This window comes from Aquimarina macrocephali, assembly GCF_051627225.1.
GTDB lineage: Bacteria > Bacteroidota > Bacteroidia > Flavobacteriales > Flavobacteriaceae > Aquimarina > Aquimarina macrocephali.
In genome coordinates this window covers 1,096,199-1,326,884 of sequence record NZ_CP151795.1, presented here as the reverse complement: position 1 = coordinate 1,326,884, position 230,686 = coordinate 1,096,199, and the positions used below count along the sequence as shown (strand labels likewise).

Below are 230,686 nucleotides of genomic sequence, written 5' to 3'. Positions count from 1 at the left end.
ACTTTTAATTTCTGCAACAAATTTAATTTTGTCCTTGTCCAGTAATTATCCAGGCTTTCATAGCCGGCCATCATTAAATTATCTTTTGTGTTCACTTGTTTTATTACTTTGTTAAGGCTATTATCAGTCCGATTGATCCTATAATTAGACACAATGGAGAAAAAAAGATAGTGTCTAATTTGCCAAATTTTGTTTGTTTTATTCGTTTAAAAAAGCCAACATATTTAAAGTCCCCCAAAGCTCTGAGTATAAAAATAGAAGGGATAATCCATTTTGCATATTTCAGGAGCCATTTAGGTAACTCATAAGCTATAAGACCAGATTCGAGTACATAAAAAAATCCAAAAACTGTTAGTCCAAGTGCTACTATGGCACTATCAATTTTTTTTGGATTTAGTATTTTTTCTCCATTTTCTTTAGTTGGTAATGAGGCTTCAAATCCAAATGTTCCTCCTACAACCCAATTAAAATGAATAATCCCAAGGATAAAAAAGATAAGACTTTGTAGAATAGGTAATATCATTTTTTGAGATTAAAAAATAATAGGTATTTCAAAGCTTATTGATTCTCCTGCTTCATCACCGTCTCCTTCTCCTGGGTCGTTGTGAATTATAAGTTTACCGGTTTTTATATTTTTTGAATCAAATGTTAAGGTGGTTGAAAACATTACGGGGCCACTTTTCATCCAATCACCATCAGCACTTAATATACCTTTTGCCAATTCATTTCCTTTGTCATCGATTAACTGGATCCATCCAAGTTCTCCTTCATTGGCAAGCCAAACACCTTCAGAATTCACTTTTATTTCGATGGGTGAGTTTATTCGATCATTTGACTTGATATTTAGTGTTGGATATTTTGTTTGTTTTGGTTCCTTTTCTGTTAGTGTAGTATTTTCTTTATCTACTTGCTCAGGTATGGGAGCTTTATTTTTCTCAGGATTCGAATGGTTTTTACAAGAATGCAGAGAAATATGAACGATACAGATTAGTACTATGTAGATTAAGTTTATTTTTTTCATATCATTATTTATTTATGATGATGTTTCGATTATAAAAGCATTACTGTCTTAGTGCCGGTATTTCTTAGCTATACAATTGTATGAAAATTTAATTGAACTATAGACCCAAGTGATAGATAAATTTTTATTAGAATTTGACTTCAGTTCAAGGTGTAGTTGAAAAATCATAGCGATTTTCTATCAAAGGTTTTTCAAAAGCCATTGATTCTTTTGATTCTGTTAATTTAAACCCGTGTTTTGTATAAAGTGAAGCAGCAGCAGATAGTTCATGAGTTGTCCATAGATAGGCAGATTGATACCCTGTTTTGTAAAAGAAATCCATAAAAAGGGACATTAATTTTTTTCCAAGTCCTAACCCTCGATATGCTGGTTCGAGGTAGAAATATCGAAGTTGAGCGGTTTTATTCTCTCTGTGCATCAATAAAACAAAACCTACAATCTTGTCATTATGCTCACATATCCAGGCTCTATCCATTTTGGGATTGTAATTTTTATAAAATTCATACATTCCCTCCCCAACATAGGTTTCGAATGCTACTCCATAGTTATATTCTTCACCATATAGTTTGCCATGACGATGAATGATATACCCCAAGTCACCGGGTTTGATAGTTGTTCTGATAGAAATGTCATTAATCTTCATTTTGATTTCCTTTTTTGGTTAATAAAATTTCTATTTTTTTATATAATAGAATTAATTCTTCTTGCTCTCCTTTGTTAAGATGTTGGATTATCTCAGAAATAGCATCTGATGAGCGTTGATTAAGGTTTAAAAATATTTTTTCACCATTTTCTGTGAGCTTTAGGTATGATATTCTATGATCGTCTTGTGATTTTATTTTATTGATGATGTTTAGGGTAACTAACTTTTTTATCAAGCGACTTAAGTAACCTTCGTCAACCTGAATAATCTCTTTTATTTGTCGAGCTGTAATTTTAGGATTATGATAAATCTCGTACATAACACGAACTTCTGAAAGTGAATATTGACTTTCTAATATGTGATTATTGACTACCCCGATGATTCTAGTATAAAACCGATTAAACCCACGTATTTTGTTAACTATGTTTTCCATAGTACAAATATAACAAATACTTGCTTTAGGCAAGTATTTGTTATAAAATATTTTAAACTAATGATTTTGCATTTACAATAGAACTTTCATGATTCTAATTGTTGTTCTTGGATATTTTTGGTGATTTCGGATTTTACTTTTCCTGTATGCGCTGCCGTTTTGTTTTCTATTAGCATGATTTTGCATTCTTCTATTGAGGAAACCCTATGATTAACACCACGTTTTACAATAAACAGATCTCCTTGATTCATGGTAAAAGGATCTTGTCCTTCTGTTTCAAAAAGAAGGCTTCCTTCAATAATATAGAAGAGTTCATCCTCATGTTCATGGTTGTGCCAGGGTACTTTATCACCTTTTATTTTTGCCAGCTTAACGTAAGTATCATTAACTTCTCCAATTATTTTTGGAGAGAAGTAGTCTGTAATGTCCTTAAATTTTTCTATTAGTTTCATATACTGCATTAATTTTGAATAATTTAATTAATCGTTATTGCTTATAAATATTATGGTTTTTACATCAATAGTTACTTGTTCTGATTGCCTTTCAGGATTGCTTGATTAAAGGAGGCAATTCCTCCCGGTGTATCTTTGTTGTAAATAACTTATTTCATTTTTGATTTACTTTAAATCCCATTCCTTCTTTAATGGTATTAATTGATAAACAACCCATTTCAGCAATTCTAAGTAATTTTTTAAATACTGTAGGATCACTACATTTTTTATAGGATACATCAAGGAGTATGTCTGTAAAGCGTTTGGGTAAATCTTCGCTTTTGGTTGCAATTACATCCACTTGAAAACCTTCAATTTCTAAATCTCTAGATTGTGCTGCGGCAAAAAATGTACTACAAAAACAACCTCCAATACCTGTCAATAAGTATTGCCCACCCATTAATCCATTGCCACCTCCACCTTGACTTAGAGGGCGATCTACAATGACTTTTATGGTTTCATTGTTTAATTGCATTGCTGTATTTGATATTTGTTCTAGTGTAATTTGAATTGTTTCCATTTTATTTTTTTATTTAAAAATTATGCTAACTGCTCAATATAATTTTTTACAGCTATGAGATATTCGTCCAATATTTTATCATTATCATATACTTTTCTAATACCTCTTACGCCTTCAAAGGCGCTTATTAGAAAAATAGCCGTTGCCGATGTATCAACATTTTTTCTAATTTCACCTTTTATTTTGCCTTGCTCTAATAGATTGACCATAACCAGTTGCCAATTATCAATAATACCCCTGAGCATTTTCCTGAATGAATTTTCGGAATACCCAATTTCATTAATTAAATTATTTGCTGGACAACCTAAATCTTTTTCCAAATCAGAATAGCCTTCAATACGCTTAATAAAGACATCACATAGCAATGGTATTACGGGCGCATTATCAGGATTTTTGAGAGGGACAACCATCCTTTCATAGACTCTTTTTCTTACAGTAAGGTCAATTACTTTTTCTCCAATATTTTTCTTGCTGTTAAAGTGATGATAAAAAGCACCTTTAGAAAGCCCCGTACCCTTTATAATTTCTGGAATACTGGTCTTGTTATAACCATGCTTGTAGAATAGCTCAAAAGCATTATTGATGATTAAACTTTGGGTTTCTTTAGATTTGATTTTTTGGTCCATATGACAAATATACAAAAAACATTCTTATCAGTATGTTTTTTGGTAAAGCTTATATTTTAAAGAAATACGTAGGTAGAACTATGTTATTTCTCTAATTTCTATTAGTAAAAGTAATCCGGGATATTTGTTTTTCTTGTGATACTGTCAAAAGACTTAAATAGACTTGATATGCACCTTTTTTTTGATTGAAGATATTGTGGCTTTCTTATAAATTTAAGAATCCTCTCTATTAGGGAGGTTAGAAGAATACTTTTGTAATTCAGCGCGTTACATAAAGTCTTTGTGTTGTTAAATTCTATTAGTCTAAGGTGTTAACCTTAATTATACAATTCCCATCTTTTTTAACAAGAATGAAGCATTCATATTTTGACAAACCCCATCTTTAAATTTATAATCAAAGTATAGTTCATCATTTACGATTTGAGCATCAAAAAAGCGATTTTCTACTTGGTGTAATTCTGATGCAATTTCACAAAGACTTAAGTCATGTGTTGCTATAATACCTGTTGCTTTTGCTTTAACCAGTTTTTCTACAAATTTACGGGACCCTGCAGCTTTGTCTTTGCTATTGGTGCCTTTTAGGATTTCATCGAGAATGATAAAATACTCATCTTTTTCGAGGGCATTTACAATTTTTTTAAGCTGTGTTAATTCTGAAAAGAAATAAGAAGCATCATCACTTAATGAGTCGGATGTTCTCATGCTACTAATCAATTTGATAGGGCGATATTCACATGATTTTGCGCAAATAGGCAACCCTATGTTAGACATCACGATTTGTAAGGCAACGGTGCGCAAAAAAGTACTTTTTCCTGCCATATTAGCCCCTGTGATGATTAAAAACTGCTCTTTGTCTATGGTAATGTCATTATCTATTCTTTTATGAGCATTAAGCATAGGGTGACCCAGTTCTTTGGCTTTGAGTATACTATTGTCTGATGTTATCTTTGGATATATATAGTCGGGGTGATTAAAAGTAAAGTTCCCAAGGGAATTATAAGCATCAAAAAAGGCTATAACCTCGAACCATTGTGCTACTTTATCGTGATTTTTGGCGATCCATTGTTCAATACGATAACTCTGTAGAATATCCCATAATATTAACCCATTGGCAAGAACCCCGAACATCATATTATTACGTTGATCAAAGGCATTAAGAATACTGGCAAACTGTTTTAGGGTTTGCGAAGCTTTTTCTCGTTCGCTAATTACCAATTGTTGCTTTTCTTGTAATAAGGCAGCCTCAAAATTTGCATTTTCAATTTTATCTACGAGCTTATAATACTGTTCAAAGGTATCTTTTACTTTATTGGCATTGCTATATAGCTTGTTGATTTTCTTAAGTTGTGTCCCGGTTATTCCCAGGCCAATAAAAAACCAAACCAAAAACATAGCAAAAGTGATTATATCCAGAAATAGTAATGTTAATAATATCAACGAAATACTAGAGACTATTGCAGGAAGTATACGCATAATCTTGGGGACAAAAGCACTGTAGTTTTGCAACCACTTTTGTATTAAAGAAACTGAAACACTTACATTAACCATTGATGCAATGGCACTAAATTCTTGTCTCCATTCGGAGAGTTTTGAGACATTTTTTATAGCTTCTTGTTTTTTCTCAATATGATCTATAGCATTGGCGCTAAGTATGGTTGCTAGTTTATTTTTTCCAGCCAGGGTAGTTGTACGGTTGGCATATTGAAAAAAAGACTGCTCTCCAAACAGGTCGATATCATGACTATAAGGGTGTGTAGCATCGATATACTCTTTTCCTGGAGTAAGGTTAGTTACGTCTCCTTTAAAAACGTCAAGCTCGAGTGTATTGATGTCAATTAGTTTTTGCAGTTTATTTTTAGAATACGAGAGATCAGTATGCCGGTTTACTAAAAAGATAAAAGCAGCAATCCCTATAACAATACTACCGATGATAATCTGAGTATTAGGGTACCCAAAATATATGCCGGCTACTATCGCCAAAAAAACAAACAGACGTATGGTACTGGAAATGGTGAGTTGTTTTTTTATTTTTTTTAGTGATACAGTATGAAGAGAAATTTGCTCTTTATAAAATTGTTGTGGGTTGTTCATTTTGTACTTATCAGATAAGAACATTGAAAACCTCTCTTTTAAAAGGGTTAGAGATACAAAACTCTCTTATTATCCCTTGAGAAGGTAATTAATGATTCTACTATTTTTTACTATTAAAGATTTTCTAATTCTTGTTTTACTTTTTTGGTCAGACCGCTTACTACTAGGTCATAAGAGTGATTGATCAATTCGAGTATCATATTAGTAGGTAAACCACCAGAAAAGTTAACAGTATTCCAATGTTTTTTACTCATATGATATCCAGGAGTTATTTCTGGGTGATATTCACGAAGTTCTATAGCACGATCAGGATCACATTTTAGGTTTACACTAAAAGGCATTCGATCTAATCCTGTTAGAGCAAACATTTTACCCATTACTTTAAAAACCAAGGTGCTTTCATCAAAAGGGAATTCTTCTGTAACTCCTTTTTTTGATAAACAATATTCTCTGAATGCTTCGATGTTCATTTTAAAAGTTTATATATTTAATTTCCCCATCACCCATGAAGGGTTGTCTATACTATCAAACCCAAATTGTTGATATAGTTTATGAGCATCTTTTGTGAGTAGCATCCATCTTCGAATAGCTTGTAGTTCTGGATGATCCATTATTGCTTGCATTAACTGCTTCGAATATCCATTTCCCCGTTGTTGTTCTATAATAAATACATCCATTAAATAGGCAAATACTACATAATCTGTTAACACTCTTGTAAAACCTATTTGTCTTTCATCAAGATACAGTCCAAAACACAACGAATGTTCAATAGTGGTTTTTACTTGTTCTTTAGTTCTGCCCGTTGCCCAGTAAGAGCGAGTTAAAAACTCATGGATAAAGTTGATATCTAATTTTTCTTTATCGGTAGAAATAACTATACTCATTGTTCTTTATTCTAACTGTTTTGCATCTTGATTATTGTCGTCGATTTTTAAAGCAGAATAATCTAATGTCCATCCAATAGATTCTGCAAGAGTTTCCATAAGTGAAATAGCTGTCAGGGCTTCCTTTTTTGCAGATTCCATTAATCCACTCTGAGGGATTTTATCTTTTATAAATTGCTTAGCTTCTTTGTTAAGATCTGTAAGGTCACCAGAGGTAAAAGGGTTAAGCCAGCCTTCTTTTTTGTCATAGTACTTAAAATCGGTTTCTATAGTTAAGAGTTTTGGTTGCGGAAAATGAGTAAGGATAATTCGTTTATTTTTGGTGTCACTCTCTAATGCTATCAGGGATAAATCAAATCCTACATATGCTTTAGCTTCGATAATAATCAATGCTTTTTTGGTTCCCGATAGTAATTTAAAGAATTTTTCTTTTACGCTTTCATAATGGTAGATTTCAGCAAAATCACCTTCAACAGTAACTAATTTACAAACGCTTTTAATTTTTTCTTTAAGTACAACAGATTGTGTTCGTACAGATGATTTGTTTTTAGCAGCACTAAATCGTGCAAAAATAAAATATGCTACAATAGCTCCTCCTAAAAGTCCGATAAACAATAACTCCATGGCGTAAAGATATGAAGAATATCGTTTAAGAAAATAGAGGTATTTATATTAATTAGGTACTAGAGAAAATCCTTCTTTAATCAAACGATCGACATGAGTTTTATCTACTTTTATGGTAATTGTAGGGCCAGAACATATCTCACAAGCTTCGCACATTACCACATCTTTGGGAGTGATATTTTCGAAACCTTTAAGTTTGATATTTAGGGTTTTAAGGTAGTTTTGAACTTTGTTTTCTAATGTGTTGCCTTCTGAATGTAACCAGGGTTCTTTGCATTGTTTAGGCGTTATTTTAAGTTTTGCCAAACTAGTATTGGAATCTGGTTCTTTGGAATTATCACCAGAACAGGAGAATGAAAAAGCAGCAAATAAAAAAAGAATACTAAAAATTTTCAATACGTAAGAGAATGGTCTTGTTTTCACTATTTTTGAACTTTTGATCTATTACCTAGATGAAATGTAACCAAAAAAGTTGCCTTTGGATGTTGTTATATTTTAGTTAAAAGTTATACTAGAAATAACTTTGTTCTATTCGTTTTTGCCTATTTCGCCTAGATGCGTGAATTTAAACCCTTTTTCATATTTCAAGCCGTATCCCAGAATTCTGTCGAATGCAGCATGCGCAAAAAGAATAACTCCAGAAAGCTGTAATAGCTCGTTAGAGATGTATACTCCCATAATATAAATCAAAACTGCAATCCCTTTATGATGAAATATATTATAACTTAATGCTCCAACTCTATTATTTATAATGTATCCTAACATTCCGATATCGGGTAGGAGGAATAAAGCCAAAAATAACCACCAGGGATAGGATAGTAAACTAAATAAATAGATTCCTAATCCAAGCATTGCAATTTCTTCGAGCTTTAGGGTTGTTTTCATTTTTACAACATTTTATACAAAACAGGTTTACTTGGTGAGGCATCGTTTACAAAGGGTGCTATCTGAAGATTAAGAAGATATTGCCCGTCTGAGATTTTGGTGTCTACATAAATCATTTCTGTGATTGTAGCATAATGTCGAGTTGCTTTGGGATAGCCCCAGAAGGCCTTGTGAGCCAATAATTTTCCGTCATCTTTTTCTTTATCGACAGATGGCAGATCAATGAGAAGATGTTCTATGTTCAACTTTTTTAAATACCTAGCAGCTTCCTCCGTAAGAAAAGGCCAGTTGGTATTAGAGTAGTGTTTATTACATTTATCTTTTGTATTAGGAAGCGTTCTTATAATTAATGCTTCTGGTTGTATAGAAGTTATTGCAGCTTCAATCTGATCTTTGGTAATTATCTGATTTTCTCCTTGCTTTTCTGGCAGAATAGAAATGACTTCAGCTATAAAAAAGTACTGTTTTAATGCATCATTGATGCTATAGAATTCGGGAGTGATATGACCAACGCATTCGGTATGGGTACCATGGCCATGAGGATTAAAATAAATGTTATTAAAGTTTGTTGAAGCACCTTCGGATACTTTTCCGATCCATTCTCCATCTGTTACAGGCTCAATTCTGGGGCGATCAATATACCATGCATTTACATTTTCTTGAGATGCTCTTAAAGGAATGGATATATCTAACGGTTTTGAAAGATCAATTTTGTAAGACTGATTATTGTGTTCTATTGTTGTAATCATATGTTCTTCCAACTATTTTTAGGGAGAAAATCACTCTAAATTTAGTAAGAAAAGATCACTTGCAATACCATCACTTAAAAACTTTCCTTTTTTGGTTATAAATAATGTACCACCATCTAAACATAAAAGATGAGTATCGATATGTTTTTTTGCTTGTTTAAGGAGATATTCTTTGTGTTTTTCTCCAAAATCCTTTTCTATTTTTTGCAAGGATACCCCCAAAATGGTACGTAATCCTGTCATGATATATTCATTGTAGGCATCGGTAATAGTTAAGTTTTCAATCTCTCTGGGGAGTTGATTTTGCTGTAACGCTTTGATATATTTTACATTGTTATTAATGTTCCAACTTCGTTGTTTTCCGTTATAGGAATGTGCAGAAGGTCCAATACCGAGATAGCGTTTCCCTTGCCAGTATGCGGTATTATTTTTACTGAAGTATCCGGGCTTACCAAAATTAGATAATTCATAATGCTTAAAATCTTCCTTTTCTAAGGACTCTACGAGGATTTCAAAATGTTTTTGCGCCACATTATCATCAACCGAAGGGATTTCTCCTTTTTCGATCAATTTTGGTAATGCAGTGTTAGGTTCTACTGTTAAGGCATAGCAGGAAATATGCGGTACTTTAAAATCCAATGCTAATTGGATATTTTGTTTCCATCGATCTATTGACATATTTGGAATGCCATAAATCAGGTCTATCGAGATATTATCAAAGTAGCGAGTCGCCAGAGAGAGGCATTTTTTAGCTTCTTTGGCATTATGAGCACGATTCATCATTTTGAGATCTTCTTCAAAGAATGATTGAATACCTATACTCAAACGATTTACGTTACTTTTGGCCAACAATTCTATTTTCTCTTCGGTAAGATCATCTGGATTGGCTTCGATTGTTATTTCTGCTTCTTCAGCAACCTGATAGTTTTCATAAATGACATCTATAATACGTTGCAACTCATCTATAGATAGCACAGTTGGTGTGCCACCACCAAAGTATATGGTCTTGATGGTTTCATTGATATCGACTTCTGGTTTTCGCAATTTAATTTCATTGCATAGCGCAGTAATCATTTCATCTTTTTTCTTCATCGAAGTCGAAAAATGAAAATCACAATAGTGGCAAGCTTGCTTACAAAATGGGATATGAATATAAATACCGCTGATACTGTTAGATTTTAGAATTAGGATTTATAGATTTGAAATCATCAAAAACCATAATTTGTAGTTATTTTTTCACCCGTTTTTCGTTCTGTTTTACAAAAGCGGCCCAACCTGTATAGCTTTTACCCACGATATCAGCTCGACCCATATTATAAAAATGGCATACCGCTGCAGCAAGACCATCGGTAGAATCCAGATTTTTAGGAAGTGTTTTGAGCTGTAAGAGGTTTTGTAACATTTTGGCCACCTGTTCCTTACTTGCATTACCGTTACCTGTAATTGCCATCTTGATTTTTTTGGGAGAATACTCGGTAATAGGTACTTCTCGACTAAGTCCTGCTGCCATGGCTACTCCCTGGGCTCTCCCCAGTTTAAGCATTGATTGTACATTTTTACCAAAAAAAGGAGCTTCTATCGCAATTTCATCTGGGTGGTAGGTATCGATAAGTTCTACCGTACGTTCAAAAATAAGTTTTAGCTTTAAATAATGATCATCATACTTACTGAGTTGAAGCTCATTTAATTGTAGAAAAGACATTTTTTTATTTTGAACTTTAATAAGTCCAAACCCCATAATTGTGGTTCCGGGATCAATACCTAGTATAATTTTTTCGTTACTCAAAAGAAAGGATATGTTTTATATTACAAAACTACGCAATTAAGAATAAGTACAGTTTTAATCTATATGTATTACTAAAGGAAGCCTATAGAGTGTAGTAACAGGTGTACTGCGCGTATGGGCAGGTTTAACCTCTGGCAGAGAACTAATACTTTTCTCTAAACTGTCTTTTAGATCTGGGATTTGTGCTTTTATATCAGGTGGCAATCTAAAATCTTCGAGTATAATTTTTCCCTCATTAGTGATCAGTAAAGGAACCCATATAGTATCGTTAATAGCTTCTTTTACTGTAACAGTATGTTTTATAAGGTAGTTATGTATATGTTGTGTAATTGTATTCTGAAAACATTGTTCTAGTTCTTCTTCAGATTTTTGCTTACAAACTGCGAATAGTGGAGGTTGTTCTACTTCGTTCCAGTTTAGTTTCTCTAGTCCTTCTTTTATGATATCGTCTTTATGCTCTTTTTTAAGCACAAAGTCTTTACATGAAAACAACATAAAAACCAATAGACCTATATACCAATTCCTTACACTCATTATGCGTAGACTATTTCGGATAGCCAAACTACATAAAATTTTTAAGAGAGAGAAGTATTACTTGTTTTTGGTTTTATTTTGAATTTCTTCTTCCAGCTGAGCTATTCTTTTTTTGACAATCATATTAAAATAATCTTTTTTAACTGTATCAAACTTTTTCAGATAATTGTTGTAATACTTTAGCTTAATTTCCGGGTCTTGATAGTGAGCATCTGCAAACATTGCTAATTGATAGTGAGCTCTAGTATTATCCGGATTTTCTTTAATTGCTAGTTTGGCATACTGTATCGCTTTTTTCCATTTTTCCTGAAACCGATATATCAATGCAATAGAAAGAAGATCTTCTTCTATGGGGGTGTCTTTTAGTGCAAGTGCTTTCTGGTAATATTCTAATGCATTGTCATATTTTTTGAGCTGTTCATAAGCATGTCCCAGTAATGAATAGGTATTCGGGGATTTGCTGTCATATTTTAGTACTTCATTAAAATGAGAAATCGCCTTTTTGTATTCATAGGTTTTGCTGTAGCACAATCCTAGTTTAGAATGTATAAATTCATTTTCCTGATTTAGTTTAAGCAGTTTTTGAAAATACGGGAGTGCGGTATCATAATCTTTGCGAAATAAAAAATTCTGCCCCAAAACACCTATGAGTTCAACATTTTCAGAATATGAACTCAGGCCTATATTTGCTGTTTTCAAGACCATATCGTAATTCCTTTTTTTTAGGTAACTCTTAGAGATTTCAAAACAACTTTTTTGATGTGTACTATCTAGCCGAAAAGCTTCTTTAAAATAAGAGATCGCCAGTGTGTCTTTCTGCTTTTTTTTAATTACCCCTAATCGATACTGAAAATCAGGATTTTTTGGATGCTTCAAGACAAGATCTGTATACATGCTATCTGCTTTTTTTAGTTTACCAGTGATCATCAATAATTTGGCGTATTCTAATTTTACAGAAGTGGTAAGGTTCGTGGTTTTTAATACTTGTTTGTAGTAGGATAGTGCATCTGTATAAGTTCCTTTGGCTCTATGTGATTTTGCGATTTGCAAGAGTGTATATTGATCTTTAGGTACTATTTCCTGGTACTTTTTAATTGCATTAGAGTAATCCCCAAAATTATATAAACTATCAGCTATGGTCAAGGCCGAAGACTGGGCTTTGGCTTGATGAATGATAATGAAGAAGATAAATATTAGAGCTCTATTCATGTTTTTTATATCGGTTCTGTATAAGAAAAGTAATGTGGTTAAAAGATACTATTTTTTTCAGTTCAGTATAAGTTGAATTTTTATGTTTTATTTTGGGATTAGTAAAAAATGAGATCAATTGTTTTTACCTTCAAATAAAACATAAGGATATACTTCTTTATACTGTTGCCTTGAATAGAACCCACATTTAAAACTTACAGCCTCGTCATATACAAAACTTTGTATAGTGATGTCATATTTTATTGGAGCGTTTAATTCTTTCATGGTATTTATAACTCGATATAGTTTAGTTTTTGATACCCCTAATCTAAATGCAAATTCTTCTGGAGATCCTGTAGCTTGTAAACGAATGAATTGATCAATTCGTTCTATAAGTTTAATCTGGTCAATAATTATATTCATGGTAGGAGAATATCACTTATTTGCCATTTATCAATAAAATGTACAAATCACTATTATACTTACCATTCATTTTAGAAGAGTGCATTTTTTTAGCATCATCTAGTGTGTCGTATCTTTCAAGATAAGCGTAGAAATAATTGTCTTTTGGGTTTTTAAAAACCTTTGGAATAAATCCTTGCTCTTTTAATTTTTTTAAACCTTTTTTTAGATAAGATTCATGTTTAAAGATATTAGTAATCAAATAATATCCCGTTTTAATGTTGTGACTCTTGTATCCTGATATATCTTCCGTTAGTATTGTTAATTCTGTAATTTCAGGTTCTACAACGTTTTTTGTTAGAACTGTTAAAGATTTATCTTTCATATTATTATCTAATGATGATTTATCAGAATTGATATCAGGGTCAAGAGACAAATTATATGAAGGGACGTTTAAATTTTTACCAGTTTTATAGGTATAAAAATCTAAGGTATTCTCATCAATTTCTTTTGTTTTTTCGTTTTTTAAATAGTCTGTACAGATTTCATCAATAGTTTTTTCGGCGTATTCTTCGACATAAGTGATATGAATCTGGTATTTACCTTCTGGGATATTTCTAATAAATTGGGTTGTGTTTTTGGCCACATACACAATTCTTATTGTCTTTAAGGTCTCGGTGGATTTAATTTCTATGATTGCATCTGATTTTTTTCTATTAGTAAGCCTTAAATAGTTATCAAGCTTGTAATTGTATTTAGAATTTTGATTTGAGCAATTAAAATCTCCATTTTTAATATTTTTAGAATTCCCTATATCATTTTCGATTGATGAATTTGATTCATTACCGCAAGAGGTATAGATAAGTATTCCAACAACAACAGGAATCAATAATAGATATTTAAACTTTGCAATAGTTCTAGATTTGGATTTTTGTAACATAAGGATTCGTTTTTTGATTAATGATTGATCAAAAAATTGATTTACAAATGTGATTTCCTGTGTTTGAAAAGTCACATTTAATAATTGTTCTATATAGCTTCTTTTATCTATAGTTGCAATAACTCTTGCATCTGCGATATATTCATGAAGTATAGTAATTCTGGATTGGTAGTTATATATCATTGGATTCCACCACCATGCTATTTTAAGCAGTTCGAACCATACTTGATCTAATGAATGCTTTTGTTCGACATGTACGATCTCATGGATAAGAATTTGCTTTTTTTCTATTTCACTCAAGGCATCTCCTAAATAAATGGTATTCCAGAAAGAAAAGGCCTGATTACTGTTTGGAAGAGTGACTATTCTCTTATTATTAAGGCCGGTTTTAAAAGAAACGGTCTTTAAGATCTTAAGTTTATAAAACTTCAGTATAAGTAACAATAAACTTAACCCTGCACCGGTACAATATAGTACTAACCACCAGTTGGTAGGATTTTGATCGGCTCCTGTTGTGCCAAGAATAACTAAGTTTTCTGAAGAAATTGTAATAACTCGTTCAAGTTTTGTAACATACACTTGAGATGTTTGATTTCTAAAGGCTTCGATTTTTATAAATGGCAATACTAATGATAAGAGCGGTGTAATAATCAGATACAACCTATTCCAGGTAAAGAACGTATCTTTTTTATGAAAGACATCATAAAGAACCAAAAACAGGACTTGAAAAATAACAGTTTGTAGTAGGTAGTAGAGCATGATTTCTATTTTTCTTTATCCAATTCTTTTAAGATATGTTCCAGATCCTTGATATCCATATCATTCTTTTTTACAAAAAAAGAAACCATATTCCTAAAAGACCCATTAAAATAATTGTTCATCAACTTGTTAAGAGATTGATTACTATATTCTTCTTTTTTAACAAGAGGGAAGTAGATGTAGCCTTTGCCTTCTTTACGATGAGAAACAAATTCTTTGTTTTCCAGGATTCTGATAATTGTAGAAATGGTGTTGTAGGCAGGTTTAGGTTCTTGCATTTGCTCAATAATAGAAGCAACATTAGCTTCTTCTAGTTGCCATAACCATTGCATTACTTCTTCTTCTGCTTTTGTAAGTTGTTTCATCTATTTGCTGTTGTATTGTATTTCCGCAAAGGCGAAAATGATTTAACTAAAAGCTTAGTTCTATAAAGCGAATATAACTAAAAAATTAGTTTAAACTAATTTTTTAGTTGAAAAGATTAAAAGTTGACTGTGTGTATTTAGAAAAGCAGGATTCAGAATTTATTAGAATTAATCGTTACCGGTTATTCGTTTTTGCGAAGACAGGTTGATCTCTGTCGCTTGTATTTCGAATACAATAGGTAGGGTGTATATGTTTTCGAAAACTTCTTTCTCTTCTGTAGAAGTCTTTTCTGATCTTTGAATCGTATACGGAAAAGATTGTAGCGTTTTTATGGCTTCTAGTTCTAACTCTATAGATGACGATTTTGCCTGGATATCAACGATTCGACCAATTTGATCAATTTTAAATCGGGTGTACACTCGATTAGCACCTGGCTTCGCATAGGATGTTATTGCTGCAATATTATAATTAGCATCTACAAATTCCTGAATTGTATTAATGATACAATTTCTTCTTATGCGTTCGTTTGTTGAATTGTTACATTTTATAGAAGGGTTATCTTGAGAAAAAGATGTAGAAAACATCATTAATCCAATAGATACTATTAAAATGGATCGCATAATTTTTGGGTAGTTTTATAATCAATTAATGATTTATTTGTGTTTGCGTGAACAAAAAAAATAAATAAAAGCGTATTAAAATGTATATAAAGAAACTAATAGATGAAAGGCATAGTTAATTGATATTGGCGTAACAAATCAGAAACATTATCGTCATATAAATAAAGAACATGGATATAGCATTAATCATCATAGGGTTTTTATTTTGCCTCCTGGGGTTGGTAGGAAGTTTTCTTCCTGTATTACCCGGGCCATTTACTTCATGGATAGGATTATTGATAATCCATTTTACAGATGCAATCCCACAAAACTGGACTTTTTTAGGAATTACTTTAGGGATATCGATAGTAGTTTGGATCCTTGATTATATCGTTCCTGCACTAGGTACAAAACGATTTGGAGGCACCAAATATGGAATGATAGGTAGCTCTCTTGGCCTTATTATAGGGATCATATTTATGGGGCCCTTTGGTATTATAATAGGCCCTTTTGCTGGCGCATTTATTGGGGAGCTTATAAAAGACAGTAGCGAATCTTCAAAGGCATTAAAGGCTGCTTTTGGTTCTTTTATTGGTTTTTTGGCAGGTACATTTCTTAAATTTATCGTATCTGTTGGATTCCTCATCTTCTTTTTTGTAAAAGTATGGGAGAGTTGGGGAGAACTGTTTTAAATCCTTGCATTGATATCATAGTCTTCTTAACAAGAATCTTGATCAGAAATATTCATTTTGATATATAAGTCTATATATCCTATATAATAATATTCCTATATACTGGTTATTTATAAGTGTAAGATATGTAGAAGGCGTATTGAAGATTTTATTGCGGATTTGGCATAAATTTTGTGAAAAAAATAAGTATTTTGCAAACACACACACACAAACTCAACTTTTTTTATGGATACAATATTTATTTTCTTTTTAGTATTGGGTATACAATCCCTGATAGTTGCCTTAACCCTGATTTTTTATAAATCTAAAAAACAAAAGGTAAATAAATATCTGGGTTTTTTTTTCATTTTTCTTAGTATAGAATTATTCAGCTACGTTTTGATGCGAAATACGGATCAATATATAGCAACTTACAATCCTTTTAGATTTAATTTTTTAAATATAATTCTTATTTATTTCTATGCTGTAGAGACTGCGGGCATCGAGATTAGGAATAAGTATCGATATTATATTCCTGCTGTACTAGAATTCTTTATTCTGTCTTTGATTTTTGTTAAAGTAAATGAAACTCCGGATTTAGTATATTCCTCTAAAACCATAATATTTTTATATTCTTATATAATTTCTTCCTCAATTTTTATAGCATATATGTGTATCAGAATACTGTTGGTTATTAGGAGTCATACTACTTTTTTACCTTTCTTTTACACGGATACAAAATATAAATCTCTGTTATGGTTAAAAATATTTTGTATTGTATTTATTGTTTATCATGTAATAGCATTAGCATCTTTGACTGTTTTATCAGATATTAAATATATGACAACCGTATCCGATAGTTTGGCTTCATTATTATTGTATTATTTTACCATAGGAAGTTTGGTGCAAATTAACATTGTTAATATCACGTCTGAAAGTGAGGTAGAATCATCAAAGCGTAAACAAGAAGAAAATAAAGAAATCTATGAGCGGGTTTCAAAGGAAATAGAGAGATATATGGTAGAGGAAAAGGCTTTTCTGGATCAGGATATGACTTTAAAAACTTTTGCAAAAAGAGTAGGAGTGTCAAGCCGTAGCATTTCTAAAACTATTAATGAAATGGAGTATAAGAACTTTAATATGTATCTTAATCATTACAGGGTTGAAGAATTTAAAACACTAATAGAATCAGAGAAATATCAAAAATATAGCAATACAGCATTAGCAAAAGAAGCTGGGTTTAATTCTAGAGCTTCTTTTTATAAAAACTTTAAAGATATTGTAGGTATTTCCCCTTCAGATTATTTTGAGAGCCTAAATTCTGATGCTATCTAATTTTAAAGAGAATTGGTTTATAGATTCGTTTAATGATAGGTACATGATATCTATATTTTTGATGACCTTACTTAAAACTTGACGTCCAATATTTAAGTAAGGAATAAAAATAAAATCGCCCGGAAATATTTCCGGGCGATTCTTTCTGCTAAAATCTAAGTTGAGTTAGAAAAGTTAGCTGATATTCATAACTACACAAATAACTTACTATTTAATAATTACTTTCTTCACCTCATGATTTCCTCTCTTTACAAAGTAAATTCCAGGGTTTAATCGAGATACATCAACCTTTATGGTGTTATTTCCTAAAGTTGATTTTACTTCTTTGTTGTATACTACTTTTCCTAGCATATTAACAATTCTGATTTGAGAAACATTATCTAAAGATTTGAAAGATATGTTAAGATCTTTCGATGCTGGATTTGGGTACACATTAAATCCAGTAGCGTTATTTAGGTCACTTCCGAATGCTGAGGCAAAAAATGTAGCATCACAAGAACCAATAACTACCCAACCTGAAGCAGTTAACTCATATATGGTACCAAAGTATTTTACTTTAGCTCCAACAGTATAAGTAGTTCCTGCTTGGTATTCTGGGATATTATCACAGTTGTTACCATTAGTGTCTTCTAATGTAGTAAAGCTTATCACGGTAGAATAAGGGGCATCTACTTGGTTACCACCAGATCCACCACAAGGACCTAGGTTTTTCCATGAAAGAGCAGTTTTTTCATATAAATTACCTGAATAAGTAACTTTATCACCAGTCTGGTATGTGCTACCTGATTGATATGCCGGTACACCAGCACAAGGATTTGTACCACCTGTAGAACAAGTGTATTTTACTCTTGCCTCATATTTGGTGTTTGCTGCTAAACCTGTTAGGTTAGTAGTAGCTCCAGAAACTGTAGAAGTCGTATAAGAAGCATCTGTAGCTTTTTTATACTCAAAAGTATAGCTAGATACTCCACTTATACCAGTCCAACTTACTGTTGCAGAATTAATAGTTATATTAGAAGAGTTAACTCCTGTAACGGCTTTGCAGTCACCGCCACCATCAGCAGCAGTAGTAAATCGTACTACGGTTGAGTATGGTGCAGTTTCACCATTTGTACAAGCATATTTTAAACGTACTTCATATGCAGTATCAACAGTCAATCCATCTAATGTTTTACTAGTGCCTGTTACAGAAGATGTAGTATATGATGCATCTGCAGCTTTTTTGTACTCAAAAGTGTATGTAGAGATACCTGCAACTGCATTCCAGTTAATTGTAGCACCATTTTTAGTAATATTAGATGCTGCTACTCCGCTTATAGCAGAGCAATCACCACCACCGCCACAATTTGCGTTACCAGTGTATTTAGCACCAACACCCACAGCGTTCATTGCGTTAGTAACCACTTTTAATTCACAAGAATTAGCACCATATAAATCTTTAGCTGCATTAATTACTGCATTTCGAGCTTGAGCATACTTCGAGCTTCTTGTTAAGTAATTGGTTAAAGAACGATACGCGATTTTTCCTGCTTTTTCGATGCCAATACCTTCTACATCATAAGCTGTGCCGCTATCATTAGATCCTTTAGCTCCTTGAGATACGATATAAAACCAATGGTTCATTACACCGCTATTGGTGTGAACTCCTCCATTATCTGCAGAACCTTGTGCAGTTGATACCCACTTAGTGCCACTGTACGTATCAGGCTGATTGTGTAATTTAGGGTTAGAAAGATCTCTTTTAAGTCTTGGATCTGGGTGTTTGTCTGCCAGTTTCCAAACCTTAGCATCTACTACTTTATTAAATGTGTAATACTCTACCAGAGAACCAAACATGTCACTATACGATTCATTAAGCGCTCCAGATTCTCCCTGATATACCATTGCTCCAGATTCTTGTGTAACCCCGTGTGCCATCTCATGCCCCACTACATCTAATGCAGTAACAGGAGTTCCTTGAAGTTGTCTAGTGTTTCCATAATACATCCAGGTACCAGACCAGAAAGCATTATCATCACCATATCGACCAGCTCCATTTACATATATGTTGATATTACTTCCTTTATTGTCATAACTAGAGCGGTTAAACTCGTTTTTAAACATATCCCAGGTTTTCTCTGCTCCCCAATATGCTGCTGTTCTGTGATTTTGCTCCCCACCAATTCTGAAATCCTTGGTTTGATTAGAATAGATAGAACGAGAGTTTGTGGGTTCAATTATTGATGTTCCTGAAGCATTTACTTGTAGTTGCGCTCCTTGCATATCATACAAAGCGAGCTTTCTGTCTCCAGTTTGTCTCATTTCATATCGACCACCTGTTTGTGTAACAGTTATGTTTTGAGGGCCATAATATCCTGTATCTGTAGTGCCATCTACGTGGTGTATCTTTTCTTCAATAAAAAGAATCTCACCATTAGCAGCATCTACAAAAACTTCTTTACGTCCAAAAGGCTCAACAGAATACATGTCGAATTTGTAAGCTAATCTCAATGCATCAGCGTTCATTGCATTGTTTTTAGTGATGTAAACTAATTCGCCTTCACCACTTACTTTCTCATCATTGAAAGTTTTGTTGTTAGTTCTGGGAGCTCTAGCTTCCCAAACGTATCGTTTTGCTTTGATTACGTCTTTTGCTTTTTGTAATGCTTGATCAGAAGATAGCGTACTGCTCTTTGCAAAAGATTTAGCTGGTATTGCTGTAAACCATTCTCCGTTGGCAGAAGTTACTTGCCCATTTTTAACGTGGATTAAATACATAGAACTCTCTACAGGAATCCCATTAATAGATTGTTGTAAACGGTAATGTGTAAACCCTAATTCATCTTTGATAACATCAGAAACGATAACTCCTTGTCCTGATACTGTACCAAAGTGTTCTGTCATAAAATTCTCTGGAGAAGAGAATGATGATTTTTTTGCTGCGTTTTGAGTAGCATCAAAATCGATAGCATTGGGAGCCATTCCGTTGCCCCCTTTTTGAACAATGTTATACTTCTCCTGTCCATAGGAAGAAAGCATAATCATCATTGCAAATGCAATTAAGATGTTTAATCTTTTTTTCATAATTGTTGATTTTGTGTTTGTATATTAAGCAGACGAAAGTATCCTAAACAAGGTTTTGTATCAACAAACACCTGTCCTAAACTATGGTTAAGACGGCTTATGTAAAATATTAAGACACCTTAATGTCTTTATTATTAGTTAATTATAGGATTTTGCTAAAGAATGACCAGAAAGTCGTTTTTGGTGTTTTTTTTAAGACAAAAACATGTTTTGTATTTGATATTTTAACATTTTTCACAAGAATAACATATGTAATTTTATTTTTTCAACAATGTAAAGATGATTTTTTTGCTTTCTTATGTCAACATCACTGTAGAAAAATCATTTTAGTGTGTAGATGAGTTTTGTAGTAATAGCAGCTGTCTTTTCTCTCGAAGAAGTGTTTAGTGCACCGCCCCAGGAATGATCTTCTCCCGAATATTTACCAGTTATTTGAAAAATACCCATTTTGGCAAGAGTTAGCTCGCCGAGTGTTGATCCAGAATTCTTAGCTATTTTCTCTGCTCTTAATTGTGCATTTTCGGTTGCTTTTGAAATCATTTCGATTTTGAGCTCTGCAAGTTTTGTATAGTAATACCGAGGCTTTTTTGAAGAAAACTGGACACCTTTGTTTAATAACATTGTGATTTCTCTAGATATTTTTTCAACCTTTTCAACTTCGTTAGAGTTTATTTTTATGGTTTGTGAGAGTTGATATCCAGTAAAGCTTTCACCAAGATAATTGCCAGCATTAGAATAATTTGGTTTTGTGATACGATCGGTTGTTACTGCATCAAAAACTACAGTTTTTATATCGATCCCGTTAGAGCTTAAATAATCAGTAACTGTTTTTTTATCTTCCTTAAGGTTTTTATATGCTTGTTGCAGGTCGATATTTGCTTTGGTGAATCCTCCTTCCCAAACGATGAGATCCGAAGTGAAATTGGTGGTACCATGTCCTGTAACGGCAATTGTTCTTTTGGGTTTATTGCGATTCATATAGGCATTCCCTAAAACTATAGAAGAAATGACAATGGCTAACGAAAAAAGAACAGAACTAATATTAGTTTTCATTTTTTTGAAATTTTACTCAAGGTCTAAGGTAAGTATAAATAGGATGTTGAAATCCCCCGAATACAGGGATATTTAACTGCTGCATGTTTTGGGTTAGATCGATTCTTTCCTAAATTAAAAAAAGCTTCAACATAAATTGAAGCTTTTTTGCAATTTTGCAGTCTGGATCCCGAGTACTCGGGAAACCCGCGATCTCAATTTTTATTTTGGATTAATCTGAGGTAGAAATTTCTATTTTTCTGTTTTTTGAGAAAACGTTCTCTTTTTATAGCATCACTTTTTGAAGAAAACTCCTCGGTATAGACTAATCTCCATGGAATTTTTTTGGAAGTATATCTGCTGTTTCCACTATTGTGTTTGTTTATTCTTTCCTCAATATTTGCAGAGTATCCAATATAAAAAGAATCGTCTTTCAAGCTCTGAATTATGTAGACGGTATATATTGGATTCATTTTTCTATTGGAATTAAAAAAAGCCTCTCCAAATTTATGGAAAAGCTTCTCATCGGTTTACTACTAAACCATCCCGAATAACTCGGGAACAACACAACATTTTCTTGCTAAAAAAAGCTTCAACATAAATTGAAGCTTTTTTGCAATTTTGCGGTCTGGACGGGACTCGAACCCGCGACCCCCTGCGTGACAGGCAGGTATTCTAACCAACTGAACTACCAGACCAAGGCCTTATTGCGGATGCAAATATACACCTCATTTTATTACCCGCAAATGTTTTTTTTGTTTTTTTTGCTTTTATAATATTTAGCTTATGTAAATTTCTGTCTTTCAACAAAATAAGTGGTTAATATTTTATCAAAATCTTTTGTGGTATCAGCCTCAACATATTTTATACCATATTGAGCACATTTCATTTTTAGATCATAAAAATAAGAAGATACTACTTTTTGATAATTATCTTTTATATTATCTGCGTATAGGTTAATATGATCGCCTGTTTCTACATCTACAAATCGGGTAGGTCGATTACTAAAGTCAAAATTTAATTCTTTCTCACTATCAAACGTATGAAAGAGAATAACCTCGTGTTTGTTGTATTTAAGATGTCTAAGAGCTTCAAATAATTTTTCAGGATTAGATGTAGCTTGTAACATATCAGTGAACAAAAAAATCAATGACCGGCGATGTATTTTTTCGGCAATCAGGTGTAAAAACTTAAAAGTATCTGTATTCTTGCTTTTGGAGGTGCTTGTTATGGTTTTATTTAATTGATTAAGTAACATTTGATGATGCCTCTCACTACCTTTTTCTGGGGCGTAATAATCATATTCATCACTATAAATACTTAATCCGATGGCATCACGTTGCTTTTTAAGGATATTCATCAAACAAGCTGTGGCTAAAACTGAAAAGCTAATTTTATTTAATGAACCTAGACGATGTTCTTTTACATGAGGGTAATGCATAGAAGAAGAATTATCGATAATAATATGACATCTCAGGTTTGTTTCTTCTTCATAACGTTTGGTAAATAGCTTATCTGTTTTAGCAAAAAGTTTCCAGTCTATATGTTTGGTGCTTTCTCCATTATTATACACTTTATGTTCTGCGAACTCAGCAGAAAAACCATGAAAAGGACTCTTATGCATACCCGATATGAAACCTTCTACAACTTGCTTGGCAAGTAATTCCAGATTAGTGAACCCTCCGGTTTTATTAATCTCTTTTTGAATGTCCATAGGTAATATTCTTTTATAAAAAAGCGAAGATCTATATTCTTAATTTTTTAATGATAACAATATACGTATTACAAAATTAGTATTCATAAAAAAAGGTTTGACTTATAAGTCAAACCTTTTTTTATTTTTTAATGATAGTCTTTTACATCAAAGAATCTAATGCTTCTGCATATACATTCTTAGGAGAAACTCCTACTTGACGTCCTACTACTTCTCCATTTTGAAAAACCAATACTGTAGGAATATTTCTTACACCATATTTGGCAGCAAATTCTTGATTCGCATCAACATCTACTTTACCAACAACGGCTTTTCCGTCATATTCTTCACTAATTTGTTCGATGATAGGGCCTACCATTCTACATGGACCACACCAAGCCGCCCAAAAATCAACCAATACAGGTTTATCACTTTTAAGTACTACCTCATCAAAAGTAGCATCTGTTATTTCTAGTGCCATAGTTATTTATTATTTAAAAAATTCTTGTTATTTTAATATTCACAAAATTAGTCAATAATTCTGCCAAAGCTTACATCAGTAATATTTGTTTTGACTATAGGGTTATTTGATTTTCTGATACCAAATATAATATGAAAGTATTACTTTATAGCAAATTACATCTCAAAAATGATCGGTATAAGTTGAATTATTTTAGAATTTTGAGTTGTTTGGATAAATATTGTATTGAAACCAGATGAGAAAATAATACAATAGGAACGACTACAGATGCCAACCACACGAATGGGAAATAGAACAAAGCGACATTAGGCTGGTCAAAAGCAAACTGCTGAAACTGGAAAGGAAAGGAAAGTATGGCATTTATTACTATAAATAATAATAGTGATAAGCATATCAAATTCCAGCCTAATAGAAATTTTGGAGAAAGAATTTTATGTATATACCCAAAATAGTATACAAATGGAGCTGTTATTCCTGCAAGGATGTCAAAATTTCTCCCCGAAAAAGTCATGAGCTCTGGTATTGATTTATGTAAAAATAACCAGTATAAAACTAATTCTACAGGTATCCTTATGGTATGAAGTATTGTGAGTATTTTGATATCAAGCTGACCAATGAATGTTTCTCCTTTTTTTGTAAAAAACAAAATAGCAACAAGTAATAAAGGGGGTATAATTGCTAGACTAAAGCGAGGAGGTAATGAAGTGTCTAAATAAAAAGATGAATACCCCAGTATCCCCTGTATACTTGCCCATACTATAATGAGAAACAAAACTCTTTTGGAACTATGAGATGCTATATAAAATAAAAAGACACTAATGCAAGTGGTGATAATAAAAATAATTGAAATATAAGGAGCTAAATTTTCTAACATAACAGGGTTTTATATCTAACAAGGTTGTTGTTTGTTCTAACACTATGAGTAATTAGTGTTTAATGCTATTTTAAATATACATTAAGAACAAATGTAGCAGCTTTCTAAGCTAAAGTTCTTGCCTTATGTCAAGAAAATCAGATAGTAAGAAGTTTTGGTGATTTTGTTGATATAAGGAAATCGTGTTCGATTTAATAGTTTTTAGTTACCTGTCTTTTCTTTCATAAATCTAATCAATTATACGCGATAACTTCTGTGTATAAGTGTAAGGTATTATGTTTTAGTTTAATTTATAGTATATGGATTCATCCTCAAGAGCAACAAGTAATTCTGGAGAGATATTTACTTTTTGTTTTCGGCTGGGCATGTGCAGTTTTAACTGTTCGGCCATTTCATAAATTACAAAATTGAGTGTATGATTTCCAGTATGCTCTGTTAGCAATTCTTTTAAGTCATCTATTCTAGAATCAGAAAGCTCATTAATATCCATTTGGATTGTAAGTTTTCTTGCATAGGTTTCCATTACATCGTGCAATAATTGAAAGCTATTAAATTGTATTCTGGGATCTCCTTTTTTACCAGTATCACGGTTTACCCAGCCTTCTTTAATAAAAGCTTTGGAATATACAAAGGTGCTTTTTACCAGGAAAGGACGATGTTTTAGGTATTCTTCGCCAAAAATCCTGAATTCGTGAGCTGTGTTATAATCTTCTATCATAAAAGTAGCCCAGCCTTTACCATTTTTGGATGTACGATGTTCTACGTTAGAAATTACTCCTCCAAAAGAGATTTCACGATTAATATTACCTTCGAGATCTGCAAAATTGAGCAAGGTGCCATTGCAGAAATATTTCATTTCATATTTAAAATCATCTAAGGGGTGACCAGAGAGGTATATTCCTACGACTTCTTTTTCACGTGCTAATTTTTCCATTGTTCCCCATTCTTCGCAAGGCGGTACTATGGGTTCGGGGATTTGTACATCACTAGCCTCTCCAAATAGACTTACCTGTGAAGAGTTTTCACTTTCCTGAAATTTGGATCCATATCGTACTGCTTTTTCTAAGAAAGTAATACCATCTCCCTCTTCATGAAAATATTGTCCTCTATGAGTTTCAGAAAAGGAATCAAAACCTCCGGCCAAAGCTAAACTTTCGAATGCTTTTTTATTAGCTGCACGAAGATCGATACGTTTGGCAAGGTCAAAGATAGATCTGTATGGTCCATCTTCTTTTCGGCCTTCTACTATGGTAGCTACAGCACCAGTTCCTACACCTTTAATGGCTCCCATTCCAAAACGAACGGCTCCATCTTTGTTTACCGAAAACTTACGATAGGATTCATTTACATCGGGTCCTAGTACATCCAGTTTCATACGTTTGCATTCCTCCATAAAGAAGGTAACCTGTTTGATGTCGTTCATATTATTAGAAAGCACAGCCGCCATATATTCTGCTGGATAGTGTGCTTTTAGATATGCTGTCTGGTAAGCAATCCAGGCATAGCAGGTAGAGTGAGATTTATTAAATGCGTAGGCAGCAAAAGCCTCCCAATCTTTCCATATCTTTTCTAGTTTATCTTCTGCATGACCTTTTTCTGAAGCTTGCTTTATAAACTTAGGCTTCATCTTATCAAGAACTGCCTTTTGTTTTTTACCCATTGCTTTACGTAGTACATCGGCTTCACCTTTGGTGAAATTTGCCAATTTTTGTGAAAGCAACATCACTTGCTCTTGATAAACCGTAATTCCGTAGGTTTCTTTTAAGTACTCTTCACAAGCTTCAAGATCATAAATGATTTCCTCTGTACCATGTTTTCTATTGATAAAACTAGGTATGTATTCTAATGGCCCAGGACGATATAAGGCATTCATTGCTATAAGATCGGCAAAAACAGTAGGCTTAAGTTCCTTCATGTATTTTTGCATCCCGGGAGATTCATATTGGAATACCCCTACAGTTTCTCCTCTTTGGAAAAGAGCATAGGTTTCTTCATCATCAAGAGGGAAGTTTTCGGGATCTAGTTCTACTCCATGTTTTGCTTTTACAATCTTAACAGTATCCTTAATTAAGGTTAATGTTTTTAACCCCAGGAAATCCATTTTTAGTAGTCCTGCATTTTCAACTACAGAGTTGTCAAACTGTGTACAGTACATTTCAGAATCCTTAGCTAATGCTACAGGGACGAATTTGGTAATATCATCTGGTGTTATGATAACTCCACAAGCATGAATTCCGGTGTTTCTAACAGAGCCTTCTAATACTCTGGCTTGGTTAAGTGTTTCTGCTTCGAGATCACTGCCTTCGGCGATATTAAGAAGTTCATTAACTTTTTCTAATTCGTCGCTTCTAAATTTTTTCTTTAATGTAGCTTCGTCCACACCAAAAATCTTTCCGAGTTTTGACATGTTAGGGATAAGCTTTGCAATACGATCTGCATCACCAAGTGGAAGATCTAATACTCGCGCGGTATCTCGTATTGAAGATTTGGCAGCCATTGTACCATAAGTAATGATCTGTGCTACTTGATTGGAACCGTATTTTTCAATTACATAGTCCATGACACGGCTTCGGCCTTCATCATCAAAATCAATATCAATATCGGGCATACTTACACGATCTGGATTTAAGAAACGCTCAAAAAGCAAATCGTATTTAATAGGATCAAGATTAGTGATCCACAGACAATAGGCTACTGCAGATCCAGCAGCCGATCCACGTCCAGGACCTACAGAGACATCCATGTCACGAGCGGCTCGAATAAAATCTTCTACAATCAAGAAATATCCTGGGTATCCGGTTTTTTCGATTACCTGTAATTCAAAATCCAGACGCTCATCGATTGAGGGAGTTATATCTCCATATCGTTTTTTTGCACCTTCGTAAGTGATATGTCTTAAATATTTATTTTCACCTCGTTTACCTCCATCGACCAGGTCTTCTTCGGATCTAAATTCTTCGGGGATATCAAACGCAGGCAATAATACATCTCTGGCAAGTACAAAAGGCTCAATTTTATCTACGATTTCCTGGATATTTATGACCGCTTCTGGTAGATTTTTGAAGAGGTCTTTCATCTCTTCCTGAGATTTGAAGTAATATTCCTGGTTTGGTAGGCCATATCGATATCCTCTGCCACGACCAATAGGAGTAGCTTGCTTTTCTCCGTCTTTTACACATAAAAGAATATCATGTGCATTAGCATCTTTCTTTTCGCAATAATATGTGTTGTTGGTAGCAACGGTCTTAATATTATGTTTTTTTGCGAATTGGATTAATACTTGGTTTACTCTATTTTCATCTTCTTGATTATGACGCATAATCTCAATGTATAGATCATCGCCAAATTCTTGATGCCACCATAGTAATGCTTCTTCTGCTTGTTTTTCTCCAATATTAAGGACTTTACTAGGGACTTCTCCGTATAAGTTTCCGGTGAGAACAATGATGTCCTCTTTATATTGTTTGATGACTTCTTTGTCAATTCTGGGAACATAATAAAATCCATTAACAAAAGCAGTTGAGGACATTTTTGCCAAATTATGGTATCCGTTTTTGTTTTTGGCTAATAATACAATTTGATATCCATTATCCTTTCTCGACTTGTCTGTGTGATTTTCGCAAACAAAAAACTCACAACCTACAATAGGTTTTATCTCTACACCTTCTGGTTCTTGTCCATTTTCTATTGCTTCCGCATTGGCTGCTTTTATAGCTGCATTGTGATTAGAGATTCCCTGTACAAAATGAAAAGCTCCCATCATATTAGCATGGTCTGTCATGGCAACAGCATTCATTTTATGCTGTGCAGCTACATTTATTAAATCAGGAATACTGGTTGTTGATTGTAATACCGAAAACTGGGTATGATTATGCAGGTGGGTAAAGTTAACTTCATCCAGAGCAGCAATATTATCATCAATCTCTTGTTGGGATAAGTCAGAATCTTCTTTTTTAGAAAGTGCTTCTTGAATTTTCTGAGAAGCTTTTTTAAGATTGATATGTTTTAATCCTATTAACTGAATCGTTTCAGGATTAGTTTCTGCAAAATTTTGAAAATAATCTGTTTCTACATCAAGTTCCTCGATTGTAAAAACCTGTTTACGAATCAATTCAAAAAAACATCGGGTAGTGGCCTCTACATCGGCAGTAGCATTATGTGCTTCGCCAAATGCAGTGCCAAATAGATGTTGATGAAGTTCTGTAAGTGTCGGGAGTTTAAATTTACCACCACGACCGCCCGGAATTTGGCACAATCCTGCTGTGATTTCGGTACAGGTGTCTAAAACAGGAAGTTCCTGTAACTTATTTTCTACGTCAAGACGATAGAACTCTGCACCCATAATATTAACATCAAATCCAACATTTTGTCCGACAACAAATTTGGTTTTGGATAGAGCAATATTGAACTTGTCTAATACTTCTTGTAATGTAATACCGTCTTGGGTTGCTAACTCGGTCGAGATACCATGAATTTTTTCTGCATCATATGGGATATTAAATCCATCGGGTCGTACAAGGTAATCTTGGTGTTCGATACAGTTTCCCATAGCATCATGTAACTGCCATGCAATTTGTATACATCTTGGCCAGTTATCGGTGTCGCTAATAGGGGCGTCCCATCGTTTTGGTAACCCGGTGGTTTCAGTATCAAAAACTAAGTACATAAAAAGAGGTATTTCAAGAAAATTATCCCTTACAAAGGACTTTCAAAAATAACTAAAATGATACTTTGATTTTCGAAAAGTTATCCAGAATTATTAACCATAGTTTTTAGTGTAGTCGATACAAGAAAATAGGGGTATGAAAAAAGCGATCATTTCATAAATGATCGCTTTTCATGAGCAAAGTCGAGTAGGGTAATTATTTAGGGGTAATTAAATTAATAACCAAAATCAAAGGAGCCTTGTGATATTTGAGAACCACTTCGGGTTTCAAATTCAAAACTTCCACTAATACATTTGGTCTCGATATCGTGATTAGTAATAATAAGGGTTCCTGATAATGCAGAAGACTTATCATTATTTACTTCATAAGAGGCGCTATAATTTCCAGATCCGGTTAATGGATATGTGCCTGGTGCTACATCTGCCATAAATACAATGTTAACTTCTTCAGTTTCATTGGTAGCAGTAATGAGAATGGAGGCATCATCTACACCAAATAATTTGGCAGTATGATCATCAGTAATCATTTCAGTATTATTAACCATAGCGGTTAAAGAAGCATTAAGTAAACAAGGATTAATTTCCTGAGTTACTTCTTCTTCAATTGTACCATTTTCTAATGGTAATCTATAAAACCATCCATTATTAAAATTTATTGGATTACCATTATCATCTTTAAGGTCTTTAAAATGAAAATTACCAGAAATTTCATTATTATATATTTCTGTTATTGACACTTCCCCTTCGGTTTCTCCGTCTTTAGAAATGAATTTTGTTTGATTTTTTTGAAAACTAACCTTACTTATGGTTTGAAGAGCTGTTTTATAGGTTCCAACATTAGTAGATGTAGTCGTAAAGCTTATAGATTTATCTCCCGAGCTTCCTGATATTACCAATGTACCATCATCATAAATAACAGCTTTTTTTATAGATGATCTAAATAACTCACCGTCAATTTTTGCTTGTAAAGCTGGTGTGTTTATTTCGATATCTGTAGAGCATGAAGTTAAAAAAAGGCAGATTACTGCCAATAGAGGGGTAATTTTTTTAATCATAGGCTTGGGGCTTTAGTATGATTTTATTACGGAAAAACCGTAAAAATATGTTTACACCTACAAACATATAATGAAAATATTAAGAAAACAACTTTTTCATCGAAAAAAAGCATATTTTATCGATGAAATACACAAAATGATATTTTTTCCTAATAAAAATCAAAAGATAGAGGTGTTTTTCCTCATAAAAACAGAGTTTATGAATCGGTTTTTTATGTATTACTTATGTAAATGATTATTTTACAGAGAATAAACTTTTATTTATTGATTTGAATTGATTAAAAATAATTACCTTTGCGGCCTTAATTATGAATAGGGTCGAGTACCCAAAAATTAATTTATATATGCCTGTTAAAATTAGATTACAGAGACACGGTAAAAAAGGAAAGCCTTTTTACTGGATCGTAGCAGCAGATGCTAGATCAAAAAGAGATGGTAGATTTCTTGAAAAATTAGGAACTTATAATCCTAATGTAAACCCTGCAAGTATTGACTTAGATATTGATGGTGCTGTAAAGTGGTTACAGAATGGTGCACAACCAACTGATACTGCAAAAGCTATCTTATCTTATAAAGGAGCTTTATTAAAGAATCACCTTGCTGGTGGAGTACGAAAAGGTGCTTTAACAGAAGAACAAGCTGAAGAAAAATATCAGGCTTGGGTATCAGAAAAAGAAGGATCTGTTGATGCTAAGAAAGATGCGTTAGCAAAAGCTGAAGCAGCGGAAAAAGCGAAAGCTTTGGAAGCTGAAAAAGAAGTTAATGCTAAACGTGAAGCTGCTGCAAAAGCAGAAGAAGTAGAAGAAGCTGCTGCTGAAGCGGAAGAAGCTGTCGAAGCTACTGCAGAAGCAGAAGTAACAGAGGAAGCTAGCAACGAAGAAGAATAGTTGTAATTATTCACGATGAAGAAAGAAGAATGCTTCTATCTAGGTAAAATCGTAAGTAAATTTAGTTTTAGGGGTGAGGTATTGGTTAAACTGGATACCGATGAACCCGAAAGTTATACGAAAATGGAATCAGTATTTGTTCATTATAACAATAATCTGGTTCCATTTTTTATTGAAAAATGTTCGCTACATAAAAGTGATTTACTACGTATAAAATTTGAGGATGTAAATTCTGAAGAAGATGCAGATGACCTCATGAAAACAGAGCTATATTTACCACTTACACTATTACCAAAACTTGAAGGAACTCAGTTTTATTACCACGAAATAATTGGTTTTACGATTATTGATAGTGTTTTTGGAGAAGTAGGAATTATTAAAGCTATTAACGATACAACGGCTCAAGCTTTATTCGAAATTGATCGTAAAGGTACCGAGATTCTTATTCCTATGAATGATGAATTTATTGATAAAATTGATAGAAAATCAAAAACGATTACTGTTCATACTCCCGAAGGACTCATTGATTTGTATCTTTAATTTTATTTTGTCCTCCCGATAAATACCCGGGCTTTTGTTTCTCGATGAATGTTAACATATGACTAAGCCTTTTATATTTAAAGACTTTACGATCCATCAGGATCGATGCGCCATGAAAGTAGGTACAGATGGAGTGCTACTAGGAGCTTGGGTTCCTATTAGTAATGCTATAACCTCAATTCTTGATATAGGAGCAGGAACGGGAGTGATCGCTTTAATGACAGCGCAACGTTCTCAAGCAGAGGTGATTGATGCTATAGAAATTGATGCAGATGCTTATGAGCAGGCAGTCGAAAATTTTGAGGCGTCGTCCTGGGGAGATAGATTATTTTGTTACCATGCCTCTTTTCAGGAATTTGTGGCAGAAATTGACGATCAATATGATTTGCTAATAAGTAACCCTCCATTTTATGCAGAGGATTATAAAACTTCTGATGCCAAACGGGATATGGCTAGATTCGAAGATGCTCTACCTTTTGAACATCTTTTAATTGGAGCATCAAGACTGTTATCGGATAAGGGACGATTTGCAATGATTATACCATATAAAGAAGAATCACGTATTATTGATATAGCTGCACAGGTAAATTTGTTTCCGCAAAAAATCACGAGAGTAAAAGGCACACCAGCTTCAGAGATTAAAAGAAGTCTGTTGTTGTTTGGTCGAGATCAAATGGATTTTGAGGCGGATGAATTGATTATAGAAACGCAACGTCATCAATATACCGATGCATATATAAAGCTTACTAAAGCGTTTTATCTAAAAATGTGATTCATAAAAAAAAGGAAGATATATATCTTCCTTTTCTAAATTCAATCACTCTACAGTTTAATTTATATCACCATAAATTAAAACTTTCTTTATGTACCATCAAAGGTTTATCCCTTCTTAGAAATCCATTTTCCTTCTGCGTCACAGAAAACTTCCATTTCTTTATCACCTTGCTTCAATACTAATCTAAATTCTGAAGCATCTTCTTTGGCTCCAGCACTTTTGATAGTCGCACCAGCATAATCTTTTGCAACTGCATCAAGAACAGGTTGAGGTAAGTTTTCTACAGCTAGGTCTATATATTTTTCCTGAACAGGGGCAACTACTTCTGTATCATCATTAGAAGCTACTTCCTGAGCATTCATGCTTTGAGTTCCTACTAATAATCCAAAAGCTAATACCGGTAATACAAATAAATTTTTCATTGTTATTATAATTTTAGTTTTAATAAATTTTAATCTGTTATGTGTTTATATATAGAATAATTATGCCAGAAGAAATGAGAGATGTTGATTATACATGTAAATACTTGATAATTAGATATTTATGGATTTTTTGAATTAATACTTTTTCTTTTTCTGGGTTTTATTTGTGTAGAAAAAAGAAGTGAACTGCGGAAATTATACACAAATTTTTTAGTAGACAGGTGTGGCTAATTTTAACCTTTGTAGAAAATTAAATTTACTTTGTTATCAGGAATAGATGCAATAAAGTAACGTATTTGGATAACTTTTTGGTCAAAAGATATTAAATGTAATAGCAGAATGATCAATTTCTTTAAAAATGTCAAAAAAATTGCTTGCTTTTTTAGCATTACCTACATTTGTTTTGCACTTATATGCAGTAATTTAGAAAATATTTTAAAAATGAAACCAGACTTATTCCAGGCACCAGATTATTACCAGATTGACGAATTATTGAGTGATGAACATAAAATGGTTCGTGATGCTGCTCGTAGTTGGGTAAAACGCGAAGTATCTCCTATTATAGAAGATTTTGCACAACGTGCAGAATTCCCTACGCAGATTATTAAAGGACTTGCAGAAATAGGAGCATTTGGACCTTATATACCCGAAGAATATGGTGGTGCTGGACTGGACCAGATTAGTTATGGTTTGATCATGCAGGAGATAGAGCGAGGAGATTCTGGTGTACGATCTACATCTTCTGTGCAATCTTCGTTGGTGATGTATCCAATTTGGAAATACGGTTCTGAAGAACAACGAAAAAAATACTTACCTAAACTGGCATCTGGAGAATTTATAGGATGCTTTGGTCTTACAGAACCAGATCATGGATCAAACCCTAGTGGGATGACTACTAATTTTAAAGATAACGGGGATCATTACTTACTTAATGGTGCTAAACTTTGGATTTCTAATGCACCTTTTGCTGATATTGCGGTGGTGTGGGCCAAAAATGAAGAAGGAAGAATCCATGGGCTTGTAGTAGAGCGTGGTATGGATGGGTTTACAACCCCAGAAACACATAATAAATGGTCGCTTCGTGCATCTGCAACAGGAGAGTTAATCTTTGATAATGTAAAAGTGCCAAAAGAAAATATATTACCAGGGAAAAGTGGACTTGGTGCACCGCTGGGATGTTTGGATTCTGCACGATATGGTATTGCCTGGGGCGCAATTGGTGCCGCTATGGATTGTTATGATACTGCGTTAAGATATGCCAAAGAGCGTGTTCAGTTTGATAAACCTATTGGAGCAACGCAATTACAACAAAAGAAACTGGCAGAAATGATTACCGAAATCACAAAAGCACAATTATTAGCATGGCGATTAGGAGTGTTGCGTAATGAGGGTAAAGCAACTAGCGCACAAATCTCTATGGCAAAACGTAATAATGTAGAAATGGCAATTAAGATTGCAAGAGAAGCCAGACAAATTCTTGGCGGAATGGGAATCACGGGTGAGTATAGCATCATGCGTCATATGATGAACCTCGAAAGTGTAATTACCTATGAAGGAACACACGATATTCATTTACTAATTACAGGACTGGATATTACCGGGATGTCTGCTTTTAAATAAGAAGTTCTGAAATCTCTTGTATCAAAGTTGCCTGAAAAATACAAGTATATGATTTGTCAATCTGAGTCTGTCGAAGACCGTTTATTATCAGTTTTCTAATCACTTCGACAAGCTCAGTTTAACATAAGCATAAAACTATTCAGGTTTTTTTGTGTGAAAATGATCTGATTTGACAGATCAGATTAATATTTTATCCCACAGAAGTGTGTAATTCTTTTGTACTTCTTTCTTTTGTGAAGAATCCAAATTTAAATCCTACAGCTTTTACATAGACATAACTCTGTAGACCGATATCATATTCTAAAGGAGCATTTAGATCCTTCATGATGTTGATGATACGATAGAGTTTTGTTTTTGAAATTCCCAGTCGTTCTGCTAGTTCTACAGGATTCCCTGTAGCTTTCAAACGAATTAGTTGGTCGATTCGATTCATAAGCTCAACGTGTTTGATGATAACATTCATAATTGTTTCTTTAGAGTGAAGATTGAATTATTAGATTAATCAATATATATGGGGTTTATATATTTATGTCACGACATATCATTTTGTTACCTCACATACCTTATTTTTTTACAGGTAATCTTTTTAGAGTTTGATTAGTGCTAAATATTTTATTTTGAAGACTATAGTTGTGAGTGTGGTATGTTAAAAGACAAGTATTTCGACATCCTGTATCGAGAGGGGGGAGATATAAAAAGATTAGGTTTTATAGGATTATATTAACCTTATTTCAGTACCCTTTTGAGATCTGTAAAGTCTAGTTTAGGTGAATATAGATAAATAGGTAGTGTTGTAAATAATCCCTATTTTTTTTCTAACGCTGTAAGTAATCTTGTAGCTTTATCTTTATATGCTCCGTTATAGGTAATGATTTCTTTAAGCAGTGGAATGCTTTTTTTAGGAGTATTTAATTTTAAATAGGTGAGCGATAAATACCATTTGGCAATTTCATAATACTTGCCACTACTTTTAATGTCTTTAAACAAAGAAACCGCTTTTTCTTCCTGATTAATATTTAAATAACTATTACCCAGATATAATTGTAGTTGGCTATCTAAGTTTGGGTGTTTTTCTAGTACAACCGCTACAGAATCATAAGCACCTTTAGCATAATTTTTTATAATGCTCTGCATTTCATTATCGGTATTACCTCGCATTGCGTCTTCTACAGGGAAGGGCTCATAATAAACACCGTATAAATCTTGAGTATTATGCTGATTGGTATATGTATACCAGAATAGCATTCCTACCCCCAATAGTATCGCAATAGATGCTGCAATTTTCCAATAGGAAGGAGAAGATGTCGGAGCAGGAGGATGGCTCTGTTCTTCTTTGATAGTAGCACTGATCTGCATTAATTTTTCTTTAAAATCCAAAGTATCCTTATCACTTAAGGTTTTATGCAAAACTCTGTGTTTTTCAACTTCTTCTTGCAGTTCTGGATTAGCAATTAATTCTTTTTCAAAAGCGATTGCTTCTTCTTTAGGTAACGTATGTGCAAGATACCCTTCTATTTTTTCGAATATTTCTGGGGTTCTTTCCATACTATGATCCTTTTTCAGGGTTTAGTTGTAATTCTAGATAAGCATGATCCTTTTCGATCATTTCGATTAGGTATCGTTTACATTCGAATTTTTTCTTTCGGGTATATCCCTCAGAATATCCAGTGATACGTGCAATATCTTTCATGCTATTTCCTTGAAAAATTAAGCTCAAAACTTCACGACATGTATCACTTAGTTTTAGGAAATGTCTACGATATACATGCTCTTTTTCTTTACGTTCTATATCTTCGATAACTGTAGGGGTAATTATTTCTGCATCCTCAGGTAATTTTTCGGTGATAATCATTTTTTTGTTTTTTCGTAATCTGTTTCTCCACATATTTTTACAAACTCCATAAAAATAAGTTCGTAATGAAGAATGTAAATCCAGAGAATCTGTTTTTGATTTCTGATATACCAAAATCAAAGCATCCTGAAATACGTCTTCTGCATCCTCTTCATTACCAGAGTTTTGTAGAACATATTGCCTTATGTAAGGTAGGTTTTTTCTATAAAACGTAGTAATGATAACCTCATTTCCGGTGACGATACCTTCCAAAATTTTGTGATCCTCGGTAGTATTCATAGGTTCATGTACTATAATAACAGATTGTTACCTTTGGGTGATGTTAAGTTGTTGTAAAAATAACAATTTTAGTTTCTTTGGGATTAATAGAATAAGATATAATTAAGAATATAAAATTATAATTAAAAAGGCTAACTCATGAAAATATTCGGACATCGTGGCGCGGCTGGCTTAGTTGCCGAAAACACATTAGAATCTATCATCGAAGCTTTGCATTATAAAGTAGATGGTATCGAGATTGATGTACATTGCTGTAAAAGTGGAGAATTGGTAGTTATCCACGATGAAACCTTGGATAGAACCACCAATGGAACAGGAAATGTGTTAGAATATACTTTGAAAGAGCTACAACAGTTTGAAACAAAAGAAGGGTTTACGATACCGACATTGCGTAAAGTGCTGGATGTGATTAATACGCAATGCGAACTTAATATAGAATTGAAAGGCAAAAATACAGCCCTGCCCACGATTGCATTACTAGAAGAATATATCAAAAATACAGATTGGAAATACGATCATTTTATCATTTCTAGTTTTGATCACTCACAGTTATTCGAACTAAAAGCAATTACCACTAATTTTAAGATAGGTGTGCTAAGCGAAGTAAATACAATTGAAGTTTTATCTATAGCAGAAGCATTAGAAGCATTTTCTATACACCCTCCAATTTTCTCACTAACCCGGGATGCCGTAAATCTTGCAAAAGACCGGGGATACAAGATATATGTATGGACCGTAAATACAGAAATGCAAATGGAACAATCAAAATCATGGAAAGTTGAGGGTATCATCACAGATTTTCCGAATTTTGTATGATGGACTATGATTTAATAATTGTTGGTGGTGGTGCAGCTGGTTTTTTTACAGCTATTAATGTGGCAGAAAATGACCCAAAACTAAAAATAGCTATTCTGGAACGAGGAAAAGAAGTGTTGTCCAAAGTTCGAGTATCTGGTGGCGGGCGATGCAATGTAACTCATGCAGAATTTATCCCTGATGAGTTAAGCAAAAACTACCCCAGAGGAGAAAAAGAACTCAAAGGGCCTTTTCATACGTTTATGACAGGTGATACGATGGAATGGTTTGACCGCCGTGGAGTAGCACTTAAGATAGAGGATGATGGTAGGATATTTCCGGTTTCAGATTCTTCAGAAACGATTATCAATTGTTTTTTATCCGAGGCAAAACGATATGGGGTAGAAATTTTAAAAAACCATGCGGTTAAAAATTTCTACCAAAAAGATGAACAATGGTTTGTAGAAACCAGTCAGGGTGATTTTGTGACTAAAACACTAATGATTGCTACGGGGAGTAATCCAAAAATCTGGAAGATAGTTCAGGATTTAGGACATCAGACAGTCGATGCGGTTCCTTCACTATTTACCTTTAATAGTAAAGACCCAAGAATTGCAAATCTGCCTGGTGTAGTAACAAACGCCTCAGTACAGGTTAAGCATTCAAAATTATCGAGTGAGGGCCCATTGTTAATTACACATTGGGGGATGAGTGGTCCGGCAATTTTAAAACTCTCTGCCTGGGGCGCTATAGAACTCAACGCATGTCAGTATAATTTTGAAATCATAGTGAATTGGCTTCAGTACTATTCACAGGAGGAAATTTTTGGGAGACTTAAAGTGCTCAAAGATCAACATCCAAAACAACAGATATTTAAATACACTCAATTTGAATTACCAAAAAGACTTTGGCAGAGTTTAATTTTGGCTTCAGAAATAAGAAATGATATCCGTTGGGCCGATGTGAGTAAAATTCAACTTAAAGCACTATCAGAACAGCTTACCCAAGGAGTTTTTAAGGTAAAAGGAAAAAGTACATTTAAAGAAGAATTCGTAACTGCAGGCGGGATTGATCTTAAAGAAGTCAATTTTAAAACTTTTGAAAGTAAGAAGTGTCAGAATTTATATTTTGCAGGAGAGGTATTAAATATAGATGCTATCACAGGAGGGTTTAATTTTCAGAATGCATGGACCGGAGCTTTTATTGCAGCAAAATCGATAATATCTGGATAGTTTTTTTAAAATAAAATTATGGTCTATAGTCACTAACAGGAATTTAAAAACAGTAATTAAACTATTGGAATTAAGTAATTTATAGCGAAGAATAGTGCGTTAATATTAGCGATTTTGAGTAATTTTTTGTAACTTAAAGGAGTTTAACTAATACCCCCCATCACTATGAAAAAAATTACTTTTATTCTTACCCTTATATTTTTATTTAGTAGTGTTCACCCAGTCAAAGCATTTAATGAAAAAGATCCTGTAAAAAGATTATTGGTAGATTATATCAATAAAATGAATGCGTTAACCGAGGGAACCCAAAAAGAAGATGTACTGAGTTTATTTGATGAAAAATATAGAGGAAATACTGTTTTTGTGAATTTATCCGGAACCTTAGTGAGAAAGAATTATAGCAAAAAAGATATTTCTTCTCAGTTAGATGATATTATCCACGATGATAATTATCAATTTAAGCTAACCATAGATAAAATAGTTTTTCAAAGCCAGAAAGAAAGAGCAGGAACTATTTCTGCGGTTATCAATTTTGAATCATTTGTCGATAAAAGACTTGCCGAAAAGGGAACTATGTTAATGGATGTGGTTGCTATACGCATTAATGGCGGATGGAAAATCGTACAAAATAATATGGTTCGAGTCTCTGAAGCAAAAGATATAGGAGAATGTGTGTGCTATTTTTATGAAAAAGGCACTACAAAATTTGTAACCGAAATGTATTTCCCGTCAGGACTCGAATATAGTCAGGAACTTAATGCTTTTCAAGTCATGATCAAAGACAAAAAGCGCATTGTTAAATCTGATAGTAAAGAGTATTATTGGAATGTAAATACAGGAAAACTTACCTATAAAGGAGGGCTAATCGGGCAAACGAGTAATTCTCGAAAAGCAATAGAATTTGTACTTAGGAACTTATATAAAGAATCTTGTGTAAATATTGTATTTAATTAATTAAAATACTAAGACTAAGTTAGACACATCCTGCTGAAAAGCAGGATGTGTTTTTTATAACAATTTTATCTATTAATTTGTATTAAATGATTGTCTGATCTTTCAAAAAACCTCTCCAGGAGATCTCAATAGCTTGATTGATATGTTTTTCTTGTAATTTTACTTGTTCATTCTCATGAATCTTTACTAATGATACCACATTACCAAAGAAGAGCTCTTCCATAATAAGGGTGTTATAAGATTTAAACATTTTTTGTTTTACCCCTTTTTTAAAATAGCTTTCGATTTCACCATAGTATTGCCTTGCTTTATCCTTTAAGGATTGAGGAATTTCTGGAGAACGTGCAATCTGTTCAGAAAATATAAAAGCAAGGGGGTTATTGACAAAATAATAGAATAGATTGAGCCACATCACGGTAAATTGTTTCTTTATGTCGTCTTCTGGGATATTACGCATGACGACCGTACCAAAATCCTGGGTGAGCATCAAATAGAGTTCTGTAATAATCTCTTCTTTGTTTTTAAAATGGTGATATACTGTTCCATTTGCTACGCCTGATTCTTTAATAATTTGAGAAAGAGAAGTGGCATGAATACCTTGTTTAGTTATTAATTCTAGAGTAGTCTGTAAGACTATTGCTTTTTTACTCATAAAAAATCATATTCCTTATTCCTGGTTTAATTTAGTTGCCATATGCCAAAATTTAATGCAGTCGCAAAAGCAACCCAAACAACGTAAGGGATAAGTAGGTAGGCAGCGGTAGAATTTACTACGGTAAACCATTTAATGGTAAACAGCAATAGGATAAATAGGGCAATTATATCCAGTAATGCAATCAACGGGTTTTGTAATCCAAAGAAAAAAATAGACCACGCAGCATTGAGTAACAATTGAAACCCAAAATGATATAACGCAGTTTTTACCCATTTATGATAAAAGCCTTTGCTCCAAACAATTCCAGCTGCAACTCCCATCATAATATACAGCAGAATCCACATTGGTCCAAAAATCCAATTTGGCGGAGTAAAAGAAGGCTTGTTTAAGGCAGCATACCAAGTATTAACAGAAGTTTGAGTAGCAATACTACTCAAAAAACCGATTAAACCGCATATCAATACCGCAATACCAATCCGAAATAACTTTTTTTTCATTGAAACAAGTTAGCACAGTACTAAAATAGCAATTTATTTTTACTACCAATGCGCTTAAACCGGCTTTATGCATTAGAACTTTATGATGAAACTTAAAAGTACATTACAGACTCGTGTTTTCTTAGAATTTGTATTGCCTCATTATGGATAAATCCAGATTAAATTAAAAAACAAAGTGAAGTGATAATGCTTGAAATAATTTTGGGGTATACTAGATTTTCTAATGCATAAAACGGGTTAAAATATACGATACGCTTATCTTTGCTCAAAATCATTGCATACTTATGACGGATTATCCAGAATTTATCTCACCTATAGTTTCAAATTTACCTGAAGAAGGTATGGTAACTTGCACTTCACCCAGCAATATTGCTTTAGTTAAATATTGGGGTAAAAGACCAGTGCAATTGCCTGAAAATGCATCGATTAGTTTTACATTGGATAATTGTAAAACAACAACAAGTTTAACGTATAAAAGACGAGATAGTGTAGAGGAAGGTTTTGATTTCGAACTCCTTTTTGAAGGAAAACCTAAACCAGATTTTAAACCTAAGATTCAAAGTTTTTTTGAAAGGATTCAAGAATATCTCCCTTTCCTCAAACAATATACATTCAGAATAGAAACCAGTAACACATTTCCGCATAGTAGTGGGATTGCATCATCAGCTAGTGGGATGAGTGCGCTGGCGTATTGCCTGATGCAGTTAGAAAAAAAGATAAACCCAGGTATTTCGGATTCAGAATACCTTCAGAAATCTTCATTTTTGGCTCGTTTGGGTTCGGGGAGCGCATGTCGAAGTATAGAGGGACCTGTTACCGTTTGGGGAGAACATCCAGATTTAAGTGGGAGTAGTGATGCGTATGCAATACCATTTCCGTTTCCTGTGCATCAAAATTTTGATGACTATCAGGATACAATTTTATTAATTGATAAAGGAGAAAAACAAGTAAGTAGTACTGTTGGTCATAATTTAATGCACGGTCATCCCTTTGCAGCAAAACGATTTGAACAAGCAACTGGTAATATTGCTAAATTAAAAGAAACATTAATTATCGGAGATTTAGATGCTTTTATCACAGTAGTAGAAAGTGAAGCATTGACACTACATGCAATGATGATGACTTCTTTACCTTATTTTATATTAATGAAACCGAATACGTTATCTGTAATTCATAAAATTTGGGAGTATCGTGAAACAACAGGATCTAAAGTTTGTTTTACGCTGGATGCAGGAGCAAATGTTCATGTTTTGTATCCAAATACAGAAAAAAATCAAGTTTTAGATTTCATTACCAACGACTTAGTTGCGTATTGTCAGAATGGGCAGTATATTTGCGACAAAATAGGATTAGGTGCAAAAATAGTGTAACTTTATCCTAGTAAGGCGACAAATTAGATATAACTATTTATAGAGATAATGAAATCGACTCGATTAAAAAAGTCTTTAACCATACATGGTAATGATTATTTTAATCATCAAAGATTCCATCTAACCTCTAAAACAACACATATAGATAGATGAAAGGACCGTTATTTTATTCTAAAATTCTTTTGTTTGGAGAATATGGTATTATTAAAGACTCTAAAGGTCTTTCTATACCATATAATTTTTTTAAAGGTGCATTAAAAGTGTCAGAAACACCTGATGAAGAGGCTGTACAATCAAATGAAAACCTTAAGAATTTTGTAACCTATCTTGAAGAAATTCAGAATAAAGGAGTCGTAAAGTTTGATTTCGATAAACTTCATTCTGATATCAATTCTGGGATGTATTTTGATAGTAGTATTCCTCAGGGATATGGAGTAGGAAGTAGTGGCGCATTAGTAGCCGCTATTTATGATAAATATGCAGATAACAAAATTACAGTATTAGAAAATCTTACCCGGGATAAATTATTAAAACTCAAAGAGATTTTTGGACTTATGGAATCTTTCTTTCACGGAAAGAGCTCTGGTCTGGATCCATTAAATAGTTACCTTAGTTTACCTATTCTTATTCACTCTAAAGACAATATTGAGCCGGCAGGAATTCCTTCGCAAAGTGTAGAAAATAAAAAAGGTGCTGTTTTTTTGTTAGATAGTGGCATTGTTGGTGAGACTGCACCAATGGTTAGTATTTTTATGGAAAACATGAAGCAAGAAGGTTTTCGTAGTATGCTCAAAAATCAGTTTGTAAAATATACAGACGCTTGTGTAGAGGATTTCTTAAAAGGAGATGTTAAATCCCTATTCTTTAATATAAAAGAGCTTTCTCATGTGGTTTTAGATAATTTTAAGCCAATGATACCAAAGCAATTTCATACATTATGGAAACATGGTATAGAAACCAATGACTACTATCTTAAGTTATGTGGCTCTGGAGGCGGTGGTTATATTTTAGGATTTACACAAGATTTTGACAAAGCACAGGCCTCGCTTAAGGATTATAAGTTAGAGGTAGTCTACAATTTTTAATAAGCATTGTTATGCTTACCAGAAAAAACAAACTCATTTTTCTCAAGTTATTGAGTTTATTTTCTGTCGTTAGAGGATATAACATCTTAATTATTGTATTAGCACAATATCTTACTTCAATATTTATTTTAGCACCTCAGATCAGGTTACGAGATGTTATTCTGGATCCCAATTTATTTGTTATTGTATTAGCTTCTGCTGGAGTGATTGCAGCGGGGTATATCATTAATAATTTTTATGATAAAGAAAAAGATCTAATTAATAGACCACAAAAGACCATGCTGGATCGATTAGTGAGTCAACGTACTAAACTTACCGGGTATTTTGTCCTTAATTTTCTTTCTGTAGTATGTGCCAGCTATGTTTCTTTTCGGGCAGTTGTTTTTTTTTCTTTATATATTTTTGGGATATGGTTCTATTCCCATAAACTAAAGAAGTTTCCGATAATAGGAAATATTATTGCTTCTCTATTAGCGATAACCCCATTTTTTGCCGTATTCATTTATTATAAAAACTTTGATGAGGTTATTTTTGTTCATGCAACATTTTTGTTTTTGATGTTGATCATGAGAGAAATGATTAAAGATTTGGGAAATTTAAGAGGAGACCTGGCCCAGAATTATAAAACGATACCTATTGTGTATGGAGAATTAGTCTCAAAAAGAATAGTAAGTGTTTTGGTTTTGGCTTCTTGTGTTCCTATTTATTTACTACTCACTCGATATGAGATAGGGTTTATGTACCTATATTTTTATGCATGTATTATACTTCTTTTTGCATTTTTATTTGGTATATGGAGATCAGAAGGAAGAACACATTACGTTTGGTTACACAATATTTTAAAACTCATTATTGTTGCAGGAACATTTAGTATTATTTTAATTGATGTACATATGATCCTGGATAGAATTCTGTGGTAAAAAAAGCAGCTGTAAATACATACAACTGCTTTCTTAATAATGTATAGGCAGAAAGTTTATACTCCTTCTGGCTTTAAAATTTTTAAAGAAATTTTAAATACTTTGTTTCCTATGTTTGATATTTTTGAATCTACTTTTTTGTAGTTCAATCTTGATTTTACAAAACTTTTCACATCAAGATCTTCTGAGTCTACAGTTAATACTACAATTTCTCCTTCACCGTTTAAAGTAAATTCGATACTTGCTTTAAGTTGTTGTTTGTCTAGATTAAATTCTGGATTCTCTAAAAGAGTAGCGATTTGGTTTCTTAATTGTTGTTCCGAATTACTAGGGTTGTTGTTTGAAGCAAAAATTTGCATTGACCCTAATACGAATACTGCGAATAAAATTGTTAACTTTTTCATTTTTTTTATGTTTTAAGATTTGAGCTTAAACTATTATTTGTTTTAATTGTACAGGACAAATGTAGAGTCGAATACTCCATTATTTTTGTTTTTTGTTTTATTAGAATGTATTACAATGATTACGATTATGTTAAAAGGGATATGTTTTAACGTAAATTAAACTTTGCAGAATAAATACTTTTTATATGTTTACTTTTTAAGAATGGATATAAAATTGATTATAGAATAGTAAATCCTTAACATTTGTATCATAATAATGCCAATTTTTAAGTTTTTAGTAGAGTTCTAATGTTACCATAAGGTTAAATTAAGGTTTTACCATATCGCTTTTTTGATATTTAATGTGCTGCAAATCAATTTTTTATATGTTAACTGTTGGTTAGTCGTATGTTGAAAACCTCTTAAAAACACGTGATCATTAAGAATAAAAATTTATATCATTAATACATTTTCATGAAAAATCAATTACTAACAGTTGCATTGGCCCAAATCTCTCCGGTTTGGTTAGATAAAACAGCTACAATTAAAAAAATTGAAAATTCTATTACTGAGGCAGCTTCCAAGGAAGCAGAGCTTATCGTTTTTGGAGAGTCGTTATTACCAGGTTATCCGTTTTGGGTATCGCTAACAGATGGCGCAAAATTCGACAGTAAGATTCAAAAAGAAATTCACGCGCATTATGCTCAGAATTCGATTGTTATCGAAAATGGAGATTTGGATACCATATGCGAACTTGCCGCCAAATATAATATTGCAATTTATTTAGGAATCATTGAACGTCCAATGGATCGGGGAGGACATAGTTTATATGCATCATTGGTATATATTGATCAAAAGGGAGAGATTAGATCTGTACACCGCAAATTACAACCAACATATGAAGAACGATTAACCTGGGCACCGGGAGATGGTAATGGGTTGTTGGTGCACCCATTAAAGGCTTTTACTGTTGGAGGATTAAACTGTTGGGAGAATTGGATGCCTTTACCCAGAGCAGCATTATATGGTCAGGGAGAAAACCTGCACGTATCAGTATGGCCTGGTAGTGATTATAACACCAAAGATATCACTCGTTTTATAGCCAGAGAGTCTCGATCGTATGTGATTTCGGTTTCTAGTTTGATGCGAACAGAAGATTTTCCTAAATCTACTCCACATTTGGATGAGATTTTAAAGAAAGCACCTGATGTTTTAGGTAATGGAGGCTCATGTATTGCTGGCCCCGATGGAGAATGGGTGATGGAACCTGTAGTAAATCAAGAAGGACTCTTAATCGAAACCTTAGATTTTAACAGGGTATTACAAGAGCGCCAGAATTTTGATCCTGTTGGGCATTATTCGAGACCAGACGTGACCCAATTACATGTAAATAGAAAGCGTCAAAGTACAGTTCGGTTTGATGAATAATAGTTGTTGTACCTATGCTTTAAACAATTATCTTTGCACAAAATTTAAGATATGAGTCGTGGAGATAATTCTGGTAAAGGGAAAACTAGCAGAAAACAGGAAGGAAAAGGAAAGAGCAAGTCGAATGCAAATGATAAAGGTAAATCCAATTATGGAAATAAACCTTATGTAAGAGGTAAGGCATTAGCAAAAAAAGCTAGTAATGCAGCACCAAAAAAACTCTCTGATTCTGATGAAATAAGACTTAATAAATATGTAGCTAATTCTGGGGTTTGCTCCAGAAGAGATGCCGACTTGTATATTAAAACAGGGAGCGTATGGGTAAATGGTAAGCCCATTACCGAAATGGGATATAAAGTAAAACTTACCGATGAAGTTAAGTTTGATGGACGACTCATTACTCCTTATAAAAAAGAATATGTGCTGCTTAATAAACCTAAAGGTTTCGTAACCAGCACTAGTCCCGAGAAAACTAAAACGGTAATGGATCTAGTAGCAAATGCATCTAAATCTGTATTAAAACCGATAGGTAGACTAGAAAGAAATACAACTGGGTTATTACTCTTTACCAATGATGTAGATTTAGAAAAGAAACTAACGCATCATAAAAGTGGAGTTCGTAAAATATTTCATGTAGAATTAGAGCGTAATCTAAAATTTGAAGACCTTCAAAAGATAGAGAAAGGAATCAAATTAGAAGAAGGTTTTATAAACGTAGATGAAATCTCTTATATAGAAGGTGCTTCTAAAAATGAAATTGGGATTCAGTTACAATCTGCTAAAAATGGAATCATTCATAAGCTTTTTGAACACCTTAATTATAGTGTAGTCAAATTAGATAGAGTAATCTTTGCAGGATTAACCAAAAAAGATTTACCTCGTGGCCACTGGAGAATACTTACAGAACAAGAAGTGATTAACCTTAGGATGATGTAAAGCGATTATCTTTAATACCTTTCTAACAAATTCTTGAGTTCATCATAGTATTGTTTTGTGATATAGATACCATTATGACCAGCACCTTTGATCATTGTATGTTTGATTTTATCTGGATATAATGCCTCTAGTCGTTTAGAGTTTTCTTCTGGTTTGATTAGAAAGTCATGAGTACCATGAAAAATTCGAATAGGACAGGTTACTTCTTTTAAGAATTTATAAGAAGGAATCTCATAGTTGATAAGCATTTTTGGTACTGGAGCAATACTTGCTATAAAATCATTCCAGGCATAATAAGGAGCTTCCAGTATAAGGAGTTTTGGATTGTTTTTTGCTGCGGTATAAGCGGCAAACCCCGTTCCTAGAGAAAAACCTAAAACAATAATGTTTTTTTCAGCATATCGTGTTTTTGCATAGTCATAGACTTTTTGGGCATCGTTATATATTTCTGATTCTTCTTCGTAAAAACTATCACTTTTTCCGTAGCCTCTGTAATCGACAAATAGAATGTCAAATTTGTTTTCTGTGTATAAAGAAGCACGTGTCCCCCATTCATGAATTGCCCCGGCATTACCATGAAAATATAGAATAAGACCTTTACTAGTAGTATTTGTTTTAAAAAGCAATGCGTTAAGAGTAATATCTTTTTCTACTTGGATATTGATCTCTTCAAAAGGCTGGTCAAAAGAATAAACATAGTTTTTTTCCAAAATTTTTGGGTTAAAGAAAAAACGCTCTTGCCTTAGGTATAAAAACAGGTATCCAGAAAGAATCAGGATAATAATAAATACTAGAAATCTTGCAAATCTACGACCTATTTTCCTGAAATTAATTTTCAAAATTGATATGCTTTTATGAGTTGTTTTCTAATGTATTATGGATTTTGTTTTGATAGGCCTTTATAATCTCTATACTAAAGATAGTAAAAACAAAAAGATACTCAAGCCCTACCATCCATAGGTTTTCTTTAAAATCAGGATGAAGATACGCGGTATAGCTAAAAATAACTACAAAAGACCAAACAATCGGAAATCTGTAATTTGTAAATATGCAAAGTGATAATGGCACAGCTATATACCAGGGATGCACCGTAGTTGATAAGAAATAGTAGATGCAAATACCTAAAAGCATACCTATAATTAGTTGTAGAGTGCTTCGATTGTTTCTAAAGAAGGTTAGCCCTAAAAGAATCACTACTACTACCAGAGGCAAAATTTTACCGGTAGTCTCAATAATATTCCACCCTACAACTTGGTATCCAATCCAACGAATGATAAAATAAATACTCGCATTAAATTCGAAAGTCTGAAACCAAAGGGTAATTGTTTTGCTAAAATTGGCTAAGAATTCTCCGGATAAGAAAGGAGCAAAAATTAGAAAGGATGTGCCTATAACAATACTATAAAAACCAAATAGCTTTGGTAATCCAATGGTAAGACTGGATGTATTTAAGTTTTTTTGTTTATCAAGAATAAATTTCTGGAAAAATAAAGGTAAAAATAATAGAGGGATTAGTTTGACTGAAACAGAAAGTGCCAGGACAACTGCAGCCCAGTACCAATAGCCTTTATGTAACAGATATAATGACCATATGATGAAAAATACCATAACAGCTTCAAAGTGAAGGTTGCCAGTAAGTTCTATAATGATAAAAGGGTTAAGGATATACCAGAAGATTCTTTTCTCGGGTAGATTAAATGATTGTAATAACTTTCTTCCGAAGAAAAATGTACCGATATCAGCTAGGATGATAAGTACTCTAAATACCATTGCAGATCCCAAAATACTTTTACTGGCAAACAAGGATGCGATAAAATAACAAAACTGACTTACGGGAGGGTAATTGGTATAATGACTTCCGTTAAGTGTTCCCATACCAGCATACAATTCCTGTGCTTGCGCAATTGGAGCGTCTCCTTGTGCTATCCATACCTCGGGAAGAGATAAATAAGGATTAAAACCTTCTAAGAGCATACGCCCGTCCCATATAAATCGATAAAAATCCTGAGATAAATTGGGTATGGCAAATAAAAAGACCATCCTAAATAATAATGCAGTAATGGCCAGTAGTTTGTAATTATCAGGATTGAGTTGAATGATTTTATAAGAAACAAAAAATAAGGCAGCCCAAAGGCTGATCATCTTGGTAAAATCTGTTCGTTCTAACTGATAAGAAAAACTCCAGTAAAAAAGTAAACCAGCAACAATAAGGAGGATGGAAAATCGATTATATTTCCATTGCCGAAACATTAAAATTTTGACGTTACAGATTTAAAGAATACAAATCCAAATCCAAGAAATAACATAATGTGAAACAAGAATAGTCCAAAATCCTGAAGCTTAAAAGCGCTGTATAAAGCAAAACCAAAATATCCCATGAGTAATGCTTCTATAATGGTGTTTCCAGAGATATTTTTGTTAATATATTTATTCTCTTTCCATGAACCTTTGAACGACTCGATATTAAATTTTGGAGTACGGATAAATTCACTTTTTTTCCCAAAATGACCTTCGAGAACTGCCATAGAATTATGAACAGAGAAGCCCATTGCAATAGAGAAAAAGGTGAAGAACATTTTTATATATTCCATAAAATTCCAAAACCCTTTACCATGAATCTTTTTAAAAGTAAACCAATAACAAAAGAAAAATATAACAGTACTTAAGGCAAAAAATGCAATTACATTAAAATACCAGCTAAATAATGGATTACTATTTTTAATATACATTACAGGCACACTCAATACAGCAACCAATAATACTAATAAGAACATACTACTATTCAATAGATGAAAGAAGCTATGAAACTTAGTTTTAAGAGGCACGGTTTTATCTTTAAGCATTTTCCAATACAACTTCTGGAAGTTTTCTGCAGCACCTTTATTCCATCTAAATTGTTGTGACCTGGCTGCACTAATAACTACAGGTAATTCTGCAGGAGTCTCTACTTCTTCAAGATATTTAAACTTCCACTTTTTTAATTGCGCTCTATAACTTAAGTCCAGGTCTTCGGTTAATGTATCTCCCTGCCAATTTCCGGCATCTTCAATACAAGTCTTTCTCCAAACACCAGCTGTACCATTAAAATTAATAAAGTGATCTTTATAATTACGACCTACCTGCTCCATAGTAAAATGAAAATCCAAAGCAAATGCCTGAATTTTGGTAAGCATTGAGTAATCTCTATTAATATGCCCCCATCGGGTTTGTACTACACCTATATTTTGATCTTTAAAATATGGGATAGTTTGCAGTAGCCAATTCTTACCGGGTAAAAAATCTGCATCAAAAATGGCTATATATTCACCTTTGGCAATTTTAAGTCCTTCTTTTAGTGCTCCTGCTTTAAATCCGGTTCGATCTTCACGGCAAATGTGTTGTATGTCTAAACCTGTTTGTTGTAGCTTTTCTATATGTGCCGTAGTAGTAATAACAGACTCATCTGTAGAATCATCCAGTACTTGTATTTCTAATTTATCTTTTGGATAATCAAGTTCGGCAATGTTATCCAATAAACGATCCATTACATATAATTCATTGTATACTGGTAACTGAACAGTAACATGCGGAATTTCTTCTTTTTTAGAAAAATCAAAAGTAGGTGAATTATCAGCTTGCTTTCTAGACTTCAGGTAGTTAAAAAGTAAATTCAGCTGCGCCAGACTATACATAAATATGATTAGTAAGGCTAGTGTGTAGGTTATGATGATAGCAATATCCATTACGTAAAGCTATATTTAAAAATCCAACTTAAAATCTTAACGCCTGCAAATATAGCACCTTTTATGGTTCCTGAAACTTTTGAGACACCTATTCTCTTTTTGTAATGCACAGGGACTTCAGTATAATTATAACGTTTCTTTAACACTTTTAATTGCATTTCTACAGTCCACCCATAGGTTTTATCAATCATCCCGAGGGCTAATAGTTTATCATACTTAATGGCTCTAAAAGGCCCGAGGTCTGTAAATTTTGCATCAAAAAAAAGTTTCATTAATCCTGTAGCCAACCAGTTTCCGAAAATTTGAGGGGATGTCATAGAACCTGCTTCACGTAGATGTTTGACTCTAGATCCAATAACTAAATCCATATTTTGCTCTATAATAGGTGCAACTATTTGAGTAAGCTCAGCAGGATAATCACTATAATCACCATCTAAAAATACGATAATATCTGGTTTAATATCTTTTGATGCTATATACTCCATTCCTTTCAGGCATGCATAACCATATCCTTTTTGCTTTTCTTTTAGCACTGTAGCTCCTGCTTTTTTTGCAACATTTTCGGTTTGATCTGTAGAATTATTATTCACCACAATAATCTCAGAAACGATATCCGGTATTTCTTTGATTACATGTGCTATGGAATCTTCTTCGTTAAAAGCAGGTATGATTACGTTTATAATGGGAGGCATTTATAAGGAAGCGTTAGGATTGTCTCTTTTAAAACTAAAAATATCAGTCCACTCACCGGTTTTCTTATCATTGATATAGCGTTCGGCTTTAAAAAGTTTGTTGTTTTTATACAATAGACAGTATCCTTCTTTTTTATTATTTTTATATTGATATTTTCGAGTTATTTCGGCTGCAATATCGTAAATAATCCACCATTTCTCGGCTTTATCGTTTACAAAATGCCCTTCTTTCAACAATTTACTGTTTTCTGAATAAAAATACCAGTATCCATTTTTTTTGTTATTTCTGAAATGCCCTTCTTTAGACACTTTTCCGTTAGGGTGATAAAAATGCCAAAAATCGACTTTGTACTCTCCTAGTTTCCACCCTTCAGCTTTAAGTATACCATTAGGATAATATTCATAATGGTATTCTTTTGTAGAAGTAACCTGATTTCCCACAAAGGAAAACATAAATAAAAGGATACAAAGATTTTGAATCATGGTTACAGTTTTATATGGACTCTTAGACGAAAGTAAATACCCATACTAACATTTTTTTTAATTATTTGATTAAAAAATGTTATATCAGTGTTGGATTCTGGACACAATCATTATTATCTTAATATTTTAAAATGCTTTATTAAGGTTTCATAGATTTATAATTAATTGAAGACCTACACATACTACTTGTTATTATTTTGACTTTGTATACCGTTAAATCTGTATATAAACTGATGATTTTGAGATGTTCTTTTGAGATCACATCATAGAATCAAACTTTTATTCTAACTCTATGATATGATAAATAGTAATTGTTTTAATGTAAATACATATCAAATAAAAATTGCATTTCGGGATCTTTTTCCAGACGAGAGTATTTCAAATATTTTTGTATAGGAATTTTATTATCTGGTATAATTCCATGTTTTGATGCTGTATTCTTGTCAAAAAATAATTCTGTTATTGGAATTCTTACCTGTAACTTTGTTTTTGGGAGTTTATAAGTTAAAAAATACCCTGCAAAGGTTGAGTTTTCATTACCTCCGGTTTCTTCTCCAATAATTTTTCCTCTATTGTGATCTTTAAATAGTTTAGCAAAATAGACAGCAGCAGAAAAAGTTTGCCCCCCTACAATTAGATATACATTACCCTTAAAATTGTCTTTATCCTGAGGGAAATTTTCTAACACTCCTTCTTTAAGTCGTTCATTTCCGACATAGAGGCTGTCTTTTGTCTCATTAAATCTTTGGTATAAAAAGTTTTCAAAACCTCGTACTTCATCTTCTCCGGCAGGATTGCCATTGTCGTTAAGCAAGTTTTCTTTTTCAATTTTAATACTAGAAACTCTATAATTAAATACATTTTTAAAACTAGAATTTGTAATAAAAGAAAATAACAAAGCAGCTATATTTGGATTACCTCCTTCGTTACTTCTTAGGTCAATAGCAATGTTATTGTACTTCTCTTTATTAACTCGCTTAAAAAACTTGCTAAACTCGTCATATGCATAAGTTTCTGTAAGATCGAAAGTATTTACAGTGAGCACACCAAATTTTTTCTCTTTATAATAATGAGGGTGTATAGTACTCTCCTTTTCTAATTTATTAATTGGTAAAATAGATAGCTTGTCTATTCTGTATAGTTCGTAATAATCGATAGAGGATAGGGTTACCGTTTTTACGTCTTTGGTCTTTATATCTAAATATTCAATTTTAAACGTTTTTGGGTTTCTCTCAATAAGATTAGAGAAGTACAAAGGGAACGAAGAAGTGAGTTCTGATGCTGTTTTGGTCACATTATAATTATCTCCATGAATATGTTTATTCATTCTGTCTACTAATTCTTGTGTGGTAATATTTTGAATTCTGGTTATTTCTGTGCCATAAGGAAGTATTTTGCTCTTTATATTGGTGAACATTCTATGGTCTTTAACAAATACGGGAAAAGGAAAAAAAGATGAATTTTCGATCATGTCGTAGGTAAACTCATCGGGGGGACCGTATGCCAAGTGCCCATCACCAATTCTATTGATACATTTTAGGAAATTAGGATATGAAGGCGTTTTTTTTAGTAGAGCTATAGCCTGTTTTTTTTCCTTTAACTGCTCTTTTTCAGAGATTATTTTATAAGGATTTGGATGTTGTTTTTTTATAAGTTGATTTAATAAAGATAAATCAGAAAGGTAATCATCTGATGTTAATTTGTCTATTTTTAAGGTTTGCGAAACACAAGGAATAAAACATAAAAAAAGAAGTAAGAACAAAGAGTTTTTCATAGGGTATAATACATATTTAAATTAGTGAGAGGAATCCTCAATAATTATACCAATACGCATTATAGAAGTCGATTGTTCTAAAATATATAAATCTCGCTATATAGCGAGATTTATATATTTTGATACTCTATTATTTACAATATGTAGGTAATGTATATGATATTATTTTTTGTTTACAAAATCCATCAAATCTACATCGTTACCTAGTAAAATTTCATTAGAATTGATACGGCCGTCTAATGTATCATTTTCCAGTTTTAGTACTCCACGTGGGCAAACTGCAGAACAAACTCCGCAACCTACACAGCTGGATCGCACTATATTTTCACCTTTTTGAGCATATGCACGTACATCAATTCCCATTTCGCAATAGGTAGAGCAATTCCCACAAGATATACATTGCCCACCATTGGTGGTAATTCTAAATTTAGAAAATAAACGTTGTTGAAACCCAAGAATTGCAGCCATAGGACAACCAAATCTACACCATGCCCGGTTACCCAAAATAGGATAGAAACCAGTACCGATAACACCAGAAAATATAGAACCAATGTATAATCCATATGCAGATCTAAGGCTCCCTGATTTAATAAAGAATACTTCGTTTGTAGTGCCGGTATAATGCATTACCAGAAATGAAATTATGATAACAAAATATCCAATCGCACCATATCTGGCATCTTTACCAAGCTCTTTTCTTTTAAAAATCATCACTACTGCAAAAACAAGAGTCAGGATAGTTGCTGCCCCGGCAAGGAAAGTACCTCGGGTTAACCAATATTTATTTGGATCACTTCCCAGATATGTATATATCATGGCTATAGTCATCACTACAGAAAAAACTAAAACGGTATGGATTAACCAACGTTCTAGTTTCCAGGCACTCAATTTTTTACTGGATAATTGTCTGAAAGAATCTCCCGCAGTTTCTGCTAGTCCACCACAACCACAAACCCAGGAACAATACCATCTTTTTCCAAATTTGTAGGTTAAAATAGGACTGATTACAAATATAGTGACCACCCCAAAAATTAGCATCCCCAGACCAAGGTTTTGGGATGATAAAAGGCCATCAAGAGACCATCCATCAAATAGATAATAATTAAGAGGCCACATACTTTTTAAATCGTAATAAGGAAGATTATAGTCTGGACTAGTGTTTAATCTTGCCATAAATTCTGGAATCAGAAATGCAAATCCAAGTTGAAAAAACATCACCGAAACAGTTCGTATCTGTTGATAACGATTGTGTCTGTATTTTAGGATGAACTTATACCCAAAAGCAATGATGGCTACAGTATAAAGAGTTCCATACACAAACCATTGGCTTGCAGGATTGCCACTTAAAATTCTACTTAGAGGATCGAATAAAGCTACTAATCCTGTATTGGCTTCACCATTAGTTCCTAATCCCAGTAATTCTGCATAAAAATATAGCACAATATAAAAAGCAGTTAGTCCTACTCCGGTGAGCCATCCCAAGATACCTCGCGAAGAGATAGATTTAAACCAGACTCCATCATTTTTGATTCCTTCTAGCTTTTTTAAATATATATCGTTTGCAAATAATATAGTACCCGCAGTAATTAATACCAGAGAAAGAGTTAAAAACACTCCCTGATTCGGGAAATTAGTATTAAAAATGGCAAGAGCCAAAATAAAGAGTCCAACCAAGCCTATGGCTAGAGCTATTTTTTGCTGTATTGAAACCCCTTTGGTATTAGGATTTGCAAGAGACATGCTATGATCTAATTTGTTACTCATCGTATATATTTTAGTCGGACTTCACAAGAAATATTAAAACAAGTTTGGTACAAGCCTGTGAGGTCTATAATTTATTTTTTAAGTGGTTTGAAGCTGTGATTTTTTATAAGCTGAAAGAATATCAGACTCATAGACCGAATAGAATTCTGGATCAAAATTGGCTTCTGCAAGATGCTGCATCACATAATTCACATCTCTTTTTTCTGTAAGCCAACGATCAAAAACTTCATGTCGCATTCTGATTCCGAATGTATTGATTCCTAAAAACTCTGCGGTTTCCTTATGATAGGATACTGTAATACATTTGGTATCATCTTCGTGTATCCAATGAAACTGCTGTTCGTATTCTTGTGCCCTTCCAAATACCCAACCATAGGTTTGATATTCGATATCAAGAAATTTTGCGCTATTAAACCAATGCCCTGGTTTGTATTCGGTTTTGTTTCCGCAGATAGTCTGTGCTAATGTTTCTCCCATCATACGACCGGTATACCAAACGGCTTCAATAGGACGACGATTTCCTATCGCTTCATGTTGTTCTGCACAATCGCCAATTGCATAAATGTTAGGGATATTGGTTTCGAGAAATCTATTCACTTTTACACCTCTACCCAATTCGATACCAGAATCTTTTAGGAAATCTACATTGGGAGACACACCTGGTGTTAATCCAACGACATTGCAATCAATGACTTCTCCTGTTTCTTGCACGACTACAGCTTTGACTTTGCCGTTATCATCAGCAACTATTTCTTTTAAGTTTACACCTAATCTAAGGTCTATATGATGATTTTGGATATGTCTATTAATCATTCCGCTTTCACCAGCAGGTAAGACAGCATCCCAAAAACTATTTTCGCGTACCAAAAATGTAACCGGAATATTACGAGAATGAAGCATTTCTGCTAATTCAATACCGATTAATCCTCCTCCCACAATTACGGCACGTTTACATACTTGATTATTGGGGGCGTGTTTTTCTAGATTTTCAAGGTCTTGTTTATGATACATACCCATCACTCCATCAAGATCCTGACCTGGCCAACCAAATTTATTGGGCTTAGAACCTACTGCAATAATAAGTTTATCATATGCCATGACTTCTCCACTTGCAAATACAAGCTCATTAGCCTGGTGATTAACTTCGGAAACAAAACCATTTTTAAGTTCGATTCTGTTTTTCTCCCAGAACCAATTTTCGTAGGGTTGCGTATGTTCGAATTTCATATGCCCCATATATATGTACATAAGAGCAGTACGCGAAAAGAAATATTCGGTCTCGGCAGAAATGATAGTAATTCTTTTGTCAGACATTTTACGTATATGCCTAGCAGCAGTAACTCCCGAAATTCCATTTCCAATAATTGCAATGTGTTCCATAAAAGATAATTGTTGGTTGTCAATAGTTATTGAAGTGATTTATACTTTTTCAATTCGCTATAAAAATGCTCTTTTTCACTCAATTTTCGTCTTTTTATTACTCCGTAGCGCTGCTATGAAGTGCAAAAAACACTTCAATTGATCAAAAAACAACTATTTTTCGCCAGAATCGAAAAAGTTTAAATCACTTCATTAAGAAGTGAACACTTCGGTCAGTAAGTCGTATATAAATATAAGAACTTAAATAGCTGGATTAATTTAGAATGAATCTAAAAACTAATGAATTTGTAAGGGTTACTACTTTATATCGAACAGGGGGGATGTGTTTATGGTACCATAAAAAACTGCCTGAGAAAAAGCTTCTCAGGCAGTTTTACTTTTTTTGTTTACCCTGTGTTTTATACCAAATTGAATTTGGTATTAGTACTTCTGGAGATTTTTTATTGCTTTACTATTTTACGAGTGATCACTCGATCTTTGGTTATTATTTTTATAGTATACAATCCTGTTTTGTAGGCACTCATATTAATAGAAACTACACCTTTGTTATCTGGGATACGTTTTTGGGTATTACTTCTCCCGTTGTTTAATGCTGTTAAGGCTATAGTAACAGGTGATTTTTCTACCTGGCCAGTTTGTATATACAGTATGTTTTGGACCGGGTTAGGATAGGTTGTGATCTCTTTTTGATGCAGCTCTTCTTTTTTTGCTGTTCTGGTTTTTTCTGGGCAAAATTCTGTTTCAGGATCTTTTAACCAATTAGCTCCATTTGCTGGATATCCCACTATACAATCAATAGAATTTTGTCGAGCATCCATATAGTCTAATTTACTATTATTGGATGCTATCAGGCTGGTTAATTTATTGTTATCACAAAGTAATTTCTTCAATTTGGTATTCTTGCTTATGTTTAAGCTTTTTAATTTATTGTTATAACAATATAGTCCTTCTAATTTAGTACTGTTACTTATATCTAATTGTGTTAGTTCATTATGATTACAAAATAATTCTTCTAATTCTTTTTGTCTGCTTAGTTTTAGTTCGGTTATCTTATTATATCTACAAAATAATTTTTTTAATTTCCGACTATTAGGTAAAAACAAGCTACTTAACTTATTATTATTACAATTTAATTCGATCAAATCACGGCTAAGTATTGTTAGTGATTCTAGGTTATTTCTTTTACAGAATATATTTTTTAACTTGGTGTTTTTGCTTAGATCTAAATTAGTTACTTTATAATTTTTATAAAAATCAAGTGATTCTAACTTGGTGTTTTTACTTAGATCGATTTCTCTGATACTAGTTTTTCTAATCGATAAGCCTATAATATTTTTAAAAGCATCAATACCAATAAGATTAAATATTGGACCGCCAGAAACTCTTATGCAGCCTGTATATGCCTGAGCTTCACTAACTTCTATTTTACCGTTGTTATTGGTATCAATATTGTGATTTCGTAATAATGCTTGTTTAAATTTAGTATCAGGAATAATAACTTCTTGTGCTTGTAGTGAGAGGGTAAGCGTTATGAATGCAATGCAACTGCATACCCATTTTTTTTGTGTTAATACGATCATGATTTTGATTTTTTTGTTTAGATACTTCTGGATATTCTTTTATTGCTTTACTATTTTACGAGTGATCACTTGATCTTTGGTTATTATTTTTATAGTATACAACCCTGTTTTGTAGGCACTCATATTAATAGAAACTACACCTTTGTTATCTGGGATATGTTTTTGGGTACTACCTCTCCCATTGTGTAGTGCTGTTAAGGCTATAGTAACAGGAGATTTTTCTACCTGACCGGTTTGTATATACAGTATATTTTGAACCGGGTTAGGATAGGTTGTTATCTCTTTTTGATGAAGACTTTCTTTTTTTGCTGTTCTGGATTTTTCTGGGCAAAATTCTGTTTCTGGATCTTTATGCCATGTAGCGCCATTTGAAGGATACCCTACGATACACTCAATAGAATTGTATCGAGCATTCATATACTCTAATTTACTATTGTTGGATGCTATCAGGCTGGTTAGGTTATTATCACGACAATATAAAACCTCCAAAGAAGTATTCTTACTTACGTCTAAGCTTTTTAATTCATTAGTATTACAACTTAAATATTCTAATTTGGTATTCTTACTTAAGTTTAGACTGGTTAGTTTATTGGTAGCGCAATTTAAATCCTCTAATTTGGTGTTTTTGCTTATGTTTAGACTAGTTAGATTATTGCTGTTACATATTAAAATCTCTAAAGAAGTATTTTTACTTACATCTAAACCCTTTAGTTTATTAGTTGAACAAGAGAATTTCTCTAGTTTAGTATTGTTGCTTACGTTTAAGCTTTTTATGCTGTTGTTACGACAGGATAAGTAATTTAACTTGGTATTCTTACTTACATTTAAGCTTTTTAATTTATTGATAGAACAAGAGAATTTCTCTAGTTTAGTATTGTTGCTTATATCTAATTGCGTTAATTTATTGTCACCACAAAACAGGTATTTTAATTCTTTTTGTCTGCTTAGTTTTAGTTCGGTTATCTTATTCTTATCGCAATACAAATATTTTAATTTTCTGCTATTTGGTAGAAAAAGTTTAGTTAACCTATTAGAAATACAATTTAATGTGATCAAATCACGGCTAAGTATCATTAGTGATTCTAATTTATTATAGCTACAATCTATATCTGTTAATTTGATATTCTTGCTAAGATCTAAGTCGGCTATTTTATAGTTTTTATAGAATACTAATGTTCTTAATTTTGTGTTTTTGCTAAGATCGAGTTCTCTGATACTAGTTTTGCTAATCGATAAGCCTGTAATATTCTTAAAAGCATCAATACCAATAAGATTAGATATGGGACCGCCAGAAACAGTTATAGTACCTGTATATGCCTGGGCTTCGCTAACTTCTATTTTGCCATTGTTATTGGTGTCAATATTATGATTTCGTAATAATGCTTGTTTAAATTTAGTATCAGGAATAATAACTTCCTGTGCTTGTAATGAGAGAGTAAGTGTTATGAATGCAATACAGCTACATACCCATTTTTTTTGTGTTAATACGATCATGATTTTGGTTTTTTTGTTGAACGGCGAATTTAAACAGGGGAGCGATGATGTGTGTCCTGATTCCTTGATTATAAAAGAATCAGGACACATTGAGACCTATGATCTGGGAGCTGTGTAGAAAAATAAAATCTAAAATTGTTTGTAAGTTGATGATTTGTCATTCGACTGAATGCCCATTACCAAGGTAAATTTTAACAATTTAAAATACGATAAATTCAGTTTTTTGATTGAACTGATATAAAAGGTAAAGGATGAAAAAAATAACAATTCTATTAGTTCTTCTCTCAATTCAATTTGGGTTTTCGCAAAGTAGTACAGCGTTTTTTACTAAAGCAGATAGCTTTTTTAAAACCTATGTATCTAATGGGAGAGTGAATTATAAAACCATAAAAAAGAATCCATCTTCATTAAACGAATTGTTGGAGATGGCCGCAACCATAAAAGTTACTACAAGCAAACCAAAAACGTATCAGGCTTTTTATATTAATGCGTATAATTTGGCAGTTATAAAGGGTGTTATTAATAAATACCCTGTTAAATCTCCATTAGACATCAAAGGTTTTTTTGATAAAACGACCTATACTTTAGGAGGTAAGAAAACAACACTTAATGATCTGGAAAATAAGATCCTTCGTAAAAAATTTCCTAAGGAAGCTCGATTTCACTTTGTGTTAGTATGTGCAGGTCTAGGTTGTCCTCCAATTATACCTTCGGCTTATAAGCCTTCAACATTAGAAGCTCAATTACAACGCCAAACGGTAAAAGCTTTAAATAACCCTAATTTTATTAAAGTAAAGGGTAATAAAGTACAATTATCACAAATTTTTGAATGGTATAAGGTAGATTTTACTCAGAACGGATCAGAGGTAGATTTTGTAAATAAATTCCGAAAAGAGAAAATTCCGGCAAAAGCCAAAGTATCATATTACTCCTATGATTGGAGTTTAAATCAAGTTAAATAATCACAATTTTTTCAAAATAATCTATAACAACAAATAAGAATTTTCATCAAAGTTTTTTATACCAAAGCTACTTTGAAAGAGGATACTTATGTAAAAAAAACACAATAATGAAAACCAAAAGAATACTAATTACAGCGCTAAGCATTTTTGTTATGGCCATAGGATTAGCACAGGATGAGGATTCAGGAAAATCAAATATCCAGGAGTTTACACCTTCTAAACTTTTAAAGAAAGGACAATGGGATATTAAATTTTTTAATAGCATATACACACAAACAGAACAAACCGACTCGGGATCTAAATCGGTTACTATAGATAGACAAACTTTTTTTACCAATACTACTGAAATATTTACCGGGATTAGTAAAAATTCGAGAGTTAATATTGGGCTTATCTTTCAGGTTCGAGCAAATACTTATGGAGGAGCAGGAGCATTGGAAGTACTGAATTTTAAAGATAATACTACTGATGCCAGAAGTGGACTTACTACAATTGCACCCTCAATAAGAATACAGCCTTTTAAAAATGTTGCAAACTTTTCTTTTACCAGTTCGTTTTTTATCCCTGTGTTTGAAGATGTTCCAAATGCACCTTATTTAGATAAAAGAAGCTTTTTCTGGGAGACTAAGTTTTTCTATGATAAAACTTTTGGAGGTAACAAATGGCAGATTTTTACAGAAGCGGATTTAGGATATAATTTTGGAGAAAAGTCAGTAGATGCTGATCCAGCTAGTGAAAATATATCAGAACGATTTGCAAATAATAGTTTGTTTGTGCCATTAAGTGCTTTTTTAAGTTATTTCCCAAGTTCAAAATCTACAATTTTTGTAAATGCTCAACAAGCTTTTTTGTTTGATTTAGGAAATGATTTTGATCAGGATTATACACAGTTAGGGTTTGGTGGTAAATATCAGCTGACTAAAGTTCTTAATTTAGAAGCATCCTTTGGTAAGATTGTTAGAGGGAATAATTTTCAAGGATTAGGGCAAACATTTAGTTTAGGTTTAAGAGCATTATTCTAGAACAATAGTATAAAAATCGTATTTTCAGCAGTAAAAAAAGAGCATGAAAAATATTTTCCTACTATTGTTAGCCTTTATTTTTTGTACGTGTTCTGGGCAAGGACCTAAGATAAATGGAGTTAGTTTTGTAGGTTCTCCAGAGGAGATTACGGCTGCAGAGATTGATCCTGTTGTAGAAGTCAATGCCAATTGGGCTGCAGTGATGCCTTTTGGATTTATAAAAAACTTAGAAACACCCACTGTAGTTTTTAATATCGAAAGGCAATGGTGGGGAGAGCGAAGAGATGGAGCCAAAAAAACGATTGAATTACTGCATGATAGAGAAATTAAGGTGATGTTAAAACCTCAAATTTGGGTGTGGAGAGGAGAGTTTACAGGTAATATCAGTATGAAATCTGAAGAAGACTGGAAAACACTCGAAAAATCATACGAAGATTTTATACTACTCTATGCGGTATTGGCAGAAGAGATGCAAGTTCCTATACTTTGTATCGGTACAGAGTTACATACGTTCGTTCAGAAAAGATCCGAGTTTTGGAATCATTTGATTACCAAAATACGATCGGTATATAAAGGAAAATTAACTTATGCAGAAAACTGGGATCAGTTTGATAAAGCACCTTTTTGGGATCAATTGGATTATATAGGTGTAGATGCTTATTTTCCAATTTCTCATAGTAAAACACCAACAGTAGAGGAGTTTAAGGAAGGATGGCAAAAACATAAAAGTAATATTATCACATTACAAACCAAAATGAAGAAACCTGTTTTATTTACAGAATATGGCTATCGAAGTCTTCATTTTACAGGAAAAGAGCCTTGGGATTCTAGTCGTATTGATGGTAAAGTTGATCTCGAAGGACAAAATAATGCATTGACCGCTTTGTATCAGGAATTTTGGAATGAACCTTGGTTTGCAGGAGGATTTCTTTGGAAATGGTACCATAATCACAATAAAGTTGGAGGAGAGCGTAATAATCGATTTACGATACAAAACAAACCTTCAGAACAACTAATAAAAGAGTTTTACTCAACAAACAAATGAATCTTTCCCGAATTGTTTTCATCATATTTTTTACCACTTGTTTCGCCTTTGGGCAAAACAAAGTGGTTTCCGAAATTCGTATACAAGGAAATAATAAGACTAAGACTTCGGCTATCACAAGACTCACCAATATTGAGCAAGGAAAGGCCCTGGATTCTTTACAGATCGAAGAGGATATTAAGAGATTAAAGAGATTACCTTCTATAGCACATGCCTACTACCAGGTTAATGAAAAAGAAGAAGGCTATGAGGTGATTTATGGGATAGAAGAAAATTTTACGATCATCCCTTCTGCCAATCTCTATACGACTAATAATGATGAATTTGCTTTTAGAGTGGGATTGTATGAGTTTAATTTGTTTGGCCAAAATATAACCCTGGGAGGATTGTATCAAAATGATATTTACAGCTCTTATGGAGCAAATCTAAGGGCACCGTTTTTGTTTAGTAAGAAATTAGGGGTGGCCTTTAATTATAGTAATCTTACTACCGAAGAACCTGTGTTTCTAGAAAATGGTACAGCAGATTATAAGTATAACAATACCTCGTATGAAGTATTAGGGTTATATCAATTTAATCTTCAGAATCGTATTGAGTTGGGAGTGAATTATTTTAATGAAGATTATACATATAAACGCGGTGCTACTGAAGCAGGAATACCACAAGATTTTGATGTTAATAAGCTATTATATAAGCTAATATATGAATACGATGATTTGGATTATGATTACCAATATGTGTCGGGATTTAAAAGCACATTAAATTTACAATATGTGGTGAGTACCGAAAACGTCTTACCCGATTTTCTTATTGGGTGGAATGATTTTTTATACCATAAAAGAGTAGGTAAAAAAGGAAATTGGTCTTCCAGGCTACGATTAGGGTTAGCGAGCAATGATGATTCTCCATTTGCACCGTTTGCAGTAGATAATAATCTTAATATTAGAGGTGTTGGGAACACTATTGATCGAGGAACAGGAGTGATTGTTCTTAATACCGAATATAGACATACTTTGTATGAGAAAAATTGGTTTGTGCTGCAAAGCAATGTTTTTGTAGATGGAGGAAGTTGGCGTAATCCCGGAGGAGATTTTGGAGATTTTGGAGAGTCTCAAAATTTCAGAATATATCCAGGCGTAGGTTTACGTTTTATGCATAAACGAATTTTTAATGCCATTTTTAGAATTGATTATGGGCATGGGGTTACAGACGATGCTACTAAAGGATTTGTATTTGGGATTGGGCAATATTTTTAATGATCTGGTTTTATTCAATATAGCAAAGGGCTTGACTTTAAATAAACCAAACCCTATTACTTAGTGGGATTAGTAGTTACTAAAAATCATTTAAGCATTGATGCACTAATGGAGATCCCATACAACAACCATTGAATAATGAACCACCACTACAAAAGGTGCATATTTCGGGAGGATATGTAGGGCAATTTCCTGCTCGACCCCCATTAACAGATTGTTGCTCATCTTTGCTTAATCTTTGAGCACCATTTAAATTCAGAATGTTTTTTAACATAATTAAGGTTTTAAAAATATAATTTTCCTGAACAATTAGAGACATTCAGGTTTATGTCTATTCTTGCAAGAATTTTTTTGATATTATTATAGGCTGAAGTTTTATTTTGTTGGTTTTTAAAAGAATTTTTTTTCTTCAAAATCGCCTTTTTGCACCCATACGCACCCATACGCACCCATACGCACCCATACGCACCTATTCGTTAAAAAGAAGTTAATTAATTACCGAACGTTTGGTAAAAAACTATATGTTTATATATTTGTATTCGTATTAGAAGTAAAATATCAAGTTTAGACAAGATCAATTACTGGAAAGAGTAAACATCAAAACAGAATTATTATGGAACAGAAATTCCCACTACCTCCGTTTTCAGAAGAAACAGCAAAACAAAAAGTACAAATGGCAGAAGATGCCTGGAATACAAAAGACCCAGAAAAAGTTAGCCTGGCCTACACTATAGATAGCGAGTGGAGAAACAGAGATCATTTTCTGAAAGGAAGAGATAAAATCGTTGCGTTTCTTACCCAAAAATGGGAAAAAGAACTCACCTATAAATTAAAGAAAGAGTACTGGGCACATACAGATAATCGCATAGCGGTAAGATTCGAATATGAATATGAGAATGAAACAGGAGATTGGTATAGAGCATACGGAAATGAAATGTGGGAATTTGACGTAAATGGTTTAATGAAAAAGAGATATGCAAGTATCAATGATATTGCTATAACCGAAGGAGAGAGAAAGTATATTTAGAAATTATCTCAGCAAGAAACAAAACTTATCTCAGCGGGTTACCTAAACGAACATAGAACTCGTTAAAATACAACAGAAAAGAAAAGATAGTAATCGTACTATTTTTTTATATAATAAAATTACCGAACGTTCGGTAATTAAATTGAATTACTAACATTACACTTTTAGAATCATGAGAACAATAAAAATCACATTAGGAATTGCAGTACTTGCAATGATTACACTAACAATGTATTCTTTTACGAAGAATTTAGAAACAGGTAATAAGGATACTAAGTCACGACATACATCAACACTATATAAAACTGTTGAAGTAAATGGATTGGATATATTTTACAGAGAAGCAGGGGCAAAAAATAAGCCTACCATTCTATTGTTGCATGGGTACCCCACATCATCCCATATGTTTAGAAATCTGATTGTAGACCTGGCAGATGATTATCATATTTTGGCACCGGATTACCCTGGATACGGAAGATCAGAACAGCCATTGCTATCAGAATTTGACTATACTTTTGATAATATGGCTACTATTGTTGAAGGTTTTTTGGCCACACTAGAAGTGAAGAGGTTTAGTTTATACCTTATGGATTATGGTGCTCCTGTAGGGTTTAGGGTTGCTTCTAAATACCCTAATCGAATAGAATCATTAATTGTTCAAAACGGTAATGCTTATAATGAAGGTATTAGAGAGTTTTGGGATCCTCTTAAAACATATTGGAATGACCCATCGGTTAAAAATGGTAAAGCTTTAGAGGGTTTTCATAAGCTAGAAGGATTAAAGTGGCAATATACCCATGGTGTTCAGGAGGTTAATAAAATTAGTCCGGACAATTGGGAAATTGATTTGCAGCATTTAACACGAAAAGAAAATAATGAGATTCAATTAGCTATGTTTTATGATTACAGAACTAATATTCCGTTATACCCTAAATGGCAAAAATACTTACGAGATTATCAACCGCCCACATTAATTGTTTGGGGTAAAAATGATCATATTTTTCCGGCCGAAGGCGCATATCCTTATAAGAGAGATTTAAAGAATATAGATTTTCATTTATTAGATACTGGACATTTTGCATTAGAAGAAAAAGGAGATGAAATCGCAGGTTACATTCTTAAATTTTTAAAGAAAAATAACATTAAATAGAGCGTTTAAATCAATAAATAATACGAAACGACTTTTATATTAATCTATATAGAAGTCGTTTTTTTCTATGGTATGAAACGCCATTCAATCTTGATCCTGGTATTTGGAATACGCAACCTTTTTTCATGCCTGTAATCTACTAAGTATAAAAATATATGCAGATGAGATCTTTTTATGGTATTTTAATTTCCTTTACCTTTTTGTTTTTGTCATGCAATAGTGATGATGATACTATTACTGAAAATACGATTAAATCTTTAGTTTTCGGAAAATATTCTGGAGAGTGTCTTGAAAATTGTTTTAATGTATTTGAAATTGATACAGAAAAAATAGCAAAAGACAATACTGTAAATTACTATTCCAATGACTTTACATTTAAAAGCTCATTTGTGTATTCTAAAGAAGTATTTGAAAAATATAATTCATTGTTATCAGGCATTCCTGATGAATTAAAAAATGGAACTGGCAAGGTATATGGGTGTCCAGATTGCGTAGATCAGGGAGCGTTTTATTTTAGAATACTAATGTCTGATGGAAAAGTAAAGAAATATAATATTGATGTGGATACTACAGAAGACCAAAGTACAGAAATCGTAGTATTTAAAAATAAGATTACTAATACTATTGAAGAACTAAGGCTTATAAATTAACAACCTTTTCTTTATAGTAGCGATATAAATCTTCAGAAGAAGCTCCCATCCATTTTCGCATATGAATATTTAAAAAATGATATTGTAAACGCCATACACCAATCTCTTCATAACGTCTGGCAGAAGTAATCACATGTTTGGGGATGATTACAAACTGGTTTATAGCAAAAAGGCGATCTACCAAATCATTATCTTCATAAACAATAAAAGACTCATCATAACCATCAATTTGCCGAAATAGAGCCAAGGTTATAAATTGACTCTGATCACCACCTCGACATCGTTTACTTTTAAATTGTGTTAACCATCCAAGAAATTGCAACCACCAATGATTAGAATCAAATTTCATTCTGAAACATCCTGCATTATTTCCTTTCTTAACCTCTGCTATAATATCGGTATCAAAACCTTGAGGAGGAAAAGAATCCGCATGAAGAAAGTACAGAATATCACCTTTTGCAGTATTACCGCCTGTATTTAGTTGTTTGGCTCGACCTTTTTTTGATGAAAGAAGCTTAATCAAAATTGATTCGTTCTCTACTATGGTATTTACAATATCTTGAGAACCGTCGACACTACCGCCATCTACAATGATAATTTCTTTTATATTTTCTTTAGTATCACAAGATCTAATTAAGTGAGAAATCAGACGGCTAATTGTTTCTGCCTCATTTAATATGGGGATAATAATGGATATTTTCAATTTTACTAAGAATTCGATTATACTGTAAATTTACTCATTTAAGCTCCATTCATATTCTTTATTTACCTTTTGTTTTCTAATCTAGTACAACTGCTGCAGGATAATCTTTTGATTGCTCATTTAGTTTCCAATCGTATTCTTTATATCCTTTTTTTGATTGTTTGTCAATTTTTATTGCAGCGTATCTGTTAATAAAATCCTTAACATCACCACCATTTACTTTAAAATCCCTTTTGTACCAGGTAAATATTTTCGAAACTATTACTTTATCTTTTGTAATTGTATTTCGGGTAGGGTCATTAATAAACTTTTCAGTTTGACTATCCAGAGCGGTATTAAGGTTATCAGCAGTATATGCTCTGTTCCATACCACGGGACAAGAAATCGATGCACAGTTGATTGCAAAGTGAATTCTTGGGTCACCAAATTTCCTTAGAATTTTGTGTTCTAACTCACCTAAACTATACCATACTCCATCAATTTTGAAGAATTTTTTCCCCCAGGGATCTTCAAGATCTTTAATGCTTTTTAAGGGATAACTGTCTATAACAAGCTTTATAGTATAAGCATTATAAGCGTTGATCCAATACGCCAATTTCTCTTCTCTTGTCCAATTTTCTTGAGGCGGATTATCAGAAAGTTGTTTAAAATATCGGTATAATTGAGAGCTGTCTCTCATAAATCCGTTATAATCTACTTTTCCATCATCAGATACATTTAGTAGTAATGCTTGATCCCAAATGATATGATCAAAACTGTTTTGTGACTGAATCTGATTTATTGATAATATGGCAAATAGCACTAATATAATTTTTGGAGCTTTCATTTTTTTAGGTTTTAGATGGTTATTATTTAGTTTTTATTAACTCTTCTTTTAAAATCTATGGTTTTAGTAGAGAATCAGGAAATGAACTTACAGTTAAAATTTAGTTTTAGTTGATTTTTGGGTTAATAATCAGGTATGCGAGGTATAGAGTAAATAGGAAGTTTATGATAGAGAAAATGATTCTAACTATTTGATTGTAAGTTGTTAATGTTGAGGATGATTTTCTGGGTTAATAAAAATTTCTGCTAGTAGCAGACATGTTTTTTTTAGGTAAATTTTAACTTTTTAAAAAGCCATAATCAACTACTTATTTTCTTAAAATTTTGTATTAGAATAAAAAGCCAGACAAGAAATGAGTGAAATTCTATACTATTTTACTATTCGTTTAAACTCCAATTGTATTTTTTGAAGCTCTTTTTTGCGTTAGTATTAATAGTAATTTTGGAGTATTTATTTAAAAAATGAATTAAAGAACCTTCAGTTTTAAAATCTTTTGCAAACCAGGTAAATATTTTAGAAAGTTGAACACTATTAGAAGTTATTGTATTTTGTTTAGTATCATTGATAAAGTCAATAGTTAATTTTTCTAACTCCCGATCTACATTTTGAGCTGTGAACGCTTTGTTTAATAACCGAGGGCAAGAAATAGAAGCACAATTGATACCAAAATGAATCCTGGGATTCCCCATTTTTCGTAAAATTCTATGTTCTACATCATTAAGAGTATACCATTTGTTTCCTAGTTTAAAAAAACGCAAATCCCATGGATTCTTAATGTCTTTGATACTTTTTAAAGGATAATTATCGAGGATTAATTTTATGGTAAATGCATTATATACATTCATCCAATATGCCAATGTATCAGATTTACTCCAGCTTTTTGTTGGGATATTTTTACGTAATGCTGCCAGATAAGATTTAAGTGCCAAATGGTCTTGTTTAAAACCGATATAATTCACAATACCATTAGCAGAGACATGTTTCTGTAGCAAATCATTCCATGGTTGATGATTAAATGCTTTGACGATATTGACTTTTGGATCTTCCTTTATTGTAGTTGTTTCTTTTTGTTGTTGTGCAGCCTCCTCAACTTCTTCTTCTTCTTCTTCTTCTTCTTCGGGTTCTACTTTTTCAATCGCTGTATCTGGTGCTTTTTCTTCTACTGGAACAATGATTTTAGGAGAATTTATTTTTTCTTCGGCTGTTGTGTGCTCACCGGGAGTAGTATTTTGAATGGCTTTTTTACTTCCGCCGCAGGCAACAAAAAAACAAATTAAGACGATAAAAAATAGGTTCTTCATTAAATAATCACTTTTTAATTTAACTAAGATACATTTCCTGCTGGATAATACTCTGAGTAGGATGAAGATTCTTTGAAAAACTAAATGTGATATACTTTTTGGTGTTTTTTAATTTTGAAATTCGTCAATTCGAGTGCTTCGACTTTAGGGGAAGAAGCACTTAAACTGACACTTTTTACCTTAACGCTACCAAATATAGAACCATAGATTATCAATCTGTATGAATCTCTAAGGGGTCTACCAAATTATCTGTAGTGTCATCATTAGGATTTGTTCTAACATAGAATCCATAATCGGCTTCTACACCATGTACATTTGGAATCTCCATAATACCTTTCTTTAATAATCTACCCAATTCTTCTGGATGAAGTCGATATCCACTAGCTAGGTTAATCATTCCTACCGAAGAACCATGGGCCCCTTCTATTTCGAATACATCGTGTTCTACATTGGCTATTTCATCACGATTGAGTCCTGAAAAAGCAAGAATACTATGTGTGTAGTGACCATTAAGAACCCAGGAATCTTGTCCAAAGTCCATAAAAGGGACTTCATCTTCTCCAGAAAGCCCTCCGACGTTACCAATCATATCCTGTAATGCTTCACCGACCTCTTCTCTAAAAGCTCCTCTTACAAGATCAGGCGCTTCGTCTGCCTCACTGATTTTTGGAGCAATCAAAGTAGCATCAAGTATCCAGCCAATAGGTCCTAAAACGAATAAAAATGCTCTCAACAGTTTGATATACCACGGGATATCTACATCAACATCAATTCCACTGGTAAATACATTTACAAATCCATCATGCCAGCGAATAGAGCCTTTTACATTGTAGAATTTTCTAAAAAACAAGAGTAAAACCCCATCCCATTCTATAGTTGCTCCCGATTTTTCGGCCTCACCACTTATCTGAATTCCCAAATCATGCATACTCATTTGCATAGCATTTATAGTGGCTCCCTCGATACTTTCTCCTACTTTTTCTTGTGCTTTTTTTGCTAACACAGTGTCCATAGCATCTCTGGATATAATAATTTGGATCCCGGTATTTTCTGGAACAATGGAATGATTTTCTGGCATTTGAGCAGATTCTCCAGGTAATGCCAATGTGGCGATTAATGCAGGAGTGGTATCCAACATCGTACTGTTGTTTACTTGCGGGTTTTGTGGCTGTCCCGGCGGAAACCCAACCTGTACATGTTCTATTTGTGAGACAGCTCCCAGATAAAAATCAGTATTCCAGGTGGATCTGTTAGGGATTTCATCTTCTTCAAAGACAGAACCTTCTATTCCTCCTATCAACGAATTATAAATAGGAATATCCATATTTTTCAAGATATCATCGATCAAACCTGTGGCAAATGTACCTACAAGTCCGCCGATATCTTCTGGTGTAGCTTCTTCTACCTCTTCAACAGATAAAGCAGCAACCGGTGATGAACCAGAAACACCTCGTACAAAAGGACTAAGTTTCATCCAAATATCAAATGGAGAAGCATCAGAATCTCCATTTTTAAACTCACCGGTAATGTGTAAACCTAGCCTGGCATTATTAGTGGCAGGTTCTCTGACCTCTACGGTTGGTTCATTGATTTGAATTTGAATATCTCCAAATTCAAATGATGAAGGAATAACTTCTGTAGCATATAAATGAGTAACAATTCCCTTAATAATATCTACGTTGATACCGACCGCAATTTTTACTTCTCCTAAGTCCATACTCGTTTTTTTTGTTGTTAATACTGGAACTTAAAATAAAGTATTATATAAATAGTGATCAAGGGGTTAAAGACTGATGTTTAGTGGGTTAATAAACTGTTTGTGATTTTGTTGTATAATTAATTCCTTTAAAAAATAAAGTTTAAAATGTAATGTCTAGTCTATAATACTGCTGTATAGACTATTCATAAAGACTGGCTAATGCCTGGGTGAATAGAGTGACTTCTTCGATAGTCCCTGTACTTATTCTACACCAATCAAAGAAAGGAGGAAACGGTCGACCTATTAAAACTCCTTTTTCTAACATTTCTTTATGTAATGTGCGTATATCTTTTCCAGACTTGAAGAAGATAAAGTTGGTATGCGATTTTACATAGGGGAGTTTAAAAGTATCCAGGGTTTTATAAATCATATCTTTTGCTTCCCGGGTTTTTTGTAGACTAAAGTTATAAAACTCCTTATCATTCAATGCTTCTTTAGCTGCGGCGATAGCAGGAACATTACTATAGGCCACCATATTTCTTCGAAGTTTTTCTGCTAAAGCTGGTTTTGCAATAAGATAACCAATACGAAGACCCGCCATACCATATACTTTTGAAAATGTTCTGGATACGATAACATCTTTTTCTTGTTTTACGAGTTCGACCATCGAAGGGTAATCAGGATCTTCGATATAGTCATAGTAAGCTTCGTCACTAAATAAAATAGTTTTATTACTAATAGCATCACAAAAATCTATTAGCTTTTTTGAAGGGAGAACAGTAGAAGTTGGATTGTTGGGGTTACAAAGAAAAACTAGTTTTGTTTTTGAAGAAATTCGTTTTTCGATCTCAGCCATATCATATCCTTTATCGTCACCTACAGGTACCCAATTTACCTCTGCACCCCATTGCTTGGCATATGTCATCATAGCCAGAAAAGTAGGTTTCCCCGCAATAATCTCTCCTCCATTCGAAGCAAAAGTAAGCCCTGTGATTTTTAACCCTTCTGTAGAACCACCGCAGATAATAATATGATCCTTGGTTACTCTTTCTTTTTGAGCTAAAATTGTGGCTAGTTCATCGGCATATGCATATGGATATCGACAGCTATGATCAAAAGCAGCTATAATGGCTTTTCTTACCTTTTCTGAAGGACCATAAGGATTCTCATTAGAACTTAATCGTATACGTTTTGATAGTGGTCTGGGATTGAATTTATTGATTTCTTCTAATGTTAGAGCATTAGTGATACCTAAACCTCCTAATAATGCAAAACTCCCTCCCAACGAAGTAGATTTTAACCATTGTCTTCTATCCATGATATTTTATCTTTAAAATGATTTGCTTTCTAAAGATAACAATTTATTGATTTTAAAGCTCTTATGGGTTTAAGAATTGTGATTTAGAAATGTAGGATATGGATTTAATTAAACTTCGTAAGTTTTGAAATTTGACTATACTATATGTTGAAGTAACTTAAATAATAATCCGCTAGCAATAGCTGCTATCGGAAGCGTGAGTACCCATGATAATAATATTTTAGAAATCATCTTAGGGTTTGCTTTTTTGGTTACGGTGCCAATCCCAAATATAGAACCAACAGATACATGTGTTGTAGAAACAGGTAAACCATGAATACTTGCTGTAGTTACTAATAGACCAGTAATCATATTAGCAGTAAACCCTTGTCCAGAATTCATAGGAGTGATTTTTTTACTCATAATAACACCAACTTTTTTGGCATTTATAAGCCCTCCTAATGCCATGGTTATAGCAACAGCAATCATTCCCCACTTAATATCCATAGAATTAATGATTAATAGTAACCCTACAATTTTAGGAGTATCATTAAGTCCTCGTGCAAAACTAACAATCCCGGCGCTTAGATAATGTAAACTGTCTAATATTTTCTGTGAATTAATACCTAATAATTTCCCGTTGTAGGTTTCTACTTTGGTGTGGCGGATAGAAGTTGTAATCTTGGTTTCTGTAGCAACTGTGTTCATATGATGTGCAGAAACTGTTATCGCTTCTGCTTCTTGCTTTTTATCAATATAGATCCCACTGTTTTTTGTGATATTAAGTTTTTTCCTGATATATCTAAAAATGATATACAATAATAAACTTAATACAGCAGCCATTAATGGACTTACAATAAGAGGAACTAAAAACGTTTTCCCAAGTTTTGCAAAATTAAACTCGGTACCAATGGCCATTACTCCGGCGCCAAAAAGAGCACCTACAAGGCTATGAGTTGTTGATATAGGCATTCCTATTTTTGTGGCAATAAATACAGTAAAAGCAGCTCCAAGAGCAATGGAGATAGCAAAAATTGGCATTTGGATTAATTCATTAGGAACCAGTCCTTTTCCAGAAAAGTTTTTTACCAATTCTTCTGCCAAAAAGATAGCAGCAACAGAACCTGAGAATGTTGTTATTGTAGCCCAATTTATTGCTTTTTTGTAATTAGTAGTTCCGCTTCCGAAGAGTGTGGCAACGCCTTTAAAATTATCATTTGCACCATTACTATAAGCCAAGAAACAAGAAGCAATAAAAAGAAGAATCAATATCATCAGTATCCAGTTAAGAATTAGTTGTCCATAATCCGACGTATTGTATTGTATTACCTTACAGCATCTATGAAAGAAAACAAAAAAAGAAGCCGAAGGCAAATACTTGTCTTCGACTTCTCAGGTTATAGTTAATTAGCCCTCGCTTTTAACAGCATCCACCTCCATCATAATGGTAGGTAGATTCGCTAATAAATATATCATCTCTGTTTAAATCAGCTATAGCACCAGCGGTCTTATCACATATAGCTATTGGTTGATTCTTAAGTAATACGTGACCTTTTTTATCATCAAAATAGTCTTCATCGCCATAGTATATTGCTGCTTTTCCTGTAAATATACAGGGGCCATCTTCTGGCATTGGATCTTTGATTGCAGCTACTTCTATAGATTCTATGTAGATCAATTCATCAGTATCATAATGTTTTGGATCCAAAATTCTATAAGGTTTACGTGCTCTTATTTCTATAGTACCAAAACCTACATCGGTTAACGCTTTTACATATTCTGCAATAGGTAAACTTCCGCTTAAGCATAAAGCTCTTAATCGCTCATCGTTACGTAATGTATCATTCATCGGTTGCTCGCAAGTTGGATCACTCATAACCAATCTTCCATGTGGTTTTAATACACGATACATTTCTTCGATTGCTTTTCGAAGATCATCTGCTTTAAAAATATTAAACAAACAATTTTGTGCGGCAACATCAATACTATTATCTTCTACAGGAAGATTAAGAGCATCTCCATATCTTAGATCAACAAACTCACTTTTAAACCAGTCATTTTGAGCTTCAGCTTCTTCAAAATTCTTACGAGAAGCCTCCAACATTTCATTAACAACATCAATCCCTATAACACCACCTTTTTGACGAGAAAAATATGAGAATTGTAATAATTCCATTCCACCTCCAACACCTACATATAAGGTTTTTGGAGAATTAGTTAGGTCACGTGCATTTACCGTACTACCACAGCCATAATTCATTTCCTGCATAATTTTAGGAATCTTAAGCCCGGGTAGTTCCCAGATTGGGTTAGTAGTACAGCATAAACCTATATCTGGAGTTAATGCTGCTTCTTTATACACATCGTGAGTGGTATTTAAGTAGCTCATATATTAATTTTTGTCTTTCCAATTAAGAAGGAAATATAAGTTATTTTGGGTTATAATCAGTTTTGTCGAAAAGCGAGGAAAAAACTTTCACTACTACTTACAATGATTTTATTAATTCTTTAAATAATAGTATCATTTCTGGCTCTGCTTTTCCTGCCATTGCAATAATTTCATCGATATTTATCGGTTTTAAATTATCGGGATCACATTCGTCAGTAAGAACAGAAACAGCTGCTACAGATAGATCCAGATGATTCGCTACAATCACTTCGGGAACAGTACTCATTCCTACTGCATCGGCACCGATAATTTTAAGATAACGATACTCTGCACGAGTCTCGAGTTGAGGACCTACTACAGACGCATATACTCCTTTATGAAGATTGATATTATTGTCTTTGGCGATAGATTCAAGTTTTGCACTTATATCTGCATCATAAGGAGCACTCATATCTGTAAAACGACTTCCTAACTGTTCTACACCTTTAAAAGCCAGAGGTGAGCTTCCTTGTAAGTTAATATGATCATCGATAAGCATTAATTCTCCTTTTTTGAAATTGAGATTAACAGCTCCAGAGGCATTAGAAACTAATAAAGTTTTGATCCCTAGTTTGTGCATGATACGTACCGGGTAGGTAACATCCTGAAGCGAATATCCTTCGTAAAGATGAAAACGCCCTTGCATGACTATTACATTTTTACCTTCTAGTTTTCCATAAATTAATTTTCCTTTATGAAATTCTACAGTAGCTGTTGGGAAATTTGGAATATGATTATAACTTACTTCTTTAATGATATCTATTTCATTAATTAATTGTCCTAATCCAGTTCCTAGTATGATTCCTATTTCAGGATTTTCAAAGCCTTTTTTCTGAAGGAATTCTGTGGTTTCTTCGATGTATTTGATCATATTGTTTTGTTAGCTTATAATACCAATTTAACTTTCTAATTACGCATTAAATAGTTTATTTTCCTCAATTTTTTTGTTAAAATATTTTACCATAACTAAGGCTATGCAAAAATATTTTGCCTTAATCTTGAAAAAAATAATTCAATTTAATTATACGTCATCAAAAAATTAAATTGGTAGAAATTTTTGAAAAACAGCAATGTCTTTAATATCTTCATAATAATCAATATCATTGCGTTCTTCCAATAATTTTAGGTTTTCTTTTTGAATATTGTTTAGTGTATCCTTAAGAACGGTTTCTGTTCCCCAGGTTTTATTTTTAAAAACTTGTGAATTTAAGGATTTCATTCCAAATAAATAGTATCCTCCATCTTCTGCAGGGCCAATTACATACTCATGAGATGTCAAAGCCAGAAATGCATTTTCTATATCTTTTTGGGTTAAATCGTACATATCACTTCCGATAATGATAATGTTTTGATATCCATTAGCAAAACCTGCTGCAAAAGCATACTCCATTCGCTGCCCCAAATCATCTCCAATCTGTTGCTTTTTGGTGTAAATATCTGGTTTCCAGGAGTCGTTATCTCTTATTTGTACAGAATAATGAACTTCTTTATGAACTTCTAGATTTTTAGTGATTTCAACTGTATGTTGTAGTAGGAATTTATAAATATCCAAAGCTGGCTGATCTCCAATAGTGGCTGCCAGTCTGGTTTTACATTTACCCAATTCTGGATTTCGGGTAAAGATTAGAAGTAGATTTTTTTCTTTCAATTCAAGGAGTTTTTTTTTCTTTATGTAACCATTTACTCCATTCTTCAGAATAGGTATGGACTTCATCTGTTAATTCTTCTTTAGAATTTAGAATAGGGAGGCCTTTATTTTTCCATTCAAAAATACCACCATACAAATTATAAACATTAATATATCCAGCATTTTTTAGCTGTTCCGAGATATCTTCTGATCGAATGCCAATACTGCAATAAACGACTATATGAGAATCTTTAGGGATATGTTGTTGTGTAATAGATTCTATTTTGAAATAATCATACCCAACATGAATTGCTTCTTTTAAATGACTTATCTGATATTCTTTTTTCTCTCTTGCATCGAATACTAGTACTGTATCCTGAATGGTTTTTAATGTTGAAACCGAAATATAAGGAATACTTTCGTTATTGTATTGACGTAGCAATTCATCTAATGAATTCTGAGCACTAGCTATAATTGAAAAAAATAATGATATTGAAAGTATAAAAATCTTCATTTAGAATCTCAAGAAATATTAAGCTACTGTTCCCTGGCAACTACTTCCTGCTCCTGCCGTACATCCATAACAATGTTGCGAAATGATAATATTTCTGTCCTGAAGTAATTCTTCGTTATATTCACTTATATGTTTTACTTTACTTGCTACTTTGAGATCTAGCATCTGATTAAAATCACAATCATATAACCACCCATCCCAACTTACAGAGATGGTATTAGTACACATTATATTTGCTACCGCATCAGGATTATATGCTTCTACCAGAGCATACATATAATCTTCATAATTTTCTGAAGCGATTAGGTAATCCAAAAACCTACTGATAGGTAAGTTGGTAATGGCAAAAAGATTATGGAATTGGATATTGAAATCTTCTAACAACGCCTTTTTAAAATCTTTCTCCATTGATCCTTGGTCTCCTGGTAAAAATGCTCCCGAAGGATTGTATACCAAATCTAACCTTAAGCTACTGCCAGGCATACCATACCCTCTGTCATTAAGCTCCTGAAGAGCTTTTATAGACTTATCAAAAACACCATTGCCACGTTGCTTATCTGTTTTTCCTCTGGTCCAGTGAGGCATAGAAGAGACTACATGTACGTTATGTTTTTTGAAAAAATCAGGAAGGTCATAGTATTTTTTATTTGCTCTAATAATAGTAAGATTACTACGTACAATAAAATCTTTGATTCCTGCTTTACTTGCTTCTTCTACAAACCATCTAAAGTTAGGATTCATTTCTGGGGCTCCTCCTGTTAGGTCCAAGGTATGCGCACCAGTTTTTTTAATAACATCCAGGCATTGCTGCATGGTTTCTCTGGTCATAATTTCTTTACGATCGGGGCCCGCATCTACATGACAATGCTCACAAACCTGATTGCACATATACCCCACATTAATCTGTAAAACTTCAAGCGTATTAGGGCGCAAAGTAGTATGACCAATTTCTGATATTTTATCGGCAAATCTGGGGAGTTCACCACTAGCAAAAATTCCATTATTCAAGATTTCTAATTGCCTGTTGGCATTTGCTAACTGATCATTGCGCTTATGTAAAGATTGTTTTGTTTTAGCTTCTGACATCTTCCGTTCTTGGGTTATATTTCTTTTGGGACTAATCTAATTTGATTTCATTTAGTTTAAAACAAGCCAGGATAAGTGGCTTATAAATTTTTGTTCCTGGTAAGACCAAATCTATTTACATAGAAAGCTTATCATATTTGTTCATCATCTGTACTCCATGAACCAAAGTGGCACCACTTTCTATAGCAGCACCAGCATGTACCGCCTCCATCATCTCTTCTTTTGTAATCCCTCGTTGTAGCCCGTCTTTAGTATAAGCATCGATACAGTAAGGGCATTTCACAACATGAGAAACAGCAAGTGCAATTAATGATTTTTCTCGGGCACTTAGTGCTCCTTCTTCAAAAACCTTACCGTAGTAATCAAAGAATTTGGTACCTAATTCTTCACTCCATTCAGTGATTTTTCCAAATTTTCTTAAGTCGGCAGGGTCATAATATGTTTTTGACATATGGGATTGTTTTTTTTTGAGTTACAGACATGTAATGTTATGTCGTTAATGGTATAGATATACTTACATTAGAAATTATTTATTTCTTTAAAAAGTATGTGAATTCTTAAAGATATGTAAGATAAAAAACCCTAATTAATAAATGAACTATTTTTTTGGCAAAAATATAGGAATTACACTACAAACTAATTACGATATTAATATTACGTTAAGAAAAAAGCTTAATTTAGGCGTTGAAGTTCGACAGTTCTTCTTTTAATACTATGAAGCCAAAATTGAAGCTATGAGGAAAAAAGTAACCCTAAAACAACTTGCCAGAGAATTAAACCTTTCTATTTCTACAGTTTCAAAATCGTTAAAAAACGACTCAGAGATCAGTCAAAAGACAATTACTCGAGTACATGAACTTGCTGACTTTTATAATTATAAACCAAATGCACTGGCAGTAAGTTTAAAAAGTAATAAGACCAAAACTATTGGAGTGATATTACCCGAAATTCTCAATCATTTTTTTGCAAAAGTCCTTTACGGAATTGAACAGGAAGCTTCAGAAAATGGATATAAAATTGTGACTTGCATTACAAATGAATCTTATAAAAAAGAAGTAGAATATGTAGAGATGTTAAACTATAGTAGTGTCGATGGTTTTATAGTATCACTAAGTCATGAAACACAAGTTCTCAATGAATTCGAACATTTTAAAGAACTAAAAAGGGATAATGTACCCTTAGTAATGTTTGATAGAGTGACAGAAGAGATCGAATGTGATAAAGTGATTGTTGATGATAAACAGGCTTCAAAAACAGCGGCGAAATATCTTATTGATACTGGTTGTAAAAAGATAGCCGTAATTACAACAATTGGCGGCCTTAGCGTAGCTAAGTTACGTTTAGAAGGGGCAAAAGAAGCTGTAGGTGCCAATGATGAAGTATCCCTAATAGAATTGGTAGTGAAGGATTCTAATACTAATGAATATGAAATAGAGAAATTCCTTAAAAATAATGATATTGATGCGGTTCTTGGATTAGATGAAACAGCTGCTGCGATCACCATAAATATGTCACATAAATTAGGATATAAAATTCCTGAAGATATTTCGGTTATTGGATTTACCGATGGTTTGTTATCTAAATATTCGTACCCAAAACTTACTACCGTTTCTCAACATGCCGAGGATTTAGGAGTAAAAGCTGCTCAGATTTTAGTAAGCCAACTAGATGATTTTGTTGAAAATTATAAGACAAATACCGAGATTGTCAAAACATCCTTAATATTAAGAGATTCTACCTATTAAAATACAAGCCGAGGTAAACATCTAAATAATTATAGTGAATAAAGATAAGGGTACTACAAAAGAAGAAAATCCGATTAGGTTTTCGGTTTTGGATCGTGATGCACAGTTACAAAGTGCAAAAAACGAAACTTATGATCTTGTTGTGATCGGAGGAGGAGTTACTGGAGCAGGAACTGTTCTAGATGCTGCTTCTAGAGGTTTAAAGGTGTGTCTGGTAGAGAAAAATGATTTTGCCTCTGGTACCAGTAATAAATCTACTAAACTTATTCATGGAGGACTTAGATATCTAAAACAAATGGAAATAGGCCTGGTTAAAGAATCAGGAAGTGAACGGGCAACAGTACATAAATTAGCCCCACATTTGGTAATGCCAGAAAAAATGCTGCTTCCTATTATCGAAGGGGGCACGTATGGTAAGTTTATGGCATCCATAGGATTAAAAATCTATGATTTTTTGGCTAATGTAGAAGGTGATGATAAACGAAAAATGCTTAGCGCACAAGAAACATTAAATAAAGAACCTTTACTTAGTAAAGAAGGACTTACAGGAGGAGGGTATTACGCAGAATATAGGACAGATGATGCAAGACTTACTATAGAGTTACTAAAAAAAGCAGCTTCTTTTGGTGCTAATAGTATCAATTATTGTGAAATGACTTCTTTTAATTATGATGAAGAAGGTAAGATTAGAAGTCTAAAATGCATAGATCATAATACGAAGAAAAGTTTTTCAATTCGATCCGGGAATTATGTTTCGGCAGCAGGGCCTTGGGTAGATTTGCTGCGAGAAAAAGATCACTCGATGAGTAGTAAGCATTTGCATTTAACCAAAGGTGTACATCTTGTTTTCTCAAGAGAGCGGTTTCCTCTTACACAATCTATTTACTTTGATGTCTCAGACGGAAGGATGATTTTTGCTATTCCCAGAGGAAGAGCAACTTATGTAGGAACTACAGATACAAATTATAATGCGAATCTTAATCGGGTAGTTGCTACAAAAGAAGATGCGGGATATTTGCTGAAAGCTGTAAATCATATGTTTCCCGGTTTAAAACTTACCAAGGATGATATTGAGTCGAATTGGGCAGGAATACGACCTTTGATTCATGAGGATGGTAAAGACCCATCAGAATTATCTAGAAAAGACGAAATCTTTGTGTCAAAAACAGGATTGATTTCTATAGCAGGAGGAAAACTTACCGGATATCGTAAAATGGCACAACGCGTAATCGATACCGTACTTAAAACCATGAGTGATAAAACGAGCAGTAAGTTTTCCGAATCACATACCCAGAAAATACCGCTAACCAGTACACCTCTTAAAGATACCGAAGAAGTACATGCATACCAGCATAAGATTACTAAACAACTCAAAGCTTTAAAAATAGAGGATCCCTATTATGGTTGGTACCTTACTTCGACTTATGGTAAACAAGCAGATATCATTATTGGTAAAGTAAATTATTTTCTTAATGATGAGGTAGCAGAACGATTGATACGGGCAGAGCTATGGTATTGTGTGCATTACGAAATGACTAATAGCTTAGCAGATTTCTTTGTGAGAAGAACAGGAAGACTCTATTTTGATATTAATAGCGTTCATAGATATAGAATATTGATTCAGGAAGATCTTATCAAATACCTAAATTGGGATAAAACTCGTCTTGAAACAGAAAACATATATCTGGACTTACTGCTTCAAGATGCTGTTACATACTATGAAAAAGAATTTGAATAAAATGGGTTAAAACCTGCCAACCACTCCAATTTGTCTGGCACCTATTCGTAAATTCCATCGGATTTTGTGTTTTTTAGAGCCAAAAGCATAACGTTTATCCTTCTTTAGATAATTATCAACACTGTCAACAATAAATACACTCATTACTAACCCAAGTGTTACGTCGGTCAACCAATGTGCACCATCCCACAATCGCGAAACTGGAGTGATCAGGCCTAGAGCATAAATTCCACCCTTCACAAATAAGTTATCAAATTGTTTAGCAAATGCATGTGCTGTAGTAAACGCCAAAATTGCATGCCCAGAGGGAAAGGAGTGATGTCCAGCTTCATTAGACCAAAAACGGAAACTTAAGTTCCCTTTGCCTTCTAGTGGTCGTGCACGACCCACAGCAGTTTTACCTAATGTTTGAAGAAGTCCTCCTGCAGTTGCAGATGCAATAAGAAGAACGCCAGTTCGTCTGATTTTTTCATTTTTTGTAATAAGCCCTAAAGTATAAACGCTAGTTGTTAAACCATAGTTTAATAGAGGTTTTCCAAATCTAAAACCAGCTTCTTTTATAAGATCAGGAACCCCATCTCCTTGTTTTGTGAATACCTTATCGGCAGGCTCTTCTACTGCCAAAAGAATAGCATTCCCGGCGATAACTCCACCAAAGGTTAGCCAGTCTTTTTCTTTCCACCTTAATGGACTTGTATAAACATGTTTTACACCACCATAAACAGACACACCATCATGCTTTATCATTTGCCAGGTGGTCATTTTATGTTGAGTGTCTAGTGTATCACTAACATTTTGAGAATCTTGCACATCGTGAGAATCCTGAGAATGAATTGTGAAAGTAGAAACGAGTAAAATGCAGATTAGCAGTATTTTAGTGTGCGTCATAGTAGAAATTTGCTATGCAAAAATAGTAACTTATTCATAATAAATCATATGACCAGAGCTATTTAAACAAAAAAAGAGTTGTGATGCAAGGATAAAAAATTAAATTTTTTGCAGATACATTTTTTGAAATTGAGAAGGAGACATACCGCTTTTTTGTTTAAATAATTTTGAAAAATGAGAATAATCATCATATCCTAAATCCCAGGCGATCTCTGTTAAATTATTTTCAGAATATAAAATTTGTCTTTTAGCTTCCAGAATAACTCTTTCTAAAATAAGATCTGTTGTCGTTTTTCCGACGGTCTCTTTACATATTCGATTTAGATGCTTTACACTTATATTCATAGTTTCTGCATATACAATAGCAGATTTTTGCCTCTTATACTTTTCTTCAATCAATTGCTCAAACTTATGTAGTTTCATCGTAAGGTTTTTAGAGTTTATCAGATCTTCAAAATTATCTTTTAGAACAAGACGTGATAATTCTATATAAATTAGATCAATAAGATTAACCAGTTTCTGTTTTTTTAATAATGCGTTAGATCGAGATTCATTTAAAATAGAAACAAAAAGAGGCTCAATCAGTGCCTGTGTGTTTTTATCCAGATAGATACAGGGAGAGTTTTGATTTGAGAAAAAAAACGGAAATATAGAGAGATTTTTATTCTGGCATATTGCTTCGTAAAATTCTTTAGAATGAAAAATAATATACCCCTTGCCTTTTGTAGTAAATTTCCAAAAATGTGTCTGACCAGGCCTTAAAAGAAAAACACTACCGGGTTTAATTTGATAGGATTCAAAATCAATTTCGTGAACCCCTGTTCCTTCAATAAACAAAACAGAAAGATAGAAATTATGCTTGTGTGGATGTGATATTATATCTCGATTATTTAATAAATGAGTTGTAAAGTCATTTGCATAAAAATTTTCAATGCTTCCGGTATCGTGAAATTGTGTAATATCTAAAATAGGAAGATTCGTCATATATCAATAATGTCTTAATTATACAAATAAAAGTGTAAATAATAAAATATACAAATGCTAAAATATCTATATTTTGCAGTAAAAATAGTAGTTTTATGAAAACTGTGGTAAATATCTTAAAGGGAAAATGTTCAAAGTGTGAAGAAGGAGATATTTTTATTAAAAAAAGAGGGGTGTTTGCATTGCAATTGCCTAAAATGAATGAGAAATGTCCACATTGTAATCATAAATTTTTGATTGAACCAGGTTACTTTTATGGGGCAATGTATGTGAGTTATGGTCTAACTGTGGCTGAAGGGATTGTAATTTATTTGTTAAGTAGTTTTTTTATAGTAAAACCAATTCACTTCTTTATTATTTTATCTATCAGCGCCGTATTATTGAGTACTACAAACTATAAATATGCCAGAATATTTTGGATATATTTGTTTACTAAAAAAGAAAAAAAAGAATCAGAATTTACTAATTCATTTATTCGAGAAGGTACAAAAGAAACAGAATTACCATAACTATACTTTATATGATATTTTTAGGAAACATAAAGGAGTATCTTCAATTAGAGACAATCAATAGTCAAAATAGTAAAATACTAAATGAAACTATAGAAAGTAGTTTGACTATTCTATGGTTTGAATCTGATCAAAATGAACTCATAATTGATGGAAAGAAGCAAGCATTCTCTAAGAATGAAATTGTTTTCTTAACAGAGTTTCATAATGTTATAATCAAAAATATTGATTGTATTAGGTTTTTAAGATTTAATAGACCTTTCTATTGTATTCTTGATCATGATACCGAAGTAGGCTGTAAAGGTATCTTATTCTTTGGAGCATCACAATTACCAATCATTCAAATTTCGGAAGAAGAACTAGATAAATTCGAGACGTTATGGAAAATGTTTACCATAGAGATGCAATCTAATGATAGTTTGCAAATAGAGATGTTGCAAATGATGCTTAAACGATATTTGATTCTATGTGCCAGAATTTATAAGTTAAAAGAGAATTTCCCCAATGAAAAAGAGGATTCTGATATTGTAAGAGAGTTTAATTTTTTGGTAGAACAACACTTCAAGACAAAGCATCATGTATCTGAGTATGCCGAGTTGTTATACAAATCTCCAAAGACATTGTCTAATATTTTTTCAAAGATGGGCTCCAAAACGCCCTTACAATATATACAAGATCGAAAAATGCTGGAAGCGAGAAGACTTTTGCATTATACAAATATGCAGATAAAAGAAATAGCTTATGAAATCGGATATGAGGACGTACAGGCATTCAGTAGATTTTTTAAAAATCAGGAAGGGAGTTCTCCTTCAGAATTCAAAGAAAAAGTAAGCTAGGAAAAATTGCCAACACTTCGGGAATAGTTACCTAACAAGAACTTACTTCTCTACACCATCTTTGCATTGTCAAATTGAGTATTAATCTAAAGAATAAGACAATGAAAAATTTAGTAATAACATTAACTTTAATCATATCAGGTCTAACAAGTGTGTATGCACAATTACCTGATCCCGGATTTACTGTAGATCAAAATACAGCAATCGTAATTACAGATCCTCAAAACGATTTTTTAAGCCCTAATGGTGTAACCTGGGGAGTAGTAGGAGAAAGTGTTACAGCAAATAATACTGTTGATAATATCGAAGCATTATTTAAGGTAGCGCAGCAAAAGAATATTACAGTTTTTGTCTCTCCACATTATTATTATCCTCATGATCATACCTGGAAAATAGAAGGAGCATTAGAAGCATTAATGCATAAAATTAATATGTTTGATAGAAAAGATGCATTATCTACAGAGGGTTTTGAAGGTTCTGGAGCAGATTGGTTAGACAAGTACAAAAAATATATTAAAAAGGATAATGTAATTGTAACAAGTCCTCACAAAGTGTATGGGCCAGAATCCAACGATTTGGCTTTACAATTACGCAAACATGGGTATAGTAAAGTAATATTGGCAGGTATGTCTGCAAACCTTTGTACAGAATCCCATATGAGAGATCTTATTGAATCTGGTTTTGATGTTGCTGTAGTAAAAGATGCAACCGCAGGAGCTATTTTACCAGGTCTAAATGCTTATGAGGCAGCAGTAGTAAACTTTCAAATGATAGCTAGTCATGTTTTTACAACCAAAGACATCGTTAAAGAAATAAGTACTTCTAAACAATAAATGGCAGGATTATAAAAAAAAGTGAAATGTGATTATTTCACAATTGATGATTGATTTTTTATGATAGGAACCCTTGTGAATAATTATTCACAAGGGTTTGTTTATTCTTTGTATTACCAGTTGCGCCAAGGAAATTGTTTACTATCTCACCTGTAAATCTCTCAGGAAATATCACGAATTTAAGCTTAAAATAAGGTTGTTCTCGGCAATTTTACTGTGAATGCGGTAAGTGCTATAAATCAACCTAGTAGTAATTTAAAAAAAAGTACGGATAGTAGCATTCGGACTTGTTATGTGGAATAATTTTTAGGGTCTGTCGGCATTTAAATGTTGTATATATAAACAATAAAATCTTAGAATTATGAAAATGAAAAGAAATCAACTCATCATCCTGTTTTTAATCTCAATAAGTTTTTTGGCTTGCAATAATGATGATGATAACAATGTAGCACAAAGTGATTTTGGAATCTTTAAATCAATAAATGATACGACCGCAGAAATGAATGGTACAATTACGAGTAACACCCCAACTCATTTTAATAACCTATTGGCAAAATATCCCAAGCTGAAAAGGGTAAATATGTTGGATTGTCCTGGTTCTGAAGATGATGATGCTAATTTGATCGTTTCCAAAAAAATGCATGATAGTGGTGTAGAATTTCATTTATCTGCTCGTTCGGTCATTGCTTCTGGAGCGGTAGATATGTATGTCGGAGGAGTAAAAAGAACACGTGAACAAGGAAGTCGTATCGGAGTACATTCCTGGGGAGCTGCTCCCGGACAACCAATCGCTACTTCATATCCCGTAGGTCATGCTGTGCATTTACCATATATCAATTATTATAAGTCGGTAGGATTTACGCAGAAAGAAGCAGAAGATTTTTATTATTTCACTATTAAAGCCGCTCCGGCAGAAAGCGTACACTGGATGACAGAAGAAGAGATAACCCAATATAAAGTAACAAAATAACAAAGTATGAAAAATCATTTTAAAGTATTAAATATATTGGTGGTAGCCTGCGCTATTTTAAATTGTGTAGCCTGCTCAAATGATGATGATTCCGCAATAATGCCAACAACAGGAACAGTTAATCCAGGTGATGATCCTAATTTCAAGATTGTAAAAAATACAGATGCTGGATTTGATTCATTTAACAGAAAAGTTATGGTCTTTGATATTCCAATTTATGCTGTAGCTGCAGTAGAAGATACTAAACTATTGCATGCTGCTAATTTAATGGCTCAGTATTTAGATAATGACGAAGATGGTTCGATTGACAATACAACGATTCACAATTCGATGAAATCTAACAAAGCTTTTTTGTTTATGTGGAAAACAGAAGCAGATAGAGATAATTTTAATCCCCCTGCTGGATTTGAAGTTGGGCAAGATTTAGGAGCAGATGAGACCGTACCAGCATGGCATACAAATGGGCATACAGGATCATTTGATGCTGCTTTAGAAGAAGTGTGGCATATTGTTACTAATGGGGGGCATGAAAGAGCTTATCCAGGTATTTTTAGTTCTCAATCTGGATCAGAAATCAGTAAAGCAATGGATGTTGCTCGTGGAGGAAACTTTCAACCCCCTCCAGAAAATTACCCAGCTAATGCCTGGTATACTTATGATGATATTACTTGCGATTACAATTGCCAGGTTGGAGAATATTTATATTGGATAATGAGTTCTATGCTCGGTGCTCAGGAAAATAGACTAGGTGAAATTGATAACGAGTGGAAATTAAACACTAGAGTCAAAGTAGAGGCAATCGATACAAAAGCCTGGGCAATATTTACGAATTCAGCATATAAAATGCCTGCAAAATTGCCAGATGGTACTTATAAAAGATAATAAAATAGGGTAAAGTATATTTTGATTGTTGTTTATATATAACATTTTGTAACATCTAAATGTATTTCAATCTTTTGAGAGTGTAGGTCTTCTTCAGGAAAAACTTGATATGCCTATTGTAGAACAGGCAATAGCAGGAGATGATATTCGTATAAATGTTGTAATAGAAAATATTGATTAATAAAGTGTTGTGGGGCGTTTCTGTGTTGTAGTAATGTAATTACGCCCCTACAACCACAAATTATAGATATGATGGATAGAAAGAAATTTTTAAAAAACGGAGTAGCAGGAATAGGTTCGATTATAGCGATCCCAACACTAATAACATCTTGTAATAAAGATGATGATGCGGCAGGAGGTACAGTAGATACAGGAACGTGTGTTGTCTCTCCGGTAGAGACAGCAGGGCCGTTTCCGATAAAAACACCGACAGATTTGGTAAAAGAAAATATAATTGGTGATCGTACAGGAATTCCATTAAAAATAACAATACAGGTGCAAAATGTGAATAGTAACTGTGGACCATTAGTAGGTGCTTTTGTGGATATTTGGCAATGTGATGCAAAAGGAAACTATTCTGAATATTCTGGTCAGTTAGATGGGGATTTTACGAGTCAAAAATTTCTAAGAGGAAGGCAAACCACAGATGCCAATGGTAATGCTTCATTTATAAGTATATATCCAGGATGGTATCCTGGTAGAGCTCCTCATCTTCACTTAGAAATTTTGAAATCATCAGGAGAATCATTGCTTATTACTCAAGTTGCTTTTCCAGAAAATATTTCTAAAGCAGTTTATGCTACTACGAATTATAAAGGAGATTTTGATACTTCAAATACCCAGGATGGTATATTTTCGGGTGATATTAATCGTAGTATAGCGAATTCTGTAACAGGAAATACAACCGATGGTTATATCCTTACAGAGACGATAAAGGTATCAGGGTGAATTTAAAATGCTAGAAATCTTATAGTTTTTGGTATAAAAAAGAGATATTATTTTTAGAATCTTATAAAAACAAAAAACCTAAACATTTGTTCAGGTTTTTCGTGGTGTAACTCCTTCAGATAAATATCAATATATTTTTCCTCACAAACTCAGATGATTTTTTGAAGGCACCTTTTTCTTATAGATTATTTTCTTAATACACCCAGCCAGTTACTCCTTCATATTTGTATCCGGCGTTAATACCTTCAGAATAATTTTTGGTATATAGATGATCAGAATTTCTGGTATGGTAAAAGCGATATAGCTTTTTTCTTCCATTACCGGGTTTTTTATGTATTAAAACAAGCCTGGAAACATCTTTCCAGCCTTTACTGATTAAAGTTAAAATTTCAGTAGGGCTAGTTGTTAATACAAAATCTATTTTTCTTGGATGTAATAAAAAGTATAATTCGTTATGTGTATTAAAATCGATTTCTCGGCGAGATCTGGCTACATCGGTTCTAAAAGAAACTCCTTCTCTGCTCCCTATTCCAATGCCTTGGCCTCCTTGTGTTTTATATGTATGAAGAGATGCAGACCCTCCGCTATAATATCGATACACGTTTTGAGAACTTAAAGCCCTTGATTTTGTGTTGATATTGCCTTCAGTTTGATTAGAAACTTGCTCCAGAGGTACATCTTCACCTTCTGATTCACAAGAAGTCAATAATAGACATATTGCAAAAATCAAATTTAAAATTGAAACTAAGAATTTGGTTTTTTTCATGGCTTTAAGAGTTTTAAAAATTAGTATTTGATGAATTAATTTTATGGTTGGTACATATTTCATCCCCTACAGAATTCAAAAATATGAAGATGGATACAATAAATACAAAGTAATATTCTTGATATTTATAAATTTAAACCAATAATTTGGACATGTCGCATGGTTTAATTTTTGCTGTTATATACCAAATTATGCATTGATAATAGTTAGTTTTATAGATTGAATGAAATATTCACAATATTTTTTTGATAGTTTTATTCCTTACTATTTTTTAATATCATTTACTTATATATTTAATTAAAAGATATGATTTTTGAATGCTGTTAAGCAGATTTCAAGGACTATAAAAATCACTTTAATGACCAGGAAGTATTCGTTTTTAGGTTACCTGCTAATTTTATTTGTTTTTGTGCAACCATTACGAGGACAAACTAAGAGTTCTAATAGTGCTCAGGATTTATTAGATTTTAATGAATTAAAAGAGGTAATAGCAGCGCAACCAGAAGATTCCTTAAAATTAGAAGTAGCACAGACCTCTCTTGATAAAGCCATATATCGATTAGATACACTACGTATGGCTAATGCGTATTATTTTTTATCCAAATTTAACCGTTCTAATCAATTACGCTATGCCGATAGTCTTATTGTAATTACCAAAGGTAAAAGTTATGAAAGATACCCGGCTTTGGGTTATTTGCGTAAAGGTAATGTGCGTTATGAAGAAGGAAATTACAAAGAGGCTTTAGAATTTTATCTAATAGCATCAAAATCTGCAAAAGAAAACGGCAATGAACTGCTATACCTTAAGTTGAAATTTAATATAGGATTATTAAAAAATACTGCAGGAGAAAGAGAAGAAGCACAAGCTATTTTTTTGGAGTATTTAAATTTTTTAGATCAAAACCCTAAACTTAAAACCTCAAACCTTTACAATAGAGTGCTGTTTGCTCTCACTGATTCATACATTTATAGTAATCAATTTAATCTAGCCGAAGATTATATTGATAAAGGGATTCAAGAAGCATTAAAAACAAATGATATATCTATATATTCTAATTTTGTTGTGTATTCGGGGATGTATAAATATTTCTCTAAAAACTATAATCAAGCAATTGACAGCCTTGAAAAAGGAAAAAACCTAATACAAAAATCTGATGAGGTAAAGACAAGAATTGCTATCTGTGATTATTATATTGCCCGTTCATACCAGGATCAGGGTAAGGTAGAGCAGAGTATGCAATATTTTAAAAATGTAGATCGTATTCTCAAAGAAACTGAAGATGTTATTCCCGAATTAATAGATACATATGATTATTTGATTGCTGATTCTAAAGCAAAAAAAAATCTTGAAAAGCAAATTGAATACATCAATACACTATTAAGATTGGACAGTATTAGACATGCTAATCAAATCTATCTAACCAAAAACATTAATGAAAGATATGATACAGTAGAATTGATTTCTGAAAAAGAAAAATTAATAGATCAGTTGCAACACGATAAATTCTTAAAAGAAGAAACCATAACTATTCTAATAGTGTTTCTTGTCATTTTGATCATAGTTGCTACATATGGTTTTCGCAAAAGCTATGTAAACAAAAGGCGTTTTTTAAGATTACTTGAAGATCAAAAAACCAAAGAAAGTAATCTGCTAGATTTTGTTGATATCAGTGCTAATATTTCAAAAAAACAAGATATAGATATCCCAAAAGATGTTATAGAAACTGTATTAAAAAAACTTCATAATTTTGAGAACTCGACTAAGTTTTCTAAAAAACATTATACACTTAATTCATTAGCCAAAGAGTTAAATACAAATAGTGCGTATTTATCAAAGATTATAAATGTGTATAAAAATGTGAACTTTGCAAATTATCTAAATAATTTAAGAATTGATTTTGCGGTAGATGAACTTGCCTCTAATAAATCATTACGTTCCTATACGATTAAGGCTATTGCAGAAGAGGTAGGGTTTAAAAATGCACAATCGTTTTCTTCTGCGTTCTATAAAAAAACAGGCATTTATCCATCTTACTTCATTAAACATTTAGAGATATAAAGTAAAGGCTTATAGTGTCTACTTCAATGTTTTTATACCTTAAATTTATAAATATCAACTAGTATGTCATATTAGGAGTTAGTTAAAAGCTATATTTTTAATATTAAGAACACACAAACCGAAATTGTTATGAAAACAAATAAGAAAATAAAATCATTTAAGTTAGAAAAGATAAAAATCACCAAATTGGCTAATGCAAATACAATCAAGGGAGGTGATAGTATACCACCTGCCACAGAAAGATTTTGCAATACGAAGAAATGTTTCACCAAACTAACCAAAACAGTTCCCGTAGAGGAATAGGGTAGTTTTTTAATGATATATAATAAAAAAAACCCGAACATTTGTTCGGGTTTTTAAGGTGGTGCCTCCAGGAATCGAACCAGGGACACAAGGATTTTCAGTCCTTTGCTCTACCAACTGAGCTAAGGCACCTTGCTGTAAGCGGATGCAAATATAGAACGCTTTTTTTAATACACAAAAGAAAAAATTAAAAAAATCGTTTTGTACTTTTGCGACTTACAAAATAAAGTATGAATCTCATTATTGATGTAGGGAATACATATACCAAAATAGGAATTTTTGAAGAATCAAAAATTATCTATAAAAATAAGATTGAACAACATCGTTTTAAAGAGGCAATCCAAAAAATCAAAGAAGAATACCCTTTGATCACCGATGCCATCCTTTCTTCAGTATCTAATATAGAAGAGAATCATATAACATATGTTAAAAGTTTGTATAATACGCTTATATTAGATCACTTGGTAGAAATGCCATTCAAGAACCTGTATGAGACCCCATCTACACTAGGGATAGATCGATTGGCTTTGGTGGCAGCAGCTGTAAATCAATTTCCTAATAAGGATGTATTGGTAATTGATGCAGGAACTTGTATAACATATGATTTCAAAAACAAAAAAGAAGAGTATCTTGGTGGCGCAATTGGACCAGGAGTTCGGCTAAGATATGAGAGTCTTCATAATTATACGGCAAAACTACCATTGTTACAGGTAACTGATCCAAAAAATCATATAGGAAACAGTACAGAAGAGGCAATACATTCTGGAGTAGTTTTTGGAATTTTGCATGAAATTAATGGAGTAATTGAAGAATATTGCAACATTTATACTGATTTAACAGTTATTTTAACTGGTGGAGATGCACATTTTTTGTCTAAAAGATTAAAAAATAGCATATTTGCCACTTCTAATTTTTTGTTGGAGGGATTAAACCACATTTTAGCTTTTAATAATAGTAAATGATAAAGAAGATTTTAGTGATCATATTGGTACACGTTACCATAATATCTTACGCTCAGGAAGGGACTTCGTCTCCGTATTCTTTTTATGGGATAGGGATTCCGAAGTTCAAAGGAACAGTAGAAAACAGATCGATGGGGGGATTGAGTATATATACAGATAGTATCCATGTAAACCTTCAAAACCCCGCGTCTTATGGAGAATTGAGACTTACAGCATATACAGTAGGAGCATCATATCGTAGATATAAGATTAGTAATACCAATCAATCATCATCGGGAGAGAATGCCTCATTAGATTATTTGGCTATTGGTATTCCTGCTGGTAAATTTGGCTTTGGCTTTGGGGTTATTCCTCTTACCTCTGTCGGATATGAACTCAATAGTGTTAAAGATGATGGAAGTGAACTTCGATTTGCCGGAAGTGGAGGACTTAATAAGGTCTTTTTGGCAACAGGGTTCAAAGTTAACAAGAATCTGAGTATAGGTATAGATTTAAATTATAACTTTGGAAATATTGAAAATAAGACAATATTACGAAGACCAGGTGTTCAATTTGATACCAGAGAAATAAATAGTTCAGATTTATCATCTTTTAGTTTATCTTTTGGGGTGACATATAAAACTATGATCACAGAGAAACTAGAATTAGTTGCTTCTGCAGTATCAACACCTTCTTTTGAATTAACAACAGATAGTACAAGAGAGCTCGCTACGATTGTTATCGATAATAGTGGTAGAGAAGGAGTTGTGGAAAGACGAGATGTTGCTGTAGAAGATAAAGAAATAGATCTTCCCGCCGAATTTAAATTTGGTGCCGGGATTGGGGAACGCAAAAAATGGTTTGTAGGAGCAGAGTATATATACATGGATTCTGGAAAATTTACTAATCTTGCATCTAGCCAGGATAATGTTGTATATGAGAACGCTTCAAAATTCAAAGCAGGAGGGTATTATATTCCTAATTATAATTCGTTGACAGGCTATTTTAGCAGGGTGGTATACCGTGCTGGATTTCGTTATGAAGAGACAGGGTTGAATATTAATAACGGTTCGATTAATGAGTTTGGCATATCTTTTGGAGTAGGCCTACCAGTTGGTAGATTATTCTCGAATACTAATATAGGTTTTGAGTATGGTCAACGGGGAACAACAAATTTTGGGCTGGTTAAAGAAGAGTTTTTTAATATCTCTTTAAGTTTATCATTAAATGATAAATGGTTCAGAAAAATAAAATTTAATTAAATACAATAATTACTACAGCTATGAATACTAAAGTTTTATTTATAATAGCAACAGGATTAGTTTTAAGTACTACGAAAGCAAGTGCTCAGGCTACAGACTGTGCAACTACAGCATCCATCGCTTATGAGCATGCTAAGGTGAAGAATTATGCTGCTGCAGAGGAGCCTCTGTGGAAAGTGAGAAAAGAATGCCCTACATATAGCGTCGCAACATATCAATTTGGGCAAAAATTATTAGAGGCTAAGTATAAAAAAGCTTCTGCTGCAGAGAAAACTACTCTTGCCAATGAAATCATTACATTATGGAAAGAGCGTTTTCAATACTTCCCGGCAAAAACTAAAATAGGTGATATGCATTCTGATATAGGTCAGTTAATGTATGATAATAAAATTGGTAGTAAAGAAAATCAGTTTGTAGAGTTTGATAAAGCATATACAAAAGATAAGAAAAACTTTAAAAGGCCTAAGAAATTATATACCTATTTCTCTCTTTTTGTTGATCTTCATGGTGAAGGGAAAAAAGAACTTCAGGGAGTTTTTGATCTATATGATGATATTACAGAAAAAATAGAAGATGAAGAGAGTAGACTTGCGCAGATTATTGCAGAACTTACAGAAAAAGAAGAAGCAGGAACTACATTATCGTCTAAAGAAAAAAGAAAACTAAAAAATTCTGGTATTAACCTAAATGCCTTTAGTAAAGTAAAAGCAGGGATTAACCAGAAACTTGGAGAATTAGCTGATTGTAAAAACCTAATACCTCTTTATGCTGGACAGTTTGAGTCTAAAAAAACAGATGCAGGTTGGTTAAAAGGAGCAGCAGGAAGAATGTCGTCTAAAGATTGTACCGATGATCCATTGTTTTTTAAGTTAGTAGAAGCATTACATAAGGTAGAACCTTCTTCTAAATCAGCGTATTATTTAGGGATATTAGCGTTAAAAGATAAGAAGACAACCACTGCATTAAAGTATTTTAATCAATCTGCAGAATTAGAAACTAAAGCAAGAGATAAAGCTAAAGTTTATTTCAGGATTGGTGAAGTGATGAAAAAACAAGGAAGTAAAGGGAAAGCTAGATCTTATTATAGAAAAGCACTTAAGCATAGACCATCTATGGGAGTTTGCTACCTTAGAATTGCAGGTATGATAGCAAGTAGTGCAAATAGCTGTGGTGCCGATGTGTTTAGTAAAAGAGCAGTGTATTGGTTGGCAGAAAATTATGCCCTAAGAGCAGGAAAAGTAGATCCAAGTTTAAAATCTACAGCAAATAAATTTGCAGCTAACTATCATGCTAAAGCACCATCAAAAACTGATATTTTTAACAACCCAGAAAAAAAATCTGTAAGTATCGGATGCTGGATTGGTGAAACAGTTAGAGTGCCAAAGCTATAATGCAGAATAAAAAAATATATACAATAGTAAACATTGTCACAGCATTTGCTGTGACAATGTTTTTTTCATGTCAATCAACAACAAAAAATGATCTGGGTGGTCTAATCTTAGAAGATGCCCCTATTGCAGAAGGATATGAGATAAATCTTAAATATACAGACTCAGGAAGACTTACAGCAATACTTAAAACATCAAAAATATTAGATTATTCTAACAAATCTTTTGTGTACCATGAATTCCCAGAAGGTATCGTGTTAGATATCATTGATAAAGAAGGAAAAGTAAGTGTAGTTACTTCGGATTATGCAATTTCTTACCAGCAAACGGGCCTAATCGATATGAGAGGTAATGTAGATATACAAACTGCCGATAGTACTCATTTACAAGCCAAACAGTTATATTGGAATTCGAATATTAATTGGATATTTACCGATCAACCCTATAAAAGTTATTTGCCAGATGGGACAATTAATGAAGCAGATGGTTTTGATGCTAATCAGGATTTTACTATCTTGAATTCACGAATAAATGACGGGGTAATGTTTATAGAGGAGTAATCCAGTACTATGATGAAAGTATTTAGATTTTTTGAATATGCCTACTTGGCTATTATGTGTTTTTTTATTTACGAAGCATATGTAGAGTGGGGACAAGAAGGCGGAAGAAGTATGCTTTATATTTTCTTTGCAATCGCCGCAATTTTTATGTTTTTCTTTAAAAGAAACTTTAGAAAACGATTTGACGCCAATAACAAAGACTAATTCATGGAATTACATATCATTGTTATTATTCTTTCCCTTATTCTTTCAGCTTTTTTTTCAGGAATGGAAATCGCCTATGTTTCTTCTAATAAAATACACATAGAGATTGAGAAAAAACAAGGAGGATTTATCTCAAATATCCTGGCGCGATTAACAAAAAAACCTTCCAAATTTATTGCAACAATGCTTGTAGGTAACAATATAGCATTGGTTGTATATGGGTTTTATATGGGCGAAATACTGATGAAAATAATAGCCGGATATTTTCCTGAAATAGCAGGTAGCATTACTTTGTTACTACAAACAACTATTTCGACTTTGGTGATTCTAATTACAGCAGAATTTTTACCTAAAGTATTCTTTCAGATTTATTCTAATACGTTACTCAAAGCCTTTTCATTTCCTGCATATGTTTTTTATGTTGTATTTACACCTATTTCATCATTTGTAATATGGGTTTCTGATTTTGTGCTCAAAAAATTTCTGAAAACAGATGGAGATCAAGTTCAACTTGCTTTTAGTAAAACAGAACTAGGGGATTATATAAATGAGCAAATGGAAACTATCGAGGAGCATGACGAAATTGATAGCGAAATCCAGATTTTTCAGAATGCATTGGATTTTTCAGACGTTAAGTCGAGAGAAGTAATGGTTCCCAGAACAGAGATAGTAGGCGTAGAGAAATTACAATCAATAGAAGAAATAAGTACCTTATTTATAGATACAGGTTTGTCAAAAATAATTGTGTATAACAATACTGTAGACGATATCATTGGGTATGTGCACTCTTTCGAGTTATTTAAAAAACCTAAATCGTTAAGGTCAATTCTTTTGCCAGTGGTTTTTGTGCCAGAAACAATGTTTGTTAAAGATGTACTTAATCTTCTTACCAAAAAACATAAAAGTATAGCAGTGGTGATCGATGAGTATGGAGGTACCAGTGGTATTATTACAGTAGAAGATATTGTAGAAGAGCTTTTTGGTGAGATTGAAGACGAGCATGATTCTGTAGAACTTATCGAAGAACAATTGTCAGAAAATGATTATCGATTTTCTGCAAGAATAGAAGTAGATCATATCAACGAGTCCTATAAATTAAACCTTCCGGAAGATGAAAACTATGAAACACTGGGAGGGATGATTGTAAACCATACCGAAGAAATTCCTCAACAAGGAGAAGAAGTGAAAATAGATGGTTTCAAAATTAAAATTATAGAGACTTCTAATACTAAAATTGAGATTGTAGAATTACATGTGATACCAGAGGATTAATAATACTATTGCGATGAGCAAAAAAACACAAAACCGGGGGATTGTAGTATTTGTTGTAGTTTACATCATTGTTGTGATATGTGATCTGGTTTGTAGTAGTAATGAAGCGTACTCGGATTTTAGAAATATTACAAAACCTTCAATTCTAGGTTCATTAATCATCTTTTTTTTGGTACATAGAAAGGGACTGGGTATTTCTGTATTTAGATTAATGATATTGGCCTTGTTGTTTTCTTTAGCCGGAGATATACTACTTTTATTTGTTGTACAATCTCAACTTTTCTTTATTGCAGGTTTGGTTATGTTTTTGCTGGCACATATAATGTATATTTTGGTGTTTCTTAAAAAGCATAATAAGCACAAAAAAAATAAGATTTTTCTTATACTAACCGTTGCTTATGGAGCAGGTTTGTTCTATTTGTTATACTCTGGGCTAGGAGATATGTTAATCCCTGTGATAGTGTATATGATCGTGATTTTGTTAATGTCAAATGCATCATATTTAAGAGAGAAACGAGTCTCTCAAATGAGCTTTCTTATGGTTTTTATAGGTTCCCTGTTTTTTATGATCTCTGATAGCATTTTGGCATTTACAATGTTTTATCAGTCTTTGCCTATGAGTAACATATGGATTATGACTACATATGCAGCAGCTCAGCTTTTGATTGTTTGTGGTGTTTTAAGGCAAAAAAATCAAATTTTTTAAAGTAATAAAAGTACGTAGAAACCACACTATTCTATATTAAAAACCGAAAGAGTTAAAACTTCATAAGACTTTCAGTTTTTTAATTGGTATTATTACAATAAAATGGTATTTTCGCCCACTATATTTTGAATAAATTATAATATACCATGGCAGTTTTAAATAAAATCAGACAGCGTTCGGTTTTTCTAATCGTAATCATTGCACTTGCACTTTTCTCTTTTGTGTTAGCAGATTTGATTCGTAATGGAGGGGCTATTTCCCAGAAAGCTGAAAATACGATTGCAACAATAAACGGAAAAGATATTGATCGAACAGAGTTTGCTAGAAAAGTAGAACTGGCATCAAGAAGTTTCGGAGGAGGAACATCAAGTATCCAGGCTGTAAATTATGTATGGAATCAAGAATTGAGAGAAACAGTTTTTGAAGAGCAATTCGAAGAACTAAATATTAGAGTAGGAGAAGATCAGGTAAATCAGTTATTAGAAGAATCATTAGCAAGTAACCCTACATTTCTAAACGAAGCTGGAGTTTTTGATAAAGCCAAAATGCAAGAGTATGTTGCTAATGTAAAAGCTACTTCGCCACAAGCATATCAACAATGGTTAGATTTTGAAGTTTCTGTAAGTAAAGGTGCTAGAGAGCAAACTTATCTTAATATGATTAAAGCTGGTGTAGGATCTACTCTAAAAGAAGGAGAGCTGGCTTATAAAATGGAAAACGACAATGTAGATATCAAATATGTACAACTTCCGTTTTCAAGTATTGAAGATACAGAAGTAGAGGTGACTGATGCAGAAATTAAAGCGTATATCGATGCTCATAAAGATCAATATAAAGCAGAAGCCTCAAGAAGTATACGTTATGTGTTATTTAATGAAGTTCCTAGCGAAGAAGATGAGAATCAGGTAAAAGCAGAAGTAGCTGCATTATTAGATGATAAAGTAGAATTTAATGAAGCAACCAAAACGAATGATTCGATTTTGGGATTCAAAAATATTGATGTAAAAGATGCAGAAGAGTTTGTAAATCAAAATTCTGCTGTAAAGTTTGATGGTGGATTTAAGTTTAAAAAAGATTTACCAACTACAGAGGCAGATACAATTTATAACCTTGGTATAGGAGATGTGTATGGTCCGTATAAAGATGGAGATTACATTAAAATTTCAAAGGTAGTTGCGCAAAAGCAAATACCAGACTCGGTTAAAGCAAGTCATATTTTGGTTTCTTGGGCTGGATTAGGTACTGCAGGTGATACAAAACGAACTAAAGAAGAAGCAAAGACCTTAGCAGATAGTATTATTGCAGTAACCAAAGCAGATAATACACAATTCTCGGCGCTGGCAACACAATTCTCTGCAGATACTTCTAGTAAAGATAAAGGAGGGGATCTTGGGTATTTCTCACCAGGTAGAATGGTTCCTGCTTTTAATGATTATTGTTTCGAAAACAAAACTGGAGATCAGGGAATTATAGAAACACAATTTGGATATCATATTATAAATATAGAAGATCAAAAAAATGAGCAAAAAGCTATAAAAGTAGCTACAGTAGCTCAAAAGGTTGAGCCAAGTGAAAAAACTATCAATGCTATTTTTACTGAAACAACCAAATTTCAGATTTCAGCTAGAGATAAAGATTTTGAGGAAGTTTCTAAAGAAAATGAATTAGCTGTACGACCAGTAAATAAAATCAAAGAATTAGATGAAAATATTCCTGGGTTAGGAGCTAGAAGAGCAATTGTGCAATGGGCTTTTAACGAGGAATCTAAAGTAGGTGAAATAAAACGCTTTGATATTCCTGAAGGTTATGCGGTAGTTCAATTAACTGAAAAAGAAGATGAGGGATCAATGAAAGTAGAAGATGCAAGTTTAACTATAAAACCAATCTTGGTTAAAGAAAAGAAGGCAGAAAAATTAAAAAGTAAAATTTCTGGTAGCGCACTTGATGCAATCGCTCAAAGTCAAGGGCAAACTGTGAAAGTTGCTTCTGCATTAACCATGAAAACTCCAACTATTGGTGGAGCGGGAACTGAACCAAAAGTAGTGGGAGCAGCCTTTGCTTTAGAATCAGGAAAGATGTCTGGTCCTATTGTTGGTAATAATGGAGTGTATGTTATAGAAGTAACTAAGAAAACACCAGCCAGTGGTTTAGATACATACATGAGCTATGCATCACAAGCTTCTAAAACTCAGACAGGAGCAGTTAATACTAAAGTTTTTGAAGCACTTAAAGAGGCTGCAGAAATAGAAGATAAGAGATCTAAATTCTACTAGAAGATATAGTAGATTGATATGATAAAATAAAAATCCTGAAGAATTATTCTTCAGGATTTTTTATTTTATCAGTTCTAATTTTTTGTTTCTAACCTCTAACCTCTAACCTCTAACCTCTAACCTTTTGTTCCCATTTCCAGGCAGAAGTAAGAGAATCGTCTAAACTACTTTTTGCTTTCCATCCTAGTTCATTATTTGCTTTAGTAGTATCTGCATAGGCTGCTGTGATATCGCCTTCTCTTCTTTCTACAATTTTATAATTTAATTTTTCCTTAGATACTTTTTCAAAGGATTGTATCACTTCAAGAACAGAACTTCCTGTTCCGGTGCCTACATTAAATACTTCGTAATTAGATGCATTCTTACCGTCTAGCAATCGTTGTAAGGCTACTACGTGAGCTTTTGCAAGATCTACGACATGTATGTAGTCTCTAATGCAAGTTCCGTCTGATGTAGGGTAATCATCACCAAACACAGACAATTGCTCTCTTAGTCCTATTGCAGTTTGTGTAATAAAAGGAATCAGGTTTTGAGGAACCCCAATAGGTAGTTCTCCGATTTCTGCCGAAGGATGCGCTCCAATTGGATTAAAATAACGTAAAGCAATAGCTTTTAAGGCTGGGTGTACTTTGCAGGTATCTCTTATGATCTCTTCTCCAATCTGTTTTGTGTTTCCGTAAGGAGATTCTGCTGTTTTAACCGGGGCATCTTCTGTGATTGGTAACTCATCTGCTTGGCCATATACAGTGCAGGAAGAACTAAAAATAAAACTAGCCGATGCTTTGTCGGCTAATTGTTGCAGGATATATACCAGAGTCGATAAATTATTCTCATAGTATAATAAAGGTTTTTCTACGCTTTCACCTACGGCTTTTGATGCTGCAAAATGAATAACCCCTTCTATGTCATTATGACGTTTAAAGAACTCTTGAACCTTATCCTTTTCTCTAAGATCAAATTTTTCAAAAACAAGATCTTTTCCTGTGATTTCACAAATTCCTTTAATCACATCGGGTGATGAATTCGAACAATTGTCAATAATAACAACTTCATACCCTTTGTTTTGTAACTCTACAACGGTGTGAGAACCAATAAACCCCAATCCCCCCGTGACTAAGATTTTCATATGTAAAATGATTTAATATTCGCACCAACGAAGGAACAATAATTAAAGGATTTTAGCAACTTCTTGATTTACAAATTCTAAAAATCGCTCATCTTTTTCTGTAAATGGATCTGAGCTCTCAGAGTCAATATCAATCTGGCCGATATTTTCTCCGTTCTTGAATAGAGGGACTACGATTTCGGATTTAACAGTTAGGCTGCATGCAATATAATTATTTTGCGCTTGCACATCCGGAACCACAAAATTCTCATTAGAAATAGCAACCTGACCACAGATTCCTTTTCCAAAGGGAATGATTTCGTGATCTGTTTTTTCGCCAACATATGTGCGTAGCTTTAACTCTTCTTTATCTTCGTTTTTAAAATAAAAACCAACCCAGTCATAGTGGTCTATATTTTCTTTAAGTAGTTTGCAAATCATATACAATCTATCTGTGACAGATTCATCATTATCTTTAAGTATATGAGTAACTTGGGGTTTTAAATCTTCAAAAAGCATTCCTGTACAATTTTTTCCCGGCAAAAATATCTAAAAAAATTATAAAAGCCTCTTATTTAGAATGGTATTGTTTTGTTAAAAAATCTTTCAAAAAATAAAAATGCATTGGTGATTGTTTTATATATAGAGTATTTTTGATGCCTTAATAGTAAAGAAACTAGATTAATTTTTAATATATAATTACATATATAGTGTTTTGAAAACAACAGGAAGATTTTTTGTAGTAGTAGTGTTTATGGCTCTAGCGGTCATATCTTGTAATAAAGACAAGAAGCCCGAATCGGTTATTATTGATGAAAGTGTAAATGAAACTGTAGATTATAATAAGACAGATTCTAGATCAGAAGTTAAGTTTTCTGATGTGAAAATTCAAGAAATATATGGTTTGTATCTATCTGTAAAGGCTGCTTTGGTAAATTCTAAAAGTGATGTTGTACAGGTAGAAACAAAAAAATTAGAAGCTGTTATTGAAGATTCAGAAGAGAATGTGCAACTTAAAGCAGTTTCAAAACTCATTTCACTAACCAAAGACATTAAAAAGCAACGTGATTTTTTTGTTACATTAACTAGTGAAGTGGAAAAACTAGTTGGTAACGCTGAAATTACATCGGGAGAAGTGTATAAGCAGTTCTGTCCTATGGCATTTGATGGAGAAGGAGGATATTGGTTATCTGATTCTGAAGAGGTTAGAAATCCGTATTATGGAAAAGGGATGCTTGTCTGCGGAAGTGTAGAAAAGACGTTTAAATAACAGGTGAATTCATGTTATTTTAATATAAAATATAAAAAATATTTTGTCTATAGAGAAGTAAGAAAATACTTATGATAGAAATATTGATTATATTTAAAGAAATCAAGTACGTAGATAAACTAATTTTGAGGGAAATTGGTGATATTAAAAATGTACTGGATTAGTATTGTAATTGGGATAAAACAAAAAGGATATGATTGAGAAAAAATTAGTCTTGTTGATTTTTTCTGTACTCTTTTTTTCCTGTAGTGAAGCAAAAATAGTTTCTGGGCCTACAGCCCGGACGGTTGCTCTTATAGAAAAATCTAAAGCACTACAGTTACGGGGGAAAAAAGTTGAACAGAGTATGCTCAGAAAAAAAGATTCGATAGTAATGCTTATCGGTGGGCCGAGTATACAAGTCACTTCAAATGATAAAGATTTTGTAAACATAGAGAGCATGTCTAGTGAGTTTATTTTGGATATGAAATATGCTACTTCTGATAATTTTTTAAAGGAAAAAGTCTATTCTTGTGCCAAATGCTTTGTTAGAAAAGATGTGGCAGAAGCACTTATAAAGGTAAATAATGATTTACTTGCTCAAGGGTATAGAATACAATTTTTTGACTGCTATCGCCCATACAGTGTGCAGAAAAAAATGTGGAAGATTTTTCCTAATCCTGGATATGTTGCAGATCCTAAGGGGGGATCAGTGCATAATAGAGGAGCAGCTGTAGATATTACTTTAGTCAGATCAGCAGGTGGGCATGTTGATATGGGTACAGACTTTGACCATTTTGGAAAAAAAGCACATCATTCTTACAGCTCACTTTCGCAAACGGTACTTGGACATCGTAAGCTATTAAGGGAAGCTATGGAGAAGCATGGCTTTAAGACTATAAAAACAGAATGGTGGCACTATAATTTTAAAGGAAATACAAAGTATAAAATATCGGATTTCAAGTGGAAATGTGATTAATACCTGAGGTAGGCAATGACTAAAAAAAACGACACTCATCTTAATGAATGCCGTTTTTAGAGCACAATAATTGTAAAAATCGGAAAAATCATGCTTTGTATTTAGAACTGCTCGACTTCTGTGCTGCCTTCCATAGCAACAGTCGAAGCTTTACCTGCAGTTACTGTATTTTGTACAGCATCAAAATAGGTAGTGCCTACAAATCCTTGATGTTTTACTGCGCGAAATCCATCTTTTTGTAGCGCAAATTCCCTTTCTTGTAATTCAGAATAGCCTGCCATTCCTCTTTCTTTATATGCTTTAGATAATTCAAACATACTTGTGTTTAATGCATGAAATCCTGCAAGAGTAATAAATTGAAATTTATATCCCATGGCGGCTAACTCTTCTCTAAATGTTTCCATTTCTGAAACAGAAAGCTTTGCAGCCCAATTAAAAGAAGGAGAACAATTGTACGCCAGCATTTGATCTGGATATTTGGCATGGATAGCTTCAGCAAATTTACGAGCTTGTTCTAAATCTGGATTACTGGTTTCCATCCAAATTAGATCCGCATATGGCGCATATGATAGTCCTCTGTCTATACCTTGCTCTATTCCGTTATTTACATGAAAGAAACCTTCATCTGTGCGTTCTCCTGTAACAAACTTTCTGTCACGTTCGTCTACATCACTGGTCAATAAATTGGCTGCATCGGCATCGGTACGCGCAATAATAACTGCTGGTACTCCCATTACATCTGCAGCAAGACGAGCTGCTACTAATTTGTTAATCGCCTCCTGAGTGGGAACTAATACTTTTCCACCAAGGTGCCCACACTTTTTTGCAGAACTTAATTGATCCTCAAAATGAACTCCACTGGCGCCCGACTCAATCATAGATTTCATCAATTCAAAAGCATTTAGGTTTCCTCCAAAACCAGCTTCGGCATCTGCTACGATAGGAACTAAATAATCCTTTTTGTTTTCTTCACCATTTACTACTTGTATTTGATCTGCTCTTAGCAAAGCGTTATTGATTCTCTTTACTACTTGCGGAACACTATTAACAGGGTATAGAGATTGATCCGGATACATTTGCCCTGCAAGATTAGCATCTGCAGCCACCTGCCATCCGCTTAAATATATAGCTTCTAACCCAGCTTCTACTTCCTGTACTGCCTGATTACCTGTTAGCGCACCTAATCCCGCTATAAACCCCTGTGTTTTTAATTTCATCCATAGTTTTTCCGAACCTTGTTTGGCTACACTATGTTCGATTTTGTATGATCCTTGTAATTTTACTACTTCTTCGGCAGTATACGGACGTTCTACATTTTTCCATCTTGGATTTGTAGTCCAATCGATAATCAATTCTTCTATTCTTTGTTCTGTGTTCATGACTTATTGATTTTACTATATATTGATTTATTTTATATGTATTGATATGCTCTATTGGTGAGGAATTCTTCAAACTCATCAGATGTTACCAGTTTTTCGAAAATCTGGATGGCATTTTGATAATTTTCGGTTTCGAAGAGTGAACTTCCTACCTGCTTTTTAATTACCTTAAGTTCATCTTTAAAAAGACTGTTAAATAACGAGTTATTGAGTGTTCTGCCGTCATCTAAAGTCACTTCCTGTTGTAGCCATTGCCATATTTGAGTTCTGCTAATTTCTGCAGTAGCTGCATCTTCCATTAGATGGTATAGTGCTACTGCTCCATTACCTCCTAACCAGGTTGCGATATAATGAATTCCTACATTAATATTTTGCCGTATTCCTTTTTCGGTAATGGTACCTTTTGGGATCGCTAAAAGATCATTTTCGGTAATGTTTATATCATCACGTTTAACATCCATTTGATTAGGGTTTGGCATATGAGTATCAAATACACGCATTGCCAATGCTACCAGTCCTGGATGTGCTACCCATGTGCCGTCATGACCGTTTTTTACTTCTCGTTCTTTATCGGCTTGTACTTTGGCATAAGCAATTGCATTTCTGTCTTCGTCTTCTTTAATCGGGATTTGTGCAGCCATACCACCTATTGCCAGGATATTCCTTTTATGACATCTTTGAATTACCAGCTTGCTATATGCATCCATAAAAGGGCTGGTCATTGTTACCTGGGCACGATCTGGAACTACGAATCCTGGATGATTTCTTAATTTTTTAATGTAGCTGAAAATATAATCCCATCTTCCGCAATTCAATCCAACGATATGATCTTTTAATGCATAGATAATTTCATCGAGTTGAAAACTTGCTGTAATAGTTTCTACCAAAACAGTCACTTTTACTGTTCCGTGTTCCATACCTAAATATTCTTCAGAAAAATCAATCACATCATTCCACCATATAGCTTCGGTAAAATGCTCTAGTTTAGGGATGTAATAATAAGGTCCAGTACCGTTTTCTTTAAGCTGTTCATTGTTATGAAACAGATACAAAGCAAAATCAAATAGGGAAGCAGATATTTCTTCTCCTTTTGTTAAAAGGTGTTTTTCGTTAAGATGTAAACCTCTGGGTCTTACGATTAATGTGGCTGTTTTTTCATTGAGCTTATAGGTTTTGTCTCTTTTTGGGTTATAAAACGAAATCGTTTTGTTAACCGCATCTTTCAAGTTTTTTTGCCCTTGAAGACAGTTTTCCCAAAGGGGAGCATTGCTGTCCTCGAAGTCGGCCATAAATGTTTTGGCGCCAGAGTTTAAAGCGTTAATTACCATTTTTCTCTCAACAGGCCCTGTGATTTCGACTCTTCGATCTTGTAGATCCATAGGAATTGGTGCGGCTGCCCATTCGCTATTGCGAATCTCCTTGGTGTTTTCTGGAAAAGAAGGGTGAGTTCCCAAATCAAATAGTTGTTGTTGGCTTTCACGGTTTTTTAAAAGGACTAATCGCCTTTCATTAAAACGATTTTGTAAGGCTTCTAAAAAGATCAGGGCTCCATCGGTCAATATTTCGGGATGGTAGTTTTTAACTTCTTTGGCGAAGCTAATTCTCTGACTAAGGTTTGTTTGAATTTCCATCTGTTTAAAAATTTAAATGACTGGTTAATCTATTGATATAATGCGCCTGTCAATGATGATTTTTCTTAATACCCATTATGGGCTTCCATGACTAATATCGTTTGAGTGAACAATATTATAAAAAAGTTTTTTATAAAACAAGCGAACGTTCGCTAAATGTGAACTTTTTGTTTTTTCGAGAATTACGCAAAAATGGTTACTTTTGAACTTATGGCAATAGCAGAAGAATATATTAGATTGATTTTTGGCCTGAAAATCAAGCAGATACGAACAGAGAAGGATTTATCTCTTTTTGGATTATCGAAGTTATGCGGACTTTCTAAATCGTATTTAAATGAAATAGAAAAAGGAAAAAAGTACCCTAAGACAGATAAAATTATCAAACTTGCTGAGACATTTGATGTTCCTTATGATAATTTGGTTTCTCTAAAATTGGATAAAAATCTGGCACCTATTGGTGAAATTTTGCAATCTGGGATATTAGATGAGATTCCGTTAGAACTGTTCGGGATACAGCAAAGCGATTTAATTGATATTATAGCAAATGCACCATCAAAAGTTAATGCATTTATAAGTACGATTATTGAGATTGCACAGCATTATAATATGAGCAGAGAAGGTTTTTATCTGGCTTCATTGCGATCTTATCAAGAGGCACATAATAACTTTTTTAAAGACCTTGAAGATAAGGCTGTACGATGTGCAAACTCATATCAGTTGGATTTAGGCGGAAAAATTACTTCGGCTGATTTAGAGGATATTCTTAAAGAAGAATATGGGTATACAATTAATGCCGCCGGGATTCCTAAACAGGAAGAATTGGATAACCTGAGATCGGTATTTGTGCCATCTACTAAAACACTTTTACTATCAGATCGAGTAGATGAAGCTCAAAAAACTTTTATTTATGCTAAGGAGCTAGGGTATCAATATCTGGAAATTACCGAAAGACCTTATACCTTTTCATGGATAAAGTATGATAATTTTGAAGAAGTGTTACATAATTTTTATGCGTCGTACTTTGCTGGAGCCTTAATTATTCCCAGAGCTCATTTGAAAGAACATCTTAAAGAGTTATTTTCAATGAAACGATTTTCTGAGAAAGCTTTTCATAAGATTATGAAATTGTACAACGCTTCTCCAGAATCTTTTTATCAACGTCTTACCAATGTATTGCCAAAAGATTTTGGTATGCAAAATGTATTCTTTCTCCGGTTTACTCATAAACTAGGGGCAGAGAAGTTTAATTTGGTTAAAGAGCTGCACATCACACATCAACAGCAACCTCATGCTAATGAGGTGAATGAGCATTACTGTAGACGGTGGATGGCTATAAAGATTTTACAGCATACAGCTACTGAGGATTTGGATTACGCGTTTAATATCCAAATCTCTGATTATGTAGATACAGACCAGCAATACCTGGTATTTACTTCGGCAACAAAGGACCCTTTTAGAAAAGACTATTATCGTAGTATTGGAATTGGATTTTTAAAGTCCTCTACTCTAGAGAAAAAAATCAATTTTGTTAATGATGCAAAAATATTAGAGGAAAAAGTAGGAGTCACTTGCGAATCATGTTCGCTGGTAGATTGTGAAGTTAGGATGGCTCCTCCAAAGCAATTATTAGCTAAGGAGAAACATAAAAAGACGGCAGAGTTGGTAGAAGGTATTATGAAACAATATTCTTAGTATTAGACAAGTTTAAAGACCGCCTTTTCGGTAAAAGAAAACCCCATCCTGAATTTTCAGAATGGGGTTTTGTACTCTTAACAAATTTATATTCACAAACTTGCTAAATATTTTTGCTGTCGCCGGACGACTACATCATTCCTGGCATACCTCCGCCCATTGGTGGCATTGCACCTCCGGCTGGAGCATCTTCTTTAATGTCTATTAGTGCACATTCTGTAGTAAGAATCATACCTGATACAGAAGCTGCATTTTCAAGAGCTATACGTGTTACCTTTTTAGGATCGATGATTCCCGCTTTTAGCATATCTACATAATCTTCAGATTTGGCATCATATCCAAAATTGTCTTTACCTTCAAGAACTTTAGAAATTACTACAGACCCTTCGCCTCCAGCATTTTCTACAATTGTTCTAAGTGGTGATTCGATTGCACGGTTTACAATTTGTACACCTGTAGCCTCATCAGCGTTCTCGGTTTTTACTTTGTCTAATACAGCTTTAGCTCTTACCAAGGCAACACCACCACCGGCAACAATACCTTCTTCTACAGCAGCACGAGTAGCATGAAGTGCATCATCTACACGGTCTTTCTTTTCTTTCATTTCTACTTCTGAAGCAGCACCTACATATAGTACGGCAACACCACCAGCTAACTTTGCTAAACGCTCTTGTAGCTTCTCTTTGTCATAGTCAGAAGTAGTAGTTTCTATTTGTGCTTTGATTTGATTTACTCTGTTTTTGATTAAATCATTATCACCAGAACCATTAACTACAGTAGTGTTATCCTTATCAATAGCCACTTTTTCAGCAGTACCTAAGTGCTCAATAGTAGTGTTTTCTAATGTAAAACCACGCTCTTCAGAAATTACAGTACCTCCTGTTAGGATAGCAATATCTTCTAACATTGCTTTACGTCTGTCTCCAAAACCTGGAGCTTTTACAGCTGCAATTTTAAGTGCTCCTCGTAGTTTATTTACTACAAGTGTTGCTAATGCTTCTCCATCTACATCTTCTGCGATGATCAAAAGTGGTTTTCCAGTTTGAGCAACAGGCTCTAAGACAGGAAGAAGGTCTTTCATAGCAGAAATCTTCTTGTCATAAAGTAAGATATATGGTGTTTCCAGATCAGCTGTCATTTTTTCGCTGTTGGTCACAAAGTATGGAGAAAGGTATCCTCTATCAAATTGCATTCCTTCTACGATATCTACAGTGGTATCTGTTCCTTTTGCTTCTTCTACTGTGATTACTCCTTCTTTACCAACTTTCTCAAAAGCTTTGGCAATAAGATCTCCAATAGTTTCATCATTGTTAGCAGAAATAGCTGCTACTTGTTTGATTTTATCAGAAGAGTCACCTACTTCTTTTGTTTGTTTTGAAAGATCTTCTGTGATCGCTTTTACAGCTTTATCAATACCACGCTTAAGATCCATTGGATTTGCGCCAGCTGCTACATTCTTAAGCCCTTCTTTTACGATAGCTTGTGCTAATACTGTTGCTGTGGTAGTACCATCTCCTGCAAGATCATTCGTCTTAGAAGCTACTTCTTTTACCATTTGTGCTCCCATATTCTCAAGAGCATCCTCAAGTTCAACTTCTTTAGCTACAGAAACACCATCTTTGGTTACTGTGGGAGCTCCAAAAGATTTACTGATAATTACATTACGACCTTTAGGTCCTAAAGTTACTTTTACCGCATTAGCTAATGCATCTACACCACGTTTGATACCGTCACGTGCTTCTATGTCAAATTTTATGTCTTTTGCCATAATTAATTTTTTTAAAAAATTAAAATCCAAATCTCAACATTCAAAACTTCCAGAATATCTTAATGGAATTTATTGAATAAAGTAGTGGATTTGTTTTTTTGTGATTTTTAAATTGATACTTTCTTATACGATAGCAAGGATATCATCCTCACGCATGATTAAATAATCCTTTCCATCTAATTTTAATTCGGTACCAGAATATTTACCGTAAAGTACGGTATCACCAACTTTAACAGTCATGTCGTGATCTTTTTTACCGCCACCTACAGCAGCTACTTTACCTTTTTGTTGTTTTTCCTGGGCTGAGTCAGGAATAAATAATCCTGATGCTGTCTGCGTCTCTGCGGGAAGTGGCTCTACAACTACGCGGTCTGAAAGAGGTTTGATGTTTACTCCCATTATGATTTGTTGTTTTTTTTGTTAAAATTAAAATGAAATCTTCGATGCTTCTTATTTCAGAAATTATGCCAGTGGGGCGATACTGACAAATTGAAACAAAAAATGTCGACTATATGACAAGTCGACATTTTTGTTGTTGCTTTTTTTAAAAGATGTTATTCTTTGTCATCTTTTCCTGTTGCTGGAGGAGTTACAGGAGTTTCTACCTGAACATCTTCAGTGTTAACTTTTGATTCTGGAATAGAACTTCCACCCATTAAATCTATATTAGATAGTAGGATTAATACCAGTAATAGCGTAGCTAAAGTCCAAGTACTCTTGTCTAAGAAATCTGTAGTCTTTTTTACACCACCTAGTTGTTGTGTTCCACCACCACCAAAAGAAGAAGATAATCCACCTCCTTTAGGGTTCTGTACCATAATTACTATTACCAGTAAAAAAGATACGATAACGATTAGTATTAAAAATATTGAAAACGTTGTCATTATATTGTTATTTATTTTCTTGTAATTTTTTTATCGCTCGAATTTGGTCTGCAAAGAAACCACTTTTTTCGGGATTTTTCAAAATTAATATGTTATAAGCCTGAATTGCTTTTTTATAGTTTTTTTGAACCAAATATACTCTGGCCAAAGTTTCTGTCATTAATTCGTCTGAAGAGACCAGGTTTTCCTTAGCCAGATTGCGTGCAGGAGTATTTTTGTTAGCAGGTTGTATCTTAGGATTATTAGTGATAAACTCATCAATTAGATCGAATTTATGTTTTTGGTCTAATGATTTGACGTGCTTTTTTTCTTCAATTTCAGGAATTGGAGTCTTGATTTCCTGGTTAGAATCTCTATCTATTGGATTTAAAGAGGTTAATTTTAACCATTCTGCAAAAGAATGTGTTTCTTTTTTATTAAAATCCAGAGGTTTATCAATTTGTAAAGTTTCTTCTGGAGTTTTGTTTTTGTCTTGAGTATTTTTTGATTGATCTTTTTCTGTTAAATCAGGAGTTTCAGACTCCGCAAATTCGATTTGTTTGTAAGAGCTGATTTCTTTTCTTTTAGAAAATAAAGTAGGATCCAGAACATCTTCTGCTTCTTCTATTTTCATTCTTACAGCATCATTCATATCCATTCTGGGGAGTGTTTTAATCTCTTCAGGATCGATAACTCTTATGTCAGACTTATGTTTCTTTTTTACTTCTTCACGATTATTACTTTCTTTAAAAAGATCAGAAGTAATAAAATGAAATAACACACTTCGATCTGTAGTATATGCTGCAGTGGTTTTTAATTCCTGATTATATCTAAAACTTTCCTCATCCTTCAGGGATTTTAATACCAATGATCTTGCCGACTGAAAATAAGGGAATGTCCTTGTTATTTTTTCAAGGGATTTTGCCTGCTCCTTATTTAATTGGGCAGGATTTTGAAGCAAATATGAAAACTCTTTAATATTCAATTAGTACTAATTATGTATTTTATTTATTATTCAACTCTTTGATAATAATAGCTATTGTTTTTACCATCTGGCAAGGGTGGCGTTAAACATATCTTGTGTGATTCTTTCAAAAATTACATCCAAGGCCTGATCTCTTATCGTGTTTTCTGATGAAGAAGCAGGGTAATCAAAGAAAAAAGAAAAACGTTGTTCCAGATCTTGAGTAGGGTCTTTTGTGTCATAAAACCTCATGTTTACTGCGATAGTTAACCGGTTTTGAGCAGCTGTTATATTTGATGTTGCTGTATTTGGAGAAACATAATCTTGTACGATTTCTCCTTCGTATATAATATCTCCTCCAGAAGTAGAAAGGCTAAGATTAGTTTGATTAAGGATTAAATCTTGTAGCTGATTGGTAAAAGTTTGATCGGCTCCAGGAAAAATTCTCGGGGATTGATTTTGGAAAAAATTAACTTGAAATGTCTTTGTGTCGGGAGAAATATTTGTTCCGGTAAAGGAATATGCTCCACATCCCTGAAACAAGATTATTACAATTAATATTGCTGCTATATGTTTTAATGTTCTCATCAATGTTATAAATCGTATTGTTTTATTTTTCTGTACAAGGTGCGTTCACTAATCCCTAATTCTTCTGCTGCTGCTTTGCGTTTACCTCTATGACGTTCTAAAGACTTTTTAATCAATTCCAGTTCTTTATCATGCAATGATAATGTTTCTTCTTCTTCAATCTCCTCAGCAAAATGATATTTATCATCTTCTTGTCGCTGGATTGCAATTTGAGATGGTATTTCGAGCACTTCAGAGGTTGTTGCCGGTCTTGTAGGCTCTTCAAAATGTGTTTCTTCTTTCTTCTTTTGGTAAATTTTCTGAATTAACCCTTCGTTATCTTTTTGTACTTGTTGCGTATTACCACTTTGCATTAGCTCCATGGTTAGTTTTTTGAGATCATTAAGATCACTTTTCATATCAAAAAGCACTTTATACAATATCTCTCTTTCGTTACTGAAATCACTTTCTTTTTTATCTGCAGAAATTACTGCGGGTAAATTACTTCCGATATTTGGTAAATACCCATGTAGGGTAGCTCCTGTTATCGTTCTGTTTTGTTCAAGGACTGAAATTTGCTCTGCAACGTTGCGCAGTTGTCTGATATTACCACTCCAACGATGTTTTTCTAGCAGGATAACGGCATCTTCACTTAGACGAATTGTAGGCATCTTGTATTTGGTAGCAAAGTCAGAAGCAAATTTTCTAAATAGTAAATGAATGTCTTCTTTGCGATTTCTTAGTGGGGGTAAAAGAATTTCTACTGTACTAAGACGATAGTAGAGATCTTCTCTAAACTTACCTTTTTTAATGGCTTCAAACATATTAACGTTGGTAGCTGCTACAATACGAACATCTGTTTTTTGAACTTTTGATGACCCTACTTTAATAAATTCACCATTCTCTAATACTCTTAATAAACGTACTTGTGTAGTAAGAGGTAATTCTCCTACTTCGTCTAGAAATATAGTTCCGCCATCGGCTACTTCAAAATAACCATTTCGAGTTTGTGTGGCCCCTGTAAAAGCTCCTTTTTCATGACCAAAAAGTTCACTATCTATTGTGCCTTCTGGTATTGCTCCGCAGTTTACAGCAATGTATTTACCATGTTTACGATGAGATAGAGAGTGTATGATTTTAGGAATACTTTCTTTACCTACACCACTTTCCCCGGTCACTAAAACCGAAATATCGGTTGGGGCTACCTGGATCGCTTTTTCCACGGCACGGTTTAACTTAGGATCGTTTCCTATGATTCCGAATCGTTGTTTTATGGCTTGAATTGATTCCATTTATGGAGTTTGTTTTTTTGTTTTAATTGTATGTCTACAGTTGTAATTAATTATTCTCAGAATATCCAATCGCTTCACCAAGTAAAGTTGCACTGGTGCACTCATCTATACGAACCATTACAAAATCACCAATTTGATATTCTCCTTTTGGAAATATAGCTACAATATTTTTTGTAGTTCTCCCGCTCCAATGTTGATCAGATTTTTTAGATTCTTTTTCAATTAATACTTCAAAAGTTTGTCCGAGATAGCTCTGATGTCTATATGCACAGTGTGTTCGTTGTAATGCAATAACTTCTGCCAGTCTTCGTTTTTTTACATCTTCAGGAACATCATCTTCTAATTTACGCTCGGCAAGTGTTCCTGGTCTTTCAGAATAAGCATACATATATCCATGTTCATATTTTACATATTCTAATAGAGATAATGTATCTTGATGATCTTCTTCTGTTTCTGTAGGGAAACCGATAATCATATCTTGAGTAATTGCGCAATCTGGGATTATTTTTTTAATATTATCAACCAAATCCATATACTCTTGTCGAGTGTGTAAGCGATTCATTTCCTTAAGAATACGATCACTTCCGCTTTGTATAGGAAGATGGATATGCTTACAAATATTTTTATGTTTTGCCATAATCTCTATTACATCTAGTGTCATATCCTGAGGATTAGATGTAGAAAAACGAATGCGTAATTTTGGATATCTCTCGGCTGCCATATCCAGCAATTTGGTAAAATCTACTGCTGTAGCTTTTTGAAAATCACTAGCGTTGCCAAAATCTTTTTTCAGACCACCGCCATACCATAAATAACTATCTACATTTTGCCCTAATAAAGTAATTTCTTTAAAATTTTTAGATACCAGATCATCTATTTCTTTTAAGATACTTTGGGGATCCCGACTACGTTCTCTACCTCTGGTAAATGGTACTACGCAAAATGTACACATATTGTCGCAACCACGGGTAATAGATACAAAGGCAGATACTCCATTGCTTTGTAAGCGAACAGGTGCAATATCACCATAAGTTTCTTCTTTAGAGAGGACAACATTAACAGCATTACGTCCTGCATCTACTTCTTCGATTAGGTTAGGGAGATCTTTATATGCATCAGGCCCAACTACAAGATCAACTATTTTTTCTTCTTCTAGGAATTTACTTTTTAGACGCTCTGCCATACAACCAAGAACCCCAACTTTCATTTTTGGGTTGATTCTTTTTACGGCATTATACTTTTCTAGTCTTTTTCTAACTGTTTGCTCAGCTTTTTCTCTAATAGAACACGTGTTTACTAATACCAAATCAGCATCTTCGAGATTCTGGGTGGTATTAAAACCTTGTTTAGCCAGAATGGAAGCGACAATTTCACTATCACTAAAATTCATCTGGCAACCGTAACTTTCTATAAAAAGCTTACGTTTATTTTCTTTGTTCTGATCAAGAGCAAGTGACTGTCCCTGTATGCTTTCGTCAATAATCTTCTCCATAAAAATAATTCCTTATCGATTGGGGTCAAATAGTGTGCAAAGATACTTTTTAATACGATTTATGACAAAGTGGCAGAGGTTTATTTTCTAAAAAATCTATATTTGATAACTTTCAACCCATAAATGTAGATGTAATGACAAATAAACTCTTTGAGAAAATAGAAAACAGTAAGCCTTTGGATTTTGGTGATATTTTTAATAAAAGTATTGAACTTTTTAAAAAAGTATGGCTTCAGGGATTTGTACACTTGCTTATTTCTATATTGATTATGCTTCCTTTATTTTTTGTGATGTATATTCCTATTATTGCTCTTGCAGGTTTATCAGGATTCGAAAGTAGTTATGGAGGATATGGTGACTACGGGTATCCTAGTGAAGAGCTATCTGTAGGTCTAATGTTTTTGTTTATTATATTGGTTTTGGTTATAACTATGATTGCTTCTGCACTTCAATTTGGGATTACAGCACATTTTTATAGGGTCTGTAAACAGGTAGATTTAGGTTTGCCAGAGACATCTTCATATTTTATGTTTCTTAAGGGGAAATATTTAGGAAAAGTGTTTGCATTGGCAATAGCAACATTTGGAATAGCGATTTTGGCTGCAATGCTATGCTACCTTCCGATTTTTTATGTAATGGTTCCTTTACAATTATTAGGAGTGATATTTGCCTTTCATCCCGAGTATAGCGCTTCAGATCTTATAAAAGCTAGCTTTAAACTGGGTAATAAAATTTGGGGTATTTCATTCGGCTTAATAATAGTAGCATCTATTTTATCTCAACTAGTTGGGATGGTATTATGCTTTGTAGGGATATTTTTTACAGCCTCTTTTGTTTTTATGCCAATCTACTTTATATATAAGGATGCATTAGGTTTTGAAGATGACGAATTTGAAAACAAAGAAACATTATTTGTAAAATAAAAAATAAGAAACCTGCTGATTGGCAGGTTTTTTTTAAACTAATTTTTTTGATAAAGAATCTTGATATCAAAAAATTGATATACTTTTGTCGTCAGAAATTAAAGGACTATGGCTAAGAATTTAGTGATTGTGGAGTCGCCTGCTAAGGCCAAAACAATAGAGAAGTTTCTTGGAAAAGATTATACAGTTGCATCCAGTTTTGGACATATTGCAGATTTACCTTCCAAAGAATTAGGGGTTGATGTTGAAGGGGATTTTAAACCCAAATATATCGTCTCCAAAGATAAGAAGGATGTCGTAAAAAAGCTGAAAGATCTTTCTAAGAATGCTGATATGGTATGGCTAGCAAGTGATGAGGACCGAGAGGGAGAGGCTATTGCGTGGCACCTTGCAGAGACTCTTAAATTAGATAAAGATAGAACGCGTCGTATCGTTTTTCATGAGATTACTAAAAATGCTATTCTTAAAGCGATAGAGAATCCTCGTTCTATAGATTATAACCTTGTAAATGCACAACAGGCCAGACGTGTTTTGGACCGTTTGGTTGGATATGAGTTGTCTCCCGTATTATGGAGAAAAGTAAAAGGAGGGCTATCTGCAGGAAGAGTACAATCAGTTTCAGTACGATTGATAGTAGAACGAGAGCGTGATATTTTAGGTTTTAAACCAGAAGCTTCATATAGGATTGATGCAGAGTTTTCTAATCAAGCAGGTAAATCTTTTAAAGCTAAGCTTCCTAAAAATTTTAAAACAAAAGAAGAGGCAGAGACATTTTTGAAGAAGAACCTTGGAGCATCGTTTAAGGTTGCAGATCTTTCTACAAAACCAGCAAAAAAATCACCAGCTCCGCCATTTACAACATCAACTTTGCAACAGGAAGCCTCGAGAAAATTGTACTTCTCTGTGAGTAAAACGATGACGATGGCTCAACGATTGTATGAAGCAGGTTTGATTACATATATGAGAACAGATAGTGTTAACCTATCTACAGAAGCTCAAAATGGTGCAAAGGCAGAAATTGATTCGGCCTACGGTAATGAGTATAGTAATCCAAGGCAATATAAAGGAAAATCTAAAGGAGCACAAGAGGCTCACGAAGCGATACGCCCTACAGACTTTTCAAGGCATAGTGTAAATGTTGATTATGATCAACAGCGTTTATATGAATTGATTTGGAAACGAGCTATTGCTTCACAAATGAGTGATGCCAGATTAGAAAGAACTAATGTAAGGATTGATGCTAATACACATAAAGAGCAATTTACTGCCAATGGTGAGGTTATAAAGTTTGAAGGCTTTCTGAAAGTATATTTAGAAGGTAATGATGACGAGGATGAAGAGCAAGAAGGAATCCTTCCCGCAATGAAAGTACAAGAAAGCTTGTTTAATAATTATATTTCTGCAACAGAAAGATTTACAAGAGCACCAGGACGATATACAGAAGCCTCATTGGTTAAAAAGCTAGAAGAACTAGGAATAGGAAGACCATCAACATATGCTCCTACGATTTCTACAATTCAAAATAGGAATTATGTAGAAAAAGGATCTAAAGAAGGAGAGGTTCGTAATTATATTCAGATGATTCTTTCGGGAGATTCTGTCAATGAGAAAAAACTATCTGAGAAAGTTGGTAGTGATAAAGGAAAATTAATTCCAACCGATGTAGGAATGGTAGTAAATGATTTTCTGGTAAATCATTTTGCTTCAATTCTTGATTATAATTTTACAGCAAAAGTAGAGCAGGATTTTGATGAAATAGCAGAAGGGCAGGAAGATTGGACCCATGTGATGAGAGAGTTTTATCAAGAGTTTCACCCAAGAGTAGAAGATGTGTCACAGAATGCAGAACGAGAAGTGGGAGAGCGTATTCTGGGAGAAGATCCAACTACTGGTAAAGTGGTTAGTGTGCGATTAGGTAAATTTGGACCAATGGTTCAGATTGGTACTGTTGATGATGAGGATAAGCCAAAATTTGCTAGTTTGCTTCCTGGTCAGACATTAGGTGGTGTTACTTTTGAAGAAGCAATGGATTTGTTTCAGTTGCCAAAAGAACTTGGTGAATATAAAGGAGAAACTATTGTAGTTAATAATGGTCGTTTTGGACCTTATGTGCGTTTTGGAGAAAAATTTGTTTCCTTAGAAAAAGGAGAAGATCCATTAAATACTTCTTTGGATAGAGCTATCGAGTTGATCGATGCTAAAGAAAAAGCAGATGCTCCAATATATGTATATGAAGACCTTCCTGTTCAAAAAGGTAAAGGCCGATTCGGTCCCTTTATTAAGTGGAACGGAATGTTTATCAATGTAAATAAGAAGTATGATTTTGATAATCTATCTGATGATGATGTTGTGTCACTTATAGAGGAAAAGAAACAAAAAGAAATTGATAAGGTTATTCATAATTGGGAAGAAGAAGGAATTCGGGTTGAAAAAGCCAGATGGGGTCGCAGTAATATTATAAAAGGCAAAGTTAAAATTGAACTACCTAAGACTGTTGATGCTTCAAAATTAACGCTGGATAAAGTAAAAGATCTTATAGAGAAAAATGCTCCCAAGAAAAAAACTGCAGCAAAAAAGAAAACTACAAAAAAGACCACTAAAAAGAAATAAACCAATATATGTCTTTCGAATTTCTTGTACCGGTTAGTGATTTAGTTGCCGCGCATACTAAGTTGCTTTCTGAACATGCATTAGGAAATCAAATTAAAATTCATACAACAGCTGATGGAGTACCGGATCTGGAAAAAATAGATGTCGCTATTCTCGGTATTCGAGAAAATAGAAATGACATTAATTTTTTAGGTGAAAGCCTAAGTTTTGATACTATTCGTAAATCATTATACGAGCTTTATCCCGGAAACTGGGGCACTAACATGGTAGATCTTGGAGATATTGCTCCAGGTAACGAAGTTAGTGATACTTACTATTTAGTGCAAGAGGTATTATCTGCATTACTTGTAAAAAATATTATCCCCATCATTATAGGAGGTAGTCAAGATCTGGTCTATGCACAATATAGATCCTTCGATATTTTAGAGCGAATGGTAAATTTGGTTAATGTGGATAGTAAATTTGATTTAGGAAATTCTTCTAAACCTATTGCTAATACTTCGTTTGTAGGTAAGATTATTGTAGAACAACCGTATAATTTATTTAACTATAGTAATATAGGCTATCAAACGTATTTTAATACTCAAGAAGAAATAGATCTGATCGAAAAATTATATTTTGATGCTTATCGTTTGGGAGAAGTTATTTCAGATGTAACTATTGTGGAGCCCATTATGCGAGATGCAGATATTGTTTCTGTAGATTTAGGAGTTGTGAATTCTACAAGTTTAAGCGGTCATACTGCTTCTCCTAATGGTTTTGATGGCCGCGAAATTTGTGCGATTTCGAGATATGCAGGGATTAGTGATAAGGTAAAAAGTTTTGGGATTTATGAATTTAAAAATTTCAAAAACGAAGAAACGGCCTCTTTATTGATCGCTCAGATGATCTGGTATTTTGTAGAAGGGATCAATTACAGATCTAACGAAGTTAATATTAAAAATTTAAAAACTACACTACATTATAATGTGCCAATAGAAGACGAAATTTTGTCTTTTTATAAGAGTATTATGACCGGAAGATGGTGGATAGAAATACCATTTATTTCGTCTGGTAATAATAAATTGAAAAGACATACGTTATTACCTTGCACGTACAACGATTATGAGCGAGCTTGTAATCAAGAAATACCTGAAAGATGGTATAAGGCAAAACAAAAAAACGAAGTTTAACATTTTTATTAGGTCGATTTAAGGTTTTTTTTAGAAAAAAATTGTTTTTCTGGAAATAAATAAATAGGTTTACGTCCTTAAATCTAGAAGATCTTAACCTAAAACACGTTATGAAGAAATTTGTATCACTCTTTGCTATTTTAGCAATGCTCTACAGTTGTGGTGGTGGAAACCGAGGAGAACTGGTAGGAGCACAAGGAAAAAAATGGCACCCGCAGAAACCATATGGCATGGCCCTCATCCCCGGAGGTTCGTTCATTATGGGTAAGTCGGACGATGATAAAGCAGCACTTGCAAACGCCCCTACAAGAATGGTTACGGTTCGTTCTTTCTACATGGATGAAACCGAAATCACCAATAGCGAGTATAGACAATTTGTAACTTGGGTTCGCGATTCTGTTATTAGAATGAGACTTGCGATAATGGCCGATGAATTAGGCAAAACCCCAGGAGATGATGGTATTGGCGAATTTGCATTCCTAGATGCTGATACCGAGAACATGTCTGTCTATGAAAAATATATGTACGATAACTATAGTGGTACAGGAGAAACTGGCTACGAAGGTAGAAGACTTAATAAAGATATAGATATCGAATGGGATGTAGATGATTATCTCGATGAGTTTTATGCCGAAGTTATGGATACTATGTATATTCCTCTTGAAGAATCTTATAATGGTAGACGTACTTTAGATGTAAGTAAATTCGAATTCAGATTTACATGGATGGATATCCAAGCTGCAGCACGTGCTAGAAAAGGTGGAAGAAAAGATTTTGTAAAAGAAGAAGTTATAAAAGTATATCCTGATACTACAGTTTGGATCAAGGATTTTAATTATTCATATAATGAGCCTATGCACAATGATTATTTTTGGCATAGTGCATACGATGACTACCCGGTGGTTGGTGTTTCTTGGGAACAAGCTAGAGCCTTCTGTCGTTGGAGAACTATTGAGAAAAATACCTTTCAAAAGAAAAAAGGTAAAGAATTCGTGAATTACTTCAGACTGCCTACAGAAGCAGAATGGGAGTATGCCGCTAGAGGAGGCCTTGAGTCAGCTACGTATCCATGGGGAGGCCCATATGCGTTAAATGATAGAGGTTGCTTCTTAGCAAACTTTAAGCCTCTTAGAGGAAATTACGCAGCAGATAACTTTTTATATACTGTAGAAGCCAAAACATTCGACCCTAATGATTATAACCTATATAACATGGCCGGTAATGTTTCTGAGTGGGTACAGTCGTCCTATGATCCCGCAGCTTACGAATATGTATCATCAATGAACCCAAATGTCAATGATGATGAAAATAAACGTAAAGTTGTTCGTGGAGGATCCTGGAAAGATGTTGCTTACTTCCTACAGGTAAGTACCAGAGATTACGAATACGCAGATTCTGCGAGGAGTTTTATCGGATTTAGAACAGTTCAGGACTACATGGGTACTGAATCGACTGGAGAAGCTAATACTCAAAATCAAAACTAAGTCCCAAAATTTTCTATCAACTTAATTACTAACCCTTTTTTAAAACTTTAAGATTTAAAAAAAACAAAACAAATTTATTATGGCAAATTCAAAAGCAAGCAAGAAATTAATGAACATGGTCTACGGTCTGGGAGCAGCCGTTGTAATATTAGGTGCACTTTTTAAAATTATGCACTGGACATTTGGTAACGAAATGCTTATCATTGGTTTGATTACTGAAGCATTAGTATTTACTGTTTCTGCATTCGAACCTGTAGATAGTGATCTAGATTGGTCTCTAGTATATCCTGAATTAGCAGGAGGGAACAAAAAAGATAAAAAAGAGAAAGAAACTCCAGAAGGATTATTATCTCAAAAATTAGATGATATGCTTAAGGAAGCTAGACTTGATACTGGCCTTATGAGTAGTCTTGGTGAAAGTATCCGTAATTTCGAAGGAGCAGCAAGAAACCTTGGTCCTACAACAGATGCTATTGCTGGAACTAAAAAATATAGTGAAGAGATGGCAAGTGCAGCGTCGCATCTTGAGTCTTTAAATAGCTTATATAAAGTTCAGTTAGAATCTTCTTCACGTCAGGCTGAAGCTAATCAAGCTATAGCTGATAATGCATCTAGACTTAAAGATCAGATGGAGAGCCTTACTAGTAACCTTTCTTCTCTTAATGGAGTATATGGTGGTATGTTAACTGCAATGAACAGAAGTTAACATTTTTATTAATCAAAATATAGTATAATAACTACCAAAATCTAAGAAGAATATGGCAGGAGGAAAATTATCCCCAAGGCAGAAGATGATTAACCTGATGTACTTGGTTTTCATCGCGATGATGGCATTAAATATGTCAAAAGAAGTATTAACTGCATTTGGTTTGATGTCAGAAAAATTGACAGAATCAAATGAGTTAGCTACCCAACGAAATACTGGATTTATGGCAGGTCTGGCCGAAAAGGTTTCAGAACAGCCAGAAAAATATACCCCATTAAAAGAAAAAGCAGATCAGATTAGTGTTTTATCTAATGAATTTAATGCATATCTAGATCAACTTAAAGCCGAATTGGTTGACGACCGAGATGATCCTACTGATTATGAAACTATGGATAGACCAGATAGGTTAGATCAAAAGTTTTTTGAAGGTGGTAAAGTTACTGCCGGAGCTCAGGAGTTTTTAGATAAAATTGCAAAGTATAGAGATGGTGTATCTGCTGCAATCAAAGAAGTAAAAGAAGTTGATGCTTCTGTTGCTGATGATGTGGTTAAAACCTTTTCTACTAGTGATGTAAAAGACAGATCTGGAGTAAATAAAAAATGGTTAAATTATAGTTTTGAAGGATTTCCTTTAGTTGCTTCTTTAACCAAGCTTACTCAAATGCAAGCTGATGTTAAAACAACAGAAAGTAAAGTGCTTTCAGCTTTATTAGCTGGACAGCAAGCTTCTGAACTTTCTTTTAGTAACTATGAAGCAATCGTAGTTGCGGATAAAACTGCATTCTTTAGTGGAGAGAGTTTTAAAGGAAGAATCGTTCTAGGACGTTTTGATGCTACACTTAAACCAACCAAAGTAATGGTTAATGGTAAAGAGCAAACAGAAGTTACAAACGGACAAATCATGTTAGATTTCCCAGCAGGAAATGTTGGAGAAAGAGATGTGGCTGGAGAACTTCAATTTAAAGAAGGAGATTCTACTGTAACAATACCTATTAAGAGTTCATATACTGTTATCCCTAGACCAAATTCTGCTGTAATTTCTGCAGATAAAATGAATGTGGTATATCGTGGAGTTAATAACCCAATGACAATTTCTATTCCTGGTGTACCAGCTGTAAATGCTTCTGCCCCTGGACTAAGAAAAACTGGAGGAGCAGGAAAATATATGATGAATGTTACTGCTGTAAAAGCTCGTGAAGTTAATATCAAAGTTAGTGGTAAACTAGCAAATGGTACTACAGTAAGTGATAGTAAGAAATTTAGAATTAAAGGTATACCAAGACCTGTAGGAACAGTACGTGGTGAAGATGGAGCAATCAAAATGGCAAGAAATGCCTTAGAAATTTCATCTGTAGGTGCGATTCTGCCTGATTTTGACTTTGATATTAAATTAAAAGTTACTGGATTTAAATTTAAAGTAGAAGGACAACCTACAGTAAGTGTTCCTGGAGGTAGGCTTAACGCTAAAGCAAAATCAGCTTTGCGTAAAGCAAAAAGAGGTTCTTCTGTTCAGATTATTGATATAAAAGCGCGGTTGGCTAATAGCTCTGGATATAAGTTGAAAAAAATATCTCCGGTTATTATTGAGTTAACGAATTAAAAAATAAACTTACGTAGTTATGAATTTGAGAAATTTTGTATTAACCGTTTTTGGTCTATTGATTTCTTCTCTTTCTTTCGGACAGGCAAATGTTTTAAATGCCAATAACCCTGATGAGATAGGAAAGAAAACTCAAGAACAGATTTTATATGACAATGATCGTCCTTTAGAGTACGGATATGTAGATAAACGTGACGTATTGTGGGCAAAAACAACTTGGGAAACTATTGACCTTGATGAACGAATAAATTTCCCATTGTACTATCCTATTGATACGTTTAATATTGGTGCTAATCGTCGTTCTTTATATGATGTATTGGTAACAAATATTAAAAACGGAAAAATCAAAAATATTTATTCAGATTCATATTTTACTGAGACACGTACTTTTGAAGATCTTCAATCTACAATGTCTAAAATAGACACTACCGATTTAGGATTTGAGCAATATAATGCAGGAGAACAAGTAGATCCTCAATACATTAATAGAAGAGATATTACTTCTGCAGATATTTCAGAATACAAAATAAGAGGATATTGGTATTTTGATAAAAGACTAGGAGAATTAAGATACAGATTGCTTGGATTAGCACCTGTGGCTCCCGATGTTAACTTTATCGATGATGATGAGCCAGATATGGTTGCATTATTCTGGATATGGTATCCTGATGCTAGAGAAATATTTCATAATGCAATGGCATTTAATAGAAAAAATACATCTATGCCGTTTACGTATGATCATATTCTTAATGCAAGACGCTTTAATTCTGTGATTTACAAAGAAGATAATATTCAAGGTGACCGCGAAATTAAGGATTACGTTATTGATAATGCCTTAATGCAACTACTTGAAAGTGAGAGAATTAAAGAGAGTATCCGAAATTTTGAAATGGATATGTGGAGTTATTAACGACTTTAGTATTCTTCAATAAATAATAGATAAAACGCCCAACTATAGTTGGGCGTTTTGTTATTTTTGAACTATGTTAACATGAGTTCGGGATAATAAAATCATTGTATCTGACGATTTTTTATTAATCAGATTCTTATTTCATACTCACGCTTTATTATTAAGTTATTGACATTGAATATTTTTAATTGCATAAATTGAGAAGTGAATGGTATTAGATTATATTGTTGTAGGATTGGGGTTATCGGGGTTATCTTTTGTAGAAGAATTAGAAAATCATAATAAATCATATGTGGTTTATGAAGACTCCTCACAGAAATCATCAAGAGTAGCAGGAGGTCTGTATAATCCTATAATTTTAAAACGTTTTACCATGGCTTGGCAAGCCTCCGAGCAGATTGAAACGGCAGTCTCTTTTTATAAAAATGTAGAAACCAAACTCAAAAAAAAATTAGTTTTAGAACTACCAATATTACGTAGGTTTAATGCTGTTGAGGAGCAAAACAATTGGTTTGAAGCTTGTGATAAACCAGTTTTAGGAAAGTTCCTTTCTTCAGAATTAATTCGAAATACGAATACAGCTTTAGATATCCCATTTCAGTATGGAAAAGTAAAACATACGGGAAAGATTAATATTAGCAATATGCTGTCTGCCTATGCAAAAAACCTTAAAGAAAATAACACTCTAAAAGATGAATCTTTTGAGTATGATAAAATAATCATAGAAGAAGATTGTATTAAATATAAAGATGTAAAATGTAGGCATATTGTATTTTCTGAAGGTTTTGGAATAAAAAAGAACCCATTTTTTAATGAGTTACCACTATATGGTAATAAAGGCGAGTATATAATTATTAAATCTAAAGAGCTTAAACTGCAGGAAGCGATAAAATCTTCAATATTTATTATTCCTCTGGGGGATGATTTGTATAAAGTAGGTGCAACGTATAACAATCAGGATACATCTCCTGAAATAACAAGTATTGCCAGAGAAGAATTACAAAAGAAGCTGGAAAAGTTTTTAAAAGCACCCTATGAAGTGGTAGACCAGGTAGCGGGGATACGGCCTACAGTAAGAGATCGAAGACCTTTGATAGGGACACATGACAAGTATGCTAATATGCATGTTTTAAATGGTATGGGTAGTAGAGGGATACTTTTGGCCCCTACTATGGCAAAGGTGTTATACAGCCATATAGAAAAAGGAATTTCTTTGGATAAGGAAATAGATTGTAAACGGTATAGTAACCTATGAAGAATGTTCTTCTTTTTTGTAGTGCATAAAAAAGTTAATCCAGATATTTCGGGACAACCTTAAAATAACAGGTAAAAAACCAATCATTGTTCCAGAAATTATAAGAAAAGTCGCGATTAGATCCAGCTTAAAAATGAGGTTACTAATCACAAAAGCTGCCACTGCAAAAGCAATCCCTACAGGATAACTTACATACATAGCTCCATAAAAAAAAGAAGGTTCTATTTTATATTTGGTGCCACAATGACTACAGCGTTCCTGCATTTTTAACGTTTGACTTAATTTATAAGGATTGGATTCCTTGTACATACTTTCTTCCTGGCATACAGGACAACTACCAGTTATAATACTATAAATTTTTGTTCCTTTTAAGAAGTTCATGAGCGTTTTTATTCTAACGCAAAATTAATCATCTTTGCACAAAATATTCAAAAGCAGATGTTAAACATACATAACTTATCGATTTCGTTTGGAGGGGAGTACCTTTTTGAAGAAATAAGCTTCAGATTAAATGCAGGAGATCGAGTTGGATTGATAGGAAAGAATGGTGCGGGAAAGTCTACCATGCTTAAGATTTTGTCTAAAGAGCAAGAACCAGATTCTGGTCAGATTGCTATGGATAAAGAGGTGAAGATAGGTTTTTTAAAGCAAGATATAGATTTTGTATTAGGGCGTACAGTCTTAGACGAAGCCTATGAAGCGTTTATAGAAATTAAGAAAGCAGAGCGAGATATTGATGCAATCAATGCTCAGCTGGCAGAACGTACAGATTATGAAAGTGAAAAATACAACCAGCTAATTACCGATTTAAGCGATCTTACACACCATTATGAGATCTTGGGTGGGTATAACTATCAAGGAGAAACAGAAAGAGTTTTACAAGGCCTTGGGTTTGCTCGTGAAGATTTTAATAAGCTTACAGATACGTTCTCTGGTGGATGGCGTATGAGAATCGAACTAGCAAAGTTGTTATTACAGAATAACGATATTTTACTATTAGATGAGCCTACAAACCACTTGGATATAGAATCGATTATCTGGCTAGAGAATTTTTTAAAAAATTATGCAGGAGTAGTAGTTATTGTTTCACATGATAAAATGTTTCTGGATAATGTAACCAACAGAACTATAGAAATCTCTTTGGGACGTATCTATGATTATAACAAACCTTATTCTAAATATTTGGTGCTTCGTAAAGAAATAAGAGAGCAACAACTGGCAACACAAAAGAATCAATCTAAGCAGATAGAACAGACCGAAAAGCTGATCGAGAAGTTTAGAGCCAAAGCTTCTAAAGCTTCTATGGCACAATCTTTAATTAAGAAATTGGATAAGATTGATAGAATAGAAGTAGATGAAGATGATAATGCAGTAATGAATATTAGTTTTCCTATACATGTACAACCAGGAAAAGTAGTTATTGAAGCCGATAGTGTAGGCAAAAGTTATGGTGATAAAGAAATCCTTAAAGATATTGATTTACTGGTAGAGAGAGGGTCTAAAATAGCATTTGTAGGTCAGAATGGCCAGGGTAAATCAACATTGGCTAAGATTATCATTGATGAAATTGCATATACAGGAGAGTTTAAGTTGGGGCATAATGTTCAGATAGGATATTTTGCTCAGAATCAGTCAGAATATCTGGATGGAGAATTAACTGTTCATGACACTATGATTCATGCAGCCGATGAAAAAACACGAACCAAGGTTCGTGATATGTTAGGATCCTTCTTGTTTAGAGGTGATGAAGTGGATAAAAAGGTAAAAGTACTTTCTGGAGGAGAGAGAAACCGATTAGCACTATGTAAAATGCTCTTACAGCCTTTTAATGTATTGGTGATGGATGAACCAACAAACCACCTGGACATCAAATCTAAAAATGTATTAAAAGAAGCTTTGAAAAATTTTGATGGAACCCTGATTTTGGTATCACATGATAGAGATTTTCTACAAGGATTAAGTAATACCGTTTATGAATTTAAGAATAAAAAGATAAAAGAATATCTAGGAGATATAAATTTCTATTTAGAAGAAAAAAGAATTAATGATCTTAGGGATATAGAAAAGAAAGATAAACAAGAGAAAATAGCTTCTGATACCAAAGAAACGGCAAAGCAATCCTATCAGGATCAGAAAAAAGTGAAATCGCTTAGTAATAAGTTGAGTAATATAGAATCTAAAATCAATAAACTCGAAAGAGAAATTAAAGAAATTGATGTAGAACTGGCGATCAATTACGATCAAACTATTGCGCAACCCAACTTTTTTGATAATTATCAGGCAAAAAAAGATCTCCTGTCTTCTCTAATGGAAGATTGGGAAACATTACAAGAAGAAATGGATGCATTAAACGATGTATAACGAGTTGTTTATTTTCTCTTCTAATTTTATTTTTATTATCGTGACTCTATATAGGTAAACCTATTTATAGTGTAAAAATCTCTTGTGTTAACTTTTATGAGTTCTTTAACTGCATTCCAAAGGTGTGGTTGATAGTTTTGTAGCAATTCTACAAAAAGTGTGGTTACAGATATACTATGAGAAAAATTATACTTTCAATCCTTGGGATACTTTTGATTGTGGCAGCTTATTTTGGTGCCAGAACAATAATAGACAGTAAAAAAAGATTTAGACCCAAACCTGCAAAAGTGATAAAAACTGTTTTTGTAGATACGGTAAAAAATAAGACTATTCCTATTAAAATTGCAGCAAATGGTAATTTAACTGCAAAAAGAAGATTAGAACTATACGCCGAGGTTCAGGGGATTTTTAAAGGGGGGACTCACTTATTTAAAACAGGGCAAAAATATCAAAGAGGACAAGCATTGATAAGGATTGATGCATCAGAATATTATGCTAGTGTGCAATCTGCCAAGAGTAATTTATACAATCTGGTAACTTCTATTATGCCGGATTTGCGACTGGATTATCCAGATATTTATGAAAAATGGCAAGGATACCTCAATACTTTTGATATGAGTAAAGCCACACCAAAACTGCCAGAAATTACTTCAGAAAAAGAAAAATATTTTATAACAGGAAGAAATATTTATACCACCTACTACAATGTAAAAAACCTGGAGCAGCGATTGGCAAAATATACCATCTCTGCCCCTTTTAATGGGGTACTTACCGAAGCTCTGGTAACCGAGGGAACTTTAATTCGCCAGGGACAAAAATTAGGAGAGTACATCGATACCAAAGTATATGAAATGCAGGTTGCTATCGGGAAGGAATATGGAGACCTACTTCGTGTTGGTGAATCGGTAGAACTTTCTAACCTTAATAAAACAAGGACATTTACAGGAAAAGTGTCCAGAATTAATAGTAGCGTTAATCAAGCTACCCAGACCATTACAACTTTCATCGAAGTAGCAGATCCTTCTCTTAGAGAAGGTATGTATCTCGAAGCCAATCTTGATGCTAAGAAAGAAGAAAATGCTATCGAAATTGAAAGAGGATTGCTTCAGGAAGGAGATAAAATATTTGTGGTAAGAGATAGTATTCTTGATGTTATAGATGTAAAACCAGTATATTTTTCTGATAAAAAAGTGGTTCTTAAGGGAATTCCTGAAGAGACCATAATTTTATCCAAAAGTGTTCCGGGAGCATATGCAGGAATGCTGATTAAGATCTACCAGGAAAAGAAAGAAAATAATAATGTGCATAGTGATAGCTCTGCTAGTACAGCTAAAAAACAATAGTGATGCGTAAAATTATTGCTTTTTTTATTAAATATCACGTAGCGGTAAATGTGATTGTACTTGCATTTTTTGCATTTGGAGTTGTAGGAGCATTATCCCTAAAATCTTCCTTTTTTCCGCTAATTGATTCCAAAAACATCACTATAAATATTATATATCCAGGAGCTTCTCCATTAGAAGTAGAAGAAGGGATTGTACTTAAGATAGAGGATAACCTAAAAGGATTGGATGGAGTAGAACGTGTAACCTCAACTTCTAGAGAAAATAATGGAACTATAAATGTTGAAATCGAAAAAGGAAAGAACATCGATTTCATGCTGTTAGAAGTAAAAAATGCAGTAGATCGTGTACCTTCATTTCCAACAGGTATGGAACCTTTGGTAGTCGCAAAACAAGAAGCAATTCGACCGACCATCAATTTCTCTATAAGCGGAGATAATATACCATTGGTTACTCTCAAAGAGATTGCAAGACAGGTAGAAAATGATCTTCGTGGGATAGAAGGGATTTCCCAAATTTCTGTGAGTGGCTATCCTGCAGAAGAAATTGAGATCGCCATAAATGAAAAAAACCTATTAGCATATAATCTTAGTTTTAGTGAAGTAGCACAAGCAGTAAGTAGAGCCAATATTCTAACTACCGGTGGGACCATAAAAACAGACGCAGAAGAATATCTAATCAGAGCAAATAATCGTTCGTATTATGGTAATGAGCTTTCTAATCTGATTGTACGTGCAGATGCTACGGGAAGTGTGATACGTCTTAAAGATGTAGCAGAGATACGTGATCGTTTTTCAGAAACCGCTAATGCCACCTATTTTAATGGAGATTTGGCTGTTAATGTCGAAATCACAAGCACAAATACCGAAGACCTTATTTCTTCAGCAGAAAAAGCAAAAGAGTATATAGCAGAATTTAATGAGAAGTATAATAACGTACAACTTAATGTGATTAGTGACCGATCTATTACATTAGTACAGCGTACAGAACTTCTTACAGAAAATGCTATCATCGGAATGTTGCTGGTACTTGCTTTTTTATCCTTATTTCTTAATACACGTTTAGCATTTTGGGTAGCTTTTGGGCTTCCCATAGCCTTTTTGGGAATGTTTATTTTTGCAGGCTCATTTGGTGTGACTATAAATGTATTATCTCTATTCGGAATGATCATCGTAATTGGGATTTTGGTAGATGATGGGATTGTAATAGCAGAAAATATCTATCAACATTACGAAAAAGGAAAAACCCCGGTACAAGCTGCCATAGATGGTACTATGGAAGTAATACCACCCATTATTTCTGCTATTATTACTACGATACTTGCTTTTGGTATTTTCCTGTTTTTAGATGGTCGTATAGGAGAATTTTTTGGAGAAGTTTCTGTAGTTGTAATTCTCACATTAACAGTTTCTCTAATCGAAGCTTTGATTATTCTACCGGCCCATTTGGCACATTCCAAAGCGCTTAAACCACAAGATTCAAAACCTAAAACAGGAATTGGACAACTATTTGCAAAATTACGGTATATCAATACGTTTGGAGATGCTATTATGCGATGGTTACGAGATAAAATTTATAGCCCGGCATTACGTTTTTCATTGCAAAATAAACTCTTTACGTTTTCGCTTTTTATTGTCCTTCTTTTTCTAACTATAGGTACCGTAGGAGGAGGAATCGTTCGAACTTCTTTTTTCCCTCAGATAGCAAGTGATCGAATATCAATTAATCTGGCAATGCCTAACGGAACCAATGAAAAGATAACAGATAGTATCATTTCTTTGATAGCAGAAAAAGCCTGGGAAACTAATGAAGAGCTAACAGAACAGTATTTAAAAGGACCCGAATATGCGGGTAAGAAATTATTCAAAAATGTGATTACCAATATAGGCCCCGGGTCGTCTTCGGCTTCATTAGTTGTTAATTTACTACCAGGAGAAGAGCGTCCCGATGCGGTAGGGTCGGCTATGGTTACAGACCTTATTAGTAAAAAAATGGGAGAAGTAGCTGGTGTAGAAAGCCTTGTGTATGGTAGTGGAGGTAACTTTGGTGGAAGACCGGTTTCAGTTTCATTATTAGGGAATAATATAGCAGAGCTGAAAGCTGCTAAAGCAGAGTTAAAAGGTGCATTAGTTAATAATTCATTACTGAAGGATGTTACGGATAATGACCCTGCAGGAATTAAAGAGATTCGCATAGAATTAAAAGAAAATGCATATTTACTGGGGTTAAATCTTCGGGATATTATGACGCAGGTGCGTGCAGGATTTTTCGGAGTGCAGGCACAACGTTTTCAACGTGGGCAGGATGAAATTAGAGTTTGGGTTCGATATGATCGGAATAATCGTTCTTCAATATCTAATCTGGATGATATGCGTATTACTACAATTAGTGGAGAACGAGTACCACTTAACGAAATTGCAACGTATAGCATAGAAAGAGGTGATGTAGCAGTTAACCATCTCGAAGGACGTCGTGAAATACAGATTTCTGCAGATTTAAAAGATGCAGAAACTACCAGTGCAACAGATATATTACAAGAAATTCGTACGGTGACTATGCCAGAGATTATTTCTAAATATCCAACAGTAACACCATCATATGAAGGACAAAATAGAGAAGCAGGTAAACTTTTGGGGTCTTTAAGACCTGTGGGGCTTACCGTACTTGCATTGATTTATATAACCATTGCATTTACGTTTAGAAGCTATAGTCAACCATTATTACTCCTATTACTTATTCCATTAAGTTTACCAGCAGTGGCTTTAGGACATTGGGCACATAATTTTCCTATCAATATATTATCCATGTTGGGTATTATTGCTCTTATAGGAATTATGGTTAATGATGGCTTGGTACTTATTGGTAAGTTTAATAGTAATCTTCGGGAAGGGTTGAGTTTTGATGAATCAATTTATCAGGCAGGAAGATCACGTTTTCGAGCTATTTTTCTTACCTCACTTACCACTATTGCCGGGTTAGCACCTTTATTATTAGAAAAAAGCAGGCAAGCGCAATTTTTAAAACCTATGGCTATTTCTATAGCCTATGGGATTGGTTTTGCGACCATATTAACCCTATTGCTGTTACCATTATTTTTATCGTTTAGTAACAATGTAAAAGTAAGAACCAAGTGGTTAGTTACCGGAAACAAGATTACCAAAGAAGAAGTAGAACGCGCCATTAAAGAACAAAAAGAAGAGAATGAAGAGCATCATGAATTGCAAGGGTAGTAGCATACTAAAATTAGTGTTCTTTCTGTTTTTGATTTCTGGAAATGTAATCAGTCAGCAATTAACAAAGCAGGAAGCAATACGACTTACCTTAGAAAATAACTTTGGAATATTAATCGCTACCAATAACATAGCTGTAGCAAAAAACAATAAAGGAGTTCTTAATTCTGGATATCTACCTACGTTAACCGGTAATGCCGGAGCGAATTATCAATCTGCCAATAGCACAACATCTTTTGGAGGAGCGATAAACCCCAATACGGGAGAGCCTCGTTCTGATATTGAAATTGAAGATGCAGAAACGCAACGGTATAATGCAGGGTTAAATCTTAATTATACGTTATTTGATGGTTTGGGGCGTTTTTATAATTATAAGAGATTAAAAGAGCAATATAATCTCACAGAATTACAGGCGAGGGAGACTATAGAAACTACGATTTTGCAATTATTCTCTGTATATTATGAAGTCGCCAGGTTGTCTGAAAATAAAGAGATTCTCGAAGAAACACTTCGTATTTCGAAAGAACGTATTTTAAGATCTAATTATCAGTTTGAATACGGTCAGAATACAAAACTTAATGTGCTTAATGCAGAAGTTGATGTCGCTAATGATAGTATTAATTTACTAAATACAAGGCAGCAATTAATAAATACAAAAAGAGATCTGAATGTAATTTTGGATAATGATCTGGCATATGAATTTGAGGTGGATACCATTATAAAATTTATCCCAAAACTGGAGTTAGAGGAGTATCTATCAAAATCGACAGAGAATAACATAACGCTTTTACAAAATGAAAGTAATATTCGAATTAGCGATTATGATATCAAAGTAAGTAAATCTGGATATTTACCTAGCATAGGATTAACGGGATCATATGGCTGGAATGAAAATCGAAATCCGCCTTCAGCATTCTTTCCTGGTAATGTTTCAGATACTTACACACTAGGGGCGGGAGTAAGCCTTACCTGGAATCTCTTTGACGGAGGCAATACGATTACCAGAGTAAAAAATGCAAAAATAGCATTGGATAACCAGGAGATTATAAAAAACCAAATAGAGAAAGAAGTAAATAGAGATATTGCCAATGCACTAGGGAATTATGAAAATCGTTTGAGTGTGTTTAAGATTCAGCAGCAGAATGTAATCACGAATCAAAATAATTTTGAGCGTTCGCAAGAACGTTTTAAACTAGGTCAAATAACTTCTATAGAATTTAGACAAGCGCAGATCAATCTGATTTTGGCAGAAACCAATAAGAATTCGGCAAAATACGATGCAAAAATTGCAGAACTTCAGCTATTACAGTTAACGGGGCAGTTGTTGAATATAGAATTCTAAGGAATAGAATACCAGTCTAGATAAATTTTATAGAATATCAAGGTGTCACTTTGAGTGATTTTTAAAGAAAATTATTAAAATCAAACTCTTGATCATATAAAAGAATAAGAGGTGTTATATTTAGTTTATGTTCGAATACCATTTTCAATGTCCATATTGCTGGGAGGAAATATCGATGCTTTTGGATCCTTCTGTACCGTATCAGGTATATGTTGAAGACTGTGAAGTATGTTGTAACCCTATGGAGTTGCATCCACGATTTGAGGATCAGGAATTAGTATCTTTTGAAGCATTGAATATCGAACAATGATACTAAATAGCTTACTTCAAGGTGGTTATAATATGTTTACTTTTTTTTAATAAAAATAGTATTGTTTAAATTAAAAATGATTGTATATTTGCACTCCGATTACAAGATGAGATATGAACAGGATATAATCGGCAGTTCTTATAAAAGAAAATTTACAAATCAGGTTTCTGATTTACATAATATACATCGCGGGATAGAGCAGTAGGCAGCTCGTCGGGCTCATAACCCGAAGGTCACAGGTTCGAGTCCTGTTCCCGCTACTACATAACCTCTTCATATTGAAGGGGTTATTTTTGTTTTTAGTGGTTTTTTCTTCTTGAAAACCTTCAATTTTTTAGGTTTACGTACAGCATTTACGTACAGTTTTTATTAAAAAAGTCCAATGAGAGAGATTTTTCTCTATAAACAGGTTCAGTAGTTGGAGTTAGTATTTTTACTATAAACAATTGATAGTTAATGTTTTGAATGAAATTTAGACTTTGAAATTAATCAATACTTTTATTTATAAAAATTGTGTCCTTCGGGTGAAGTACCCGAGATGACTCTGAAAATTATTTTTACAGACAAATTTTGAATGTTTTTATGCTTATTAGGTAGTAACTATGGAAATATTAAATTAGTAAGACAAACTTCCAATATATTCTCAGTTAATTCGATAGTCTCAATTTGTATCCTGGTATTATCTTGGTTTGTCTATAGATTTATTAAAAAACTTTTTAGGACTGGCTAAGTACTAACCTAGTCCACTAATGATGTACTCATAAATCTCATTGTTTTGATAGCCAAAAGGGTCTTTAAAACTTTTCGTTATGTGTTTTGGTTTTGCTATAATTTCTCTTTCTATCATTTCATTGATGGTATTGTAGAAGTCCATAGAAGTTTTACCAACCAATAGCGGAGAAAGATTTATATCTGCTTTCCATAGTTTCAATATTTTCTCAAATCCACTTAGGTATAGATAGTCTTTGGTAAATCCACCACCTCTAAAAATCCTTGTCACTATGATGTATGCATCATTAGTTGAAACACCATGTCGATTAACTAGGAAATTGAAGCATTCAATGAAATCAGCCCCACTACACATCATATCCGTAATAACTACTCTGAATGCTATTTTTTTTAGCCTTTTCAAAGTAATGTTTCCACTTAGATATTCAGATAAAATGGCTAATCCTTCTTGGGTCATGGTATTCATTGGTAGACCAAGATTGAAAATATTTAGTTTCTCATCTGAAGAGTTTTGTGTAGTTACCATGTGTACGCCAATTTCATGTTCTATGAGTGCATTGGCTTCTTTTCTAGTGAATTTAGCATCTGGTCGAATTAAGATTGTCTTTTTTGAGTTCAGTACCATTACTTGAGAAATTACTCGCTTACTCAGTTCAATTTTACAATCGATTCCGTATTCATCTAGTGCATTTTTAAATGCGCCCATGGCTTCATCCATCGATAGAAAAGGTACTCTTTTTGGTTCACTAGGGATAGATGGCAAGTGAAGAATATATTGAGCATTGGTTAAGTCTTTCTTACTTGGTCTTCCGAAATATCGGAGGGAGTTGTATAAGAACTTCTTTGTACCTAGTGCTGATAATAGATCAATCTTATCAAAGTAACTATTGATTACTGACTCATATAGTTCACGAATAGAAACATCAGATATATCCTGTGTTCTTAGTGTACTTAATTGCTGTTTTAGCTCAAATGGATTGATTTTAATGGGTGCATACTTAAACTTAGGAGGTTTGGCGTATTTATTTTTGATAAACCGCTTTTGTTCAGAGTTCGTGTTGATTGGATTGACGTAAGCCAATAATTCAAAACCTTTCAATAATTTGAAAAGCTTCTTATCTACAGAAACAATAGCTGGATCGGTTTTCTTATCTAATAAATGCACGCTGTTTTTAGATCTCCAATTGGTGTTTTCCTCACTGAAATATTGTGCGTTATTAAGAATTGCTCGTTTTAGTTTTTGCTGTAATTCTCGTATTAATTTAGGATAATCTTCACCTGTTAATTCATTGCTATAAACTTTTTTAATTTCCGTAGCTAGCACAAGTGTATTAGAAAAGTTTTGAGTAATAAATTCAAGATTATAACCTCTACCAAAGAACACATCATTGATTGCCGTCTGATTCTCTATACCTGTTAGCGAAATAGCACTTAATTCGGCGACCCAGTTTTCAATAAATGTTTCATATTTCGCACTATCAATGCGTTCTGTACCTATATTAAAAAGTGGTACAGTCCTATCCCAACGTTGGTAGTTATAAGAGTGTAAATCATAAACGATACAAGAATCATATAGCTCTTCTAGCTTCTTGATCAATGCATGGATGACTTTGTAAAAGTTATGATGCTTTTGAAGACTTGCTTGTTTTTCTGCTGGCGTAAGTGGACGTTTCCATACTTGTTTACCCCATGCTTCATCGTAGATGCAATCTTCTGGCTTTCTATTGAGATCATACTCAAAACGAGAGTCCAATCCGACTATTGTAATAGGTAAAGAGTCGATAAATTGACCAGTATGTGGATCTTCTTCATACCATCGGTTATAATCATCGATGGCAATTTTGTTTCTTAACCGATCTCGAAGGTTACCACCATCATGAATGGCCGTACAGCAATAGGGTACATACTTATTGATTTTTATACTGAAAGAATTATCCGGAGCTATAGCTTCAAAGGTCTTCTTTTGCTCTATTAGCTTAATTATCTCACTAATTTTTAATTGCTGCATTTTCTAATAGTGTTTCAGGTCTAAAATCCTCTTTTAACTTATTTTTGCTTTTTACTACTTTTTCCAAATAGCCTAAAATCTTTTCTTGCAGTTTAACTTTATTAAGCCTATTTATGTCTGTGATTGTACCTGGACTCATTACATTGACTTCGATCAATTTACCATTAATCAAATCAAGACCTGCAAAGTAAATACCATCTCTCACCAATTTTTCACCAATCTCCCTACACAACATCTTGTCTGCTTTTGTCAATTTGTATTTTTCGACTGCTCCTCCAACTGAAATATTAGATCGTACATCACCTTGGACAGGTCTCCTTCTTAATGCACCAATAGGCTCTCCATTTAGCATCAAAATCCGAACATCTCCCTCTTCAGCACCTTCTACGTATTCTTGAAGAATTACATAGTTGGAGTGATCTTTACCGTGATTAATATAAAAATCTAACAAAGAACGGATATTTTGCATGGCAGCTTTTTCAATAATGATAACGCCACTACCCCCATAACCATCCAACGGCTTCATAATCATCTTATCATTCTCTGATTCTTTGATTATGCTTAAGAGATAATCAATGTTTTTAGAAACATATGTAGCAGGTATAAGCTCATGATTAGGGTCGAAGTAGGCGGCAGTATAAATCTTATTATTAGCTTCTCGTAATCCATCAATTGCATTGATAATAAAAACGTCATCTTTTATAGAGTCCAAGAAATTCAAAACCAAACCATCTAATGGAGGGTTGTCACGCATAAATATTACATCAAACTCATTCAACGCTCTCATTTCAGACTTAAATTCTACTGTCTTATAAAAAGAAGTCATACTTTTAGAGAGTTTTTCTTTGAGTGATATGTTCTTACACAAACTAAGAGTAATACTATTTCTAATAGTCAAGTTAGAAGGATCGGTAATTGAAACCTCATGACCTCTTTTAACAGCTTCATGTATGATTCTGATTGTAGAATCTTGTGATGGACGGACTTCTTCCCAAGGATACATGATAAAGCATATTTTTATTTTCATATTTTTTTTTCGTGATTAAAGAAGTAAATTTTGTCTTTTATAAAAGTATTTTACATTTACTGTTCTAACAATTCTAAACCAATAATAGTTCTAATTATATACTCTTGTTCGTCACCATCTTCCTCAATTTCAATTTCGATTTCAGAATTAAAAATGATGTTAAAGGTTTTTCCCACATATTTATTATTACTTAAGTTGTATTTTTTAAGCATTTCAGGGGTAATTCTAGGAAAAGAAATGGTATCTTCTTTATTATGTCCATTTAGATAGGTAAAAGTGAAATTTTCCTCATCAAAATTATCAAAAAAACCTTTAATAGTTTCAGTGCCTTTATCAATATCTTTTTGTGCTTGTACTGTATATATGCCAAGAAACATTGTAAACATTACGAACACTACTTTTTTTAAGTTTTTCATTGTATTAAATTATAAGTTTTTAATCAATTTGTAATCCAAAATTTTAACCTCCTATCTAGATAAAAATCTTGTTTAATACGTCTATTTTTTCGTGGCAATACCAACTAGTACTAATAATGTCGCGTATCATTTTGTTCTTTTTTAGTCTAAATTCTTTGTTCATATTTTGCATAGCTACTGCTATGCAAAACAATCACTGCCTTATCAATTCAAATTGATATAATAAACTTTAAGCTAGTTCTAATTTTTCAATCTTATATGTGATAAAATCGTCATCGTCATCATCTCTATATTCTGAATACGTGATTTCAAAACTTTTACCTTGAAATTTATCTGTTTTTAGATCGAATTTGTTAATCGCAAACTTTGTTATTCCTTCAAATATTAAAATATCTCCGTTATCCATTATAAATTGATAATAACCGTTATAGTATTTTTTAAATACACCATACTCAACACTTTGATTAATAATAGAGCTTTTCATCTACGCGTTTTTTAGTGATTAAGTTTACAAGGGTTAAAAAGTTCTTTTACTACCTTCTTATCTGATTTGCCAAGAAATTTTGCAGCTTCTTTCCAATGTACCCATTTTATATTTTTAAACTTATGTGGTTCTGCAAGTGCAAATGGTTTATAATAATCGTCGCAAATGAAATAATGCTTGGGAACCCTTTTTGTATCCTTTAAATCAATTGTGACTGAACAATGATATATCAAATCTTCTTCAGCTAATTCAACAGCAGTTTCTTCAAGTGTTTCCCTAATAAGTGCTACTTCTGGGGATTCTTTTCCTTTTAAAAACCCACCAATAAGTCCGTATTCTAACTTGTCTTTAAGTTTTTGGAAAACCAGAATTTTTTCTCCTTGAAACACGATTAATCTGGATTTCTCTTTATGCTTTTTTATACGCATATCTGGTTATTTAATCTTTGTTAATTTTAAAATAATTTACTTACTCTTTAACCATATGATAATTCGTTAAAACGGAATCCACTTCTTTTTCTCTTTTTTCAATTTGCAACGTAAATTGTCATAGTTCTTCGTCAATTAATTGAAAATAAGGTTTAGATGCTTTTTGTATTTTAATTTTTTACAATTGACAAATCCAGAATATTTTTTGCTTTAGCTAGTTTACGTTCTTCACTTCTTATTATTCTTAATTTGTTGAATGTGCTATTTTATAAATTTGAGTATGAATAAAACTAAGATCACGATGACTATAATAATCCATTTAAGTTTACTACTTTTTCTATGTACCGTAATATGCTTAAAGAATTCTAGGTTTTCTTTTACAATGTTTAGCTTCTGGCTTATAGTTTTATGCTTATCATTTACCTCAAATTTTTTCTTGAGTTCAGTATTTAGTTTAGTAAGCGTTTCATCATCCGAAACAGCACTAGGAGAATCAAATATGTAAAGATTTTCAGAAATCTTATTTTTGGAATTTAAAACCTTTTCAACGAAATGTTTATGTTTTTTATCATCTGTATATAGTCTTGTCCCTCTTGTCTCTATAAAATTAGTGTATTGTACTGTGTCTTCAATAAGTTGCTCTGCAATGCCTGTATAATAGTCTAATAGTACTGATTGTGATGCATTATGCATTACCAAGCGTATTTTTTCAATATTATTATCTATTAGATGAACACTTTCAAAATCTATACGAAAGGACTCGGCATCTATAATTATATCTATAGATTGGGTTAAAGAACTATCTATAAGCTTTGCATGTGTAGTAAATTTAAATAACTGTTGTCTCAGTTGATCCAGTTCGTTTGAAGCGAAATTAAAAACACAAAGAATACCGTATTTAAAAATATAAGCATATTTCTGGTTTTCAAAATCGAAAAACAATTCATCTCTATTAGAAAATAGAAGTGTTTGTTTAAAGTGATTTTTGCAGGCATCTATATCTATACTTTCTGCAATTTGTAGCGCAAAGGCGTTTTTTTTCATGATAAATATTTTATATAACTCCTTGAGCAAGCATTGCATCTGCCACTTTTACAAATCCAGCAATATTTGCACCTTTTACATAGTCTACATATCCTGTATCATCCATTCCATATTCCAAACAAGAAGCATGAATACTAGACATTATTTGTTGTAGTTTTTGATCAACCTGCTTACGAGTCCAATTGTAGCGTAATGAATTCTGAGTCATTTCTAGGCCTGATGTTGCTACTCCTCCAGCATTAGATGCTTTACCCGGTGCGAAAAGAATTTTTGCCTTATGAAACTCAGCAATAGCATCTGGAGTACTTGGCATATTTGCACCTTCACTTATACAAATACAACCGTTTTTGATTAAAGCTTTAGCGTCTTTGCCATTAAGTTCATTTTGTGTTGCACAGGGTAGTGCAATATCGCAAGCAATATCCCAAGGTGTTTCATCTTGAAAGAATTTAGCTGATGGATATTTTTTGACATATTCGTTAATCCTGCCTCTAACAACATTTTTAAGATGGATCACATATTTTAGTTTTTCCAAATCGATACCATTTTCATCATAAATGTACCCTGAAGAGTCTGATAACGTTACCACTTTTCCACCTAACTGAATTACTTTTTCGGCAGCGTACTGAGCTACATTACCCGAACCAGAAATAGAAACTATTTTTCCTTTAATAGAATCTTCTTTAGTGGTTAACATGTTTTCGGCAAAATATACGGTTCCGTATCCTGTTGCTTCTGGTCGAATTAATGAGCCACCCCAGCTTAATCCTTTTCCAGTTAAAACTCCAGTAAATTCATTTCTAATTTTACGGTACATACCAAATAAGAACCCAATTTCGCGACTTCCTACGCCTATATCTCCTGCGGGTACATCTGTATTTGGTCCTATATGTCTAAAAAGTTCTGCCATAAAGTTGTGACAAAACCTCATAATTTCAGCATCAGATTTATCTTTAGGATCAAAGTCAGATCCTCCTTTTCCCCCACCCATTGGTAATGTAGTCAAACTATTTTTGAATACCTGTTCAAATGCCAAAAATTTCAGGATACTCATATTTACAGTAGGATGAAAACGTAATCCTCCTTTATAAGGTCCAATAGCAGAATTCATTTGAATACGATAGCCTCTGTTTACGTGTATCTCTCTATTGTCATCTACCCAAGAAACACGAAAGGTAATCGTTCTCTCTGGCTCGACCATTCTAAGAAGTATATTTTTACCATCATAAATTTTCTGAGAGGAAATAAATGGAATTACGGTTTCTGCTACTTCTTGTACAGCCTGCAAGAACTCGGGCTCATGAGCATTTCGAGCTCTTACTTCTGCCATAAATGCTTCTATCTTTTCTTTCATTTGATACTTAGTTTTTAAATAAATATGAAAAAGAGTACCCACATTATTCTGCAGGCACCCTAATCCCAAGTTGAGTTTGAATTATCCTTCTAAAGAGAGTGTATCTGTTTCTTTTTCAGATTCTTCGATTTCACTTTCTTCATCTTTATAGCTGTTTTCTATCTCTTCAGATTCTGTGTTTTTCTCTTCAATATTTTCTTCCTCAGTTTGGGGAACAACTATTTCTGTTTCGATTTCTACTTTTGGTTCTTCCTTTTTTGTTTCTCTGCAAGAAGCGAATACTAAAGAAAAGAGTATAACAATGAAGATTAATATTCTATATACTTTCATCTTATTTTATTTAATAGGTTTTAATCCGATGATAGTTCTTCTGGTATACTCCTGCTCGTCTCCATCTTCATCAATTTCTGTTTCAGTTTCTGAGATAAAAGTGATTTCAAAAGCCTTACCCTCGAATTTATTCCCTTTTAAATCATATGTTTTCAGGACTTCTGGAACTATTTTAGTAAAGAAAAATACGTCATCTTCTCCCTCTTCATCTTTATAATTAAAGCTATACGATTCTCCATCAAATCCATCAAATGTACCTTGAATGATTCGTGATCCCTGAGGTATTTCCTCTACTACTTCTTCGATTTCTTCCTCTTCTTCTTGTGCAATTACCGAATAGTTAAAGAATAGAAGAGTAATCATTAATAACAAAACATTTTTTAAGATTTTCATGGTGTTTAATAATTAAGTTTTTAATCTATTTTGTTTACCCAGAATATTATCACGTCAAGTCTGGTGCTTTTAGTAAATGTTCTCTAAGAAGTTTACGTGTGATCGATTGATTTTAGAATTATTACTTTATTTTAGAATTTAGATCTATTATATACAAAAAGGTCGCTCTTGATTCGTATAAATTTTATGATTAATATTTTTTAAGCGAGTTCTAATTTTTCAATCTTATACATTATAAAATCTTCATCATTACCTTCAACATATTCTGAATAGGTAATTTCAAAACTCTTCCCGTGAAATTTGTTAGTTTTAAGGTCAAACTTGCGAATAGCCAATGATGATATTTCTTCAAATACCAGAGTATCTCCTTTATCCATTACGAACTGATAATAACCGTCGTAGTATTTCTTAAATACTCCGTATTCAACATTTTGATTTATAATAACACCTCTCATTTTTGCTCTTTTTAATGATTAAGCTCACAAGGTTTAAAAAGTTCTTTCACCACTTTTTTATCTGATTTGCCTAGGAATTTTATAGTATCTTCCCAATATACCCATTCAACTTTTGCAAACTTATGTGGCTCTGCCACTATGAATGGCTTGTTACTGTCCTTGCAAACAAAATAATGTTTAGAAAGTCGCTTTTTATCTCCTAAATCGATTGTAACGGAACAATGATAATTAAAGTCTTCTTCAGAGAGTTGAACAGCTGTTTCTTCATATGCTTCCCTAATTAATGCTATTTCTGGAGATTCTCCAGTTTCTAGAAAGCCGCCAATAAATCCATATTCCAAATCTTCTGATTTTTTTTGTAAAACTAGTAACTCATCTCCCTGAGATACAATCAACCTTGATTTCTCTTTATGTTTTTTTATTCGCATGCTAGAAATAATTAAAAATTATCTTTTAAACTTTAATTTTTTAGTATCTACATTAATTTTATAATGAACAGATCAATGACTTCTACCAGAATCAGGATGATGATAATCCATTCTAGTTTGCTACTTTCTTTATGAAACATTATGTCTTTAAATAATTCCAGATTTTCTTTTATAATTTCTATCTGATCTTGGATACTTCGATATCTATCTTTTAAGTCAAAAACACGTTTAAGATTCTGATCTAGTTTGTTAAGGGTTTCGTCATCCCAAGTGACATCATGAGAATCAAATATGTACAGATTTTCTGAAATTTTGTTTTTAATATTTAACACTCTCCCGATGTATTTCTTTAGATTTTTACCACTGATATCAAGTCTACCTTTCTCCTCAAGATAAGTAGTATGTATCTTCGTATCTTCTAAAATTTGTTCTGAGATATTAGCATAATTATCAAGAGCAACAGATTGAGAAACATTGAGCAGTATTAGACGGATTGATTCTACGTTAAATTCTTTCAAGGTTGCTTTACCAAAAGATATAGCGTTTGATTCTCCTCCAATAACTATGTCGATGTTTTCAGAAACTTCTTCTCTGATAAAACTTTTACCATACATCAATATCTCATTACAAATCTTTTCAGCATTCTCTTTACTTATATTGTAAAAAGAGACCACTCCATACTTGAAAACATAGATATATTGTCCTTGATTATATTCATAAAACAGTTCATCTGTATCTGAGAATAATAATTCAGCCTCAAAGTTTTTCTTGCAATTTTTTATAGAAATTACATCGGCAATTTGTACAGCATATGCTTGTGTTTTCATTTTCGTTATACGGTGAATATCTCTCCGTGATCTTTAAAACTTTTAAACTCGACCATATATCCATTAGGGTCTTTTACAAAAAAGGAGAGGTGCTCTCCTACTTTATTTTCAAAAAAAGTCACTTCTGTAGTTACTTCAAGATCCATTGAGAAAAGACGAGAATATAGCTTTCCCCAAGTTTCTAAATCTATGATTACTCCAAAATGGAATGAAGGTAAGATTTGTTCACCCAAACGGTAATTTTTGAAATTAAAATTAAAATCTCCTGCCTTAGTAAAGGTGATTTGATTTCCATATAAATTGATATCGGCCCAGGTATCTGTATACCTACCTAATTGAGCACCCAATTTATAGTTGTAGAAATCTTTTGTCTTTTCAAGGTCTTCACAAGGTAGAGCAAGGTGAAATTCTGCTTTTTTCATTATTAATGGTATTAAAATTATTCTATATCTGGTTCTCCGGGTAATTCGGTTGTTTTCTCTTGATCATCCTCATCGTAATAATCCTCCATTGCGCCAACAAGACGTTTACTCACTTTTACAAGGTATAGTATGTCCTCAGTTTTAACTTCTACACACTCTACTATTTCACTTTGAGCATTTCTAAACTCAATGATGTCATCATCATCGTATCCATCAGGATATTTAGTTACCAGTAAATCCAAAATTTTATTATTTAACTTTTTGAAGTCAACAATAACTTTTTTTAAATGGTTGTTTTTTGAATTTTTCATATCTTTTACATATCTAATAAGTAAGCGAATATTAATGGCGCAACAATAGTAGCATCTGACTCTATAATGAATTTTGGAGTATCAATATCTAATTTACCCCAAGTGATTTTTTCATTTGGTACTGCTCCAGAATAAGATCCATAACTTGTTGTTGAGTCACTTATTTGACAGAAATAATTCCAGAATGGTGTGTCTGTACGTTCCATATCTTGATATAGCATTGGCACCACACAAATAGGAAAATCTCCTGCAATACCACCACCTATCTGGAAAAATCCAATACCGTTTTCAGAATTATCGGTATACCAATCTGCAAGAAAGGTCATATACTCGATTCCGGATTTCATGGTACTGGCTTTAAGCTCTCCTTTCAATACATAGCTAGCAAAGATGTTTCCCATTGTACTATCTTCCCATCCTGGGACTACCATTGGCAAATTGGCTTTTGCCGCAGCGTACATCCAACTATCCTTAATGTCAATTTCATAGTACTGTTCTAATACACCAGATAACAACATTTTGTACATAAACTCGTGTGGAAAATAACGCTCTCCTTTTTCTTCGGCATCTTTCCAGATCTTAAAAATATGTTGCTGTAATCTTCTAAAAGCTTCTTCTTCTGGGATACACGTATCTGTAACTCGATTTAACCCTTGTTCTAATAAATCCCACTCTTGTTTTGGGGTTAAATCACGATAATTTGGCACACGTTTATAATGACTATGTGCTACCAAGTTCATAATATCTTCTTCCAAATTTGCACCTGTACAAGAGATAATATGCACTTTGTTTTGACGTATGATTTCTGCAAAAATCTTACCTAACTCGGCAGTACTCATTGCTCCAGCTAGAGATACTAACATTTTTGAACCATTATTAATTTTAGCTTCATATGTTTGTGCTGCATCTACTACAGAGGCAGCATTAAAATGAAGATAGTGCTTCTCTATAAATTGCGAGATCGCTCCTTTATCCTTCGTATTCATCGTCAGAAAATTTTAAGTGGTTAGTTTTATCATTGCCTTTAAGAGCATATAAATTTTCATTTGCGTCATCAACATCTTGTTCAGTAAATTTGTAACTCAACATTTTATAGTATAATTTGGCAGCAGCAAAATCAGAAGATTTATCATTCTTATTTGGGCATAATTCTACAATATCGAATCCTACTACATTTTTTTCTTCAAATATTTTCTTAAGAAATTCAAGGGTTTCATACCATAATAACCCTCCCGGTTCTGGTGTTCCGGTAGAAGGTAAAATAGAAGGGTCTAAAGCATCAAGGTCAAAAGTGATATAGATCGTATCTGTCATTAATTCGATTGCATTGTCCATCCAATAATCATCGGTTGCCATTTCATGAGCGAAAAAGACATTTTCTTCATTCATTACAAGTTTTTCAGAAGCATCCATACTGCGAATCCCAACTTGAATAAGATTGGTATTTTGATTAGCCTCATAAAGTGCACAAGCGTGATTGTACTTAGAACCTTCATATTCTTTTCTTAAATCAGCGTGGGCATCTATTTGTACTACTGTTAAATCATTGAAACATTCATCAAAAGCACGTATAGCTCCTATAGAAATAGAATGCTCCCCACCAAAAAGCGTAACAAACTTGTTGCGTTTAATATTGGTTTTTACAGTATCGTGCACAGCCGTAACCATTGCGTTTGGTGAGCTTTTTTCGTCAATAGGTTGAGATAGATAAATACCTTGTTTGTATACTTCGCTCTCCGTTTCTATATCATAAAGCTCCATATTCTCTGAAGCGTGTAAAAATGCTTCAGGGCCTTTGTCTGCTCCTTTGCCCCATGTACTAGTTCCATCATAAGGAACAGGGATCAATACTACTTTTGATTTGTCATAGCCAGCGTATTTTTCTGGAATTCCGGCATATGTTTTCTTAGTTTCCATTTTAAAAATGTTTGGATTTAATGATTTTGGTTAGTTAGAGTTTATAATTATTTCTTTTTGTGAATATTCTAAAATTTCTTCTTTTGGTGTTTTTTGATATCCAAGAATAGATAGTAACTGTTCTGAAGTTTGTTGTGGTGCAAAAACTTCTGTAGTTAGATTTCCAGCCTCGTCACGATCTATCAAAATATGTTTAGGTTGCGGGATAAGGCAGTGTTGCAATCCACCAAAACCACCTATGGTTTCCTGATATGCACCAGTATTGAAAAAACCAATATATAAAGGTTTGTCTTTTTTGTATTTTGGTAGATATATGGCATTCATATGTTGTTCTGAATTGTAATAATCATCACTATCACAGGTTAATCCACCAAGTAGTACGCGTTCATACTCATCATCCCATCTGTTTACGGGCAACATCACAAAACGTTTGTTTATTGCCCATGTATCTGGCATTGTTGTAATGAAAGATGAATTGATCATATTCCATTTTTCACGGTCATTTTGCTGTTTTTGATATAGTACTTCGTAAATAGCCCCGCCACTTTCACCAACTGTAAAACTGCCAAATTCTGTAAAGATATTTGGAACATCTACCTGTGCTTCTTCACAGGAAATTTGGATTTGATTAATAATTTCATTGATTATATACTGATAGTCATAATCAAAGGCCAAAGAGTTTTTTATCGGGAAACCTCCGCCTATATTTAAGCTATCTAATGATGTGCATATTTTCTTAAGACTTATATATACTTTTAGACATTTTTGTAATTCATTCCAATAGTAAGCAGTATCGCGAATACCTGTGTTTATAAAGAAATGAAGCATCTTTAGTTTCACTTTTGGGTTATTCTTGATCTGATTATTATAAAAGGGTACAATATTACGATACCCAATTCCTAATCGAGAAGTATAAAACTCAAACTTTGGTTCTTCTTCAGAAGCAATACGTATACCCACCTGAAAATCTTCGTTAATTACATCGCTTAATAGATTAAGTTCTTCGTAATTATCAATGATAGGAATACAATTGTGGTGTCCATTATTAATCAATCTGGCAATGTTTTGAACATATTGGTCACGTTTGAAGCCATTACTAATAACATATGTGTCATTGGTAATCTTACCTTGGATCTTTAAGTTTTCAACGATATCAATATCAAAAGCGGAAGAGGTTTCTATATGTATATCATTCTTAAGGGCTTCGCTTAATACATGTTGAAAATGTGAGCTTTTGGTACAATAACAATAGTTGTAATTTCCTTTATAATCATTTGACTTAATAGCCTTGTTAAACCAGTGTTTTGCTCGATTAATGTTTTCTGATATTTTGGGTAGGTAAGTAAATTTTAAAGGCGCACCATATTGAGCAATCAATTTCATAAGATCAATGCCGTGAAACTCTAATAAGTTATTCTGGAGCGAAAACTCTTCCTGTGGAAAATGGAAGGTCTGTTCGATCAAATCGATATATTTTGTTTTCATTATAATGTGCTTGAAAAATTAGAAATTGATACATAAGAAATTGCGAAAGCAATTAATTTCAATCTAATCTCATACACGAAAAATAAAAATAGTGTAGGGCACGAACTGTATTCGTTCCAATAGTCTAAGTGTAGTATATACTTTAGAAGTCAGCCTGAGAATTCGGTTCCCTATCCCTAGGGCAGCTTTCGGAGTAGACTTCTTTATGCTCCTATGCCCGAATCTGAAAAAAGATTCCATTTTGTTTAGGCAATGCGTTTTTTATATAAAACGCATTATTGTTTAATCAAATGTAATAAAAAAATGATTTCAAAAACTTTTTTTGAATTTTTTTCCTAAGTTTATTATTAAGAGTGACTTAATCTAATTATAGAAAATAAAACAATATCTAATTTTATCCTTTGTAATCTACTTTTCTGTCTCATAAAACGATGAATTAATTTCCTTAGTAGTTATCAAGTAATCTTTGAAATATATCATCATAGCAATCTAATAATTTATCTAAGTAAATTTAGACACATTATTATGCAAATTAGCTGATAACCTAACAATTAGGTTGTAATCAGATGTCAAAAAGTTCGATATGAGCCCGATTCTCCCGGCCAAGTAAAGCCTCACAGAAATGCTAGGTTTTTTTGTATCATCCCTAAAGTAATTTGTAAGATCTGGCAAGAATTACGTGTTCATTTTTTTGATTAAAAAGTATTGTATACTTTACTAGATTATAATTTATATTTTTTCTACTTTGGACTGGAATTAAGAAACTTTGAAATTCTGAAATAATATACAAACTGTACGTAAGCGTTACGTACAGTTTTTACGTATCTATTTGTGCCTATTTGTTGGTGTTTGTGTACGTAATAATTTATAAACAGCTGGTTTACAGTGTGGTGTTAATAGCTTTTTCGGGCTCATAACCCGAAGGTCACAGGTTCGAGTCCTGTTCCCGCTACTAAAGAAAAGCTTCACAGAAATGTGAGGCTTTTTTTTTGACAACATTTTAGGTAGAGTATCCGAGAGGACTAAATACAAGTATATTATATATTGAATCTTTCATTTATGTTACATCTAAAAAATTCTATATTGCTATTTCGCGGTGTTATAGAGGAAGTTTGAAATCGAAGGACTTATTAACCAAAGAAATGATTACTCATTAATAATCCCAAAAAACTCATTTCGTAGAGAAGGTTCTATAAATTGGCCTCCATACTCAATCGTAGTGGTAAAACTACTTTTATCTTTAATTCCTCTGGAAGAAACACATAAGTGTTTAGCATTTACTACGACAATAACATCTTTGGTTTCTAAAGTTTGTTGTAAGTCTTTTAGGATTTGCAGACATAATCTTTCTTGTACTTGAGGGCGATGTGAATAATAATCGACCAACCTGTTAATTTTTGACAATCCTACTACCTTGTTTTTTGGAATATACCCTACATGCGCAGTACCAACTATTGGTAAAAAATGATGCTCACAGGAAGAATCAATAGTAATATTATGTTCTACCAACATTTTTTGATACCCGTACTTATTATCAAAAGTTGAAATTTTTGGACGGTTTTTAGGATTTAAACCATAAAAAAGTTCTTTTACATACATCTTGGCTACTCTGTACGGAGTTCCTGAAAGACTATCATCTGTTAAATCGAGCCCTAACTCTTTCATTATTTCAGAAAAGTGATGTTGAATATTTTCGATTTTTTCATTATCAGATTTTTCAAAAGCATCCTCTCGTAAAGGAGTTTCTATAGTATTAGAAATATGTGCATCTCCTATTAATTCTATTTTCTTTCTATTCATTTTACTAGTACTAATTGGTTTTACAACATTTTTGTTTGCATTGACAGTATTTTAGATTGTAGAAATGTAAACCCACTAATAATAGAGATGCTACAAAAATGAGCGCTTCTGGTAAATAAATTAAGGGAAATTTTTCATTTAGAACAATAACAAATAACAGTAGCCAACTTATCCAAAAAGCATATTTTATTTTGGGTCTTGAAGTGGTTTTAACAGATCTACGGATCGCTATAAAAGAAAATCCTAAAAAAATAATGTCTAAAGACTTCCACCAGGCGGGATGTACATCTTGTAACATTATTGAACCAGTATGAGCGATAAAAAGAAATGGAGTGATTAAGCAATGCGCCAAACATAAGCTACTTGCTACAATTCCTAAAGTATCTGAGTTATTACGTATGTGAGATATGTTCAAAAGAAAATGGATTTATTTACGTTAGACAAAGATAATATTATTTTACAAATGCAACTTTGTTGCTTTAATAATATTTGTTTATTTTTGAAAAAATCATTTTATGATACGAACCAAATCTCTTCAGTTTGCCTATCGGGATACAAAAAATCGTACTTTTTGTTTTCCAGATATTGATTTGCCTTCAAAAGAAGATATATTGATTTTAGGGCCTTCAGGGGTTGGTAAAACGACATTGTTACATCTTTTGGCAGGTCTTTTACCTCCTAAAGAAGGAGATATTTTTATTGCCAATACTTGTTTGAATAAACTTACACGAAAGCAATTAGACTGTTTCATAGGACAAAATATTGGGCTAATTTTTCAACGAGCTTATTTTATCAGATCTTTATCCTTACTTGAGAATTTAACGCTACGTGAGCGACTTTCCAAAAAGAAAAGTGATCGTTATCGAAGAGAAGAATTAATCACGCAGTTAGGACTCTCAGATCTTCAAAGCAAAAGAGTGTATCAATTAAGTGAAGGGCAACAACAGCGACTTTCGATTGCCTTAGGAGTTATACATAAACCTAAAGTTATATTAGCAGATGAACCTACATCTAACCTGGATGATACTAATTGTGAAAAAGTTATTTCCCTACTGAAAAAAGAGGCTCAAATCTGTAAAAGCAATTTAGTGATCATAACTCATGATAAAAGAGTGAAATCACATTTTGATAATCATATAATTTTATAAAATTGTTATACCTGGCTTACAAAAATCTGATTTCTAAACCTTTGAATACTATTTTGAGTGTTTTGCTATTGTTACTAAGTATTTCGCTAACAACTTTTGTTTTGCAGGTAAGAAATCAACTTAACCAACATTTAGAAAATAATACTAAACCATTTGATATGGTTATTGGTGCAAAAGGGAGTCCGCTACAACTTGTATTGTCTTCTGTTTTGCACATTGATGATCCTACGGGTAATATACCATTAGATGAAGCCTTAAAAATTGCTAGAAATCCTATGGTTAAAGAAATGATACCCGTTTCTTATGGAGATAATTATAGAGGGTATAGAGTTTTAGGTACGTCAAATGAGTATTTGGCTAAGTATGATGCAACCTTGCAAGAAGGGAAGTTATATGAAAAGCCTTTTGAAGTAGTTATTGGAAATGATGTAGCAAAAAAAATTAACCTACAAATAGGAGATACTTTTGCCAGTGCACATGGTTTAGCCGAAAATGGATTAGAAACTCATAATGAGAAACCTTTTATTGTTACTGGAGTATTAAAACCAACAGGGGCGATTATTGATCACCTTATCATTACTAATCTGCAAAGTATTTGGGAAGTGCATGAACATAGTGATGAACACAATCATCATGAAGAAGAGCACGAAGAACAAAGAGAAATAACCTCTTTACTAGTTAAATTTAGAAACCCTATGGGGGCTTTGCAAATGTCTAGACTTATTAATGAAAAAACAACCATGCAAGCAGCACTCCCCAAATTTGAAATCGAGCGATTAATGAGGTTTTTAGGAATTGGCTTTCGTACAATTAATGGTATTGCTATTGCAATACTGTTGGTAGCTGGCCTTAGTATATTTATTAACTTAATAAAAACGGTAAGAGAAAGAAAACAAGAGTTGGCCTTGTTACGTACCTATGGGGCCAACACTTTTCAGTTGATAAAATTGGTCTTTCTCGAGGCACTTTTTTTATCCCTATTAGGATCCATTTTAGGATGGTTTTTAGGGAGAATAAGTATCTGGTTTTTTTCAGTTTTTACAGAAAATATATATGGATACCATTTTGTATTTAGCTTTCCTACTAATAAAGAACTACTCATATTGATACTAGTGATTCTAACCACCTTCCTGGCAGCGATTCTGGCCTCATTGCCTTTATTTAAATTAAATGTTTCTAAAACAATATCTGATGCATAAAATAGTCTTCCTAATCCTATTTTTTATAGTAACTAAATTCAACCTTTTTTCTCAAGAAAAATTAGCTTGGCACGATTTGGCTGATGTAAAATTTTATAATGTTTATAGTGCAAAATATGATGATATCTTTTTGAAACCAAGATTCGGACCTATTATAAAGTCATACCAAGGTGCTCAAATTCGTATTAAAGGTTACTTTTTAGATTTTTCTATTGAAGAAGATGAATTCTATATGGTATCTAAAAATCCTAAGTCTTCCTGTTTTTTTTGTGGTGCAGCAGGTCCAGAAAGTATTGTTGAAGTTATTTTTAAACAAAAGCCAAAGTTTAAAACAGATCAAATTGTAGAGGTTACAGGTATTCTTGAACTTAATACAGATGATGTAGATCACTGTAATTATATATTAAAAGAGGCGACGGGTAGGTTGATAAATTAAAAAAATGAGCAACTAAGTAAAAACCTGCGTGCGTACAACGTTGGTTTTTTAGACTTGGTTAAGTCTTTCCTGTCAAAATTATTACTTAAGCCATGCTATTAATTTGTTCAAGAAAACATCCGGGGGCATATAAAAGTTACTCTTAAAAATGACAGATGTTGAAGTAATGGTCTGCTCATTATTTGTGGTTGGTAAACCCCTGATACAACTATAACTGTGTGAAAATTGTGATGCCAGCCAATAGTAAACGGCTTTATAAAAGTTTCCTGGAAATAATTCAAGTATTTTAACATGCTTATTTTTGCAATATATCATATTCATCAACCCAGCGCCATGTAATCCGATAATATGAGTAGCATTGGTGAATAACTTAACTTGTTCTGCAATGGTAAAGTTCTGCGCGTCGATTATTCTAAAATTATTGTTTTGAGCAATGCTTTCAATTTCCAAGGAATTTACTAAACCTCTTCCGTAGATTCCTCGGCGGGTAATAAATATTTTATCAGGAGAAGCAACAGTGTTTTCTTCGTAAGACAATTCATCAAGCAATGGGCGAAAATTTTCATGTTTGCAGGTTATATTTTGAACAAAATAAGTAGCATCTTTAATTTCATAATATTCATTTTTAGCCTGAAATATCCAATTACGATTGAAGAATTTTGGACATAACATGTTAAATTGCTGAAAAAAAATACTTGATCTTAATTCTTCAGATACAATAACAGGAATGTCTCGTGATACATTTAAACGATTAAGTAGTGCTAATCGTCCAACAAAATCATTCAGAAAATGAAAATAGTTCGTGTAATTTTCTGATAACAAAACAGCCTTATTTAGCTTTACCCTCTTTTGCTGAAAATAATGAGTTTTTGTAATAGTTGGTTTGAACTGGTCAAGCACAAATTGAGCATAAGGGTAAGATTCTGCAATCAACTGAAAATTTTCTGAAAGAGCCCACCCAAAAGTAGGCTCTATAATACATTTTTCAGTATAAACGTATAGAAATTCTTGTTGTTCAACACTAGCCTCTTTTATCATTTGGGTGTTAATTGCCGATTCAAATTGATCATATTTCAAATCATCAAATGGCTTGGTTAACAATTGATGCCGTATATATTTAGACATAACATGCTTAGGTAGAAATTCAAGAGCTGAGTTTTCCATGCGATTATTTAATTACATTGTTTCACTTTTTGGTAACGGTAAAAAATAAATGATAACGTTTTTCATTACCATCAAAAATCTCGACGTCTAAGAAACGTAAATAGGTCTTTATTCAAATGCGATAATTTTACATTTCTAAACATAAGAATCAATGATTTACCCATTCTACAACAGGATGTCTCGTTATTATTCTTTTAATAGTACGGTACGAGTAACTTTATTGAAAGGACCAGGAATCAGTGTTCCGGTTTCATCCAGCAATTCTAGTTGAATAATCACTTCTCCCATTGGAAGCCCTTTGATAACCTGTGGAGCCCATTCTGTAATGATAAATTCTTCACCATTAATAGTAGCACGAACTTTATGCCCATCTTCAGAAAGAGTGGTGTTCAGCACAAAAAAATCAAGTAATAAACTCTCAGCATCCTTACCAGTATATTCTCCCTTAGGACGACTGTAGATAAGGGTTGGAGCTTTCATATCTAACCCTAGAGAATCTTGGGGATTGGCACCAACCATAAGTTTTCTAACTATCACCGAGTTTGTATTTTTAACCGATTCATGGTACGAACGGCTTAAGAAAGCAACCAAATGATGCACACCATCGGGAATTTCTTTTTTAAAACGAGGTTCATAATGTGCTGAGTAAGGCTGATTATCCAAAATAAAATGGATATGTTGTCCTTTACCCGAATTTGCCAACTTTAGAGAATTTGGCCCCTGGGTTTGGGCACCTAATTCATAATTCTCTAAATTAAACACAAAATCCATTTCACCTCCCTGAGAAATTTTTATGGTTTCAGGTAAATCCAAGGTAAGCGCAGCATCTGGATAGATCGGAGAGTTTTCTAATTTCTCTATGGTGATCGATTGTTGAATTTCTATAGATTCTTCAACAGATGGGTTTGCAATTTCTTCTTCAGTAACATTTTTCTTTTGTTGTTTACACCCTGTAAAAGTAATAGACAAGGATAGGATTACGGTAGTTAAATAATAAGTTTTCATTTTAATCTGATTTAAAAGTTATTTTTATGAAGATTATCAAAACTCCATATAGATTCTTTCCCTTTGTTGACAATGGTGACATTTCCCAGATTAGTTACACTATCGTCAGATCTATTTAAATGACATCGTATCTGGGTGATTTGACTATATTCAATCTCATTAGATGTCGTAATTTTTATAATTATATCTCCTCCATCAATGCTAAGCATTTGACCATCTCTTTCTAATAGTTTGCATCCCAGATGATATAATTCTTGTGTGATACGGATGTAGTCATCCGTAGTACAGGTCATTACAATCGATTTTATGCCATTAAAAAGCTTTTGGTTTGCGTAGTTAGGCTTTAAAAAAGCTTCACGCGAATAAAAAGTATGATGCTTTTGGTACAGACTATCAAGAAAAATAGGATTATAAAAAGCATACCAGGTATGTAAAGCAGTACCAGGACTAGGGGTATAAAATGCTTTGAACCAAGTTCCCTTTTGTTTACTTAATTCCATATCTACAGTTTTTGTAGCATTAAGAAACCGAGTGTTTTCTACTTTTAGTTTTGGTTTAACGCCTAAATGAAAATGTTCATCATCATTCTCTAGAGTGAAACCTACGCCACTTTTCCCAACAGGTTCGTTGAATATATTGTTAGGCCCTAAAATTTCAATATAATGTTTATGTCCTCTTAGATAACACATAGGTGTATCATTATCTATTGGAGCAAAAGAAGGAAGCCCTTTATCTAATGCTCCAAAAGTCTTGCTCCATTCAGTGTCCTTTATTAAACTAGAATATGAGAGACTATCCAGAACTATATATAAATGATTTAACATTATCGCAGAAACATGTTTGCCAAAGGCCGCATCAATCTTTTCTCGGTCAATTATAGATGGGGCGTCTTTTTTTTGCACTTGATCCTTACAAGAGACTAAAAGCATCAAAAGAAAAATATGAAGAGCGATTCGGTTAAACATGATTAAAACTGTATTAAAAGTGACCTTATTGATGATTTGTTTTTTGTCTTAAAATGTATTCTCAACCTCTGCTGCCTCTAACATAAGATAGTGTAGATCTGTATTTTTTATAAAAGGTTTCAATAAGTGATTTCCCGGACCAAATAATGCCAATTCTACATAATCTGCAGAATGGTGCATACTGATCCAGCCCACAGAATTGTGCTTTTTTTGGATTTCAGCCAAAACTCTAAACGGTAAACTTTTAGGGTTGTACAGACCTTCTTCTCTATTGAGAGTGTCATAATAGCCCAATAGTAATTTGGCATCTTCATAGGATAAACCAAATCCATTGGCATACTCAACACGTTCTCGAACTTGATTTGGGGAGCTTTCCTTTCCTATCCCATTTAGAATCCATTCATTAGTATGTTTGTAATTCTGAATGGAATCGAACTGTTGGTTGGCATTGGAGCCATAAATCACCCCGGGGTTGGCATTACCGTGGTCAGTGGTAATTATGACCAGAGTTTCATTATCCCGTTCCGCAAAATCGATAGCCACTTTAATTGCATCGTCAAAAGCAACTTGGTCATAGATCAACCCAGCAATATCGTTGCCATGAGCTGCCCAATCTACTTTTCCTGCTTCTACCTGTAGCACAAAACCTTCTGGATGTTCCTTTAAGACGTCTATTGCCTTTTGTGTCATTTCTGCAAGACTGGGAACACTTTCTAAGAGTTCCTGGTTGCTCCTCCTATCCTTAGCATAAGGAAGCCCATTGTCGGTAAATACACCTAAAAGAGGCTTGCTGTTTGGGGCGATTAGCATTTCATCACGGTTTCGAACTACATGGTAGCCCTTGGCTATAAAAGCTCCGTACATATCTTTTTTGTCCTTCCGTTTTTCTGTTGAAAAGTAATCATTCCCGCCCCCCATCAACAGGTCAAAACCCTGTTCGAGATATTTTTCGGCAATTGAGGCCTGGTCATTCCTTGATTTTTGGTTGATACAAAAACCGGCTGGCGTAGCATGAGTTATAGGTACAGTGGTAACGCACCCCGCTTTTTTACCTACCGCCCTGAACTTTTGCCAAATAGGAAGGTGGGGCTCGCCATTGACACCAATATTGATCCCCCCGTTTCTGATCCGTGCTCCACCACCCCAAGACGAACTTGCAGCAGCAGAATCGGTAACGATGGAGCTGGCAGAGGCCATATCCATCAAAGCACGTGATACTTTGTTTTCTTTATAAAGTTGCAACCAATTACTGCCCTTTCCGCTTTTTCGGTCAAGATAGAGGTCTGCCATATTCAAGGTACCTGTACTCATACCATCACTAACAAGCATTATGATGTTCTTGGCCTTTTTGTTTTTCTGAACCCTATCCCCTTGGGTAGCCCTAATAAACTCATATGGGGATAATATTGCTGCACCAAGAGCAGTAAGTGTTCCGTTTCTAAAAAAATGCCTTCGGTTCATTGCGGTATAATATTATTTTGTTTAGGCGTTATTTTCATTGATTTTAAATTTCAGTTTTGGATTTTCTATTTTCAATGACTTAAGTTCAAAAAAATCGAGTTTATCTAATTTCTCATCAACACCCAATACCTACCACCGAAATAATGATAGGTATTTGGAAGCAGGAAGTTGTCTATCTCGTTTTGTATGGCAAAGAGAATCTTCATCCAAAGAAAAAAGACTAAAAACATGAGTTTTTCATTTCATATCGTTTTTTAATTAACTACCATCCCATCAAATAATTTTGCCCTATTTAAAACATCTCCGGTAGTTGTAAAGCTTTTATTGGAAGGTTCATAAACAAGACTATCTACCCCTATCCCATTACGTAGCAATTCAATCCCTAAAAGTTTAGTATTAAGAAGACGTTCTCTTTGCTGGTCAAGGTGTTCACCTATAATCATTCTCGATTTTAAGAAAGAGCCTTTCTGTCGTTCTATCCTGGGAGCAATACCAATTTTCAATTGCGCCAAAGATCGCTCCACAGGGAGTTGTAATGGCGTTTGCCAATCGAGCAATGCTCCTTGGTAGAAATCCCCATCAGCTTTGGCAACCAATGTGATATAATCTATCCCCTCTTTCCTTATTAGCTTATAAAGGTTATATTGGGTGGGCTCATCGAACTCGAGAACAACCCCCAGGGCGGTATAAAAAAAAGAATTTCCTTTATACCTTTCCTTGATCACAGGTTCCATAAAATCCATAGGGCAAACCAGAAAAAGGGTCTTTTCTTGCCGTTTACCGAAAAAAATCATACCGATGCCCCAGGATTATAAGGTAGGGAGGAATGATGAACGTCTATCTTTAATTTTCCAGAAGGATCAAGAGTATAGCCAAAAGTATATTCAACCTTGACCTCCTGCCCATCTAGGTCAGTAAAGTAATAGTTACCCATAGCCAAAGCTCTTTTTTCTTCGAGTATCATAACTTCGTTTTCAAAGCGTACCTTGGTCCAGGGTTGAATAGCAAAACCTCCATCCTCTGGGTATAGATCGTTTCCTGCAATAAAATACGAAAGTGCCCCCTCCTTATCAGGCCTAAATTGAATGACTGATGTTTTGGTGGGCTTGAACAGTACCTTTTTTTTATCAAAAGCATAGCGTTCATCCAGGAACTTGCTTGTAAAACGCTCGCATTCCTCTCTTTGATCTTTTTTAGCGCCAATCTCGACAACCCCGTTGCCCCATTCCATTTGTACTTTTTGTACTTCTTCTTTAGTAATCATTATTATTGTATTTAAAAATTGAACATAATTTTCTTAATTGAGTATGCCTTTTGTTTTTAGACGTTTTGAGCTGAAAATTCCAAGGCCAAAAAGGACGGTGGATATCAGATAGAGCGTTAAAGCCACTGGAACCAATTGATATGAGGTTGGGCTATATTGAAACTTAGGTAATGTAGTATAGTCCTTTTGCGTAAACTCTTTATTATTGTAAAGAAGGGGCACAAAATATTCCCGCCAATTTCCTGCAAAAGTCATGACCTGTTTTCGGTAATTTTCGTAATCTTCCGTAGAAGTTCCCGCCAAATGGTTGAATGACTCCTGAACAGTGATTGCCGGAGATATCCATTTGAATTTATTCATCCAGTCTTGTTGTTTTCGTAATTGGTTCTCAAAAGAGCTTACTACAGGTTCTAATTCTTCTTTGACCAACTGTTGCGAAGCCATATAACTGTGCCAAAAAGACCTTCTTTGAGAGGTGTCATTAATAGCATACTCTGGATGGTCACGTAAATAATTGTCAAGGATTTCGTCTTGTTTTTGGGTGATTTCTGCTTTTACTTCACGCATCTCATTGACCATAAGGGTGCGCGATGGCATAGGATAAAGGGTATTCCCCAATTGGTTCAATACAGAAGGAACCAGTAACACAAATAATACCCAAAGCCCAAGCATAGCTACCGCATTTTTGGCCGAACTACCTACCCATAGATTGACCAAAAAGGCTAGAGTAAACCAAAAGAGTATATATCCCAACACCAAAGCAAGTAGTCCTAAAACTAGATTCCTTTGATTTAGGATGTCAATACCGATGATAAGAAAAACAAGTGTTAAAGCTGCAATGACCAAAACCGACATCCAAAAGAAACGTAATCCCAGTTTTTGCATTACCCAATTGGAGATACCAATGGGTTGTGCGGCCAGCAATCGGAGTGCACCACTTTCTTTCTCGGCAGAAAGCACGTTATAGGAAAAAGCAATGATCAAAAGAGGCAGTAGATATACAATCACAAATGTCAAGTCAAAACTACCGAACAGCAATTGCACAGGGCTAGTCATTTCGGTAAAATTTAAGGCAAAATCATCGCCTGTTGCCGTTGGTTTTACAAAATGGGTAAAAAGATCTGCTTGGCCCGTTGATACAAATGCCATAGGTTGAAGGCTCATGGAAGCTACCCTGGGATGATAATTTCCTACAGCCATTGGGCTTGTGGGTAGGGTCCATCGAGAAGCACTTACTTCCATCCCACGTTGTACCGAGTCGAGAAGTTTTAACATTTTGGTATCACTTTCCCGTAGTTCTTCTTGTGCCTTTACAATGATATTTTTACGTTTCTCTACTTTTTGTTTTCCATTAAAGGCCGAAAAACCGAAGAGAAGCAATAATATCAAACTCAAGAGCTGTATCCATCGGCTACGAAGCAACAGCTTTAATTCATATTTAAAATTGTAACTGAACATACTTATAAATTTTTAGGAATGAAAAAAAGGAATCCAAAAGAGCCTAAGAACCAAAATCCCATGACCATAAGATTGGAGGTATTTTGCTCTAGAATGGCTCCGAGTTGAGGAGGAGTATAGTCAAAGTCAGGTAACTGTTTCCAGGTTTCGGCATCTGCTTGGTACGCCCAATTGCCATATTCGGAGTTTTTGGCAAAATCCCCATTCAAAAATTTTTGAGTAGCGATGCGATAGTCCTCTGCAGCATCGGCAAAATCCCAATGCGTAGCATAATCGGTCTGGGCAATGGCCATACTCAAAAATCGGGTAGGAAGATAGGGGGAGAGAAGCGCCAAATTCCTGTATACATCCGACTGCTGCTCATATTGATTCTTGAGATGATTATAGTGTTTTAGATAGATCTTTGCCTGGTGTTCCTCACCTTTTTGCATTCTATAGGCATCATAGTTAAAGGGAAGCTGAGATAGGCTATCCACACTGTATTCTTTCAATATTTTTTCCTCTAGAAGTTTGGCCTCCTTGTTCCAGGGATTATGACCATCGAGCCCTGATTTTTTGTCTTTTAAGACATTGGCCGTAAATTCTTGTCGTGTTGGGTAGGGATACTTGTTTTCGGCAAAGTTACTCGCTGCTTTTGGTGCTGCCAAACAGGCGATGATCCAAACACATAGGGACACTACAAGCGAGATACCTGATTTTTTAGTTTTGATAGAAATCAACAGTACTAAGTTGATAAAGATAACATAGTAAACTACATATATCATAAACAATAAGAACAATGATTCCCATTTGAAGACCCCAAAATCTTGCAAGTTAGACAATAGGATACCTGCTATCAAGAACAGAATAGCCGTGATCAACAAAATAGGGAAGAAAAGTGCCATCCATTTTCCCCAGATCCATTTCCATTGGGAAATGCCCTGACTCTTGAGCAATGTTAAGGTACCCATTTCACGTTCTTTGGTAAAACCGTTATAACCCAGAAGAACAATGAGCAGGGGAATGATGAAGAGCAACATAAAATCTGGTGTCAAATCTCCAAAGCGAGCGAGGCCCGTTTGATCCGCCGCTGCGCTGAATTGTGCCTCGTTACGTTTATGAGCCTCCAAAAAAATGGAGGTACCTGTATATTTATCTACACCTTGGTCTACTAACGAAAGAGGATATTTAGGTTTAAAAGCATAAGTGCCATAATGTGCTGCAGAATGTGGATTCTTTTTACCTTGATTGTCCCAAACCTCACGTTCTGCCGTTTTAGCAGCCGAGTACTGTGCGTTCACATTTTGGTATTGTTGAGCACTGACCCATACCGCCACACTTAATAAAAAGAATACAATAATTAAGGAGATGCGAACGCGACCATCACGCAATAATTCCTTGGTTTCCTTAAGAAAAGTTTTTGTTATCATGATAATATTTCTTTATAGTCCATGGTATCGAGATATACCTTTTCTAACTCGGCAAGGGAAATATCATCGGACACAAATTGTTGCCGTAATTTGCCATCTTTCATGATACCTATATGAGTGGCTACTTCCTTGGCACGAAAAAGGTCGTGTGTTGCCATTAGGGTGGCTATACCCTTTGACTTTAACTTGTGCAACAGCAATCCGAACTCATTGCTGGCCTTGGGGTCAAGACCAGAAGTAGGTTCGTCTAACAGCAGGACTTTAGCATCTTTTGCCAAGGCGATAGCGACTCCTACTTTTTGACGCATACCTTTAGAAAACGCGACGATACGTTTGTCAAAGGCTTCTGTTTGTAGTCCCGCTTCTTCCAAAAAGCCTTTTAATTCTTTTGTCGAAAGTTTCTTTCCTGCTATTCCAGAAAAATAATCGAGGTTTTCCAAAGCTGTTAAGCTTGGATAAAGCATCAGATTCTCTGGGATGTAAGCTAAGAAACGCTTGGTTGCCTTAGGATTTTCCTGTACATCTATTTGGTTAATAGAGGCATTGCCCGAGGTTGGTGTTGTAAAACCTAGCAAGAGGTTGATTGTTGTGGTCTTTCCAGCACCATTAGCTCCGAGAAGGCAATATATTTCACCTTCTTTGATTTGAAGGTTCAATTGGTTCAGAGCAACGTGTTCACTGTATTTCTTTGTAAGATTGTTAATATTGATCATAATACTATTTTTATACGTTTGAATCTTGATAGCTTGCGATAGGCCAATTGTCGATATTAGAGAACTCTCCTGTTTTCCAATCTAGTATCTCCTCATCGGTAAGCAAACATTTTTCAAGTTGCTGGGTTATCGTGGTAACATCGAGATGTTGCCCAATAAAGACCAGTTCTATCTTTCGATCCCCGAAAGGGATTATCCAATCTGACTCTATTGATTTTTGGTTATCCAGAAAGGAAGGGTAGTTGATTCGTTCTGCAAATGACATAGATGCCCACCATACTCCGGCAGGGTCAATTTTTGTAGAGCCTCCTGCTGTACTCCAGATTAAGGCTTGATTACTACGTGAGGCCAACCAAAACAGGCCTTTACTTCGAATAATATTTGAAGGGAAATGGTTAGAAACATAGTCGAGGAACCGTTCTGGATGAAATGGTTTTTTATTACGGAATACAAAGGAACCAATACCATACTCTTCAGTTTCAGGAACATGTTCATTTTCGAGTTCTCGTATCCAACCTGCAGAACTTTCAGCTTCTTCAAAGTTAAACAACCCTGTATTGATAATTTCCTGTAATGCTATTTGTGAGTTTTTGGTAGAAAATATTCTGGCTCCTGGATTTAATTTATGAAGAATATCATACAAATTTTTTAATTCTTGTTCGGTAACCAGATCTACTTTATTGAGTAAAATCACGTTTGCAAATTCTATTTGATCGGTAAGTAGATTTACAATTGTACGGTCATCGTTCTCGATATTAGTAAGCTGTCTATCCGATAGATATTGGGCACTGGAAAAATCTTTCAAAAAATTATATGCATCCACTACAGTAACCATAGTATCAACATAACTGAAGCGACTTAGGTCGATACTGCCGTCCTCATTGGCAAAACTAAAGGTTTGAGCCACAGGAATAGGTTCTGAAATACCTGTACTCTCGATAATCAGATAGTCAAACCTGTTTTCCTTTGCTAATTTTTCGACTTCTATCATCAGGTCTTCTCGAAGGGTGCAGCAAATACAGCCATTGCTCATTTCTACGAGGCGTTCCTCTGTTCGAGAAAGGGTGTTTTCATTTTGTATGAGCTGGCTATCTATATTGACCTCACTCATATCATTGACAATCACAGCAACTTTTAACCCTTCTTTATTATGTAAAATATGGTTAAGTAATGTAGTCTTGCCTGCACCGAGAAAACCACTCAATACAGTAACGGGTAATTTTTTCATGACTAAAAAAAATTAAATACTAAAAATGTTGGAAGAAAATTTTCTGACTAACAGAGAAGGGTAATTGATCTAATGTGTGCACTATGATATGGTTTATAAAACCATATAGTTATAAGTATAAATATGCAAAAAGAAAATTTTCAAAAGTAAAACGCAACTACCCTAAATATTTAGGTGGAGGTTTATTGTGGATGCTTTTAGGTAGTGTAATACAGTATTGCGATGTTTCGTAACAAAAATTGGTTTTGTATTCTTGGAAATTTATCGCAGATTTTTGTTCTACTTCTACAAATGTATTATCTGTAAAAGGAGTGAGTTTATATGATACCGCGATAATTTCACACAACTCACAATGTATTTGATCATCGTCATCAGAAAAATGAGAAATAGCATGTACATTGACAATTCTAAGAAATAGAAAAGCGGATAGAAAAAAAAGAGTAATAATATTTTTCCAAATGTTCATTCTCATTTGCCAAATATAGTAATTAATTGGATTCTTAAATCTTAAGATATTTATAAGTAATAAACTTTGGCAAAAATTTTGGATTCATAATCATGTTCCTTCACAGAAATGTGAGGCTTTTTTTATTGACAACATTTTAATTAGGACTCAACAGGACGAGAAGTTTATCCTGAACAAGGAACGAGTCGAAGGGAATCCTGTTTCCAATACTAGAAATGACAAGGGTTTTAAGAAATTGAAGCCCTTTTTTTACATTTGCCTCATATAGTCAATAACATTTGATTCAATCCTTAGAGTACTATTTGGGTTATATAGGAGCTGACCGAATTGATTTCTTAAATTAACAGGCTCTCAAATCTTTCCATCTTGAGTCACACCCAGACGAAAATTAGAAAACACCCAAGTCAAAACAAGGAAAAACACCCACAGAACAAGGGTTTTTACATATAAATTAAAGAAGGCTATGTGCTACTTTTGAGTTGTAATATTACAACTCAAAAGTAGTGGAGATCTGAATCACTAAAAAAACGGGGCGTTACCGAAAAGCCAAAAGAGTAGGAATAATTAAATATAATAAAATGGACACTTTAACAGCAGAAAAGAATAAATTTCATCCTTCTAATGCAATTATAAAAGAAGCAACTCAAAATGCGTTCAACAAGATTGATTTTGTAGATAAAGATGGTGCAGAAAACTTTTTGACTAAATTAGAAGGATCGGTACCAGCACCACTTGGAGCAAAGGCTTCATTAATTTTTGCGGGTATTTACGGTAACGTTACCGTTGAGCCTACATCAGGAGGTTATGAGAATTGGAAGTTTGACGAATCATTTTGGGGTGTTGGAGCAGTAGGAGGAAGTTCTATTGGTTTTATGTACACAGCGTATGATAATTGGAATTCTTTCTTTAAAAATGTAACATCATTCCACGTTCAAAGTTTTGCTTCCGGTGGGGGTATTTTACAAGTAAACTTTTTTATTAGCAATGGGACACCAGTTGGCCAATTTAATGGAGCAATGGCTGGAGCAGGTGCAGTTGAAGGAGGTGCTTCTGGAAAATGGAAAAAAGCATAAAACAATAAACAAACTGGAGGGATTATTTCCTCCAGTCTGTTTTTCTACTTAACCAATATTCTCTAAAAAAACAGTCAAAAATTATACTCTTTTATAATGGAAAAAGCTCATAACCTAAAGGTCACAGAGCTCGTGCTGAACTTGATTCAGTATTTGAGTCCTGTTCCAAATACGAAGAAAACCAGTTGTGAAAACAACTGATTTTTTTATACCCGAAACCTGATGCCCCGCATCATGGATTGTAAGAGATTAATCTCAATTATTACATTTATACAGATATCCTGGTTCATCTAAAAGAAGAGATTTTTTCTTTTTTAATTTAGAACAATTACGAATTAAGTAAGGAGTATTAGAAATTCTTGCAAATAGATTATCTTTATCATAATAAGATGATTGTAAAGCTAATATCTATATTAATCTCAGGTTTAGTATTAACTCAAAGTTTCAATGTCGGTGTAGTCGATATTGTACAACTGGATGAGTTAATGGAGCATGCCAAATTTCACGCAGATGAATATGGTGATAATTTCTTTGTGTTTATTTCTAAGCATTACGGAGAGTTAAAACAAGAGCATAATAAAGAACATCAAGAAGAAAAAGAAGAACATGAGCAGCTTCCGTTTCAGCATCAAGGACATACAAATTCTTTCCTGGCTTTAGTTATCAATTACAATAAGAATGATTATAAAAAAATAGAGGAGCAAAGAAACTCTTCTACTATCTTTTTCTATCAATCTCCTGACTACAATTGTCATCTGTCAGGAATCTTTCAACCACCACGGCAAGCATAATTCATTTTATAGGTTTTATCCATTAATGTTATCGTGTATACACGATGATGTAATCATATTTATACCATTATGAATTATGTTATCATATATTATCAATTTTAGTATTAAGAACAAATTTGTTGTTCTTTTATTTACAACCTTCATTATAGGATTTGGGTTGTACTCATTATCACAAATTCCTATTGGCGCAGTACCAGATGTTACAAACAATCAGGTACAAGTTATCACAACTTCGCGTAATCTTTCTACCCAAGATATGGAGCAATTCATTACCTATCCTGTAGAGCTAGAAATGGCAAATTTACCAGGGGTGTTGGAGATTCGTTCTATTTCAAAATTTGGACTATCAGTAGTGACCATTGTTTTTGAAGACGATATGGGAACCTTTTTACCCAGACAACTTATTGCCGAAAAAATAAAGTCAGCATCAGAGAAAATTCCTGAAGGGTTTGGGACACCAGAGATGGGACCAATTACCACAGGTTTAGGAGAAATCTATCAATACATCCTTGATGTAAAACCAGAGTTTAAGGACAAGTACAATGCAGAAGACCTAAGAACTATACAAGATTGGGTAGTAAAACGACAACTCTCAGGCATTACTGGTGTAGTAGAAGTCAATACCTGGGGTGGTTTCTTGAAACAATATGAAGTTGCTATAAATACAGAAAAACTCAATGCTATGAACATTACAGCACGTGAGATTTTTACAGCATTAGAAATGAATAATAGTGTTTCTGGGGGTGGTTATATTGAGAAAGTTAACCAAGCATTTTTTATACGTGGAGAAGGCCTTGTTTCATCACTAGAAGATATAAATACTATTGTTGTTAAAAACGAAGATGGTGTACCTATCTATATTAAAGATGTTGCAAAAGTAGGTTTCGGAAGCGCTACTCGATTTGGTGCTATTACAGGTAATGGCGAAGGTGAAAAAGTGTTAGGGCAAGTTATGATGCTTAAAGATGCAAATTCTAAGAAAGTAATTGAAGCGGTAAAAGAACGGGTTGCGGAAATCTCAAAATCACTACCAGAAGGCGTTTATATTAATGCTTTTCTTGATCGTAGTGAATTGATAGCAAAAACGACTTTTACTGTTTCAGAGAACTTAATTCTTGGATGTTTGATTGTAATTTTTGTTGTAGTCTTGCTCTTGGGTAATTTCAGATCTGGACTAGTCGTAGCATCAGTTATTCCATTGTGCTTGCTCTTTGCCCTATCTTTAATGTACATCTTTGGTGTAGATGCCAATTTGATGAGTTTGGGAGCTATTGACTTTGGAATTATCATTGATGGTGCAGTAATTATTGTAGAATTCATAGCTTTTCAAATCACACAAAAGAAGGATGAGATTAACGCTGGATTTCATACTAAACTTAGCCGAAGTGAGAAAGCAGAACAACAAGAATTAAAAGATGAGATTACATTTTCTGGAGCATCAAAAATGATGAGCTCAGCCATCTTTGGACAGCTTATTATTTTGATTGTATTCATCCCGATTTTATCGCTAAGCGGTGTCGAAGGTAAGATGTTTAAACCAATGGCATTAACGTTCAGTTTTGCACTTATTGGCGCAATGATTCTTTGTTTTACATACGTTCCTGTAGTAGCATCGATATTCTTAAAACCATCAAGAGCCACCGATAAAAATATCTCAGTACGATTAATGAAATGGCTCAACAAAATGTATGCGCCAATTATCCATTGGGCATTACAAAGTAAGAAGTTAGTGTTAGGAATCGCGATAGCACTTTTGGCTATTTCACTTTATTTATATACAACGATGGGTGGTGAGTTTGTACCAACCTTAGATGAAGGAGATTTTGTTATTCAGCCTGTTCTAAAAACAGGAACTTCATTGAGTAATACGGTAAAAATCACTACAGAAATAGAGAAGATACTTCTAAAAGAATTTCCAGAAGTAAAACAAGTAGTTACTCGTATTGGTGCTGCCGAAGTGCCTACGGATCCAATGTCTATGGAAGAGAGTGATGTAATTATTGTTCTAAAACCTAAAGGCGAATGGACGTCTGCTTCATCCAAAGATGAACTGGCAGATAAGTTTAAAGAAGCATTGGCGATAATTCCAGGAATGGAAGTAGAGTTTACGCAACCTATCGAGATGAGGTTTAATGAACTAATCACGGGAGTACGTGCCGATATAGCTATTAAGATTTTTGGGGATAATTTAGATATACTAGCTAAGAAAGGAAGCGAGATTGGTACTTTAATTAAAAATGTACCTGGAGCCGCAGATATTTCTGTCGAGAAAATAGCCGGATTGCCTGAGATGAGCGTACAGTACAATAGAGCAAAAATTGCCAGATATGGACTTAATATTCAAGAGCTTAATGATATGGTATCTATGGGTTTTGCAGGAAAATCTGCAGGTAGTGTTTTTGAAGGCGAAAAACGTTTTGATTTAGTTGTGAGGCTGGATAAACAGAAACGTCAAGACATAGACAATCTAAAAAATCTCTATATAGATTTGCCTTCAGGTAGAAAGGTCCCTTTAAGTGAATTGGCAGATATCAGTTATAAAAAAGGAGCTGCAAAAATATCTCGCGATGATACCAGACGTAGAATCGTAGTTGGTATAAATGTACGTAATCGTGATTTGCAATCTGTGGTAGATGACGTACAAAGATTGATAAACGAAAATATAAAATTACCTGTTGGATATTCTATCACGTATGGTGGTCAGTTTGAGAATTTACAAAGTGCTAAATCAAGATTGATGGTTGCAGTACCTATTGCACTAATCCTAATATTCGTGTTGTTGTATTTCGCATTCAAATCTGTAAAAGAAGCATTGATGATTTATTCTGCAATTCCTCTCGCTGCGGTTGGTGGTGTGTTATTATTGTGGATTCGTGATCTACCATTTAGTATATCGGCAGGAGTTGGTTTTATCGCACTTTTCGGTATTGCAGTACTTAATGGTATTGTATTGATCGAACACTTTAAGGAATTACAAAAGAAAGAATTTGAAAGTATGGAAGCCTTAATAAAACAAGGAACAAAAGACAGATTGAGAGCTGTATTATTAACCGCATCTGCGGCAGCATTAGGATTCTTGCCTATGGCTATTTCAACAAATGCAGGAGCCGAAGTGCAACGACCACTAGCAACTGTTGTTATAGGAGGATTAATTACTGCTACGTTGTTGACTTTAGTAGTTTTGCCAGTACTCTATGCATATTTAAATATACCTATTGTAAAGAAAAAAAGTTCTAGTAAGATTACTGTAACAGGTTTGAGTGTTATAGCATTGTTGTTTTCTATGAATGTAAAAGGGCAACAAGATGCTAAGACCCTAAAAGAATTAGTCCCTCTAGCTATTGAAAATAATGCAGGATTAAAAGCTAGTGCGTTACAAGTAGAACAATCTGATGCACTAATAAATAGTGCATTCAGTTTTGATAAAACACTGGTTTATTATGAGTTTGATGAGAACAATTTGGCTTTAAATAATAAACCTTTGAGAGTATTTGGAATTCAACAAGATTTCAGGTTTCCGACAGTTTATTTCTCTGAAAAGAAAGTAAATCAAGCTCGCTACGGTGTTGTTTCAAGTAGTTATGATGTTCAGAAAAAAGGAATAGAACGCAAAGTGACAGCTACTTATTATGAATATCAAATCGTTAGAGAAAAAGAAAACGTTTATAAAAGATTGGATAGTTTGTATACTAACTTTTCTAAAGTAGCTGCAAGACGTTTTGAATTAGGAGAAACCAACTATCTAGAGAAAATCACAGCAGCATCTAAGCAAAAACAAATCAACCTTAAATACGAACAAGCACAAAATGATGTAGCAATAGCCTATGGTAACTTATTAAAAGTAATTCAAGTAGATGAAGCTATAGTTATCGCTAATGAAGCATTGCTTAAAGTAACAATGTATACTTTGGATATTGATGGAATTGCAGAAATTGGATATTACCAAAACAGAATCTCTCTACTACAAGCAGAGCATCGTTTTAAAAAGCAGGAACTACTGCCAGATATAAGTTTTAACTATTTTCAAGGCACCAATTCAGAAGTAAATGGAAGCCTTTATGGATACCAATTAGGTTTGAAAATACCAATATTTTTTGGTGGTCAATCATCACAAATTAAAGCAGCGAGAATTGCGGAAGATATTGCAATAGCTGAATCTAACGAATATGAAATTCGGTTGAACACAAAATTCAGAACCCTTAAAACAGAGTTGATCCAGCTTCAAGAAGCATTGAATTATTATGAAAATGAAGGCGAGGCACTTTCAGAAGAAATTTTAAAAACGGCTAATGGTAGTTTCAGAAATGGAGAGATTGATTTCTATCAATACATCCAAAGTTTAGAAAGTGCTTACGAAATAAAGTTGAGTTATCTGGATAAGCTCAATGACTATAATCAAACCGTTATCGCTATTAATTACCTAACCTTATAAACACAACGTTATGAAACGTAACCTATATAAAATAGTACCGCTAAGTCTTGTTTTCACCCTATTTAGTTGTAGTGAAAAGAATAATCAATCGGATAAGGATGAAAGCGAAGAGATAATGGATGGAATCCAAGTTACTCAAGCACAATTTGAACAAAGTAAAATGGAGTTGGGAAGTCTTGAAGAAAAACCATTCCCTGTTGCTGTTAATGTTAACGGAATGATTGATGTTCCACCAGAAAATAGAGCCGTCATAAATTCTACAATGGGTGGGTATATCAAAACTACACCATTACTTATAGGTGATAAAGTACGTAAGGGGCAAGCACTCGTAACAATTGAAAACCCAGAGTTTGTGAACTTGCAGCAACAGTATATGGAAATCAATGAGCAGCTTGCCTATTTAAAGGCAGAATATGACAGACAGGTAACAATGAAAGCCGAAAATATCACATCTCAGAAGAGTTATTTAAAAGCAGAAAGCGAATACAAAACAGCAGTTGCCAGACATACAGGCTTAGACAAGCAATTAAGAATGCTTAACATATCACCAGCAGCAGTGCGAGCAGGAACAATTAGTTCTATTGTAAGCATTTACGCACCTATTTCTGGTAGTATTACAAAGGTAAATGTAACAAAAGGATCTTATGTTTCACCTGCTACTGAAATTTTGGAAATTATAGATAATGACCATATACATTTAGAACTTTCTGTTTTTGAAAAGGATATAATGAAAATTAAAAAAGGACAAAAGATCGATTTCAAAATCCCAGAAGTTTCAACAGAAACATTTAAAGCCCAAGTACACCTTGTAGGTACTGTAATTGAAGACAACAGAACGATTAAAGTACATGGACATTTGGAGAACGAATCTAGTCATAATTTCTTGACAGGAATGTTTGTCGAAGCTACTGTTATTACAGATTCTACTTTCGCAAAAGCGTTACCAAGTGAGGCTATTATTGTTGTTGATGAAGTTCTTTACATCTTAGTTTTAGATAAAAAAGATGGAGATACGTACTATTTCCATCAAGAAAAAGTTGTGGTTAAAGAAACTTATGATGGTTTTTCGGTTATAGAAAATAAAGCTATTTTTAAATCTAATACACAGTTTTTGACTAAAGGAGTATTTAATTTAATAGGAGAATAATCATGGATGAGAAAATAATAGAAAAACATTATATAACGCGTAGTGGTTGGCTTAGAGCTGGAGTTTTGGGAGCCAATGACGGTATTTTATCTACAGCAAGTATTATTATAGGTGTTGCGGCAGCAAGTAGCACTCGTGACCCTATACTACTAGCAGGAGTGGCTGGTCTAGTTGCTGGTGCATTGTCAATGGCAGCAGGAGAATATGTATCGGTAAGCTCCCAAACAGATATAGAAAAATCTGACCTCGCACGGGAGAGGCAAGAATTAATAGATGCACCAGAGCAGGAACTCATAGAACTTTCTGAAATCTATGAAGAAAGAGGTCTAAATAAAGAAACAGCATTAGAAGTTGCTAAACAACTAACAGCGCACAATGCGCTTGAAGCACATGCAAGGGATGAGTTAGGAATTACAGAGATGACAGAAGCAAAACCACTACAAGCAGCTTTTTCTTCTGGAATTGCTTTTACGGTGGGAGGTCTCTTTCCTGTTATTGTTGCATTTATAGCACCTTTAAATTTAATGGAATACATACAATATATTTTTGCTATTTTATTTTTAGCAATACTAGGTATAGTAGCTGCTCTAACAGGAGGGTCTAATCCGGTAAAAGCAGTTTTCCGTATTACTTTTTGGGGAACACTCGCAATGGGATTAACAGCATTTATAGGATATTTATTTAATACTAATATCAATTAAAATTTTAATAAAAACATACAGATACTGAGGTATATTATGAGTGGTTAAAAAGTGGTTTGAGAAGTAATGAAAAGGATTAGTGTTAACAGGATGATTTCTTATTACTTCCGGTTTTTGATTCATAGTCCAGAATACTTCCTTTTCCGCCTTGTAGGATAGTACAACAACCTTCAAATAATTCTTTAAGCTTTTTTCTCCCACGTTGAATTTTAGAGCGTACCGTGACATAATTCATATTAAGCTGTTCGGCGATCTCTTTTTGTGGTATTTCCTTTATCTCAGATAAGATCATTAATTCTCGATACTCTTCTGGTAATTGATTGACAAAAGAATTTACACATTTGCCAAGCGCTATCCCAGCATCATTATCGGTGTCGTAATCGAAAAATGTATCCTCTTCAATAGTATTTGTTTGCAACTGTTTTTTTCTGTAGTAATCGGTAATTGTATTTTTGGCTATAGTATATACCCAATTTTTAAGGTTGTCGACACCATTACTATTCGATTTGGATAATTTCAAAAATACATCTTGGGTTAAATCTTCGGCGTCTTCCTGATTGCGAACACGCTTTTTAACGTAGCCTAATAATGGATTATATAGTTGAACGACTTGATTTTGCATTTTTTATAGAGAAATTGATGAATAAAATTGTTCCTGTTATACACAAAGATAAATATAGGTTTTGTATTCCAATAAACTCAATGGCGTAGATTCCGATAAATGCACCAACGGCAGCACCTATATCCCACCATGTACTTACACTAGAAATTGCCTGTAAGGAATTATCTTTATTTTGTGAGTTCTTTATTGCAATAAGAGGTGAAAAAGTAACCACAATTGTATTAAATAAAAAGGCTAGAATAATGCCCAAAATAGTAATATCAAATGCAATCAATGCCATTGCTAATAAACAAATACTAATTGAAATTGAAAATAAGAATAATGGCCGAAAACGTATGGAGAGAACCCCTCCAATTATAGAAAACAATAAGGTAAATAATCGTTTTAATAATAAATAAAACGCCACATAACCAAGCAACTCATTTGAATTGACCATGTTTCCAGATAATAAATACGATAGAGATACTACTAAAATACCATCTATTGAAACAGATACTATAAAGACCAACAAGTTGATGGTATTTGGATAAAAAGTGAGGCTTGTTTTTACTACCTCATCTTTTGCCTTGGGTTCAATTTTTGGTAATGAATACGCTAAAAGTATACCCAACAGACTGATTGAAGCTATGCTAAACAGCCCATTTTGAATACCAAATTCACCAATGACTATTGGTCCAAACCAAAGTACGAATAATGCCCCTAATGATTTGATACTTTGCGATAATCCGAATACTAAGCCAGATTTTTCTTTAGCTTGCGAGGCGTAGCATAAAGTAGAAGTTTTTAACCCGGAATAACTTAGTCCCCAAAAAATTCTTGCTAGTAGAAAAGAAATTAAACCTAATTTCAGTCCATATAGAAAAGTGGTTAGAGTAGCTAGTGTTGCAGTGATAATCAGCATTTTTCGGATTCCGATTTGGTGTACCCAATTTGCAATAGATGTGTTTGCAATAATTCTTACGAAACGGTTTACCGATAACAACACACCAATAAAGAATACTGAAAACCCTAATTCTTTACCATAAATGGGAAGTACAGGATATAGAACGGCATCACCTAATCCTGCAAAAGCCATGACCCCACTAGCACGCAAAGCCCCTCGAAATGAGGAGCTTTGTTCTTTGCGAATAGGCGGGCTTTTGGTTAGCAACATCCTGTTTTTTCAATATTTATTTCTTTACTCTCATTTTTATCACAACATGATGACCCATCGGTAGGTTGCTCACAACAAGAGCTTTGTGCAGATTGTGCTTGTACCGATGTAGATTCACAGCATCCACTAGCTTGTTGTACTGTTTCTACTTGCTTGTTTGTATTTCTCGTTTTCATAATTATAAATTTTAATATTTCTATTTTGTTATGTATTGTTTTCACTCTTTAAGACGCAAGATTTTTATAATGATGCATCATTTTTATTTTTTTAATTGCATCCTGATGTTCCGCAATTCGAACTGGTAGATTCTACTCCTTCCAAAGCTGATGCTGTAGAACAGCAATTACCAGTAGTACTCTCTTTTTCATTAGTTGCAAAATCGGTACTGCATACTCCAGTTTCTGGTAAATTAAGTTCTACTCGTTCTGCAGCTTCTTTATCGCCTGCCAAATAAGAGATAACCGATCGTACTTGTTCATAACCCGTTGTCATTAAAAAAGTAGGTGCTCTACCATAACTTTTAGACCCTACGATGTAAAAATCTTTTTCTGGATGGCGGAGTTCTTTTTCTCCGTGTGGTCTCACTGTTCCACAACTATGAATATTTGGATCAATTAATTCTGCTAGATCAAAAACCGATTCTAATGAGGCATCTAAATCTATTCGTACCTCACGAATCATTTCTAAATTTGGTCGTGAACCTGTATTACTTATTATTTCGTCTATTTGGTTAATGGTTTCTATTTCGCCATTTTGGTCACCGATAATTTGTATACCGTTTTCTTTTTTGGTTAGTTTTAAGATGTGAAAAGGAGTATAGACGTTTAGTTTTCCACTATTAACCAATTCCTCTATACGAATACCAAGAGCACCTCTCGCTTCTAAAGCATCATCTTTTTTTCCACCATAGACCTTGTTCATATTATCTTTTCTTAATACCCAGTTGAGTTGTGTTTGTGGATAATTTTTTTGGATATCTGCTAAATCTAATAATACATTTATGGCAGAATGTCCTCCCCCTACAACAACAATATTTTTGTTTTTGTAATGTTCTAAATGATCTTTCTTAACATTAGGAATACCATAAAAAATATGATTATTTAATTCTTGTTCTCCTTCGGCAAATACACCACCAGAACCAATCGGATTGGGCTGATTCCAGGTTCCTGTAGCATCAATAACTGCTTTTGCTTCATAATAATTAATAGTACCATTTTTTTCTACTTTAATAGAGAATGGTTTGTCTTCTCTTCCAAAGGTTTTCATTTTATCCAAGCCTTTTCTTCCAATAGAAATTACTTTACTATTTAAATGAGTATGTGATTTAATCTGAGGTAAATTTGCTAGTGGACGAAAATATTGTTCTACCAACTCTTGTCCTGTTGGTAATTCATTTTCATCAGGAGCTATCCAATCGGTTTGTTGTAATAATTCTTTCGCAGCTCGATCTATATTATATTTCCAGGGAGAAAACACACGAACATGACTCCAGGAGAGTATATTTTGTCCAACAGAGCTTCCTGCTTCAAATACAATAAAAGGAAGATTTTGTGTTAGTAAATGTGCAGCTGCAGCTAATCCTACTGGGCCAGCACCTATTATTGCTATGGGTAAATTATTGTTTTTCATCATTTTAAAATTTGTATTCATCTCTTAAGACGACAACTTTAAAAAATGATGCAGGGTACTATAAATAAAATTTTAAGTAATTAAGATTAGGGTATAAAAAATGACTGTGTTTTATCATTTTATATATAAGATTTAATCAAGTGATTACACCTTAAAAATAACACTTCTTACCTCATTTAAATAACTTCTTCCAATTGGATATCGATTATTTGCAATCTCTATACTATTACCTTCAACAGATTCTATTTTATCAATTGATATAGTATAAGATCTGTGAATTCTAATAAACTTATCAGAGGGTAAATCATCTGTAAAATTACTTAAAGTTTGATGCACAATATAGTTGCTTGACAACGTATTCACTTTGATATAATCGCCAAGGCTTTCGATAGATAATATTTCATCCAGGTATATTTTTTGTATCTTTTTTTTATCGATTTTCAAAAAGATATAGGCTCTTTTAGAAGGAGTAGTAACATTATCTTTTTCTTGATAGCCTTTTATTTTGAAAGCTTTATTTACGCCCATAATGAACCTATGAAAAGAGATTGGTTTTACCAAATAGTCTACGACCTCCAATTCATAACTTTCTACTGCAAATTCTTCATGAGCAGTAGTAATTATAGTGAGTGGTTTTTGATGCATACTTTTTAACAGATTTAATCCATCTAAAAGAGGCATATTAATGTCTAAAAAAAGAAGATCTATTTCATTATTTCTTAAATAATCAATACTCTCGGTCGCGTCGTTGAATGAAGCTAAAAAAATCAATCCTTTTGTCTGGTCAACATAATTTTTTATAACATTAATAGCCAATGGTTCATCATCTATTATAACACATTTTAAATCCATTATACTTTAATTTTTAATTCAACAATATATTGATCGTTATTTTCACTAATAGTTAGATTATATTCATCAGGTTTATAACCTAACTCAAGTCTCTTTTTTACGTTTCCTATTCCAATACCCCCAGAAAAGGAGTCAATTTTGTTTTTATTATTTTTTGCAGGAATTGGATTAGTAATTTTAAAATACAGAAAGTCCTCTACTATGTTAAAAGAGATATTAATTTCGATTTCTCCAACATTTTTATTAGCACCGTGCTTAAATGCATTTTCTACAAATGATAAAAGCAGCATAGGGGCAATTTTTTTACCTTCGATTTCACCAGAAACAGTCACATTTATTTTTAAAGAATCTCCGTATCTGATTCTTTCTAAATCTAAATAGTTTTGAAGACATATAATTTCTTTGCTAAGACATTGTCTTTTTTGATTAGTCTCATGCAATAAATACCGCATTAATTCGGATAACTTTAATATAGTTTTTGGGGTTTTGTCTGATTTTTCTACAGAAAGAGAGTATATATTATTTAAAGTATTAAAAAAGAAATGAGGAGACATTTGAGCCCTAAGAAACCGTAATTCTGTTTCTAATTGTAATTTTTCTATCTCAATTAATTTTTTATGCTCTCTAAGCTTATCCAGGGTTACTTTAATAGCAGAAACAAAAGACACAACATAAAGCTCTCCCAGCATCATTTCTATAGTATAATTTAAGGTCAATTCATTTGTTACTTCAGGACCTTCTGGCCAAACATTATGGTTAACAAGGAAATAAGTAAAATAAAATTTTGCCAGGACCATTGTGAAAAGAGATGTGAGTAATAAGAATATGTATATCAAATACTTACGTTTGTCTACGAATTTTGGCATTAAGTAATATATGTTGAAATAACTTAAAGACATATGTATAATAAACCCTAGAATAGTAGTTTTTAAAGAATAGACATAATCGTTAAAGTAACTACCCCATTTAAAGGTGGTAAATAGAAAATATACGAGCCAGAATATAACATGATGTTTTGCAGTTATAGTATAATTATTCCCAGATGTTATATTAAGTACGTTTTTTATTTTTTGCAGCATATTTCCCCAAATTTTATGACGTTTAACTAAGTTGCTTTGTTATTGATCTAAAATTATTCTTTTAACCATAAGTTTTGTAAATATTTATGTCATTACTTGCTCTTCCTGTAGAACAATGATAAAAAAATAAATGTAAATAGATGAAAATACTTCACAATATTAAATTAGTAGTACTAGCAATATTGATTACTTTTTCGTGTAAGAAAGAACATGATAATGAGGGTGGTATAAAAGCAGAAAGCAGTACGGTAATTGAGTTTGTAAACCCTTTTATTGGCACAGGGGGGCATGGTCATACTTATCCAGGAGCAACAGTGCCATTTGGTATGGTACAGGTAAGCCCGGATAATGGTATTTCAGAATGGGATTGGTGCTCTGGGTACCATTATTCAGACTCTCTAACTATAGGTTTTAGTCATTTACACCTTAGTGGTACAGGGATTGGAGATCTTAATGATATTAGATTGATGCCAATTAATAAAGAAGTAGATTTATCTACTTCTTTTAGCACAAGAGACGAAATACCTTTTAAGTCCAAATATTCTCACGATAAAGAAAAAGCTGTACCTGGATATTATAGTGTGTTTTTAGAAGATTTTAATATTAATGCAGAATTAACTTCTACCGTTAGAACAGCTTTTCATAGATACGAATATAAAGAGGGAGACACGCAATCTGTAGTATTAGATTTAGGATATGCTATTAATTGGGATAAAACTTTAGAATCACAAATACACATTGAAGATAAATTTACAGTTTCAGGATATAGAAATAGTACCGGATGGGCAAAAAATCAGAAAGTGTTTTTTGTGATGAAATTCTCTAAAGCCATCAATAACTATGATTTGTATACCGATACCAAAAAAACTGAAAATGTTAATTCTATTAAAGGTGTAAAGTCATCGGCGCAGTTGTTTTTTAACGAGGGAAATAAAAATCAATTACAGGTAAAAGTAGGAGTTTCTTCGGTCAGTGTTGAAAATGCAAAAAACAATATTTCTGAATATAAAAATAAATTTGAGTTTGATAAAACCGTAGAAAAAGCCAATGCATCTTGGCAAAATGTACTATCTAAAATAGAAGTAGATACTAAAAACGATTCGTTAAAAACCATTTTTTACACCGCATTATACCATGCTCAAGTAGCACCGGTAACATATAGTGATAAGGATGGAGCGTTTAGAAAAGAAAATGATAGTATTGTTTTTGCAAAAAATTATACTGCATATTCTACACTTTCTCTTTGGGATACCTTTAGAGCAGAGCACCCATTACTGATATTCTTAGAACCAAATAAAGTTTCTGATATCGTAAATTCTATGTTAGCATATTATGAAAATAACAAGACATTACCTGTATGGACTTTATATGCTAATGAAACCAATACTATGACCGGGTATCACTCTGTTTCTGTGATTGCCGAAGCATATCTAAAAGGCATCAAAGGCTTTGATATCGAAAAAGCATATGAAGCGATGAAAACCACTATGATGCAAGATGAAAGAGGGTTGGAGTATTATAAAAAACATGGGTATATCCCATATAATTTGCTAGATGAATCTGTTACTATTACATTAGAATATGCCTATAATGACTGGTGCGTTGCACAAGTTGCTAAAACTCTAGGGAAAGAAGAGGATTATGAGTATTTCCTAAAACGATCCAAAGCATTTGTACATCTCTTTGATGCTAAGACAGGATTTATGAGAGGAAAATTCGAGGATGGCAAAAAATGGCACGAGCCATTTGATCCCAAATTTTCTGCTCATAGAGTGCATGCCGATTATACAGAAGGAAATGCATGGCAACATAGTTGGTTTGTGCCTCATGATGTTGAGAGGTTGATACAATTATTTGGAGATCAAACTACCTTTGTAGCAAAGCTCGAACAACTATTTACTGAAGATTCTGAAATTACCGGAGATAATATTTCTGCAGATATTACAGGTCTTATAGGACAATATGCACATGGTAATGAACCTAGTCATCATATTGCCTATATGTTTAATAAAGCTAATGCCCCCTGGAAAACTCAATATTGGGTAAGTCAAATATTAAAAACTCAATATAATACAACACCTAATGGATTAAGCGGTAATGAGGATTGCGGGCAAATGTCGGCTTGGTATGTCTTTAGCTCTTTAGGAATTTATCCAATGAACCCTGCATCAGGAGAATACCAAATTGGAAGTCCGATTTTTGAGAAAGCTACTTTAAAATTATCAGGTGATCTTAGTTTTAATATAGAAGCCAAGAACGTTTCAGATAAAAATATATACATCCAATCTGCAACCTTAAACGGAAAAGAATTTAATCGATCATATATTACACATCAGGAAATAATAGAAGGAGGAACATTGCATTTCGTAATGGGAGCATCTCCTAACAAAAACTGGGGTGTACAGAAATAACCAACTCTAAATGAACCTAGCTACCGTAGATATTGTAATAATTCTATGTTATATCATTATTACTCTTCTTTTTGGATTTTATGTTGCTAAGAAAGCATCAAAAGATATGAAATCGTATTTCCTGGGCGGAAATGAAATCCCCTGGTATTATCTCGGACTGTCAAATGCTTCAGGGATGTTTGATGTTTCTGGTACCATGTGGACAGTTACTATTCTTTTTGTCTACGGTATGAAAAGTGCCTGGCTCCCATGGTTATGGCCCGTATGGAATCAGGTTTTTATTATGATTTTTATGGCCGCGTGGTTACGAAGGTCAAATGTGATGACAGGAGCACAATGGATAACCTATAGATTTGGATCTGCCATGGGTGCTAAATTATCTCATATCATAGTAACAATCTTTGCTGTTATTAGCACTTTAGGTTTTATAGCCTACTTTTTTGAAGGGATCGGTAAATTTGCAATTGTATTTTTTCCTTGGGACTTATCTATAGACCTTGGATTGTTTGTAGTAGCTTCAGAGCAATCTTACGCTTTGGTAATTATTGGTGTAACTACTTTATACACTTTAAAAGGAGGAATGTATAGTGTAGTAGGAACAGAAGTCATTCAGTTTGTAATTATGACCATTTCATGTTTGGTTATTGGATATATTGCTTTTACTACTGTTACAGCAGAACAAATTGCCATCGCTACACCAGAAAACTGGAATAATTTATTCTTTGATATGAAATTAGATTTGGATTGGACCGGATATATCGATAGTGTAAATGAAAAGATAGAGAAAGACGGATTTTCTTTGTTTGGTTTCCTATTTATGATGATGATCTTTAAAGGCATTTTTGCCAGCCTTGCAGGTCCCGTTCCCAGCTATGATATGCAACGTGTTTTGTCTACTAAAAATGAAGCCGAAGCCTCAAAAATGAGTGCTTTTACAATTATTGTTCTTTTTATACCCAGGTATTTAATGATTACAGGTTTTGCCGTACTTGGTTTGGTATATTTAGGACCAGAATTACAACAAGCAGGTATAGATGTAGATTTTGAAACCATATTACCAGTGGCCATTCATCGCTTTGTTCCAATAGGTTTTAAAGGGTTATTGCTGGCAGGTTTATTAGCCGCTTTTATGGGAACATTTGCAGCATTTATAAACGCTGCGCCAGCATATATAGTTAATGACATATACAAGAAATATATCAACCCAAAAGCATCAAATAAAACATATATTAAGTATAGTTATTTATCATCTATTCTCATCGTATTAGTAGGGGTGATTGGTGGTTTTTTTGCATCATCTATTAATGAATTAACCATATGGTTAACCTCAGCTTTGTATGGAGGATATGCAGCAGCAAATGTTTTAAAGTGGATATGGTGGAGATTTAATTCTTATGGCTATTTTGGAGGAATGTTGGCAGGACTTATTGCAGCAACAATAGTACCTGGAATTTTTCCGGATACAACCGCCATTTACTTATTTCCAGGTATCCTGTTGATGTCCTTTATCGGATGCTTTTTAGGAGTAATATTAGGAAAACGAGATGATATAGAGGTGTTAAAAAACTTTTATAGAACCACCAAGCCCTGGGGATGGTGGAAACCAGTTATTGATGCAATACAAAAAGAGGACCCGGATTTTTTACCTAATAAAAACTTCTGGAGAGATATGTTTAATTGCGGTATTGGGATTATTTGGCAAATGACCTTTGTTCTGGTGCCTATGTATTTAATTATAAAAGAATATTATAGCTTGGCTTTTGCGATAGTATTAATGATTATTACATCGGTAATATTAAAGAGAACATGGTATGATAAACTTAAGACAAAATAATACTTTTTGAAAAGTAGTAATATTTATACTAGAAATACGATGAAAAAAGAAATACCATGGCAGGATAAACCTGAAGGGTGCACTGATGCTATTTGGAGGTATTCTGCAAATCCAATCATCTCTAGAGATGCTATACCCACTTCTAATAGTATTTTCAATAGTGCTGTTGTGCCGTATAATGATGGTTATGCAGGAGTGTTTAGATGTGATAATAAAGCTGTACAGATGAATATTTTTGCAGGATTCAGTCATAACGGGATTGATTGGGAAATTAATGAAGAGCCTATTATCATGGAAGCAGGAAATACAGAAATGATAGATTCTGATTACAAGTATGATCCTCGAGTTACTTTTATTGAAGATAGATATTGGATTACATGGTGTAATGGGTATTATGGCCCCACTATCGGGATTGCTTATACTTTTAACTTCAAAGAATTTTTTCAATGTGAAAATGCATTTTTACCCTTCAATAGAAATGGAGTATTATTTCCAGAAAAGATCAATGGTAAATATGCAATGTTAAGTCGCCCAAGTGATAATGGGCATACCGCTTTTGGCGATATATTTATTAGTTATAGCCCAGATATGAAATATTGGGGAGAACATAGAAACGTAATGCAGGCAACCCCTTTTGAAGACAGTGCCTGGCAATGCACTAAGATAGGAGCAGGTTCTGTGCCTTTCCTTACAGATGAAGGATGGTTGATGTTTTATCATGGAGTAATAAATACATGTAATGGATTTAGGTATGCTATGGGAGCTGCTATTTTGGACAAGAGTAGCCCGGATAAGGTAAAGTACAGGACAAAACCATACCTTTTAACACCTTCTGTGACTTATGAACAAATAGGAGATGTTCCTAATGTGATATTTCCTTGTGCTACTCTACAAGATATCGAACAGGATAAAGTGGCTATTTATTATGGAGCAGCAGATACCGTGGTTGCATTGGCTTTTGGAAGGATAAGTGAAATTATTAAGTTTACTAAAGAAAATTCATTATAAAGTAGGTTAAAATGAAATTGAAACTTTTTCAAAATAGAATCAATAAAATACTTTGTGTCATCGTATTAATTTTGAGTAAAGCAACTATTGTTTATGGGCAAAGTGTTGAAAATGAGATACTTCCAAAATCTTATATCGCGCATTATACTAAAGAATCAATAGATATAGATGGATCTGCTTTAGAATCTTCCTGGAGTAAAGCAAAATCTACAGAGTTTTTTATAGATATTGAAGGAAGCAAAATTCCAAAATATAAAACTACTGTAAAAATGCTTTGGGATGATGAGTATTTTTACTTTTTGGCAGAAATGGAAGAACCTCATGTATGGGGTAACCTTAAACAAAGGGACGCTATTATTTTTTATAATAATGATTTCGAAATTTTTATCGATCCTGATAATGACACTCATAATTATTATGAATTTGAAGTTAATGCATTAAATACACTGTGGGATTTGTTTATTACAAAACCATATAGAGAAGGAACCCCAGTATTAAATGATTGGGATGCTAATGGATTTAAATCCTCAGTCAAAGTAAACGGAACTATAAATAACCCAAATGATACTGATAAAGGATGGGTAATAGAAATAGCTATTCCATTTAAAGTGTTTAGAACGTCGTATTATCACAAAAATATTCCGAAAGATAAGTTTTGGAGAGTTAATTTTTCTAGAGTGAATTGGGATTTTGAACTTCAGAATGATAAATACTCCAGAAAACGAGATGATAACGGAAAATTTAAACCGGAATACAATTGGGTTTGGTCTCCTATCGGGGTAATTAATATGCATCAACCCGAAGATTGGGGATATGTATATTTTTCCTCAAAAGAAGTAGGAAAAAATGATGATTTCAGAATTCCTGAAGATGAAAAAGTAAAACGATTGTTGTATCAATTATATAGAAAACAAAAGGCATATTTTAAAAAGAACACCCGTTGGGCAAAAACCTTTAAAGAACTAGAAGCCAATGATCTGTTGGTTGATGGAAATAAGGTTGTTAAAACCATAGAGAATCATCAAACAGGCTGGAATATAACAGTTGTAAGCCCGCATACAAAACGTCTGTTTATTATTAAAGAAGATGGTAAAATTATCCAAAAAGAAGATTAATATGAAGATGCTCAAAATTATACTCTTGTGTAGTGTATTTATTAGTGTTAGTTGTAAAACTGAAACTAAAAAAGAAGAAGAAATTGTAAAAGAGGTTGTAGCAGAAGTAAAGACAACGTCATTTAAATATTGGACCTGGATTACTGCGAACCCCTCAAAATCAAATGATGAATATAGAGAAGAGTTTAAAAAATATAAAGAAAATGGCATAGATGCAGTATTGATAAATACTTTCGCTGATCCCGAAGTTTTAAAAAAAATAGCACCTTTAGCTACGCAAGTTGGTCTAGAAGTTCATGCCTGGATGTTTACTATGAATCGGCCTGGGGATGAAGTAGCCTTAAAGCACCCAGAGTGGTATGCAGTAAGTAGAGAAGGTAAATCGTGCCATGATACGCGACCATATGTAGATTATTATCAGTGGTTATGTCCTACCAGAGAAGAGTCCAGAGCACATATTTTGGGATTAGTAGAAGAACTGGCAAAGGTTGAAGGTATAACCAGTGTACATCTCGATTATATTCGATATTCAGATATCTATTTACCTATAGGGTTATTACCAAAATATAATCTAGTACAGGATGAAGAGCTGCCAGAGTTTGATTTTTGTTACTGTGATGTATGTATAAAAACTTTTGAACAAGAACATCATAAAAATCCAAAAGAAGCTAAAAATATTGCGATAGATATAGAGTGGAAACAATTTAGGCTAAATCAAATAAAAAAAGTGGTAGACGAGGCTTATGAAATTGCTCATAAATATAATAAGAAGTTAACCGCAGCTGTGTTTCCATATCCCGAAATGGCAGATCATATGGTTAGACAACGATGGGACAAATGGAATGTAGATGAAGTATTACCAATGATTTATCACAACTTTTATAACGAGGAAATAGATTGGATTGGTTTTGCTACCAAACAAGGAGTTAATGATCTGCAAGGAAAGCAAACTAAATTGCATACGGGAATATATCTTCCTCCGATGAGTGCAGACGATGTATCAAAAGCCATACAATTAGCAAAAGATAATGGAGCGTCAGGGATTTCATTTTTTGACGGAAATGCGATAACAGAAGAGCAATTAGAGGCAATTAGAAAATCAAAAAAGTAATCCGATATACGAACTTAATAGGTTATCAAAATCTGTGAGGTCTTATTCATACCAAAAATGAAAAAAATATTCTATTTACATATCATTCTTTTACTATTGTTTTGGTCTTGCAATCAAGAGAAGGTTTCAGTAAAACTACCAGAACAATCATTAACTTCTTATGTAAATACATTCATAGGAACAGATGGTCCCGGCAATACATACCCGGGAGCAACACTTCCATTTGGTATGGTGCAGTTGAGTCCGGATATAGGAATTCCAGGGTGGGATAGAATTGCAGGATATTACTATAAAGATTCTATAATCAGTGGTTTTTCTCATACACATCTTACCGGGACCGGAGCCGGAGATTTATATGATATTTTGGTAATGCCCACCAATAGTAAGTTTTCAAAAAAAATAAAAGAAAACAATTATAAACCATTCTCTACATACAGTCATGATAAAGAATTTGCTACACCAGGATATTATACCGTAGATTTATTGGATTATGGGATTAAAGCAGAACTTACAGCAACCAATAGAGTAGGCATACATAGGTACACGTTCCCTAAAGATACTGCAACCGCAATACATGTGGATCTGGGATACGCTATAAACTGGGATAAACCTACAGATACTTATATTGAAAAAGTGGATGACAAAACTATTCAGGGGTATCGGATGTCTACCGGATGGGCAAAAGACCAACGAGTTTATTTTGTAATGCAATTTTCAAAACCTTTTATGACGTATCAAGTGTTTAAAGATGAAGAGCTAACTACACTTCCCGTTCATGGAACAAATACAAAAATTGTACTGCACTATAACACAGAAGAGAATGAACAGGTTATCATTAAAACCGGGTTGTCTACAGCTAGTATTGAGGGAGCCCAAGAATCGCTAGATACAGAAGCTCCTCATTTCGATTTTGATCACTATATAAGAAGAGCACAGGCCACTTGGGAACGTGAACTGCAGAAAATAAAAATAAGCACACCAGATAGTGACAAGAAAAGTGTTTTTTATACAATGATGTATCAATCTATGCTGGCGCCAACATTACTAAGTGATCCAAATGGAAATTATAAAGGAGCTAATGATACCATAGTACATGCTACAGGTTTTAATCGTTATGATACATTTTCATTATGGGATACTTTTAGGGCTGCACATCCACTATATACTATTATTCAGCAAGAAAGAGTTCCTGATATGATCCAATCCATACTGGCTCATTATAAGGAGACAGGAGTATTACCAGTATGGTCCATGCAAGGGAATGAAACCAATATGATGATAGGGTATCATGCCGTTCCGGTTATTGTTGATGCATATTTCAAAGGTTTTCAATTTGATGCCAAATTAGCTTATAAAGCATGTAAAGAAAGTGCTATGGTAGATGATAGACAAATAGATATTTATAAGCGTTTAGGGTATATCCCGATAGGAGAGCATCATGAAAATTGGTCTGTTTCTAAAACACTGGAATATGCCTATGATGATTGGTGTATAGCCATGTTTGCAAAAGATTTAGGGAAAGAAGAGGAGTATACATATTTTATGAAACGTTCTGAGAATTGGAAAAGTTTATACAACGATAAAAATAACTGGATTCAACCTAAAGACACTTTGGGGAAATTTATAGCACCCTTTAATCCAAAAGAATATACACCTTTTTATTGCGAAAGTAATGCCTGGCAATACTATTGGTTTGTACCACAAAATCTAGAAGGGTTGATAAAAAGTACAGGAGGAAAAGAACGATTTACACAAAAGTTAGATTCTATGTTTTCTTACGATCCCAAACCAGAAGATAAACTACCAATATTTAGTACAGGAATGATTGGGCAATATGCACATGGTAATGAACCAAGTCATCATGTTGCATATTTATATAATTACGTAAATCAACCTTCAAAAACTCAGGAATTAACTCGTAAGATTTTAGAAGGACAATACAAAAATGAACCCAATGGACATTGCGGAAATGAAGATTGTGGACAGATGTCATCCTGGTACATATTTAGTTCCCTTGGACTTTATCCTGTAAATCCGGCACAGGGTGTATATCATATTACAGCACCGATATTTGAGCATACTGAAATACAGCTTCCACAAGGAAAAACGTTTTTAATAACGGCTAAAAACTTATCCAAAGAGAGTACATATATAAAGAACATAAGATTAAATGGAAAACCACTTGATCGTATGTATATAACACATAAAGAAATTGTAAATGGAGGGTTTCTTGAATTCGAAATGAGTAATTTTTCGAATGATGCGGCATTTATAAATATGTCTTTACCAGATTTAAATAAAATATATTGATTATGAGAACTAACACTAAGTATTACTGCTTGTCACTTTTTTTAATAGTAACAATTTTTGGCTGTAAAACTGATGAAAAACAAGGAAAAACAGCTGTTGTTAAGGAAGAAAAAGAAATTAAAAAGATTGTAAAGCCCATCGTTATTTCTACCTGGAATCATGGTATTGTAGCCAATGAGGAAGCTTGGAAAATATTGAGTAAAGGAGGTAGCGCATTAGATGCAGTAGAACAAGGGGTGCGTACTGCAGAAGCAAACCCAGAAGTACAAACTGTAGGATTGGGAGGTTTTCCTGATAGAGAAGGAAATGTAACTCTGGATGCATGTATTATGGACCATAATAGTAATTGCGGAGCAGTTTCTTTTTTAAAACACATTAAACATCCTATTTCTGTAGCACGAAAAGTAATGGAAGAAACACCACATATAATGCTTACAGGCCAGGGGGCATTGCAATTTGCTTTAGAACAGGGTTTTAAAAAGGAAGAGTTACTTACACCAAAATCAAAGAAAGCATATGAAGAATGGCTTCAGAAATCTAATTATAAACCGGTAATAAATATAGAAAACCATGATACTATAAGTATGTTGGCATTAGATGAAGATGGAAATATCTCAGGAGCATGCACTACCAGTGGTGCTGCATGGAAAATGCATGGTAGGGTAGGAGACTCTCCGATAATTGGAGCAGGATTGTTTTTGGATAATGAAGTAGGCGCTGCGGCAGCAACAGGTTTAGGAGAAGCCGTAATCAGAACCGCAGGAAGTGCCATGGTGGTAGAATTAATGCGTCAAGGAAAATCTCCTTATCAGGCATGTAAAGAAGTAGTTGAAAGGATTTATAAAATACATAAAAATCATTCAGACTTAGAGTATTTACAGGTAGGTTTTATAGCACTTAATAAAGATGGAGAATATGGTTCGTACTGTTTACGCCCCGGGTTTAATTATGCGATACAAAATGAGATTTCTAGTAATGAATTATTAGATGCAGACTATATGATCAAATAAACTAGCTACTAATTAGCATGATAAGAAGGCACCTTTTCTATAGGATAGTAAAGATAAATATAACTAAATAGTTAAATTTTAAACGTATGAAAAAAAGGAATATTGTACTATATTTTTTACTTTTTTTTGTAATAACTGTTTTTATAAAATGGTTAATATCAAATCCAAAAGAAGAATATATATTACTGGCAAAAGAGAAGAGTACGGTACTAAGTTTAGAACAAAAAACATCTGAAAATGAAAAAAAAGTACCAGAAAAGATAAGCTATAGTTTTGATGTAAAACCTATTTTATCAGATAAGTGTTATGCTTGCCACGGACCCGATGCAGGCACCAGAGAAGCTGGATTACGTTTTGATACAGAAGATGGTGCTTATGTCCCATTAGGAGAAAATAACGATCGATATGCTGTAATACCTGGAGATGTAGAGAACAGCGAAATGATGAAGCGAATCTTCGCTAAAGATGTACATAAACTCATGCCTCCTACACATTCTAATCTTAGTTTAAATGATTATGAAAAAAAAATCTTAAAAAAGTGGATCAAAGATGGAGCTAAATGGAATACACATTGGGCATTTAAGGCTCCAGAAAAATCCGAAGTACCTGAAGTTAATGACAAAAAATGGGTAAATAATGAAGTTGACCACTTTATTCTTAAAAAACTAGAATCCGAAGGACTTACTCCATCAGTAATAGCAACTAAAGAAAAATTAATAAGACGTATTTCTTTTGACCTTACTGGTTTGCCACCTACGTTAGAAGAAATTAATGATTTCACTACAGACACTTCGCCCAATGCTTTCGAGAAAATAATAGATCGATTGCTTGCTTCTGATGCGTATGGAGAACGTATGGCTTTGGATTGGATGGAAGTGGCACGATATGCCGATACTCATGGTTACCAAGACGACCTGGAACGTACAATGTGGCCTTGGCGAGATTGGGTGATATCTGCATTTAATAAAAACTTACCCTATAATCAATTTGTAAAGTGGCAGTTAGCAGGAGACCAAATAGATAATGCTAGTCTAGAACAAATAGTGGCCTCGGGGTTTAATAGAAATCACAAAATTACGCAGGAAGGTGGAGTGATAGATGAAGAATATCGTGTAGAGTATGTAATGGATCGGACAAATACAACTTCTAAGGCCTTTATGGGACTCACTATGGAATGTGCCCGTTGTCATGACCATAAATATGATCCTATATCTCAAAAAGAGTTTTATGGTATGTATAGCTTTTTTAATCAGTTAAATGAAAAGGGAAGGATGGAGTATGGAGAAACACCAGAACCTTCTATAACGTTGGGTCAAAAGATGGTTAAGGAAAAATTACCTTTTATTAGTATGCCGGATTCCATTCCTAAGGTAAAATTGATGGTAATGAAAGATGAAAAAGGAATACGAGAGAATCGATTACTAAATCGAGGACTTTATGATGCTCCTGGCGAAAAAGTACCTTATATCTTACCAGAGAAGGTACTACCTTTTTCTGATCAGTATACAGAAGACAGGTTAGGTTTGGCAAAATGGTTTTTTGATGATAAAAACCCATTAACAGCAAGGGTAATGGTAAATCGTTTATGGCAACAAATGTTTGGTGCAGGTATTGTCACTACTGCAGATGACTTTGGAAATCAGGGAGCACTTCCTACACATCCTGAATTACTGGATTGGTTAGCTGTAACTTTTAAAGAAGAAGGCTGGGATATAAAAGGTATATTAAAAAAAATAGCCTTATCAGCTACATATCAACAAGATTCTAAAATTACTCCTAAGTTATTAGAAAAAGATCCTAAAAATGAACTATTAGCAAGAGCCCCACGCTATAAATTAGCTGCAGAAGCCATAAGAGACAATGCATTGGCAGTAAGCGGACTTTTAGTTAAAAAGATAGGAGGGCCAAGCGTAAAACCTTATCAACCGCCAGGGTTGTGGGCAGAAACAGCTTCAGGACAGGGACTTACAAGATATATTGAAGACACTGGCGAGGGGTTACATAGAAGAAGTCTATATACTTTTTGGAAGCGAACAGTACCCCCTCCGTCCATGCTCACATTTGATGCTGCATCTAGAGATTTTTGTAGTGTACAGAGACAAAAAACCAGTACTCCTTTACAAGCATTAGTATTAATGAATGACCCCCAACTTATTGAGGCATCAATTGCTATGGCTATTCAAGTATTGAAAAAAGAAGCTTTTGATGAGAAACAAAAGATTGAAGTTCTCTTTAGGAAAATTACATCTAGATACCCAGATGAAATAGAATTGAATAAATTATCTCAATATCTCAATGAACAACGAGAAAGATATATTAAAAATGATACAGAAATTACAGAGAGATTGCAAATAAACACATTAGATATTCCGGAAGATATCCAACCTAAAGAATTAAGGGCATATACGGCTTTAGTGAGTTTACTATTTAATTTAGATGAGACCATAACTAAGAGTTAAAGATTATGAACGAGATATTCAAACATTTTAACAACAATAACAGAAGACATTTTTTAAAAAAAATTGGATTAGGTATTGGAGGTGTTGCACTGGGTTCGATATTGGACCCAATAACTATGTTTACAGCACCAAATACTGCCGAGGGTCTGAACCTTGGGACAAGTACTTTGAAACTGCCACATTTTGCTCCAAAAGCAAAACGAGTTATTTATCTTTTTCAAAGTGGAGGTCCTTCACAATTGGATTTATTCGATTATAAGCCAAAGCTAACAGACATGAGAGGTAAGGACTTGCCTGAGTCAGTGAGAAAAGGCCAGCGATTGACAGGGATGACTTCGGGGCAATCTAATTTTCCTTTGGCAGATAGCAACTTTTCTTTTAAACAATATGGAGAATCCAGAGCTTGGGTTAGTGATTTGATGCCATATGTTTCTAAGATAGTAGACGAACTTTGTTTTGTGAAATCTATGCAGACTGATGCCATAAATCACGATCCTGCTATCACATTTTTTCAGACAGGTTCTCAGCAATCAGGAAGACCAAGTATAGGCTCTTGGATGAGTTATGGCTTAGGAAGTCTTAATGATAATTTACCTGCTTTTTCTGTCCTGTTAAGTAGAGGAACTGGTCGTCCAAACGGCCAACCATTGTATTCTAAACTATGGGGAAATGGATTTTTGAGTTCTTTACATCAGGGAGTACAATTTCGATCTGGGAAAGATCCGGTTCTGTATCTTAAAGACCCTGAAGGAATGTCGAGAGCAGACAGAAGAAGTATGTTGGATTATTTAAGTGAATTAAACCACAAGCAGGAAACAGAGTTTGGAGATCCGGAAATTAATAGCAGGATTGCTCAATATGAAATGGCATACAGAATGCAGACTTCAGTACCCGAAACTATGAACATTGATGATGAGCCAGAACATGTTTTTAGAATGTATGGTTCTGATTCGCAGATCCCAGGAACCTACGCTGCCAATTGTATCTTAGCTAGAAGACTTGTAGAAAAAGATGTACGTTTTGTGCAATTATATCATATGGGGTGGGATCAACATGATAACCTCCCTTCACAAATAGAAAAACAAGCTAAAGATGTGGATCAAGCTACTGCAGCTCTTATTATGGATTTGAAACAAAGAGGTTTATTAGAAGATACATTAGTGATTTGGGGAGGAGAATTTGGTAGAACAAATTATAGCCAGGGAACCTTAACAGAGACCAATTACGGGCGTGACCACCACCCAAGATCTTTTACACTCTTTATGGCGGGCGGTGGCGTAAAACCAGGATTTACCTATGGAGAGACCGATGAGTTGGGCTACAATGTAGTAAAAGACCCGGTTCATATTCACGATTTTCAGGCCACAATGATGCATTTAATGGGAATAGATCATACGAAGTTTACTTTTAAGCATCAGGGAAGAAGGTTCCGGTTAACAGATGTTCATGGTAATGTGATAAACGATTTAATTGTTTAAATAAGATAATTATGGATAGAAGAAGTTTTTTGCAGAAATCGGCATGTGTTTCCGCTGGGATATTAACTTTACCCGGGTATTCTGGGGCATTTTCTTTTGATTCTTATAAGGACCTGGTTATTGGGCATAATTCTCATCAATATAAAATAGATATGAAATGGGGTAATTTGGACCCGATGAAAGTGCCAGTGCAAGATTGCCATGAAATTATTCAGGATTCTAAGGGGCGCATTGTAATGCTTACCAATCATATCAAAAATAATATTATCATTTATGATAAATCAGGAAAACTAATAGAAACGTGGGGGACTGTCTATCCCGGAGCTCATGGATTAACCCTGTCGGTTGAGAATGGAGAAGATTTTTTATTCATTACTGATTATGAACGCCATCAAGTTATTAAAACTACTATTGATGGTAAAGAAATAATGACCGTTGATTATCCAGTTGAAACTGGTAAATATAAAACTAAGGAAGAATTCAGGCCTACAGAAACTACTGTTTTAGAAAACGGAGATTTTTATGTTGCAGATGGTTATGGAAATCAATTCATATTACACTATAATTATAAAGGGGAACTTTTAAATATATTCGGAGGAAAAGGAACAGAAGATCACCAATTCTTAAATGCCCACGGTATATGTTTTGATCATAGAGATAAAGCTAATCCTACATTGTTAGTAACTGCACGAGAACAGAATACTTTAAAAAGATTTAGTCTGGAAGGAAACTATTTATCATCGATAAAAGTTCCTGGGGCACTAATATGTAGACCTGTCATTCATGATAGTGATATTTATTTTGCAGTACTAAAATCAAGAGAAGCAACCTATGATGATTCTGGGTTTTTATTGATAATGAATGAGAAGAATGAAGTAATTTCTTGTCCAGGGGCAACACCACCGGTGTATAAAAAAGATACTCTAACAGAATTGTACCAGACTATAAAATTATTTAGACATCCGCACGATGTATGTATAGATGAAGACGGTAGTATATACGTAACACAATGGAATTCTGGACAAACTTATCCTATAAAATTAACCCGAATATGAAGAAATTATGGAAAATTGGGTTGTTTGTATGTTTATGTTCTTGTAAAAATACAAATGGACAAGAGGTAAGATATACACAGCAGGAAAATATACAATTGGCTAGTCCAAGAATTGAGGCGAAAAATGTAATTCTAGACACTTCATCAAGGATTATAGCTTCATTACGATTAAATGAAGCAGAAATTTATTATACGGATGATGGCAGTGAACCTACACAAACATCACAAAAATATAATAGTACTATCTCTGTTTCAAACCCTGGGACATATACTTTTAAAGCATTTCTCTCTGATTTTAAACCCAGTGATGTTAAAGCGATTTCTTTTTATGCTAAAGGAATTGATATTTCAAATATTTCTTTACTTACCCCATTAAGTAAACAATATCCCGGACAAGGAAAAAACACCCTGGTAAATCATAAAAAAGGAACTTCAAATTTCAAGGATGATCAATGGATAGGAATAGTAGAACCTCTGGTAACTATAGTAGATTTTAAAGATAAAGTGTTTTTAGAATCTATAGATATTGGGTATCTGGTAAATACGAGTGCCTGGATTTTTCCGATAGAGGATGTTATTATTTCATTCTCTCAGGATGGGGTAAATTTTATAGAATTTGAAACTGATGAACCAATAGAAAAACTTAATAAAGATGTATCAAAACTAGATAACCTTCATATCTCTATTCTAAAAGAAATGAAGAAAATAAAAATAGAAATACAGAATGTAAAATCTATTCCCAAATGGCATCAAGGAAAAGGTAATCCTGCTTGGTTGTTTATGGATGAATGGATTTTTAATACAAGAAACAATAAGTAATACCTATGAACTTCGTCTTATTTAATTTATTTTTTCTTTTTTCAGAAACAGTAGTACCTGTAGAGAATTCTATAGATAATATTCCTGAATTTGTACTGTTTTTAGGACGTTTTCATCCGTTGATATTACATCTTCCGATAGGAGGATTACTACTAGTGTTTTATTTTGATGTGATAGGGCGCATTCGTAAAAAACATACAGATACTCTTGTTAAAACCGGATTAGGTTTTAGCGCAATTTTTGCATGTTTAGCATGTATTCTGGGGTACTTTTTATCATTAGAAGGAGGGTATGAAGTTCAAACAACGAATATTCATATGTGGACAGGAATTGGTACTTCAGGTTTAATAATTTTATTATATATTTTAAAAAAACAAGAGCGTTATAAAAAACTATTCTTTTTTTTGTTTGTAACCTCTATCATCTTAATAGGTATAACAGGACATTATGGAAGTGTGTTAACACATGGAGATAGTTTTATTACACAATATTCGCCGTTAAGAGTAAAAAAAGAAAAACCTCAAGTTATTGATAGTCTTCGGTATTTTTCTGATGTAGTACACCCCATTTTAGATGCCAAGTGTATACAATGTCACAATGCGACAAAGCAAAAAGGAGAATTGTCACTGATTTCTGAAGCGACGATTTTAGAAGGAGGTGAAAATGGAAGAGCTTTACAATCAGGAAAAGCTTTAAATAGTCGTATAATTAAACGAATCTTATTGCCTTTAGAAGATGAGAAACATATGCCACCAGAAGGAAAAAATCAAATCACTTCAGATGAGATTTGGTTATTGAAACATTGGATAGATAATGGAGCCGATTTTAATAAAAAAGCACTAGCTTATCATAAGAATGATACACTAACTGGTCTATTACAAAATTATCTAAAAAAAGATACTAAAATTACCTCTGAAGCTTCTGTAAATGCCTTAAATGATGTAATAGAAGTAGGGTTTTTGGTAAATAGAATAGTAGCAGATCAACCGTACTTAAGAGTTAAATATGTAAAAGATTCGATTACAGAAGATGCAGTAACAGAATTAAAAGAAATAGCAGATCAATTAGTAGAGTTAGATCTTAATAATACGTTGCTTACAGACGATATGACCAAAGGTCTTAGACATCTTAAAAAAATAAAGAAACTACGTTTGGACAATACCAAAATCTCTGATGCAACTATTAAGTATTTAGAAGATTTAGAAGACTTAGAAGTTCTAAATATTTATAATACATCAGTGGGTAATAAAGGAATAGCATCCTTGATTGAAAAAATAAATCTAACAGATATATATGTCTGGAATACAAAAGTAGATGAGAGCTTTACTAAGGAATTAATGAGAAGTAATCAAACGATTATCCATAACGGAGTTTTTGAGGGTTTTACAGAAATTATGCCTTTAAAACCTCCAAAACTGATCACAGAACAAACAATATTCTCAGATAGTTTAATAGTTGCTTTTGATGAACAAATATTTAAAGCTACGATACGATATACACTAGATGGTACAGATCCAGATAGTACTTCGGTTAAATATACTAAACCTATAAAAATCGCTGATTTTACCAAGTTAAAAGCAAAAATGTATAAGGAAAACTGGTTACCAAGTCCAGTTTTAGAAAGAGATTTTTTTAAGATAAAACATGAAGTAAAGAATTTTGATATAGTACATAGACCGTCAGAACGATATCCAGGAGCAGGTAAGATATTTGATTTTATAGAAGGGAGTCTACTTTTTTCTGATGGTAAATGGACAGGATATGAAGGAGAGAATTTAATTACTACGATCAATTTTGATGAACCCAGATCTATTGAGAATGTATCAATTAGTTGTCTGCAAGATTCAGGATCCTGGATTTTGTTTCCGAAAATGATTGAGGTATATGTTAGAAATGAAAATACTTCATTTAAGAAAATTAGTACATCAAATTATAATGTAACCAATGCAAAAGAAGCAATAGAAATAAAGAAAAAACACTTTACACTAAATGTTCCTAAAACAGACGCTAAGTACATAAAGGTAGTAGTTCATAATTTAAAAAAACTTCCATCTTGGCATCAAGGAGCAGGAAAAGCCTCATGGCTCTTTGTAGATGAAATATTAATATGGTAGAATAAAGAATAATGAAAAAACAATTTCTGATAACCCTGACACTTCTAATATTGTTGGGTTGTAAAACTGATGAAAAAAGAATGTATTCAGAAGAGGATATTCATATTATCCCAAAACCAGAAATGGTAAAAATCAATTCGGGAGTATTCGAATTTAATGAAGATACCAAGTTTTTTATTTCAAATGATATACAAGACGAGTCGATTCGTGTTTTAAAAGATAAATTTAAAACAGCAGTTGGATGGGATTTGAAAACGACAGAAGAACAACCAAAAAATAACTATATAACTTTTACGATTGACGAGAATAGTAAACCAGAAGCATATGAGCTTAAAGTGGATAACAATCGTATAGAAATCATAGCAAATAGCTCAGTTGGCTTTTCATATGCAATACAAACGATACGTCAATTACTACCTCCCGAGATAGAAAGCAAAGCTAAATTAGAAAATAGAACTTGGGAAATTCCAAATGTAGAAATTAAAGATACCCCCCGTTTTAAATGGAGAGGACTAATGTTAGATATCTCTCGTCATTTTTTTGATAAAGAATACATAAAGGAGGTAATTGATGGTTTGGCTATGCATAAGATGAATGTGTTACATCTGCATCTGGTTGATGATCAAGGATGGCGAATAGAAATAAAAAAATACCCAAAACTTACCGAGATAGGGGCATGGAGAGTAGATCAGGAGGATTTACATTGGAATGCCAGACTACCGGTAAAATCAGAAGATAAAGGTACTTATGGAGGTTTTTTGACTCAAGAAGAATTAAGAGAATTGGTTAAATATGCACAATCTAGAAATGTAGAGGTTATACCCGAAATAGAAATGCCCGCTCACATATCTAGTGCGATTGCCGCATACCCACATTTATCATGTTTTGAAAATCCAATAGGAGTGCCTTCAGGTGGAGTTTGGCCAATTACAGATATATATTGTGCAGGAAAAGAAAGTACGTTTACTTTTTTAGAAGATGTATTAGTTGAGGTTATGGAAATATTTCCTTCAAAATATATACACATAGGTGGGGATGAGGCGACTAAAACTAATTGGGAGAAATGCCAGCATTGCCAGAAACGAATAACAGAAGAAGGATTGCAAAACGAAGAAGAATTACAGAGCTATTTTGTAAAACGAATGGAGAAATTTATAAATTCTCATGGTAAGAAATTAGTAGGCTGGGATGAGATTTTAGAAGGAGGATTAGCTCCTGATGCTACTGTGATGAGTTGGAGAGGCGTAAAAGGAGGACTAGAAGCCGCAGCACAAGGACATGATGTAGTCATGACACCTGGAACTCATTGCTATTTTGATCATTATCAAGGACCACAAAATGAAGAACCATTAGCAATAGGTGGATACACACCATTAAGTAAAGTATATCAATTTGATCCTGTAGTAGATTCAATGACTGCAGAAGAAGCTGGGCATGTGCTTGGAGGACAAGCAAATTTATGGTCAGAGTATATCTTCACAGAAGAACACTCCCAGTATATGATTTATCCAAGGTTAGCAGCATTGTCCGAGGCAGTGTGGAGTTCTAAGGACCTAAAAAATTGGGATGATTTTTCTAGTAGAATTACCAGTATGTTTCAGCGGTATGAATACTTAGGAATAAATTATGCGAAGAGCTCTTATTTAATACGACCAGAAGTCGAAACAGATTTGGAAAAGAAATCGGTTTCATTAACACTACAAAGCGAATATACCAATGCAGATATACGGTATGTATTAGATAATTCTAGTTTAGACAATACTCCTATCAAATATGAGCAACCCATTGTATTAACCAAAACTACAATAGTTAAGGCATCAATATTTAAAGAGAACAAACCGATTGGTAAAGTATTTCAGGATACCATTGTATTTCATAAAGGAGTAGCCAGTAATGTAGTGTATACTATTCCATATAGTGATCGATATACGGGAACAGGAAAATCTACATTGGTAAATACCTTAAGAGGAACCAAAAATTTTCAGGATGGCCAATGGCAAGCGTGGTTAAAGGATGATATGGAGGTTATTATAGATCTTGAAAAAGAAGATACCATAAATCAGGTAATTGTTGGATCAATGGAACATCAAGGCCCGGGAATATATTTTCCGGTAGTAATAGAAGTTTTTACGGGAATAGACGGAAAAGATTTTAAAAAAGTAGGAGAAGTAAAACGATCCTATGCGGCTAATTCTACTATTGAATTAAAAGATTTTAAAATTAATTTCGAGAAGCATGTTGCAAGATTTATTAAAGTGAAAATAGCAAATTTAAAAGAAAACCCAAGAGGAGGAGATACTTGGTTATTTATAGATGAGATTTTAATTGATTGATAATTAATATTTTAAGGTGAATCAGATGAGATATATAAGAACGATTTGCATGTTTGTTTTGTTGATTACTGGAAACCTGATAGTTGCACAAGACGAAAAGCCAACAGAAAAAGAACGATTGTCCTGGTTTGAAGATGCCAAACTAGGAGTATTCATTCACTGGGGATATTATGGCGTGAATGGAATAGCAGAATCCTGGTCATTATATCACAAAAAAATCTCATATGAAGAGTATATGAAGCAGGGCAATGGATTTACTGCTAAGCATTATGACCCTGTGAAATGGGCTAAACTGTTTAAGAAAATTGGAGCGAGATATTCTGTAATGACTACCAAACACCATGATGGAGTAGCTTTATGGGATACCAAATACAGTGATCTAAATGTTAAAGAAAAAACACCTGCTAATAGAGATTTAATAGCTCCTTATGTAGAAGCACTTAGAAATGAAGGATTAAAAGCAGGATTATACTATTCTTTATGTGACTGGTCGCATCCTGATTATGATGTTGTATTCCCAAGGCCTGATACTAAAAACGATTACCCTCAAAAGGGATTGGAGAATCTAACAAAGTGGGAACGATTTATTAGATTTTATAAAGGGCAATTAAAAGAACTAAGTAATCGATATCAACCAGATTTATATTGGTTTGATGGAGATTGGGAAAAATCAAGTGAAGAATGGAGAGCGCAATCATTAAAAGACTCATTACTATCCTGGAACCCTAAAACCATTGTGAATTCTCGATTAAAAACATATGGAGATTATAGTACTCCCGAACAAGGGATTCCTGTGGTAAGACCAAAAGGTCCCTGGGAATTTTGTATGACCATGAATGATAATTGGGGGTATTATCCTTCAGATACGAATTACAAGCCATTTTCGCAGATTATTAGAACGTTTGTTGAGGTGATAGCCTCAGGAGGAAACTTACTGCTTAATATTGGAATGAAACCAGATGGAACAATCCCTAAAGAACAAGAAGAACGATTAGAAGTACTAGGAAGTTGGATTGACATACATAAAAAAGTTGTTTTCGATACTAAAGCAGGATTGCCATATGGCCACTTTTATGGTCCCACACTACTAAGTAAGGATACTACAAAATTGTATTTATGTCTGTTTGATGAACCTAAAAATTATATCTCTTTAAAAGGAATTCAGAATAAAATAAAATCAATTAAAGTAGTCGGAAAAGAACAAGAATTAACTTTTGTTCGAAACGGAGGAGCATCCTGGAACAATATTCCGGGAATTGTAAGAATAGAAGTTCCTAAAAATGAAAACTTAAATACCTATGTAACTGTTTTGGAAGTAGAATTAGAAGGAGAATTGAAGTTGTATAGAGGTCATGGAAATGCTGTAGAATTGAATTAACAATAGATGATATAGTAGTTAATACATAAAAGAAGTAAAAGATGAAAGATAGACTAATATGGAGTTGTTTGATGGTGATATCAATACTATCCTGTAAAGAACAAAATATAGAAAAGACAGAAAGTAAAGAAACCGTTCTAGCACAAAGTTTGGCAGATTATGTGAACCCATTAATGGGAACCGACTCAGCTTTTGACTTATCTAACGGTAATACCTATCCTGCAATTGCAACTCCCTGGGCAATGAATTTCTGGACACCCATGACTTCAAAAATGGGAGATGGATGGACTTATAAATATGATGAGAACAAAATAAGAGGAATAAAACAAACGCATCAGCCAAGCCCTTGGATCAACGATTACGCGGCATTTTCAGTGATGGCTGTAACAGGAGATCTCAAATATAAAGAAGATGAAAGAGCCTCCTGGTTCTCTCATAAAGCAGAAACCGTAAAACCATATCATTACAAGGTGTATTTAGCAGATTATGATGTGGTAACCGAAGTTACACCTACAGAGCGAGCAGCACATTTTAAATTTACATTTCCCGAAGCTGAACAATCCTATATTATGCTGGATGCTTTTTTTAAAGGCTCTATGGTAAAAATTATTCCAGAAGAACGTAAGATAATTGGTTATTGTAGAAATAATAGTGGAGGTGTTCCAGATAATTTTCACAATTATTTTGTGGCCGAATTTGATAAAGATTTTGAAATAAATCATACCTGGGGAGATGGTTGGGAATTAGTAGAAAATTCAAAAGAAAATGAAGGGGAGCATGTGGGGGCTATAATAGGTTTTGAAACTAAAAAAGGAGAAACAGTACATGTAAAAGTCGCATCATCCTTTATTAGTCCAGAACAAGCACAATTAAATTTGAACCGGGAAATAGGAAACGATACATTCCAACAAACTCAAATAAAGGCCAAAAAGGCTTGGGAAAAAGAGTTAAGTAGAATTAAGATAGAAGATGATAATTTAGATCATATCAAAACTTTTTATTCCTGTCTATATAGAGTGTTACTTTTTCCAAGGAAATTCTATGAATTTAATGAAAAAAACGAAGTGGTACACTATAGCCCATATAATGGAAAAGTGCTACCAGGTTATATGTTTACGGATAATGGATTTTGGGATACCTTCAGAGCAGTATTTCCATTCTTCAATATGATGTACCCAGAATTGAATAGTCATATAATGGAAGGGTTGGCCAATACGTATAAAGAATCGGGATGGCTTCCCGAATGGGCTAGCCCTGGACATAGAGATTGTATGATTGGCTCTAATTCAACACCAATAATAGCAGATGCATTTTTAAAAGAAATCCCTAGCATAGATATAGAAACCTTATTCGAAGCGATCCTAAAAAATGCAACAACATCAGAAGGACGTCCATTGTCTAATGGTAAGGAAATACGTTCTGTAGGAAGAGAAGGGATTGATTATTATAACAAACTTGGATATGTCCCTTATGATGTTAATATCAATGAAAATGCAGCAAGAACATTAGAGTATGCATATGCCGATTTTACCATTGCTAAAATGGCAGAAAAATTAGGGAAAGAGGAGATCGCAAAAACATTCTATGAACGATCCAAAAATTATAAAAATTTGTTTGACCCTACTACAAAACTGATGAGAGGAAAGAATGAAGATGGTAGTTTTCAATCTCCTTTTAACCCCTTAAAATGGGGAGATGCCTTTACTGAAGGTAATAGTTTGCATTATACATGGTCTGTTTTTCATGACATAGAAGGTTTGATTGAGCTAATGGGCGGAAAATCTGAATTCGAAAAGCAGCTGGATCATGTGTTTAATATGCCACCCGAATTCGATGCTTCTTACTACGGGTTTACAATTCATGAAATTAGAGAAATGCAAATTGTAAATATGGGGAACTATGCCCATGGTAATCAACCTATCCAACATATGATTTACCTCTATAATTATGCTAATGCTGGGTATAAAACTCAAGAAAAAGTACGTGAAGTGTTAACTAAGCTATATTCGGCAACACCAGATGGATATTGTGGAGATGAGGATAATGGACAAACCTCTGCCTGGTATGTTTTTAGTGCATTAGGGTTTTATCCGGTTACCCCGGGAGTAAACCAATATGTAATAGGAAGTCCATTGTTTAGGAAATCCGTAATTACATTAGAAAACGGAAATGAATTTGTAATCAATGCTCCAGAAAATAATCAAGAAAATGTTTATATCCAGTCCGTTTCATTAAACGGAAAAGCATATCAGAATAGTTATTTAAATTATGAAGTAATTCAGCAAGGAGGACGTTTAGATTTCAAAATGGCTAATACTCCAAATAAAGATTGGGCAAACTCAAGTGAAGAGGTGCCATACTCTTTAAGTAAGGAATAGTTTTAATTATAAAAGAGACCTTCATGGATCACATCTATAAGGTGTTATATAAAGATTAGAGAAGATGAATAGTATTGTTTTTAAAAAGACGTATTTTTTGAAGCTATGGGTAATAATTATGGTATTGTCTTTCTCTTGCCAAAAGAAAACTAAAGTAGAAAAGACAAAAGAAAATAACACTTCTAAAAAGTTGTCAATTGATGTTACAGAGTATGTAAATCCATTTATCGGAACCTCAAACTTTGGTACAACCAATCCAGGACCAATTGCAGTAAGAGGAATGGCAAGTGTTTCCCCTTTTAATGTAGCAGGACAACAAAATCTTCCTTTAGAAAAAGATAGTCGTTGGTTTTCTACACCTTATGTTCACGAAAATAATTATTTAACAGGTTTTAGTCATGTAAACCTTAGTGGGGTAGGATGTCCAGAACTAGGGGTGATCCTCGCAATGCCAACCACAGGAGCAATCCAAACCGATCATTCTTTATATGGCAGCACCTATTCTAATGAAGTTGCAAAAGTAGGTTACTATTCTAATGTATTGGATAAATATAATATTAAAGTAGAAACAACAGCTACAACCAGAACAGGAATAAGCAAATATACTTTCCCAAGAGGAGAATCTAATATAGTACTCAATCTGGGACTAGGGCTTACGAATGAACAAGGAGGAATGATCAAAATAGTATCTTCAACAGAAATAGAAGGAATACGTTCTGTAGGGGCGTTTTGTTATTATAAGCCAGAAGAAGCATATCCGGTATATTTTGTAGCTCGATTTTCAAGACCAGCAGACGAATTTGGAGTGTGGAAAAAACCAAAGATACATAAGGGGATTGAAGCACAGTGGATGGGGTATAACGGAAAAGAAAGAATAAAGAAAGGGTATACAAAAGAGGTAGTAGGAGATAGTATTGGAGGATATATGAAGTATCATTTTGAAGCCCCTACACAAGTAGAAATGAAAGTAGGAATCTCGTATGTAAGTATTGAGAATGCCAGAGAAAATTTAGAAAAAGAAACTTCAGGTAAAGCTTTTGATCAAATTAGACAAGAAACCAAGGAAAACTGGAATCAATACTTATCAAAAATTGAAGTAGAAGGAGGGAAAAAAGAAGATAAAATAAAGTTCTATACAGCCCTATATCATACACTTATACATCCGAATACTTTGAATGATATAAATGGAGAATACCCTAAAATGAAAACCAGGGAAACCTTAAAAACAAAAGGAACCAGATATACTGTTTTTTCACTGTGGGATACCTATAGGAATTTACATCAGTTAATGAGTTTGGTATACCCAAAACAACAATCAGATATGATGAAGAGTATGTTGCAGATTTATGATGAAACAGGGTGGCTGCCCAAGTGGGAATTAAATGCAACAGAAACAACAACCATGGTTGGGGATCCGGCAGGAATCATTATTGCAGATACTTACCTCAGAGGAATTAAGGATTTTGATATTGAAAAAGCATATAAAGCTATGCTTAAAAGTGCAGATCAATTACAAGATAACCCGCTACGTCCTGGGATCAATGACTATATTAAAAAAGGATATCTCACCACCAAAACGACTACTAGTGGATCAGTATCTACCACACAAGAATATAATATTACAGATTTTGCCATAGCACAATTAGCAAAAGAACTAGGAAAGGATGAAGACTATCAGCGTTTTTCTGACAGGTCATTGTCTTATAGAAAACTATTCGATAAAAAATTTAATTTATTACGGCCTAAAAATGATGATGGAAGTTGGTTATCTCCTTACAATCCAGATACCGGAGCCAATTTTGTGAAAAATCCAGGGTTTATAGAAGGAAATGCCTGGCAATATACTTTTATGATTCCACACGATATCCCAGGATTAAAAAAACTTATGGGTGGTGATCAACCATTTTTAGAACAATTGCAGAAAGTTTTTGACAATAAGCAATATGACATGGCTAATGAACCAGATATAGCATACCCCTTCTTGTTTAATTACATAAAAGGAGAAGAATGGAGAACGCAAAAAACAGTCAATGAACTCCTGGAAACTTATTATAAAAATGCTCCGGATGGGTTACCAGGAAATGATGATACAGGCACCATGTCTGCTTGGGCAATATTTTCGATGATGGGGATATATCCAGTTTCACCAGCTCAACCCATATATACATTTTGTACTCCAAAATTTGAAAAAATTACGATTCATTTAGATAAAGAATATTATAAAAATGATAAGATCGTAATCACCTCTACCATCCCTGAAAAAGAAACTTTTATAGATGCAGTTATAGTAAATGATAAAGAATATCAGGACTATTTTATCTCACATCAAGAATTAATTAACAAAGGAAGATTACAGTTTATTTTGAAATAAATAAGATTGACCACTTTATTATAAATTCTAATATATGAAAAATACCAATCCAATTCATTTTTTATTGTTATCTACTTTGATGATGGTAGTGTCTAGTATAGAAATAATAGCTCAGGAACATCACGAAGAAGAGCGCTATGTCCCAGAAACAGATACTATAGTGCTTAAAAAACTGGAAGAATGGCAAAATTTAAAGTTTGGGTTGTTGATGCATTGGGGTACATATAGTCAATGGGGGATTGTAGAATCATGGTCCTTATGCCCCGAAGAATATGAATGGTGCGAGCGTAAAAAAGGGACTAATCCTAATGATTATAATGTTTATAAAAAAGAATACGAAGGACTTAAAAAAACTTTTAATCCTTTCAACTTTGATCCTGAAAAATGGGCAAAAGCAGCTAAGAATGCCGGGATGAAATATGTAATTTTTACTACAAAACATCATGATGGCTTCTCAATGTTTGACTCTAAGTATACCAATTATAAAATAACGGACTCAGAAACTCCCTTTTCTAAAAACCCAAAATCTAATATTACCAAGGAGATTTTTGATGCTTTTAGAAAAGAGACATTCTGGACAGGAGCTTATTTTTCGAAACCAGATTGGCATTCTCCTTATTATTGGGATCCTTATTTTCCACCAAAAGATAGAAACGTGAACTATCAACCCGAAGTTTACCCAGAAAAATGGAACAAATTTGTGGCATTTACACATAATCAAATATTGGAATTGCTTACCGATTACGGAAAAATCGATATTCTTTGGTTAGATGGTGGATGGGTTTCAAAATCTCCGAAAAAAGATATCCTAAATTGGTATGAGCGTAAGCTTCAAAAAGAACAAAATGGATATTTAAAGCATCGTATGGTAAATCAGGATATCAAAATGGATGAACTCGTGATTAAAGCCAGAAAAAAGCAACCTCAACTGATTGTGGTGGATAGAGCAGTCCACGGAAAAAATCAAAATTATTTGACCCCAGAGAATAGAGTTCCCAAAAAACCACTTCCATACCCATGGGAGTCCTGTATCATATCGGGGGGTGGGTGGTCCTGGACACCAGATGCAAAATATATGTCAGGAAGAGAAGCAATACATACATTGGTAAATATTGTTGCGAAAGGAGGAAACCTTTTATTAAATATTGCTCCTAATGCTATGGGAGAATGGGATGAAGGTGCATACATACTACTTGAAGAAATTGGTGAATGGATGAAAATAAATAGTGAAGCCATATATGATACAAGATCGATATCTCCCTACAAATTTGAAAATATTTGTATTACAAGTAAGAAAGATGGAACAGTCTACCTCATCTATCTGATAGAAGAAGGAAGAACAGAAATACCTTCCAAAATTATGTTCTCTGGTTATGTGCCTTCAGACAAAGCAAAATTAAAACTACTTGGGTTTGACATTCCTTTAAAATGGGTAAGAAAAGATAATTCCATGGAGATAAACATTCCAGAAAAAATTAAAACTCAGCTTTTGAATACTTCCGCTTTTGTAGTAAAAATTAATAAATAAGGGAATTTGTTTATCACTATAATTTAAAAAGAAAATGCTGTAGTAAGCGACTTCTATTATAAATCAATTCAATGTTATCTAACCTTTTTGAGTTGTCATTGATCGAAAAATTTATATAAAAATTAACATTAGAGTAACATTTGTACTGTCGATATAGAAATAAATTAACTAAAAGAAGATAGTATGATTGATAAATTACTGATTTTTTTAACAATTGTGTTGTGTTTATCAAGTAATGTAACATTAGCACAAAGTAAAAAAACCGTTTCTGGTATTGTAACGGGTGAAGACGGGGTACCACTAGTTGGGGTGAATGTGATTGAAAAAGGAACATCTAATGGTACATCAACAGATTTTGATGGGAACTATACTGTTGTAGTTTCAGATCCATCAGGTATTTTAATATTTTCCTCTCTTGGATTTGAAGGAAAAGAAATTGCCATAAATGGAAAGGCAAATATAAATGTAACATTAGCTGCAGATTCTGAAGAACTAGGAGAGGTAGTAGTAACGGCTTTAGGGATAAAGAAAACTACTAAAGCTCTAGGGTATTCTTTAACCGAAGTTGGTGGAGAAGAATTGTCTACAATTAAATTAACCAATGCAGTAAACTCATTGCAAGGAAAAATTGCTGGAGTTAATGTTACTCAAAATTCAACAGGTGCAGCCGGTTCGAGTAGAGTAATCATAAGAGGTTCAAGTTCATTAACCGGAAACAATCAACCTCTATATGTTGTTGATGGTATTCCGATTAGTAATAATAATAATGGATCTGCTGGTTTATGGGGAGGCTCGGATGGAGGAGACGGGATTTCTAGTATCAATCCCGATGATATTGAATCTGTAAGCGTATTAAAAGGTGGAGCAGCCTCCGCGTTATATGGTTCGAGAGCTGCAGGAGGAGTTATTATAGTGACAACAAAATCAGGTAAAGAGCAAAAAGGTTTTGGAGTAGAAATCAGTAGCTCTGTAACATTTGATAAAGTAGACACATCATTACAGGATTTTCAGACTGAATATGGTCAGGGTAGACGAGCAACCAAACCTGTAAATCAGGAAGAAGCGCTGGATGTAGGTCTATCTTCATGGGGAGAAAGACTAGATGGTTCTAGTGTTATACAATGGGATGGTGTATCTAGACCATATTCGTATGTAGGTAGTAATTTGGACCATTTTTATAGAACAGGAACGACATATATTAATTCTGTTGCATTAACAAATGGAGGAGAGAATTTTAATTACAGATTTTCTGTTTCAGATCTGACTAACGATGATATTACTCCAAATTCTGGATTGAATAGAAAAACATTCTCATTGAATTCGGGTGCGGTTATGGCAGAAAAACTTACAACTCAGGTAAATGTAAAGTATGTTGTAGAGAAAGTTATGAATAGACCTCGTTTGTCTGATGCTCCAGGAAATGGAAACTTTACGGTGTCTAACTTATCTCCAAATGTAGATGTTAGATTTATGAATCCAGGAGCAAATGAAGATTTAACAGAACGACAATATTCGTCAAATACGTTTTCTCAAAACCCATACTTTGCTGCTTATAATTTTAGAAATGAAGACACAAAAAATAGAATCATAGCTTCGACATCTTTACGATACGATATTTTTGATTGGTTATATGTTTCTGGTAGAGCAGGTGTAGATCACTATACAATTAGAAGAACAGCAGTAGAGCCTTTTGGTACTGCTTTTAAACCACTGGGAGGTATTGAAGAGAGAGAAATTAGATATAGTCAGGTTGATGCAGATTTAATACTTGGAGTAGAAAAAAATATAACAGACAGACTAGCCACAAATGTTTTTATTGGAGCAAATGGAAATAGTGTCTCCCAGGAAACAAAAATACTTAGAGGAAATGATTTTATAGTACCCGGATTAGAACAATTTGGGAATACAGTTAATCAATCTTCAGCGAATATTTTTGGAGCAGACAGGGACAACCCAGGTAATGGAAAACGGAAAATAGGATCTTTATATGGATCTGTTGAACTCTCTTATGATGGATTTGCTTACTTAACTTTTACAGGAAGAAATGATTGGTTTTCTACATTATCATTTCCAGGAAAAACAACTCCAAATGATGATTTTTACTCTTCTGTAAGTGCAAGTTTTATCTTGTCGGAAGCATTAGAATTACCCGAGAAAATTAATTTCTTAAAGCTAAGAGCCGGGTATTCAAATGTAGCAGGAGGAGCACAGGATCCATATCAATTGGCCTTGACATATGAGATTTTTGGACAAGGACATTTAGGGCAACCTCTAGGAGCTATAGCAGGGAATCAAGTCCCTAATGCTGATCTGGTAGCATTCAATAAAAGCGAATTTGAAGTAGGCTTAGACGCTAGATTCTTTAATAGTAGATTGTCATTTGATATTGCATACTATACAAATGAAACAACCAATGATATAGTTCCGGTTGGTACTTCTGTATTTTCAGGGTATTCAAGTGCTTTAGCAAATATTGGAGAAGTAGAAAATAAGGGGATTGAATTTTTAGTGTCAGGGACACCTATAAAAACTGAAAATTTCAGTTGGGAAACTAGTATCAATGGAGCCCATAACACAGGAAAAGTAATAGCAACTAATGCAGAAGAAGGAGAAATTAGTTTGGGAGAACCCAGATCCAGAAATGTAGAAATTAAACAAATTGTTGGAGAAGCATACGGAACTATTTTTGGCGTATCCTATGTGAGAGATGATAATGGAAATATAGTATATGAAATTGACGGAGATGGTGTTCCACTTGCACAAAGAGGAGAGCGAAAAATTCTGGGAAAAGGAGTTCCTCCTTTAACATTAGGATTTACAAACACAATTACCTATAAGAATTTAATATTGAACTTTTTGATCGATGGTAAGTTTGGAGGACAGGTTTTTTCGGGAACTAATACTGTTACCTATGGAAACGGATTACATAAAGGTACTCTGGCTGGTAGAGAAAATGGATTAACGGTTACAGGTGTTAATGCAGAAACCGGAGCAGAGTTTACCACAACAGTAGCTCCAGAAGATTTACAAACATATTATGGTAGAATTAGTGGAATCGCAGAAGAATTTGTTGAAGATTCAGATTACATAAAATTCAGACAATTAAGTTTAGGATATAGTTTACCAGGTAAGTTGCTGGATAATACTTTTTTTGATAGTGCTACAATTTCTGTAATAGCTTCTAACCTGTTCTATATTATGCGAACAGTAGATAATATAGATCCAGAAAGTGCTTATAATGTTGGTAATGCACAAGGTCTTGAATATTTTGGACTTCCTTCTACCAGAAGTTACGGATTAAATGTGAATTTAAAGTTTTAAAAAAAAGAATCATGAAAAAATCAATTTATATAATATTCCTGACAATAATATTGGGTTCATGTGATCAAGGTTTTGAAGAATTAAATGTTGATCCTACTAAGCCAACACAAGTAAGTGTAGTAAATAAGTTATCTGCTACACAACTATATACATCAGGAGAAAGATACGAGAATTGGAGAGCGAATCTAATTTATTGCTCTACTATGATGCAACATATGTCTACAACAGCTGGGTATTGGGCTGGAGATAAATATACTTTAAATGAAGGATATGCTTCTTCTATGATTGATAGGATTTATGGGAATGCGGTAAAAACATTAGAAGATATGTTAGTTCAACTGGAAGAAGAAGCACACCCAGAAGAAATGAAAGCGATCACCAGAATACATCGTGTTTTTGTATTTCATAGATTGACAGATTTGCATGGGGATATCCCATATAGTGAAGCAGGTAAGGCTTCTTTAGAAGGAGTACTTAAACCAAAATATGATGCGCAAAGTGAAATTTATGCTGATATGTTAAAAGAACTCGAAGAATCAGCTGCTGCTTTGGGCACTGGTACTTCAGGTTTTGGCTCAGGAGATTTAATGTTTAATGGAGATCAGGAAAAGTGGAAAAAGTTTGCTTATTCTATGATGTTACGTTTAGGATTGCGATTGATTAAAGCAGACCCTGCAGCTTCTCAACAATGGGTTACAAAAGCTATTACAGGAGGTGTTATGACATCTAATGATGATATCGCTTATATTCAGCATACAGCAGGCCCAGAAGGAATTAACAAAAATGGAATCGGAGAGGTTTTTACCGCAGATGGAAACCCTCGCCTGAGTAAAACATTTGTAGATTTCTTAACCGGAGATCCGAGATTGCCTATCCTTGGAGCACGAAGAAGTGACGGTAGTACAGCTCCGGCAGACCAAAAGGGATTACCTAATGGGTTAGATTCTAGCTCTCTAATGGCATTGACAGGTGAAGAGGATACAGATGCTTATACAGAACCGAATAGAAGTATTATTACAGGAGAAGATGCTCCAATGTTTTTCCAAACGTATGCAGAAGTCGAATTTATGCTAGCAGAAGCAGCACATAGATGGGGTCTTGCAGGAGGCGATCCAGAATCACATTATAATGCAGGAGTACGTGCTGCCATGAAAATGTTAGAATTATATGGCGCAGCAGGATCAATTGCAGATGCCGATATTGATCAATATTTAATTGATAACCCTTTTGTTGCAGCCAATGCATTAGAACAAATCAATACACAGTATTGGGCAGCAACATTTTTGAATGAGTATGAGGCATTTGCCAATTGGAGAAGAACAGGATATCCTGTCTTAGTTCCCGTTAATTACCCAGGCAATGTTACTAATGGAACTATACCAAGAAGATTAACATATGCTACTAGTGAACAAAGTAATAATACCGAAAATTATAATGCAGCCATCTCAAGCCAAGGACCAGATGTATTAACCACAAGAATGTGGTGGGATAAAGAATAGTTTACATGTTTTTTGAATCCTTTTATTACCCAAATTGATGAAGGGGAAATTAATTTTCCCTTCATCTTTTTTAGAAATAGATTTTTGATGAAATGAAGATTACTAACTCATATCTGTATTGTATTCCCGTTGTACTATTAGTATTACTTTTTTTTAATGAAAGAGAAAAGGTTGATAATACTACCCAGAAAAGGTTTTCAATATTAGATTCTTCTTATAGTGGAGTAACCTTCTCAAATACAATAAAAGATACAAGAGAGAAAAACATATTAAAATATGCCAACTTTTATGGAGGTGCCGGAGTTGGGGTTGGTGATTTTAATAATGATGGTTTACAAGATTTATATTTTGCAGGAAATATGGTCCCTGATAAAGTATATTTTAATCAAGGAAATCTTGTTTTTAAAGATGTAACCAAACAAGCAGGAGTGAAAGATGATGGGGGTTGGTCTACAGGAGTAACCATTGCAGATGTTAATAATGATGGATATGTTGATGTTTATGTGAGTAGAGAACTCTATGATGATAAACCAGAATGGAGAACTAACCTATTGTATATTAATAATAGAGATGGAACTTTTATAGAATCTGCCGCTAAGTATGGCATTGCAGATTCTCAAAGAACCAGACATGCTACTTTTTTTGATTATGATAAAGATGGATTTTTGGATTTACTTTTATTAACACAACCTCCCAATCCTGGAAGTTATTCAGATTATTTTGGAACAAAATTACTTCAACCCGAGTATCATATCAAATTACTAAAAAATACAGGGAAAGAGTCTTTTGTAGAAGTGACAGAAGCAGCAGGACTCATGCGAACAGGTTTTCCCAATGCCGTATCTGCCAGTGATATAAATGGTGATGGATGGACAGATATTTACATAGCAAACGATTTTTATGCACCAGATTTTCTTTTTGTAAATAATAAAGATGGCACTTTTACTAATCAGGCTGATTATGCATTAAATCATATGTCTTATTATAGCATGGGAGTAGATATTGCAGATATTAATAATGATGGTTTGTTGGATGTTTTTGTAGTAGATATGGTGTCTGAGGATAATTTTCGTTCTAAATCTAATATGAGTGGAATGAATCCGAAAGCTTTTCAGAAAGTAGTAAAAAATGGAGGGCATCATCAATATATGTATAATACTGTTCAACTCAATAATGGCAATTCAACTTTTAGTGATATTGCTCAGTTAACGAATATGGCAGCTACCGATTGGAGTTGGGCTAATCTTATTGCAGATTTTGATAATGATGGATTAAAAGATGTATATATCACAAATGGATTGCTACGTGATATTCGTAATACCGATGCAGATAAAAAAGTTGGAGAGTTTATTACTGAAACAGCAAATAAATGGATAAAGCAAAATCCTAATGCAGGAGCGGTTAGTATTTGGGAAATACTGGATTTGGATAAAGCATTATCACTAATACCATCGCAACCATTGCAAAATTATGCTTTTAAAAACTACGGAAATCTAAAATTCAAAAAAACAATAAATGAATGGGGACTAGACCAAGAATCTTTTTCAAATGGAGCCGCTTATGCCGATTTGGATAATGATGGTGATCTGGATATTGTGGTAAATAATATCAATAAAGAAGCATTTATATATCGCAATAATTCTGAGAAAATATCGACATCTAATTTCCTTAGAGTTCAATTGTCAGACAAACAAGGAAAACCTGTTTTTGGAACTAGGATACAACTATATTGTGGAGATGATGTACAAACTCAGGAGACTACCAATGTTAGAGGGATTTATTCGACCAGTGAGCCTTTAGTGCATTTTGGAGTTGGTAATTATAAAAAAATAGATAGTCTAATTGTTACCTGGCCTAATGGCTTGAAAACAATACAAAAGAATATTTCGGCAAATAAATTATTACCAATAGAAATGAACGATGCTTCTGTTGCGAATATTAGTAGGACAGATATGCATAAAAACCCCTTTTTATTTACAGAAAATACTACATCATTTGGGATTGATTTTAAACACCATGAAAACGTATTTGATGATTACGCCAATCAATTATTATTACCACACAAATTGTCTCATTTTGGGCCAGCTTTGGCCGTAGGAGATGTTAATAATGATGGTTTAGAAGATGTATTTATAGGAGGAGCCACAGGGTTTGATGCAGAACTTTATATTCAAACTAAGGAAAATAAATTTGTGAGAAATACTAAAAATTTCTGGAAAAAAGAAAACGCTTACGAAGATGTAGATGCAATGTTTGCCGATGTAAATGGAGATGAGTTTTTGGATTTATACGTAGTAAGTGGCGGTAATGAATATCCAAAAAATGACCCTCACTATATAGATCGATTATATCTTAATGATGGGAAAGGAAACTTTTCTAAAGGGGCAATCCTTAATGTAAATCGCCATAGCGGATCAAAAGTAATAGCAGAAGATTATGATAAAGACGGTGATATAGATTTTTTTGTTGGAGGCAGAGTTATACCACATCAATATCCAATGCCGGCTACAAGCATGCTCTTAAGTAATGAAAATGGTCAATTGATAAATGTTACAGATAAGATAGCCCCAGAACTAAATGATATTGGGATGGTAACAGATGCGGTTTGGGTCGACTATGATAATGACAATGATATTGATCTTATACTCGTAGGAGAATGGATGCCCATTACTTTATTTAAAAATGAAGATGGTAAGTTATATAAAGAAACTAATGAATCTTTAAAAAACTCATCAGGATGGTGGTTTAGTATCGAAAAAGGAGATTTTGATAATGATGGAGATATAGATTTTATAGCAGGTAATATCGGTTTAAATTATAAGTATAAGACATCCAAAGAAACTCCTTTTGATATCTATTATGATGATTTTGATAATAATGGTAGCGATGATATAGTTTTGGGATATTACAATAAAAACAAGCACTATCCATTAAGAGGGTTTTCATGTTCGGCAGAACAAATACCTCTCCTTAAAAAAGAGATTGGTAAGTATGATTTGTTTGCGTCTTTAGAAATCAATCAGGTTTATGGTGAAAAAAAATTAGAAGGGGCATTACACTATAAAACAGAAACTTTTGCTTCTTCTTATATCGAAAATTTAGGAAAAGGAGTATTCAAGATTTCACCTTTACCATACCAAGCACAGTTTTCGAGTATTAATGATATTATGGTTAAAGATTTCAATAAAGACGATCATCTGGATGCATTAATGGTTGGAAATTTATTTGTATCGGAAATAGAAACGCCAAGAAATGATGCAGGAACAGGAGTGTTAATGTTAGGAGATGGTAAAGGCAATTTTTCTACTTCATTAGGAAAAGAAAGCGGTTTTTTTGCTAGGAAAGATGCTAAAAAAATTGAAATACTTAATGATAAGGATGGTAAAAAAGTATTGATAGCAAATAATGATGGGATACTTCAGTCCTTTATTCTAAAAACAAATTAAAATAACTTAAGAATAATATGTCAGATATAACAAACTCTTTGCTTACAAAATCAGAAAGGCAAAACAATTACAATAAACCCTTTTTTGCGATTATTTTTTTGTTTTTTTTATGGGGGTTTATTACAGTTATGAATGATGTGTTAATTCCTCATTTAAAGGCGGTTTTCGAACTTAGTTATTTTCAGGCGGCATTAATACAGTTTGCTTTCTTTGGAGCCTTTTTTATCATCTCTCTTATTTATTTTATTACTTCTGTAAGTATAGGGGATCCCATTTCTAAAATAGGATATAAAAACGGAATTATTATAGGACTTATATTGTGTGGAATTGGTTGCTGCCTTTTTTACCCTGCAGCTAGTTATCAACGATATGCTATATTTTTGGGAGCTTTGTTTGTTCTTGCTTCCGGAGTAACAATTTTACAAATTACAGCCAACCCATATGCGGCTATACTTGGGAAACCAGAAACTGCACCAAGTAGACTTAATCTGGCACAGGGGTTCAATTCTTTTGGTACTACACTAGCTCCAATTGTAGGTGCAATACTTCTATATAAGGTATTCTCTGATGGTGAAATCACAGTAGATTCTTTAAAGATGCCATATCTAATATATGGAAGCCTGTTTTTTGTATTAGCCATTATCATAAAATTTGTAAAACTACCGTCTTTTATCAATAATGAAAAAATTGAAAAAGGACTTGGAGTATTAAAATTCAGACATGTTGTTTTGGGTATGTTTGCTATCTTTTTTTATGTGGGTGGCGAAGTATCAATTGGAAGTTTTTTAATAAATTTCTTTGGCTTGGAAACCGTTATGGGAATGAAAGAAGCCGAGGCAGGAGTATTTTTATCGTACTATTGGGGAGGTGCTATGATTGGAAGATTTTTGGGATCGGTATCTATGAGTGGAATCACTAGCACAAGAAAAAAATACCTCCTAATGGCTTTGTTATCGGTACTTTTCTTTTTTGTTCTTTATTTTATTACTGCAATAAAGATTGAGGCTGGTACATTTTCACTACAATTTTTATCATTCTCCAAGATATGGTTATTTGTGGTTTTTCTAATTAGTAACTATTTGTTTTTTCTAATAGGAGGCACTAAACCTTCAAAAGTATTAACCTTATTTGTGGGAATAATTATAGTATTATTATTGATCATGATCTTGTGTAATGGGGAGATCGCTTTTTGGAGTGCTATTGCAATAGGAGCATTTAACTCAATCTTATGGTCAAACATATTTACACTAGCAATAAAAGATTTGGGAAAGTATACAAGCCAGGCATCCTCATTATTAGTAATGATGATAGTTGGAGGAGCATTAATACCATTATTACAAGGTGTAGTAGCAGATTATATTGGAATTAAATTATCTTTTTTTATACCTGTAATATGCTATGGATATTTAATTTTCTACGGTTTGGTTGGGTACAAAGTAAAAAACACACTTTAAAAATATAAAAATGGTTCTAGGAGTAGATATTGGAGGTAGTCATATCACTGTAGCTAGTATAGATAAAAATGTACCGAACCAAGTACAGAATATCTATACAATGAAAATAAGTAATGCTTCCAGTTTGGATCTAATATTAGATAGCTGGATTGGTGTTATAGAAATGGCTATTGACAATTTGGGAAATAAAAAACTGAAAGGAATTGGCATAGCTATGCCTGGCCCTTTTGATTATGAGAGAGGAGTTTTTCCCGACAAAGGAGAAAACAAATTTGTGATGCTAAGCAATCTTAATCTTAAAGATTACATTATCAAAAAATTGAACTTGAAACCTTCTGTTTCTGTTCGGTTTTATAATGATGCAGCTTGTTTTGGAATAGGAGAAGCTTGGGTAGGAGAATTGGTCCCTTATAATAAAACGATTGCAATTACTTTAGGAACAGGTCTGGGAGCTACGTTTTTACATAAAGGGATTCCTGTATTAGAAGGAAAAGGAGTCCCACTATATGGGGAGTTGTATCATTTACCATTCGGAAATGACATTGCAGATACTAGTTTTTCTACTGTATGGTTTCAAAAACGTTATAAAGAACTTACAAATAAAGAAATAACAGGAGTTAAAGAACTAATTAGATTTGAAAAAGAAAATACTATAACTACACAAATTTTTAAAGAGTTTTCAGAGAATTTGGCGATTTTTTTAGCTCCTTGGCTACAAAGCTTTGAAGCAGAGGCAATAGTAATTGGAGGTAACATTAGTAACGCCTGGGTATTTTTTATAGAAGGTTTAATCCAAACATTTAAAAGGCTCGATATAACCATACCAATTTATAAAAGTACACTTAGGGAGAGTGCAGCTTTGATAGGTGCAGCCAGGTTAATAGATAATGACTTCTTTAATGAGTTATAATGATGATGAAGCATAAAAGTATAGTTCGGGGATAACAAGAAATTTAAAATTTATTATATAATAGATTTCATTACATAGAGTTTAAATGTGTTGACATACTATCAGTTATATTCAATATTGATAAGAGTAAATGCAATTATTTTTATTATAAAATCGAGTATCAATTACAAATTATTATGATTACTAAAGTTGAATTAAAGAGTTTTAAAGACATTAGCTACAAAGAAGCTGGAATTTATGAAAACACTAAGTTTGAAAAAATTCACAATGTTATATTCAAAAACTCGGATTATGCGTCTATAGTAATTGCGCAAGAAATAGCCACGTTAATAAAAGAAAAACAAGTAAAACAAAACTATTGTGTTTTGGGATTAGCTACTGGCTCATCTCCTATTAAGGTTTACGAAGAATTAGTTCGACTTCATAAAGAGGAAAATCTAAGCTTTGCAAACGTGATAGTATTTAATTTGGATGAATACTATCCTATGGAAAGAACTAATGTACAAAGCTATCATTACTTCATGTATGAACACCTATTTAATCATATAGATATCTTACCAGAAAACATCCATATACCAGATGGTATGGTTTCACAAAAAGACCTTCATCAATATTGTATAGATTATGAACTAAAAATAAATGCAGTAGGAGGTTTAGATTTTCAGTTATTAGGAATAGGAAGAACGGGACATATTGGATTTAATGAACCGGGTTCACATCCAAATTCAGGAACACGAATTATCACATTAAATCACGTAACCAGATCTGACGCTGCCGAAGCTTTTTTTGGTATAGCAAATGTGCCAAAAAGGGCCATTACCATGGGGATAGGAACCATAAAGAAAGCTAAACGAATAGTGATCATGGCCTTAGGCCATAAAAAAGCACCTGTTGTAAAAGAAGCAGTAGAAGGAGCAATAAAATCTGATATTCCTGCGTCGTATCTACAAGAACATAAAAATATCACTTTTGTATTAGATCAGGAAGCAGCAGGAGAATTGACCAGAATTAAAACCCCTTGGTTAGTAGAGTCTTGTATATGGGATGAGAAAATTAAGAATAAATCAATTGTATGGTTAAGTCAGAAAGTACAAAAACCAATACTGAAACTTACAGATAAAGATTATAATGATAACGGAATGTCTGGATTGTTGGCAGAAAAAGGGTCAGCCTATGATCTTAATATCAGTATGTTCAATAAATTACAATCTACCATTACCGGATGGCCTGGTGGTAAGCCAAATGCAGATGATACTAACCGACCAGAACGTAATATACCTCATAAAAAAAGAGTTTTAATCCTTAGTCCACATCCTGATGACGATGTCATTTCAATGGGAGGTACTTTTCTTCGTCTTATCGAACAAAAACATGAGGTACACGTGGCATATCAAACCTCAGGAAATATTGCAGTATCTGATGAGGAAGCTATTAAATATGCAGAGGTTGTTAAAAGTATGCTATTAGAAAATGTGGGAAGTATAAACATTGATGTTATCCTTGCCGAACTTAAAAAGAAAAAGGAAAATACAATTGATTCTATAGAGATTAGAACTCTTAAAGGATTAATAAGAAGAGTAGAATCATTAGGAGCAACTCGTTTCCTGGGATTGCCTGATACCCATGTAAATTTTTTGGATTTACCATTTTATGAGACCGGAACGGTAAAGAAAAAGCCTTATGATAAGAACGATATAGCTATTCTTACCAAGTTAATAAGAGATATAAAACCGCATCAAATATATGCAGCAGGAGATTTGGCAGACCCTCATGGGACTCATAAAGTCTGCTTAGATATACTGTTTAAGGTAATAGAAGATATTAAAAAAGAAGAGTGTATGAAAGACTGTTGGGTATGGTTGTATCGTGGGGCATGGCAGGAATGGGATATTCATGATATCGAAATGGCTGTTCCGCTAAGTCCTGATGAAGTGCTAAAAAAACGAAAAGCAATATTTTTTCATCAATCTCAAAAAGATAATGTGATGTTTCAAGGAGATGATGCTAGAGAATTTTGGGTAAGAGCAGAAGAACGTAACAAAGATACTGCAAAAAAATACCATCAATTGGGATTGATAGATTATGCAGGGATAGAAGCTTTTAAAAGGTATTATTTTTAAATTAACAACACTAAATTATTATAGAGCCCAGAGTTGATAATAATCAAACAAAAATAGATGATGAAAAATTTAAAATTGATTGCTCTATTAACATTAGTTACTTTGAGTCTCAATGCTCAAAAATCTATAATGTCGTATAACATAAGATATAACAACCCTAACGATAACGAAAATTGGTGGGAGAATAGAAAGCAAGAAGTCGTACAGATGATACATTACTATTCTCCCGATATTTTAGGAATTCAGGAAGGATTAAACGACCAGGTAAAATATGTAGACACTATGTTAACAAATTATAGTTTTGTTGGTGTAGGTAGAGGAGATGGACACCAAGCAGGAGAATATGCTGCTCTGTTTTTTAATACTAATACTATCGAGTTGATAGAAACTAAAACATTTTGGCTTTCAGAAAAAATAGATACGGTATCTATTGGTTGGGATGCCTCAATGGAGCGAATTGTGACCTATGGTCAATTTAGAGATAAATCTACTAGAGATACTATTCATGTTTTCAACTGTCATTATGATCACCTTGGAGAGGTAGCAAGGGAAAACTCTTCTAAATTAGTATTAAGACTAATCAAAAAAATGAAAATAGAAAATGAACGTATCGCAGTAATTGGTGATTTAAACTGTTTACCAAATACAAAACCTATTCAAATATTGAAAACCAAGTTAGAAGACTCATTTGAGATTAGTAAAACTAGTCCATACGGGCCAATAGGGACTTTTAATGGTTTCAATTCTGAAAAAAAGATTATCTCGAGAATAGATTACATCCTGACCAAAAATATAGTAGTGAATAGTTATACTAATATTGATGATAGAAGAAGGAACAACCTATTACTCTCTGATCATTTACCCGTCTTAATTAAAATAGAATAAGATACTTTACTAATTTTGGTCATTATCAGTATCGAATTCATATTCAAATACATATATTTGCGCACTAATTTTGGAAAATACTACTAAAATCGTTATCTTTTATATAACAAAATGAAACAGAATAGTATACATATGGCATTAAAATTGCGGTTTAATCTAGGTGATTATCGATGGATTAATAAGGAATCTCTACAGGAGAGGACGCTATGTAACTATTTTAATCATTTTTTGAAGTGATATAAATTAGAAAACAATATAAAATAGCAAGCGTCCAAGAAATTGGACGCTTTTTTTATTGAGTTTTTTTGATGTAAACTACATCAAAAGCATAAAATCCGGTCGAAATGATAAAACCGATAGAGAGCAATAGTATGAAAACAGACTTAAATAGTAATATGTTATAAAACAATCTTAAAGAAAATAAGTAAAATTTTAAACGAATGTATAAAAGCTAATTAGCACATAAAGAATAAGTGATTGGAAAGCAAGTATCAGGTAGTTAGACGATTGCCAAAATATCCAAAATCTGTTGTAAAACGGACAGGGATTTCTTTGCTTAATTTTAAATATAAATACCTGATAATCAATAATTTAATATTAAAAAATAGTTGTGAAATCCTAAAAATATCCGTATCTTTGTATCTCAATACAAACACTATGTTATTTGTTCAGTTTTAGAAAAATAATACTAATTGACTACGCAAAAAGAATGCGTAATCGTACTGAACATTTGTATACTAATTAATAACCAAAAAATAAAACAATGAAGTATAATCAAAATTCTAAAAAAGGGCAGGAGGACAGAAACCATCTGTTTACCGATGCATTCGGATGTGTCCTTGGAATGGGCTTATATACTTCGGTTGTTAACCCTCTTCCAAAAGTGATTACCGAATCATTAGGTGGCGAAAGAATGGAAGAAACACTTCAATTTATAAGTAAAAACTTCCGTGAAGTAGTAATCAAAGGCAGTTATACTCCTTGTAAAGAATTCGTTTCGTAAACTTTATAAGAGTACATGATAATTCGTATAAGTGATTGAGTTTGTCTCCCGAGATAAACTAAACAATAGTTAGAAAAACATCGATTTCCATTCGAGCAATGAACACACCATATTGGCAAGTGCTAATATGATCAACCGAGTAGGATAATCAATCAAGTATCTAACGATGTAGCATCTCTTATAAGTTAATTACATACTCTAACTGTTACCGACATTACCAACCAGTATTTTCTATAACAATGTAGGATTTTTTTAGAGCTATATATAGTTTTTGGGATAAAGAACCTGTAAAACAATTATATACCTAAAAAATCAATATCCACAGTATATGCATACTTAGCAAATTGTTAGGTGTACAACTGGATTGTATAGAAAATACCGAAAACTGACCCACCGAAAACATCCAAATTACAGTTCGCTGTTACCCAAAAGGGGAAAGTAGGGTATCGCGACTGTATAGGATCACACTTTCCCAAAAACCGATCGATAATTTCCCATAGGCAATAGGTATGTAGCAACATACTGATCTGGGGTTGATACCTATGGGCGTACCCTACACTTTGGAAAAACAAAAAATTAGTAACATGAGAACTTTAAGATACATACTATTAGCTATACTCCTAGGAGTCAACCTTGTTTCTTGTACGCCGGATGATAGCGTTAAAGAAAACGAAACTCTACAAACAGAAGTGTTAAGTACTAGTGGAAATGATGAAGGAATTGAAGAAGATGAAGGATAATCTTAATCATTATAATTTAGTACTTTTGAGGGATGAAACGATATACAGTTTTATCCCTCTTTTTTTTGTGTATATTGATAGGTGTTTTTTTCAATTCCTGTAATCATAATGTTACCAATGATCCGATTCCTTCGCAGGTAATTAAAAAGGTCGATTCTTTACATACCTATTATGACATTGCCTCAGATAATTCCAATGCTAAGGAAAAAAGATTAAAGGCTATAAATAACTTTTTACAAGGAGCCAGAAAGCTGGAAATGGATTCGTTACGACATAAAGGCCTCTCGTTATATGCAAAATTGCTGAATAAATATAAAGGTCCTCAAAAAGCGATTGACCAATCTTATGTATTATTACAACTTTCTCAACAAAATAAGGATAGTGTTTATATAGGAAAAGCATATTATAGGTTAGGGTTTTATAATAAAAAACTTGACAATTTCCTGGAGGCTTTTGGGTTTTATAATCAATCGTTTAAGATTCGGAGAAATCTTAAGGATAGCATCAATGCAGGAAAATGTTTGATGGCCATGTCTAATATTCAAAGAATATTAGCGGATCATAATGCCAGTAAAACAACCGCTACAGATGGTTTAAAATACATAGAGAATTCTGATCAATATAAAACTATCTGTGGATTGCACCAAAACATTTCTATAGCATTTAAAGAGCTGGGAAACTATAATCAAGCTCTTCTATGGAATAATAAAATCATGGACGTGACTAAAGATTCTATAGCAAGAAAGAAAATAGGAATAAATAATTTACCCATTTTTGAAAATACTCGCGCAAATATTTTGGCAAAGCAAAAAAAATATCAAGAAAGTATTGATATTTTACAATCCTTACTAAAAGATGAGAACGTAATAAAAAAACGAACACGATATGCGCAAATTCTAAACAATCTGGGATATATAAAATTCCTTCAAAATCCAAAGAATGTAGAAAGCGAAACGATGCTATTGGAAGCACTTAGTATTAGGCAACAAGAAAAAAGTTTATTAGGCCTATTTGCAAGCAACATATATCTTGCTAAATATTATAGAAATAAAGATTTAGGAAAAGCAAAGCATCATGCTCATGAATCCTATCAAAGTATAAAAAATTTTGGTGACTACGAAGGACTGCTAGAAGTGTTAACTTTGATTACCGAACTGGATCCAAAATCTCTAGAAGACCATCAACGCTTTAAAGAAGCTAGCCTTAAATTGATGGAGCTTCGAAAAAAGACACGGGAAATCTATGCGCCTACCCGATTCGAGAATGAAAACTTACTAAAGGAGAACGCAGAAAAAAACAGAAAAATATCAGAAGTTCGTAACGAAAATACGATTTACCTGCTTGGGATATTACTATTAGTTACTGGTATTGGATTTATAATCTATTTTTTTAAACAACAAATGCACTATCTCAACCAACAAAATAAAATAATACAGTTTGAAGCCAGTTACGAAACCGAAACTCGTATTTCTAAACAATTACATGATGAATTAGGAAATGATATTTTTCAGGTGATGATGCAATATCAAAACGATCCCCATGACTCCCAAATTAAAGATAAACTCAATACTACCTATCTCAAAGCACGTGATATCTCACGTGAAAACAATGAGTTCGAGACTGGGGAGACCTATCCAGAAGAATTGAATAATATGCTAAAAAACTATACCCAAAATGGGATTCAGTTAATTGCCATAGGATTTGATAGGATCGATTGGGATGAGATGGATAAAACCATAAAAATAACGGTATACAGAGTACTACAGGAATTGATGACCAATATGCAAAAACATAGTCAAGCCAGCCTGGTTAAATTGAGGTTTTCTAACCCTAATGATACACTCACAATTAACTATTCTGATAATGGTGTTGGGGTCACAGAAGAACATGTACAATCCAAAAATGGACTTCGAAATACAGAAAACCGTATTCGGGCTATACAAGGAACACTTATCTTTGACTCAGAAAAAGGTAAAGGCTTTAAAGCCGAGATACAAATCCCTAATTAAAAAGTTAGCAAGATGTTTACTAAAGTATTGGTAGCAGAAGACTATGAAATTGCGAATCAAGGCATTATAAAGGTACTAAATGATAAAATTGGAATTCACAATATTGAAGAAGCTAAATATTGTGATGATGCCTATCTCAAGTTCCGAAAAGCACATAATGACCAGGAAGTATTTGAATTATTGATCACAGACCTTTCGTTTAGAGAAGATCATAAGGTCCAAACCAGGACCTCAGGTATCGAACTCATAAAAGATATCAGAAGCATACAACCAGATATCAAAGTGATTGTATATTCTCAGGAAAACAGACCAGACAAAATCAATATGCTATTCGAAAAACTCAATATCAATGGATATGTCTGTAAAGGTCAGCATGCGATAAAAGAATTAGTAGCGTGCGTGGATGGTGTGTATCAAGGTAATATGGTATGGCCACCAGAATTAGCTAATAATTCTAATGCTAATACGATGATTCATTTAGATGATTTGGATATGATACTGTTAGAAGAATTATCAAAAGGATTTACCAAAAAAGAAATCAGAACCAAGCTTCAAAAACAAAACATATCTCCAAACGGTGAAAGTGCTATCGATAAAAGAGTAAGTAAACTTTTTGATGATTTCAAAGCTAAGAATAGCACTCATCTGGTAGCTATTGTAAAGGATTTAGGAATATTATGATCTGAGTTTCGATGTAAGCTAAAATATTTGAAAGCATCAATTCGAGACATCCAATAAAATGAACAGAAAACCAAATCAAAGGAAATTAGATGAAATTTAAGACTATATAAGTTTATGAAAAACAAATCATTATGAAATACGTCAATTCGAGTGGTTTTTCAGAATGACCCCTGGACGGAACCTGTATTGAGCAAAGTCGAAAGGTTCGAGGTGACATGGAGGAAAACGGTACTTCGGCAAGCTCAGTAGGACTATAGAGAATAGCTTTTTCCTACATCGAATTTAGGCTTATAGTAGCATAAAAGCGCTATTCAAATTTCTAACAGATAAAGAAAAAAGTACTGTACATCTTCAAAAGCAGTCTAATATATTTTTTTGCAAAAAAACAGATCACATTACAGAAATCTGTATTGACATCTGCCGTAGTCAATTTATGTTTGTATCATAAAAGCAAGTGAGCGATAAATGATAATGAGCTTATACCATTTGTTGTTTTAATTTACTGAAAGAGAACATTTTACCTCAGTAAATTCAAGAGATAAATGGTATTACCTAAATCCTAAAAGACACAAACTCACTATAATGATGGATAACGATCAAATAATCATAGCTGGAATCATTAATGGGGACGAGAAAATACTAACATGTTTTTATAAAGAAAATATACGATACATTCAGGGATATATTCTTCGCAATAATGGAAATCCTGAAGATGTAGAAGATGTTTTTCAGGATGCATTAGTTGTGCTATATCAGAAATTACGATCAGGTCTTTTAGAACTACGAGTACCGATAAAAACCTATTTTTATGGGATTTGCAAAAACCTGTGGAGAAATCGATTAAAGAAAAAGAAAAAACTAATTCTCGATGATGGATGGTATCGTTTTGAAGAAGGAACTAGTGAACCCTTAATAACTGATATTGAAAATCAAGAACGCGAACATCTCTATAGAAAACACTTTCAAAAATTAAGTACAGAGAATAAGAAACTATTATCTCTTTTTTTTGAAGGAAAATCAATGAAAGAAATTTCGAAAATCATAGGACATTCTGAAGGATATACCAGAAAAAAGAAATTCGAAGCCAAAAAGAAGTTATTAAAAATGATCGAAAAAGATCCAATGTATAATGAACTAAAAGCTGTATGTTAATTTAGATCAGAGATACTTCCAGAATCAATACTTTCATAAAAAATAGTTAAACTATTCTTATTTAATAGTAATACTTTCATATATTTGCTTTTCTAAATGGAAGGTTTACCTATACATATAACAATTAGTCCGGAGTTATACACCAAAAACCCTGAATCCTCTGATTTGGGGAAGAAAATAGTGCACACTAGTATCGAGATGATAAATGATTTAGGCTTTGAGTCTTTCACATTTAGAAAGCTGGGAGTTGCTATAGGGTCTAATGAAAGTTCGATTTATCGTTATTTTGAAAGTAAACATGCATTGTTGGTATACTTGATTAATTGGTATTGGAGTTGGATTGAGTACAAATTGGTTTTTGCAACGACAAACATTACTTCTGCAAAAGATAAATTGAACACTGCTATAACCTTGCTTACAGAGGAAGTAAAAGAAGACAACTCTTTTACTTTTATTAATGAAGTACTACTTAATAAAATTATCATTTCAGAATCTGCTAAAGCCTATTATACTAAGGATGTAGACGAAGAAAATAAAAAAGGGTTCTATAAAACTTATAAAAGAGTTGTACAAAGAGTGAGCGATATGGTTTTGGAGATAAATCCAAAATTTGAATTTCCACATATGCTCATTTCAACAGTAATGGAGGGAGCACATCATCAACGCTATTTTTCTCAACACCTTCCTGCCTTAACCGATGTTGAAGAAGGAAAAAACAATGTAGTGAGATTTTATACTGATTTAGTACAAAAAACTGTTGTGTGATGGGGTTATTCTGTAATAACATATTTAGCTTTATAAAGTATAGCTCGTTTATCGTTGTATTTGTGAGTATGTTGTTACAACCAATAGTAAGGACTATTGCACTTTTTGCTAATGATGATATCGAATTAGTTGAGATAGATTGGGAAGAAGATTCTGATGAAGATTCTGATGAAGAAGAAAAACAAGAAGATGATCGTAAGGATGAAAAAAATGAATTTAAAATTTTAAATTCTCAAGATCGTCATTTTATCTATGCTTCAGAATGTTTTTGTTATCAGGTACTACAACCTCATTATGATTTTGCTCTCGAAATTCCCATCCCACCTCCCGAACAGGTGTAATTAAATTAGGATTCTACGTTCTTAATCTGAATTCTTGCCGCATTTCAATCAGGTTCCATTACTATGGAACTCATTAATTTACATAATAACATTATTAATTGATCAATGTTTTTGTGCCCAATGGGGTATGGCATTTTTCAAACCAAAATAGCTATGAATAATCCAAATTTATTTAAAAATTTTAAGGCTGATATTCCAGCCAGTATTGTCGTATTTTTTGTGGCCTTACCTCTATGTTTAGGTATCGCTTTAGCCAGTGGAGCTCCTCTGTTTTCTGGCTTGATTTCAGGTATCGTAGGAGGTATCGTAGTGGGAGCCATGAGTGGGTCTCAAATAGGTGTTAGTGGTCCAGCAGCTGGCCTTGCAGCAATTGTATTAACCGCTATTGGCGCATTGGGAGGGTATCAAAACTTCCTTATGGCAGTCGTTTTGGGAGGTGTGATACAATTGGCATTTGGTTTTTTGAAAGCAGGAATTATTGGATATTATTTTCCATCATCTGTCATTAAAGGAATGCTTACAGGAATAGGTATCATTATCATACTTAAACAAATACCTCATTTCTTTGGATATGATGCAGATCCAGAAGGTGATTTTGCATTCTTCCAGATAGATGGAGAAAATACGTTTTCAGGGATTTTAAGCGCAATTAATGCTATTAGTCCTGGAGCTACCTTAATAGCGTTTATCGGTCTTGGAATTCTTCTTTTATGGAGTAATGTACTTTCGAAAAAAGGAAAAGTATTTAAGCTTATTCAAGGGCCTTTGGTAGCAGTTGCGGCTGGTATTATATACTTTGTAGTAACAGCAGGAAATAGTACCTGGGGAATCTCTTCAGAACACCTGGTAAGTGTACCTGTACCAGAGGATGCATCTTCGTTTTTAGCGCAATTTAGTTTTCCAAATTTTGGAGCCATTACCAATCCACAAATATGGGTAACTGCGTTTACTATTGCTTTAGTGGCCAGTCTAGAAACCTTATTATGTGTAGAGGCAACCGATAAACTAGACCCTCGTAAACGGGTAACACCTACCAATCGCGAATTATTGGCGCAGGGCACAGGAAATATTATTTCTGGGCTTATCGGAGGGTTACCGATTACCCAAGTGATTGTTCGTAGTTCGGCAAACATCCAATCAGGAGGTAAATCAAAAATGGCGGCAATCTTACATGGATTTTTGATATTGATTTCTGTAATTTTAATACCCAAACTTTTAAATAAGGTTCCATTATCTGTTTTAGCTGCAATTCTTCTTATCGTTGGGTATAAACTTGCAAAACCAGGATTATTTAAAACTATGTATCGATTAGGTTGGAAACAATTTGTTCCGTTTATAGTTACAGTTACAGGTATTGTATTTACAGATCTTTTGGTAGGGATAGGATTAGGTTTATTAGTAGGTATTGTAGTTATTTTGATTAAGAGTTTTCAGAACTCACATTTCTTACATATCGAAGATAAGAGTAACGGCAAGCATAAAATAAAGATGACATTAGCAGAAGAAGTAACATTCTTTAATAAAGGAGCTATTCTTAAAGAACTAGACAGCCTTCCCAGAGATACCTATTTAGAACTTGATGTTCGAAAAACAAGGTATTTAGACAACGATATTGTCGAAATTCTTGAAGACTTTTCCGAAAAAGCAAGGAATAGGAATATCGATATCCAGCTTATTTCAGAAAGAGGTACTATAGAAAATCCAGATAGCTTTATTCAATTTTTTAGACTACGCCCTAAAAGCGCTTAAAATACAAACTTATGAAAACTAATATGTTAGAATCAAAATACAGGCTATTGGTATTAATTGATCAAACCAAATCCTCATACACAGCATTACGTAATGCTGTAAATTTGGCAAAGGTTATAGATGCAGGAATTGAGGTTTTTTATGTAAAACCACCTATGCAGGTTGTTCGATATGATAACCAAATAGCTGTAATGCGAACATTAGAGGAAGAAAGAATTGCTTCAAAAAAGGCAATGCGAAAATTGGTCGATACTATATCAGATATAGAAAATATTCCTATCATTTATAGTTTTACTTTTGGAAATGTTATTACTGAAATACAAAATCACATTACCAAAACACAGCCAGATGTTGTTGTTATTGGTAAACGAAAACCCAAAATGGTAAACTTTTTGGGAGATGGATTAACATCTTATTTATTGAAGAATCACAAAGGTGAGATTCTTATTTCGGGAAGTGATAAAAACCTTACTTCTTATCATGATGTGTCTCTTGGTTTTCTTGATGATACATCGTTAAATAATGAAGTTGAAATTGTTCAGGATTTAAAAAAACGTACTCATAAACCTTTTAAGCTGTTTAAAATTAAGAAAACAGGTTCTCAGCTTAAAAAACCAATAACCTTTTCGAAACCTGAAGAACAATCTAGTGTAGCAAATACAGTAATCTTTGAATTTGAAGAAGGAATGGATGATAGTAATAGTGTCTCAAAATACATTGAAAAAAATAAATTGGGACTACTTTGTGTAAAAAGAGAAACCAAACAAAAGTTAAGCAAATCAATTGGTCTCAATGATAAAGCTCAACAAACTATAAATAAAACAAATGTGCCAGTTCTTGTCCTGGCTAACAAAAAATAATAATTATGAAAGCACATACAAAAGAAACGCAAGATGCAATGACCCCAAACAGTGCATTAAAGACCCTTGTAGAAGGAAATCAACGCTTTCAAAATAATTTGAAGGCAGATCGAAATTTATTACAACAGGTAACCCAGACTGCAAATGGTCAATTTCCTTTCGCAACTATATTGAGTTGTATCGATTCTCGGGTATCATCAGAATTAATTTTTGATCAGGGTCTGGGTGATGTTTTTAGTATACGAATTGCAGGAAATTTTGTGAACGAAGATATCTTAGGTAGTATGGAATTTGCCTGTAAATTGGCAGGAACAAAACTATTGGTGATCTTGGGACATACTGCCTGTGGTGCCGTTAAAGGAGCATGTGATCATGCCAGACTAGGAAATTTAACCGCCTTAATAAACAAAATAGAACCAGCAGTTGAAGCGGTTAAAGAACCAAAAGATGATGCATTGAGAAACTCAAAAAATATCGATTTTGTAAATGAGGTTGCAGAAAAAAATGTAATCATGACCATTGACAATATTCGTTCTTCAAGTGAGGTCCTTGCCGAAATGGAAAATAAAGGAGAAATAAAAATAGTTGGCGGAATGTATGACATTAAAACCGGCGGAGTAAAATTCTTTTAGACATGAAATCAAAATTTAGTTTTTTTTATTTTTTAGTACTTCTGTTTTTAATACCTACATCCATTTTTAGTCAGGATGATACAGGAAATTGGTTGATGTATTTTGGAACAAATAAAATAAGTGAGAAGTTTAGTATTCATACAGAAGTACAATACCGAAATCATACCATTGCTCCTGTTAATGTTGAACAATTATTGTTAAGAACAGGCCTTAATTATCATTTTGCTGAAAATGCTTTTGCAACAGCAGGTTACGCGTATATTAGTAATCATATCTATGAATCAGAACGTACAAGCCCCGAAGTAGAAGAGCATCGTATTTGGCAACAACTCATTACA

Annotated in this window: 209 protein-coding genes and 4 tRNA genes (2 of these 213 cut by a window edge); 100 read left to right on the top strand and 113 right to left on the bottom strand. The window is 33.6% G+C overall.

The window, feature by feature from the left end:
* The 23 genes from AAFU52_RS05945 to AAFU52_RS05835 all read right to left on the bottom strand — a co-directional run.
* Positions 1-95: the beginning of a phytanoyl-CoA dioxygenase family protein gene (locus tag AAFU52_RS05945; protein ID WP_438425839.1), read on the bottom strand. The gene continues 1,138 nt to the left of window position 1, outside the view; only the first 95 of its 1,233 coding nucleotides appear in the window; the start codon lies at positions 93-95; its stop codon lies beyond the left edge, outside the window.
* Between the two features lie 8 nt (positions 96-103).
* Positions 104-523, bottom strand: coding sequence for a DUF3995 domain-containing protein (locus AAFU52_RS05940; RefSeq protein ID WP_024772507.1), 420 nt, complete (start codon positions 521-523; stop codon positions 104-106).
* A 9-nt stretch (positions 524-532) separates the two neighbouring features.
* Positions 533-1,021: a hypothetical protein gene (locus AAFU52_RS05935; protein WP_438425838.1), complete on the bottom strand. Its 489-nt coding sequence runs from the start codon at positions 1,019-1,021 to the stop codon at positions 533-535.
* A 145-nt stretch (positions 1,022-1,166) separates the two neighbouring features.
* Positions 1,167-1,664, bottom strand: a complete 498-nt coding sequence (locus tag AAFU52_RS05930) for a GNAT family N-acetyltransferase (RefSeq protein ID WP_024772505.1) — start codon at positions 1,662-1,664, stop codon at positions 1,167-1,169.
* A complete protein-coding gene (locus AAFU52_RS05925) occupies positions 1,654-2,097 on the bottom strand; it encodes a MarR family winged helix-turn-helix transcriptional regulator (RefSeq protein WP_024772504.1) in 444 nt (147 codons plus the stop codon). Before AAFU52_RS05925 ends, AAFU52_RS05930 begins: the two co-directional genes overlap by 11 nt.
* A gap of 86 nt (positions 2,098-2,183) precedes the next feature.
* Entirely contained in the window at positions 2,184-2,549 is a 366-nt protein-coding gene (locus AAFU52_RS05920) for a cupin domain-containing protein (RefSeq protein WP_035093305.1), read from the bottom strand.
* 154 nt (positions 2,550-2,703) lie between these two features.
* A complete protein-coding gene (locus tag AAFU52_RS05915) occupies positions 2,704-3,108 on the bottom strand; it encodes an OsmC family protein (protein WP_024772502.1) in 405 nt (134 codons plus the stop codon).
* Positions 3,109-3,128: 20 nt separating this feature from the next.
* Positions 3,129-3,734: a TetR/AcrR family transcriptional regulator gene (locus AAFU52_RS05910; protein WP_024772501.1), complete on the bottom strand. Its 606-nt coding sequence runs from the start codon at positions 3,732-3,734 to the stop codon at positions 3,129-3,131.
* Positions 3,735-4,055: 321 nt separating this feature from the next.
* The gene (locus AAFU52_RS05905; protein WP_024772500.1) at positions 4,056-5,825 is read right to left on the bottom strand and encodes a MutS-related protein; all 1,770 of its coding nucleotides are present in this window, start codon (positions 5,823-5,825) and stop codon (positions 4,056-4,058) included.
* A 113-nt stretch (positions 5,826-5,938) separates the two neighbouring features.
* Entirely contained in the window at positions 5,939-6,295 is a 357-nt protein-coding gene (locus AAFU52_RS05900) for an MmcQ/YjbR family DNA-binding protein (RefSeq protein WP_024772499.1), read from the bottom strand.
* A 9-nt stretch (positions 6,296-6,304) separates the two neighbouring features.
* Positions 6,305-6,709 carry a GNAT family N-acetyltransferase gene (locus AAFU52_RS05895; RefSeq protein WP_035093303.1) on the bottom strand — a complete coding sequence of 135 codons (405 nt, stop codon included), beginning with the start codon at positions 6,707-6,709 and terminating at the stop codon, positions 6,305-6,307.
* 6 nt (positions 6,710-6,715) lie between these two features.
* The gene (locus tag AAFU52_RS05890; RefSeq protein WP_024772497.1) at positions 6,716-7,333 is read right to left on the bottom strand and encodes a DUF4230 domain-containing protein; all 618 of its coding nucleotides are present in this window, start codon (positions 7,331-7,333) and stop codon (positions 6,716-6,718) included.
* Between the two features lie 48 nt (positions 7,334-7,381).
* Positions 7,382-7,756, bottom strand: coding sequence for a hypothetical protein (locus AAFU52_RS05885; protein ID WP_438425837.1), 375 nt, complete (start codon positions 7,754-7,756; stop codon positions 7,382-7,384).
* Between the two features lie 105 nt (positions 7,757-7,861).
* Positions 7,862-8,218 carry a DUF4260 domain-containing protein gene (locus AAFU52_RS05880; RefSeq protein WP_438425836.1) on the bottom strand — a complete coding sequence of 119 codons (357 nt, stop codon included), beginning with the start codon at positions 8,216-8,218 and terminating at the stop codon, positions 7,862-7,864.
* 2 nt (positions 8,219-8,220) lie between these two features.
* A complete protein-coding gene (locus AAFU52_RS05875) occupies positions 8,221-8,967 on the bottom strand; it encodes a cyclase family protein (RefSeq protein ID WP_024772494.1) in 747 nt (248 codons plus the stop codon).
* Between the two features lie 30 nt (positions 8,968-8,997).
* Positions 8,998-10,134, bottom strand: a complete 1,137-nt coding sequence (gene hemW / locus AAFU52_RS05870) for a radical SAM family heme chaperone HemW (protein ID WP_438426620.1) — start codon at positions 10,132-10,134, stop codon at positions 8,998-9,000.
* 61 nt (positions 10,135-10,195) lie between these two features.
* Entirely contained in the window at positions 10,196-10,753 is a 558-nt protein-coding gene (ruvC, locus tag AAFU52_RS05865; protein WP_024772492.1) for a crossover junction endodeoxyribonuclease RuvC, read from the bottom strand.
* A 54-nt stretch (positions 10,754-10,807) separates the two neighbouring features.
* Complete coding sequence (locus AAFU52_RS05860) at positions 10,808-11,287, bottom strand: hypothetical protein (protein WP_024772491.1); 480 nt, start codon at positions 11,285-11,287, stop codon at positions 10,808-10,810.
* Between the two features lie 57 nt (positions 11,288-11,344).
* Positions 11,345-12,496 (bottom strand): tetratricopeptide repeat protein, encoded by a 1,152-nt coding sequence (locus AAFU52_RS05855; RefSeq protein WP_438425835.1) that lies wholly within the window; start codon positions 12,494-12,496, stop codon positions 11,345-11,347.
* Positions 12,497-12,610: 114 nt separating this feature from the next.
* The gene (locus AAFU52_RS05850; RefSeq protein ID WP_438425834.1) at positions 12,611-12,898 is read right to left on the bottom strand and encodes a hypothetical protein; all 288 of its coding nucleotides are present in this window, start codon (positions 12,896-12,898) and stop codon (positions 12,611-12,613) included.
* A gap of 16 nt (positions 12,899-12,914) precedes the next feature.
* Positions 12,915-14,576: a M56 family metallopeptidase gene (locus AAFU52_RS05845; RefSeq protein WP_438425833.1), complete on the bottom strand. Its 1,662-nt coding sequence runs from the start codon at positions 14,574-14,576 to the stop codon at positions 12,915-12,917.
* 5 nt (positions 14,577-14,581) lie between these two features.
* Positions 14,582-14,941, bottom strand: coding sequence for a BlaI/MecI/CopY family transcriptional regulator (locus tag AAFU52_RS05840; RefSeq protein ID WP_438425832.1), 360 nt, complete (start codon positions 14,939-14,941; stop codon positions 14,582-14,584).
* Positions 14,942-15,109: 168 nt separating this feature from the next.
* Entirely contained in the window at positions 15,110-15,562 is a 453-nt protein-coding gene (locus AAFU52_RS05835; protein WP_152538661.1) for a hypothetical protein, read from the bottom strand.
* 170 nt (positions 15,563-15,732) lie between these two features.
* Here AAFU52_RS05835 and AAFU52_RS05830 point away from each other — a divergent pair, with 170 nt between their 5' ends.
* Both AAFU52_RS05830 and AAFU52_RS05825 read left to right on the top strand, forming a co-directional pair.
* On the top strand, positions 15,733-16,233 hold the full coding sequence (locus AAFU52_RS05830) for a DUF456 domain-containing protein (RefSeq protein WP_024772486.1): 501 nt from the start codon (positions 15,733-15,735) through the stop codon (positions 16,231-16,233).
* Between the two features lie 381 nt (positions 16,234-16,614).
* On the top strand, positions 16,615-17,547 hold the full coding sequence (locus AAFU52_RS05825) for a helix-turn-helix domain-containing protein (RefSeq protein WP_438425831.1): 933 nt from the start codon (positions 16,615-16,617) through the stop codon (positions 17,545-17,547).
* A gap of 207 nt (positions 17,548-17,754) precedes the next feature.
* Here AAFU52_RS05825 and AAFU52_RS05820 read toward each other — a convergent pair whose 3' ends face one another.
* From AAFU52_RS05820 to AAFU52_RS05780, 9 genes are all read right to left on the bottom strand, one after another.
* Positions 17,755-20,610, bottom strand: coding sequence for a M4 family metallopeptidase (locus AAFU52_RS05820; RefSeq protein WP_438425830.1), 2,856 nt, complete (start codon positions 20,608-20,610; stop codon positions 17,755-17,757).
* A gap of 321 nt (positions 20,611-20,931) precedes the next feature.
* Complete coding sequence (locus tag AAFU52_RS05815; protein ID WP_024772483.1) at positions 20,932-21,663, bottom strand: SIMPL domain-containing protein; 732 nt, start codon at positions 21,661-21,663, stop codon at positions 20,932-20,934.
* Between the two features lie 194 nt (positions 21,664-21,857).
* Complete coding sequence (locus AAFU52_RS05810) at positions 21,858-22,115, bottom strand: GIY-YIG nuclease family protein (RefSeq protein ID WP_438425829.1); 258 nt, start codon at positions 22,113-22,115, stop codon at positions 21,858-21,860.
* A 151-nt stretch (positions 22,116-22,266) separates the two neighbouring features.
* Positions 22,267-22,340, bottom strand: a tRNA-Asp gene (locus AAFU52_RS05805).
* 86 nt (positions 22,341-22,426) lie between these two features.
* Positions 22,427-23,356, bottom strand: a complete 930-nt coding sequence (locus AAFU52_RS05800) for a DUF58 domain-containing protein (RefSeq protein ID WP_024772481.1) — start codon at positions 23,354-23,356, stop codon at positions 22,427-22,429.
* A gap of 142 nt (positions 23,357-23,498) precedes the next feature.
* The gene (trxA, locus tag AAFU52_RS05795; protein ID WP_024772480.1) at positions 23,499-23,816 is read right to left on the bottom strand and encodes a thioredoxin; all 318 of its coding nucleotides are present in this window, start codon (positions 23,814-23,816) and stop codon (positions 23,499-23,501) included.
* 187 nt (positions 23,817-24,003) lie between these two features.
* A complete protein-coding gene (locus AAFU52_RS05790) occupies positions 24,004-24,690 on the bottom strand; it encodes a hypothetical protein (protein ID WP_438425828.1) in 687 nt (228 codons plus the stop codon).
* 280 nt (positions 24,691-24,970) lie between these two features.
* Complete coding sequence (gene dnaE / locus AAFU52_RS05785; protein ID WP_438425827.1) at positions 24,971-29,356, bottom strand: DNA polymerase III subunit alpha; 4,386 nt, start codon at positions 29,354-29,356, stop codon at positions 24,971-24,973.
* Between the two features lie 215 nt (positions 29,357-29,571).
* A complete protein-coding gene (locus AAFU52_RS05780; protein WP_024772477.1) occupies positions 29,572-30,411 on the bottom strand; it encodes a DUF6252 family protein in 840 nt (279 codons plus the stop codon).
* Between the two features lie 344 nt (positions 30,412-30,755).
* On the opposite strand from AAFU52_RS05780, the gene AAFU52_RS05775 reads away from it, so the two are divergent.
* Genes AAFU52_RS05775 through AAFU52_RS05765 form a run of 3 tightly spaced genes read left to right on the top strand, consistent with a single transcriptional unit; the run spans position 30,756 to position 32,610 of the window.
* Complete coding sequence (locus AAFU52_RS05775; RefSeq protein ID WP_438425826.1) at positions 30,756-31,298, top strand: 30S ribosomal protein S16; 543 nt, start codon at positions 30,756-30,758, stop codon at positions 31,296-31,298.
* 15 nt (positions 31,299-31,313) lie between these two features.
* A complete protein-coding gene (gene rimM / locus AAFU52_RS05770) occupies positions 31,314-31,838 on the top strand; it encodes a ribosome maturation factor RimM (protein ID WP_024772475.1) in 525 nt (174 codons plus the stop codon).
* A gap of 58 nt (positions 31,839-31,896) precedes the next feature.
* A complete protein-coding gene (locus AAFU52_RS05765) occupies positions 31,897-32,610 on the top strand; it encodes a tRNA1(Val) (adenine(37)-N6)-methyltransferase (RefSeq protein WP_438425825.1) in 714 nt (237 codons plus the stop codon).
* Positions 32,611-32,717: 107 nt separating this feature from the next.
* Here AAFU52_RS05765 and AAFU52_RS05760 read toward each other — a convergent pair whose 3' ends face one another.
* Positions 32,718-33,035 (bottom strand): hypothetical protein, encoded by a 318-nt coding sequence (locus AAFU52_RS05760; protein WP_024772473.1) that lies wholly within the window; start codon positions 33,033-33,035, stop codon positions 32,718-32,720.
* Positions 33,036-33,476: 441 nt separating this feature from the next.
* Here AAFU52_RS05760 and AAFU52_RS05755 point away from each other — a divergent pair, with 441 nt between their 5' ends.
* Positions 33,477-34,655, top strand: coding sequence for an acyl-CoA dehydrogenase family protein (locus AAFU52_RS05755; protein WP_024772472.1), 1,179 nt, complete (start codon positions 33,477-33,479; stop codon positions 34,653-34,655).
* A 190-nt stretch (positions 34,656-34,845) separates the two neighbouring features.
* On the opposite strand, the gene AAFU52_RS05750 is transcribed toward AAFU52_RS05755, so the two are convergent.
* The 3 genes from AAFU52_RS05750 to AAFU52_RS05740 form a co-directional block, all read right to left on the bottom strand.
* Positions 34,846-35,088, bottom strand: coding sequence for a hypothetical protein (locus AAFU52_RS05750; protein ID WP_051473877.1), 243 nt, complete (start codon positions 35,086-35,088; stop codon positions 34,846-34,848).
* Positions 35,089-35,459: 371 nt separating this feature from the next.
* Positions 35,460-36,200, bottom strand: a complete 741-nt coding sequence (locus AAFU52_RS05745; RefSeq protein WP_024772470.1) for a hypothetical protein — start codon at positions 36,198-36,200, stop codon at positions 35,460-35,462.
* Between the two features lies 1 nt (position 36,201).
* Positions 36,202-36,786, bottom strand: coding sequence for an RNA polymerase sigma factor (locus AAFU52_RS05740; RefSeq protein WP_024772469.1), 585 nt, complete (start codon positions 36,784-36,786; stop codon positions 36,202-36,204).
* A 138-nt stretch (positions 36,787-36,924) separates the two neighbouring features.
* On the opposite strand from AAFU52_RS05740, the gene AAFU52_RS05735 reads away from it, so the two are divergent.
* The 3 genes from AAFU52_RS05735 (at position 36,925) to AAFU52_RS05725 (ending at position 39,767) form a co-directional block, all read left to right on the top strand.
* Complete coding sequence (locus AAFU52_RS05735) at positions 36,925-37,602, top strand: glycerophosphodiester phosphodiesterase (RefSeq protein WP_438425824.1); 678 nt, start codon at positions 36,925-36,927, stop codon at positions 37,600-37,602.
* Positions 37,599-38,813 carry an NAD(P)/FAD-dependent oxidoreductase gene (locus AAFU52_RS05730; protein WP_438425823.1) on the top strand — a complete coding sequence of 405 codons (1,215 nt, stop codon included), beginning with the start codon at positions 37,599-37,601 and terminating at the stop codon, positions 38,811-38,813. The genes AAFU52_RS05735 and AAFU52_RS05730 overlap by 4 nt, the downstream gene beginning before the upstream one ends.
* A 165-nt stretch (positions 38,814-38,978) precedes the next feature.
* Complete coding sequence (locus AAFU52_RS05725; RefSeq protein WP_024772466.1) at positions 38,979-39,767, top strand: hypothetical protein; 789 nt, start codon at positions 38,979-38,981, stop codon at positions 39,765-39,767.
* A gap of 82 nt (positions 39,768-39,849) precedes the next feature.
* Here AAFU52_RS05725 and AAFU52_RS05720 read toward each other — a convergent pair whose 3' ends face one another.
* Positions 39,850-40,419, bottom strand: coding sequence for a TetR/AcrR family transcriptional regulator (locus AAFU52_RS05720; protein WP_024772465.1), 570 nt, complete (start codon positions 40,417-40,419; stop codon positions 39,850-39,852).
* A gap of 26 nt (positions 40,420-40,445) precedes the next feature.
* Positions 40,446-40,919, bottom strand: a complete 474-nt coding sequence (locus AAFU52_RS05715; RefSeq protein WP_024772464.1) for a TspO/MBR family protein — start codon at positions 40,917-40,919, stop codon at positions 40,446-40,448.
* Positions 40,920-41,203: 284 nt separating this feature from the next.
* On the opposite strand from AAFU52_RS05715, the gene AAFU52_RS05710 reads away from it, so the two are divergent.
* From AAFU52_RS05710 to AAFU52_RS05700, 3 genes are all read left to right on the top strand, one after another.
* Positions 41,204-42,289, top strand: coding sequence for a diphosphomevalonate/mevalonate 3,5-bisphosphate decarboxylase family protein (locus AAFU52_RS05710; RefSeq protein WP_024772463.1), 1,086 nt, complete (start codon positions 41,204-41,206; stop codon positions 42,287-42,289).
* 149 nt (positions 42,290-42,438) lie between these two features.
* The gene (locus AAFU52_RS05705) at positions 42,439-43,374 is read left to right on the top strand and encodes a mevalonate kinase family protein (RefSeq protein WP_024772462.1); all 936 of its coding nucleotides are present in this window, start codon (positions 42,439-42,441) and stop codon (positions 43,372-43,374) included.
* A gap of 11 nt (positions 43,375-43,385) precedes the next feature.
* Positions 43,386-44,294, top strand: coding sequence for a geranylgeranylglycerol-phosphate geranylgeranyltransferase (locus AAFU52_RS05700; RefSeq protein WP_024772461.1), 909 nt, complete (start codon positions 43,386-43,388; stop codon positions 44,292-44,294).
* A 56-nt stretch (positions 44,295-44,350) separates the two neighbouring features.
* Here the strand turns inward: AAFU52_RS05700 and AAFU52_RS05695 are convergent, their stop codons facing one another.
* Entirely contained in the window at positions 44,351-44,698 is a 348-nt protein-coding gene (locus tag AAFU52_RS05695) for a hypothetical protein (RefSeq protein WP_152538660.1), read from the bottom strand.
* A gap of 453 nt (positions 44,699-45,151) precedes the next feature.
* Between AAFU52_RS05695 and AAFU52_RS05690 the strand changes: the two genes are divergently transcribed.
* Positions 45,152-46,105, top strand: a complete 954-nt coding sequence (locus tag AAFU52_RS05690) for a carbon-nitrogen hydrolase family protein (protein WP_438425822.1) — start codon at positions 45,152-45,154, stop codon at positions 46,103-46,105.
* A 51-nt stretch (positions 46,106-46,156) separates the two neighbouring features.
* Positions 46,157-47,041 (top strand): pseudouridine synthase, encoded by an 885-nt coding sequence (locus tag AAFU52_RS05685; RefSeq protein WP_024772458.1) that lies wholly within the window; start codon positions 46,157-46,159, stop codon positions 47,039-47,041.
* Between the two features lie 11 nt (positions 47,042-47,052).
* Here AAFU52_RS05685 and AAFU52_RS05680 read toward each other — a convergent pair whose 3' ends face one another.
* From AAFU52_RS05680 to AAFU52_RS05635, 10 genes are all read right to left on the bottom strand, one after another.
* A complete protein-coding gene (locus tag AAFU52_RS05680) occupies positions 47,053-47,880 on the bottom strand; it encodes an alpha/beta hydrolase (protein ID WP_438425821.1) in 828 nt (275 codons plus the stop codon).
* A gap of 13 nt (positions 47,881-47,893) precedes the next feature.
* Positions 47,894-49,291 (bottom strand): mannosyltransferase, encoded by a 1,398-nt coding sequence (locus AAFU52_RS05675; protein WP_438425820.1) that lies wholly within the window; start codon positions 49,289-49,291, stop codon positions 47,894-47,896.
* Positions 49,291-50,763 (bottom strand): cellulose synthase family protein, encoded by a 1,473-nt coding sequence (locus AAFU52_RS05670; protein ID WP_438425819.1) that lies wholly within the window; start codon positions 50,761-50,763, stop codon positions 49,291-49,293. Before AAFU52_RS05670 ends, AAFU52_RS05675 begins: the two co-directional genes overlap by 1 nt.
* Entirely contained in the window at positions 50,763-51,455 is a 693-nt protein-coding gene (locus AAFU52_RS05665; protein WP_438425818.1) for a glycosyltransferase family 2 protein, read from the bottom strand. The genes AAFU52_RS05670 and AAFU52_RS05665 overlap by 1 nt, the downstream gene beginning before the upstream one ends.
* The gene (locus AAFU52_RS05660; protein ID WP_024772453.1) at positions 51,456-51,938 is read right to left on the bottom strand and encodes a toxin-antitoxin system YwqK family antitoxin; all 483 of its coding nucleotides are present in this window, start codon (positions 51,936-51,938) and stop codon (positions 51,456-51,458) included. It abuts the gene before it with no gap.
* A gap of 316 nt (positions 51,939-52,254) precedes the next feature.
* Positions 52,255-53,712: a S41 family peptidase gene (locus tag AAFU52_RS05655; RefSeq protein ID WP_438425817.1), complete on the bottom strand. Its 1,458-nt coding sequence runs from the start codon at positions 53,710-53,712 to the stop codon at positions 52,255-52,257.
* Positions 53,713-53,874: 162 nt separating this feature from the next.
* Positions 53,875-55,476: a 4Fe-4S binding protein gene (locus AAFU52_RS05650; RefSeq protein ID WP_438425816.1), complete on the bottom strand. Its 1,602-nt coding sequence runs from the start codon at positions 55,474-55,476 to the stop codon at positions 53,875-53,877.
* Between the two features lie 78 nt (positions 55,477-55,554).
* Entirely contained in the window at positions 55,555-56,856 is a 1,302-nt protein-coding gene (locus AAFU52_RS05645; protein WP_024772450.1) for an NAD(P)/FAD-dependent oxidoreductase, read from the bottom strand.
* Positions 56,857-57,296: 440 nt separating this feature from the next.
* Complete coding sequence (locus AAFU52_RS05640; protein WP_438425815.1) at positions 57,297-58,436, bottom strand: T9SS type A sorting domain-containing protein; 1,140 nt, start codon at positions 58,434-58,436, stop codon at positions 57,297-57,299.
* 39 nt (positions 58,437-58,475) lie between these two features.
* A complete protein-coding gene (locus AAFU52_RS05635; protein WP_438425814.1) occupies positions 58,476-59,930 on the bottom strand; it encodes a T9SS type A sorting domain-containing protein in 1,455 nt (484 codons plus the stop codon).
* 251 nt (positions 59,931-60,181) lie between these two features.
* Here AAFU52_RS05635 and AAFU52_RS05630 point away from each other — a divergent pair, with 251 nt between their 5' ends.
* The 4 genes from AAFU52_RS05630 (at position 60,182) to AAFU52_RS05615 (ending at position 64,215) form a co-directional block, all read left to right on the top strand.
* Complete coding sequence (locus AAFU52_RS05630; RefSeq protein WP_438425813.1) at positions 60,182-60,892, top strand: DUF547 domain-containing protein; 711 nt, start codon at positions 60,182-60,184, stop codon at positions 60,890-60,892.
* 107 nt (positions 60,893-60,999) lie between these two features.
* Positions 61,000-61,914: a hypothetical protein gene (locus AAFU52_RS05625; RefSeq protein ID WP_438425812.1), complete on the top strand. Its 915-nt coding sequence runs from the start codon at positions 61,000-61,002 to the stop codon at positions 61,912-61,914.
* A 43-nt stretch (positions 61,915-61,957) separates the two neighbouring features.
* Positions 61,958-62,959 (top strand): glycoside hydrolase family 113, encoded by a 1,002-nt coding sequence (locus AAFU52_RS05620; protein ID WP_438425811.1) that lies wholly within the window; start codon positions 61,958-61,960, stop codon positions 62,957-62,959.
* Entirely contained in the window at positions 62,956-64,215 is a 1,260-nt protein-coding gene (locus AAFU52_RS05615; RefSeq protein ID WP_438425810.1) for a POTRA domain-containing protein, read from the top strand. The genes AAFU52_RS05620 and AAFU52_RS05615 overlap by 4 nt, the downstream gene beginning before the upstream one ends.
* Before the next feature lie 79 nt (positions 64,216-64,294).
* On the opposite strand, the gene AAFU52_RS05610 is transcribed toward AAFU52_RS05615, so the two are convergent.
* Positions 64,295-64,489 carry a hypothetical protein gene (locus tag AAFU52_RS05610; RefSeq protein WP_438425809.1) on the bottom strand — a complete coding sequence of 65 codons (195 nt, stop codon included), beginning with the start codon at positions 64,487-64,489 and terminating at the stop codon, positions 64,295-64,297.
* A 339-nt stretch (positions 64,490-64,828) separates the two neighbouring features.
* Between AAFU52_RS05610 and AAFU52_RS05605 the strand changes: the two genes are divergently transcribed.
* The 3 genes from AAFU52_RS05605 to AAFU52_RS05595 all read left to right on the top strand — a co-directional run bounded on the left by AAFU52_RS05605 (position 64,829) and on the right by AAFU52_RS05595 (position 67,042).
* The gene (locus AAFU52_RS05605) at positions 64,829-65,242 is read left to right on the top strand and encodes a nuclear transport factor 2 family protein (RefSeq protein WP_024771671.1); all 414 of its coding nucleotides are present in this window, start codon (positions 64,829-64,831) and stop codon (positions 65,240-65,242) included.
* A 172-nt stretch (positions 65,243-65,414) separates the two neighbouring features.
* A complete protein-coding gene (locus AAFU52_RS05600) occupies positions 65,415-66,392 on the top strand; it encodes an alpha/beta fold hydrolase (protein ID WP_438425808.1) in 978 nt (325 codons plus the stop codon).
* Between the two features lie 161 nt (positions 66,393-66,553).
* Positions 66,554-67,042: a hypothetical protein gene (locus AAFU52_RS05595; protein ID WP_152538612.1), complete on the top strand. Its 489-nt coding sequence runs from the start codon at positions 66,554-66,556 to the stop codon at positions 67,040-67,042.
* Here the strand turns inward: AAFU52_RS05595 and AAFU52_RS05590 are convergent.
* The 12 genes from AAFU52_RS05590 to AAFU52_RS05535 form a co-directional block, all read right to left on the bottom strand.
* Positions 67,032-67,745: a TIGR04283 family arsenosugar biosynthesis glycosyltransferase gene (locus AAFU52_RS05590; RefSeq protein WP_035092733.1), complete on the bottom strand. Its 714-nt coding sequence runs from the start codon at positions 67,743-67,745 to the stop codon at positions 67,032-67,034. The two genes, AAFU52_RS05595 and AAFU52_RS05590, sit on opposite strands and share 11 nt — an antisense overlap.
* A gap of 76 nt (positions 67,746-67,821) precedes the next feature.
* Entirely contained in the window at positions 67,822-68,571 is a 750-nt protein-coding gene (locus AAFU52_RS05585) for a DUF547 domain-containing protein (RefSeq protein ID WP_024771675.1), read from the bottom strand.
* A gap of 377 nt (positions 68,572-68,948) precedes the next feature.
* Entirely contained in the window at positions 68,949-69,872 is a 924-nt protein-coding gene (locus AAFU52_RS05580; protein WP_438425807.1) for a DUF547 domain-containing protein, read from the bottom strand.
* Between the two features lie 211 nt (positions 69,873-70,083).
* On the bottom strand, positions 70,084-71,589 hold the full coding sequence (locus AAFU52_RS05575) for a hypothetical protein (RefSeq protein WP_024771677.1): 1,506 nt from the start codon (positions 71,587-71,589) through the stop codon (positions 70,084-70,086).
* 181 nt (positions 71,590-71,770) lie between these two features.
* Positions 71,771-72,889, bottom strand: coding sequence for a pyridoxal phosphate-dependent aminotransferase (locus AAFU52_RS05570; RefSeq protein WP_438425806.1), 1,119 nt, complete (start codon positions 72,887-72,889; stop codon positions 71,771-71,773).
* A gap of 135 nt (positions 72,890-73,024) precedes the next feature.
* Entirely contained in the window at positions 73,025-74,143 is a 1,119-nt protein-coding gene (locus AAFU52_RS05565) for an inorganic phosphate transporter (RefSeq protein WP_438425805.1), read from the bottom strand.
* Positions 74,144-74,288: 145 nt separating this feature from the next.
* Entirely contained in the window at positions 74,289-75,257 is a 969-nt protein-coding gene (arsM, locus tag AAFU52_RS05560; RefSeq protein WP_438425804.1) for an arsenosugar biosynthesis arsenite methyltransferase ArsM, read from the bottom strand.
* A 97-nt stretch (positions 75,258-75,354) separates the two neighbouring features.
* Positions 75,355-76,167, bottom strand: coding sequence for a purine-nucleoside phosphorylase (locus AAFU52_RS05555; protein WP_024771681.1), 813 nt, complete (start codon positions 76,165-76,167; stop codon positions 75,355-75,357).
* Positions 76,168-76,335: 168 nt separating this feature from the next.
* Positions 76,336-76,944: a TIGR04282 family arsenosugar biosynthesis glycosyltransferase gene (locus AAFU52_RS05550; RefSeq protein ID WP_438425803.1), complete on the bottom strand. Its 609-nt coding sequence runs from the start codon at positions 76,942-76,944 to the stop codon at positions 76,336-76,338.
* Between the two features lies 1 nt (position 76,945).
* Positions 76,946-77,437: a rhodanese-like domain-containing protein gene (locus AAFU52_RS05545; RefSeq protein ID WP_438425802.1), complete on the bottom strand. Its 492-nt coding sequence runs from the start codon at positions 77,435-77,437 to the stop codon at positions 76,946-76,948.
* Between the two features lie 18 nt (positions 77,438-77,455).
* Entirely contained in the window at positions 77,456-78,523 is a 1,068-nt protein-coding gene (arsS, locus tag AAFU52_RS05540; protein ID WP_024771684.1) for an arsenosugar biosynthesis radical SAM (seleno)protein ArsS, read from the bottom strand.
* 115 nt (positions 78,524-78,638) lie between these two features.
* A complete protein-coding gene (locus tag AAFU52_RS05535; protein WP_024771685.1) occupies positions 78,639-78,974 on the bottom strand; it encodes an arsenosugar biosynthesis-associated peroxidase-like protein in 336 nt (111 codons plus the stop codon).
* A gap of 283 nt (positions 78,975-79,257) precedes the next feature.
* On the opposite strand from AAFU52_RS05535, the gene AAFU52_RS05530 reads away from it, so the two are divergent.
* Positions 79,258-80,268 (top strand): LacI family DNA-binding transcriptional regulator, encoded by a 1,011-nt coding sequence (locus AAFU52_RS05530; protein WP_024771686.1) that lies wholly within the window; start codon positions 79,258-79,260, stop codon positions 80,266-80,268.
* Between the two features lie 34 nt (positions 80,269-80,302).
* The gene (locus tag AAFU52_RS05525) at positions 80,303-82,006 is read left to right on the top strand and encodes a glycerol-3-phosphate dehydrogenase/oxidase (RefSeq protein ID WP_438425801.1); all 1,704 of its coding nucleotides are present in this window, start codon (positions 80,303-80,305) and stop codon (positions 82,004-82,006) included.
* A 6-nt stretch (positions 82,007-82,012) separates the two neighbouring features.
* On the opposite strand, the gene AAFU52_RS05520 is transcribed toward AAFU52_RS05525, so the two are convergent.
* Together AAFU52_RS05520 and AAFU52_RS05515 are read right to left on the bottom strand one after the other, a co-directional pair.
* Entirely contained in the window at positions 82,013-82,894 is an 882-nt protein-coding gene (locus AAFU52_RS05520) for a phosphatase PAP2 family protein (protein WP_438425800.1), read from the bottom strand.
* A gap of 99 nt (positions 82,895-82,993) precedes the next feature.
* Positions 82,994-83,878 (bottom strand): AraC family transcriptional regulator, encoded by an 885-nt coding sequence (locus AAFU52_RS05515; RefSeq protein ID WP_438425799.1) that lies wholly within the window; start codon positions 83,876-83,878, stop codon positions 82,994-82,996.
* Between the two features lie 95 nt (positions 83,879-83,973).
* Between AAFU52_RS05515 and AAFU52_RS05510 the strand changes: the two genes are divergently transcribed.
* From AAFU52_RS05510 to AAFU52_RS05485, 6 genes are all read left to right on the top strand, one after another.
* Positions 83,974-84,387 (top strand): hypothetical protein, encoded by a 414-nt coding sequence (locus tag AAFU52_RS05510; protein WP_024771690.1) that lies wholly within the window; start codon positions 83,974-83,976, stop codon positions 84,385-84,387.
* A gap of 11 nt (positions 84,388-84,398) precedes the next feature.
* Positions 84,399-85,223 carry a helix-turn-helix domain-containing protein gene (locus tag AAFU52_RS05505; RefSeq protein ID WP_438425798.1) on the top strand — a complete coding sequence of 275 codons (825 nt, stop codon included), beginning with the start codon at positions 84,399-84,401 and terminating at the stop codon, positions 85,221-85,223.
* 101 nt (positions 85,224-85,324) lie between these two features.
* Positions 85,325-86,056 carry an isochorismatase family protein gene (locus AAFU52_RS05500; protein WP_024771691.1) on the top strand — a complete coding sequence of 244 codons (732 nt, stop codon included), beginning with the start codon at positions 85,325-85,327 and terminating at the stop codon, positions 86,054-86,056.
* A 361-nt stretch (positions 86,057-86,417) separates the two neighbouring features.
* Positions 86,418-87,026, top strand: a complete 609-nt coding sequence (locus AAFU52_RS05495; protein ID WP_438425797.1) for a hypothetical protein — start codon at positions 86,418-86,420, stop codon at positions 87,024-87,026.
* A gap of 6 nt (positions 87,027-87,032) precedes the next feature.
* Positions 87,033-87,908 (top strand): hypothetical protein, encoded by an 876-nt coding sequence (locus AAFU52_RS05490; protein WP_438425796.1) that lies wholly within the window; start codon positions 87,033-87,035, stop codon positions 87,906-87,908.
* 249 nt (positions 87,909-88,157) lie between these two features.
* A complete protein-coding gene (locus AAFU52_RS05485) occupies positions 88,158-88,856 on the top strand; it encodes an intradiol ring-cleavage dioxygenase (protein WP_438425795.1) in 699 nt (232 codons plus the stop codon).
* 193 nt (positions 88,857-89,049) lie between these two features.
* On the opposite strand, the gene AAFU52_RS05480 is transcribed toward AAFU52_RS05485, so the two are convergent.
* Positions 89,050-89,622: a hypothetical protein gene (locus tag AAFU52_RS05480; protein ID WP_152538613.1), complete on the bottom strand. Its 573-nt coding sequence runs from the start codon at positions 89,620-89,622 to the stop codon at positions 89,050-89,052.
* A 358-nt stretch (positions 89,623-89,980) separates the two neighbouring features.
* Here AAFU52_RS05480 and AAFU52_RS05475 point away from each other — a divergent pair, with 358 nt between their 5' ends.
* Together AAFU52_RS05475 and AAFU52_RS05470 are read left to right on the top strand one after the other, a co-directional pair.
* Positions 89,981-91,681 (top strand): helix-turn-helix domain-containing protein, encoded by a 1,701-nt coding sequence (locus tag AAFU52_RS05475; RefSeq protein WP_438425794.1) that lies wholly within the window; start codon positions 89,981-89,983, stop codon positions 91,679-91,681.
* A 129-nt stretch (positions 91,682-91,810) separates the two neighbouring features.
* Positions 91,811-91,984, top strand: coding sequence for a hypothetical protein (locus AAFU52_RS05470; RefSeq protein ID WP_161635313.1), 174 nt, complete (start codon positions 91,811-91,813; stop codon positions 91,982-91,984).
* Between the two features lie 59 nt (positions 91,985-92,043).
* On the opposite strand, the gene AAFU52_RS05465 is transcribed toward AAFU52_RS05470, so the two are convergent.
* A tRNA-Phe gene (locus tag AAFU52_RS05465) sits at positions 92,044-92,116 on the bottom strand.
* A gap of 98 nt (positions 92,117-92,214) precedes the next feature.
* Between AAFU52_RS05465 and AAFU52_RS05460 the strand changes: the two genes are divergently transcribed.
* From AAFU52_RS05460 to AAFU52_RS05425, 8 genes are all read left to right on the top strand, one after another.
* Complete coding sequence (locus AAFU52_RS05460) at positions 92,215-92,946, top strand: type III pantothenate kinase (RefSeq protein WP_438425793.1); 732 nt, start codon at positions 92,215-92,217, stop codon at positions 92,944-92,946.
* The gene (locus AAFU52_RS05455; protein WP_438425792.1) at positions 92,943-94,187 is read left to right on the top strand and encodes a hypothetical protein; all 1,245 of its coding nucleotides are present in this window, start codon (positions 92,943-92,945) and stop codon (positions 94,185-94,187) included. The genes AAFU52_RS05460 and AAFU52_RS05455 overlap by 4 nt, the downstream gene beginning before the upstream one ends.
* 20 nt (positions 94,188-94,207) lie before the next feature.
* Positions 94,208-95,578, top strand: coding sequence for a tetratricopeptide repeat protein (locus AAFU52_RS05450; RefSeq protein ID WP_438425791.1), 1,371 nt, complete (start codon positions 94,208-94,210; stop codon positions 95,576-95,578).
* Positions 95,578-96,135, top strand: a complete 558-nt coding sequence (lptC, locus tag AAFU52_RS05445) for an LPS export ABC transporter periplasmic protein LptC (RefSeq protein ID WP_438425790.1) — start codon at positions 95,578-95,580, stop codon at positions 96,133-96,135. The genes AAFU52_RS05450 and lptC overlap by 1 nt, the downstream gene beginning before the upstream one ends.
* 9 nt (positions 96,136-96,144) lie before the next feature.
* Entirely contained in the window at positions 96,145-96,339 is a 195-nt protein-coding gene (locus AAFU52_RS05440; RefSeq protein ID WP_024771700.1) for a hypothetical protein, read from the top strand.
* A 3-nt stretch (positions 96,340-96,342) separates the two neighbouring features.
* Positions 96,343-97,611: a hemolysin family protein gene (locus AAFU52_RS05435; protein ID WP_438425789.1), complete on the top strand. Its 1,269-nt coding sequence runs from the start codon at positions 96,343-96,345 to the stop codon at positions 97,609-97,611.
* Positions 97,612-97,624: 13 nt separating this feature from the next.
* A complete protein-coding gene (locus AAFU52_RS05430) occupies positions 97,625-98,317 on the top strand; it encodes a lysoplasmalogenase (RefSeq protein ID WP_438425788.1) in 693 nt (230 codons plus the stop codon).
* A gap of 146 nt (positions 98,318-98,463) precedes the next feature.
* Complete coding sequence (locus AAFU52_RS05425) at positions 98,464-100,590, top strand: peptidylprolyl isomerase (protein WP_024771703.1); 2,127 nt, start codon at positions 98,464-98,466, stop codon at positions 100,588-100,590.
* Positions 100,591-100,699: 109 nt separating this feature from the next.
* Here the strand turns inward: AAFU52_RS05425 and galE are convergent, their stop codons facing one another.
* Positions 100,700-101,716 (bottom strand): UDP-glucose 4-epimerase GalE, encoded by a 1,017-nt coding sequence (gene galE, locus AAFU52_RS05420; protein ID WP_438425787.1) that lies wholly within the window; start codon positions 101,714-101,716, stop codon positions 100,700-100,702.
* Positions 101,717-101,758: 42 nt separating this feature from the next.
* Positions 101,759-102,214 (bottom strand): GAF domain-containing protein, encoded by a 456-nt coding sequence (locus tag AAFU52_RS05415; RefSeq protein WP_438425786.1) that lies wholly within the window; start codon positions 102,212-102,214, stop codon positions 101,759-101,761.
* Between the two features lie 196 nt (positions 102,215-102,410).
* Between AAFU52_RS05415 and AAFU52_RS05410 the strand changes: the two genes are divergently transcribed.
* Entirely contained in the window at positions 102,411-102,965 is a 555-nt protein-coding gene (locus AAFU52_RS05410) for a DUF3347 domain-containing protein (protein ID WP_152538614.1), read from the top strand.
* A 193-nt stretch (positions 102,966-103,158) separates the two neighbouring features.
* Positions 103,159-103,923: a M15 family metallopeptidase gene (locus tag AAFU52_RS05405; RefSeq protein ID WP_024771707.1), complete on the top strand. Its 765-nt coding sequence runs from the start codon at positions 103,159-103,161 to the stop codon at positions 103,921-103,923.
* 101 nt (positions 103,924-104,024) lie between these two features.
* On the opposite strand, the gene aceA is transcribed toward AAFU52_RS05405, so the two are convergent.
* Together aceA and aceB are read right to left on the bottom strand one after the other, a co-directional pair.
* Positions 104,025-105,302 carry an isocitrate lyase gene (aceA, locus tag AAFU52_RS05400; protein ID WP_106790747.1) on the bottom strand — a complete coding sequence of 426 codons (1,278 nt, stop codon included), beginning with the start codon at positions 105,300-105,302 and terminating at the stop codon, positions 104,025-104,027.
* Between the two features lie 32 nt (positions 105,303-105,334).
* Positions 105,335-106,933, bottom strand: coding sequence for a malate synthase A (gene aceB, locus AAFU52_RS05395; protein ID WP_438425785.1), 1,599 nt, complete (start codon positions 106,931-106,933; stop codon positions 105,335-105,337).
* Between the two features lie 216 nt (positions 106,934-107,149).
* Between aceB and AAFU52_RS05390 the strand changes: the two genes are divergently transcribed.
* Positions 107,150-108,625: a helix-turn-helix domain-containing protein gene (locus AAFU52_RS05390; RefSeq protein WP_024771710.1), complete on the top strand. Its 1,476-nt coding sequence runs from the start codon at positions 107,150-107,152 to the stop codon at positions 108,623-108,625.
* 130 nt (positions 108,626-108,755) lie between these two features.
* Here the strand turns inward: AAFU52_RS05390 and groL are convergent, their stop codons facing one another.
* From groL to miaB, 7 genes are all read right to left on the bottom strand, one after another.
* Positions 108,756-110,393: a chaperonin GroEL gene (groL, locus tag AAFU52_RS05385; RefSeq protein WP_024771711.1), complete on the bottom strand. Its 1,638-nt coding sequence runs from the start codon at positions 110,391-110,393 to the stop codon at positions 108,756-108,758.
* A gap of 123 nt (positions 110,394-110,516) precedes the next feature.
* The gene (locus AAFU52_RS05380; RefSeq protein ID WP_024771712.1) at positions 110,517-110,792 is read right to left on the bottom strand and encodes a co-chaperone GroES; all 276 of its coding nucleotides are present in this window, start codon (positions 110,790-110,792) and stop codon (positions 110,517-110,519) included.
* Between the two features lie 155 nt (positions 110,793-110,947).
* Positions 110,948-111,277 (bottom strand): preprotein translocase subunit SecG, encoded by a 330-nt coding sequence (gene secG, locus AAFU52_RS05375; RefSeq protein WP_024771713.1) that lies wholly within the window; start codon positions 111,275-111,277, stop codon positions 110,948-110,950.
* A 7-nt stretch (positions 111,278-111,284) separates the two neighbouring features.
* Positions 111,285-112,241, bottom strand: coding sequence for a hypothetical protein (locus AAFU52_RS05370; RefSeq protein WP_438425784.1), 957 nt, complete (start codon positions 112,239-112,241; stop codon positions 111,285-111,287).
* A gap of 60 nt (positions 112,242-112,301) precedes the next feature.
* Positions 112,302-112,808 (bottom strand): LptE family protein, encoded by a 507-nt coding sequence (locus tag AAFU52_RS05365; protein ID WP_024771715.1) that lies wholly within the window; start codon positions 112,806-112,808, stop codon positions 112,302-112,304.
* A 5-nt stretch (positions 112,809-112,813) separates the two neighbouring features.
* Positions 112,814-114,079 (bottom strand): sigma 54-interacting transcriptional regulator, encoded by a 1,266-nt coding sequence (locus AAFU52_RS05360; RefSeq protein ID WP_438425783.1) that lies wholly within the window; start codon positions 114,077-114,079, stop codon positions 112,814-112,816.
* A 46-nt stretch (positions 114,080-114,125) separates the two neighbouring features.
* Positions 114,126-115,571 (bottom strand): tRNA (N6-isopentenyl adenosine(37)-C2)-methylthiotransferase MiaB, encoded by a 1,446-nt coding sequence (gene miaB, locus AAFU52_RS05355; RefSeq protein WP_024771717.1) that lies wholly within the window; start codon positions 115,569-115,571, stop codon positions 114,126-114,128.
* 134 nt (positions 115,572-115,705) lie between these two features.
* Here miaB and AAFU52_RS05350 point away from each other — a divergent pair, with 134 nt between their 5' ends.
* From AAFU52_RS05350 to AAFU52_RS05315, 8 genes are all read left to right on the top strand, one after another.
* Positions 115,706-116,494 carry a hypothetical protein gene (locus tag AAFU52_RS05350; RefSeq protein ID WP_024771718.1) on the top strand — a complete coding sequence of 263 codons (789 nt, stop codon included), beginning with the start codon at positions 115,706-115,708 and terminating at the stop codon, positions 116,492-116,494.
* A 108-nt stretch (positions 116,495-116,602) separates the two neighbouring features.
* Positions 116,603-119,104, top strand: a complete 2,502-nt coding sequence (gene topA, locus AAFU52_RS05345) for a type I DNA topoisomerase (RefSeq protein WP_024771719.1) — start codon at positions 116,603-116,605, stop codon at positions 119,102-119,104.
* Between the two features lie 8 nt (positions 119,105-119,112).
* Positions 119,113-120,276, top strand: coding sequence for a formimidoylglutamase (locus AAFU52_RS05340; RefSeq protein WP_024771720.1), 1,164 nt, complete (start codon positions 119,113-119,115; stop codon positions 120,274-120,276).
* A gap of 110 nt (positions 120,277-120,386) precedes the next feature.
* Entirely contained in the window at positions 120,387-121,760 is a 1,374-nt protein-coding gene (gldK, locus tag AAFU52_RS05335) for a gliding motility lipoprotein GldK (protein WP_438425782.1), read from the top strand.
* Between the two features lie 79 nt (positions 121,761-121,839).
* Positions 121,840-122,466 carry a gliding motility protein GldL gene (gene gldL, locus AAFU52_RS05330; protein WP_024771722.1) on the top strand — a complete coding sequence of 209 codons (627 nt, stop codon included), beginning with the start codon at positions 121,840-121,842 and terminating at the stop codon, positions 122,464-122,466.
* A 52-nt stretch (positions 122,467-122,518) separates the two neighbouring features.
* Positions 122,519-124,066 carry a gliding motility protein GldM gene (gldM, locus tag AAFU52_RS05325; RefSeq protein ID WP_024771723.1) on the top strand — a complete coding sequence of 516 codons (1,548 nt, stop codon included), beginning with the start codon at positions 122,519-122,521 and terminating at the stop codon, positions 124,064-124,066.
* Between the two features lie 19 nt (positions 124,067-124,085).
* On the top strand, positions 124,086-124,976 hold the full coding sequence (gene gldN / locus AAFU52_RS05320) for a gliding motility protein GldN (RefSeq protein WP_024771724.1): 891 nt from the start codon (positions 124,086-124,088) through the stop codon (positions 124,974-124,976).
* 208 nt (positions 124,977-125,184) lie between these two features.
* Positions 125,185-126,231, top strand: coding sequence for an NAD(P)/FAD-dependent oxidoreductase (locus AAFU52_RS05315; RefSeq protein ID WP_438425781.1), 1,047 nt, complete (start codon positions 125,185-125,187; stop codon positions 126,229-126,231).
* Here the strand turns inward: AAFU52_RS05315 and AAFU52_RS05310 are convergent.
* Positions 126,226-126,612, bottom strand: a complete 387-nt coding sequence (locus tag AAFU52_RS05310) for a DUF983 domain-containing protein (protein ID WP_024771726.1) — start codon at positions 126,610-126,612, stop codon at positions 126,226-126,228. The two genes, AAFU52_RS05315 and AAFU52_RS05310, sit on opposite strands and share 6 nt — an antisense overlap.
* Before the next feature lie 57 nt (positions 126,613-126,669).
* Here AAFU52_RS05310 and AAFU52_RS05305 point away from each other — a divergent pair, with 57 nt between their 5' ends.
* From AAFU52_RS05305 to AAFU52_RS05280, 6 genes are all read left to right on the top strand, one after another.
* Positions 126,670-128,592 (top strand): ABC-F family ATP-binding cassette domain-containing protein, encoded by a 1,923-nt coding sequence (locus AAFU52_RS05305; protein ID WP_024771727.1) that lies wholly within the window; start codon positions 126,670-126,672, stop codon positions 128,590-128,592.
* A gap of 176 nt (positions 128,593-128,768) precedes the next feature.
* Positions 128,769-129,935, top strand: coding sequence for an efflux RND transporter periplasmic adaptor subunit (locus AAFU52_RS05300; RefSeq protein WP_438425780.1), 1,167 nt, complete (start codon positions 128,769-128,771; stop codon positions 129,933-129,935).
* Positions 129,936-129,937: 2 nt separating this feature from the next.
* Positions 129,938-133,165 carry an efflux RND transporter permease subunit gene (locus tag AAFU52_RS05295; protein WP_024771729.1) on the top strand — a complete coding sequence of 1,076 codons (3,228 nt, stop codon included), beginning with the start codon at positions 129,938-129,940 and terminating at the stop codon, positions 133,163-133,165.
* Entirely contained in the window at positions 133,137-134,507 is a 1,371-nt protein-coding gene (locus AAFU52_RS05290) for a TolC family protein (protein ID WP_438425779.1), read from the top strand. The genes AAFU52_RS05295 and AAFU52_RS05290 overlap by 29 nt, the downstream gene beginning before the upstream one ends.
* A gap of 127 nt (positions 134,508-134,634) precedes the next feature.
* Positions 134,635-134,817, top strand: a complete 183-nt coding sequence (locus tag AAFU52_RS05285; protein WP_438425778.1) for a CPXCG motif-containing cysteine-rich protein — start codon at positions 134,635-134,637, stop codon at positions 134,815-134,817.
* Positions 134,818-135,004: 187 nt separating this feature from the next.
* Positions 135,005-135,077: transfer RNA gene (locus tag AAFU52_RS05280), tRNA-Met, on the top strand.
* Between the two features lie 473 nt (positions 135,078-135,550).
* Here the strand turns inward: AAFU52_RS05280 and AAFU52_RS05275 are convergent.
* The 17 genes from AAFU52_RS05275 to AAFU52_RS05195 form a co-directional block, all read right to left on the bottom strand.
* A complete protein-coding gene (locus AAFU52_RS05275; RefSeq protein WP_438425777.1) occupies positions 135,551-137,554 on the bottom strand; it encodes a flavohemoglobin expression-modulating QEGLA motif protein in 2,004 nt (667 codons plus the stop codon).
* On the bottom strand, positions 137,535-138,581 hold the full coding sequence (gene gshB, locus AAFU52_RS05270; protein ID WP_101444862.1) for a glutathione synthase: 1,047 nt from the start codon (positions 138,579-138,581) through the stop codon (positions 137,535-137,537). Before gshB ends, AAFU52_RS05275 begins: the two co-directional genes overlap by 20 nt.
* Before the next feature lie 56 nt (positions 138,582-138,637).
* Positions 138,638-138,997 carry a hypothetical protein gene (locus AAFU52_RS05265; protein ID WP_101444861.1) on the bottom strand — a complete coding sequence of 120 codons (360 nt, stop codon included), beginning with the start codon at positions 138,995-138,997 and terminating at the stop codon, positions 138,638-138,640.
* 229 nt (positions 138,998-139,226) lie between these two features.
* Positions 139,227-139,481: a hypothetical protein gene (locus AAFU52_RS05260; protein ID WP_101444859.1), complete on the bottom strand. Its 255-nt coding sequence runs from the start codon at positions 139,479-139,481 to the stop codon at positions 139,227-139,229.
* An 11-nt stretch (positions 139,482-139,492) separates the two neighbouring features.
* Complete coding sequence (locus AAFU52_RS05255) at positions 139,493-139,909, bottom strand: NUDIX hydrolase (RefSeq protein WP_101444858.1); 417 nt, start codon at positions 139,907-139,909, stop codon at positions 139,493-139,495.
* 261 nt (positions 139,910-140,170) lie between these two features.
* Complete coding sequence (locus tag AAFU52_RS05250; protein ID WP_438425776.1) at positions 140,171-140,953, bottom strand: RMD1 family protein; 783 nt, start codon at positions 140,951-140,953, stop codon at positions 140,171-140,173.
* Between the two features lie 10 nt (positions 140,954-140,963).
* Positions 140,964-142,307, bottom strand: a complete 1,344-nt coding sequence (gene gdhA / locus AAFU52_RS05245) for an NADP-specific glutamate dehydrogenase (protein WP_438425775.1) — start codon at positions 142,305-142,307, stop codon at positions 140,964-140,966.
* Between the two features lie 81 nt (positions 142,308-142,388).
* Positions 142,389-142,637, bottom strand: coding sequence for a hypothetical protein (locus AAFU52_RS05240; RefSeq protein WP_438425774.1), 249 nt, complete (start codon positions 142,635-142,637; stop codon positions 142,389-142,391).
* Positions 142,638-142,643: 6 nt separating this feature from the next.
* Entirely contained in the window at positions 142,644-143,030 is a 387-nt protein-coding gene (locus tag AAFU52_RS05235; protein ID WP_438425773.1) for a hypothetical protein, read from the bottom strand.
* Between the two features lie 200 nt (positions 143,031-143,230).
* Complete coding sequence (locus AAFU52_RS05230) at positions 143,231-143,485, bottom strand: hypothetical protein (RefSeq protein WP_438425772.1); 255 nt, start codon at positions 143,483-143,485, stop codon at positions 143,231-143,233.
* Between the two features lie 11 nt (positions 143,486-143,496).
* Positions 143,497-143,913 carry an NUDIX hydrolase gene (locus AAFU52_RS05225; RefSeq protein ID WP_438425771.1) on the bottom strand — a complete coding sequence of 139 codons (417 nt, stop codon included), beginning with the start codon at positions 143,911-143,913 and terminating at the stop codon, positions 143,497-143,499.
* Between the two features lie 47 nt (positions 143,914-143,960).
* Positions 143,961-144,740 (bottom strand): RMD1 family protein, encoded by a 780-nt coding sequence (locus AAFU52_RS05220; RefSeq protein ID WP_438425770.1) that lies wholly within the window; start codon positions 144,738-144,740, stop codon positions 143,961-143,963.
* 5 nt (positions 144,741-144,745) lie between these two features.
* Positions 144,746-145,162, bottom strand: a complete 417-nt coding sequence (locus AAFU52_RS05215; RefSeq protein WP_438425769.1) for a VOC family protein — start codon at positions 145,160-145,162, stop codon at positions 144,746-144,748.
* A gap of 17 nt (positions 145,163-145,179) precedes the next feature.
* On the bottom strand, positions 145,180-145,404 hold the full coding sequence (locus tag AAFU52_RS05210) for a hypothetical protein (protein ID WP_438425768.1): 225 nt from the start codon (positions 145,402-145,404) through the stop codon (positions 145,180-145,182).
* A gap of 74 nt (positions 145,405-145,478) precedes the next feature.
* A complete protein-coding gene (locus tag AAFU52_RS05205; protein WP_438425767.1) occupies positions 145,479-146,459 on the bottom strand; it encodes a deoxyhypusine synthase family protein in 981 nt (326 codons plus the stop codon).
* Entirely contained in the window at positions 146,443-147,390 is a 948-nt protein-coding gene (gene speB / locus AAFU52_RS05200) for an agmatinase (RefSeq protein ID WP_438425766.1), read from the bottom strand. Before speB ends, AAFU52_RS05205 begins: the two co-directional genes overlap by 17 nt.
* A gap of 30 nt (positions 147,391-147,420) precedes the next feature.
* Positions 147,421-148,875 carry an arginine decarboxylase gene (locus tag AAFU52_RS05195; RefSeq protein ID WP_149627589.1) on the bottom strand — a complete coding sequence of 485 codons (1,455 nt, stop codon included), beginning with the start codon at positions 148,873-148,875 and terminating at the stop codon, positions 147,421-147,423.
* Positions 148,876-149,748: 873 nt separating this feature from the next.
* Between AAFU52_RS05195 and AAFU52_RS05190 the strand changes: the two genes are divergently transcribed.
* Positions 149,749-149,827, top strand: a tRNA-Met gene (locus tag AAFU52_RS05190).
* A 194-nt stretch (positions 149,828-150,021) separates the two neighbouring features.
* Here AAFU52_RS05190 and folE read toward each other — a convergent pair.
* Entirely contained in the window at positions 150,022-150,675 is a 654-nt protein-coding gene (gene folE / locus AAFU52_RS05185; protein ID WP_438425765.1) for a GTP cyclohydrolase I FolE, read from the bottom strand.
* Between the two features lie 10 nt (positions 150,676-150,685).
* Positions 150,686-151,090 (bottom strand): MerC domain-containing protein, encoded by a 405-nt coding sequence (locus AAFU52_RS05180; RefSeq protein ID WP_438425764.1) that lies wholly within the window; start codon positions 151,088-151,090, stop codon positions 150,686-150,688.
* A 100-nt stretch (positions 151,091-151,190) separates the two neighbouring features.
* Between AAFU52_RS05180 and AAFU52_RS05175 the strand changes: the two genes are divergently transcribed.
* From AAFU52_RS05175 to AAFU52_RS05165, 3 genes are read left to right on the top strand one after another with little or no spacing between them, the layout of a single operon-like run.
* Positions 151,191-151,823 carry an ATP-binding cassette domain-containing protein gene (locus AAFU52_RS05175; protein ID WP_024771532.1) on the top strand — a complete coding sequence of 211 codons (633 nt, stop codon included), beginning with the start codon at positions 151,191-151,193 and terminating at the stop codon, positions 151,821-151,823.
* A 41-nt stretch (positions 151,824-151,864) separates the two neighbouring features.
* The gene (locus AAFU52_RS05170; RefSeq protein WP_438425763.1) at positions 151,865-153,022 is read left to right on the top strand and encodes an ABC transporter permease; all 1,158 of its coding nucleotides are present in this window, start codon (positions 151,865-151,867) and stop codon (positions 153,020-153,022) included.
* Positions 153,015-153,458 (top strand): hypothetical protein, encoded by a 444-nt coding sequence (locus AAFU52_RS05165; protein ID WP_438425762.1) that lies wholly within the window; start codon positions 153,015-153,017, stop codon positions 153,456-153,458. Before AAFU52_RS05170 ends, AAFU52_RS05165 begins: the two co-directional genes overlap by 8 nt.
* An 81-nt stretch (positions 153,459-153,539) precedes the next feature.
* On the opposite strand, the gene AAFU52_RS05160 is transcribed toward AAFU52_RS05165, so the two are convergent.
* The 10 genes from AAFU52_RS05160 to AAFU52_RS05115 all read right to left on the bottom strand — a co-directional run bounded on the left by AAFU52_RS05160 (position 153,540) and on the right by AAFU52_RS05115 (position 164,125).
* Positions 153,540-154,622: a glycosyltransferase family 61 protein gene (locus tag AAFU52_RS05160; protein ID WP_438425761.1), complete on the bottom strand. Its 1,083-nt coding sequence runs from the start codon at positions 154,620-154,622 to the stop codon at positions 153,540-153,542.
* A 186-nt stretch (positions 154,623-154,808) separates the two neighbouring features.
* A complete protein-coding gene (locus tag AAFU52_RS05155) occupies positions 154,809-155,627 on the bottom strand; it encodes a hypothetical protein (RefSeq protein WP_438425760.1) in 819 nt (272 codons plus the stop codon).
* An 11-nt stretch (positions 155,628-155,638) separates the two neighbouring features.
* On the bottom strand, positions 155,639-156,592 hold the full coding sequence (locus tag AAFU52_RS05150) for a DUF5829 family protein (protein WP_438425759.1): 954 nt from the start codon (positions 156,590-156,592) through the stop codon (positions 155,639-155,641).
* 48 nt (positions 156,593-156,640) lie between these two features.
* Positions 156,641-158,053 (bottom strand): alkaline phosphatase, encoded by a 1,413-nt coding sequence (locus AAFU52_RS05145; RefSeq protein ID WP_438425758.1) that lies wholly within the window; start codon positions 158,051-158,053, stop codon positions 156,641-156,643.
* 254 nt (positions 158,054-158,307) lie between these two features.
* A complete protein-coding gene (locus tag AAFU52_RS05140; protein WP_438425757.1) occupies positions 158,308-158,796 on the bottom strand; it encodes a hypothetical protein in 489 nt (162 codons plus the stop codon).
* 47 nt (positions 158,797-158,843) lie between these two features.
* Positions 158,844-159,317: a hypothetical protein gene (locus AAFU52_RS05135; RefSeq protein ID WP_438425756.1), complete on the bottom strand. Its 474-nt coding sequence runs from the start codon at positions 159,315-159,317 to the stop codon at positions 158,844-158,846.
* A gap of 33 nt (positions 159,318-159,350) precedes the next feature.
* Positions 159,351-160,775, bottom strand: coding sequence for a DUF3526 domain-containing protein (locus tag AAFU52_RS05130; protein ID WP_438425755.1), 1,425 nt, complete (start codon positions 160,773-160,775; stop codon positions 159,351-159,353).
* Between the two features lie 2 nt (positions 160,776-160,777).
* On the bottom strand, positions 160,778-162,184 hold the full coding sequence (locus tag AAFU52_RS05125) for an ABC transporter permease (protein ID WP_024771522.1): 1,407 nt from the start codon (positions 162,182-162,184) through the stop codon (positions 160,778-160,780).
* Entirely contained in the window at positions 162,181-162,897 is a 717-nt protein-coding gene (locus AAFU52_RS05120; protein WP_024771521.1) for an ABC transporter ATP-binding protein, read from the bottom strand. Before AAFU52_RS05120 ends, AAFU52_RS05125 begins: the two co-directional genes overlap by 4 nt.
* Before the next feature lie 10 nt (positions 162,898-162,907).
* Positions 162,908-164,125 (bottom strand): GTP-binding protein, encoded by a 1,218-nt coding sequence (locus AAFU52_RS05115; RefSeq protein WP_438425754.1) that lies wholly within the window; start codon positions 164,123-164,125, stop codon positions 162,908-162,910.
* Positions 164,126-165,169: 1,044 nt separating this feature from the next.
* Here AAFU52_RS05115 and AAFU52_RS05110 point away from each other — a divergent pair.
* From AAFU52_RS05110 to AAFU52_RS05090, 5 genes are all read left to right on the top strand, one after another.
* On the top strand, positions 165,170-165,664 hold the full coding sequence (locus tag AAFU52_RS05110) for a hypothetical protein (RefSeq protein WP_024771518.1): 495 nt from the start codon (positions 165,170-165,172) through the stop codon (positions 165,662-165,664).
* A gap of 389 nt (positions 165,665-166,053) precedes the next feature.
* Entirely contained in the window at positions 166,054-166,455 is a 402-nt protein-coding gene (locus tag AAFU52_RS05105; RefSeq protein ID WP_051473802.1) for a hypothetical protein, read from the top strand.
* A gap of 76 nt (positions 166,456-166,531) precedes the next feature.
* On the top strand, positions 166,532-170,887 hold the full coding sequence (locus AAFU52_RS05100; protein ID WP_438425753.1) for a CusA/CzcA family heavy metal efflux RND transporter: 4,356 nt from the start codon (positions 166,532-166,534) through the stop codon (positions 170,885-170,887).
* A 10-nt stretch (positions 170,888-170,897) separates the two neighbouring features.
* Positions 170,898-172,034: an efflux RND transporter periplasmic adaptor subunit gene (locus AAFU52_RS05095; RefSeq protein WP_024771515.1), complete on the top strand. Its 1,137-nt coding sequence runs from the start codon at positions 170,898-170,900 to the stop codon at positions 172,032-172,034.
* A gap of 2 nt (positions 172,035-172,036) precedes the next feature.
* The gene (locus AAFU52_RS05090; protein ID WP_024771514.1) at positions 172,037-172,735 is read left to right on the top strand and encodes a VIT1/CCC1 transporter family protein; all 699 of its coding nucleotides are present in this window, start codon (positions 172,037-172,039) and stop codon (positions 172,733-172,735) included.
* Between the two features lie 82 nt (positions 172,736-172,817).
* Here AAFU52_RS05090 and AAFU52_RS05085 read toward each other — a convergent pair whose 3' ends face one another.
* The 6 genes from AAFU52_RS05085 to AAFU52_RS05060 all read right to left on the bottom strand — a co-directional run bounded on the left by AAFU52_RS05085 (position 172,818) and on the right by AAFU52_RS05060 (position 178,070).
* Positions 172,818-173,357 (bottom strand): sigma-70 family RNA polymerase sigma factor, encoded by a 540-nt coding sequence (locus tag AAFU52_RS05085; protein WP_024771513.1) that lies wholly within the window; start codon positions 173,355-173,357, stop codon positions 172,818-172,820.
* Positions 173,329-174,510: an MFS transporter gene (locus tag AAFU52_RS05080; RefSeq protein WP_438425752.1), complete on the bottom strand. Its 1,182-nt coding sequence runs from the start codon at positions 174,508-174,510 to the stop codon at positions 173,329-173,331. Before AAFU52_RS05080 ends, AAFU52_RS05085 begins: the two co-directional genes overlap by 29 nt.
* Entirely contained in the window at positions 174,501-174,686 is a 186-nt protein-coding gene (locus tag AAFU52_RS05075; RefSeq protein ID WP_024771511.1) for a hypothetical protein, read from the bottom strand. Before AAFU52_RS05075 ends, AAFU52_RS05080 begins: the two co-directional genes overlap by 10 nt.
* Positions 174,687-174,777: 91 nt before the next feature.
* Complete coding sequence (locus tag AAFU52_RS05070) at positions 174,778-176,160, bottom strand: NAD(P)/FAD-dependent oxidoreductase (protein WP_438425751.1); 1,383 nt, start codon at positions 176,158-176,160, stop codon at positions 174,778-174,780.
* Between the two features lie 123 nt (positions 176,161-176,283).
* Positions 176,284-176,991 (bottom strand): LytR/AlgR family response regulator transcription factor, encoded by a 708-nt coding sequence (locus tag AAFU52_RS05065; protein ID WP_024771509.1) that lies wholly within the window; start codon positions 176,989-176,991, stop codon positions 176,284-176,286.
* Positions 176,991-178,070, bottom strand: coding sequence for a sensor histidine kinase (locus AAFU52_RS05060; RefSeq protein ID WP_035092580.1), 1,080 nt, complete (start codon positions 178,068-178,070; stop codon positions 176,991-176,993). The genes AAFU52_RS05065 and AAFU52_RS05060 overlap by 1 nt, the downstream gene beginning before the upstream one ends.
* Positions 178,071-178,210: 140 nt before the next feature.
* Between AAFU52_RS05060 and AAFU52_RS05055 the strand changes: the two genes are divergently transcribed.
* The 35 genes from AAFU52_RS05055 to AAFU52_RS04885 form a co-directional block, all read left to right on the top strand.
* Entirely contained in the window at positions 178,211-180,481 is a 2,271-nt protein-coding gene (locus tag AAFU52_RS05055; RefSeq protein WP_024771507.1) for a GH92 family glycosyl hydrolase, read from the top strand.
* Positions 180,482-180,491: 10 nt separating this feature from the next.
* On the top strand, positions 180,492-182,315 hold the full coding sequence (locus AAFU52_RS05050; RefSeq protein WP_024771506.1) for a sodium:solute symporter family protein: 1,824 nt from the start codon (positions 180,492-180,494) through the stop codon (positions 182,313-182,315).
* Positions 182,316-182,354: 39 nt separating this feature from the next.
* Positions 182,355-183,323: a glycoside hydrolase family 130 protein gene (locus AAFU52_RS05045; RefSeq protein WP_024771505.1), complete on the top strand. Its 969-nt coding sequence runs from the start codon at positions 182,355-182,357 to the stop codon at positions 183,321-183,323.
* 11 nt (positions 183,324-183,334) lie between these two features.
* Positions 183,335-184,438: a carbohydrate-binding family 9-like protein gene (locus AAFU52_RS05040; RefSeq protein WP_438425750.1), complete on the top strand. Its 1,104-nt coding sequence runs from the start codon at positions 183,335-183,337 to the stop codon at positions 184,436-184,438.
* A 1-nt stretch (position 184,439) separates the two neighbouring features.
* Positions 184,440-185,549, top strand: a complete 1,110-nt coding sequence (locus AAFU52_RS05035) for a hypothetical protein (RefSeq protein ID WP_024771503.1) — start codon at positions 184,440-184,442, stop codon at positions 185,547-185,549.
* A gap of 57 nt (positions 185,550-185,606) precedes the next feature.
* Entirely contained in the window at positions 185,607-187,859 is a 2,253-nt protein-coding gene (locus tag AAFU52_RS05030) for a GH92 family glycosyl hydrolase (RefSeq protein ID WP_438425749.1), read from the top strand.
* Positions 187,860-187,861: 2 nt separating this feature from the next.
* Positions 187,862-188,869, top strand: a complete 1,008-nt coding sequence (locus AAFU52_RS05025) for an isoaspartyl peptidase/L-asparaginase family protein (RefSeq protein ID WP_438425748.1) — start codon at positions 187,862-187,864, stop codon at positions 188,867-188,869.
* An 86-nt stretch (positions 188,870-188,955) separates the two neighbouring features.
* On the top strand, positions 188,956-191,328 hold the full coding sequence (locus AAFU52_RS05020; protein ID WP_438425747.1) for a PSD1 and planctomycete cytochrome C domain-containing protein: 2,373 nt from the start codon (positions 188,956-188,958) through the stop codon (positions 191,326-191,328).
* 5 nt (positions 191,329-191,333) lie between these two features.
* A complete protein-coding gene (locus AAFU52_RS05015) occupies positions 191,334-192,806 on the top strand; it encodes a DUF1501 domain-containing protein (protein ID WP_024771499.1) in 1,473 nt (490 codons plus the stop codon).
* A gap of 11 nt (positions 192,807-192,817) precedes the next feature.
* The gene (locus tag AAFU52_RS05010; protein WP_438425746.1) at positions 192,818-193,861 is read left to right on the top strand and encodes a 6-bladed beta-propeller; all 1,044 of its coding nucleotides are present in this window, start codon (positions 192,818-192,820) and stop codon (positions 193,859-193,861) included.
* The gene (locus tag AAFU52_RS05005; RefSeq protein WP_438425745.1) at positions 193,858-194,679 is read left to right on the top strand and encodes a chitobiase/beta-hexosaminidase C-terminal domain-containing protein; all 822 of its coding nucleotides are present in this window, start codon (positions 193,858-193,860) and stop codon (positions 194,677-194,679) included. The genes AAFU52_RS05010 and AAFU52_RS05005 overlap by 4 nt, the downstream gene beginning before the upstream one ends.
* A 5-nt stretch (positions 194,680-194,684) precedes the next feature.
* Positions 194,685-196,793 (top strand): FN3 associated domain-containing protein, encoded by a 2,109-nt coding sequence (locus AAFU52_RS05000; RefSeq protein ID WP_438425744.1) that lies wholly within the window; start codon positions 194,685-194,687, stop codon positions 196,791-196,793.
* An 11-nt stretch (positions 196,794-196,804) separates the two neighbouring features.
* On the top strand, positions 196,805-199,126 hold the full coding sequence (locus tag AAFU52_RS04995; RefSeq protein ID WP_438425743.1) for a glycoside hydrolase family 20 protein: 2,322 nt from the start codon (positions 196,805-196,807) through the stop codon (positions 199,124-199,126).
* A 25-nt stretch (positions 199,127-199,151) separates the two neighbouring features.
* The gene (locus AAFU52_RS04990) at positions 199,152-200,504 is read left to right on the top strand and encodes an alpha-L-fucosidase (protein ID WP_438425742.1); all 1,353 of its coding nucleotides are present in this window, start codon (positions 199,152-199,154) and stop codon (positions 200,502-200,504) included.
* Positions 200,505-200,545: 41 nt separating this feature from the next.
* Positions 200,546-202,882 (top strand): GH92 family glycosyl hydrolase, encoded by a 2,337-nt coding sequence (locus tag AAFU52_RS04985; protein WP_438425741.1) that lies wholly within the window; start codon positions 200,546-200,548, stop codon positions 202,880-202,882.
* A 64-nt stretch (positions 202,883-202,946) separates the two neighbouring features.
* Positions 202,947-205,253: a GH92 family glycosyl hydrolase gene (locus AAFU52_RS04980; protein ID WP_438425740.1), complete on the top strand. Its 2,307-nt coding sequence runs from the start codon at positions 202,947-202,949 to the stop codon at positions 205,251-205,253.
* Positions 205,254-205,287: 34 nt separating this feature from the next.
* Positions 205,288-206,781, top strand: coding sequence for an alpha-L-fucosidase (locus AAFU52_RS04975; RefSeq protein WP_438425739.1), 1,494 nt, complete (start codon positions 205,288-205,290; stop codon positions 206,779-206,781).
* Positions 206,782-206,964: 183 nt separating this feature from the next.
* Positions 206,965-210,102 (top strand): SusC/RagA family TonB-linked outer membrane protein, encoded by a 3,138-nt coding sequence (locus AAFU52_RS04970; RefSeq protein ID WP_438425738.1) that lies wholly within the window; start codon positions 206,965-206,967, stop codon positions 210,100-210,102.
* An 11-nt stretch (positions 210,103-210,113) separates the two neighbouring features.
* Positions 210,114-211,601 (top strand): SusD/RagB family nutrient-binding outer membrane lipoprotein, encoded by a 1,488-nt coding sequence (locus AAFU52_RS04965; RefSeq protein ID WP_024771489.1) that lies wholly within the window; start codon positions 210,114-210,116, stop codon positions 211,599-211,601.
* 92 nt (positions 211,602-211,693) lie between these two features.
* Positions 211,694-215,047: a VCBS repeat-containing protein gene (locus tag AAFU52_RS04960; protein WP_438425737.1), complete on the top strand. Its 3,354-nt coding sequence runs from the start codon at positions 211,694-211,696 to the stop codon at positions 215,045-215,047.
* Between the two features lie 17 nt (positions 215,048-215,064).
* Entirely contained in the window at positions 215,065-216,501 is a 1,437-nt protein-coding gene (locus tag AAFU52_RS04955; protein WP_024771487.1) for a sugar MFS transporter, read from the top strand.
* A 10-nt stretch (positions 216,502-216,511) separates the two neighbouring features.
* On the top strand, positions 216,512-217,411 hold the full coding sequence (locus tag AAFU52_RS04950) for an ROK family protein (RefSeq protein ID WP_024771486.1): 900 nt from the start codon (positions 216,512-216,514) through the stop codon (positions 217,409-217,411).
* A gap of 176 nt (positions 217,412-217,587) precedes the next feature.
* The gene (gene nagB / locus AAFU52_RS04945) at positions 217,588-219,531 is read left to right on the top strand and encodes a glucosamine-6-phosphate deaminase (RefSeq protein WP_438425736.1); all 1,944 of its coding nucleotides are present in this window, start codon (positions 217,588-217,590) and stop codon (positions 219,529-219,531) included.
* Positions 219,532-219,588: 57 nt separating this feature from the next.
* On the top strand, positions 219,589-220,416 hold the full coding sequence (locus AAFU52_RS04940) for an endonuclease/exonuclease/phosphatase family protein (RefSeq protein WP_438425735.1): 828 nt from the start codon (positions 219,589-219,591) through the stop codon (positions 220,414-220,416).
* A 763-nt stretch (positions 220,417-221,179) separates the two neighbouring features.
* Positions 221,180-221,419, top strand: a complete 240-nt coding sequence (locus AAFU52_RS04935; RefSeq protein WP_438425734.1) for a hypothetical protein — start codon at positions 221,180-221,182, stop codon at positions 221,417-221,419.
* Positions 221,420-222,003: 584 nt separating this feature from the next.
* Positions 222,004-222,159 (top strand): hypothetical protein, encoded by a 156-nt coding sequence (locus tag AAFU52_RS04930; RefSeq protein WP_438425733.1) that lies wholly within the window; start codon positions 222,004-222,006, stop codon positions 222,157-222,159.
* 32 nt (positions 222,160-222,191) lie between these two features.
* Positions 222,192-224,168 (top strand): ATP-binding protein, encoded by a 1,977-nt coding sequence (locus AAFU52_RS04925; RefSeq protein WP_438425732.1) that lies wholly within the window; start codon positions 222,192-222,194, stop codon positions 224,166-224,168.
* A gap of 12 nt (positions 224,169-224,180) precedes the next feature.
* Positions 224,181-224,849 (top strand): response regulator transcription factor, encoded by a 669-nt coding sequence (locus AAFU52_RS04920; RefSeq protein ID WP_438425731.1) that lies wholly within the window; start codon positions 224,181-224,183, stop codon positions 224,847-224,849.
* Positions 224,850-225,431: 582 nt separating this feature from the next.
* Positions 225,432-226,001 (top strand): RNA polymerase sigma factor, encoded by a 570-nt coding sequence (locus AAFU52_RS04915; RefSeq protein WP_438425730.1) that lies wholly within the window; start codon positions 225,432-225,434, stop codon positions 225,999-226,001.
* Positions 226,002-226,097: 96 nt separating this feature from the next.
* Positions 226,098-226,766, top strand: a complete 669-nt coding sequence (locus AAFU52_RS04910) for a TetR/AcrR family transcriptional regulator (protein ID WP_024771479.1) — start codon at positions 226,098-226,100, stop codon at positions 226,764-226,766.
* The gene (locus AAFU52_RS04905) at positions 226,766-227,107 is read left to right on the top strand and encodes a hypothetical protein (protein WP_152538600.1); all 342 of its coding nucleotides are present in this window, start codon (positions 226,766-226,768) and stop codon (positions 227,105-227,107) included. The genes AAFU52_RS04910 and AAFU52_RS04905 overlap by 1 nt, the downstream gene beginning before the upstream one ends.
* Before the next feature lie 153 nt (positions 227,108-227,260).
* Entirely contained in the window at positions 227,261-228,856 is a 1,596-nt protein-coding gene (locus tag AAFU52_RS04900) for a SulP family inorganic anion transporter (protein ID WP_438425729.1), read from the top strand.
* Positions 228,857-228,867: 11 nt separating this feature from the next.
* A complete protein-coding gene (locus AAFU52_RS04895; RefSeq protein ID WP_024771476.1) occupies positions 228,868-229,716 on the top strand; it encodes a universal stress protein in 849 nt (282 codons plus the stop codon).
* 5 nt (positions 229,717-229,721) lie between these two features.
* The gene (locus AAFU52_RS04890) at positions 229,722-230,348 is read left to right on the top strand and encodes a carbonic anhydrase family protein (protein ID WP_024771475.1); all 627 of its coding nucleotides are present in this window, start codon (positions 229,722-229,724) and stop codon (positions 230,346-230,348) included.
* A gap of 2 nt (positions 230,349-230,350) precedes the next feature.
* Positions 230,351-230,686, top strand: the start of a protein-coding gene (locus AAFU52_RS04885; RefSeq protein ID WP_438425728.1) for a DUF2490 domain-containing protein. The gene runs 351 nt beyond the window's last position; 336 of the gene's 687 nt are visible here — the first part of the coding sequence; its start codon is at positions 230,351-230,353; its stop codon lies beyond the right edge, outside the window.

Coding starts and splice junctions, on each gene's coding strand:
- AAFU52_RS04980 (WP_438425740.1), top strand. CDS start 202,947: ATGAATAGTATTGTTTTTAAAAAGACGTATTTTTTGAAGCTATGGGTA.
- AAFU52_RS04960 (WP_438425737.1), top strand. CDS start 211,694: ATGAAGATTACTAACTCATATCTGTATTGTATTCCCGTTGTACTATTA.
- AAFU52_RS04930 (WP_438425733.1), top strand. CDS start 222,004: ATGAGAACTTTAAGATACATACTATTAGCTATACTCCTAGGAGTCAAC.
- AAFU52_RS05265 (WP_101444861.1), bottom strand. CDS start 138,997: ATGAAAAACTTAAAAAAAGTAGTGTTCGTAATGTTTACAATGTTTCTT.
- AAFU52_RS05025 (WP_438425748.1), top strand. CDS start 187,862: ATGAGAACTAACACTAAGTATTACTGCTTGTCACTTTTTTTAATAGTA.
- AAFU52_RS04900 (WP_438425729.1), top strand. CDS start 227,261: ATGAATAATCCAAATTTATTTAAAAATTTTAAGGCTGATATTCCAGCC.
- gldK (WP_438425782.1), top strand. CDS start 120,387: ATGAAGAAATTTGTATCACTCTTTGCTATTTTAGCAATGCTCTACAGT.
- AAFU52_RS05925 (WP_024772504.1), bottom strand. CDS start 2,097: ATGGAAAACATAGTTAACAAAATACGTGGGTTTAATCGGTTTTATACT.
- AAFU52_RS05555 (WP_024771681.1), bottom strand. CDS start 76,167: ATGATCAAATACATCGAAGAAACCACAGAATTCCTTCAGAAAAAAGGC.
- AAFU52_RS05150 (WP_438425759.1), bottom strand. CDS start 156,592: ATGTTTAACCGAATCGCTCTTCATATTTTTCTTTTGATGCTTTTAGTC.
- AAFU52_RS05915 (WP_024772502.1), bottom strand. CDS start 3,108: ATGGAAACAATTCAAATTACACTAGAACAAATATCAAATACAGCAATG.
- AAFU52_RS05755 (WP_024772472.1), top strand. CDS start 33,477: ATGAAACCAGACTTATTCCAGGCACCAGATTATTACCAGATTGACGAA.
- AAFU52_RS05300 (WP_438425780.1), top strand. CDS start 128,769: ATGAGAAAAATTATACTTTCAATCCTTGGGATACTTTTGATTGTGGCA.
- AAFU52_RS05145 (WP_438425758.1), bottom strand. CDS start 158,053: ATGAACCGAAGGCATTTTTTTAGAAACGGAACACTTACTGCTCTTGGT.
- AAFU52_RS05040 (WP_438425750.1), top strand. CDS start 183,335: ATGAAATTGAAACTTTTTCAAAATAGAATCAATAAAATACTTTGTGTC.
- AAFU52_RS05710 (WP_024772463.1), top strand. CDS start 41,204: ATGACGGATTATCCAGAATTTATCTCACCTATAGTTTCAAATTTACCT.
- AAFU52_RS05260 (WP_101444859.1), bottom strand. CDS start 139,481: ATGAAAAGCTCTATTATTAATCAAAGTGTTGAGTATGGTGTATTTAAA.
- AAFU52_RS05080 (WP_438425752.1), bottom strand. CDS start 174,510: ATGTTGCTAACCAAAAGCCCGCCTATTCGCAAAGAACAAAGCTCCTCA.
- AAFU52_RS05845 (WP_438425833.1), bottom strand. CDS start 14,576: ATGCTCTACTACCTACTACAAACTGTTATTTTTCAAGTCCTGTTTTTG.
- AAFU52_RS05285 (WP_438425778.1), top strand. CDS start 134,635: ATGTTCGAATACCATTTTCAATGTCCATATTGCTGGGAGGAAATATCG.
- AAFU52_RS05935 (WP_438425838.1), bottom strand. CDS start 1,021: ATGAAAAAAATAAACTTAATCTACATAGTACTAATCTGTATCGTTCAT.
- AAFU52_RS05205 (WP_438425767.1), bottom strand. CDS start 146,459: ATGAATACGAAGGATAAAGGAGCGATCTCGCAATTTATAGAGAAGCAC.
- AAFU52_RS05690 (WP_438425822.1), top strand. CDS start 45,152: ATGAAAAATCAATTACTAACAGTTGCATTGGCCCAAATCTCTCCGGTT.
- AAFU52_RS05610 (WP_438425809.1), bottom strand. CDS start 64,489: ATGTTAAAAAACATTCTGAATTTAAATGGTGCTCAAAGATTAAGCAAA.
- AAFU52_RS04940 (WP_438425735.1), top strand. CDS start 219,589: ATGATGAAAAATTTAAAATTGATTGCTCTATTAACATTAGTTACTTTG.
- AAFU52_RS05880 (WP_438425836.1), bottom strand. CDS start 8,218: ATGAAAACAACCCTAAAGCTCGAAGAAATTGCAATGCTTGGATTAGGA.
- AAFU52_RS05665 (WP_438425818.1), bottom strand. CDS start 51,455: ATGCCTCCCATTATAAACGTAATCATACCTGCTTTTAACGAAGAAGAT.
- secG (WP_024771713.1), bottom strand. CDS start 111,277: ATGACAACGTTTTCAATATTTTTAATACTAATCGTTATCGTATCTTTT.
- AAFU52_RS04990 (WP_438425742.1), top strand. CDS start 199,152: ATGAGATATATAAGAACGATTTGCATGTTTGTTTTGTTGATTACTGGA.
- AAFU52_RS05515 (WP_438425799.1), bottom strand. CDS start 83,878: ATGACGAATCTTCCTATTTTAGATATTACACAATTTCACGATACCGGA.
- AAFU52_RS05275 (WP_438425777.1), bottom strand. CDS start 137,554: ATGCAGCAATTAAAAATTAGTGAGATAATTAAGCTAATAGAGCAAAAG.
- AAFU52_RS05810 (WP_438425829.1), bottom strand. CDS start 22,115: ATGAATCCAATATATACCGTCTACATAATTCAGAGCTTGAAAGACGAT.
- AAFU52_RS05520 (WP_438425800.1), bottom strand. CDS start 82,894: ATGACGCACACTAAAATACTGCTAATCTGCATTTTACTCGTTTCTACT.
- AAFU52_RS05360 (WP_438425783.1), bottom strand. CDS start 114,079: ATGGAATCAATTCAAGCCATAAAACAACGATTCGGAATCATAGGAAAC.
- AAFU52_RS05450 (WP_438425791.1), top strand. CDS start 94,208: ATGAATACTAAAGTTTTATTTATAATAGCAACAGGATTAGTTTTAAGT.
- AAFU52_RS05165 (WP_438425762.1), top strand. CDS start 153,015: ATGCATAAAATAGTCTTCCTAATCCTATTTTTTATAGTAACTAAATTC.
- AAFU52_RS05055 (WP_024771507.1), top strand. CDS start 178,211: ATGAAAATACTTCACAATATTAAATTAGTAGTACTAGCAATATTGATT.
- AAFU52_RS05125 (WP_024771522.1), bottom strand. CDS start 162,184: ATGATAACAAAAACTTTTCTTAAGGAAACCAAGGAATTATTGCGTGAT.
- AAFU52_RS05130 (WP_438425755.1), bottom strand. CDS start 160,775: ATGTTCAGTTACAATTTTAAATATGAATTAAAGCTGTTGCTTCGTAGC.
- AAFU52_RS05790 (WP_438425828.1), bottom strand. CDS start 24,690: ATGTTAGAAAATTTAGCTCCTTATATTTCAATTATTTTTATTATCACC.
- AAFU52_RS05065 (WP_024771509.1), bottom strand. CDS start 176,991: ATGGATTTAAAATGTGTTATAATAGATGATGAACCATTGGCTATTAAT.
- AAFU52_RS05800 (WP_024772481.1), bottom strand. CDS start 23,356: ATGGACATTCAAAAAGAGATTAATAAAACCGGAGGGTTCACTAATCTG.
- AAFU52_RS05510 (WP_024771690.1), top strand. CDS start 83,974: ATGAAAACTGTGGTAAATATCTTAAAGGGAAAATGTTCAAAGTGTGAA.
- AAFU52_RS04985 (WP_438425741.1), top strand. CDS start 200,546: ATGAAAGATAGACTAATATGGAGTTGTTTGATGGTGATATCAATACTA.
- AAFU52_RS05635 (WP_438425814.1), bottom strand. CDS start 59,930: ATGATCGTATTAACACAAAAAAAATGGGTATGTAGCTGTATTGCATTC.
- AAFU52_RS05780 (WP_024772477.1), bottom strand. CDS start 30,411: ATGATTAAAAAAATTACCCCTCTATTGGCAGTAATCTGCCTTTTTTTA.
- AAFU52_RS05745 (WP_024772470.1), bottom strand. CDS start 36,200: ATGGAAAGAACCCCAGAAATATTCGAAAAAATAGAAGGGTATCTTGCA.
- AAFU52_RS05115 (WP_438425754.1), bottom strand. CDS start 164,125: ATGAAAAAATTACCCGTTACTGTATTGAGTGGTTTTCTCGGTGCAGGC.
- AAFU52_RS05045 (WP_024771505.1), top strand. CDS start 182,355: ATGAAAAAAGAAATACCATGGCAGGATAAACCTGAAGGGTGCACTGAT.
- AAFU52_RS04955 (WP_024771487.1), top strand. CDS start 215,065: ATGTCAGATATAACAAACTCTTTGCTTACAAAATCAGAAAGGCAAAAC.
- AAFU52_RS05775 (WP_438425826.1), top strand. CDS start 30,756: ATGCCTGTTAAAATTAGATTACAGAGACACGGTAAAAAAGGAAAGCCT.
- AAFU52_RS04975 (WP_438425739.1), top strand. CDS start 205,288: ATGAAAAATACCAATCCAATTCATTTTTTATTGTTATCTACTTTGATG.
- AAFU52_RS05730 (WP_438425823.1), top strand. CDS start 37,599: ATGATGGACTATGATTTAATAATTGTTGGTGGTGGTGCAGCTGGTTTT.
- AAFU52_RS05820 (WP_438425830.1), bottom strand. CDS start 20,610: ATGAAAAAAAGATTAAACATCTTAATTGCATTTGCAATGATGATTATG.
- lptC (WP_438425790.1), top strand. CDS start 95,578: ATGCAGAATAAAAAAATATATACAATAGTAAACATTGTCACAGCATTT.
- AAFU52_RS05460 (WP_438425793.1), top strand. CDS start 92,215: ATGAATCTCATTATTGATGTAGGGAATACATATACCAAAATAGGAATT.
- AAFU52_RS05900 (WP_024772499.1), bottom strand. CDS start 6,295: ATGAACATCGAAGCATTCAGAGAATATTGTTTATCAAAAAAAGGAGTT.
- AAFU52_RS05005 (WP_438425745.1), top strand. CDS start 193,858: ATGAAGAAATTATGGAAAATTGGGTTGTTTGTATGTTTATGTTCTTGT.
- AAFU52_RS05120 (WP_024771521.1), bottom strand. CDS start 162,897: ATGATCAATATTAACAATCTTACAAAGAAATACAGTGAACACGTTGCT.
- AAFU52_RS05095 (WP_024771515.1), top strand. CDS start 170,898: ATGAAACGTAACCTATATAAAATAGTACCGCTAAGTCTTGTTTTCACC.
- AAFU52_RS05365 (WP_024771715.1), bottom strand. CDS start 112,808: ATGAGAACATTAAAACATATAGCAGCAATATTAATTGTAATAATCTTG.
- AAFU52_RS05940 (WP_024772507.1), bottom strand. CDS start 523: ATGATATTACCTATTCTACAAAGTCTTATCTTTTTTATCCTTGGGATT.
- AAFU52_RS05910 (WP_024772501.1), bottom strand. CDS start 3,734: ATGGACCAAAAAATCAAATCTAAAGAAACCCAAAGTTTAATCATCAAT.
- AAFU52_RS05225 (WP_438425771.1), bottom strand. CDS start 143,913: ATGCGAATAAAAAAACATAAAGAGAAATCAAGGTTGATTGTATCTCAG.
- AAFU52_RS05675 (WP_438425820.1), bottom strand. CDS start 49,291: ATGTTTCGGCAATGGAAATATAATCGATTTTCCATCCTCCTTATTGTT.
- groL (WP_024771711.1), bottom strand. CDS start 110,393: ATGGCAAAAGACATAAAATTTGACATAGAAGCACGTGACGGTATCAAA.
- AAFU52_RS05020 (WP_438425747.1), top strand. CDS start 188,956: ATGAAAAAAAGGAATATTGTACTATATTTTTTACTTTTTTTTGTAATA.
- AAFU52_RS05695 (WP_152538660.1), bottom strand. CDS start 44,698: ATGAAAAAGTTAACAATTTTATTCGCAGTATTCGTATTAGGGTCAATG.
- AAFU52_RS05485 (WP_438425795.1), top strand. CDS start 88,158: ATGATGGATAGAAAGAAATTTTTAAAAAACGGAGTAGCAGGAATAGGT.
- AAFU52_RS05195 (WP_149627589.1), bottom strand. CDS start 148,875: ATGAAAACAAAATATATCGATTTGATCGAACAGACCTTCCATTTTCCA.
- gldN (WP_024771724.1), top strand. CDS start 124,086: ATGAATTTGAGAAATTTTGTATTAACCGTTTTTGGTCTATTGATTTCT.
- AAFU52_RS05700 (WP_024772461.1), top strand. CDS start 43,386: ATGCTTACCAGAAAAAACAAACTCATTTTTCTCAAGTTATTGAGTTTA.
- AAFU52_RS04965 (WP_024771489.1), top strand. CDS start 210,114: ATGAAAAAATCAATTTATATAATATTCCTGACAATAATATTGGGTTCA.
- AAFU52_RS05825 (WP_438425831.1), top strand. CDS start 16,615: ATGCGAAATACGGATCAATATATAGCAACTTACAATCCTTTTAGATTT.
- AAFU52_RS05855 (WP_438425835.1), bottom strand. CDS start 12,496: ATGAATAGAGCTCTAATATTTATCTTCTTCATTATCATTCATCAAGCC.
- AAFU52_RS05740 (WP_024772469.1), bottom strand. CDS start 36,786: ATGAATACTACCGAGGATCACAAAATTTTGGAAGGTATCGTCACCGGA.
- AAFU52_RS05035 (WP_024771503.1), top strand. CDS start 184,440: ATGAAGATGCTCAAAATTATACTCTTGTGTAGTGTATTTATTAGTGTT.
- AAFU52_RS05085 (WP_024771513.1), bottom strand. CDS start 173,357: ATGCAAAATCAAGTCGTTCAACTATATAATCCATTATTAGGCTACGTT.
- AAFU52_RS05735 (WP_438425824.1), top strand. CDS start 36,925: ATGAAAATATTCGGACATCGTGGCGCGGCTGGCTTAGTTGCCGAAAAC.
- AAFU52_RS05415 (WP_438425786.1), bottom strand. CDS start 102,214: ATGCTTTTTGAAGATTTAAAACCCCAAGTTACTCATATACTTAAAGAT.
- AAFU52_RS05015 (WP_024771499.1), top strand. CDS start 191,334: ATGAACGAGATATTCAAACATTTTAACAACAATAACAGAAGACATTTT.
- AAFU52_RS05895 (WP_035093303.1), bottom strand. CDS start 6,709: ATGAGTATAGTTATTTCTACCGATAAAGAAAAATTAGATATCAACTTT.
- AAFU52_RS05670 (WP_438425819.1), bottom strand. CDS start 50,763: ATGGATATTGCTATCATCATAACCTACACACTAGCCTTACTAATCATA.
- AAFU52_RS04920 (WP_438425731.1), top strand. CDS start 224,181: ATGTTTACTAAAGTATTGGTAGCAGAAGACTATGAAATTGCGAATCAA.
- AAFU52_RS04950 (WP_024771486.1), top strand. CDS start 216,512: ATGGTTCTAGGAGTAGATATTGGAGGTAGTCATATCACTGTAGCTAGT.
- galE (WP_438425787.1), bottom strand. CDS start 101,716: ATGAAAATCTTAGTCACGGGGGGATTGGGGTTTATTGGTTCTCACACC.
- AAFU52_RS05175 (WP_024771532.1), top strand. CDS start 151,191: ATGATACGAACCAAATCTCTTCAGTTTGCCTATCGGGATACAAAAAAT.
- AAFU52_RS05315 (WP_438425781.1), top strand. CDS start 125,185: ATGGTATTAGATTATATTGTTGTAGGATTGGGGTTATCGGGGTTATCT.
- AAFU52_RS05500 (WP_024771691.1), top strand. CDS start 85,325: ATGAAAAATTTAGTAATAACATTAACTTTAATCATATCAGGTCTAACA.
- AAFU52_RS05295 (WP_024771729.1), top strand. CDS start 129,938: ATGCGTAAAATTATTGCTTTTTTTATTAAATATCACGTAGCGGTAAAT.
- AAFU52_RS05685 (WP_024772458.1), top strand. CDS start 46,157: ATGAGTCGTGGAGATAATTCTGGTAAAGGGAAAACTAGCAGAAAACAG.
- AAFU52_RS05600 (WP_438425808.1), top strand. CDS start 65,415: ATGAGAACAATAAAAATCACATTAGGAATTGCAGTACTTGCAATGATT.
- AAFU52_RS04915 (WP_438425730.1), top strand. CDS start 225,432: ATGATGGATAACGATCAAATAATCATAGCTGGAATCATTAATGGGGAC.
- AAFU52_RS05860 (WP_024772491.1), bottom strand. CDS start 11,287: ATGAGTGTAAGGAATTGGTATATAGGTCTATTGGTTTTTATGTTGTTT.
- AAFU52_RS05440 (WP_024771700.1), top strand. CDS start 96,145: ATGATGAAAGTATTTAGATTTTTTGAATATGCCTACTTGGCTATTATG.
- AAFU52_RS05705 (WP_024772462.1), top strand. CDS start 42,439: ATGAAAGGACCGTTATTTTATTCTAAAATTCTTTTGTTTGGAGAATAT.
- AAFU52_RS04890 (WP_024771475.1), top strand. CDS start 229,722: ATGAAAGCACATACAAAAGAAACGCAAGATGCAATGACCCCAAACAGT.
- gldM (WP_024771723.1), top strand. CDS start 122,519: ATGGCAGGAGGAAAATTATCCCCAAGGCAGAAGATGATTAACCTGATG.
- AAFU52_RS05575 (WP_024771677.1), bottom strand. CDS start 71,589: ATGGACTTAGGAGAAGTAAAAATTGCGGTCGGTATCAACGTAGATATT.
- AAFU52_RS05100 (WP_438425753.1), top strand. CDS start 166,532: ATGTTATCATATATTATCAATTTTAGTATTAAGAACAAATTTGTTGTT.
- AAFU52_RS05470 (WP_161635313.1), top strand. CDS start 91,811: ATGAAAACAAATAAGAAAATAAAATCATTTAAGTTAGAAAAGATAAAA.
- AAFU52_RS05310 (WP_024771726.1), bottom strand. CDS start 126,612: ATGAACTTCTTAAAAGGAACAAAAATTTATAGTATTATAACTGGTAGT.
- AAFU52_RS04935 (WP_438425734.1), top strand. CDS start 221,180: ATGAAGTATAATCAAAATTCTAAAAAAGGGCAGGAGGACAGAAACCAT.
- AAFU52_RS05010 (WP_438425746.1), top strand. CDS start 192,818: ATGGATAGAAGAAGTTTTTTGCAGAAATCGGCATGTGTTTCCGCTGGG.
- AAFU52_RS05530 (WP_024771686.1), top strand. CDS start 79,258: ATGAGGAAAAAAGTAACCCTAAAACAACTTGCCAGAGAATTAAACCTT.
- AAFU52_RS05250 (WP_438425776.1), bottom strand. CDS start 140,953: ATGAAAAAAAACGCCTTTGCGCTACAAATTGCAGAAAGTATAGATATA.
- arsS (WP_024771684.1), bottom strand. CDS start 78,523: ATGTCAGAAGCTAAAACAAAACAATCTTTACATAAGCGCAATGATCAG.
- AAFU52_RS05640 (WP_438425815.1), bottom strand. CDS start 58,436: ATGATCGTATTAACACAAAAAAAATGGGTATGCAGTTGCATTGCATTC.
- AAFU52_RS05380 (WP_024771712.1), bottom strand. CDS start 110,792: ATGGGAGTAAACATCAAACCTCTTTCAGACCGCGTAGTTGTAGAGCCA.
- AAFU52_RS04910 (WP_024771479.1), top strand. CDS start 226,098: ATGGAAGGTTTACCTATACATATAACAATTAGTCCGGAGTTATACACC.
- AAFU52_RS05235 (WP_438425773.1), bottom strand. CDS start 143,030: ATGAAAATCTTAAAAAATGTTTTGTTATTAATGATTACTCTTCTATTC.
- gdhA (WP_438425775.1), bottom strand. CDS start 142,307: ATGAAAGAAAAGATAGAAGCATTTATGGCAGAAGTAAGAGCTCGAAAT.
- dnaE (WP_438425827.1), bottom strand. CDS start 29,356: ATGTACTTAGTTTTTGATACTGAAACCACCGGGTTACCAAAACGATGG.
- AAFU52_RS05050 (WP_024771506.1), top strand. CDS start 180,492: ATGAACCTAGCTACCGTAGATATTGTAATAATTCTATGTTATATCATT.
- AAFU52_RS05715 (WP_024772464.1), bottom strand. CDS start 40,919: ATGAAAAAAAAGTTATTTCGGATTGGTATTGCGGTATTGATATGCGGT.
- speB (WP_438425766.1), bottom strand. CDS start 147,390: ATGGAAACTAAGAAAACATATGCCGGAATTCCAGAAAAATACGCTGGC.
- AAFU52_RS05340 (WP_024771720.1), top strand. CDS start 119,113: ATGTCTTTCGAATTTCTTGTACCGGTTAGTGATTTAGTTGCCGCGCAT.
- AAFU52_RS05585 (WP_024771675.1), bottom strand. CDS start 68,571: ATGAAAGCTCCAAAAATTATATTAGTGCTATTTGCCATATTATCAATA.
- AAFU52_RS05160 (WP_438425761.1), bottom strand. CDS start 154,622: ATGGAAAACTCAGCTCTTGAATTTCTACCTAAGCATGTTATGTCTAAA.
- AAFU52_RS05720 (WP_024772465.1), bottom strand. CDS start 40,419: ATGAGTAAAAAAGCAATAGTCTTACAGACTACTCTAGAATTAATAACT.
- trxA (WP_024772480.1), bottom strand. CDS start 23,816: ATGGCACTAGAAATAACAGATGCTACTTTTGATGAGGTAGTACTTAAA.
- AAFU52_RS05305 (WP_024771727.1), top strand. CDS start 126,670: ATGTTAAACATACATAACTTATCGATTTCGTTTGGAGGGGAGTACCTT.
- AAFU52_RS05760 (WP_024772473.1), bottom strand. CDS start 33,035: ATGAAAAATTTATTTGTATTACCGGTATTAGCTTTTGGATTATTAGTA.
- AAFU52_RS05350 (WP_024771718.1), top strand. CDS start 115,706: ATGACAAATAAACTCTTTGAGAAAATAGAAAACAGTAAGCCTTTGGAT.
- AAFU52_RS05620 (WP_438425811.1), top strand. CDS start 61,958: ATGAAAAATATTTTCCTACTATTGTTAGCCTTTATTTTTTGTACGTGT.
- nagB (WP_438425736.1), top strand. CDS start 217,588: ATGATTACTAAAGTTGAATTAAAGAGTTTTAAAGACATTAGCTACAAA.
- AAFU52_RS05000 (WP_438425744.1), top strand. CDS start 194,685: ATGAACTTCGTCTTATTTAATTTATTTTTTCTTTTTTCAGAAACAGTA.
- AAFU52_RS05070 (WP_438425751.1), bottom strand. CDS start 176,160: ATGAATACAAATTTTAAAATGATGAAAAACAATAATTTACCCATAGCA.
- AAFU52_RS05030 (WP_438425749.1), top strand. CDS start 185,607: ATGAAAAAAATATTCTATTTACATATCATTCTTTTACTATTGTTTTGG.
- AAFU52_RS05135 (WP_438425756.1), bottom strand. CDS start 159,317: ATGATTACTAAAGAAGAAGTACAAAAAGTACAAATGGAATGGGGCAAC.
- AAFU52_RS05505 (WP_438425798.1), top strand. CDS start 84,399: ATGATATTTTTAGGAAACATAAAGGAGTATCTTCAATTAGAGACAATC.
- AAFU52_RS05875 (WP_024772494.1), bottom strand. CDS start 8,967: ATGATTACAACAATAGAACACAATAATCAGTCTTACAAAATTGATCTT.
- AAFU52_RS05105 (WP_051473802.1), top strand. CDS start 166,054: ATGATTGTAAAGCTAATATCTATATTAATCTCAGGTTTAGTATTAACT.
- AAFU52_RS05905 (WP_024772500.1), bottom strand. CDS start 5,825: ATGAACAACCCACAACAATTTTATAAAGAGCAAATTTCTCTTCATACT.
- AAFU52_RS05155 (WP_438425760.1), bottom strand. CDS start 155,627: ATGAAAACTTATTATTTAACTACCGTAATCCTATCCTTGTCTATTACT.
- AAFU52_RS05480 (WP_152538613.1), bottom strand. CDS start 89,622: ATGAAAAAAACCAAATTCTTAGTTTCAATTTTAAATTTGATTTTTGCA.
- AAFU52_RS05425 (WP_024771703.1), top strand. CDS start 98,464: ATGGCAGTTTTAAATAAAATCAGACAGCGTTCGGTTTTTCTAATCGTA.
- AAFU52_RS04970 (WP_438425738.1), top strand. CDS start 206,965: ATGATTGATAAATTACTGATTTTTTTAACAATTGTGTTGTGTTTATCA.
- AAFU52_RS05605 (WP_024771671.1), top strand. CDS start 64,829: ATGGAACAGAAATTCCCACTACCTCCGTTTTCAGAAGAAACAGCAAAA.
- AAFU52_RS05625 (WP_438425812.1), top strand. CDS start 61,000: ATGAAAACCAAAAGAATACTAATTACAGCGCTAAGCATTTTTGTTATG.
- AAFU52_RS05570 (WP_438425806.1), bottom strand. CDS start 72,889: ATGGATAGAAGACAATGGTTAAAATCTACTTCGTTGGGAGGGAGTTTT.
- AAFU52_RS05060 (WP_035092580.1), bottom strand. CDS start 178,070: ATGCTGCAAAAAATAAAAAACGTACTTAATATAACATCTGGGAATAAT.
- rimM (WP_024772475.1), top strand. CDS start 31,314: ATGAAGAAAGAAGAATGCTTCTATCTAGGTAAAATCGTAAGTAAATTT.
- AAFU52_RS05920 (WP_035093305.1), bottom strand. CDS start 2,549: ATGAAACTAATAGAAAAATTTAAGGACATTACAGACTACTTCTCTCCA.
- AAFU52_RS04925 (WP_438425732.1), top strand. CDS start 222,192: ATGAAACGATATACAGTTTTATCCCTCTTTTTTTTGTGTATATTGATA.
- miaB (WP_024771717.1), bottom strand. CDS start 115,571: ATGGAGAAGATTATTGACGAAAGCATACAGGGACAGTCACTTGCTCTT.
- AAFU52_RS05630 (WP_438425813.1), top strand. CDS start 60,182: ATGAAAAAAATAACAATTCTATTAGTTCTTCTCTCAATTCAATTTGGG.
- AAFU52_RS05215 (WP_438425769.1), bottom strand. CDS start 145,162: ATGAAAAAAGCAGAATTTCACCTTGCTCTACCTTGTGAAGACCTTGAA.
- AAFU52_RS05765 (WP_438425825.1), top strand. CDS start 31,897: ATGACTAAGCCTTTTATATTTAAAGACTTTACGATCCATCAGGATCGA.
- AAFU52_RS05645 (WP_024772450.1), bottom strand. CDS start 56,856: ATGGAACACATTGCAATTATTGGAAATGGAATTTCGGGAGTTACTGCT.
- AAFU52_RS05495 (WP_438425797.1), top strand. CDS start 86,418: ATGAAAATGAAAAGAAATCAACTCATCATCCTGTTTTTAATCTCAATA.
- AAFU52_RS05230 (WP_438425772.1), bottom strand. CDS start 143,485: ATGAGAGGTGTTATTATAAATCAAAATGTTGAATACGGAGTATTTAAG.
- AAFU52_RS05290 (WP_438425779.1), top strand. CDS start 133,137: ATGAAGAGCATCATGAATTGCAAGGGTAGTAGCATACTAAAATTAGTG.
- gshB (WP_101444862.1), bottom strand. CDS start 138,581: ATGAAAATAAAAATATGCTTTATCATGTATCCTTGGGAAGAAGTCCGT.
- aceB (WP_438425785.1), bottom strand. CDS start 106,933: ATGGAAATTCAAACAAACCTTAGTCAGAGAATTAGCTTCGCCAAAGAA.
- AAFU52_RS05660 (WP_024772453.1), bottom strand. CDS start 51,938: ATGATTCAAAATCTTTGTATCCTTTTATTTATGTTTTCCTTTGTGGGA.
- AAFU52_RS05565 (WP_438425805.1), bottom strand. CDS start 74,143: ATGATATTGATTCTTCTTTTTATTGCTTCTTGTTTCTTGGCTTATAGT.
- aceA (WP_106790747.1), bottom strand. CDS start 105,302: ATGAACACAGAACAAAGAATAGAAGAATTGATTATCGATTGGACTACA.
- AAFU52_RS05725 (WP_024772466.1), top strand. CDS start 38,979: ATGAAAAAAATTACTTTTATTCTTACCCTTATATTTTTATTTAGTAGT.
- AAFU52_RS05890 (WP_024772497.1), bottom strand. CDS start 7,333: ATGGAGTTATTGTTTATCGGACTTTTAGGAGGAGCTATTGTAGCATAT.
- AAFU52_RS05220 (WP_438425770.1), bottom strand. CDS start 144,740: ATGAAAACACAAGCATATGCTGTACAAATTGCCGATGTAATTTCTATA.
- AAFU52_RS05475 (WP_438425794.1), top strand. CDS start 89,981: ATGACCAGGAAGTATTCGTTTTTAGGTTACCTGCTAATTTTATTTGTT.
- AAFU52_RS05090 (WP_024771514.1), top strand. CDS start 172,037: ATGGATGAGAAAATAATAGAAAAACATTATATAACGCGTAGTGGTTGG.
- gldL (WP_024771722.1), top strand. CDS start 121,840: ATGGCAAATTCAAAAGCAAGCAAGAAATTAATGAACATGGTCTACGGT.
- AAFU52_RS04995 (WP_438425743.1), top strand. CDS start 196,805: ATGAAAAAACAATTTCTGATAACCCTGACACTTCTAATATTGTTGGGT.
- AAFU52_RS05750 (WP_051473877.1), bottom strand. CDS start 35,088: ATGAATCGAATCGACCAACTAATTCGTTTGAAAGCTACAGGGAATCCT.
- AAFU52_RS05490 (WP_438425796.1), top strand. CDS start 87,033: ATGAAAAATCATTTTAAAGTATTAAATATATTGGTGGTAGCCTGCGCT.
- folE (WP_438425765.1), bottom strand. CDS start 150,675: ATGAATAGAAAGAAAATAGAATTAATAGGAGATGCACATATTTCTAAT.
- AAFU52_RS05655 (WP_438425817.1), bottom strand. CDS start 53,712: ATGAAAAACTCTTTGTTCTTACTTCTTTTTTTATGTTTTATTCCTTGT.
- AAFU52_RS05580 (WP_438425807.1), bottom strand. CDS start 69,872: ATGAAGAACCTATTTTTTATCGTCTTAATTTGTTTTTTTGTTGCCTGC.
- AAFU52_RS05240 (WP_438425774.1), bottom strand. CDS start 142,637: ATGAAAGTATATAGAATATTAATCTTCATTGTTATACTCTTTTCTTTA.
- AAFU52_RS05830 (WP_024772486.1), top strand. CDS start 15,733: ATGGATATAGCATTAATCATCATAGGGTTTTTATTTTGCCTCCTGGGG.
- AAFU52_RS05405 (WP_024771707.1), top strand. CDS start 103,159: ATGATTGAGAAAAAATTAGTCTTGTTGATTTTTTCTGTACTCTTTTTT.
- AAFU52_RS05535 (WP_024771685.1), bottom strand. CDS start 78,974: ATGTCAAAAACATATTATGACCCTGCCGACTTAAGAAAATTTGGAAAA.
- AAFU52_RS05595 (WP_152538612.1), top strand. CDS start 66,554: ATGAGATCTTTTTATGGTATTTTAATTTCCTTTACCTTTTTGTTTTTG.
- AAFU52_RS05455 (WP_438425792.1), top strand. CDS start 92,943: ATGATAAAGAAGATTTTAGTGATCATATTGGTACACGTTACCATAATA.
- AAFU52_RS05930 (WP_024772505.1), bottom strand. CDS start 1,664: ATGAAGATTAATGACATTTCTATCAGAACAACTATCAAACCCGGTGAC.
- AAFU52_RS05140 (WP_438425757.1), bottom strand. CDS start 158,796: ATGGATTTTATGGAACCTGTGATCAAGGAAAGGTATAAAGGAAATTCT.
- AAFU52_RS05850 (WP_438425834.1), bottom strand. CDS start 12,898: ATGAATATAATTATTGACCAGATTAAACTTATAGAACGAATTGATCAA.
- AAFU52_RS05650 (WP_438425816.1), bottom strand. CDS start 55,476: ATGAGTAACAAATTAGATCATAGCATGTCTCTTGCAAATCCTAATACC.
- AAFU52_RS04895 (WP_024771476.1), top strand. CDS start 228,868: ATGAAAACTAATATGTTAGAATCAAAATACAGGCTATTGGTATTAATT.
- AAFU52_RS05110 (WP_024771518.1), top strand. CDS start 165,170: ATGGACACTTTAACAGCAGAAAAGAATAAATTTCATCCTTCTAATGCA.
- AAFU52_RS05430 (WP_438425788.1), top strand. CDS start 97,625: ATGAGCAAAAAAACACAAAACCGGGGGATTGTAGTATTTGTTGTAGTT.
- topA (WP_024771719.1), top strand. CDS start 116,603: ATGGCTAAGAATTTAGTGATTGTGGAGTCGCCTGCTAAGGCCAAAACA.
- AAFU52_RS05835 (WP_152538661.1), bottom strand. CDS start 15,562: ATGCGATCCATTTTAATAGTATCTATTGGATTAATGATGTTTTCTACA.
- AAFU52_RS05435 (WP_438425789.1), top strand. CDS start 96,343: ATGGAATTACATATCATTGTTATTATTCTTTCCCTTATTCTTTCAGCT.
- AAFU52_RS05545 (WP_438425802.1), bottom strand. CDS start 77,437: ATGAAGATTTTTATACTTTCAATATCATTATTTTTTTCAATTATAGCT.
- arsM (WP_438425804.1), bottom strand. CDS start 75,257: ATGAGCTACTTAAATACCACTCACGATGTGTATAAAGAAGCAGCATTA.
- AAFU52_RS05615 (WP_438425810.1), top strand. CDS start 62,956: ATGAATCTTTCCCGAATTGTTTTCATCATATTTTTTACCACTTGTTTC.
- AAFU52_RS05255 (WP_101444858.1), bottom strand. CDS start 139,909: ATGCGTATAAAAAAGCATAAAGAGAAATCCAGATTAATCGTGTTTCAA.
- AAFU52_RS05075 (WP_024771511.1), bottom strand. CDS start 174,686: ATGAAAACGAGAAATACAAACAAGCAAGTAGAAACAGTACAACAAGCT.
- AAFU52_RS05840 (WP_438425832.1), bottom strand. CDS start 14,941: ATGAAACAACTTACAAAAGCAGAAGAAGAAGTAATGCAATGGTTATGG.
- AAFU52_RS05815 (WP_024772483.1), bottom strand. CDS start 21,663: ATGAAAACTAATATTAGTTCTGTTCTTTTTTCGTTAGCCATTGTCATT.
- AAFU52_RS04905 (WP_152538600.1), top strand. CDS start 226,766: ATGGGGTTATTCTGTAATAACATATTTAGCTTTATAAAGTATAGCTCG.